The sequence below is a fragment of the Halomonas sp. 3H genome (assembly GCF_024206005.1).
Lineage (GTDB): Bacteria > Pseudomonadota > Gammaproteobacteria > Pseudomonadales > Halomonadaceae > Halomonas > Halomonas campaniensis.
Map to the genome: position 1 here is coordinate 1,743,387 of NZ_CP100360.1, position 222,863 is coordinate 1,966,249.

Consider the following 222,863-nt stretch of genomic DNA (forward strand, 5'->3'; position numbering starts at 1 on the left):
TGTGGGGGCGCCGGCGTAGCACCAGTCCCCATCCACCGGCGGATCACCACTCGTTCGATGAGCATGAGCGGGTCATTCAGGCTATTGCCGATCGTGACCCCGGTGCCGCCTCGGCCATGATGCTGGAGCATCTGCTCAGTGTGGAGCGAAAGCTGCTCACCTCTCACACCCCCGTGGGCTTGGTCCGAACGCGTCAAGATGGGCTGGTCCAATAAGAATCACCACAACCACAACAACGCCGTCGAGAGACTCGACGCTAGGAGGCCCTGGTTTATGACAACGCAACGACTTGATGGCACCGTGCTCGACCGCTGCCGAGCGCTATCTACGTCTAGCTTGAGCGATGCGCTCGATAAGCACGGATTGCCGGGCGCAGTGGAAGGACTTAATCCCCTGATACCTGATGCCTGTATCGCGGGCCAAGCGTTTACCCTTGCCTATCTGCCCGTTGGCGCCGCAGGTGGCACGGTTGGGGATTTCATTGATGACCTGGGCCCTGGCGATGTCGTGGTGATCGACAATCGCGGTCGAACCGATTGCACTGTCTGGGGCAACATCATGACCGAGGTGGCCAAGCGTAACGGCGTCGAGGGCACCGTGGTGGATGGAGTCAACCGTGATCTCCAGGAGAGCATGGCTCTCAACTATCCCATCTGGTCGCGTCAGGGGCACATGAGGACCGGCAAGGACAGAGTGATGCTGCAGGCTGTCAATGTGCCGGTTTGTCTGGGCACTGTCCGAGTAGAACCGGGTGACGTCGTGTGTGCCGATGGGAATGGTGTCGTGGTGATTCCCTTGGCACACATCACCGAGGTACTCACTGTCGCTGAGGGTATCGAGCGCAAGGAGGAGGAGATCCTCCAGGATGTGCGTGGTGGCTCGGCGCTTGGCGAGGCCCGCAACCGACACGGCTATCATGCCCTCCAGACGCCCGACCCGGCGTGACGGATACACACTTTAACCGTTCGATTTGAGGATGACTTGATGACGTCTCATTCCTTTGTCATATCAGCCCCTGAGCAGGCGAGCCTTCCCGTAGAGGGCACGGATCAGCGTTTCCCCGTGCATCGGATTTACTGCGTTGGGCGCAACTATGCGGCCCACGCCGTGGAGATGGGCCATGATCCGGACAAGGAGCCGCCATTCTTCTTCCAGAAAAGTGCCACCACGCTGATCACGGATGATGGGGATTTCCCCTATCCGCCTGCTACCCAAGATGTCCATCATGAAATCGAAATGGTCGTGGCCCTCGCCAAGGGTGGTGTCGACATACCAGTGGAGGAGGCGTTGGACCACGTCTACGGATATGCTGTAGGCCTCGACATGACGCGACGTGACATTCAATCCGTGATGAAAAAAATGGGACGCCCGTGGGATACCGCCAAAAGCTTCGAGGGTGCCGCTCCCTGCGGAGCCCTGGTGCCTGCCACGGAGATTGGCCACCCTAGCTCTGGCGCTATCTGGTTGAAGATTAATGGCGAACTTCGCCAAGAGGGTGATCTGGACCAGATGATCTGGAAAGTTCCCGAGATCATTGCTCAGCTGTCAACGCTGTTCCAGCTGCGTGCTGGCGACCTGATCATGACAGGTACACCCTCGGGAGTCGGGGCCGTCAACAAGGGTGACACCTTGGAAGGGGGAGTCGAGGGTGTGGGGGCGCTTCACACCCGTGTTATCGATTGATAATAGATTGACCTTTCTGTTATCCCTCTTTCACTTCATGGCATGGGGCCCGCGAGGGCCCCAGTTCTTATGCTAATACTATCAATCTTAACCCTGGTTGTGGCGGGCCTGGTCAAGGGGGCTATTGGATCGGGTGTCCCGCTGATAGTCGTGCCTATCTTGACGATTCTTTTCGATGTGCAGACCGCCATTGTAGTCCTACTGTTGCCCAATCTTCTCAATAACATTTGGCAGGCGTGGCATTATAAGCGCCACCTTCTTCCTGCACGTTTTCTTGTCATGTTTGCGCTGTCGGGCGGCATTGGGGTGGTGGTTGGCACTTGGGCCCTTGTGCGCATCAATGAGACAGCTCTCTCGATTGCGGTGGCGATGACCATCCTGTGTTACTTAGCCCTCAGATTTTTACAGCGAGAGGCTTGCCTCACGCGCTCGCTGGCGAACAAGTTGGTCGTGCCGGTTGGGCTGTGTGGAGGTGTTTTGCAGGGAGCGGTGGGCATGTCTGGGCCTGTCTCAGTGGCCTTCTTGAACTTCATGAGATTAGAGAGAAGGGAGTTTATCGGATCTATTTCTACATTTTTTACGGCGATCACAGTGGTTCAGCTCCCTGCGTTGATGTCCTTGGGCATCGTCACTTGGCAATTAGCCCTGGCGAGTGTGGGAGCGTTCATTGTTATTTCAGCTGCCATGCCTCTTGGAGCGAGGCTTGGGCAACGCCTTTCTCGTGAGTGGTTCGATAGAGCGGTAATGTTGTTGCTGTTTATTGTGGCCATGAAAATAATTTTTGAGGAAATTCTGGTTGCTCATGCAGCTTAGCCTGGATATCTCACCAGGCTGGCCAGAAGCATGGAGGTTACGGGCTCGCCGGGTATGGCAGCGTTTAAGGAACCCCTATCAATTCGGTTCCACGCGGTCGAGGTGACTCAGAGTGACTCGATCACCCCATCGGGGATCGTCTTCTGACCACGTTATGTGGTCTTGTTTCCCTGGTAGTCGTGGCGGGATTTATGCAGCTTGATGTCCATTAACCTGCTTCCAAATGAATTGCTTTAGAAGCTCTTTGGCTGCCAGTAGAGGATAACTCCTATAGCTCATTTGATCATCCGGGACCCTGCAGGTATACACCTAGACTAGGTATTCATAGTCTAGGTGTCCACTTGTGTTTGGGCAGCCCGCGTTCATATATTTTAGGTCCGCTCAATGGCACATACCCCTTTGCCGTGTAACGCCCAACCGGCCGGAGAGCGCCATGACGACCCTTGCCGAGACCCAGTGCCAGGAACTCTTCGTGCTTCAGGATTTCGTCGATACGATGAGGCCTCCCTGTCCGCAGACAGGGTCAACGCGGCCCAGGAGAAGCAGATCAACAACTGCCGTGAACAGGGCGCACTTCACTCGATTTCTTAGTCGAGATGGAATCAGTCAATCTTCCACGCGGCGACCAGCTCGCGGGCCTGCCGGCCGACCTGCTCGGGAGACTGGCCGGGGCGGTAGAGGGCGCCACCGAGCCCGGCGCCGTCGATGCCGGCAGCTCGCCAGGCCGCGAAGTTCCCGACGCCGATGCCGCCCACGGCATAGAGCCGGGTGCCCGCCGGCAGCACGGCGCGTAGCGCCTGCATGCCGTCGATGCCGACCTGGACGGCGGGGAATAGCTTGAGGCCGGTGGCGCCGGCGTCCAGGGCATCGAAGGCCTCGGAGGGGGTGACGATGCCCGGCCAGCTCTGAAGGCCTAGGCGGTGGGTGGCCTCGATCACCGCCGGGCGGCAGTTGGGCGAGACCACCAGCCGCCCACCGGCGGCCTGGACGTCATGCACCTGATCGACCGTCAGCACGGTGCCGGCTCCCACCAGGGCGCGCTCGCCCAGTGCCTCTACGAGGCGGCGGATGCTCTCCAGCGGCTCAGGGGAGTTGAGCGGTACTTCGAGGGTCGTGATGCCGGCGGCAACCACTGCCTCGCCCACCGCCACCGCCTCCTCGGGGGTCACGCCGCGCAGGATGCCGATCAGGGGCAGGGGCTCAGGAAGGGGCATGGGGTGTCTCCCGTGTCGTGTCTCATTCGGCGAGGGGTGGGTGGGTCAGGGTTCGATGGGTCTGAGCGCGATAGCCCAGTGCGAGGCCGGCCAGCACGGCGCGCTCGCCGTCCAGGCAGAGGCTGGCGTGGCCGGCGGCCTCCAGCGCCAGGGCATACCGGTCACAGAGTGCCGCATCGCCGATCAGGGTAATGGGCCCCTCTGGCGCCTTGCCCGGGTCGGAGAGGGCCAGGCCGGCCAGCTCCAGGCCGATGGTCAGCCCCGAGAGGCGTGCGGCCAGCCGGGTGGCGCGGGTCCTGCCGGGGGGCAGGTCGGCGTCCAGCAGGTCGGCAGCTCGCAGGCCGAAGAGGCGTGCCGAATAGCGTCCTGGCTCGGCCAGGGTCTCGCGGACGGCCGTGACGAAGGCTTCGCGACCGCCGGAGTCGGCCAGATCGTGCTCGCCCTGTGCCTGATCCACCGAGTGCCTCAGCACCGACTGTCGGGCCAGCAGCGCGTAGAGCTCGCCCGTGAGGAAGGTGGTGAAGTGGGTCACTGTGCCTTGCTCGAGGCGGGCCCACTTGGCGTGGGTGCCGGGCAGGCAGACGAGCCCCGTGGCCTCGGGCTCGCTGGCGACCAGGCCGGCGAGCTGGGTCTCCTCGCCGCGCATCACGTCGAAGTGGCCAGCGGTGGTCTGGCAGAGTCCCGGCAGTAGCCGGACCCGCACCCGCGGGTCCCGGCACGGCGGCGCCACGGCTCCCCGCGCCAGGGCGTCCAGGCGGGTCGGCACCGGCAGGTAGGCGGCCTCTCGCCAGCCCTGCCTGGCCCCGGCCATGCCGCAGACCAACACGTTCCGCTGGCCGCGGTCGGGCAGCCAGTCGCCGATCACCTTCAGAAGGGCGCTCTCGTAGTCGTCGGGGGCCAGCGAGAGCATGCCGCGGTCGCTGCCGCCGCTGGCCAGGACGTCGTCATGGGCGTCCAATGCCCAGGCGCGCAGCCGGCTGGAGCCCCAGTCGACGCCGATCCAGCGCACTCGCTCGCCCAGGTGTTCGCTCACCATTCGGCCACCGAGCCGTCGTCATGGGTCCACAGCGGGTTGCGCCAACGGTGACCGACCTTGGCGCGCTCCTCGACGAAGGCCTCGTCGATCTCCACGCCCAGGCCGGGCCCCTGGGGGATGGCGCAGAAGCCGTCCTCGATGGCCAGCGCCGACGGGTCGACCAGATAGTCCAGCACGTCGTTGTCCTGGTTGTAGTGGATGCCCATGCTCTGCTCTTGGAGGAAGGCGTTGTGGCTGACCGCATCCAGCTGCAGCGAGGCGGCCAGGGTCAGCGGGCCCAGCGGGCAGTGGGGCGCCAGCGCCACATCGAAGGCGGATGCCAGGGCGGCGATCTTCAGCCCCTCGCTGATGCCGCCGCAGTGGGAAAGGTCGGGCTGGACGATGTCGATCATGCCGTCGGCCAGCAGGTCGCGGAACTGGAAGCGGGTGTGCAGTCGTTCGCCGGTCGCCAGCGGATAGCCGAGCCCGCCGGCGATCTCCTTCAGGCAGGGCAGATGCTCGGGCGCCACCGGCTCCTCGACGAACATCGGGTGGAAGGGCTCCAGTTCGCGCAGCAGCGCCTTGGCCATGGGTCGATGCACCCGGCCGTGGAAGTCGATGGCGATGCCCACGTCGGGGCCCACGGCCTCGCGGGCCTCGGCCACCCGGGCCACCGCCTCGTCGACCTTGCGGTGGGAGTCGACGATCTGAAGCTCCGCCGTGCCGTTCATCTTGAAGGCGGTGAAGCCCTGCGCCACCAGCGCCTGGGCGCCGGCCCCCACGTCGGCGGGGCGGTCGCCGCCGGTCCAGGCGTACATGCGCATGCGGTCGCGCACCGCGCCGCCCAGCAGCTGGTGCACCGGCACGCCCAGGTCGCGGCCCTTGAGGTCCCACAGCGCCTGGTCGATGCCGGCGATGGCGCTCATCAGGATCGGGCCGCCGCGATAGAAGCCGCCGCGGTACATCAGATTCCAGAGGTGCTCGATGCGGTGGGGATCCTGTCCGACCAGGAGGTCGGCCAGCTCGTGGACGGCGGCCTCCACGGTGGCGGCACGCCCCTCGACGACCGGCTCGCCCCAGCCGTAGCAGCCCCCATCGGTCTCGATCTTGAGGAACAGCCAGCGCGGCGGCACCTGCCAGGTCCTGAGTCGGGTGATCTTCATAGTAGCTCCAGTGTAGGTCGTGGCTGTTGCCCGGTTCAGTTGCCGCGCACGGCGGCCAGATCGGGCAGCCAGGTGACGATGCCCGGGAAGGCGATCAGGATCACCAGCACCACCAGCAGCGTCGCGTAGTAGGGCAGCATCGCCCGGACCAGCGCCTCCATGGAGACCTTGCCCACGCCGCAGCCCACGTACAGGCAAGTGCCCACCGGCGGCGTCAGCAGGCCGATGCCGAGGATGAACGCCATCAGCACGCCGAAGTAGACCGGGTCGACCCCCACCGAGGTGACGATCGGCGTGAGCATCGGCGCCATGATCACCATGGCCGGGGTCAGGTCCATCACGAAGCCCACCAGGGCCCCGGCCAGGTCCATCAGCCGGCGGGCGATGCCGCCGTGGCTCATCACCTCCCCCACCAGGATGAAGAACGGGATGGCCAGCAGCGGGAAGCTGTTGACGCCGCGGATCGACTGCTCGATGAGGATCGACAGCGGGATATCGGAGAGCACGGCCATGACCACGGCGGCCACGCCCAGGCCGAAGGCGATCGGCAGGCCGAGCGCCAGCGAGGCAAACAGGATGCCCAGGAAGATCCACAGCATGGTCTAGCGACCTCCTTGGTGGTCCGGCGAGGCCGGGTGGCGGATCTGCGCCAGGCTCTGCCAGGCGCGCCACAGCGCCACGGCCAGGATGAAGGCGGCGCAGAGCACCAGCGAGAGGTTGATCAGGTTCCACGGCACGCCCAGCAGGGCCGTGCGGCCGGTGGAGCGGGACATCACCACGTAGCCGCCCCACAGCACCACGCCCATCAGGCCGGCGATGATCAGGTGCTGCAGCAGGTAGAGCGTGTGGGCGGCGCGAGGCCGCAGGCGGCGCACCAGGAAGTCGACGGCGATGTGCTCGTAGCGGGCGAAGGCCGCCGCGGCCCCGATGAAGATCAGCCAGATGAACAGCATGCGCGCCAGCTCGTCGGCCCAGGGCAGCGAGTGGTTGAGCAGCGAACGGCCGACCACGTTGGCCGAGACCGCCACGATCAGCGCCACCAGCAGGGCGGCGATCAGCTGCTCCATCGCCAGGGTCACCCAGCGGAACAGCGCCGGCCCGCGGCGAGTCTCGGTGTCGATCTCCAGCGGCGCCCGGTTGGGGTCGTCGAGGTAGGCACCCGCCTCGTCGATGGCCGCCTGGATATCGCGTGCCTCGTGGGGGCGCGGTGCCGATGAGGAAGGGGAAGGCATGAGGCTACTCCGGGGGGCCGGGACAGGCGTCAGGCCTGGGATCCCGGCCGGTCAGTTCGCTCCCGGCCCGCCGGACGGCGGGCCGGGAAGGTCGACGCGGATCAGTCGTTCATCACCGACTCGACGATCGCCTGGATGTCATTGATCAGCTCCTCGCCGATGCGCGGGGCCCACTCCTCGTAGACCGGCTGCACGGCCTCCTGGAAGGCGGCGATCTGCGCGTCGTCGAGACGGGTGATCTGCATGCCGCGCTCCTCGAGCTGCTCGCGGGACCAGTCGTCATACTCGGTGGCCAGCTGGATCTCGTACTCGGCGGACTGGCGGGCGGCCTCCTGGACCAGTGCCTGGTACTCGGGCGCCAGGCGGTCCCAGGTGCGCTCGGACATCATCATGATGAACGGCGTGTAGACGTGGCGGGTCTCGGAGCCGTAGTCCTGCACCTCGTGGAAGTTGGAAGTGAGGATGGTGCTCCAGGGGTTCTCCTGGCCGTCGACCACGCCCTGCTCCATGGCCGAGAACAGCTCGCCGAAGGCCATCGGCGTGGGGTTGGCGCCCAGCGTCTGCCAGATCGCCAGGTGCACCGGGTTCTCCATGGTGCGCACGGTCAGGCCACGCACGTCCAGGCCGGCCACGTCCTCCGGGGAGGTCACCGGGCGAGCGCTGTTGGAGAGCTGGCGATAGCCGTTCTCGGAGAAGGTCAGCGCCTTGATGCCGGTGCCGTCGAAGGCATCCAGCATGGACTGGGCCACGTCGCTCTGCATCACCGCGACGGCGGCCTCGCGGGTGGGCAGCAGGAAGGGCAGGTCGAAGGCCGCCAGCTCCGGGACATAGGTCACCGCCGGCGAGCTCGAGGGGTAGCTCAGGTCCAGGGTGCCGGTCTGCAGCATCTCCATCATCTGCACGTCGTCACCCAGCTGGCTGTTGGGGAAGATGTTGACGGTGATGCGGCCCTCGGTGCGCTGGCTGAGGATCTCGCCGAAGTACTGGCTGGAGAGGTACTGGGGGGAGGTCTCGGCCAGGCCGATGCCCATGCGGAGGGTATGGCTGCCGTGGTCGCCGACCACCTCGCCGTCGATGGCGGGCGGGTCGGAGAGGTCGGGTGACTGGGCCTGGGCCGCGAGGGCGACGCCCAGGGTCAGGCTGGCCACACCGGCCAGGGTGAGCGTGCTGCGCCGGAATATTGTCATTGTGAGACTCCCGTGTTGAGTCACGAGGCACGAATTGCGTCGCGTGCTTTGATGAAATGCTGCATTAGGTACTATGGCGTTGTGTATGCTTGTATGACAAGTATGCCTGCGTAAGAATCTTCATCATTGCGACCCCTCGTCGGAGGTGACGCGTCACCAAGGAGTCTCGACGTTACATGACCCCCAACCCTTTCAAGCAGCGCCTGCTCCACGGTGAGCCCATGACGGGCATCTGGCTGGGCCTGGCCAGCCCCTACGTGGCGGAGCTGGCGGCCACCATCGGCTTCGACTGGCTGTTGCTGGACGGCGAGCATGCGCCCAACGACCTGGCCAGCCTGCTGGGCCAGCTGCAGGCCATCGCGCCCTATGCCAGTGCGCCGGTGGTGCGCCCACCCGTGGGCGATACCGTACTGATCAAGCAGTACCTGGACATCGGCGTGCAGAACCTGCTGATTCCCATGGTGGAGACGGCGGAGCAGGGCGCCGAGGTGGTGGCCGCCACCCGCTATCCTCCCGAGGGTGTGCGCGGCATGGGCAGCGTCCTGGCCAGGGCCTCGCGGTGGGGCCAGGTCGAGGACTACCTCGACCGGGCTGGCGAGGAGATCTGCCTGATCCTGCAGCTGGAGAGCCCCGGAGCACTGGCCAACCTGGAAGCGATTGCAGCAGTGGAGGGGGTGGACGGGCTGTTCATCGGGCCGGCGGATCTCTCCGCCGCCATGGGCCACCGCGGCAATCCCGGACACCCCGAGGTCCGCGCAGCCATCGACGACGCCATCGGGCGGATCCGCGCTACCGGCAAGGCTGCGGGGATCATCACGCTCGATGAGGATGAGGCTCGCGACTATCTGGAAGCCGGATTCGGCTTCGTTGGAGTGGGGGTCGATGCCCTGGTGCTGGCCGAGGGGCTGCGTGGGCTGGCTGGGCGGTTTCGTTCGTCCTGACTGGCTTGCCCCAGCGCCTTCTCGCGGTCAGGTGTGTCCGGATTCGTCGGGCAATATCCGGCCGGGGTTCATGAGCCCGGCCGGGTTAAGCAGTGCCTTGATGCCTTTCGCCAGTCCCCGTTCCACAGGCGAGAGGCGCGCCAGCCAGGTTGGCATCCTGTTTTGTGCGGCCAGTGCTGTAATCTCGACGCTGGTGCAGGACGTTAAACTGGTCAACGCGAGGCGCCAGGCGCAAGTTATGACTCCTCCTGCCAGGCTTCGCCGCTTTCAGGGGTGTGACATCATCACTGGGGGTTGGCTTTCAGCCATTGCCAGTAGTCCTGGATGCCATCGCGGATATTTGTGAACTGGGGAGTGAATCCGAGTTCTCGCTTGGCCAGCGATATATCCAGCGGTGCCCCCCTTACCACGAAGGGCCCGGGGCCGAGCCGGACGTTGGTGCGGTGGCCGATGATATCCGCCACGTCTTCTACGATCTGCAGATGGTCGACGGCCACACCGCAGGAGATATTGAAGTTGCGCTGGCTGACGCTTTCCTTCTCGAACAGCTTGACGATGCCGCTCGCTGTGTCATGGACATGGGTCCAGTCCAGTCCCTGCTCGGAACCGTTGGGGGCCTGGATGTCGTCGAGCCCTTCCAACGGGCCAAACAGAGCCTGGTACACCAGGTGCATGTGTGAGGGGCGCTTGCCCGGGCCGTAGACGAAAAACAGCCGCGCGTTGCGTACGTCCATCCCGAAGGTGTCGCTGTACTGCAGGCCGTAGAGCTCGCCGGAGATCTTGGTAGCGCCGTAGAGGTCGGTGGCCTTGTAGGGGGTAGCCTCCCCTTGGGGGCCGGGGGCATCGCCGTACACGGCGCCTGAGCTCATGTTGACGACCTTATCAATCCCCAGGATGCGGCATATCTCGAACACGTTCAGGGTGCCGGTGGCGTTGATCGAGATGTGCTTGAAGGGGCGTTGTTGGAAGTGCGGGCCGGCGATGACCGAGACGCCGTGGATCACCCCTTCGAGGTCGTCGCGGTGACGCAAAAATAGCTCGAACATGCTGTGATAGTCGAGGACATCGACGCTTTCGAGTACCAGCTTGTCTCGGACCTCCTCCAGATAGTCGAGTCCGAGGCGGTCGAAATGGCTCGCGGCCATGTCGCAAATGATGACCCGCTTGCCTTTCTTGGCCAGTTGGTAGGCCACCCAGGACCCGACGTGGCCGAGCCCCCCCGTGATCAGAACGGACATGATGTGAACCTCCTCTATTTGAGTACTAGGTTGGGCAGGAACATGACGACCGCCGGGAAGCAGATGATGATCAGCAGTACCGCCAGCAGCGGGATATAGAACGGCAGGGTTTCCCGCACGAGGCTGGCAAAGGGCATGCCGGTGATCTTCTGGATCGTGAATAGCACGGTACCGACCGGGGGTGTGATCAGGCCGATCATTAGGGTAAAGATCATCACCACGCCGAAATGTACCGGGTCGATGCCGTACTGCATCACCACGGGAACTAGCAGCGGGGTGAGCAGGAACAGCGCTGGCACCGAATCGATGAACAGTCCGATCAGCAGGATGAACAGGGCCAGCAACAGCAGCAGACCGAGTGGGTCGGTCACGGTGGCCAGAAGGAAGTCGGCCACCAGGGAGGTAACCTGGTAGCGGGCCAGCACCCAGCTATACAAGGCGCTGCCGGCAATGATGAACAGGAGGGCCGCGGTATCGATGGCGGTGGCGCGCAGAATCGTCAGGAATTCCCGGAAGCTGATCGAGCGATAGACCAGGAACGAGATGATCATGCAGTAGAGCAGGGCGACCACCGAAGCCTCGGTGGGAGTGAACACGCCCGAGAGGATCCCCACAATGATGATCAGGGGCGTGAGCATCGGCAGCAGGCCACGAGAGATGGCGAGGGTGAACTCGCTGAAGCGCGCCCTGGCTCGGGTGGGGAAGCCACGGCGATGGGAGATGATGGCGACCATCACCATCAGGCCCAGTCCCATGATCAGCCCGGGAATGATGGAGGCCAGGAAGATAGCGGCGATCGAGGCATTGGCCAGGGCGCCATAGATGACTGCGGGGATGCTGGGTGGGATGATCGGGCCGATGGTCGCCGAGCTGGCGGTGACCGCGGCGCTGAAACCTGTTGGGTAGCCGTCGTCCTCCATGGCTTTGATCTCGAGCGCGCCGAGTCCTCCGGCGTCGGCGACCGCCGAGCCCGACATGCCCGCGAAGAGCATGCTGGCAACGACGTTGACGTGCCCAAGGCCCCCCTTGAGGTGGCCAACCATAGTGCGAGCGACATCAAAGACGCGATCCGAGATGCCAGCACTGTTCATTAGTCGCCCGATGAGCAGGAAGGCGGGGATGGCCAGAAGGGTGAAGCTGTTGACTCCGTACAGAGTGCGCTGGGCGATCATCTCCATGGGGATGGCATCGAAGCCCCGAGTATAGCCCAGCACCAGTGCCGAGGAGGCAATCATGGCGAAGGCTACGGGCACCCCCAGCATCAGCAGGACGATCAGTCCGACGAACATGATGACGAAAACTTCCATGGTCAATCACTCCTGCCTTCTTCGGTGGTCGGAGGGCCGCCCGCGATTCGCCGGTAGAGATCGCCCAGCAGCAGACCGATCATCAGCAGCGCGGAAATCATCTGGATGAAATAGATGTAGGAGAAGCTCATGCGAAAGGTGCTGGCTAGGATCCCAGCGGTACGCCCCATCATGTTCCAGGCGCCGACTACCAGCATCAGCAGCACCAGTACGCAGATCACATCCGCCACGCTGGCGGCGATGTTGCGAAAGGATGGTCTCAGGATGTCCGTGACGAGCGTGATGCGGATGTGTTCCTGGTAACGCAGCGCAAGGACGGAGCCTAGGAAGATCTCGGCCAGGAACAGGTAGCGCGAGGCTTCGTCGGTCCAGGACACTGCGATGCCCAGTGCGTAGCGCGAGATGACCTGTACGGCCATGATGATGAGCATCAGGGCGAAGGCCGCCATGACGACGCCGGTCAGCAGTTGCCAGAACAGATCGATCGCACGGGTAACGCGTTCCGCGGTTTTCACGGGCGCCTCCGGGAGCATGTGGATAGCAGGGGTGAGCCCGGGGCGGTCCGACGTGCAACTGGCTGGCCGGATCGCCCCTCTCGTTCACTCCTCGACAAGTGACAGGACGTAGTCGCGTACCACGGGGTGATAGCCCTCGGCGATGCGACGAATGGCGGGTTCGGCAGCGCTGCGGAAGGCGGCGACGTCTGGCTCAACGACAGTCATGCCTTGCTCCTGGAGCTGCTCGTAGAGGCTGTCCTGGCCGTTAGCAACCATCTCGTCTCCCCAGCTGGTGGCCTCCTCGATGGCGCCGAGGATGATCTCACGGTCGTCATCGGAGAGCCGCTGGTAGAAGTCCTCGTTCATCAGCCAGTGGAAGAAGGAGTAGACGTGTTCGGTACGGTTGATGTGGCTCTGGACCTCGAAGATCTTGCCCGCATGGATCAGGTCGACCGGGTTTTCCTGCATCTCGATCACTCCGGTCTGCAGTGAGGTATAGACCTCTGGCCAGGCGATGGGGCTGGGCAGGGCACCGATCTCCTCCCAGATCTGAATCCAGGGGGCTATCTCGGGCACGCGCATGCGGACACCCTCGACGTCCCCCGGCGTCTCGACCGCAAAGTTGGAGGTCAGGTTGCGCGGGTTGCGGGCGGAGAGCCCGACCAGCCGCATGTTGCCATTGGATACCAGCTGTTCGTTGATCAACTCCCCGGTCTCCCCCTCGTAGACCCGCCGGGCTTCTTCGCTGGCACCGTAGACGAAGGGCAGGTCGGCGGCGGCGAATTCTTCGGCGTAGAGAGTCATTGGCATCGAGCCGCCCAAAGCGATGGCATATTCGCCGTAGCTGGCCCCTTCGAGGTGGTCGCGTTCGCCACCCACTTCCGTGCCAAGCAGCGTGACGGAATACGCACCGTTGGTCTGTTCCTCGATGCGCTCCTTGAGCCGCTCGCCGACCTTGAACATGGCGTGCGAGGGTTCCACGTGGATAGCGATAGCCAGCTCTTCGGCGGAGGCTGTCGCCGCAGTGCCGAGGGTGACGAGGCCAGCGAGGGCGATGCTACCTGCAGTTATTGTCTTCATGTTGAGTACCCCTTTGCGATTCAAGCTTGGGTGGCGTGTTGTTGCTTCATCCTGAAAACGGGCTTGTAAAGGCCCGCAACGCGACGGCGAGGTCGGGTTCCTGTCTGGCATGCTTTTCCAGGGGTACGCCCTGGGCCGTGGCGGCCCAAGCGGCTCGGAGGCTACGGCAGCCGGCGGCGACACCGTTGGGGTGCCCCATGATGCCGCCGCCGCAGGTGAAGATGAGGTCGGTCGACTGCAGGGCGGCGAAGGTGGCGGGTACCTGGTGAATGGTCTGGGCCGAGGAGAAGACTGGCATGGCACGGTCGTCGCGTTGCGGCTCGTCGAGCAGTGGAGTGAGGCAAGCGCGGGCGGAGTCGATCACCGATTCGTCGGCCTCGGCGAATTTGCTGCCAAGCCCGTTGACGTGCAGATGATCGGCCCCGGCGAGGCGCAGCAGGGCCTGGTAGGCGCGATAGTCGATGCCGATACGCGGATATCGGTAGAACAGTCCCCAACCGTTGCGGTGTCCATGGATCGGCAGCTGGGAGTGGCGCCGCAGTGCCACCAGCGATGCCAGGCCGATCCAGTTGACGCTGGCCATGACGCAGGTGCCGCCGTGGTCGCGGACGAGGTCGTGACGCCAGCGCATCTCGTCCAGGTCGCCGGTGATGTTAAAGGCATACATGGGCTTTCGCCCGGTACGCTGGGCATGCGCCTCGATGACCCGCATGACGGCGGGCACGCGCTTGGTGAGGGGTGAGTAAGGAGGATCGGCGATCAGCTCGTCGTCCTTGATGAAGTCGATGCCGGCGTCGACGAGTTGAGCCACCAGCTCTGCCGTCTGTTCCGGGGTGAGCCCCACGCTGGGTTTGATGATGGTACCGATCAACGGGCCATGTTCGACTCCGGCCAGTTGCCGCGTGCCGGGAATGGAAAACTGCGGCCCGGGGCATGCTTCGATGAACTCGCGGGGCAAAGTGATATCCGTCAGGTGGATGCCAGAGAGTTCGCGCAGCTCAGTGAGGTTGCCCAGCACCGTGGCCAGCAGGTTGGGCAGGCTGTTGCCGACGTTCTCTAGCGGCCAGGAGAGGGTGACGTCGGCTCGGGTGTAGACGTCTCCGGACAGCGCACCCGGCAGCGATGGTGCGTCGGCCGTGTCCAGGCAGACCACCGATTCAACCCGTGCGGCATGGCGTTCACGCAGGGCGTCGGTCTCGCCGGCGAGCTTGAGAAAGGTGCCGGAGGACTGCTCGCCGGCCATGGCCGCGGCGGCCAGATCCGGATCGAGAGGCGTCTCGATGCGATATCGGGCATTGAGCCGGGGCGTGCCCAGCGGGGGCCGGGTGTGTGCCATGGTGCGTGCTCCTGCCGGGATGAACCCGATCGATGTTGTTGTTCGAGGAAAGCTAGCACGGGTTGTTTGGTAGCGCTACCATCCTGTTCAGGACAGGTAGACTGATGGCGACACTGCGATTAGCGGCTGAGGAGCTGGCCATGGCGACAGAGAGGTCGGGCATTCGAGAGAGGCGCCGTCACCGCGGCGATGATCGAGTGACCATCGAGGACGTGGCGAGGCGAGCCGGAGTGGCGCCGATCACGGTGTCGCGGGCCTTGAATACACCGGACAAAGTGTCGGACAAGCTGCGAGAGCGTATCGAGCGCGCAGTGACTGCGCTGGGGTACGTGCCGAACCTGATTGCCGGGGGGCTGGCGTCGGCGGGAACGCGAATGGTTCCGGTGGTGGTGCCGTCGCTGTCGATCCTGACATTCATCGAGGTGATACACGGTATCCAGCAGACTCTGGAGGCGGCGGGCTATCAGGTCCTGCTGGGCTCGACGGACTTCGACCTGGGCCGTGAGGCGGCGCTGATCGATTCGGTGCTGGGCTACTCGCCCTCGGGGGTAATCATGACTGGCCTACGGCATCACGACAGGACCGTGGAACGGCTAAAGGCCTGGCAGCGTCCGGTGGTCGAGATCATGGAACTGGGTGATGCCTGCATCGACATGAACGTGGGGGTGGAGAATGCCGAGGCCGGCGCCTGCATGGCCCGGCATCTGCTGGCACGTGGCTACCGCCGCATCGCCTTCCTTGGCACCGGGATGACCCACGACTACCGTGCTAGGCAGCGTTACGAGGGGCATCGTCGTGTGCTGGCGGCGGCCGGGCTGGAGAGCGACCTGCTGTTCCACCGGGAGGAGCCCTCGTCGTACGAGGCGGGGCGGCGTGTCTTCCTCGAGGCGCTTGAGGCGCGCCCAGATCTCGAGGCGCTCCATTTCGCCAATGACAACCTAGCCGCCGGGGGGATTCTGGAGGCCAACCGGCGTGGCATCCGGGTGCCAGAGGAGGTCGCTATCGGCGGCTATTTGGGGCTCTCGCTGGGGGAGCACATGACCCCGCGTCTGACCACGGTGGCGGTGCCGCGCTTCCAGATGGGCGTCGAGGCGGCCAGGCTGCTACTGGCGCGGCTGGAAGGCCGGAGCCTGCCCTCGACGCGGATCGACATCGGTTTCGAACTGACCGTGCGTGAGAGCACCTGATTCCCCCAGGCTGAGGAGAGCGAACCATGACACGACTGCTGGCAGCCTTCTATGGCGACGATTTCACCGGTTCGACAGAGAACCTGGCGCAACTCTGCCGCCATGGTCTGCGAGGTCGTCTCTTCTTCTCCAGTGCCTGCCGGGAGACGATCCTGGCCATGGCACCGGGGCTCGACGTGGTGGGCTTGGCGGGTACGGCCCGCGGGCTGACACCGGCGGCGATGGACGGGGAGGTCGAGCCGGCCCTCGCGCTGATCGAGGCCCTGGATCCGCGCGTCAGGCAGTTCAAGGTTTGCTCGACCTTTGATTCGTCGCCGACGGTGGGCAGCATCGGTCATGTCATGGAACTGGCTCGACAACGTTGGCCAGGGTGCGCCCTCCCGGTTCTGCCCGCCACCCCGGAATTCGGCCGCTACACAGCCTTTTCCCACCTGTTCACGCGTTACGGGGGCGAAATCTGCCGGCTGGACCAGAATCCCGCAATGGCCCATCACCCCTCGACGCCCATGACAGAGTCCGATCTGCGGCGACACCTGGCAGTACAGACGGTTATCCCCTCGGCGGCGGTGACGCTGCTCGACTATCGCTCGGCGGACGGTGGTTGGCAGGCGTTGGCGGAGGCCGTCGAGGAGGGGCGCTTCGCCGTGCTGGATGCGACCGATCGGGATGAGCTTCGCCACGCCGCTGCGCTGATCCTTCGGCTTGCCGAGACGCGCACCACCCTGGCGGTGGCCGCCCAGGGGCTGGCCGACGCCCTGGGGTGGATCGCTACGCGAGATGGAGGGACTCGCCGGGCGCTGCCGACACGCTATCCGGGCGTTTCGCGGCTGCTGGTGCTCTCCGGCAGCTGTTCGCCGCAGACGCGTGGTCAGCTCGCCCATTTCGAGGGGCAAGGGGGGGAGATCCTTGCGTTGGCGCCGGATGACGCGCTGCGTGACCCAACGAACCTCGGCCGACAGCTTGCCGGCCAGGTGCGAGCGCGGTTCGAGGCAGGCTGCGATGTCGCTGTGGCGACCACCCGCAGGCCATCTGACATCGTCGCTGGTGCGTCTGCCGAGAACCTGGCCCGGGCCGTGGGGCAGGTGTTCGCCGACCTTGCCTACGAACTGCGGAACAGCGGCGACATCAACCGGGTGGTGTTCGCCGGCGGCGATACCTCAAGCCATGCCATGCGCCGGCTCGGTGCCGATGCCTTGGAGCTGGTGGCCTTCGACGAGGCCCAAGGTGGGCACTTGTGCCGGCTGGTGGCCACTGATTCCCTGATCGATGGGCTCGAGGTGGTGCTCAAGGGAGGGCAGATTGGCGGTGAGGAGTTCTTCTCGCGGGTGAGGCATGGTGCCACGGAGGCTTCCTGAGTTGCCGTAACGGCATAAACCGGGACCGCTAAAAGAATGAGCCGCACCACTGAACTGATTAACGTCGGCAGGATTGTCACCCTGCTGTCGGGTCCGCGCGAACTCCGCTGCCGTCCCGGGGCGAGCCACCCCGGAACGGCTCACGTGCTTTCGCCCTGGAGAAGGGTGAAGCCGACGTCGTGTTGGCGCCGGCGGACCGACTTGCCGGCCAGGCGCCGGAGCACTTCCTCGGCGGCCACCCGTCCGATGGTGGCCCGGGGGGAGAGGATGGTGGTCAGCCGCGGCGTGACATGTCGGCCGAGGGGCAGGCCGTTGAAGCCGGCGATGGCGAGCTGGCCGGGCACGTCCAGGCCCAGGCGCTGGGCATGGAGGAGGGCGCCGGCGGCGAGGTCGTCGTTGGCGAAGTGGATGGCGGTGATGCCGGGATGACGTTCCAGGGCAAGATCCAGACCCCGGGCCCCGCCGTCGAGGCCGCCCGGCCGGCCGATGTCCAGACAGGGGGCGGCAAATCCCTGACCCTCGATCACTTCGCGGTGGCCCTCGAAGCGCAGTCCGGCACGGTAGTCGTCGACCATGCCGGCGCCGACGTAGGCGATGGCGCGGTGTCCGCGTTCCAGCAGGTGGCGGGCCATGCAGCGGCCGGCCTCCTGATGGTCGAGGCCGACGTTGAGATCCAGGGCGTCGCCCAGCTCCATCACCTCCATGATCGGCTGGTCCCAGCCCTCGAGCAGGGTGCGACAGGCGGGGCTGTGGCGCAGCCCGGCAGTCACCAGCGCCGAGCATGACCAGCCGAAGAAGGTGCGGATCATCTGGTACTCCCGCTGCAGGTCGTAGTCGGTGTTGCCGAGCAGGATCTGGTAGCCCTGGGCCTCGAAGGTCTCCTGCAGCCCCTGGATCACCTCGATAAACACCGCGTTGGCCAGCGACGGCACGATCACCGCGATGAAGCGCGAGCGGGCCGACGCCAGGCTACCGGCCACCAGGTTGGGCACATAGCCGATCTGCTCCACGGCCTGAAGCACACGGGCACGCGCGGCTTCGCTGACAAGCTCCGGGGTGTTGAGGGCGCGTGAGGCGGTGATCGTGGAGACGCCGGCGGCCTCGGCGACCTCCCTGAGCGTGGGCTGGGTCGAGCCACGACGCCGGCGCGGTTCTATCGGTGTGCGGCTAGACATTGGTCGCATCTCCCCGTTCGGTGCTTGCCGCCCGTTAGGCGATCATCTAGAACAGTTGTGAGGCAAATGATAGCGCTAACATGTTAGCGCTACCAATGCAGAATCGGATGTCTCGGTGTGGCGAGCGTTTCGGTGCACTGGACAGTTCCAGGCAACCAGCGGAGGCGGGCGAGTGAACAATTCGACGGGGAGCAAGCCCCGGGTAGGGGTGATCGGCCTGGGTGCCATGGGGCTGGGCACCGCCACCGCCCTGCGGGAGGCGGGGCTGGAAGTGATCGGTTGCGACATCTCACCTCAGGCGCGCCAAGCGTTCGAGGCCCGGGGTGGGCGTTGTGTCGCGGCCCCTGAAGCGCTGGCCGGCCAGTGTGAGGTGGTGCTGCTGGTGGTGGTGAGTGCCGAGCAGGTCGAGGCGGTGCTGTTCGGCGAGGACGGGCTGGCCGGGCGCATGTCTCCCGGGGGGCTGGTGATGCAGTGCGCCACCGTGGCGCCGAGCTTCGCGCGCCGGCTGGGCGAACGCTTGGCCACCGACGACCTGCTGATGCTCGACGCGCCGATCAGCGGCGGGGCGGCTAAGGCCCGCAGCGGCGCGCTCTCGGTCATGGCCTCCGGCACCGAAGCGGCGTTCGCGAAAGCGGCGCCGGTGCTCGACGCCATGGCCGCCACCGTCTATCGCCTGGGGGATGAACCGGGCATCGGCTCCAGCATGAAACTGGTCAACCAGCTGCTAGCCGGCGTGCATATCGCCACCGCCGCCGAGGCCATGGCGCTGGGGATCCGCATGGGGCTAGATCCCGCTACGGTCTATGAGGTGATCACCCACTCGGCCGGCAACTCCTGGATGTTCGAGAACCGCGTGCCCCACATCCTCGCCGGCGACTACACCCCGCTCTCCGCCGTGGACATCTTCGTCAAGGACCTGAACATCGTGCATGAGACCGGGCGCGAGCTTGCCCTGCCCACGCCGGTGGCGGCCAGCGCGCTGCAGCAGTTCACTGCGGCACGGGGGGCCGGCTTCGGCCGGGAGGATGATGCCGCGGTGATCAAGGTCTACCAGCGGCTCTCCGGCATCGACCTGCCCGAGGCGGCCAACGACGACGGGGAGGCGTGACATGTCCATCGTGCTCGGGGCCATCGCTGACGACTTTACCGGTGCCACCGACCTGGCCAACAACCTGGTGCGCGGCGGCATGCGCTGTGTGCAGATGATCGGCATACCCGATGGCCCGCTGTCTCCTCAGGAGACCGCGGCGCTGGAGAACGTCGATGCCATCGTGGTGGCGCTGAAGTCGCGCTCCTGTCCGGCCGGCGAGGCGGTGGCCGATTCCCTGGCCGCCCTCGATTGGCTGCAGGCCCGCGGTGCCCGGCAGATCTTCTTCAAGTACTGCTCGACCTTCGACTCCACCGACGCCGGCAATATCGGTCCGGTCAGCGATGCCCTGCTGGAGCGCCTGGGAGGATCGCAGACAGTGATGGTGCCGGCCTTTCCGGTCAACGGCCGCACCGTCTACCAGGGGCACCTGTTCGTCGGCGACCGCCTGCTCAACGACAGTGGCATGCAGGACCATCCCCTCAACCCCATGCGCGATGCCGACCTGGTGCGGGTGCTGTCCCGGCAGACGCCGCATCGGGTGGGCCTGGCGGCACGTCCGGTGCTGGAGCGTGGCGCCGAGGCCGCGCGCCGTCATCTTGATGCCCTGGCGGAACAGGGGGTGCGTCACGTGATCTGCGACACCCTCGACGAGCATGACCTCGAGGTGCTGGCCGAGGCGGTGGTGGACTTCCCGCTGGTCACCGGCGGCTCCGGTCTGGGCCAGGCGCTGCCCGGCCATTATCGGCAGCGTGGATGGCTGGCCGATGTCACCGAGCCGGGCCGGCTCGAACCGGCCGTTGGCGGTGCCCTGGTGCTGTCGGGCAGCTGCTCCCGGGCCACGCTCGGACAGGTGGCGCACTTTCTCACGGGTCATCCAGGGTTTGCGCTGGACCCCTTGGCACTTGCAGAAAGTGACGACCACCTGGCGGCGGCGCTGGCCTTCACCCGCGGCCACCTGGCCGACGGCGGGCCGGTGCTGGTGTATGCCTCCGCCGACCCCGAAGGGGTGAGGGCGGCGCAGGCGACGCTGGGCATCGAGCGCGCCGGGCGGCTGGTCGAGGAGGCCCTGGGGCAACTGGCGAGGACGCTGGTCGATGAGGGGGTGGGACGCCTGGTGGTGGCCGGGGGAGAAAGCTCCGGAGCGGTGGTCTCGGCGCTTGGTGTTCGCCAGCTGCGCATCGGCTCGCAGATCGACCCCGGCGTGCCCTGGACACAGGCGCCGCTGCCGGGACGGGCAGCACCGCTGTCGATGGCACTCAAGTCCGGCAACTTCGGTGGCGAGGACTTCTTCACCCGGGCCTTTGAGGTGTTGCCGATGGAGACGACACCATGAGCGCACACGACGAGAACGACCTGCGCGAGCAGATTGCCACCCTGGGCAAGTCGCTGTTCGACCGCGGGCTGACCATGGGATCGAGCGGCAACATAAGCGTCCGCACGGACGACGGCGGCTGGCTGATGACGCCGACCAACGCCTGCCTGGGGCGGCTGGACCCGGCGCGGATCTCGCGTCTCGATCGCGACGGCCGGCTGCTCGACGGCGACGCGCCGACCAAGGAGAGTTTCCTGCACATGGCGATGTATGGCGAGCGGCCGCAATCCGGGGCGATCGTCCACCTGCATTCGACCCACTCCGTCGCCGTCTCCTGCCTGCCCGAGGTGGACCCCTGCGACTGCATTCCGCCGCTGACCGCCTACTACGTGATGCGAGTGGGCCGGCTGCCGCTGGTGCCCTATCACGTGCCCGGTGACACCAGCCTGGGCGAGGCGGTACGAGGCCTGGCGGGCCGGCACAGCGCCGTGCTGCTGGCCAACCACGGCCCGGTGGTGGCCGGCAAGTCGCTCGAGGCGGCGGTCTACGCGACCGAGGAGCTCGAGGAAACCGCACGGCTCTATCTGCTGCTGCGCGGCCAGAACCCGCGCTGCCTGACGCCCGAGCAGGTCGCCGAGCTCGAGACGCGCTTCCCGCGCGACTGACGACACTCGAACAGGACCCGATCATGATACGACTGGCCGCCAACCTCAGCATGCTGTTCAACGAACACGACTTCCTCGACCGCTTCGCGGCCGCGGCCGATGCCGGCTTCCGCGGCGTCGAGTACCTCTTCCCCTATGCCCACTCGCCCGAGGCGGTCGGCGCGGCCCTGCGCGATGCCGGGCTGGAGCAGGTGCTGTTCAACCTGCCCCCCGGCGACTGGGAGGCCGGTGAGCGCGGGCTGGCCAGCCTGCCCGGCCGCGAGGCCGAGTTTCGCGACTCGGTGGTTGAGGCGCTGCGCTATGCCGAGGCGCTCGACTGCCCGCGCATCCACGCCATGGCGGGCTTGCTGCCGGCGGACGCCGATGTCGAGACCCGGGCAGCGTACCAGGCGACCTATCTGGACAACTTGCGCTTCGCCGCCGGCGAGGCGGCCAAGGCGGGGCGCGAGGTGCTGATCGAGCCGATCAACACCCGCGACATCCCGCGCTATTTCCTCTCTCGCCAGGCCCATGCCCTGGCTGTGCTGGAGGCGGTGGGCGCCGACAACCTCAGGCTCCAGTTCGACCTCTATCACTGCCAGATCATGGAGGGAGACCTGATCCGCCATCTGGAGCGGCAGTTCGAGCGGATCGGCCATGTGCAGATCGCCGGGGTGCCGGAACGCCACGAACCGAACGTCGGCGAGGTGCACTACCCGGCGGTCTTCGAGCGGCTCGAAGCCCTGGGCTATCGCGGCTGGGTGGGCTGCGAGTATCGCCCGGCCGGCGGCACCCGCGAGGGGCTGGGGTGGGGCAGGGCATACGGCCTGCGTGATGCCTCTTCGGGAGCCTGACCTCGGGCCGCCCCGACAGCATCGGCACAGCAACGCCGCGGCATAACAAGCACACAAGGACAACAGGAGCCAGACACCATGCATATCGCCATCACCGGCGCCGCCGGTTTCCTCGGGCAGCGCCTGGTCAAGCAGCTGGTCGAGCGGGGAGAGCTCGGTGGCCGGACGATTCGTCGCCTGACGCTGATCGACCAGGTGGAGCCGCCCGCCCCCGATGCCGGCGGCATAAAGATCGTCTCGCGAGCGGTGGACATCACCACGCCGGGTGGTCTCGATGACGTGCTGGCCGAGCGGCCCGACGTGATCCACCACCTGGCGGCGGTGGTCAGCTCGGCGGCCGAGGCGGACCTGGACCTCGGCATGACGGTCAACTTCGATGCCACCCGCGCCCTGCTGGAGGGGTGCCGCCGGCATGGCCTCGCCGAGACACGGCTGGTCATGGCCAGCTCCGTGGCGGCCTACGGGGGCGAACTCCCCGACGTGCTCGATGACATGACCGCCGTCCAGCCGCAGACCTCCTACGGGACCCAGAAGGCAATGTGCGAGCTGCTGATCAACGACTACAGTCGCCGCGGCCTGATTGACGGACGCGTGTTGCGCCTGCCGACCATCGTCATCCGTCCCGGGCGTCCCAATGCCGCGGCGTCGAGCTTCGCCTCGAGCATCCTCCGCGAGCCCTTGAACGGCGAGGAGGCGATCTGCCCGGTGCCGCTCGACCAGGAACTGTTCGTGCTGTCACCGACCCGGGTGATCGAGGCCCTCATCCGCGGCGCCGAGGTGCCCGGCGAGGCCCTTGGGGCCTTCCGGGCCCTGATGCTGCCCGGGATCACCGTCAGCGTGGCGCAGATGCTCGACACCCTTCGAGAGGTCGCCGGCGAAGAGGCGGTGGCCAGGGTTCGTCACGAGCCGGACGAACGGATCCGCCCCCTCGTCGCCAGCTGGCCGGCGCGCTTCGAGACCGCCAGGGCCGACCGCCTGGGGTTCCAGCGCGATGCCAACTTCCGCGAGATCGTCGAGGCCTACCTCGCCGAACGCGCATGAACTTGCCGCCCGGCCTGACCGGTGGGCATGTCGCCGGGCCGTTGCTCCCGAGCGGGATGCACGGCCCATGATCCACGCATCACCACGACCGCCACAACGACCGTTACAACAACAATCGAGGACATTGCCATGACCCAACGCTTCGCACGCCGCGCCCTCACCGCCGCCATCGGCGGCATCATCGCCACCGCGCTGATCCTCCCCGCCCAGGCCGCCACCGAGGTCAACGTCGGCTACGCCATTCCCAGCGAATCCCACTACGGCGAAGGTTATCGCGCCTTCAAGGAGACCCTCGAGCAGCTCTCCGGCGGCGAGTTCACCGCCGCCGAGCACCCCAGCGGCTCGCTGGGCGGCGAGCGCGCCATGATCGAGGGCCTGCAGATCGGCACCGTGGACGTGGTCATCACCTCCACCGGCCCGCTGGGCAACTTCGTGCCCGACACCTATGTGCTCGACCTGCCGTTCCTGTTCACCAGCTACGACCAGGCCCGCTGCGTGCTCGACGGCGAGATCGGCCAGGAGCTGCTCGGGCAGATGGGCGAACACGACCTGGTCGGCCTGGCCTGGGCCGAGAACGGCTTTCGCCACATCACCAACAGCCGCCGCGAGATCACCGAGCCTGGCGACGTCAGCGGCCTGAAGATCCGCACCATGGAGAACCGCATCCACCAGGACGCCTTCGAGACGCTGGGCGCCAGCCCCACCCCGATGGCCATGCCGGAGCTGTTCACCGCCCTGCAGCAGGGCACCGTGGACGGCCAGGAGAACCCGCTGACGGTGATCACGGCGGCCAAGCTCTACGAGGTCCAGGACCAGCTGTCGCTGACCGGGCACGTCTACTCGCCGGCGGTGATCCTCGGCTCGCCGGTGCTGCTCGACGGGCTCAGCGACGAGCAGCGCGGCTGGTTCATGGAAGCCGCTCGCGCCGGCGCCGAGGCGACCCGTGCCGAGGTCTCGCGGCTGGAGGACGAGGGCGTGGAGTTCCTGCGCGGTGAGGGCATGACCGTCAACACCGAGGTCGATGCGACGCCGTTCCAGGACGCCGTGGACGCGGTGCATGAGCGATTCGTCGAGCAGTATGGCGACGCCATGCTGACCCGTATCCGCAACAGCGACTGCTGAGCCGCCTGCCCATGGGCCGGTCATGCGTGACCGGCCCCGACCGACTTGGGGACTCACACTATGGTGTCCTGGTTTCTCCGTTTCGAGTTCTGGTTGACCCGGCTGGCGATGGCGATCGCGATACTGATGCTGATCGTCTCGGTGTCGCTGGGCTTCTACCAGGTACTGACCCGCTTTATCTTCAATGCCCCCTCGACCTGGTCGGAGGTGCTGTCCCGCGCCACCATGATCTGGTGCGTGTTCCTGGGCGCCGCGGCGACCTTCCGCGGTGGCTACATGATGGCGGTGGAGGTGATCTACAAGCTGGTACCGCGGCGCACGATGCTGGGGCTCGAACTGATCATCGGCACCTGCTGCCTGCTGGTGCTCGGCGTGCTCTTCTATCAGGGCATCCTGATGACCGATCGCGTCAGCCGCCAGACCCTCTCGGCGCTGGAGGTGTCGATCTCCTGGGCCTATGCGGCGATTCCCGCGGGCAGCGCTGTGGCCATGGTGGCCGTGGTGGGGCGCCTGCTGGCACAGATCACGGGCCGCGAGGGGCTGGGGCCCCAGCATGACGAGGCCGCCGAACAGGAAGCGTTGACCGATACCGGCCTGTCCCTGTCTCCGGCGAAGCCCGGGGGAGATGCCAACCAGGCCGCCGCCGACGTTAAGCACCACACCCAGGGAGGGCCTCGCCCATGAACCTCGCCATCGGGCTCTCGTTGATCATCCTGTTCGCCGTCGGCGTGCCGATCGCCGTTTCTATCCTGCTGGCCTCGATCATCGGTATCGAGTACTTCTCGAACCTGCCGCTGCTGATGGTGCCGCAGCAGATGTTCGTCGGCCTCGACCATTTCCCGTTGATGGCGATTCCGTTTTTCATCCTGGCCGGCAACCTGATGGCGGGGGGTGGCATCTCCAGCCGCCTGGTCGACCTGGCCAAGTCCATCGTCGGCGGGGTGCAGGGCGGCCTGGCCATGTCCTGCGTGCTGACCTGCATGATGTTCGCTGCGGTGTCGGGCTCCAGCGTGGCCACGACCTTTGCCATCGGCGCCATCCTGATTCCGGCCATGGTACGCCACGGCTACCCGAAACCGCTTGCCGCCTCCATTCAGGCCTCATCGGCGGAACTGGGGGTGCTGATTCCGCCATCGATCCCGTTGATCCTGTTTGGCGTCAGCACCAATACCTCCATCGGCCAGCTGTTCATCGCCGGCATCGGTCCGGGGCTGCTGATCGGGGGCGCTCTGCTGGTGTTTCTCTATGTGTTCTGCAAGTTGCGCGGCTACGGCTTGCAGGATCGCGAGGATCGCAGCGAGTTTCTCGTCGCCTTCCGCCGTGCCTGGGCCGCCATGCTGATGCCGGTGGTGGTGATCGGCGGCATCTACGGGGGCGTCTTCACTCCCACCGAGGCAGCCGCGGTGGCGGTGTTCTATGCCCTGGTGGTGGGGGGACTGGTCTACCGCGAGCTGACCCTGGCCGACCTGGGCCCCATCCTGCGTCAGAGCGTGATCTCTACCGCGTCGGTCATGCTGATCATCGCCGCCGCGGCGCTCTTCAGCTTCCTGATCAGCCGTTCGGGGCTGCCTCGCGAGGTGGCCGGCTGGGTGACCACGGTGTTCGACAGCCCCTGGACCTTCCTGCTGGCGGTCAACGTGCTGCTGCTGGGCGTGGGGATGTTCATCGAGACCGGGGCGGCGATCCTGGTACTGGCGCCGATCCTGACGCCGATCGCGATGCAGTTCGGGGTCCAGCCGGTGCATTTCGGGCTGATCATGGTGGTCAATCTGGCCCTTGGCATGATCACGCCGCCGCTGGGGGTAAACCTGTTCGCCGCCTGTGCGGTGGCGAGGATCTCGATCGACCAGATGCTGCCCCACCTGGTGCGTTTCGTGCTGGTGGTATTGACCTGCCTGATGGCGATCACCTACATGCCCTGGATCTCCATGGGGCTGGTCAACCTGCTCTATTGATCCGCTGTGACAAAGACAACGATAAGGAGTGCAACGATGTCGCTACGACTCGCCATGCCACCCCGGGGCGCCCTGATCGGCGGCGCCTGGGTCGATACCCGCGACACCCTGGAGGTGGAGGCCCCGGCCCGTGGCGAGGCCCTGGCCCGTATCGCCCGCTGCCGCCCCGAGGAGGTCGACGAGGCTGTTGCGGCCGCCGGCCGCGCCTTCTCCGGCCGCCTGGGCGACTGGTCGACGTGGAGCGCGCGTCGGCGCAGCGAGTGGCTGCTGGCGTTCGCCACGGCCATCGAGGCCGACCACGAAGGCCTGGCCGCGCTCGAGTGCGCTGATACCGGCAAGCCGATGACCCAGGCCCGTGGCGACATCGCGGCCTGTGCCCGCTACTTCCGCTTCTATGGCGGGGCAGCAGACAAGCTGCATGGCGAGACGATTCCCTTCGACAACGACTTTGCGGTGATGACCCTGCGTGAGCCGTATGGCGTCTGCGCGCAGATCATCCCGTGGAACTATCCGGCGCAGATCTTCGGCCGCTGCGTGGCGGCGGCGCTGGCGGCCGGCAATACCGTGGTGCTCAAGCCCGCCGAGGATGCCTGCCTGAGTGTGCTGCGACTGGCCGAGCTGGCCGTCGAGCATGGACTGCCGCCCGGTGCCCTGAACGTGGTGCCGGGGCTGGGCAGCGAGGCCGGGGCAGCGCTTGCCGCCCATCCCGGCATCCAGCATCTCTCCTTCACCGGTTCGCCCGAGACCGGTACCCGGGTGGCGCAAGCGGCAGCGGAGCAGCACGTGCCGGTGACCATGGAACTGGGCGGCAAGTCGCCCCAGTTGCTGTTCGCCGATGCCGACATGGAGGCCGCGCTGGAGGCAGTGGTGCGCGGCATCATCCAGAACGCCGGCCAGACCTGCTCCGCCGGCAGCCGCCTGCTGGTGCAACAGGAGTGTGCAGAGTCGGTGCTGGCACGCCTCGCCGAGCGCTTCGCGGCGCTGCGCTGCGATGCCGGCGAGGTGGATGCAGATTGCGGGCCCCTGATCAATGCCCGCCAGCGGGACAAGCTCGAGGCACGGCTGGAGCGCGCCCTGGCCGACGGCATCCGGGTGGTGGCACAGGGCCAGCTGGCCGAGGGGGCACCGGCAGGGGGGCACTTCGTGGTGCCTCAGGTGCTGGCGGATATTCCCGCCGGCCATGAGGTGCTGCGTGAGGAGCTGTTCGGCCCGGTGCTGGCAGTGCAGACCTTCGCCGACGAGGCCGAGGCGCTGGAACTGGCCAATGCCACCGACTTCGGCCTGTGTGCCGGGGTCTGGACCCGCGATGGCGGGCGGCAGCTGCGCCTGGCCAAGGGCATCCGCAGCGGCCAGGTGTTCGTCAACAACTACGGCGCCGCCGGGGGCGTCGAGCTGCCCTTCGGGGGTGTCGGTCGCTCGGGCCATGGCCGCGAGAAGGGCTTCGAGGGCCTGAGGAGCTATACCCGCATCAAGACGGTGGCGATCCGCCACGGGTGAGCTTTATATACCGTTATCTCGATGCCTGCCCATTGGCTGGCATCATTGCGTACCGTCTTCAACCTGATAGTGGAGTCATCCGATGAGTCACCCCCTGCGTGTCGGCATGGTCGGCGTGGGCCTGATGGGCCACGGGATCGCCAGCAACATCCTGAAGGCCGGTCACCGGCTCTGTTTTCTGGACCACCCCGGCAACCAACCGGTGGAGGACCTGCTGGCCGCCGGCGCGGAGGCCAGGGCCTCGGGGCGCGAGGTGGCCAATGACGCCGAGGTGATCATCCTCTGCGTGACCGGCTCGCCCCAGGTCGAGGCGGTGCTGTTTGAACCCGGTGGTGTGCTCGAGGGGCTGCGCGAGGGTAGCGTGGTGGTCGACTGTTCCACGGCACTGCCGAGCTCCACCGAGCGGGTCGCCGCACGCGTGCAGGAGGCGGGAGGCCGCTTCATGGACGCGGCCATGACGCGAACCCCCAAGGAGGCGGCGGAAGGGCGGCTCAACCTGATCGTGGGCGCGCCCGAGGCCTTGTTTACCGAGCTGCATCCGCTGCTCGAGAGCTTCGCCGAGAACATTACCCATGCCGGGACGGTGGGCGCCGGGCATACCCTCAAGCTGGTCCACAACTTCGTCTCCCTGGGGTTCTCGGCGGTGCTGGCCGAGGCGACGGTGGCCTCGCGCCATGCCGGCATCGACGATGCGGCCTTCCTGGAGGTGCTGGGCAAGGGCGGCGGTGGCGGGGTGATCCTCGAGCGTCTGAGGCCCTTCATCGAGGCCGGCGACGCCTCCGGTTTCCGTTTCAGCGTGGCTAATGCCAGCAAGGATATCGGCTACTACCATGCCATGACCGACGAACTCGGCGTGGCCCGCGGCGTAGCGGCCGCGGTTCGCGACCTTTACGGGTCGATCGACGACCAGGCACTGGCGGTGCCGGAGGTCATACGGGTGCTGGGGGGAGGAGAAGAGTGATGCTGAGGGCTGGCTGCAGGGCGGGAGGATGACATGAACGCTTTTCAGTCACTTTCTCACCGGCAGCAGGGGCTGCTGCTGACCGGGGCTGGGGCGCTGATCATGGCGCCCGACGCCCTGCTGATCAAGCTGGCGGCCCTACCCGATGCCGAGATCCTGATGTGGCGCGGCTTCCTGTCGGCGCTCGGCTTCCTGCTGATCGTGCTTGCTCGCCATGGTCGCGGCACCCTGGCGGCCTATCGTCGCTGCGGCGGCATCGGTATCGCCGTGGCGCTGCTCTTCAGCCTGACTACCTGTGGCTTTGTGTTGGGCAACCAGTACACCAGAGCAGGCAACGTGCTCCTGATACTGGCCACCTCGCCCCTGATCGCCGCGGCCCTCTCCTGGTTGATTCTCAGGGAGCGCCTGCCCCGGCGTACGTGGGCCGCGATCTGGATATGCCTTGGCGGCATTGCCCTGATTGTTATTGACGATATCGATGCGGGTTCCTGGGTGGGCAATGCCTTTGCTCTGCTGGCGGCGACGACCCTGGCGCTCAATTTCACCCTGTGCCGCACCCGGCCGGGGGTGGACATGAGTCCGATGCTCACCTTCAACGGACTGATCGTCGGGAGCGGCGCCACCCTGGTGCTGATGATGGGCGGTGGGGTTACGCTGCCGGCGCCGAGTCAGCTGGCGGTGGTGGGGGTGCTCTGCCTGGTCATCGTGCCGTGCGGGGTGACACTGCTGCAGCGTGGTCCTCTCTACCTTCCCGCCGCTGAGGTAGGGCTGCTGCTGCTGCTCGAGGTGGTGGCGGGGACCTTTCTGGCCTGGTGGATCATTGCCGAGCAGCCGACGGCCCTGGCCATGGTGGGAGGCTGTGTGGTGCTGGTGACGCTGGTTGCCAAGGGGCTCTACGAGCGGCGGCTTGAACGCCGTGTGCTACCGGCGGCACAGACCGAGTAGTGGCTGTGTCCAGGCTTCACCCCATCGTCAGTTGCTTGCCCAGTGTGCTCTCTCCGGCTTCGATGCCCAGCGCCTTGGCGGTGCCGTCGAGGATCGCCTGGGCGGCGCGGAAGGCCTCGTGGGGCTGCCGGGCCCGGATGTGCTCCATCAGTACCCGGTGCCGCTCCAGGCTCTCCTCGGGCTCTTCGGTGCTGACGTTGGACATCGAGATCAGCAGGTAGATGGAGGGGCGCAGGATATGCGAGAGCTGTGACCAGACGATGTTGTGGGTCGCCTTGAAGATGGCGGCGTGGAAGGCGACGTCGTGGTCGCTGTGGAGGCGCCGCTCTTCCTCGCTGTCGCCATGCTGGAGATGGCGCTTCATGCCTTCCAGGGCCTCTTCCAGGGCGACCAGATCGCGGGCCGTGGCGCGATGGGCAGCAGTCATCGCCACATAGGGTTCCACGTCCAGGCGAAAGGAGAGGATCTCTCGCTGGATCATGGGGTTAGGCGCCGCGTAGCGGGTCATCCACTCGGTGACGGTGGGATCGAGAATTCGCCAGTCGGCAAACTCCCGAACCTTGGAGCCGTGGCCCGAGATCCGCTCGATGATGCCGGCATCCACCAGCTGTCGCAGGTCGCTGCGTACCGCCGAGCGGTTGAGGCTGAACTGCTCGCAGAGGTCGAGTTCCCTGGGCACGAAGTCCCCCGGTCGATAGTGCCCCGAGAAGATGGCCTCGGCCAGGTACTCGCTGATGCTGGGACGGGGGGCGTGCTTGGCGGTCGCTTTCACGGGAGGCTCTCGAGAGGAATTCGGGCAAGCTGCCATGGACGGGGTGGTGGGTCAACCGGACAGGGCGTTGCGGCGCCGGAGCTCGAGGATCAGGGCGCTGTGATCCAGTTCGCCGTCGCCGTTGGCGACCATGTCCTCGAACAGCTGGTTGACCAGTGTCGCCACGGGCAGCTCCAGGTCGAGCGAGTCCGCCATCGACAGCGCGGTGCGGGTGTCCTTGAGCTGCCACTTGGCCGGACCGCCGGGGGCGAAGTCCTGCTCGATCATCCGCTGTCCATGGGCGCGCAGGATCGTCGAGTCGGCAAAGCCGCCGAGCAGGGCCTCGCGCACTCGGGCCGGGTCGGCACCGCCGCGCTCGGCCAGCAGCATGGCTTCGGAGACGGTGGCGATGGTGCTGGCCACCACCAGCTGGTTGACCAGCTTGGCAAGCTGCCCGCTGCCTGCCGGGCCGATCCGCACCGGTCGCCCGAGGGGCTCGAGGAAGGGCAGGGCCCGCGCGAAGGTTGCCTCGTCCCCTCCGGCCATGATCGCCAGGCTTCCGTCGATAGCGCCTCGTTCGCCGCCCGACACCGGGGCGTCCAGGTAGTGGACGTGGCGCTCGCCGGCGGCACGGGCCTGGTGGCGAGCGGTCTCCACCGGAATGGAACTCATCACGATCAGCAGGCTGTCCGCCGGCATGGCGTCGAGCACGCCGTGCTCGCCCAGGATCACCTCATCACAGACCGGCCCCGAGCTCAGCATCACGATCACGACCTCGGCGCCAGTGGCCGCCGCCGCTGGGCTTTCTGCCGGCGTGGCGCCCAGAGACGCCGCCTTGGCGGCGGTGCGGTTCCACGCGCGGACATCATGCCCTGCGTCGATCAGGCGCCGGGCCATGGGGCCTCCCATGATGCCGGTGCCGATGAAGCCGATGGTCCGAGGTTCTTGCATGGTGCCTCCAGGTATCATGTGCTTCTGCGTCAGAGAGTTGCCTCAGAGCGCCTTGATTCGGGTGTCCGGCATCGACGTCTCGAAGCGAAGCGGGTTGCGCAGTGGGCGGCCGAAGGCGGGCAGGGAGATCTCGAAGCGGTCGCCGTCGCGGGTGCGAATGTCGTCGGCGAAGCTCAGGGTAGCCGTGCCGAAGAAGTGCACGTGGACGTCTCCCGGACGGCGGAAATTGGCGTACTTGAAGTGGTGGTGCTCCAGGTTGGCGAGGCTGTGGGCCATGTTGGCCTCGCCGGTGAGAAAGGGTTTCTCCCAGAGTGTCGCGCCGTCGCGGACGATCCGGCTCCCCCCCTCCAGGTGAGCGGGGAGTTCGCCGACCAGCAGTTCCGGGCCGAAGCTGCAGGCGCGCAGCTTGGAGTGGGCCAGCCAGAGGTAGTTGAAGCGCTCGGTGACGTGGTCGGAGAATTCGTTGCCGATGGCGTGACCGACCCGCCAGGGGGTGCCGTCGTCGGCAACCACGTAGAGCCCGGCCAGCTCCGGCTCCTCGCCGGCATCCTCGGCGAAGGCGGGCACCGGGATGTCGGCCTCCGGTGCCACCACGCTGCTGCCGTCGCCCTTGTAGAACCACTCCGGCTGGGCGCCTTCCTGGTCCCTTTCCGGCTTGCCGCCCTCGAGCCCCAGTCGGAACATGCGCATTGAGTCGGTGAGCTGGCTCTCCTCGACCTGGGTCTGGGCGTGCATGGCATCGCGGGTATCGGCGCTGCCCAGATGGGTGAGGCCGGTACCGGTGACCAGGCAATGGGCCGGGTCAGGGTGGGTGAGCGGTGGCAGCAGGCGCCGCTCGTCGACCAGTGACTGATAGTCGAGGCGGGTATCGGTGAGTGCCGCCTCGACGACGGCTGCCAGCGGCTGGCCGCTGGCAATGGCACGTCGGGCCAGCTGGTAGGTGCTGTCCTCGAGCAGTCTGACCTGCTCGTCATTCTCGACCAGGGCGGCACGTACCTGGCCCTGATGGTCACACTGGATCAGTCGCATGTCGGGTCTCGTTCGATGCGAGGGCCGGCCATGGATGACCGGCCCATGGGCGGGCGGCTCAGCAGTCGCTGTTGCGGATACGGTTCAGCATGGCGTCGCCATACTGCTCGACGAAGCGCTCATGCACCGCATCCACGGCGTCCTGGAACGGCGTCGCATCGACCTCGGTGTTGACGGTCATGCCCTCACCGCGCAGGAACTCCACGCCCTCGTCCTCCAGCCGCGAGACCTCGGCACGGGTCGCCTCGGCGCCGGCGCGAGCGGCTTCCATGAACCAGCCGCGCTGCTCGTCGCTGAGCCCGTCGAGCAGCACCGGCGAGCCGAGGATCACCGCCGGCGAGTAGACGTGCCCGGTCAGCGACAGCTGGTCCTGCACCTCGTAGAGCTTGGCCGCCGTGATCACCGTCAGCGGGTTCTCCTGGCCGTCCACGGTGCCCTGCTGCAGGGCGGTGAACAGCTCCGGCATGGCCATCGGGGTGGGACTGGCGCCCAGGGTCTCGAAGGCGTCCTGGTGGATGCGGTTCTCCATGGTGCGGATCTTCAGGCCGCTGACGTCGCCAGGCTCGGTGATCTCGCGGCGGCTGTTGGTGATGTGGCGAAAGCCGTTCTCGGCCCATGCCAGGCCGACCAGGTCGTGCTCGCCCATCTGCCCGAGCAGCTCCTGGCCGATCTCGCCATCGAGCACGCAGCGGGCCTGGTCGTAGCTGGTGAACAGGAACGGCAGGTCGAGCACATAGGTGTCGGGCACGAAGTTGCCCAGCGGGCCGGTGGAGGTAATGACCACGTCCACGGTACCGATCTGCAGGCCCTCGATCATGGCGCGCTCGCCGCCCAGCGAGCCGCTGGGGTGCTCGGCGGCGGTGAACTCGCCGCCGGAGAGCTGCTCGAGGGTCTCCTTGAAGGCGCGATAACCTTCGCCGTAGTGGGATTCGCTGGGAATGGCGTAGCCGACGTTGACCTCGGTGGCGGCCTGTGCCGGGAGGATCAGCGCGGTGGCGATGATGCCGCCGATGGCGGCGGTGAGGGCGCGGCGTGCGAAGCGTTGGGTCATGGCAATGTCCTCGATTGTTGTTGTAACGGTCGCTGTGGCGTTAGTGGTTGTGACATTCAGCGGTGATGAGGCCTGGGCCTCGGTGGTCTGACTGTCGTCCGGCGGACGGCAGCCAGGTGTCTTGCCGGTGACTCATGCCCGGGTCATGTCCAGGGCAACGTCGACGATCATGTCCTCCTGGCCGCCGACCATCCTGCGCCGACCGAGCTCCACCAGGATATCGACGGTCCTCAAGCCGTAGCGCTCGGCGGCCGCCTCGGCGTGGCGCAGGAAGCTGGAGTAGACGCCGGCATAGCCCAGTGCCAGGGTCTCGCGGTCGACCCGCACCGGGCGGTCCTGCAGCGGGCGCACGATGTCGTCGGCGGCGTCCATCAGGGTGTAGAGGTCACAGCCATGGCGCCAGCCGAGGCGGTCGGCGTTGGCGATGAACACCTCCAGCGGGGCATTGCCTGCCCCGGCACCCATGCCGGCCAGGCTGGCGTCGACCCTGTCGCAGCCTTCCTCCACGGCGACGATGGAGTTGGCCACCCCCAGGCCCAGGTTGTGGTGGGCATGCATGCCGGTTCGGGTCGCCGGGTCGAGAGCGTCCTTGAGCGCTCGGAAGCGGTCTCGCACGCCGTCCATGGTCAGCGCGCCGCCGGAGTCGACCACGTAGATGGTCTGGGCCCCGAACTGCTCCATCAGCCTGGCCTGCTCGGCCAGGCCCTCGGGCGTCTGCATGTGGCTCATCATCAGGAAGCCGACGGTGTCCATGCCGAGCTTGCGGGCGTGCTCGATATGCTGTCGGGAGACGTCGGCCTCGGTGCAGTGGGTGGCGATGCGCGCCCCCCGGGCCCCGGCGCCATAGGCGGCGTCAAGGTCATGCACGGTGCCGATCCCCGGCAACAGCAGGGTGGTGATGAGGGCATGCTCGACCACCTCGGCCGCTGCCTCGATCCAGGCGAGATCGGTATGGGCACCGAAGCCGTAGTTGAAGCTTGATCCCTGGAGACCATCGCCGTGGGCGACCTCGATGGAGTCGACCCGGGCCTCGTCCAGGGCACGGGCGATGCGCCTGACATCATCGAGGCTGTATTGGTGGCGAACCGCATGGCTGCCATCACGCAGGGTGACATCGGAGATATAGAGCGTCTTGTCGATGCGGGTAGGGGATGTCATGGCGGTTCACCTCAGACGGTGGTGCCCAGCAGGCGGGTCTCGGCGAGGCGCTCGGCGCAGGCCTTGGCGGCAGAGGTCATGATGTCCAGGTTGCCGGCGTAGGCGGGCAGGTAGTGAGCCGCCCCCTCGATTTCCAGATAGATGGAGGTCTTGAGTCCGCTGACGCGGCCGATGCCCTCTATCGTCAGCGGTGCTGACTCCGGAATCTCCTCGAACTGGACCCGTTGCTTGAGGCGGTAGCCGGGAACGTACTGCTGCACCGTGCGGGCCATCGCCTCTACGGAGGCCTCAATGGCGCCGCGGTCAGCGGGTCGGGAGAGCACGAAGATGGAGTCGCGCATCAGCAGCGGTGGCTCGGCCGGGTTGAGGATGATGATCGCCTTGCCGCGTTGTGCCCCGCCGCACGCCTCGATAGCCCTGGCGGTTGTTTCGGTGAACTCGTCGATATTGGCTCGGGTGCCGGGGCCGGCCGACCGGCTGGCGATGGAGGCGACGATCTCCGCATAGTGCACGGGGGTCACCCGGGAGACCGCGGCGACCATGGGGATGGTGGCCTGGCCGCCGCAGGTCACCATGTTGAGGTTGGGAGCGTCGAGATGAGCGTCCAGGTTGATCGGCGGGACCACGTAGGGGCCGATGGCCGCCGGGGTCAGATCGATGACCTTGACGCCGTGTGCCTCGAGAAGCGCGCTGTGATGCGGGTGGCTCGCCGCCGAGGTGGCGTCGAAGGCGATCCTGATCTCGTCGAAGCCGGGCATGGCCAGCAGCCCGTCGATGCCTTCGGCGGTGGCGGGCACGCCGAGCGCCCTGGCGCGAGACAGGCCATCGGAGGCTGGATCGATGCCGACCATGGCGCCCATCTCCAGGTGCTCGCCGTGGCGAAGGATCTTGATCATCAGGTCGGTGCCGATATTGCCGGAGCCGATGATGGCGACCTTGACGCGCTGTGTCATGGGGCTGCCTCGTGATCGGGACGGGGGTGTCAGTGAAATGTCGAACATAGGCTGTATTTGTTCAACATAAACTTTCGTATGTATCGACTAATTCCCGCTCCAGGCCTTACTGTCGATCGGGTCAGGAACCCGAGGCCGCCATCCGAGACTCCCCCGGCGGCACGAACAGGAGCAATTCCCATGTCACCCAACAACAAGAATGATCGGCGCCCGCTGCGCTCGGCCGAGTGGTTCGGCACCAACGACAAGAACGGCTTCATGTACCGCAGCTGGATGCGCAATCAGGGCATTCCCGACCACGAATTCCAGGGCAAGCCGATCATCGGTATCTGCAATACCTGGTCGGAGCTGACCCCCTGCAATGCCCACTTCCGCAAACTCGCGGAGCACGTCAAGAAGGGGGTGCTGGAAGCGGGGGGCTTTCCCGTCGAGTTCCCGGTGTTCTCCAACGGCGAGTCCAACCTGAGGCCGACGGCGATGTTCACCCGTAACCTCGCCAGCATGGACGTGGAGGAGGCGATCCGCGGTAATCCTGTTGATGCGGTCGTGCTGCTGGTGGGGTGCGACAAGACCACCCCGGCATTGCTGATGGGGGCGGCATCCTGCGATATTCCCACCATCGTGGTCAGCGGTGGGCCGATGCTCAACGGCAAGCACCAGGGCAAGGACATCGGTTCCGGCACCGTGGTCTGGCAGCTCTCCGAGGACGTCAAGGCCGGCCGGATCTCGCTGCACGATTTCATGGCGGCCGAGGCCGGCATGTCGCGGTCCGCGGGAACCTGCAACACCATGGGAACGGCTTCCACCATGGCCTCCATGGCCGAGGCACTAGGGACTTCCCTGCCGCACAATGCGGCCATTCCGGCGGTCGACTCCCGTCGCTACGTGCTGGCTCATCTTTCGGGCATGCGTATCGTCGAGATGGTGGAAGAGGGACTCGACCTGTCGCGGGTGCTGACTCGCGAGGCGTTCGAGAATGCCATCCGCGTCAATGCGGCCATTGGCGGTTCCACCAATGCGGTGATCCACCTCAAGGCGATCGCCGGGCGCATCGGGGTCGACCTTGCCCTCGAGGACTGGACACAGATTGGCCGCGGGACACCGACTATCGTTGACCTCCAGCCCTCCGGCCGTTTCCTGATGGAGGACTTCTACTATGCGGGCGGATTGCCGGCCGTGCTGCGTCGGCTCGGCGAGGCGGGGCGCCTACCGCACCCCGGCGCATTGACCGTCAACGGACAGTCGCTCTGGGACAATGTCCGGGAGGCGCCGATCTACAACGATGAGGTGGTGCGTCCTCTCGACACGCCGCTCTGTGCCGACGGCAGCATGAGCATCCTGCGTGGCAATCTGGCGCCCAACGGCGCGGTGCTCAAGCCGTCTGCGGCGACTCCTGAGCTGATGAAGCACCGCGGCCAGGCAGTGGTGTTCCAGGACTTTGACGACTACAAGGCCCGTATCGACGATCCCGACCTGGCGGTGACCGCCGACAGTATCCTGGTGCTGCGCAACTGCGGCCCGCGGGGCTACCAGGGGATGGCCGAAGTGGGCAACATGGGATTGCCGTCCAAGCTGCTCGAGCAAGGGGTCACCGACATGGTGCGCATCTCGGATGCGCGCATGAGCGGCACTGCCTACGGCACCGTGGTGCTGCACGTGGCCCCGGAGGCCGCTGCCGGTGGCCCCCTGGCGGCGGTTCGCGACGGTGACTGGATCGAACTGGACTGCGAGACGGGACGGTTGCACCTGGAGGTGAGCGACGATGAGATCGCCGCTCGCCTGGCCGAGCGCGACCCGACCGAGGAATCCCGGCTGATCGCCCGTCAGGGCGGCTACCGACAGCTCTATATCGAGCACGTGCTGCAGGCTGACGAGGGCTGCGACTTCGACTTCCTGGTGGGCAAGCGGGGAGCGCAGGTGCCGCGACACTCCCACTGAGACAAGGCCACGGCATGCCGATGCCGCCACTCCGTACCCAGACCGGGTGGTTTCACCCGGCCTGACGCCTTCCTGCCTCGCTCCTTTCCGGGCGAGGCCAGTCACTGCCTGTCGGGCAATATCCGGCCCGGGTTCATCAGCCCGGCCGGGTCGAACAGTGCCTTGATGCCCTCCACCAGTTCCCGCTCCACCGGCGAGAGACGCGCCAGGTAGGCGGCCTGCTTGGTGCGGCCGATGCCATGCTCGGCGCTGAGGCTGCCGCCGAACTCATCGAGGATCTCGAACAGCCGGGTCTCTAGGTCGTGGAGGTGTGCCTTCTTCTGCGCTTCGGCCATCCCCGCCGGCGGCAGGATGTTGAAGTGCAGGTTGCCGTCGCCGACGTGGCCGTAGGCGATGATCTCGCAGTCGGGGGAGCGTTCATGGATCGCTCGGCTGGCCCGCGTCACGAAGTCAGGGATCGCCGAGATGGGCACCGAGATATCGGTGCGCAGGTGTTCGCCGCGCCGCCGCTGTCCCTCCAGCATGCTCTCGCGGAACAGCCATAGCCTTGCCGCCTGGGCGTCGCTAGAGGCCAGTGCGCCGTCCCTGATCAGGTCGGCCTCCATGCCGTGGGCCAGCAGCCCCTCGAGCATGGCGTCCAGGTCCAGGGCGCCGCTTGCACTGACCTCCATCAACACGTACCAGGGGTGGGGTGCGTCCAGCGGATCGGTCAGCTCGGGGGTGGCCTCCATGGCGAGCTCCAGGCAGCGCCGGGGGATCAGCTCGAAGGCGCTGAGCAGGTCGCAGCACTCGCGCCGCGCCTGGCCGTAGAGGGCGATCACCGCTTCCACCGAGGGCAGCCCGAGCAGTGCCGTGCGGCTCTGAATGGCGCGGGGCGAGAGCTTGAGCACCGCGCCGGTGACGATACCCAGCGTCCCCTCGCTGCCGAGGAACAGCTGGGCGAGGGCATAGCCGCGGTTGTCCTTGTGCAGGGCGGTCAGGCCGTCCCAGACCCGGCCGTCGGGGAGTACCACCTCCAGCCCCAGCACCAGCTGACGCATCATGCCGTGGCGCAGCACGTTGAGGCCGCCGGCGTTGGTGGCGATGTTGCCACCGATCTGGCAGCTGCCCTGGGCGCCCAGCGAGAGCGGGAAGTCGCAGTCATGCTCGGCGGCCGCCTGCTTGACGGTCTCCAGGATGCAGCCGGCGTCCACCGTCATGGTGAAGTTGACCGGGTCGATGTCGCGGATCCGGTCCAGGCGCTCCAGGCTGATCACCAGCTCGCCGCCGCCGGCGGCGGGCAGGGCGCCGGCCACCAGGCCGCTGTGGCCGCCCTGGGGCGTCATGGCCACGCCGTGGGCCTGGCAGAGTCGCACCGTCTCGGCCACCTCTGCGGTAGAGGCGGGGCGTGCCACCGCCAGCGGCAGGCCCAGGCGCTCCCCCGCCCAGTCGCTCAGGTAGCGGGCCATGGCCGCGGGGTCGCGCAGCAGGCCGCGCTCCCCCAGGCGCTGGTGCAGGGCATCGAGCAGGTCTGCGTGCGGGCTCGGGTGGTCCATGTCACGCCTCCTCCTGCCAGGCGGCACCGTCGGGGAAGCGGTGCTGGGCCAGGGCGTCGGGGCTCATGGTGATGCTGTAGCCCGGCGCTTCGGGGACCCGGTATCGACCGCGCTCGATCACCACCGGATCGAGGAAGTGCTCGTGGAGGTGGTCGACATACTCCAGCACGCGCCCCTCGAGGCTGCCGGAGACGGCGATGTAGTCGAACAGCGAGAGGTGCTGGGTGTATTCGCACAGGCCCACGCCGCCGCCGTGGGGGCAGACCGGCACGCCGAACTTGGCGGCCATCAGCATCACCAGGATCACCTCGTTGAGCCCGCCGAGGCGGGCGGCATCGAGCTGGCAGTAGTCCAGCGCCTCGGCCTGGAAGAACTGCTTGAACATCACCTTGTTGTGGCAGTGCTCGCCGCTGGCCACGCCGATGGGGGCCACGCGGTGGCGGATCTCGGCGTGGCCGAGGATGTCATCGGGGCTGGTGGGCTCCTCGATCCACAGCGGGTCGAACTCGGCCAGACGGCGCATCTTCGCCACCGTCTCGTCGACCTCCCACACCTGGTTGGCATCCATCATCAGCACGTTGTCCCAGCCGATCTCCTCGCGCAGCAGCGCGGCGCGGCTAGCATCTTCCTCAAGGTTGCCACCGATCTTCTGCTTGAAGTGGGTCCAGCCCTGGGCCAGGGCCTCGCGGGCGAGGCGCCGCACCTTGTCGTCGTCATAGCCGAGCCAGCCCGCAGAGGTGGTGTAGCCGGGGTAGCCGTCGCGGCGCATCTCGGCCTCGCGGTCGGCCTTACCGGCCTGCTGCCGGCGAAGCAGCGCGATCGCCTCCTGCGGGGTCAGGGCGTCGGTGACGAAGCGGAAGTCGAGGCAGCGCACCAGCTGCTCCGGGGTCATGTCGGCCAGCAACTTCCACACCGGCTTGCCCTCGCGCTTGGCCCACAGGTCCCAGAGGGCGTTGACGATGGCCGCGGTGGCCAGGTGGATGGCGCCCTTGTCGGGGCCGATCCAGCGCAGCTGGCTGTCCCCGGTGAACTCCCGCCAGAAGGCGCCCATGTTCTCGGTGATGGCGGCCAGGGAGCGCCCCTCGACCAGCGGTGCCAGCGAGCGCACCGCGGTGACGACGATCTCGTTGCCGCGACCGATGGTGAAGGTCAGGCCGTGGCCCTCGGGTCCCCCGTCGTCGACGTGGAGGATCACGTAGGTGGCGGAGTAGTCGGGCGCGGCGTTCATGGCGTCCGAGCCGTCCAGCGAGCGGGAGGTCGGGAAGCGGATGTCCTGGACCTCGACTTGGGTGATGGTGGTCATCGATTGCTCCGAATGGGGGTGTACGGTTCAGCAAAAATCCGCGTGAACCCTCGCCCACTCGGGCGGGGAGGTAAGCGGGCAGTGCGATAGCACTGCGGGGTTTGCAGCATTTGGCCAGTCGGAATAAGCTGTTCATATATCCAGTATCTGGCGGATTGCTATGCTGAAGGCCACGAAGATACGTATCTATCCTACGACCGAGCAGGCGGCGTTCCTGAACCGCCAGTTCGGCGCGGTGCGTTTCTGCTACAACACCGGTCTTCGCATCATATCTCATCGCTACCAGCGTCACGGGCAGTCGCTGAGCGCCAAGCACGACATCAAGAAGCTCCTGCCGGTCGCCAAGACATCGCGCAAGTACGGCTGGCTGAAAGAGGCGGACTCCATGGCCCTCCAGCAGACGTGCCTGAACCTCGATCATGCCTTCCAGCGCTTCTTCGATCCCAAGCAGAAGGCCGGCTATCCGCGCTTCAAGAGCAAGCGGGGCAAACAGTCCAGCTATCACTGCGTCGGCGTCAAGGCCGGCGACGACTGGATCAAGGTACCCAAGCTCGGACCGATCAGGGCCAGGATGCATCGCAAGGTCGAGGGTAGACTGAAAAGCATCACCCTGACCCGTACCGCCTCCGGCAAGCACTACGCCTCGTTGCTCTTTGACACCGAGCAGGCCGCTCCCGAGCCGATCCAGTCCGTCGAGGGTAACAAGGTGATTGGCCTCGACATGGGGCTGTCGCATCTGGCCATTGACTCCAACGGCCGCAAGATCGCCAACCCTCGCTTCCTCAAGCGGGCGCAGCAAAACCTCAAGCGCAAGCAACAGGCGTTGTCCCGCACGAAGAAGGGCAGCGCCAATCGCGCCAAGGCACGATTACTTGTCGCCAAGGCGCATGAGCGGGTCGCTAATGCCCGCCACGACTTCCAGCACAAACTTTCTCGACAGATCGTTGACGACAACCAAGCGGTGATCGTCGAGACGCTGAAGGTCGGCAACATGATGAAAAACGCCCGCCTCGCCAAACACATCGGCGATGCGTCCTGGTATGGCTTGATCACCAAGCTGGATGACAAGGCCAGGGAGCAGGGCAAGTATCTGGTCAAGATTGACCCGTGGTTTGCCAGCTCCAAGACCTGCCATGTCTGCCATCACAAGAGGGACGCCATGCCGTTGAACGTCCGGTCGTGGGAGTGCCCGGCCTGCCACACACAGCACGACCGGGACATCAACGCGGCGTTGAACATCAAGCATCAAGGCATCATCCAGTTGAAGGCGGAAGGGCTGTCCGTCTCTGCCCATGGAGGCTTGCGTAAGTCCGGCACATCGCCGGCTGCTGCCTGAGAAGTGGGAAGCCTCGCCCGCTAGGGCGGGGAGCAGTCACCGGTTTGCCAGGTGGCGCATCAGGTCGCGGATACCGTAGGTCCAGGGCGGCAGTCGGTCGCTGCGGCCGACCGGGTTGACCAGGGCGCCCAGTGCCGGGGTGGCGATGGTGACTCGGTCGCCGAGGTGGTGGGTGAAGCCCTGGCCCGGGCCATCGCGATCCTGGATGGGGGAGAACATGGTGCCGAGGAACAGCATGAAGCCGTCCGGGTACTGGTGGTGGTCGCCGATGGTCTGGCGGACCAGGTCGAGCGGGTCGCGGCTGATCTCGCGCATGTCGCTGGCTCCCTCTAGCCGGAAGCCGTCGTCCTCGCCCTCGATGCGCAGCGAGACCTGGCACTGGCGCACGCTGTCGAGGGTGAAGCGCTCATCGAACAGGCGGATGAACGGGCCCAGGGCGCAGGAGGCGTTGTTGTCCTTGGCCTTGCCCAGCAGCAGGGCGCTGCGCCCTTCGATGTCGCGCAGGTTGACGTCGTTGCCGAGGGTGGCGCCCTTGACCCGGCCGCGGCTGTCCACGGCGAGCACGATCTCGGGCTCCGGGTTGTTCCAGCGCGAGGCGGGATGCAGGCCCACGGCGGTACCAAAGCCCACCGAGGAGAGCGGCTGGGCCTTGGTGAACACCTCGGCGTCCGGCCCGATGCCTACCTCCATGTACTGGGACCAGGCGCCCCGCGCCTGCAGGGCCTGCTTGAGGGCCATCGCCTCGTCGGACCCCGGGGTGATGCGCGACAGGTCGGTGCCGATCATCGCCTGGAGCTCGTTGCGCAGCTCGGTGGCGCGGGCCGGGTCGCCGCCGGCCTGCTCCTCGATGACCCGCTCGAGCAGGCTGACCGCGAAGGTCACGCCGCAGGCCTTCACGGCCTGGAGGTCGCAGGGCGCCAGCAGGTAGGGCGCCCGGGCCGGGCTCGCCTGGGAGTTGGCGATCAGGTCTTCGAGGCGGCCCAGCGACGGCCCCTCGGCGTCGCGCACCATCGCCAGCGGATCGTCGTGCTCCAGCAGATCGGCCATGGTCGGCCCATGGGCCGTGATGTCGATCACCTCGCCTTCGCGCACCGTGACCAGCGCCGGGCCGGGGCGGTCGCCATCGCACCAGACGCGGCCGACCAGTCGTGCCTCGGTCAGGTCATGGGGAAGAGAGTCTGCAACGGACAGGGGATTCATCGGCGCCTCCGGGTCGGCGAACTGGCGGTTGGTCCGCCAGCGCCTATCATGTTATTGATGTCGTGCTGTATGACAGGTATGCCATCTGTGACTCACTCTAGCGCACCCTCCGGTTTCGGGTCGATAGCCATCGCCACGGGCCGAGAAAGGGCTGGGAGAGTGGGTCGTTCATCACGCCAGCCTTCAGGAGAGTGGCATGTTCGACGAGTGGAAGGGCAAACGGGTATTGATCACCGGCGCCAGCCGGGGCATCGGCGCGGCGGTCGCCAGGCAGCTGGGGGCGCTGGGGGCGAGGGTGGCGGTGCACTACCACGCCAGCGAAGCGCCGGCCGAGGCGGTGGTGCAGGCGATCCGTGAGGCCGGCGGCGAGGCCTTCACGGTCAAGGGCGATGTCAGTCGCGCCGGCGAGGCAACGCGGATCGTCGATGAGGCCGCCAGCGGGCTCGGCGGGCTGGACGTACTGATCAACAACGCCGGCGACATGCTGGGCCGGGTCTCCCTGGATGAGATGGACGACAGGCAGTACGACCGGGTGATGGATCTCAATGCCCGTTCCGTGGTGATGGCGAGCCGGGCGGCACTGCCCCATTTCCGCCGGCAGGGCAGCGGCAACATCATCCACACCACTTCCATCGCGGCGCGCAACGGTGGGGGCCTCGGCGCCGGCCTCTACGCCTCGGCCAAGGGCTTCGTCAGCACCCTGACCCGCAACATGGCCAAGGAGCTGGCCGGCGAGCATATTCGCGTCAATGCCGTGGCGCCGGGCACCATCGCCACCGACTTCCATGGCCGCCACTCCAACGAGGACCACCTGGCGGCGGCCCGCGCCTCGATTCCCATGGGGCGGCTGGGTACCTCGGAAGAGTGCGTGGGGGCCTACCTGTTCCTGGCCACCGATGCGCTGAGCGGCTATGTCACCGGGCAGGTGATCGAGGTCAACGGCGGGCAACTGATGCCATGAGTACCGCGACCCGCTACGACATCGCCATCACCATGGGCGACCCGGCCGGGATCGGCCCCGAGATCATCTGTCGCGCCCTGGCGGCCATGACGCCTGCCGAGCGCGCTACCACCCTGGTGGTCGGCGACCCGGCCATCTATCGCCGCGCCGCCGAGATGCTCGGAGCCGCGCTGACCTTCGTCCCCCTCGATGCTCCGTCGGCGCCGGCGGACAGCGTGGCGGTGGCGGTGGTCGAGCACCCCGCGGGCGAGGCGATGCCCGACGGGCAGATCAGCGCCGCCGCCGGCGACATGGCCTTTCGCTGCGTAAAGGCGGCGGTGGAGCTGGTGCAGTCGGGACGCGCCGGCGTGATCGTCACCGCTCCGCTCAACAAGGCGGCGCTGCACGCCGCCGGCCATCACTACGACGGCCATACCGGTATGCTGGCGGCGCTGACCGGGGCACCGTCCTCGTTCATGCTGCTGGCTTCCGAGACGCTCTCGACCCTGCATGTCTCGACCCATGTGTCGCTGCGCGAGGCGATCGAACGGGTCTCCCCCGAGCGCATCACCGCCACGGTCAAGGCGGGCCACGCGCACCTGGTCAAGCTGGGCATGGCGGCGCCGCGCATCGCGGTGGCCGGGCTCAACCCCCACTGCGGCGAGGGGGGGATCTTCGGCGACGAGGACGACCGGATCATTGCCCCGACGGTACGGGCGCTGCGTGAGCAGGGGCTGGACGTGCAAGGGCCGATCTCGGCGGACACCGTCTTCTACCGGGCGAGCCGCGGCGAGTTCGACCTGGTGGTTGCCCAGTACCACGACCAGGGCCACATCCCGGTGAAGCTGATCGCCTTCGATACCACGGTCAACGTCAGCCTCGGCCTGCCGATCCAGCGCACCTCGGTGGACCACGGCACGGCCTTCGATATCGCCTGGCAGGGGCGGGCGGATGCCACCAACCTGGGCTCGGCCATCGCCTACGCCCGCCGGCTGGTGGCAGGACAGGCTGCATGAACCGCTGCCGGGTGGCGATCGTCGCCGACGACCTGACCGGGGCACTGGATGCCGCCGCACCCTTCGCCGCGAGGGGGGCCGTGACCCGGGTGGTGATCGCTCTGGAGCAAGTGGAGAAGGCGCTTTCGTCCTGGGCGGGCGACATGCCCGAGGTGATCGCCGTGAATACCGAGTCCCGCCACCTGGCGCCCGAGGCCGCCGCGGCGCGGGTGGCCCGGGCGGCCCGCGCCCTGGCGCCCCTCGCCCCCGAGTGGTGGTTCAAGAAGATCGACTCCACCCTGCGCGGCCAGGTGGTGGCCGAGGCCCTGGCGCTACGCCGGGCGACCGGTCGCCGTGTGCTGCTGGCCCCGGCGGTACCGGCCCAGGGGCGCATCGTGCGTGATGCCGAGGTGTGGGTGGACGGCGAGCCGCTGGCCGCCACGGCCTATGGCCAGGATGCGCGCTCGGCGCCGCCGGTGGGCCCGCTGGACCGACTGTTTGCCGAAAAGGGGGTGCCGCTGGTTCGCTATCGACCGCTGCCGGGGGCCCTCCTGCCGGACACGGACTGCGTCTGCGATGCGGCCGTCCCGGCGGACCTGGCGCGGATCCAGGACGCCATGGGCGCGGCCGCCGCCGACTGGCTGCCGGTGGGAGCGGCGGGGCTGGCCGTGGCCATGGCCCGGCGGCTGTTCGGCGAGGGGAGACCCCGTCAACCGTCCCTTGCAGGGATAACGCGGCGCCTCTATGCGCTGGGGTCGAGAAGCCCCCGCGCCGCCGAACAGCTGGCCCGCTTGCGCCAGGCCTCGCCCGGGCTGGCGGTGGTCGAGGCGCTGGGGCTGGGCACGGTCGAGCCGGCAGCGGAGGAGGGTGGCCTGGTGGTAGTGCCCGGGACCGGTCAGGCCTCGGCCGAGGCGGTCGCGGCGGCCATGGGCGAGCGGGTCGCGGGCCGGGTGGCGGCGTGGCCGGCGGGCGCCGGGCTGCTGTTGCTGACTGGCGGTGACACTGCCATGGCGGCGCTGCAGCGGCTCGGCGTGGCGTCCATCGAGGTAGTGGCCGAGTGGGCCCCGGGTGTGCCTCTGGGGCGCCTGGAGGGCGACCCGGCGCGACCGGTGATCACCAAGGCGGGAGGCTTCGGGGAGCCTGATTTGCTGGCGGCGCTCGAGCGGGATCTGGCGGCCTCGACACGGGCCGCGAGCGAGTGTGACCAAGGTTGACGATCCGGGTATTGCGCGCCCACGCCAGAGCGTCTAACTTGGTCACTGGTGGTATGATACGTATACAGCACGACACTCAGCCTAAGGAGAACAACAAGATGACTCAACCACGCCAACTCAAGCTGGCTCGCTGGGTATCCATGACGCTGCTGGCCTCGAGCATCGGCATCGCCGGGATGGCCCAGGCCCAGGAGACCCTTCGCTTCGCTCACGTCTACGAGACCTCCGAGCCCTTCCATAAGTGGGCCGAGTGGGCCGCGGAGCAGATCGAGGAGCGCACCGAGGGGCGCTACACCATGCAGGTCCACCCCGCCTCGTCGCTGGGCAAGGAGGAGGACATCAACGAGGGCCTGGAGCTCGGCACCGTGGACGTGATCTACACCGGCACCCAGTTCGCCGGCCGCTCCTACGGGCCCATCGGCATCGCCGGTGCCGCGTACATGTTCCGCGACTTCGATCACTGGCAGGCCTACGCCGACAGCGACCTGTTCCAGGAGATCGCCGAGGGCTACCAGAATGCCACCGGCAACGTGCCTGTCGCGCTCAACTACTACGGCGAGCGCCACGTGACCTCCAACAAGGCCATCAACACCCCGGCGGACATGGAGAATCTGCGCATCCGCGTGCCGAACGCTCCCCTCTACATGATGTTCCCGCGGGCGGCCGGCGCCAACCCGACCCCGATCGCCTTCGACGAGGTCTACCTGGCGCTGCAGCAGGGCGTGGTAGATGCCCAGGAGAACCCGCTGCCGACCATCCGTGCCAAGGCCTTCCACGAGGTCCAGGACTATATCAACCTCACCGGGCACATCACCGATTCCCTGATCACCATCGTCGGCGGCCCGCGCTGGAACCGGCTCTCCGAGGAGGACCGCGAAATCTTCCGCGACGTGTTCGAGGAGGCGGCGCGCAACAACACCGCCGAGATCGTCCAGGCCGAGCAGGACCTGGTTGCCTGGTTCGAGGAGCAGGGCAATACCGTGAATCAGGTCGATCGCACCCCCTTCCGTGACGTGGTGATGCCGCATCACCTGGGCGACGCGGCCACCTGGGACGAAGAGACCTACGACCGCCTGCAGGCGATCGGTCAGTAACCCCTTCTCTTCATCCTGACCCCTGCGCCGCCCGGTACGCCGGGCGGCGCAGGCAAGGAGGCCAGCCATGTCCGAAAAACCCGAAGGTCAGGGGCCCGTCATCGATTTCGAGGCGGCCTTCGAGGACGATGACGACTTCCGTTTCGCCGATCACGCCGTCGAGGACTACGTCACCCTGGTGGTGTTCTGGGCGCTGATCTTCGTCGTCTTCCTGCAGTTCTTCACCCGCTATGTCATGGGCGACTCCACCACCTGGACGGAAGAGATCGCTCGCTACCTGCTGATCCTGGTGGGTTTCATCGGCAGCGTGATGGCCGTGCGCAAGGGCAGCCACATCATGGTGGAGTTCTTCTACCACTACATGCCGCCGTGGCTGGTCAGGATCCTCAATATCCTGGTCGATCTGGCCTGCGTGCTGTTCTACAGCATGATGGCCTGGATCACCTATCAGCTGGCCGGCCGCACCGGGGGCATGATGATCTCGGTGGATGTGCCCAAGAGCGTGCTCTACTACGCCGTCTGTGCCGCCTTCGTGATGATGGCCCTGCGTGGCGTCCAGCGCATGGTGAAACACTATTTCTCCGAGCCGGGTCGCCCCTAGCCGGGCAATACCTCCCTCAACAACGACAACGCTGCAAGAGGCCCTGCATGTCCCGACTCTCCGTGATGCGTTGGCAGAAGCCCATCGTCACGCCGCTGCTATCGACGCTGGCCGTACTCGGCTGCGTGATCCTGGCGGTGATGGGCTACCATCTCTCGTTCCTGTTCTTCTCGCTGTTCACCATGCTGGTGCTGGGCGTGCCCATCGCGGTCAGCCTGGCCGGCTCCTGCCTGCTGTTCGTGCTGATCACCGGACAGGTGCCCAACGTGGTCATTGCCCACCGCATGATCAACGGCATCGACAGCTTTCCCCTGCTGGCGATCCCCTTCTTCATCTTCGCTGGCAGCCTGATGAACAACGCCGGCATCACCGAGCGCATCTTCAACTTCGCCAAGGCCCTGATGGGCTGGATGCGCGGTGGCCTGGGGCACGTCAACGTGGGGGCGAGCATCGTCTTCTCGGGGATGTCCGGCGCCGCGGTGGCCGACGCTGGCGGCCTCGGCATGATCGAGGTGAAGGCGATGAAGGATGCCGGCTATGACGAGGAGTTCGCCGTGGGCATCACCGCGGCCTCCTCGACCATCGGGCCGATCATTCCTCCCAGCCTGCCGATGGTCATCTACGGCGTGATGGCCTCGGCCTCGGTGGGGCAGCTGTTCGCCGCGGGCCTGATTCCGGGGCTGCTGATGGGCGCGATGCTGATGGCGATGATCTTCCTGATCTCGCGGCGCCGTGGCTACCAGCGCGATGCCGTGTTCTCGTTCGGCGTGCTGGGGCATACCTTCGCCCGGGCCTTCCTGTCGCTGATGACGCCGGTGATCATCGTCGGTGGCATCATCACCGGGGCCTTCACGCCCACCGAGGCCGCCGTGGCCGCGGTCTTCTACGCGCTGATCCTCGGCGTGGTGGTCTATCGCACCCTGACCTGGCGCAAGCTGCTGCGGGTCAGCATGGAGACGATCGAGACCACCGCGGTGATCCTGTTCATCGTCTCGGCGGCATCGATCTTTGCCTGGATCCTGACCAGCAACCAGGTCACCCAGAGCGTCATCGCCCTGCTCGGTCCCTTCGCCGACAGCAAGGTGGCGGTGCTGATGATGACCAACATCGTGCTGATCATCGTCGGCTGCTTCATGGAGACCATTGCCGCCATCACCATCCTGGTGCCGGTGCTGCTGCCGCTGGCCGTTGCGGTGGGGGTCGATCCGGTGCACTTCGGGGTGATCATGGTGCTGAACCTGATGATCGGCCTGCTGACGCCGCCGGTGGGCATGGTGCTCTACGTGCTCTCCCGCGTGGCCAACGTCAGCTTCGAGCGCTGCATGCGCGGCACCATCCCCTTCCTGATCCCGCTGGTGATCTGCCTGCTGCTGGTGACCTTCATCCCGTCGCTGTCCATGTGGCTGCCCACCCTGGTCTACCGCTGATCCCAAGAGAGGAGCCATTCGACGATGAACGATACCCGGCATGACCCGCGACAGCAGGAGGTCCGCGTCGCGGTCGACGACCTGGAGCGCTTCATGGGTGAGGCGCTGACGCGGGCCGGTGCGGACGCGGCCTCCTCGGCCGCGGTCACCCGCGCCCTGGTCACGGCCTCGCGCATGGGCACCGACAGCCACGGCCTGCGGCTGCTGCCGCACTATATCCGGGCCCTCGAGGGAGGGCGGATCAAGGGGGCGCCCGAGATGCATTTCACCCGGCGCCTGCCGGCCACTGGCGTCCTTGACGCCGGGGATGGCTTCGGCCACCTGGCCGGCTACACCGCCATGGCCCATGCGGTGGAGATGGCAGAAGCGGTCGGCCTGGGCGCGGTGGCGGTGGGGCACTCCTCCCACTTCGGCGCCGCCGGCTGCTATGCGCTGGCCGCCGCCGAACGCGGCATGATCGGCCTGTCCTTCTGCAACTCCGACCCCTTCGTGCTGCTCCACCAGGGGCATTCGCCCTTCCATGGCACCAACCCGATCGCCTTCGCCGCGCCGGTAGAGGGGCAGTCTCCCTACCTGCTGGACATGGCCACCAGCTCGGTGCCCTGGAACCGCGTGCAGCAGTATGGGGCCATCGGGCGCGAGCTGCCGGACCAGGTCGCCGCCGACGCCCGGGGCCGGGTGACCCGGGTGCCGGCCGAAGTGGCGGCCCTGCTGCCCCTGGGCGGCAGCGACTTCGGCTTCAAGGGGGCGGGGCTCGGCGGCATGGTGGAGGTGCTGAGCTCGACCCTCTCCGGCATGCTCAACGGCTTCCGGCTGCTGCCCATGGGCGGGCCGGACATGGCGACGCCGCGCGGGGTCGGGCACTTCTTCCTGGCCCTGAACCCGGCGGCCTTCGTCGACCGGGCGACCTTCGCGGCCTGCCTGGCCGAGTACCTGGCCGACCTGCGAGCCCAGCCGGCGGTCGACGGGGCCGAGGTGCTGGCCCCCGGGGATCGCGAGTGGCGCTGCCTGGCGCGACGCGACGCCGAGGGCATCCCCCTCGACAGTGCCAACCAGGGCGCCTACGCGACCCTGGCCGAGACCCTGGACGTGCGGCCGCTGCGGCATCTGGCCTGAGCGGGGCAGGGCCGGAATGCGGTAAGATGGACACTCTGAACACCGGGTCACCAGGAGAATCAGCCCATGTCTCGATATCGGATCGAGCGCAAGACGCTTTCCGAGCAGGTCGCCGAGCAGCTCGAGGCGGACATCCTCGACGGGCGGCTTGGCGAGAACGACCAGCTGCCCTCCGAGCGCGAGCTGATGGAGCAGTTCGGCGTCGGGCGCCCGGCAGTGCGCGAGGCGCTGTTCCACCTGCAGCAGCTCGGGCTGATCGCCATCAACAGCGGGACACGCGCCCGGGTGATTCGGCCCACCGCCGAGGCGGTGATGGCGCGGCTCTCCGGGGTGACTCGCCAGCTGCTCTCCAAGCCCGACGGCCAGCAGTACTTCCAGGAGGCCCGGGCGCTGTTCGAGATCTCGCTGGCCCGCTATGCGGCTCGCCATGCCGGCGACGAGGACCTGGCGCGCCTGCGCGAGGCGCTCCAGGAGAACCGTGACGCAGTGGGCGATGAGGCGCGCTTCAAGCGCTCCGACAACGACTTCCACGGCGTGCTGGCGAGCATCGCCCGCAACCCCATCTTCGACGCCATCCACGTGGCGCTCTCCGAGTGGCTCGATGACCGCCGCGCCCAGGTGCTGCAGCAAAAGGACGAGGACAAGGCGGCGCTGGCGGCGCATATCGAGATCGTCGAGGCCATCGAGTCCCGCGACCCGGACGCCGCCGAGGCGGCCATGCGCCGCCACCTGGATCGCCACTACGGCACCTACATGCAGCTCAAGAAGCGCCTTTCCGACGCAGGTTGATTCGCCGCCGTGCCGCACCCAAAGGCCCGCCCCCCTCAGGAGGCGGGCCTTTGCGTACTGTGCATAGGGGGCATCCGGCTACAGCGAGACGCCGCGCTTCCAGGGGATGAAGTCGTACTGGGCGAGCTCCACGGCGCGGGGGGCGTAGCGCCCCGAGGCGGTGTCGATGCACAGCCGCAGCAGGCGGTCGGCCAGCTCGTCCATGCTCGCTTCGCCGCGGATGATGGGGCCGGCATCGAAGTCGATCACATCATTCATTCGCGCGGCGAGCTCGCTGTTGCTCGAGATCTTGATCACCGGGGTGATGGGGTTGCCGGTGGGCGTGCCCAGTCCGGTGGTGAAGAGGATCAGGTTGGCGCCGGAGCCGGCCAGGGCGGTGGTGGACTCCACGTCGTTGCCCGGCGAGCAGAGCAGGTTGAGGCCGGCCCGCGTGTGGGGCTCGGTATAGTCGAGTACATCCACCACCGGGCTGTCGCCGCCCTTCTTGGCGGCGCCGGCCGACTTCATGGCGTCGGTGATCAGGCCGTCGCGGATGTTGCCCGGGGAGGGGTTCATGGAGAAGTCCGCGCCCACCCGGGCGGCGTGGCGCTGGTAGGCGTCCATCAGCGCTCGGAAGCGCTCGGCCACGGCGTCGTCGCGGCAGCGGGCGATCAGTTCGTGCTCCACCCCGCACAGCTCGGGAAACTCGCTGAGGATGCCGCTGCCCCCGAGCGCCACCAGCCGATCCACCACGGCGCCCACCAGCGGGTTGGCGGAGAGGCCGGAGAAACCGTCGGAGCCGCCGCACTCCACGCCCAGGGTCAGCGCCGAGAGCGGCGCCGGGGCGCGCTCGACCCGGTTGGCCTCGGCCAGGCCATCGAAGATGGTGGTCAGCGCCTCGCGGATCAGCGCCGATTCGCTCGTGCTTGCCTGCTGCTCCAGGTAGTGGACCGGGCGCAGGCCGTCGGGGTCGCGCTCTGCCACCGCCTCCTTGAGCATGTCGATCTGCGCCTTCTGGCAGCCCAGGCTCAGCACCGTGGCGCCGGCCACGTTGGGGTGGCAGATATAGCCGGCCAGCAGCCGGCACAGCGCCAGGGCGTCGTCGTCGGTGCCGCCGCAGCCCAGGGTGTGGGTCAGGAAGCGCACCCCGTCGACGTTGGGAAAGAGCCGTTCGCCGGCAGGCGCGGGCGGGGCTGTGCCGGTGGCACCGTGGAGCAGCTCGCGGGCCATCTGCTTGTAGTCGCGGTAGGGGTCCTCGCCCAGGGCATCGGCCACGCACTGGCGCAGCACCTCGATATTGCGGTTCTCGCAGAACACCAGCGGCACCACCAGCCAGACGTTGGCGGTGCCGACGCCGCCGTCGGGGCGGTGGTAGCCATCGAAGGTCACCCCCTCGAACGCCGTCACCTCGGGGGCGCGCCATTCGCCGCGCCGCGCCTGAGGCTCGGTGGTGGCGGTGCTGTGCTCGGTATTGTCGGTGGTGATGGCCGCGCCCGCGGGGATGGGGCGCGTGGCGCGTCCCACGGTGACGCCGTACATGATCACGGTGTCGCCGGGAGCGAGGTCGTGCAGGGCGAACTTGTGCTTGTGGCGGATCGGCTCGGCCAGGCGCAGCCGGCCCCCGTCGTCGTCGATCTCGCTGCCGGCGGGCAGGTCCTTGAGGGCGACGCGCACGTTGTCGTCGGCGTGCACGCGCAGGCTGGCCAGCTGGCCGTGTTCACTGGCGATGGTCTGGGGCATGGACGGCCTCCGCTTCGGCGTGTTCCGGGAATTCGAGTTCGATCATCGCCTTGACCACGCCGCTGCCCGGGACGCACCAGCCGGGCAGGTGATCGGGCAGGGCGTCGAGTTCGGCGCGGTGGGTGATCATGGCGCTGGCCTCAAGGCGGCCCGCCGCCATCAGCCGGCACACCGTGTCGAAGTCCTCGCGGGTGGCGTTGCGGCTGGCGAGCAGGGTCATCTCGCGACCGTGGAAGTCGGGATCGTGGAAGGCGATGTCCGCCTTGACGATGCTGACCAGCACGTAGCGGCCGGCATGGGCGACCAGGTCGAAGCCGCGGCACATGGCGGTGGGGTTGCCGGTGGCGTCGAACACCACGTCGGCCAGTTCGCCGTCGCCGAGGACTGCCAGGGCGGCGGGAACGTCCTGATCGGCAGGGTTCAGCGTCTCCAGGATGCCCAGCCGCTCGTGGCAGAAGGCCAGCCGCTCGGCGTTGGTGTCGACCATGACCACCCGGGCCCCGCGTTCCCGGGCCAGCTGGGCCACGCCCATGCCGATGGGCCCGGCGCCGACGACCACGGCGAGCTCCCCCTCGGCCAGTTCGCTGCGGCGTACCGCATGGGCGCCGATGGCCAGGCATTCGACCAGGGCGAGCTGGTCGAGCGACAGGGAGGCGTCGCTCACCAGGTGATCGGCGGGGACCGCCAGGGTGTCGCACATGCCGCCGTCTCGGTGCACCCCGATCACCTGCATCCGGCGGCAGCAGTTGGTGCGGCCCCGGCGACAGGCCCGGCATTCTCCGCAGTGCAGGTAGGGGATGACATAGGCCTGCTGGCCCACCCGCGCCGGGTCGACCCCGTCACCCACCGCCACGATCTCGCCGGCCAGCTCGTGGCCGAGCACCCGGGGGTAGGTGAAGTAGGGCTGGTTGCCACCATAGGCGTGGATATCGGTACCGCACACCCCGACCCGGCGGATGCGCAGCAGCGCCTCGCCGGGCCCGCACGACGGGGCGGCGCGCTGCTCGAGGGTCAGGTGGCCAGGGGTCTGGCAGACGACGGTGCGCATGGCGATCTCCGATCAGCGGCCGGGTTCGGCGACAACAGCCTGATGCTGCTCGCCGAGCCCGGCGATGCCCAGGCGCATGCGCTGGCCGGGCCGGAGGTAGGTCGGCGGCTGCTGGCCCATGCCCACGCCGGGCGGGGTGCCGGTGGAGATGACATCGCCCGGCTGCAGGCTCATGAAGCGGCTCAGGTAGCTGATCAGGAAGGGGATGCGGTAGACCATGGTACGGGTGTTGCCGTCCTGGTAGCGGTGACCATCCACCTCCAGCCACAGGTCCAGTTCATGGGGATCGGCGATCTCGTCCGGTGTGACCAGCCAGGGGCCCAGCGGGCCGAAGGTGTCGCAGCCCTTGCCCTTGTCCCAGGTGCCGCTGCGCTCCAGCTGAAACTCGCGTTCGGAGACGTCGTTGACCACGCAGTAGCCGGCCACATGGTCCATGGCGTCGGCCTCGCTCACGTAGCGGGCCTCCTTGCCGATCACCACGCCGAGCTCCACTTCCCAGTCGGTCTTCGTGGAGTCCCGCGGGATGATGACGTCGTCGTCGGGCCCACAGATGGCGCTGGTCCACTTGTTGAAGACCACCGGCTCCGGCGGGACCTCGGCCCCGGTCTCGGCGGCGTGGTCGGAGTAGTTGAGGCCGATGCAGATGAACTTGCCAACCCGCCCGACGCAGGGGCCAAGGCGGGTATCTGCCGGGACCTTGGGCAGGCGGGAGGCGTCGAGCTCGGCGAGCCGGGCCAGCAGGTCGCGGCTGAGGTGGCGGCCGTCGAGGTCAGGCAGGTGGGCCGAGAGGTCGCGGATCACCCCGTCGGCGTCGAGCAGACCGGGTTTCTCGTGGCCCGGGGGGCCGAAGCGAAGCAGTTTCATGGGCTCTCCTTGTTGTTGGTGATTCGCTGTTGGTGATTCGCTGTTGGTGATTCGCTGTTGGTGATTCGCTGTGCGTGACGCGTGGTTCGGTGTCCGGGGCGGTCGATTCAGATCAGCCAGCCGCCGTCGATCACCTGGGCGGTGCCGGTGGTGTAGGCGGACTCGTCCGCGGCCAGGTAGGTGGCCAGGGCGGCGATCTCTTCGGACGTGCCCAGACGACCCAGCGGCTGGCGGGCGAGGAACTCGGCCTGCACCTCGGCCTCCGGGCGGCCCTGCTGGCGGGCCTGCGCCTGGATGCGCTGGCGCAGCGAGGGGGAGTCCACGGTGCCGGGGCATATGGCGTTGCAGCGGATGCCCCGGTCGATGAAGTCGGCGGCGATCGACTTGGTCAGCCCGATCACCGCGGCCTTGGTGGTGCCGTAGGCGCAGCGGTTGGGCACGCCCTTGAGGCTCGAGGCCACCGAGGCCATGTTGATGATGCTGCCACCGCCGTGGTCGATCATGGCCGGGAGCAGGGCGCGGGTCAGCCGCGCCATGGCGGTAACGTTCAGCGCCAGCGACAGCGCCCAGTCGTCGTCGCTGCCGGTCAGCAGCGAGCCGCTGGCCACGAAGCCGGCACAGTTGAAGAGTACGTCCAGGGGCGGCAGTTCGGTCGCCAGGGCCGTCACGGCCGCGGCATCGAGCACGTCCAGGCGGCGGGTCTCGATGCCTTCCCGTCCCTCCAGTGCCTTGAGCTTTTCGCTGTCGATGTCGGTGGCGATGACCCGGGCGCCCTCCGCCGCGAAACGCAGCGCGGTGGCGTGGCCGATGCCCTGGCCGGCGGCGGTGATCAGGGCCGTCTTGTCCTTCAATCGCATGTCTCGGGCGTCCTCGGCGGGTGTCGGATGGCGCGGGCCGTCCATGGGTTGGCTGGTATGACAGGATGCTAGGATGATGGTCGGTCAGAGTATGGCCCAGTTCCTGGAGGCTTGCCAACCCGTAGGCGACCCGCCGGCGCCCACCGGTCCAACAAGAAGGCGGCCCGCAGGCCGCCCATGATCACACGCGTGGACTCGTCGTCTCGGTTATTCCCGCTTGCCGTCGACGAGGCGGCTGACGCCCAGCGGGTTGCCCTCCTGGAGGGCCTCGGGCAACAGGCCGGCCGGCAGGTTCTGGTAGCACACCGGGCGCAGGAAGCGGTGGATGGCCGCGCTGCCCACCGAGGTGGTGCGGGTGTCCGAGGTAGCGGGGAAGGGGCCGCCGTGAACCATGGCGTGGCACACCTCGACGCCGGTGGGCCAGCCGTTGGCCAGGATGCGTCCGGCCTTGCGCTCCAGCACCGGGAGCAGGGTTCGGGCGGCCTCGAGGTCGCCGTCGTCCATCTGCAGGGTGGCGGTGAGCTGTCCTTCCAGATGCTCGGCCACGGCCTTGACCTGGTCGAGGTCGTCACACTCGACCACCAGCGACGCCGCGCCGAAGACCTCGGCCTGCAGTGCGTCGCTGGCAAGGAAATCACCCGCCGAGGCGGCAAACAGCGCCGGCTGACAGGCACAGGGTCCGTCGCCCACCGGACCGCGGGCGATCTCGCGGGCTTCGCTCACCAGGGCGCCCACGCCATCCTGGTAGGCGGCATGGATCCCTGGGGTGAGCATGGTCTGGGCCGCACTGCCCGTGATGGCTTCCCCGGCGGCCTCGATGAAGGCATCCAGGGCCTGGCCCTTGATGCCGATCACCAGGCCCGGGTTGGTGCAGAACTGGCCGGCGCCCATGTTCAGCGAGCCAACGAAGCCCTCGGCGATTGCCGGGCCGCGCGCCGCCAGTGCCTCCGGGAACAGGAACACCGGGTTGATGGAGCTCATCTCGGCGTAGACCGGGATCGGCTGCGGCCGCGCCTGGGCGGTGGCCAGCAGCGCCAGGCCGCCGGCGCGCGAGCCGGTGAAGCCCACCGCCTGGATGCGCGGGTCGGCGACCAGCGCCTGGCCGATCTCCTTGCCGGCACCGAACAGCAGCGAGAAGACCCCCTCGGGCAGCTGGCAGCGGGTCACGGCCGCCTGCACGGCACGGCCCACCAGCTCGGAGGTGCCGGGATGGGCGGAGTGGGCCTTGACCACCACCGGGCAGCCGGCGGCCAGCGACGAGGCGGTGTCGCCGCCGGCCACGCTGAAGGCCAGCGGGAAATTGGAGGCGCCGAACACCGCCACGGGGCCCAGGGCCACGTGGCGCTGGCGCAGGTCGACCCGCGGCAGCGGCTGGCGATCGGGAAGCGCGGGGTCGATGCGCACGTCGAGCCACTCGCCGGCACGCACCACGCCGGCAAACAGGCGCAGCTGGCCGCAGGTGCGGCCGCGCTCGCCCTCGAGCCGCGCCCGGGGCAGGCCGGTCTCGGCCATGGCGCGGGTGATCAGCTCATCGCCGATGGCCTCGATCTCGTCGGCAATGGCTTCGAGAAAGGCGGCCCGCACGTCGAGCGAGGTCTCGCGGTAGCTGGCGAAGGCCTCCTCGGCAAGCTGGCAGGCCCGGGCGACCGCGTGGCGATCCAGTCCCGGGTAGTCGGGGGCCAGGGCCTCGCCGCTGGCCGGGTCGATGGCGCGGATGACGGCCTGATCGCCGGTGACGGCCTCGCGGCCGATCAGGGAAGTGCCTTGCAGTGTCATGGGGACTCCTTAACGCGGGAATACGGCTTGTGGTACCGGGGCAGGCGTGCTACCTATCATGTCATCATACAGCCCTACACTAGGGCAATTCTCGCCGTCATGCCATTGCCCGGCCCCGCGGCCCTGATCAGTCGGAGTTCTCATGTCACCCACTCGCCCCCGAGTCCGCCCCGACCAGCTTCGCTCGCGCTGGTGGTTCGACAATCCCGACCATCCCGGCACCACCGCCCTGTGCATCGAGCGTTACATGAACCAGGGCATCACCCTGGAGGAGCTCACCGGGGGCCGGCCGATCATCGGCATCTGCCAGTCGGGCTCCGACCTGACGCCCTGCAATCGGCACCATGTGGAGCTCGCCAGGCGGGTCAAGGAGGGGATCCGGGCCGCCGGCGGCGTGCCCTTCGAGTTCCCCATGCACCCCATCCACGAGAATGTGCGCCGGCCTACGGCGGCGCTGGATCGCAACCTGGCCTACCTGGGCCTGGTGGAGGTGCTGCATGGCTACCCGCTGGATGGCGTGGTGCTGACCACCGGCTGCGACAAGACCACCCCGGCGGCGCTGATGGCCGCCGCGACGGTAAACATCCCGGCCATCGTGCTCTCCGGCGGCCCCATGCTCAACGGCTGGCACGGCGCCGAGCGCGTCGGCTCGGGCACCATCGTCTGGGAGATGCGCCGCCGGCTGGCCGCCGGCGACATCGACTACGCCGAGTTCCTGTCGCGCATCACCGAGTCCGCCCCGTCGGTGGGCCACTGCAACACCATGGGCACCGCCTCGACGATGAACTCCCTGGCCGAGGCGCTGGGCATGAGCCTGCCCGGTTCGGCGATGATCCCGGGTCCCTACAAGGAGCGCGCCATGGTCGCCTACCAGACCGGCGAGCGGATCACCGAGATGGTCTGGGAGGACCTGCGGCCCGGCGACATCCTCACCCGGGAAGCCTTCGAGAATGCCATCGTCACCTGCTCGGCGCTGGGGGGCTCCTCCAACGCGCCGATCCACATCAATGCCATCGCCCGCCATGCCGGGGTCGAGCTGGACAACGACGACTGGCAGCGGCTGGGCCATGGGATTCCGCTGCTGGCCAACGTCATGCCCGCCGGGGCCTACCTCGGCGAGGAGTTCCACCGTGCCGGGGGTGTGCCGGCGGTGATGCATGAGCTACTTGAGGCCGGCCGGCTCCACGGCGAGGCGCTCACGGTCAACGGCCAGCCGATGGCCGTCAACCTGGCGGGGCGCGAGACCCGGGACCCCGAGGTGATCCGCCGCTACGCCAATCCGCTGGTGGAACATGCCGGATTCCTCAACCTCAAGGGCAACCTCTTCGACTCGGCCCTGATGAAGACCAGCGTCATCTCGCCGGACTTCCGCGAGCGCTTCCTCAGTAACCCGGACGACCCCGAGGCCTTCGAGGGCCGGGTGGCGGTGTTCGATGGCTCGGAGGATTACCATGCGCGCATCGATGACCCGAGCCTGGGCATCGACGAGCACACCATCCTGGTGATGCGCGGCGCCGGCCCGGTGGGCCATCCCGGCGGCGCCGAGGTGGTGAACATGCAGCCCCCGGAGGCGCTGATCCGCCGCGGCATCGAATCGCTGCCCTGCCTGGGGGACGGTCGCCAGTCGGGCACCTCGGGGTCGCCGTCGATCCTCAACGCCTCGCCGGAGGCGGCTACCGGCGGTGGCCTGGCCTTGCTGGAGAGCAGCGACCGGCTGCGCATCGACCTGCGCCAGGGAGAGGTGCGGCTGCTGATCGACGAGGCCGAGCTCGCGGCGCGGCGGCAGCGGCTGGAGGCACAGGGGGGGTATCGCTACCCCGAGCACCAGACACCCTGGCAGGAGATCCAGCGCTCGATGGTGGAGCCGCTGGACCGCGGCATGACCCTGGCGCCGGCCACCAAGTACCGCGACGTGGCGCGCCGCAGCCCGCCTCGCGACAATCACTGAACGGAGCGGTGCCGATCGAGCACCGCACCGGGAGCCTTACCCATGCCGCATCCAGTCGTTGTGCCCGCGGGGCCCCGGACGGGCAGCCTGCGCATCGTCCACCTCGGGCTCGGGGCCTTTCACCGCGCCCATCAGGCGGTCTATCTGGAGCGTTACCGCCAACGCAGCGGCGATACCTCCTGGGGCATCTGCAGCGCCAATCTGCGCTCGAGCATCGCCCTGGTGGATGGCCTGCGTGAGGCGGGCCACCGCTATCACGTGGCCCAGTTCACCGACAGCGAGACCGTCACCCTGCGCGAGATCGGGGTGATCGAGGAGGCCCTGTTCACCGGAAAGGACAAGCTCACCGGTCGCGACGGCCAGGGGCGGTGGGGTCGCGACCTCGAGGCCCTGCTGGCGCGGCTGGCCGCCCCCGAGACACGAATCGTCACCCTCACCGTCACCGAGAAGGGCTACTTCCTCAACCCGGCAAGCGGCATGCTGCTCTTCGATGACCCCATGATCGCCGCCGACATCGCCGCCCCCGAGGCGCCGCGCACCGCGCCGGGGATCCTGGTGGCGGCGCTGGCGCGACGACGCGCCCGGGGGATTGCGCCCTTCACGGTGCTCTCCTGTGACAACATGCCGGACAACGGCCGGTGCGCCCGCCATGCCGTGGTCCAGCTCGCCGAGCGCCAGGACGCCACCCTGGCGGACTGGATCGAGCGCGAGGGGGCCTTCCCCAGCAGCATGGTCGACGGCATCGTGCCGGCCATGACCGAGGCCGATTTCACCAGGCTATCGGCGCTGGGGATCGAGGACCCCAACGCCGTAGTGGCCGAGGCCTATCTCCAGTGGGTGGTGGAGGATGACTTCCCTCTGGGACGGCCGGACTGGACGGCCGACGGCGTGGAGATGGTCGCCGACGTCGCTCCCTTCGAGGCCATGAAGCTGCGTCTGCTCAACGCCAGCCACTCGCTGCTGGCCTACCTGGGGGCTCCCGAGGGCATCGAGACCGTCTACGAGGCGGTGAGCCGGGACGATCTGAGGGCCCTGCTGCGTCGCTACATGCTGGAGGAGGCGGCGCCGACCCTGGTCATGCCCGAGGGCACCGACCTGGCGACCTACGCCGAATCGCTGCTGGCGCGCTTCGCCAACGACAGCCTGCGCCACCGCCTGCACCAGATCGCCATGGACGGCAGCCAGAAGCTGCCTCAGCGCTGGCTGATCGGTACCTCGGCACGCCGTGAGAAAGGCTGGGAATCGCCTTGTATTGCCCTGGGCCTGGCGGGCTGGATCCGCTATACCGCCGGGCGGGACACCCGCGGCAACACCTACGTGGTGGACGATCCCCTGGCGGCGCGGTTTGCCGACCTGCACGCCCGTCACGGGCAGGCGCCCGAGGCGCTGGTCGGTGCCTTCCTGGCCATGGACGATGTCGTCCCGTCGGCGCTGGCGGCGGATGCCGACTTCGCCGAGGCTGTGCTCGCCGCCTACCGCCGACTGACCGAGCAGGGGCTCGACGCAGCGCTCGCCCACCTGACGTAGGGGCCAGGCGCCTCTACGCCAGTCCGGCGAGCGTCACCGTCGGTCAGCGAGCCAGCCAGCCGCCGTCCACCGCCAGCGCATGACCGTTGACGTAGGCGGCGGCGTCGGAGCAGAGGAAGATCGCCGCGCCGGCCAGGTCCTCGGGGGTCCCCCAGCGCCCGGCGGGGATCCGCGCCAGGATCTCGGCGCTGCGGTCGGGGTCCTCGCGCAGCGCCTGGGTGTTGTCGGTGGCCATGTACCCGGGGGCGATGGCGTTGACGGTGATGCCGTGGGCCGCCCACTCGTTGGCCAGCAGCCGGGTCAGGCCGAGCAGGCCGCTCTTGCTGGCGGTGTAAGAGGGCACGCGGATCCCGCCCTGGAAGGAGAGCACCGAGGCGACGTTGACGATGCGGCCAGGGGCCCGGCGTGCCACCAGGTGGCGGGCCACCGCCTGGGCCAGGAAGAAGGCCGCCTTCAGGTTCACGTCGACCACCGCGTCCCAGTCCGCCTCGCTGAACTCCAGGGCGGGGGCGCGGCGGATGGTGCCGGCGTTGTTGATCAGGATATCGATCCGCCCGGCCTGGCTCAGCGCCTGGTCGACGATGTCCGACGGGGCGTCGCGGCCCAGTTCCGCCGCGATGCCGGTATAGCGACGCCCCAGGGCCTCGATTTGCTCCCGGGTTTCGTCGGCCTCGCGGCGGGTGACGCCGACGATGTCGGCGCCGGCCTCGGCCAGCGCAATAGCCAGGCCCTGCCCGAGCCCCTTGTTGCAGCCGGTGACCATGGCCACACGGCCGGCCAGCGAGAAGCGGTTCATGACGCCCTCCAGGCGGCCTCGTTGACCAGGCTGATCGGACGGTCGCCGTTGAGTGCCAGGATGAGGTTGTCCACGGCGCGCTGGGCCATGGCGGTGCGCGTTTCGTGGGTGGCCGAGCCGATATGGGGCAGGGCCACCACGTTAGTCATGTGGGGCAGCGGCGATTCCGTCGACAGCGGCTCCTGTTCGAAGACATCCAGACCGGCGGCGCGGATGCGCCCCATCTCGAGCGCCTCGATGAGCGCCGCCTCGTGCACCACCTTGCCGCGGGCAATGTTGACGAAGATGGCCGAGGGCTTCATGAGGGCAAATTCGTGCTCGCCGATCAGGTGCTCGGTCTCGGGGGTGAGGGGGACGGTGACGCAGACGAAGTCCGATTCGGCGAGCAGCGCGTCCAGCTCGCGGTGCTCGGCGCCCAGCTCCGCTTCCAGCGCCGGCTTGGGCGAGGCGTTGGAATAGAGCACGCGCATGCCGAAGCCCAGTGCGCCGCGACGCGCGATGGCGGCACCGATGCGGCCGAAGCCGATCATGCCGAGGGTCTTGCCGTGGACGTCGCTGCCGAAGTGCGCAGGTTCCACGCCGGCCTGCCAGTCGCCGCGCTTGACCCACTCGGCCAGCTCCACGGCGCGCCGGGCGGCGGCCATCATTAGCAGGAAGCCGGTGTCAGCGGTGGTCTCGGTGAGCACGTCCGGGGTATTGCAGAGCAGGATGCCGCGTCGGGTCAGCTCGTCGACCGGGTAGTTGTCGTAGCCCACCGAGATGGTGGCGATGGCTTCCAGCTCGGGCGCCGCGTCCAGCAGCGCGGGGGTGACCGTCAGGCTGGCGCCGATCAGGCCGTGGGCGCCCGGTAGCGCGGCGCGGAAATCGGGATCATCGGCGGATGCGAGGTCGTTGAAGGTCTGGACCTCGAAATGCTCGGCGAGCTGGGCCAGCTGGGCCTCGTTCAGTCGGCCATAGGCCAGGACACGCTTCTTCATGGGTAGGCTCCTTGGTTGTTGTGTTCGGGTCATTCGGTTTCCAGGGCGGCGAGGCGCTCTCGGCTCGGCAGCCCCTCCATGTCGCCCACCACCTGCACGGCCAGCGAGCCGATCAGGTTGCCGCGGCGAACGGCCTCCCGGGGGGAGCGGCCGTCAAGCAGGGCGCTGATCACGCCCACGGCGAAGGCGTCTCCGGCGCCCACGGTATCCACCACCTCGGCGACCGGCACGCCCGGCAGGGTGAAGCTCTGTTCCTGGCCGCCCAGGCGGCCGCGGTAGTAGCTCCCCTCATGGCCCAGCTTGATGATCACGGCCTGGGCGCCGCGCTCGAGATAGAAGTCGGCGATCGCTTCGGGGCTGTCGCGCCCGGTGAGCAGGCGCCCCTCGGCGAGGCCCGGCAGCACCCAGTCGGCCTCGGCGGCCAGCCCGTTGAGGGTGGCGCGCATGTCGGCCTCGCTCGACCACAGGCTGGGCCGAAGGTTGGGATCGAAGGAGACGCTAGCCCCCTTGGCGCGGGCCCGTTCCACCAGGTGACGGGACAGCTCACGGGCGCTAGTGGATAGCGCGGGAGGAATGCCGGTGGCATGGAGGTGGCGCAGGGCGGAGAAGTCGACGCCGTCGGCATCCCCCGGGGCCAGGCAGCTGGCGGCACTGCCGCGGCGGAAGTAGGTGACACGGGGGTCGGCACCGCCCTCCGCACGCTCCTTGAAGAGCAGGCCCGTGGGGTGGTCGGGGTCCACCCGCAGGTGGCGACAGTCCAGCCCCTCGGCCTCCAGCGTGCGGCGGATGAAGGTGCCGAAGCCGTCGCTGCCCACCCGGCTCAGCCAGCCGACATGGAACCCCAGCCGGGCCAGGCCGATCGCGACGTTGGTGTCGGCGCCGGCGATACGGCGCTGGAAGTGCTCCACATCGGCCAGCTCCCCGGGGCGTTCGGCGACGAACATTGCCATGGCTTCGCCGAAGGCGAGGATCTCGGGGACGGGCGTCTGGGGGTGGGTCATGCGGTGCCTCGTGTGAGCGGAAAGGTTGTCGTGTTGTCGGCGGACAGGAAGGGCGCCCTTGCCGCCGTCCTGCCTCAGGCCGGACGGCGGGTGGAGCCTCTGGCAATCAGGGTCGGCGCGTGGCGCCGTGCTGTGGCCTCTTGGGCGTCATCATCGTATCCAAGGCGCTGAATTCCGCCAATCTCGACGAGCTACTCGGAGGGACGCAAGGGGGCTGCGACGCCATGCTTGGTTATCGTGGCCAGGCTCATGCTTCAATAGGCAACCGTGTCATGGATCACGAGCGAGAGCCAGCCGATGGAGTGGAGAGAACCGAGCCGTGCGGTCGCGCCGTCGAGTGCCGGCGACATGGCCGTGGCGTGTATGGCGGTGGCGCCGCTGCTGCTGCCCATGGGGTACTGGCTGGCACCGGTGGCCGTGTTGCTCGCCGCCGGCCTGGCCTGGCGCGATCGCCCTTCCCGCATGGCCTGGGCCGGTCCGCCGGCAGTCACCATGGCCGTATTGCTGGCCTTTGCCGGGGCGGAGTTGGTGGCGGGGCTCTGGCACCATGTTACCTGGCAGGACGGGGTGACCGAGGCGATGCCGCTGGTGCTGGCGGCGGGGTTGGCCGCCACCCTGGGGCCAGCGGTGCGGTGTTTGCGGCCACGGCTGTCATGGTGGTGGGGTGGTCTGGCCCTGGGCGGGGCAGGCAACGGGCTCTGGGCGCTATGGCAGGCGGTCATCCACGGGACGAGCCGTGCCAATGGCCATCATGAGGTGAATGCGATCCTGTTCGGCAACATGGCGCTGTTGACCGGGCTGTTCTGCCTGGCAGGGCTGGGTTGGGCATTGCAGCAGGCCAATCGTCGATTCTGGCTGCTGGTGATGCTGCTTGGCGCGGCGGGGGGGCTCCTGGCCTCGGCGCTATCGGGTACTCGCGGCGGTTGGCTGGCCCTGCCGCTGGCGACGCTGGTCTTCTATCGCGCCTACCTGCGTCGCTGGCCCCGGCAACGGCGATGGCTGGTGGTCGGCGGGGTGGCACTGCTGCTGGCCGGCTTCTACCTGACGCCGCAGAGCGGGGTGCAGTATCGGATCGGTGTGGCGATGGACGAGGCGGTGGACTACCTGGCAGGGGAGCCTCACGGCTCCGTCGGTGCGCGGCTGGAGATGTACCGCGGAGCGCTTGTGCTGATTGCCGACAGACCCTGGATGGGCCATGGCCACGATGGGTATGCCAGTGCCATGAGCGAACTGGTGGAGCAGGGGCGGGTGGCATCGGGCATGGATCGTTACTGGCACGCTCACAATGACCTGCTGGATGCCTGGGTGCGCCGTGGCCTTCCGGCGATGCTCAGCCTGCTGGCGCTCTACCTGTTGCCGATCTGGTATTTCGCGCCCCGCCTCGTTGCCCGGGATCCCGCGATGGGCAGCCTTGCCGTTGCCGGCCTGCTGCTGCCGGTGACCTTCATCGACTTCGGGCTGAGCTATGCCTTCCTCGCCTATCCGATCGGGATTGTCGTCTATGGCGGCTGGCTGGGTGTGCTGGTGGGCTTGTGGGACGGACAGAACAGGGTCACAACGGCGCCATGAGAGTGGCGTGCTGCCGAACCACCTCCAGCATTGCCTTAGCCGCTGCGGACGGTGGCCTCTGGTTCCCGAGCGATGTAACGCCTTATCGCATTCCCTAGCTCAATAGCGGTGTCTGCTCCAGTCGGGCATGTTTCGCATGCTTGCGAATCTCGTTCAGCATCGCCTTGGCGGCGGCCGAGAGTGGGGTGCGCGTAGGGGTGATGATGCCTAGCTGGCGAGGCACTCTGGGTGATATCAGGGGACGCCAGCCCAAGCCTTCCTTGGAGATCTGCAGGAAGCTCAGCGAGGGCAGGGCGGAGACCCCCAGGCCAGCCGCGACCATGCGCCCGACCGTGCCGATCTGGCTAACCTCGCAGAACAGGTTCATTTCTCGGTCCAGGTCTCCGAGAACCCGCTCGATGGCCTGACGTGTGCTCGACATCCTGTCGAGATCGATGATCGGGTAGGCCAGGAGTTCGTTCCAGCTCACTTCCTGCTGGTTCAGCAGCGGATGCCCGGCAGGGCAGACTGCCACAAAGTGATCCTCGATCAATGGCTCGAAATGCATGGCCTCGCGGTTGCGTGGTTGAACGGAGAGCCCGATGTCGGCGCGTCCCTCGCTGACCAGTTCGTCGATCTGGCTGGCCAGCAGGTCATGCACGCTGATTTCCAGGTTCGGGTACTGCCGTTTGAAGTCGGCCAGCACCGTGGGCAGGAACCCCGCCGCCAGGGTCGGCAGGGCCGCGATCGATACCCGGCCGGCCTGCTTGCTGAAGAGCCGGGCGACATCGTCCAGAGCAGAGTCCCAGTCGCTGACCAGGCGCCGTGCCACCGGAAGGAAGCGCTTGCCTTCCGGGGTCAACTGAATCCCCTTGCGGGAACGATTGAACAGCGTTCCCCCCACCGCGTCCTCCAGCTTCTTGATCGAGAGGCTCAAGGCCGGTTGGGACAGGTGCAGGTTCTCCGAGGCCTCGATGAAGCTCCCGGTGGCGGCGATCTCGATGAAGGCCTTGAGCTGCCTGATGGAAATTGACATAAGAAAAACAAAACCAAGCTTCGATTATTTAAATTTGAAAAATACAGTGCCTGGCGCTCATAGTAAATCTCATACAAGAACAACAGGATCACGCCATGTCACTCGGGCTCAGCCATGACAGCCCCCTTGCCATCGTCGGCTGCGGTACCATCGGCGCGAGCTGGGCAGCCTATTTCCTATCTCGCGGTCTTCCGGTCGTTGTCTATCACCATGGCGACCAGCCGGAAGGGGAAGTGCTGGAACGGATTGCTGCTCACTTCCCCAGTCTTGGCAGCCCTGTTCGCGAGCCACGTATCTGTCACGATCTCGAGGAAGCGGTGGCGGATTCTCCCCTGATTCTCGAGTGTGCTCCCGAAAACGTCACGCTCAAGCGCCAGTTGATCGCGGAGATTCAGGCCTACGCTGGCTCCGGGGCCATCATTGCCAGCAACACCTCGTCCCTGACCCACTCCGACCTCACTCTTGGCGTCGCCAGTCCGGATCGCGTGGTGATTGCGCATCCCTACAATCCCCCCCATCTCGTACCGCTGGTTGAGATCTTTGGCGTCGACGATTCGATATGCAATGCCGTCAAGACCTTCTACGCCAGCCAGGGCAAGTCTCCGGTCGTGCTCAATAAGGAGATGGTGGGCCACCTGGCCAACCGGCTGAGTTCAGCCCTGTGGCGCGAGGCGCTCTATCTGTTGCAGGAGGGGGTGGCCAGCGTCGAGGACATCGATCGGGCCATCACCGACGGGCCGGGACTGCGGTGGGCGATCAATGGCCCCTTCCTGACTTATCACCTCGGTGGCGGCAGCGGGGGCATCCGGCAATACCTGGCCAATCTCGGCGAGAGCCAGGTCTATCGCTGGAACTCCCTGGGCACCCCCAAGGTGGATGACGCCCTGATGGCGCGCATCATCGAGGGTGTCGAGTCCGCCTACGGCGACGACAGCATCGACGAGCACTTTCGGCGACGCGATCGCCAGTTGACGTCGCTACTCAAGATTCGACCCCCCGTCGACTAGACAAGGACAGCACCGTCATGCGGTGAGAAGGACCTGCTGCCCCCGAGGCAGTGCGACTCCCCCTTGCCTGCGGAAGGCCAGGGTTACCACAAGCACAATCAGGAGAGACCCCATGAAGCCGACAGCCACTCGTACTTCGCGACTGCTCAAAGGGTCGGGCCTTGCCGGCCTGACCGCCCTTGCCCTTACCGTAGGTGCCACGGCTCAGGCACAGCCCTCCAACCTCAGCCTGCTCAGTGGATCGCCCGGTGGTACCTGGTATCCAATCACGGCGGGCATTGCGGAAATCTTCGGGAGCGAGGGGACACGTACCAATGCCGAGGTCGGGGCCGGCCTGGCCAACGTCTCGCGCGTGAGTGCCGGCCAGGCCGAACTTGGCGTGACCACCTCCACGGTGCCGCCGGTGGCTCAGGCCGGTCAGGCGCCCTTCAACGAGCCGATCACCAACGTGCGGGCCCTGGCGGCCCTGTTCCCGAGCTACCAGCACGTCGGGGTCACCCGAGACTCCGGTATCGAGTCGGTGGAGGAACTGGTCGGGGTCAGCGTCAACTGCATGGCGCTGGGCAACTCTACCCAGGCCGCCTTTGTGGACCGTCTCGAGGCCGCCGGCATCAGCGAAGAGGATCTCGACTGCGCCCGCGGCAGCCACAACTTTGCCTCCGATGCCATCAAGGATGGCAACCTCGAGGGCTTCACCCTGCTCTCAGGCTACCCCAATGGCACCTTCACCGAACTCTTCCACACCGTCGACATGAAGCTGCTGCCGCTCTCCGAGGAGGAGTTTGAACGGATCAGTGAAATCAACCCGGGTTATGCCTATTCCTCCATCCCGGCCGGGAGCTATCCGGGCCAGGAGGTCGATATTCCCACGGTGACCTCGGATCTGATCCTGTTCTCCCATGAGGACATGCCGGAGGAGGATGCCTACTGGATCGTCAAGACCATGCTCGACAACCTTGAGCGCATCCAGGGAGTGCATGCGGCCATGGCGCCGTTGAGCGGCGAGTACATGGCCAATATCGCCGGCATCGAGCTGCACCCGGGTGCCGTGCGCGCCTATGAGGAAGCCGGCGTCGAGATCAACAACACCTTCTGATCACGTCTCGCCAACCGCCAGGGCAAGCCCATGAGGTCGAGCCAATGACACTCTCCCAAGACACGTTCCGAACAGGGTTGAAGCACATGGTCACGGCACTTGCCGTCGCCATGTCTTTCTACCACATCATGACGGCCTTCTTCGGGACGCCGATCTCCGAAGTGCATTTGCCCGTACACCTCGGGTTTGCCCTGGTGATCATCTTCTGGACCTATCGCAAACCTGCCACAGGGTCCCTCGGGACCCTGCTCATCCTGCGAGACCTGGGGCTGACTGCCATGGCGGTCAGTGGTTGTGCCTATCTCGCCCTGAATTCTGCCGAGCTGCAGCAGCGGATGCTCTATTTCGATCCACTCACCACGCCGCAGCTGCTGTTCGGCGCCATGCTGGTTTTTACCGTGCTTGAAGCGGCACGCCGGGTGGTCGGCTGGCCCCTGGTGATCCTGGGCGCGACGGCCATCGCCTACGCGCTGTGGGGCAACTACCTGCCGTCCGTGCTGTGGCATCGCGGCTACAGCTTCGAATCGATCATCGAGTCCACCTACCTGACCCAGGATGGTCTCTGGACGACGCCGTTGAGAGTCACGGCTACCTATGTATTCCTGTTCGTGCTTTTCGGTGCCTTCCTGGTTTCATCAGGAGCCGGCACCTTCTTCACCGACCTGGCGCGCAGCCTGACCGGTCGCTTTACCGGCGGTGCGGCCAAGACCGCGGTGGTCTCAAGCGCCCTGATGGGGTCTTTGTCGGGCAGTTCAGCGGGCAATGTCGTGGTCACCGGCTCCTTTACCATCCCGACCATGAAGCGGGCCGGCTTTCCGCCACGCTTTGCCGCAGGGGTGGAGGCTGTCTCCTCGTCGGGCGGGCAGTTCATGCCGCCGGTGATGGGCTCCGCCGCCTTCATCATGGCCGAATTCATCGGCATGCCCTACATCGAGATCGCCCAGGCGGCCATCATTCCGGCGCTGCTTTATTTCATCTCGGTCATCGCCATGGTGCACTTCGAGGCACGGCGCCTCGAGCTCTCTCCCGAGGTCGCGGATGTCCGCGCTTTCGAGGTGCTCAAGCAGCGCGGCTACCTGCTGCTGCCAGTGATCGTGATGCTGGGCGTTCTCTCCAGTGGATATACGCCCACGCTGGCGGCGCTCTATGCGCTCGGCTCCCTGGTACTTGCTCAGGTGGTGTTCGAGCGGGAGTCTCGCACGCTGCTGGTCGAGAATTGCCTCAAGGCCATGAATGATGCGCCGCGCATCATTGGCCAGATCACTATCGCCAGCGCCGTGGGGGGCATCATCGTCGGGGTCGTGACCCAGACCGGGCTCGGGCTGCGGATGAGTTCCATCGTATTGAGCATTTCACAGGGCAGCCTGCCCTTGCTGCTGGTCCTGACCATGCTGTGTGGGGTGATTCTGGGGATGGGTATGCCCACCCCGGCGGCCTACATCATCCTCGCCGTATTGCTGGCCCCGGGGCTCGTCGAGTTCGGCGTCCCCATTCTGGCGGCGCACCTGTTCGTCATGTATTGCGCCGGAGTGTCGGCGATCACGCCACCGGTGGCGCTGGCCTCCTATGCCGCCGCTGCCATTGCCGACTCCGATCCCTGGCGCACCAGCCTGACCGCCCTCAAGCTCGGACTGGCCAGCTTCATCGTGCCCTACATGTTCGTTTTCGCCCCGTCTATTCTGGGGCTCGGTTCTGGCCTGCAGATGACGATTAACTCGCTGGCGGCAGGCGTCGGCGTCATTGCACTGGCCGCCTCGCTGATCGGCTGGCTCTGGATTCGCATGAATCTCTACCTGAGGGCGCTGCTGTTCGCGGCTGCCCTGATGCTGATCATGCCCGGGATGCTGGTTGACCTGGCGGGCGGTGTGCTGATTGTCGTGATCGCGACCTACTGCTTCGTCGCGAGCCGCCAGCAGGGCAGGAGAGAGCCTATTCGCCCCCCCGTGAAACAAGATCTGTAACCACGCTGGAGACACGACATGCAGTCAAGGATCGAGTTGCCCTCGGCACACGACATGGACCCGCAGCAGCACGCTATCTACCAATCGGTGCTCAAGACCCGGGGCAATGCCGATGGCCCCTTCCTGGCCTGGCTACACAGCCCCGGGCTTGCGGGGCCCGCTCAGCAGCTGGGCGCTTTCTGCCGCTATGACACGCAGCTCTCCCTGGTCGAGAGTGAGCTCCTGATACTTTGCGTGGCCGCGCACTTTCACTGTGACGGCGAGCAGCAGATCCATGAGCCTATTGCGATTGAGGCGGGCCTGCCGGAGGCAACGGTGGCAACCCTTCGCGAGGGCGGCTGGGCGAGCCTCGAGACCCCGAGGCTCAACCTGCTTCAGACCCTTGCACGCCAGTTGTTGGACCAACGCCGAATCGACGATGACACCTTCGACGCCGCACGGCAGGCGCTTGGCACCCAGGCCCTGGTCGAGGTGGTGGGCATCATCGGCTACTACTCGCTGGTGGCCATGACGCTCAACGCCTTCGAGATGCGTGTGGATGTGTCTGGATCGGAATGATCGTCTGCTGACAGTTGGTGCAGGCCTTGTAGACGGCATTCCTTCAGGATTCGCCTGGCTGCTCGACGTGATGAGCGGGCCCTCCTGGTGCTGAGCCGGGTCTTCAATACACTCCTGCTCATCCTGAACGCGCCGCGGCCCTTGCCGCGGCGCTTCTTTATAGTAGAAAGGACCCTGAACGAAAGTCGTCCGGTAACCAGAGCCGGGGGGGCGTTTCGCGGTTTAGTCACCATGCTACACTCGCCACACAACCAGAACTCGAATGACTACTACGCAGAGGACTTACGTTATGCTGCCCGCCAATCACGTGCGCCGGCTGCTCGTCTCCCTTGTGTTTCTCTCCCTCTGGCCCGCCGGAATCACCCTGGCCAGCCCCGACGTGGTGGTGTTCCAGCAGGGCGAACAGGAGACGCGGGTCGAGGTCGAGGCGCTGCGCGAGCGTGCCGACGTGCACTTCACCTTCTTCGATCCCTACCTGGCGGAAGAGGTCGACATCACCGGCCTGGTGTTCCGCGATCTGCTTGTGGAGCAGTTCGGCGAGGTGCCCGAGCGTCTGGCGTTCACCGCCTGGGATGACTATGAGGTGACGCTGGGAGGATGGGACGACCCCAACTGGATCCTGGTGACCCATCATGACGGGGAGCCCCTGGGCCTGCGCGAACGTGGCCCCGTGCGCCTGGTGGAACGCGACTATGGCGATCGCGATCCCGCCAACCTGCGCAACTTCAACGACTGGGTCTGGATGATTCGCGGGATCGAGGTCCCCCGTTGAGATGGCACCGCATCAGGCGACGCTACATCGGCTGGCTGTCGCTGAGCCTGATGAGTTTCACGGCCCTGATGCTGCTGATCACCTACGAGACGCGCTGGGTTCACCCCGAGATCCACGCCTACTTCAGCCAGTCGGGCAACCTGACGGGCCAGCAGCTGGCGACCCGTTCCAGGCGCTACCTTGAGGAGAGCCTGGGCATCCTGCTGGAGGAGGGCGACAGCGATGCTGTCGCACAGCGGGCCCGGTTCCAGATCGAACTGGGCTACAGCCTGTTCGACATCGGCGTCTACCGCAACGAGTATGCCTGCACCGTGCCCAGCCTTCAGCGCCTGGACGGGCTACATGACAGCCTGAGCAGCGGCATCGTGCCGTCGCCGGCACTGCTCAGCCAGGACCTGCTGGCCCCCATCCGCTGCCTGACCGAGATCGAGATGGATCAGCTCGATCGCCGTGCCCGGGTGACCAATCAGTTCGTGGAGGAGACCCGTCGCCACCAGACCCAGGTGCTGGTGGGCAGCCTGGCCATCTACCTGCTGGGGCTGGGGTTCTGGGGGATGCATGAGCGTAAGCGCCGGCAGGCGGACCGGGCCACCCGCGAGAGCCTGCGCTGGATGACCCAGGCCCTGCGAGACCCCCTCACCGGGATCGGAAACCGTACGGCGCTCCATGACGACATCAATGACCAGGCCGGGCGAGCCCTGGGCCTGATCCTGATCGATATCGACTACTTCAAGCCCTACAACGACGCCCTGGGCCATCCGGATGGTGATCGCCTGCTGCGTGAGCTGGTCTCGCTGATCGACGAGGCGCTGGGCGGGAAGGCGCGGCTTTATCGCATGGGCGGTGACGAGTTTGCCGTACTGCTCCCCTGCGACAGCGCCGACACTCTCGAGCAGGCCTGTGCGCTGGTGGTGGAGGAGGTCCGCCGGGCAGCGCTGCCCCATCCTGACCACCCGGCGGGTCCCCATGTGACACTGAGCGTTGGTGGGGTGCAGTTCATTGCCGAGCGAGAGGCCTTCACCGAGGCCTATGCCGCGGCGGATCAGGCGCTCTATTGGGTCAAGGCCCAGGGACGCGATGGCTGGCAGACGGGAAGGGTGGTGCCCATGGATCGGGTGGACAGCCTCTGACCGCATGGCCCGCCTTCACAGACAGGCGACATTGAAACCATCGAAGCGGCCGCCTCCGGCGTAAGTCCTGAAGGCACTCACGCCTCTGCGGTGATTTTCCAGGCGAGAGATAAAGCGGCTGTGGAACGGCTATGTTGCACTGCACAAAAATGACTGCTACTATGCAGGTCATAGAACGGGATCTCCCGTTACATGGCACCAAGAACCCTGGAGGTTCTCATCATGACCCAGACATTCTCTTTCGATTCCAAGCAATTCGACACCGCTCAGCTCGAGTCCATGTTCTTCGCCCCGGCTCGCGCCTTTGCCGCGCTGTCCGTCGATTTCGCCGAGAAGCTGGTCACTGCCCAGCTCGACGCCACCAAGGCCTATGCCGACGTCAACCTGGCGCAGCTGCGTCGCCTGGTAGAGGTCAAGGACGTCGAGGGCTTCAAGAGCTACCTGGATGGTCAGCAGGAGGTCGCCAAGGAGCTGACCGAGCGCCTGAAGGGTGATGCCGACAAGGTTGTGGCCCTGCAGCAGGACTTCGTCGAGCAGAGTCAGAAACTGACCGAGGGCAGCGTCAAGCAGGCCCAGGAGAGCGTTCAGAAGGCTACCGAGACCGCCACCAAGTCTGTCAAGGAAGCCGCGCCCAAGGCAGCAACCAAGTAAGACTTCCACCCGGCCCTCGGGCCGGGTTCTGGAAGAACCCCAGCAGGCCGCCGATCTTTGATCGGCGGCCTGCTGCTTTATGGGTCACCGCGGACGGAGTGGAGGTGGCCCTTGCCTGCGGCAGTGATGCCTAACGTTCTTGCCGAAGTGGAAGGATCAGACCTCGGCACCGGGGAGTCGAGCGACCGGGCGGCTCCAGATGGTCAGGAAGCGTTCGGTGGCTCGGGCCCGCTGCGATTGAGGCTTGCGGGTGCTGCGGGGCAGGGGCTGGTCCCAGATGGTGGGGATGCGCTCGTTGGTCATGGTGCTCTCTCCTGGATGGCACTATATGGAAAAATTTTCCATTTATTCTGGTGCCACTATGTCTTAGACCAAGGTCGCAGTCAAGATCTAATGGAATATTTTTCCACATACGCTCCCTCGACCGTTGCTGCTATATGAGTCATCTTTAAACGAATGAGACATCATAAGCCGGCCGACTTACAGGGAGAACGCGATGGTCGAGGCGCTGAGGGTTTCCGAAGTCTACCGGGCCTGCCCGGAGGAAGCGCTGAGGTTCGAGGTCACAAGCGAGCTGGAGTCGCTGGACCTGCTCAGCGGTCACGCCCGAGCGAAGGAGGCGCTGGCCTTCGGGACCTCGATCCGCAGCGATGGCTTCAACCTCTTCGTGCTGGGCCAGCCCGGGCATGGTAAGCACAGCCTGGTGGGGCGTTACCTGATCGATCGCTCACGCAACGAGTCGCCGCCACCCGACTGGTGCTACCTCTACAATTTCGAGGACCCCTCGGTGCCGCTCTACCTGCAGCTGCCGCCGGGCATGGGCCGCCAGCTGCGACGCGACATCGAGGGGCTGGTCGAGGAACTGCGCGGGGCGATCCCGGCGGTGTTCGAGAGCGACGAGTACCAGAACCGCCTCCAGGAGATGAAGCAGGCGATGGGGGAGCGCCAGCGCGATGCCATCGAGGCGGTGAGACGCGAGGCGCGCGAGCAGGGCATCCTGCTGCTGTCGACCCCCAACGGCTTCACCTTCGCGCCGGCCGACGATGACAAGATGATGTCGCCGGACGACTACGAGAAGCTTCCAAGTGAGGAGCGCGACCGCATCGAGCACACGGTGGAGATCCTGCAGCGCAAGCTGACCAAGGCGATTCGCCGCATGCCGCGCCTGGCCAAGGAACTGCGCGAGCAGATCAACCAGCTCAACGAGGAGGTGATGCAGTCGGCGATCGGCGCCCCCCTGGGCGAGCTGGAAGAGCGCTATGCGGAGCAGGAGGGGGTAATCGCCCATGTGGCGGCGATCCGCGAGGCGATCCTGCAGCACGTGGACGCCTTCCTCTCCGACGAGCCCGAGATTCCCCCGGAGGCGGTGTTCAGCCGCTTCCACCTCAACCTGCTGGTAGACAACGCCGACACCGAAGGGGCGCCGGTGATCTACCAGGATCTGCCGGGCCACCAGCACCTGGTGGGACGCATCGAGCACCACGTCCACAACGGCACCCTGCTGACCGATTTCTCGCTGATTCGCGCCGGGGCCCTGCACCGCGCCAACGGTGGCTACCTGGTGCTGGACGTTCGGGGCGTGCTGACCCAGCCCGGTGCCTGGGAGACCCTGAAGCGCATCCTGCGTGCCGGCGAGATCCGCACCGAGTCGCTTGAGCAGGCCTACGGGCTGATCAGCACGGTGAGCCTGGAGCCCCAGCCGATTCCGCTGGACGTCAAGATCGTGCTGCTCGGCGAGCGGCTGCTCTACTACCTGCTCTGCGAGCACGACCCGGAGTTCCTGGAACTGTTCAAGGTGATGGTCGACCTCGAGGACGAGCTGCCGCGCAACGAGGAGAGTCTGGCACTCTACGCCCGGATGATCGCCACCCTGGCCCGGGAAGCGGCGCTTCGCCCGCTGGACCGCAGCGGGGTCGCGGCGACCATCGAGCGGGCCAGCCGCCTGGCCGACGACCAGCATCGCCTCACCGCCCGCCATCGGGACCTCAGCGATCTGCTGCTGGAGGCCGATCACTGGGCCGGCCAGGAGGACACTGCGGTTATCACCCGGGCGCACGTGGAGAAGGCGGTCCAGCAGCAGCTGTGGCGCGCCGGGCGTATCCGTGAGCGCAGCCATGAGCACATCACCCGGGGCACGGTGATGATCGCGACCGAGGGCAGTGTGGTGGGGCAGGTCAACGGGCTCTCCGTGCTCGCGCTGGGCGACTATGCGTTCGGCCAGCCCACCCGCATCACGGCCACGGCCCGTCCCGGCAGCGGTCAGGTGGTGGATATCGAGCGCGAGGCGCGCCTGGGCGGTCGTATCCACTCCAAGGCGGTCATGATCCTGTCGCGTTACCTGGCCGGGCGCTACTCCCGCGAACAGCCGATGTCGATCTCGGCGAGCCTGGCCTTCGAGCAGTCCTATGGCGGCATCGAGGGCGACAGCGCCTCGGTGGCCGAGGTATGCGCGCTGGTGTCGGCCATCGCGCGGGTGGGGCTCGACCAGCGCTTCGCGGTGACCGGTTCCATCAACCAGCACGGTGAGGTGCAGGCGGTGGGCGGGGTCAACGAGAAGGTTGAGGGTTTCTTCGATGTCTGCCGCGTGCGCGGCGAACTCGCCGGGCAGGCGGTGATCCTGCCTGCCGCCAACGTGGAGCACCTGATGCTCAAGGGCGAGGTGCGCGAGGCGATGGCGGCGGGCCACTTCCACCTCTATGGCATCCGCCACGTGGACGAGGCGCTGGCCCTCTTGACCGGCCAGGTACCCGGCGAGTCCGACGAGGCCGGGAACTTCCCCGCCGAGAGCCTCAACGGGCGGGTGCAGGCGCGGCTCGAGGCCTTCCGTGACGCCGTGAAGGCCGCTCGTGGCAGAGAGGACTATGAGGCGGGCGATGGCGATCGGGCCAATTCCGCGGAGGAGGGGCATGATGACCCCTGAGGAACCGGCAGCTGAAGGGCAGGCCAGTGGCACTTCTGCGGACCAGGACGAGACCCGGGTGCTGGCGCTGCTGGATGCCTCCCGCCAGAGCCTGGCGGCACTCTCCGCCGCCGTGGCACTGGCCGACGACGTGCGTGCCGAACTGGTGGCCCTGTTCGTGGAGGACCTCGACCTGATCCACTCCGCGGCCTTCCCGTTTTCCTGCGAGGTGGGGGCCAGCACCGGCCTGGCACGCCCCTTGAGCCGGTCAGATCTGGAAGCCAGCCTGGCCCGCCAGTTGCAGCGCGTTACCCAGGCGGTGGAAGCCGCAGTGGCCGGGCGGGAACTACGCCATCGACTGCAGGTGAGCCGCGGTCGGGTGGTCAGCGAGGCGCTCGCCCAGGCCGGGCCGGGGGATGTGCTGGTGCTGGGCAAGGCGGGACTCTCGGCTCGCTGGGGTGCACGGCTGGGATCCACCAGTCACAGTCTGATCCTCGAGGCACCCTGCACGGTGATCATCTGGGATGAGCGCCACCCTCCGTCGCCCGGCCCACTGCGCTATTTCCGTGGCCAGGCGCCGCGCCTGCCCTGGGGAGAGAGCCTGGAGGAGATCGCTCATGATGCTCCGCTGTTCCGCGGACGCGAGGAACTGGCCCCGATGGGAGCCGAACAGCTCGAGCGCTTCCTGGCACGGTCACGCAGTGGGGCGCTGCTGGTCAGCCGTGAGACGCTCTCTCGGCTGATCGACCAGGAGCCTGACGTGCTGGCAAGGATCCCTATCCCGGTTATCGTGGTGCCGTAGGCGTCTTCCCCCTGTGGCACAATGGCCGGCCGGCACTGCATTGGAAGGACTCGCCCGATGGCGTATGTACTGGTAATGGGCGGCCTGGCCCTGTCCGTCAGCTTCACCCTGGGTTGGATCCTGGTGCGCAGCGGACGCTGGGCCTGGCAGCGGGTGGCTGGCGGCTCGGGAACTCGCAAGCCCAGGCCCCGGGCGCGCAAGGCGCCTGCGCGGCAGGCTTCCCCCCGCTCGCGTCCTACCGCTGCAGCCCGCAAACCCAAGGCGGCGACGCCGCCCAGTGAACCCTGGCGGTTGACCCGGGGCCTGGCGGCCCTTGTCGGGACCCGGCCGCTGACCCTGCTGGCCTTGCTGCTTTACGGCTTCACGCGCCTGGCCGAATTCGGGATGACCCAGCGGCCCCAGGTGGCACCGGCCGCCTATCATACCCTGGTGACCGGCCTGGGCTGGGTCTCTGCCGCGCTGCTGGCCCTGGCCGTGCTGCATCTACTGGCGGTGTGGCGCTGTCGACGTCACTGAGTTCTTCCCGCGCTGCCCCACCCCCCGCCGTAGACCTTCCTGTTCGTCCTGACTCAAGGGACACCACGACCAAGCCCACCTTCGGTGGGCTTGGTCGTTTCTCATCTCGCTAATGGAGATTTCTCATCTCTTGGCCTGCCTCCATCCCATTATCGAGCAGCGTTCGAAAATGGCGGAGGTGCCCTTCAGCACGTCACCAAAATGCGAATGTGACTGTTCTGTAAGTATGTAAGCTCAATGTGTCAGTCAGCAGAACATGATCACAGTTCTCTGTGACAGCGTCATGAATTCTCGCGAGAGCCAACGGCAATGATTGTCTCGCAAGGATGTACTCGACGCAGGGACATGTTGCTGCTGGCTGTCGCCGTTTTATGACGGGAAAAAAACCATAGAAAATCGGGGCCTCGGAAAAATGCCAATACATTCCGGGGCGGTAGCGTGTCAAAGGGTCAACGGGGGAGACGCCACATGGACTCTCAGGCGCAAGTAAAAAATCATCAAGCCATGGCGAGTGACGGCGCCGAAAACCCGATAAGTGCGGTGCGAACCATTCTGCTCGTACTGTTGCTGGTGACACTCTCCCTGATGGGGGGATGTGCATTTGCGCCCGGGGGGCATATCAATGAAAAGAACCTCGATGAATCACTGGATTCCCGCGTGGATGTTATGGAAATCACGCCGGAACTGGTGAGCCGCTATCGGGTGATGGGTCCGGCCTCTCAACCCTTGCCCGGCACGTTGCGCCAGGACATGCAGAGTTATGAGTACCGAGTGGGACCTGGCGACGTGCTAAGCGTGATCGTCTATGACCATCCGGAGTTGACGATTCCCGCCGGAGGAGAGCGAGGCGCTGCCGAGACGGGTAACCGTGTGCGCCCCGACGGCACCATGTTCTACCCCTATGTGGGGCGAGTCCGAGTCGCCGGCATGACGCTCGAGGAGGTCCGTAGCCTGCTGACCCGACGTCTCTCGGATGTCATTACCGACCCTCAGGTTGAGGTAGGCATGGCCGCCTTCCGGTCACAGAAGATCTATGTCAGCGGGGCGGTGGAGAGTCCGGGCACCCTGCCGATCACCATCGTGCCGATGACCGTACTAGATGCGATCAGCGAAGCGGGCGGCGCCCGCGCCAATGCCGACTGGCACAACGTCTTGCTGACACGCGATGGTCGTGAGGAAAGGCTGTCGCTCTACGCCATGTTGCGTCAGGGCGACATGACCCAGAATCGCCTGCTGCGTGATGGTGATCTGCTGCATGTGCCCACTTCCGAGAACCAGAATGTGGTGGTGCTGGGGCAGGTCATCAAGCCCGGTGCCATTGCCCTGGGTAACGAGCGCCTGACCCTGACCGATGCCCTGGCGCGGGCAGGTGGGGTGAACGAGAGCCGTGCTCAGCCCTCCGGCATCTTCGTGGTTCGCGGCAACGCCCCGGAAAGCGACACCCTTGCCACGGTATATCAGCTGGATATCAGCGATGCGACTCGCCTGATGCTGGGTACGCGCTTTCCTCTCCAGCCGCAGGATGTCGTCTATGTGACGTCGGCACCGCTGGCCCGCTGGAACAACGTGATCTCGCTGTTGATCCCGTCGGTCACGCTGCCGGGTGACGTTGCAAGGTCGGTCGATAATGTCGGGGATCTATAACAAGAGATCATGGCCATGACAGTCTTTCCGAGTCACCATGGGTTGTCGAGTGAACCGCCTCGTGACACCCCGGATATCAGCCTCGTCAAGCTGGTCTCCACTCTGCTGGAACATAAGTGGAAAATCCTCTTCATCGGGGCTCTGTTTCTGCTGGGGGGCTATTTCTACGCCAGCTCCCAGCCGAGGATCTATCAGGCGGATACCCTGATACAGATCGAGGGACAAAAGAGCACGCTGGGGCTTCTCGAAACCCTGGCAGTGGGAGAGCAGGCGGGAAACCCTACGACTGCCGAGCTTGAGATCCTGCAGTCCCGGATGGTGATGGGAGAGACCGTGGATCGCCTCGACCTCGCCATCCAGATCGAGCCGCGGCGTATGCCGATGGTCGGGGATTTCCTGGTCAATCACGGCTTTACCCGAGAGCAGGTGGATCGGCTGACGCCGGGCGTGCTGGGGAGCTGGCTGGGGAGGATAGGCGGCTGGGAGCAAGACGAGGGCGGCCCTTTCGTGTGGGCGGGTGAATCCCTGCGGGTGTCACGCTTCGACGTGCCGCCTCATGCCGAGGGCAGAACCCATGTGCTGAGGGTGGCCGATGAAGGCCAATATAGCCTGACCCGAGACGGTGCGACCGTGCTGGCCGGCCGGGTGGGGGAGACGGTTCAGGACGAGGCGTCCGGTTACCGTCTCTTCGTCAGTCAGCTGGAAGCCCATGCCGGGGCCGAGTTCGAGATGCGTCGCGTCGCGCACCTGGATGCCATCGCCCAGTTGCAACGTCGCCTGACGATCGAACCACGTGGCAAGGATTCCGGGGTCTATCAGGTGATGCTGAGCGGTCAGGACCGCGAGCAGATTGTCCGGGTGCTCGACACCATCACCGGCGTGTTCCTGTCCCAGAACGTGCAGCGTCAGTCCGAGGAGGCCGAGAAACAACTGGCGTTCCTCGAGGAGCAGATTCCGCAGGTGAACGTGGAGCTGACAGGCGCCGAGAATGCCTTGAATGACTATCGCGCCCAGCGCGATTCGGTCGACCTGACCTTCGAGACGCAGAACCTGCTGGGTAGCCTGGTCGCCGTGGATAACCAGCTCTCGGAACTGGCCCTTGCCGAAGCGGAATTGGCCGAGCGCTTCCGTCCGACGCACCCGAACTATCAGGCCCTGCTGCGCAAGCGCTCGCAGCTGCAGGCCGAGAAGCTTCAGCTCGAGGCCAATGTCAACGACCTGCCGGAGACTCAGCAAGAGGTGCTCCGCCTGACCCGTGACACCCAGGTGAACCAGCAGATCTACGTGCAACTGCTCAACAAGCGGCAGGAGATGCGATTGGTCAAGGCGGGTACGGTCGGTAACGTGCGAATACTCGATACTGCCGTGCTGCAGCGTGGCAGCATCGCACCCCGAGTCGGCTTGCTCACGGCTGGCAGCGCATTGCTGGGGATGCTCCTCGCTATCGTCGGGGTGATGCTCAGGCTGGCCTTCAGCCGTGCCGTCGAGACGCCCGAGCAGCTGGAGGCAATCGGCTTGCCGGTCTATGCGATCGTGCCGGTCTCTTCGGGTCAGAACAAGCTGTCTCACTATCTGAGGCGTCGACGCAAGGATGGGGTCCATGTGTTCCGAGGACTGCTGGCTATCACCGATCCCGAGGAGCCAACGGTGGAGGCTCTGCGTGGCCTGCGCACCAGCCTCTACTTCGCCATGCTGGAATCCAGTGACAACCGCTTGATGATCACCGGGTCGAGCCCCGAGGCCGGCAAGAGTTTCATCGCGGCCAACCTGGCCGTGGTTTGTGCCCAGGCCGGCCAACGGGTGCTGCTGGTCGACGCCGACATGCGCAAGGGACACCTGCACCACGCCTTTCATCAGGCCGGCAAGGGTGGGCTGTCGGAACTCATCAGCAACCGCATCGGCGTCGATGAGGCCGTCCGCGCCAGCGGTATCGAACACCTGGACTTCATCTCCCGGGGCATTGTGCCCCCCAATCCCTCTGAGCTGCTCATGCAGAAGCCCTTTCATGACCTGCTTGACTGGGCCGCTCAGCACTACGACCTGGTAATACTGGATACACCGCCCGTGATGGCGGTAACCGATGCGGCGATCGTCGGCAAGCATGCCGGCTCCTGCCTGATGGTCGCTCGCTATGGCGTCAATTCTCCCAAGGAGCTCGAAATCACCAAGCGCCGTCTGGAACACGCGGGAGTGAGAGTGAAGGGGGCAGTGCTCAACGCGGTGGCCTATTCCACCAACCGGCAGTACGGCTACTACAACGTCTACGCCTACCGGTAGCCTCTGTTGCCTCATCAGGTAATGGCGTTCATTCCAGTCAGGGAGGAAAGGCCACATGCTCGCGTATCTCTGGGCGCTTGGCATCATCCTGTCCCAGTTCTACCTGTTACCCAGCGGCCTGCCTCAGCCGGCGCACCTCCTGTTTGCTCTCAACTTCCTGCTGTTGGGCTACTTCTATTCGTTGACGCTGACCTTCAGGAGTCATGAGGAGAGGCTCACCGCGCTCTTTCTGCTGGCCTTCTGTGCCTATGCGGTCATCGCCAACCTGACCTGGGTGCTGGTGGAGCAGAATCCCGCCTTCATCAAGGCATCCATCTACTGGGTCTATGGCTGCCTGATGTACCTGTTCCTGCTGCCGTCACTGAGGGATGAACGAGTCAGAAAGGCAGTTGTTACCGCCTGTTCTCTCAGCATCGTGGCACTGTTCCTCTTCTGGGCCACGGGACTGGGGCGCTACGAGGTCGGGACTCGTTATCAGGGGTTCTTCAACGACCCCAACCAGATGGCGTTCTATGTCATCTGCGTGTTCTCGGCCTTCTTCTATCTGCTGCGAGGCAAGGGCAGCGGACAGCTGCTGTTCGTGATCGGCGTGCTCAGCGTGGTGCTGGTGTTCGTCACCCAGTCCCGCTCGGCATTGCTGGGCATCGGATTCTCCCTGCTGGCGGCCTATCTGCGCTTCATCGACACCATTGCAGTGGGGTCCGGCACCAGGGACCGGATACTCGCCACCCTCATCGGGATCATGGCGGTCCCGCTATTCCTCTACCTGTTGTTCAGCCTGGAGACCGCCGATATCGCCATCTCACGGTTCTCCGGTACCGATGTCGGCAGCCAGGCCGAGATCAGGGGCTACGCAAGGCTCCTGGAATTTCCCGGTTATCTCTTCCTCGGCGCCGGCCAGGGGCTGGATCTGCGCTTCGGAACCCGGCACGAGATTCACTCGACCTGGGTGGCGGTGCTCTTCTACTACGGGATAGCGGGGTTTGCGATCTTCATGGCGTTCATCGCCAGGATATTCCTGCGCCTGGACCTGGCCGGGAAGATCGCCTTCCTGGGGCCCGTGTTCTATGGCCTCTCGACCTACGGCGCCAGGACGCCCATCTTCTGGGTCTTCCTGGCGGCAGCCGCTGTAGCCGTCCGAGAAATCCGAACGGCGCCCTCACTGACCCCTGCCAAGGAGCTCTCACTATGAAAATCGATGGTCATCGACACTGCCGTGTCCTCCGACCTTGTGTCGGGAGGGACGTGATGGAGACGTTGCTGGCCGAGAGCCACCGGGTGGATGCCCCGCGAGTCCTTCACGTGGAGGGGCTCCCGGACCCTCGGGGGCGTTGCGCCTCATGATCGCCAGACGGTGGCTTGGCGCAGCGTTGGGCGTTGTCCTGGCGGCCTTCATGGTAACGGCCGCCCCGAGCGGGCCGTTCGTCTTGACGGCTCGCGTGGAGACGACGCCGGTGGAGAGCCGCGGTGACGCCGCCGATGACAGTGCCATCTGGTTCAACAGAGCGTCGCCGGGTGAGAGTCGTGTGCTGGCCACGGACAAGCTGCGCGGCCTCGAGGTGTACGACCTGCATGGTCGGAATGTGCAGTCTCTACCCCTGGGACGGCTCAATAACGTTGATCTCCGCCAGGATGTGCCGATGCGCGGAGGCTATATGGACCTGGCCGTGGCCACGCATCGCGATGAACTGGGGCTGGCAGTATTCGAGATCCAGGACAGTGGCCAGGTGAGGTTTCTGGGCCTGGCCAGGACGGGGCTCGAGGAGATCTACGGGGTCTGCCTCTATCGGTACGGCGAGCAGCTGCATGTCTTCAGCAATGGCAAGGATGGGCGCTACATGCAGCATCGGCTGGCGGTTTCCGACTCGGGCCCTGAAGTCACGTTGCTGCGCGAGTTCCGCCTGGATAGCCAGCCCGAGGGCTGTGTGGTGGATGACCCCTCCGGCCGGCTCTTCATGGGTGAGGAGTCGGTCGGCGTCTGGGTGATGGCGGCATCGCCGGATGCGGCACTGGATAGGGATCTGGTGATTCGTGCCGAGGCGCCACTGGCAGCCGACATCGAGGGGCTCGCCCTGCATGGAAGCGAGTTCCTGCTGGTCTCGAGCCAGGGCAACCACCGGTTCGCGGTGTTGGAGGCCGCGCCCCCCTATCGCCTACGCGGCATCTTCCGGATCGACCATGATCCCGTTGCCGGAATCGGTCACGTGCGTGATACCGACGGTGTCGCGGTCAGCGCTCATGACTTCGGTCCCGGATTCCGGCAGGGGCTGGTGGTGGTTCAGGACGGTGACAATGCTCCCCGGAACCAGAACTTCAAGTACCTGGCCTGGGCGCAGATCGCCGAGGTCCTTGGCCTCGACGACGCGATCGGACAAGCAAGGAGAAGGTGACATGACCTGGCTAGACGCCTTGATGACGATGCCTCGACATCGCAAGCGCCACATGCTGCAGCTCATCGATGCGCTGACCGTGGCGACCAGCCTCAATCTGGCGGTCATGCTGCACCGCGACACCGCCCTCGCGCTTGGGGACGGTCGTCTGTGGGGCCTGACAGTCCTGGTGGTTCTCACCACCTTGCTGTGCTTTCACTGGCTGGGAGTCTACCGGCTGGTGCTGCGCTACATGAATCACACTGCTGTCCTCGGCCTGGGGGCAGGGGCGCTGACGTCGTCGCTGGTGCTGCTGCTGCTCGACAAGGCGCTGGGGAGCATGCTCTCCGCCTCGGTGGCGGTGATCCATGGGCTGGTGCTGCTGGTGGCGGTGGGTGCTGTGCGCTATGTACTGCGGGAGCTCTATCTGGTCAGTCAGCGTCGTCAGCGGCGCCCGGTGCTGATCTACGGCGCGGGTGCTGCCGGTTGTGAGCTGGTGTCAGCCCTGCGTCATGGGGGGGAGTACGAACCAGTGGCTTTCATCGACGACTGGCGTGGGCTCGAGGGCACCCTGGTCGACGGGCTGCGGGTTCATCGGCCCTCGGACCTGGAGGCCCTGGTGGACGAACATCATGCAGCGATGGTCCTGCTGGCGATCCCTAGCGTAACGCGTAGCCGACGGCGCGAGATCCTTCAGCGGCTCTCCAGTCTCTCCATCCCGGTGCAGACGATTCCCGGCAGTGCGGATGTCATTGCCGGGCATGCCAGCGTCAGCGAGATTCGGGATGTCGCGGTGGAGGATCTGCTCGGGCGGGAGCCGGTCCCCCAGTTTCCGGACCTCATGGATGCCAATATCCGCGGCAAGTCGGTGATGGTGACCGGTGCCGGTGGGTCCATCGGCAGCGAGCTGTGTCGTCAGATCATCGATCAGCAGCCCGCCCGTCTGTTGCTGGTCGACAACTGCGAGTTCGCGCTCTTCACCATCGAGCAGGAGCTCCAGGCTCACCCCGGCGTCGGCAAGTCAGGCGTCGAGATCAAGCCCCTGCTGGCCTCAATCCAGCGACGCGATGCCCTTGAATCCATCTTCGATGGCTTCGAGGTCCATACCGTCTACCACGCCGCTGCCTACAAGCATGTGCCAATGGTGGAGTACAACCTGATCGAGGGGATTCGCAACAATGTGTTCGGCACCCTGAATCTGGCCCGGGCAGCCATGAAGGCCGGGGTCGAGACCTTCGTGATGGTGTCCACCGACAAGGCGGTACGCCCGACGAACGCCATGGGGGCCTCCAAGCGCCTGACCGAGCTGATCTGTCAGGCCTTTGCCCATGCGGGGTCCGGCACCCGCTTCTGCATGGTGCGTTTCGGCAACGTGCTGGGCTCCAGCGGCTCGGTGATTCCGACCTTTCGTGAGCAGATCGAACGCGGAGGGCCAGTGAAGGTGACCCATCCCGAGATTACCCGCTTCTTCATGACGATTCCCGAGGCGGCGCAACTGGTGATCCAGGCAGGCGCCATGGGTCGAGGTGGCGAGGTCTTCGTACTCGACATGGGGGAGCCTGTCCGCATCCAGGATCTGGCGGTCAACATGATCCGGCTCTCCGGGCTGGAGGTGAAGGACAGCGAGCACCCGGATGGGGACATCGAGATCATCCATACCGGGCTGAGGCCGGGCGAGAAGCTTTTCGAGGAGTTGCTGATCGGTGAGGCGGTGTCCGGGACCCGGCACGACAGGATCATGACCTCGCGTGAACCCTTCTGGGAGTGGCCACGGCTCGAAGCCTTCCTCCACGAACTCGAGCGGGCGCTGGGAGCATTCGATCACCTGGAAACACGACGCCTGCTGCAATCGGCGCCCCTGGCCTACTGTCCCGGCGAGGGCATGGCCGACCTGGTGTGGCAGGCCCGAAACAACCACTTGCCGGCGAGGACCGGGACAGCCTCGGTCGGAGTGGAGGCGGTGAATCTGTCGAGTCCAGTCGGACTCCCTTCATCCAAGCCCGTGTGAACGAAGTGGAATGGTGAAGCCATGTTGAAGGATCTACGAGAATTCTATGGGCTGTTGAGCCGAGCCCAGCGTCGACGGCTGCTCCAACTACAGGGTCTCATCATCATCATGTCGCTAGCCGAGATCGCGAGCGTTATCTCGATAGGGCCCTTCATGGCCGTGGTGGGGGACATGCAGCGACTCGAGGGTGAGGGGAGAATGGCCTGGGTGTACCAGGCCAGTGGCCTGCAGAGCCCCGAGGCGTTCCTGACCCTGCTGGGCAGCCTGGTGCTGCTTGTTCTATTGCTGGCGGCGATGTTTTCCATGTACACCACCTGGCGGCTGGCGCTCTACAGCGCCAGTGTCGGCGCGGAGCTGTCGAGTCGCCTCTACCGTTACTATCTGCACCAGCCCTGGCTGTTTCACTCCGGACAGAGTTCCAGTCGCTTGATCAGCAAGGCGTCCCAGGAGGTGCAGCGAACCACGAACAAGATCATCGGCCCGAGCCTGCAGCTCAATGCCAAGCTGGTGATGGTCTGTATCATGACCGTGGCGATCTTCCTCTATCAGCCCGGGGTGGCCTTGGCCGGCTTCCTGATCTTCGCCGTTGCCTACCTGCTGCTCTACAAGACGGTCCGTCGTTTCCTGGTGGCCAATGGCCGGCGGGTCTCTCGCGCCCAGGCTAAGCGCATCAAGCTGATGACCGAAGGCTTCGGAGGGATCAAGGACCTGCTGCTGCTGCATCGTCAGGGCACCTTCGTCTCACGCTTCGAAAGGGCCAGTAGCCGGGTTGCCCGTGGGCAGGGAGTCACCCAAGGGCTCAGCGAGGCCCCCCGGTATGCCATCGAGCTGGTGGCCTTTGCCTCGATCATCCTGCTGGTGCTCTACCTGCTTAACCTCTACGAGGGGAATCTGGGGGCTATCCTGCCCGCGCTGTCGATCTATGCCCTCGCCGGATTCAAGATGCTACCGGCCTTCCAGAAGATCTACTCATCCGTATCCGAGATCCGAGGCAATCTGGCGTCCTACTACAGCATTCGCGATGACCTGATAGCGAGTCGCGAGGTACCCAACGAGGCGGGGAGCGGATCGGAGAGCGAGATGGCGCCCCTGGTTCCTGAGCAAGCCATCGACCTGCAGGACGTGACATTTGCGTATCCGGGAAAGAAAGACAGGGCATTGAACGGCTTGACATTGACCATTCCAGTCAACCGGATGGTGGGGTTGGTAGGAGCGTCCGGAAGCGGCAAGAGCACTGCCGTGGATTTGCTGCTTGGCCTGATCCAGCCGGACCAGGGCAGCGTGCTGATTGATGGAGTGCCCCTCACCGCCGGAAATCTTCGCCGCTGGCAGGCGTGCCTAGGTCTAGTGCCGCAGCAGATATTCCTGGCGGATACCTGCATCCTCGAGAATGTGGCCTTCGGCGTTGCGCCGGAACAGATCGACGTAGCCAAGGCTCTGGAGGCCCTGAGGATGGCGCAGCTCGATGAACTCATCGAGAAGCTGCCCGAGGGCGTAAATACCTGGGTCGGTGAGCGTGGCGTGCAACTCTCCGGTGGACAGCGTCAGCGGATCGGAATAGCCCGTGCCCTGTATCAGGAGGCGAGGGTGCTGGTGCTGGATGAGGCCACCAGTGCACTCGACGGCATCACCGAACGCCGTGTGATGGAGGACATCCAGGCCCTGGCGGGCAACATGACTATCGTACTGATTGCTCACCGACTGACCACTGTCAAGGAGTGCGACATGATCTATATCCTCGACGCCGGACAGGTGGTAGACAGCGGAACCTACGATGAACTGGCCGCACATAATGCGACCTTCAAGATGATGGCTAACTTGTAATTCCCTGCTCAGGCATCACAGCTTGCGCGGCCTCACAATCCAGGTTTCTGTTCCCATGACCGAAATCAAAGTGCAGCGGGCACCCTCAAGCCCCTTCTTTTCCGTGGTAATTCCTGTCCACAACAAGGTCGACTATCTCGAGCGATCACTGGCTTGCATCTATGAACAGACGTTCGGTGATTGCGAGATCATTGCCGTCGATGACTGCTCCAGTGATGGTTCATTGGAAATATTGAAGCAGCATGAAAGGGCGGGGAAACTGCGGCTCTACCAGCGACAAGAACCCGGGCCGGGAGGGTACGCGGCAAGGAATCTGGGGGTCAGTCATTCAGTTGGTAAGTGGGTCATGTTCTTTGATGCTGATGATGTTGTTGATGTGAATCATCTCGCCGTTTTCCATGAGGCCATCACTGATAATGATGATCTTGATTTTTATTGTGGTAACTATGTAATGAAAGTGGGTGACAAGGTGGTGGGTAAGAACAAAGGTATTCGGTCAGGCCGATACAATAAACTTGACGGGTTGACGTTCTTTGCCAATAACGACTTTATTCATATGAATTCGGCCTGCATCCGGAGGGAGCTTTTCGACAGGCTAGGTGGGTTTCCCGAAGGGAGGTACAAGCGAGGAGGAGATGTGTATTTCTGGGTGAGGCTATTGATAAACATAGATCATTTTTATTATAGCGAAACGGTCACTTCCGAATGGCATCTGGATAACAGCCATGTGACCAAAAATCCTGACAACTTGACGCTGCATCCACTGGCTGACTTCATCGAAGTGGAGAGTCCTAAACTGGACAGAGAGTGTGACATACAGCTGAGGAGAATCATAAATAGAAAGATTATTGCATGGGCAACAGAGAAAAAACTTCAAGGGAAGCAGTGTTACCGGGATTTTCCACATGTCAGCCTGAAAGGTCTGGGGTATCAAAACATCATAAGGATGTTGGTGCTGTCCATGCCGATCAGTGTCTATCAGGTAGTTGTTGATATGAAGCGCTCATGGAGAGCATGATGGCGAGCTGCAGGGTGGTTTCCACAAGAAATTGAAAAGCGGCGGCCAATGCCGATACGGCCGCCCTCTGACGACATAGTTAAAGCTTTGAGATAAAGCCTGCCTCTCCAGGTGGTTTATATGAACGTCACTAGAATACTGAAGCGTGTCACTCTTGATGTTGCCTGGATGCCCGTCGCATTGTTGACTCTTCTTGTTCCTCGAAATCGGAGGCTATGGGCATTCGGAAGTTCAAGCGGAAAGAAGTACGCTGATCACTCTCGCATGCTCTTCGAATGCCTTCATGATAACAGGGTTGATACGGACATTCGTGTCGTTTGGAGTACTAGGTCCGATGAAATATTTCATGAGTTGATGAGTCGTGGTTACCCTGTTTTAAAATCGAACAGCATTCGTGGTTTTATGACAACATTGCGTGCTGGCGTATGTGTCTATACCCATTACGCTAACGATCACAATCGAATTGCGGCATTCGGTGCCTACAAGATTCAGTTATGGCATGGCATACCGTTGAAGCGTTTCAAGTCAGTATCCGGCCTGCTCGATAAGGGGCGTATAGGTAGGCGCTATCGTGACATTCACAATCGGATGCTTGATTTTCAGAAGATCATGTTCCCTTGGGCCAATCCGACGTGGGATTTGCTGGTATTTCAAAGCGAAGTCGACCGTGACCGAACCGGCATGGCGTTCGATGGAACTTACCGCCGCGGCATCGTTGCGGGATCGGTCAGGATTGAAAACTTGAGGAAGCAATTCGCTTCGCCTGATCGCAAGTCGGATGAGAATGCCGCCAGAAAAATTCTCTACGCGCCAACGCACAGGGCACTTGGGCGGGAGTCACTATTCGAAAAGGTACCCGTTCCGGCTGGAAATGCGCTACACGCTTCGCTTCGCAGGATGGGTGCAACTATGGAAGTAAGGCTGCATCCGTTCCAAGAACGGGAGCCTGTTCCAGAGGCATTGAATTGTGGGCCAGTTCGTCTTGTCGATAATCGGACATGTGATGATATCTACAATGATCTTCACACTTTCGATATCCTGATAACCGACTACTCGAGTATTTTTATCGATGTCCTCCCGCTAGGGATGCCGGTTATATTTCTTGCCCCGGACTATCTGGAATATTCGAAAGATGACCAGGGGTTCTTCAGCGATAAGTATTCCGTTCCGGGGCCTGTTGCCACCACATGGGAAGAGGCTCTGCATTATTGCAATGACATCCTGGAAGGAGCCCATGATCATTGGGTGGAATGCCGACGAGATGCCGCTCAATTTTACTTTGATGGCAGTGATGAATCAGAGTCGGCCATGAAAAAAATCGTTGATGTGGCAAAGCGCGACTTGAGCATAAGTTAGGTGTTGACAGGTCTTTACTAGGTTTTGAGTTTTCCTGGTAATGCCACCGTCCGTTTGTCCTGATGGTATCGCTGTTGGTAGCCCACTGCGTGCTCGAAATGTCAGCACCCCATGTTGGGAATGTCGAGAAGTGCCTTGGTTCGGAGGATTCGAGCTATGTCAATGAAATCAGGAAGAGCTGCCGTAGTAGTCAAGAAGCTACTAGCCAACCTTGGGTATAATATAACAACGATAAGTTCAACCAAGCCCACTGCCCTGCTTTCCTTTGAGGGAAATCCAAGAGCTTTGAGGTACTTGAAAAAGAGTGGGGAGTTCCTGATTACAGGTAAGGTAGAGGACGGCCGCTCACTTTTTGTTTTTCCACTTGATGACAAGAACAGGCATCCCTTCGTTAGAGCTGTCCAGGCGGCGCTAGATGTGTCGCTAATCGGTGGAGATGAAAGAGAGGCGATCAGGAGAAGACTTATGGGCTTCTACTCCCTGTATCGCCCAGCTTCCGCTGCCGAGGTGCTCGGCGCTGCCGCTGAGGAAATACCCATGCTCGGTGATCAGCCACCTTGGGTCGTGATAAAGCCTTGGGAGGATATGTCAGTACAAGAACGCATAGAGAAGATTATTAGAACAGAGCGCGAAGATAACAGCCAGGTATCAACTGCTCCGATGAGTGTTGAGCATGGATGCAATTTCTGCGGACCAGTTTCGGGGGAAAAGCTGAGTGTCGAAGCCGAGAGGCTATACAAGATAATGAAGTCAATCATCAAGAATGGCTTCATGAGGCATGACTTTAAAGATGGCGATATTCGCGCAGACATCCTTGTGCAGACCTCCGGCAACTGGAAGTGGCTCGTCAAGTCAGGGCAGCATCGGGTTGCAGTCTTGAGCGCCTTGGGGTATCGAGAGTTCCCCATCAGGGTTGAGAGCATCGTATGCCGAGATGAAGTGGACTTCTGGCCTCAGGTGCTGGCCGGCAACTACTCCAGGGAGATGGCATTGCGTGTGTTTGATAATATCTTTAGTGGTGTCGGAGTACATGAACGATATTGGGCTAGAATTCTTGCTGAGGCCGCTTGACCTTGATCTTCATGTGATTGCTGGCAAACAAAGGGATGGGTGGAATATGAAAATCAAGAGAGCTATCAGGCGCCGCATTTCGATTGCTATGGGTCGCCCCCAGACACAGCGTAGATTTATTGATTCTGCGCTTGGGGTAAGCGGGTTTCTTGAAGTACTGAAGGCAGAGGGGATCGATTATGCGGTACTGCGCTGGTTCGAGGAATTGCCGCATGTAGCGCCTGGTGAAGATATCGACATTCTTGTGGCAGATCAAGATGTAGAAAGGTTGACGTTCTATACAAAATTTATCGGCAAGAAAAACGATACCCCTTGTGATATCTATAGTGTCAGTGGTCTGCCAGGCACCAGTTCAAGGAATATGCCTTATTACCCCGTGCCTGTCGCCAGAAAGATATTGAAAAATGCCATTTGGGTGAATGGGCTCGTCAGGGCTCCTTCCTGTGATGACCATTTCCTGTCGATGTGCTATCACGCTGTCTATCATAAGGGTTATGCGTCAGCGATTCCTTCCGAAAATGCCGATCGGAACCGGAAGGTTGTTCTTTCCTGCGATCATGATTATATGGGAACGATCAAGAGATTGTACGAAGCTTCAAGTTTAAGGTTGAGTGATTTTAGCATTACGCTTGAGGCGCTGGACAGGCTGTTGGATGAAGCTGGTTGGAAGCCGGCTTATGATACACTACAAAAAATGTCGGTGAAAAATCAGTGGATTCATGATGCCCTCTTGTCAAATGTGGTAGACACCCAAGAATCCTTGAGAGGTTTGACGATCTTCTTGGTCAGAGAAATGGGCATGCCTTATTTGGAGACCATCAAGGAAATCCTCTTTGAGGAAGGCTTTGATCATGTGCTGGAAGGGTGCATTCCAGGCGAAGACGTTGGTTTGGTGGCAGCCGGTATTCGAGGGGGAAACTGGGGGAAGGGACCTTGGCCAAAAAGTGGCGGGTTGCCTGCCTATTATTTTGTCGTTTACGATGTCAAGCTAATTCCCCCCACTGAAGCAGCAGAAAAGGAACATCCAGGCCTTGTTAATGAAAGGATCTCCCTGGCCAAGATCAAGATAAGGGACTACTACAACCGAGAGGTGAGCTCTCAGGAGCGATGCAACATCATACACTCGGCTGACAATGCCGTGCAGGCCCTTGATTACCTCAATATCATAGGTTCTGCTAAAGTTTCTTACGTTCAGGAAGTTGCTGAAAGAAAGCATGCTGCTTTTTCCACGCACTTTAAAGTTATCAAGGATCTCAGTAATCATGCACGACGGGCCAAGGTTGAGCTGATTGAATATAAAGGGCAAAAGGCCATATGCAAGACCTTCAAGGAAGGAAGGGAAGAGTTCCTGAATAGAGAGGTAGTTGCACGTGAGGTAGGAGCAGGTCTGGATGAAGTGTCGGAGATGCTGGAGGTTGGGGATAATTATATCGTCATCGATTTTTATGATGGTTCTATTGATGAAATATCCTGTGTCAGGCCCCTCTTTCACAGTAATGCCTACTTGCCGGTGTGGGCGATTGAAAAAATGAAGAACATCATACTCTACTATCGTGAGCGTGGTTACGAGTGTGTGGATTTTACTCCCAGAAACATACTTTTCGATTCAAGGATGGGCTTGAAAGTTATTGATTTCGAGTTTCTTCAGAAGGGGGATGCTCCTTCGGACAGCCTGGTGGGAAACTTCGCATGGTACTCTGCACCTGATAGCTTTCAAGGCGATCTTCCCAAGTGGAAAAACAACAGCTCTCTGTATCGACGGCGCTGGTTCCGGTACACTGGGCTTCCCTTGTTCTTCTGTGTCCACGATTTCCCAAAATCAGTGCTGCACCTTGTGAGAGGGGTTACGTTTATCTGCTTCTCTGTCAATAATGCCCGGAGAAAGGCTGTTTCACTTCCCCAGAAACGACATTACATGAATAACTGATCATTAGCATACGGAGACGGCAGGCTTATGGATCGTTGCGTCTTCGGCTGATAATTTATCACATCCTAATCCTCACTTCTTGTGTCGTTTTTACATCGGCATGTTGGTTTGGCTGTTTAAGGAGCATACAAGATGACAAAAGTCGTGATCACTTACGGCACCTTTGACATGTTCCATATCGGGCATCTCAACCTCCTTCGCCGTATTTCCATGCTGGGGGACCGTCTGATCGTGGCGGTGTCCACGGATGAATTCAACGCAGGGAAAGGAAAGCGAACCCTTATACCATTCGAACAACGTGCAGAAATTGTTCGTAATATTCGCCATGTGGATGAAGTCATACCAGAAGTCTCCTGGGAACAGAAGGTTGACGATGTGAAACGCTACAAGGTCTCTGTGTTCGCGATGGGGGATGACTGGGCAGGGAAGTTTGATTTTCTTTCTCCCCATTGCGAGGTTGTTTATCTACCTAGGACGGAGGGCATCTCAACGACCGAATTGAAACGCTCGCTCAGTCGTTTCTGCAGTGTTTCCCGGGAAGATATTATTCGCGCTTTCGACGTCATCGAACAGTTACGCAAGGATTTTGGTTAGACCACTCATCACGCTTCTTCTTTTGTTTCACTAAACCTTGATCAGGTTTCTGAGCTTAAAGTATTTCAAGACAGAGACGGCAAGATATCAACGGGTGGGTGAAGCCCATGACATTGCTTCTTCAGTGCCTGATCTCATGCCAGTGGGATGTGTGACGTTCTTCTGCTTTACCTGACAGGGTGCTTGCCGTATTTAATAACTCGGTGATGCATTCTAGTGGCTCGATAATTTCTTTCCGGTTTTGATGTGAGTGGAATGTTCATGAAAGTAGTCATTTGTGACTTTGATGGCACTCTGTTGAAAAAGCACTCGTTCCCGATGTGGGTTTTCTACATTGTGAGGTGTAGTTTAAGGAAGGGGAACCTTCCTGTTTTCTTTCGATTCTCGACTGCTCTGGCCCTCAGGTGGGCAGGAGTCATTTCTTCCTCTCAGTTCAAGACTCTCCTTATGCGCAAGAGATACCCGGTAGAGTACGATACCCTATTCGTTGAAAGCCTGAAGGTTCATGTCAATCCGCTGGTGGTTGAAAGACTCAGCAAGATCGATGGGTGTTATGTGCTTTCATCGGCCTCACCACTTTCCTATTTGGAGCATGTCGCCGAGGCGTTTGATATTAAATTTGATAAGGTCCTGGGTAGTTATGTTTCCGAGGGGGTTCTTTTTGAGAATTATGCAGAGAATAAGGTGTTGGCGCTTCATGAAATGATTGATGTTGCCGATGATATTGTCTTGTTTACCGATCATCATATGGACCTGCCGCTCATGAAGCTTTCAGATGAGGTCTTCCTGGTAAATCCAAGTAAAAAAACACGTCGGAAAGCTGATTTTGAAGGCGTGAGATACATGGTGATAGAAGGTTGAGGTGAGTACTGCATATAGGTTTATTTAATGATGAATCCTGTCTCGACATTATAACCCTCGATATTTACTTGCGTCCTCTTAGATATATCCATCCTCAGGCCTGACGATAGATCGTCAAGGGAAAGATAACCGTGCTTCATTTGTGTGTATCCAATTGTCGGTGACCATCATGCCAGAACCTGCACGGTTGCTTGCTGCTGCCCGCCAGTTTCCCATCAGGGCGCTGGCCAAGGTGGGGATTGGTGTCTATAGAAGCCATGACCTTCGAGGGGTGCCAATCTCTGTTCTGGAGTTGCTGGAGCGCTATCGCAAGCGCCCCTGTGTCGTGGAGTGCCCGCTTGCTCTCTGTCGATGGTTCGGCCCCACCGGCCTGGCCTATGGAGCCGGGTCACTGCACCCCTATGTCCAGAGCCTCCTGCAGCACCTGCGTGGTCAATGCGACAGCTATCAGGAGACATGCCTGGCGCATTACTGGCGCTCATGGACACCGGCAACCCTCGCACAATCCCTTGGTATCCGTCCCGAGTCGGCTCACCCATTGCTCAACGCCAGTCCTCCACTGAGTGATTTCATGCCATGGGGAAGCAAGTTGCAGCTCGAGGCCCTGCGGTGTGCGGCAGAGTCACATGCACGGGGTCCACTGGTGCAGGGCAAGAGCCTCGCATCCCGCGAGATCGCGGTGAGGCAGGTAGGGCCAAAGCCCGACTGGTTCGGCGAACTCAGGATCCAGCATCTTGTTTCTCTCCATGAGCAGATTGCCTCGGAGGGATATCGTCAGCGTGCTTCGGCGTGCCTCCCATATATCCGCCAGCATCTTGTCGTCGATTGCATGGTGCGCGACGACGATGTCCGGTTTCTCGTGGCCAATGGCCAGCATCGCGCCTCCGTGCTGTCTGCGATGGGGCAGGAGTTCGTGCCGGTGTTGCTGAATGTCTCCCACAAGAGGGGCCCTTCGGTCATACGCCGAAGCGAGTCCTCGGATTGGCTGCTGGTTCGAGCGGGGATCATCGCGGAGACGGATGCGCTCGATATCTTCGACAGGGTTTTCGACGCTCGGCAGCCAGATGGGTTTCCGGTGCTGATGCGTGCCGGAGATGCCTGACCCTGGCCCAGCGATCTTCATGGCTCACACCCCAACCGGCGCTACGCATGCTGGGGCCACTCTATCTCTTCCGGCGGTGTGTCTATCCCCTTTGCCACTTTGTGCGTGCCCGCTCCCCTCGAGTGCCTATGGTCCACCGTGCCCATGCGCAACATGACTTCGTTACCCTGACGTAATGGGAGTAGTTGTATGTCGATTCTCGTGACAGGTGGGGCCGGTTACATCGGCTCACACATGGTGCTCGCTCTGCTCGAGCATCACCATGAGGTGGTGGTACTGGACAACCTGAGCAATGGGTCGACCGTATCACTCGATCGGATCGCCGCGTTGACCGGCAGGGAGGTGCCCTTTATCGAGGGTGATGTGCGCGACCGTAGTCTACTGGATTGGCTGCTGCGCCATCATCAGATCTCCGATGTGCTGCACTTTGCCGGTCTTAAGGCGGTTGGTGAGAGCATCGAGCAGCCGATGCGCTACTTCGACAATAACGTGGCGGGGGCAGTGACTCTCTGCCTTGCCATGGAGGCCGCTGGTCTCCGGCGCCTTATCTTCAGTTCCTCGGCGACCGTCTATGGTGACATCGACACCGTCCCCTACCACGAGGCGTTGCCCACCGGCGCGCCGACCAATCCCTATGGACGTTCCAAGCTGATGGTGGAAGAGATGCTCAGGGATCTGGCCTCGGGTGACACTCGATGGTCGATCGCATTGCTGCGTTACTTCAACCCTGTCGGGGCTCACCCCAGTGGATGTATCGGTGAGGACCCGCTGGGTATTCCTAACAATCTTGTCCCCTTCATTACCCAGGTCGCCGTCGGGCGCCGTGATGCCCTGTCGGTGTTCGGCAATGACTACCCGACCCCTGACGGCACCGGGATAAGGGATTACATCCATGTGATGGATCTGGTCGAGGGGCACCTGGCGGCGATGCAGGCCATCGCCAATCGCCACGGTGTATCGGTATGGAACCTCGGCACCGGCCGAGGATACTCGGTTCTGGACATGATCCAGGCCTTCGAAAAAGCTGTCGGTCGTCCGATTCCCTACCGGGTCGCCCCGCGGCGGGCCGGAGATCTGGCGCAGTGCTGGGCCGATGCCGCAAAGGCCCGTCGCGAGCTGGGCTGGAGCGCCAGGCGAGACCTGGCGGCAATGACAGCGGATGCCTGGCGATGGCAGGTAAACAACCCGGGGGGGTATGCCTCCTGATCCGCCCTTGCTGAACGTCAACGACCGCTACCTCCTGTGCCCGTCTGGCATTGCCAGCCCATCGTCTCGAGAGTCAAACGCCATGAATTACCTTGCGCGCCTGTTGCAGCAACTGGGCTGGTTACCTCTATGCCTGCTCGGCTTGCTCAGTTCCCGTGACGACAGGCTCTGGGTGTTTGGTGCCTGGCTTGGCCGACAGTACGCGGACAACACACGGTATCTCTATCGTCACGTGCGCGATCATGATCCGGACATTCGTGCCGTCTGGTTGAGTCACAGCCCTGAGGTGGTGAAACAGGTCCGCGACGAGGGGGGCGAGGCCGCCCTGGCCTATTCGCTGGCGGGTATCAGGATCTCGTTGCGAGCGCGACTCTTTCTGGTCACTCATACCTCGGAGGACGTCAACGCCCATGCCTCTGTGGGGGGAGCCCTGGTCAACCTGACCCATGGCACTCCCCTGAAGCGAGTCGGCAGGGATGCCAGGTCCAGCCGTCTTGGCGTGCTGACGCCGCTGTTTGACCGCTATCTGCGTCATCTGCTGCCGGGCAAGCGGGGACCGGAGCGGGTTCTGGTGGCGTCGGGTGTCGGGCGCCAGCGCATGACATCGGCCTACGGCCTTCCGACCGAGCGTGTGCCGGTGCTTGGCTACCCCCGTTGGGCCGCCTTCCATACCGACACCGCTTCGCTCCTGCGTCGTGAGGGGATCGAGCCACGTCATTACAAGGGGATCGTGCTCTATGCCCCTACGCTCAGGCAACAGGGCAGGGGCGGGCTGGATGTGGCACAGGGCGATCGGCTCGAGGCGCTTCTGCCCTGGCTTGAACAGGAGCAGTTGATCCTGCTTGTGCGAGGGCATGTTGACTTGACGATGACGGGGGTCGAGGGGCTGGCCGGGCGCACCTCGCGGGTCGTGCAGGCCTCATCAGACCGCTTCCCTGACGTCAATGAACTGATGCCCGAGGTCGATGTGCTGATTACCGACTACTCAAGCCTGATGTTCGACTACGCCTGCTTCAAGCGCCCGATCATCCTGATGGCGCCGGACCTGGACGACTACCTCCACCGCGATGTCGGCATCTATGGTGACTATTTCGAGGACGCTCCTGGACCGGTGATCAGTGACTGGTCGCAGGTGCCTGCCGCCTGGTTGGAAATTGCTGAAGGGCAGCACGATCAGCGACTGGCTCGTTTCACCGCTCGCCATGCCGCCATGAATGACGGAAGGGAGTGCGAGAGGGTCACCACTTACCTGCGCGAACATTATCAAGATCACCACAAGTGAGCCTTTTCGGGGTGGCTCCCTCTATCCATAGTTAAAGGGCTTGAGCATGAAGGTTGTTCTTATTGGAACGAATTCCTCTTCGATTTTCGGCTTCAGAAAGCTTCTCCTGCAATCCCTGGTGGAAGTGGGTCACGACGTTAGAATACTCACGGCGGACTTGAGTCCTGAGCTCAAGAGGCGTGCAAAAGAAGAGCTCAATGTCGAGGCTGAGGAATACCGGCTTGCCAGACGGGGGATGAACCCGCTGCTGGATGTGAAGAACGCCTGGAAGTTGTACCGACGTTTAAAAGATCTCGATCCCGACTTTGTTTTCTGTTACTTCTCCAAGCCTGTCATCTGGGGGGCGTTAGCCGCCAGGTTTGCAGGTGTGAAGCGTCGATACGGCATGCTGGAAGGCTTGGGGTATTACTTTACAGTCCACCCCAGAAGCGATGGCTGGAAAAAAACCCTGATCCGAGGCACTCAAGTTTCCCTCTTTCACCTTTCCCTGCCCCTGCTTAAAGGCCTTGTTGTGTTGAATCCGGACGACAAGAAGGACCTGGTCGAAAAATATCGGATTCGTGTTGACAATATAATGGTGCTGGGAGGTATTGGGCTTGACCTTCACGAGTACCCCTATTCCCTTCCGAAAAAGGATAGGATCCGTTTTATTTTTGTCGGGCGACTGTTGGAAGAAAAGGGGATTAACGAATATCTCCAGGCTGCTGAGATCATCAAGAGGCACCACCCCGCGACGGAGTTTGTCATTCTTGGAAAGCCGGATCCCGGCAATCCCGGTTCGGTGGATCTAGCGTATCTGGATCGCCTGGTGGAAACCGGCGTAATCATCTATCCCGGCGTCGTATCCAACGTTGCTGACTGGCTTGAAGAGAGCAGTGTGTTTGTCTTGCCCTCCTACAGGGAGGGCGTGCCACGCAGTACCCAGGAGGCGATGGCCGTTGGGCGGCCCATCATCACGACGGATGTCCCGGGCTGCCGCGAGACCATTCGCGATGGCGAGAATGGCTTCAAGGTTCCGCCTCATGATGCCACTGCCGTTGCAGAGGCGATGGAGCGTTTCATTGCTCAACCTGACTTGATTTTCAGCATGGGCTGTCGCTCTAGAGAACTAGCTGAGGAACAGTTCGATGCTGATGAAATTAATCGAAGACTGATTGACTTCCTGAAACTTTAATCTATGCGGGGCCACTCCAGCCGACTTGGGTGAATCATCTGTTTGATCTGGAAGGTTCCGACTCTTGGTTTTGAGTCGGTAATGCCACCTGCCTGCAAGAAAAACCTTAGCGATAGTGCAATTCTGGAGTAGGCGAGATGCCTTTGAGACCGATGGTAACCCCGTGTACACCAGCTACCGGCCCTATGCTCCGATACCTTCCACGGCTTCAGTCGATACCCCTTAAGCCGGGCAGAGTGTGCAAATAACTAATAACAAGTAACAAGTAGCAAGTAACAAGTGACAAGTAGCAGGGGAAAGAATACCTCTCATTTTCCATAGGGTGTGACATGCAAAATGAAGCCGAACCCACCGTGCTGTTGACTCAGGGCTGGTGCCGAAGCAGTTATTCGGCGCTGCGAGGTCTGGCGCAGAACGGTGTCAGGGTAGTGGTCGCCGACACCTCTCGGATCGGCATGTGCCAGGCCTCGCGTCTGGCACATGCAAGGGGGCGCTATGCCTCGCCCTATGGTGACCCCGACGGGTTTGTCGCAGATGTGGCCGGCCTCTGTCAGCGTCACGGCATCGGCCTGATCCTCCCGGGGCACGAGGAGGGCGAACTGCTGGTGCAGGCGCGTGAGGCCGGGCGGCTGCCGCCGGGCGTAGCGCTGCCCATGGTGGATGCGGCCACCCTGGCGCTGGTCAACGACAAGGACCGCATGAGCCGCCTGGCGCGGGAGTGGGGGATGGCGGTGGCTACCATCGTCGACTATTCGAACCCGGCGGAGGCCGGCCGGGTGAGCGACCCGGCCCGCGAGTACGTGGCGCGGGCGAGGCGCGGCAACAGTTCCAAGGGGGTGCGCTTTTCCAAAGGCGGCGAGGCCCTCGCGCAGACCCTGGCCGAGATGATGGTAGCGTTCGACCTCGACCCTGCCCGACCGCCCATCGTTCAGGAGCGGGTGGACGGTGATGGCTGGGGTGTCTCTTGCCTCTACTGGCATGGCAAGCGCATTGCTTCCTTCACTCATCGCCGGCTGCAGGAGAAGGTTGCCACCGGGGGGACCAGCACCCTGAGGGTGAGTGCCGCCCATCCAGCCATGGAGGCAGATGCCCATCGCCTGCTGGAGGGGCTTGAATGGCACGGGCTGGCGATGCTCGAGTTCAAGCACGACCTGGCGACGGGACGCCATGCCTTCATCGAGGTCAATCCTCGACTATGGGGCTCCATCGACCTCTCGCTCAGCGCGGGGGTGAACTTCCCCTGGCTGCTCTACCTGGCCCAGACCCGCGGACCGGCCGTCGCCCGGGCCCACTTCCGTCCCGCCCGCCAGGGCGTAGTGGCGCGCTGGCTGCTGGGCGACGTGATCCGCCGCCTGGACCTGGCCCGGCGCGGCCGTCTCGGGTCGGCCCTGCGGCTGGCCGATGGCGCGCGTGCCGACAGCTTCGACGACGCCAAGTGGGATGATCCCCTGGTGCTGTTCGGCGAGGGGCTCTACTACCTGGCCAAGGGGCTTCGGACCCACAGCATGAACCCGCTGGAAGCGGGAATGGTGCGCTGACATGGCTCTCCTCGATTACCACCTGCATGACCTCCTGTCCCCCTGGCACGGCCTCGGGCCGAGCCCTCCCCAGCGCCTGGTGAAGCGGTTCTTTGACATCGTGCTGGCCCTGGCCCTGCTGGTGCCGCTGCTGCCGGTGATCGTGCTTACGGCCCTGGCCGCTCGTCTGGATACCGGCGCCTCCGGTTTCTTCCTGCAGGAGCGCATCGGGCGGGGAGGTCGACCGTTCCGGGTCGTCAAGATCCGCACCATGCGCCCGGTGCCCGGCACGACGGTGACCACACTGGGAGACCCTCGTATCACCCGGCTCGGCGGCTGGCTGCGCCGCTCCAAGCTCGATGAGCTGCCCCAGCTGTTCAATGTCCTGGCCGGCCAGATGAGCTTCGTGGGCCCGCGCCCCGATGTGCCGGGTTTCGCCGATGCCCTGGGTGAGGAGGGGCGGGTGATCCTCTCCGTCAGGCCGGGGATTACCGGCCCCGCCACCCTGAAGTACCGCGACGAGGAGACCTTGCTGGCCGGGGTGGAGGACCCCGAGCGCTTCAACCGCGAGGTGGTCTTCCCCGACAAGGTCAGGCTCAACCGAGACTACGTGCTGCACTGGTCCTTCACCCGGGACCTGGTCTATCTGTGGCGTACCGCGTTTCCCCGCCCCGGTCCCGGGGCGGAGGAGCGCTGAGTCGCCGTGATCGTTGCAGGCGCCCTGGGCGCCGGGAGGAATCGATGGAAGGCTGGCCACGTCATGAACCCGATGAAATCGATGCGGTGAACCGCGTGCTGCGCTCGGGGCGTGTCAACTACTGGAACGGCGAGGAGGGGCGCGCCTTCGAGCAGGAGTTTGCCGACTTCCACGGCATGCCCCATGCCATTGCCGTGGCCAATGGCACCCTGGCGCTGGAGCTGGCGCTGCGGGCCCTTCAGGTGGGCGAGGGCGACGAGGTAGTGGTGACGCCGCGCAGTTTCATGGCGTCCGTCTCCTGTGTGGTGGCCTGCGGAGGGCGCCCGGTGTTCGCCGACGTCGACCCGGACTCCGGCAACCTCACCGCCGAGAGCGTCGCGGAGGTGCTGACACCGCGCACCCGGGCGGTGGTCGCCGTGCACCTGGCGGGCTGGCCCTGCGACCTCGACGCGCTGCGAGCGCTGTGCGATCGCCATGGGCTCTTCCTCATCGAGGACTGTGCCCAGGCCCATGGCGCCCGATGGAACGGCAAACGGGTCGGCAGCGTCGGTGATGCGGCGGCCTTCTCGTTCTGTACCGACAAGATCATCTCCACCGGAGGCGAGGGCGGCATGCTGTTGCTGAAGGAGGCGGCGGCCTGGTCGCGCGCCTGGAGTTACAAGGACCACGGCAAGTCCTGGCAGGCGGTGCATGCCGAGCATCCGCCGGGCTTTCGCTGGCTGCACGGCAGCTTCGGCAGCAACTGGCGCCTGACCGAGATGCAGGCGGCCATCGGGCGTTGCCAGCTGCGCAAGCTGGACGCCTGGTTGGCTCGGCGGCGCGAGAATGCCGGGCTGCTCGCCGATCGGCTCGCGGGGCTTGCGGGGCTCCGAGTGCCGGTGCCGCCACCTCAGGCCGTGCCGGCCTGCTACAAGTTCTACGCGTTCGTTCGGCCGGAGGTGCTTCGGAAGGGCTGGAGCCGCGATACGATCGTCGACCGGATCACTGCGCGTGGGGGGGAGTGCCTGCACGGTGGCTGCAGCGAGATCTATCGGGAACAGGCCTTCGATGGCACGGACTTCCGTCCCCCCGAGCGGTTGCCGGTGGCCAGGCGCCTGGGCGAGACCAGCCTGATGTTCCTGGTCGATCACACGCGAACGCTGGAACAGGTCGATGCCTTGGCCGAGAAGGTGCGGGAGGTCATGGAAGACGCGGTGCCGGGGAGCAACGAATATCTTGCGATGTCCCCATCGACCGGATCCGAGATGGCATCGGCCATGACCCCACGCTGAGGGTGCCAACAGCCGGAATCCATGACGACGCCGCGGACCCCGCGGCGTCTCGCGTTTCGGGAGCAGGCGAACCCCGCTTCCCGCTGCCTGTCCTATCCTGCGGGATGACCAAAGGAGTTCGATGTGCTCGCAAGTATCCAGCGATTCTTCCAGCAGGCCCTGGCCGAGCCCGAGGCCCAGCGTGACGACACCCCCACCTTGGAGCTCGCGGCTGCCGCGCTGCTTTGCGAGGTGATGCGTGCCGACTACCGGGTCGACCCCGCCCAGCTCGCGGCCCTGCGCGAGTTGCTCATGACGCACCTCCATCTGGAGGCCGAGGCCGTGGAGTCGCTGATGACCATGGCCCGCGAGGAGGTGGAGAGCTCCGTGGACCACTACCAGTTCGTCAGCCTGATCAAGCAGCACTATGACTATGGCAGGCGCGTCGAGCTGGTGAGGATGATGTGGGTGCTGGCACTGGCCGACGGAGAGCACCATCACCTTGAGGAGCATCGCATTCGCCAGCTGGCCGACCTGTTGCACGTGAGCCATGCCGACTTCATCCGAGCCAAGCTGAGCGTCCAGGAGCAGCGGGACTGACGCGATATAGTTGAGGAAAATGATACGCGTGGGACAGTAAAGTGTGATTTTCTAGACGTGCCTGGCGGGTCCATGCTGAGGGAAACGGGCCGAGTGTTGATCCCGTATCGAGACTGTCAGAGGAGGCGAGGAGATGCTGGAAACGCGGCCGCTGTACCCGGACGAGCCGGCCACCGAGGTCGGGCTGGAGCAGGAGGCGCCGACCTCCGTCGCTCTCAACCGTCACTACTGGATGCCATTCAGTGCCAACCGTGACTTCCACGCCAACCCGCGCGTGATCACTGGCGCCGACGGGCGCTACTTCATCGATGATCACGGGCGACGGCTGTTCGACTCCCTCTCGGGACTCTGGACCTGCGGTGCCGGCCACAATCGGGTCGAGATCCAGCAAGCCGTGTCGCGTCAGCTGGGACAGCTCGACTACGCGCCGGGCTTCCAGGTGTCTCATCCGCTGGCCTTCCAGCTGGCGGAGAAGGTGGCCAGCCTGACGCCGGCGGGGCTCGACCATGTGTTCTTCACCGATTCCGGCTCTGAGTCGGCCGATACCGCCGTGAAGATGGCCAAGGCCTACTGGCGGCTGAAGGGGCGCCCCGAGAAGACCCGCATGATCGGCCGTGCCAAGGGGTATCACGGCGTCAACATCGGCGGCACCAGCCTGGGGGGGATCGGCGGCAACCGCAAGCACTACGGCCAGCTGATGGACGTCACCCACCTGCCCCACACCCTGCAGCCGCACCTGGCCTTCACCCGGGGGCAGGCCGAGACCGGCGCCGAACTGGCCGATGCGCTGCTCGAGCAGATCGCCCTGCATGACGCCTCCAACATCGCCGCGGTGATCGTCGAGCCGATGTCGGGCTCCGCCGGGGTGATCGTGCCGCCCAAGGGCTATCTGGAGCGCCTGCGGGCCATCTGCGACGCCCATGACATCCTGCTGATCTTCGATGAGGTGATCACCGCCTTCGGGCGCAGCGGGGCGCGCACCGGGGCCGAAGCCTTCGGGGTGACACCGGACCTGATGACCGTGGCCAAGCAGCTGACCAACGGGGCGGTGCCCATGGGGGCGGTGATCGCCTCCGGTGAGATCTTCGACACCTTCATGCATGCCGGCGGCCCGCAGCATGCCATCGAGTTCCCCCACGGCTATACTTACAGCGCCCACCCGGTGGCCTGCGCCGCCGCCCTGGCGGCCCTGGACCTGTTCGAGCAGGAAGACTTCCCGGGGCAGGTGCGGGCCATTGCCCCTGCCTTCGAGGCCCGGCTCCATGCGCTGAAGGGGCGCTCCCACGTAGTGGATATCCGCAACTATGGCCTGGCCGGCGCGATCCAGCTGGCGCCCCGCGACGGGGATCCCACCGTGCGCCCCCGCGATGCCCACCTGGCCCTGTGGGAAGCCGGTTTCTACGTGCGCTATGGCGGCGACACCCTGCAGTTCGGCCCGCCCTTCGGCACCACCGAGGCGGAACTGGAGCGCCTGTTCGATGCCGTGGCCGGCACCCTGGACAGATTGACGTGAGTCCATCGGCAGCCCATCGAAGGCTGCTAGACTGAGACCATTGCAGGCCCCGCTCCCGCGGGGCCTGCGCGTTTTCACCTGCAGGGAGCTGCTGAGATGTCGCGCGAGATCATCGTTCTGGGGGCCGGCATGGTCGGCGTTTCGGTGGCCTGGCACCTGGCCAGGCGGGGGCAGCATGTGACCCTGGTCGACCGGCGTGAGCCCGGTCGCGAGACCTCGTTCGGCAATGCCGGCATCATCCAGCGCGAGGCGGTTCGGCCCTACGCCTTTCCCCGCGACCTGGCCACGCTGATGCGGGTACTGCCCAATCGCCAGGTGGACATCCGCTACCGGCCCGGCGGCATGGTCAGCGCCGCGGGTCCGCTGCTCAGGTACTGGCAGAACTCCTCGCCGAGCCGCTATGCGCGCATCGTGCCGGAATATGCCTCGCTGATCGCGCTCTCCCTCGACGCCCACGCACCGATGATCGAGGCGGCCGGCGCCGAGTCGCTGATCCGCAAGGAGGGCTGGCTGGAGGTCTATCGCACCGCCGATGGCCTGGCCGAGCGCTGCCGCGAGGCCGAGGCGAACGCCGAGCGCTTCGGCGTCGAGTACCGCGTGCTGGATCCTGCCGCCCTGGCCGCCATGGAGCCGGACCTCGCCGAGGAGCCGGCCGGCGCCATCCATTGGACCCAGCCGTGGACGGCCGACGATCCCGGTGGTCTGGTGCAAGCCTATGCCCAGGCCTTCCAGGCCGAAGGCGGGCATGTCATGCAGGCGGAGGTCCAGGGGGTGGCACGGGTGGGGGCCGGCTGGCGGGTGACCACCACGGAGGGCGCCCTGGAGGGGGAGCAGGTGGTGATGGCCATGGGGCCCTGGTCGGAGAACTGGCTGGGCAAGCTGGGCATCGCGGTGCCGCTGTTCGTCAAGCGCGGCTACCACATGCACTATGCGGCCGTCGGCGAGGCCCGGTTGAACCACTGGGTGATGGACGCCGAGGTCGGCTACCTGCTGGCCCCGATGCGGGCCGGAATCCGCCTCACCACCGGCGCCGAGCTGGAGCGCCTCGAGGCGCCTGCCCACCATCGCCAGCTGGCGGCCGCCGAGGCGGTGGCACGCCGCCTGTTCCCGTTGGGCGAGCGCCGTGATCCCGAGCCCTGGAAGGGCGCGCGCCCCTGCACGTCGGACATGAAGCCGGTCATCGGGCCGGCCCCCGGCCAGCCGGGGCTGTGGCTGGCCTTCGGCCACGGCCACCAGGGCTTCACCCTGGGGCCGGCCACCGGGCGGCTGCTCAGTCAGATGATGGCCGGCGAGACGCCGGAGGTGGACATGAAGCCGTTCCGCGCGGACCGCTTCTGAGCGTTTGGCGCGCCGTCAGCGGCGGGCCTGGCGACGCTTGAGCTGGTGGAGGGCCAGTTTGGCCAGCAGCGTGATGACGAACATCAGCCACCCGGCGGTCGCCAGGATGTTGAACAGCAGGACCTTCTGCTCGCCGCTGAGCGGAGTGAACAGGATCTCGACGACCACGCCGATCAGGAAGGCCAGCGTCAGCGGCAGGGCCAGGATGTGCATCCACATCTCGGTACGTCGCTTGCGCACATGGTAGCGGCGCAGCAGGACCCGGATCGGGCGATGCACGAAGCTCACCAGCACCAGGGTGCCGAGCAGCAGCAGGGCGGTCATGGTGGGCTCGACGCTGCCGATCCGGGCGGAGACGCTGATCGACCAGAACACCACCAGCCACATCAGCCCCGCCAGGCTGGCTACCAGATCGGCATAGCGGCGCACCTTCGGCATGGTCTCTCCCTCGGTTGGTCTGCCGGCATGATACGGGAATTCAGCGCCGGGTGAAGAGCTTGCGCACCCAGTACCAGCGATTGATCAGCAGGGCGGCGAAGATCAGCCCGCATCCCGCCAGCTGCAGCACGGTCATGGTCTCACCATACCAGGCGGCGGCCAGCAGGGCCGTCCAGACCGCCTCGAGCATCAGGATCACGGCGGCGTGGCTGGGCGTGGTGAGCCCCTGGGCGTGCACCTGCAGGAAGAAGCGCAGGGTGCTGGCCAGCAGGACGCTGGCGGCCAGCCAGCCGAGGGTGATCCCGTCGACGCGCGATGGCCAGGGCTCCACGGCCAACGACGCCAGGCCCAGGACGAGGCCCACCGTGACCAGCTGCAGCACCGTCAGGGGCAGGGCCGGCAGCCGACGCACCACGCGCGAGTTGGTGTTAATCAGCAGCGAGAAGAGCACCGCCGAGCCGGCGATCAGCCACTGGCCCGGCTCGATGCGAAAGCCGGCGTTGAGCGAGAGCAGGCCGAAGCCGATCAGGGCCACGGGAAGCGCGATCCAGGTGGTGCGCGGCGGCCGGTCACCGAACAGCAGCCTCGCCATCACCGGCACCAGCAGGATGCCGAGGCTGTTGATGAAGGCGCTCTCGCCGAGGTGGTGTGAGTGGTAGAGGCCCAGGATCCACAGCGTCAGCGCCCCGCTGAACAGCACGCCGACGCCAGCCCCGGCCAGGAGGTTGCGCCACGAGATGCGCCTCAGGGCAGGCCCGGCGAAGGCGGCGAGGACCAGGCCGGCAAGCAGGAAACGGCTGCCGATGAACAGCAGCGGCGGCAGGCCGTTGAGCGCTTCCTTGGAGAAGATCCAGCCCGAGGCCGCCAGCAGCGTCACCAGCAGCAGGAGCAGGTCGGCGCGCAGCGGGGCGCGAACGATGGGGTCGGGCATGGGGCACCGGGCGACGGGACATGGGGACGGCAATGTTAGCAGGCAAAGGGCCTGTCGTCTCCGGCGACCGGCAGCCTTGGCCGGGGGCTTCCGGTATACTGGGCAGACGCCCGAGAACGTTCCAGCCGAGACAGGACCCGCCGTGACCTCACTGACCCTGACCCGCCCCGATGACTGGCACCTCCACCTGCGCGACGATGAGGCCCTGGCCGCCGTGGTCGGCGCCTCGGCCCGCCAGATGGGGCGAGCCATCATCATGCCCAACCTGCGGCCCCCGGTAACCACCACCGAGCAGGCGCTGGCCTACCGCCAGCGTATCCTGGCGGCGCTGCCCGAGGGCAGCCCTTTCGAGCCGCTGATGACCCTCTACCTCACCGACAACACCCCCGCCGAGGAGATCGAGCGCGCCCATGCCAGCGGCCTGGTTCACGCCGTGAAGCTCTATCCGGCCGGGGCCACCACCAACTCCGATTCCGGGGTGACCGACCTTTCGCATTGCGACGGCGCGGTCGCCGCCATGGCGCGTCTGGGCATCCCGCTGCTGGTGCATGGCGAGGTGACCAGTGCCGACATCGACATCTTCGACCGCGAGGCGGTGTTCATCGAGCGGGTCATGAAGCCGCTGCTGGAACGTCACCCTGACCTCAAGGTGGTGTTCGAGCACATCACCACTGCAGATGCCGCCGAGTTCGTGGCGGCGGCGCCCGCCAACGTGGCGGCGACCATCACCGTTCACCACCTGCTGTTCAACCGCAACCACATGCTGGTGGGCGGTATCCGTCCCCACTACTACTGCCTGCCGATCCTCAAGCGCGAGCGGCACCGCCAGGCGCTGCTGGCCGCGGCCACCTCCGGCAGCCCGAAGTTCTTCCTCGGCACCGACAGCGCGCCCCACGCCCAGGGCGACAAGGAGAGCGCCTGCGGCTGCGCCGGGGCCTACACCGCGCCGGCCGCCATCGAGCTCTATGCCACGGCGTTCGAACAGGCGGGCGCCCTGGATCGCCTGGAAGGCTTCGCCAGTCACTTCGGGGCCGACTTCTATGGTCTGCCGCGCAACGCCGACAGCGTCACCCTGGTTCGCGAACCCTGGCAGCTGCCCGAGTCGCTGCCCTATGCCGGTGGCCAGCGCATCGTGCCACTGATGGCCGGCGAGACCCTGGAGTGGAAGCTGGCCGAGGGCTAGGTTCCCCTGGCCCTGGTGGGTCAATCACTCGCCGTTGACCTGGCGCTCCAGGAAGGCGATGCCCGCCTCGATGGCGCTGCCGCGGGTCAGGAAGCTGAGGAAGTGCCCGCGGCCATGCTGCAGGTAGAGTTCGTTCTCGACGCCCCGGGCCTCGAGCTCGGCGCGAAAGTCAGTGGCATGGTCGAGCGGGACCAGGCGGTCCCAGGTGCCGTGGAACAGGAAGAAGGGCGGGGCGCCGGGGCGGACCTGCCGGGCCGGGGAGGCGAGCGCATACTGCTCGGGCACCTCGGCGCGGGTGCCGCCGAGGAACTCCACCACCAGGCGACCATCGGGGAACTTGAACAGATCGCTGGGGAGGCCGCCTGCCAGCACGGCGGCGAGACGCGAATGGTCGCCGCCATGGGGCGCGGCCAGCTCGCCATCGCTGCCGGACAGGGCCAGCAGGCTGACCAGGTGGGCGCCCGAGGAGAAGCCCACGCCGACGATGCGGTCGGTGTCGACCCGCCATGCCTCGGCGTTGTCATGCAGCCAGGCCATGGCCTGCTGAAGGTCGTGCAGCTGGGCGGGGAAGCGGTATTCAGGGGCGAAGCGGTGCTCGATGTTGAGGGTCACGAAGCCGCGGCTGGCCAGCTGTTCGGCGATGCCGCCCATGTCCTCCGGACCGCGATTCTGCCATCCTCCGCCATGGACGATCAGGGCGGCCGGCCGCAGCCCGTTGCCCGGAGTTTCCGGCAGGTTGACCTCGGCTTCGAGCGTCTCGGGCCAGTCGTTTGGGGTGTAGGCCTGGCGTGGCAGCGATCGGAAGGGCAACTCTGGGGACTGCTGCTCCGTGCCGACCGACCCGCTGACGGCAGGCGCCGCCAGGTGGGTGGCGCCGCAACCGCTTGCCAGCAGGGCAATGGCCATCATCAGGGCCAGCACCGCGCCCTTCACCCGCGGTGCTCCGCCGGCCCGGGCGATTCGCTCAGGCGCGTTCGGTGAGCGTGTCGGCCGATGCATCGGCGTTCAATCTCGCCAGCCTGGCCACCATCGCCTCGACCATGTGCGCAGAATGGGTAGCGGCCTGGGTCAGGAACTGCTCGAAGGAGAGGTGGTTGTCGCCGCCGCCGGCGATGTCGGAAAGGGCGCGTATGACCACGAAGGGGCAGCCGTAGAGGTGGCAGGTCTGGGCGATGGCGGCGGCCTCCATCTCGGCGGCGAGCATGGTCGGGAAGCGCGTGCGGGTCTTCGACACCAGGTCGGGGCAGGCCATGAAGACGTCACCGGTGGCGATCAGCCCCTCCACCACGCGAACCTCGCCGAGGGACTCGACGCACTCGCGGGCGATCGTCACCAGGCGCGGGTCGGGCCGATAGGCCGCTGGCATGTCGGGCACCTGGCCGTGCTCGTAGCCGAAGACCACCGCGTCCACGTCGTGGTGGCGTACCTCGCTGGAGACCACGATATCGCCGATCTCCAGCCCTTCGCCGAACCCGCCGGCCGACCCGGTATTGATCACCGCCTCGGGACGGTACATGTCGAGCAGCAGGGTCGTGCCTACGGCAGCGTTCACCTTGCCGATGCCTGACTGCAGGATCACCACCTCGACGCCATGCAGCAGGCCGCTGTGGAAGGTGGAGCCCACGTGGGTGCGGGTCCTGCGCTCGTCCAGCAGGGAAGCCAGGTGCTCGACCTCCTGGGACATGGCGCCGATGATGCCGATGCGCTTCATGCGAAGATTTCCGTCCATTCGTTGCGTTTGGCAAGAAAGCCGCGGGCAACCGCCTTGGCGCCTTCCAGGCTATGGCTGGCCGCCCAGCCGCACTGCATCTCGTTGCAGGCGGGCACCTCATCGGCCACCAGTACGTCCTCGAGGGTCTTTTCGACCAGCTCCAGGACGCCTTCGTAGTCGTCGTGGTTGATCATCGCCCAGTAGAAACCGGTCTGGCAGCCCATCGGGCTGATATCGACCACCTTGTCAGAGTGGTTCCGCGAGAGCTCCGCCATCAGGTGCTCCAGGGAGTGCAGCGCCGGCATCTCCATGTGCTCCCGGTTCGGCTGGCAGATGCGCATGTCGTACTTGTGGATGGTGTCGCCGTTCTCGCCGGTCTTGATATCGGCCAGGCGGATATAGGGTGCCTTCACCTTGGTGTGGTCCAGGTTGAAGCTCTCGACATTCATCGTCCTGTCGCTCATGCATGACCTCGCGAATCGGTGAAGGTGGGGAAGGGCGCGCATTCTAGCGAAAACACCCGGAGACAGCCATTCCGCTGCCCCGCGCAGGACTCGCCTGACCACCCCTGACGCACTCTCGGACCCCCGGAGGGTCACCCGGTTCCCGTTACCGCTCCCCCGCATCGTGCAGGTCAGCGGCCTGCAGCGTGTTTTCGAGCAGGGTCGCCACGGTCATCGGGCCGACGCCACCGGGGACCGGAGTGATCCAGCCGGCCCGCTCGGCGGCGGTCGCGAAGTCCACGTCACCGATCAGGCGACCATCATCCTGACGGTTGATCCCCACGTCGATGACGATGGCCCCCTCCTTGACCCACTCGCCCTTGACCAGTCCGGGCTTGCCGACCGCCACGACCAGCAGCTCGGCGCGGCGGACGTGCTCCTCGAGGTTGCGGGTAAAACGATGGCAGACGGTGGTGGTGCAGCCGGCCAGCATCAGCTCGAGCGCCATGGGGCGGCCGACGATGTTCGAGGCGCCGACCACGGTAGCGTCCAGGCCGCGCACCGCCAGGCCACTCTGCTCCAGCAGGGTCATCACGCCCTTCGGCGTGCAGGGGCGCAGCAGCGGCAGGCGCTGCGCCAGGCGGCCGAGGTTGTAGGGATGAAAGCCGTCGACGTCCTTGTCCGGGCGGATCCGCTCGAGGATCGGGCGTGCATCGAGGTGGGCCGGGAGCGGCAACTGCACCAGAATGCCGTCGACGCGCGGATCGGCGTTGAGCTGATCGACCAGGGACTCCAGCTCGGCCTGGGTGGCATCGGCAGGCAGCGTGTGACGAAAGGACTCGATGCCGGCCTCGACGCAGGCGTTATGCTTGTTGCGCACATAGACGGCAGAAGCGGGATCCTCGCCCACCAGCACCACGGCAAGTCCCGGTGCCCGGCCCCCGTTGTCGCGGCGCGCCTGCACCTGGCGGGCAACCTGCTGGCGGACTTGGGCGGCTATGGACTTGCCATCGATCAGTTGGGCGGTCATCGAGCTTCCTCTGACGGTAGGGTGGGTGGCGCGGGCACGGGACGCGTCCGCGTGGCGACACTGCGGTGGGCAATTTTCGCATGCCGGGGCGCCGAAACAAAGCGCTCGGAGGGCGCCGTGGCGGCCTTCACGCTTGACCCCGGAGGAAAGTCACGTAGAATACGCAGCGCTCGACGAGGCCCCTGCGGTGGCGTCAGGGCCGTCTGATGATCGGCGGAGTGTAGCGCAGCCTGGTAGCGCGCCTGCTTTGGGAGCAGGATGTCGGGGGTTCGAATCCCTCCACTCCGACCACAACCTGTTGATTGAAGTGCGAAAAATTCGATCTAAGGGTTGCGGTCAGGCGACCTGGGACGTAGAATGCGCCCATAGCTCAACCGGATAGAGCAACGGCCTTCTAAGCCGTAGGTTGCAGGTTCGAGTCCTGCTGGGCGCGCCATCTCATCCAGAGGGGCGCCGGTCGGTAGAGCGAATGTCGAAATGGTGGATGTAGCTCAGTGGTAGAGCCCCGGATTGTGGCTCCGGTGGTCGTGGGTTCGATCCCCATCATCCACCCCATTTCGATATCAGTCAGTTGTTCAAGGCAGTGGTGGATGTAGCTCAGTGGTAGAGCCCCGGATTGTGGCTCCGGTGGTCGTGGGTTCGATCCCCATCATCCACCCCACTCCCTTGTGCCTCGACTCTCTTTTCCCCTGTTTCTTTCCCCTTCGTCTCGTGCAGGCTGCCTTCTCGGCGAGTCGCCATTTCCCGTGCCCGCCGTCCGCGATGCGACCCCGGACGGCGTTGCTCCGTCGGCATTCTTCCGGGGCAGGGCTTGTAATGTGGCGCGTCGCCCCCATCTGATGGGCATGGCGCTTGCCAGTGCCGGGCGGGATTCATAAAATCACCCCCTTGATCTTTTCCACGCATTCAACAGAACGCCCCAGTCGGTAGAGGACAATTCATGCAAGTTTCCGTCGATACGACCTCCCAGATCGAACGCCGCATCACCGTCCAGGTGCCGGCCGCCGAAGTCGACGAGGCCGTCGCCGCCCGTCTCAAGGATGCCGCCAAGAACGTTCGCATGGACGGCTTCCGCAAGGGCAGGGTGCCGATGTCGGTGATCCGTCAGCGCTATGGCCATGACGTGCGCAACGAGGTCGTGGGCGAAGTGATGCGCGAGCGCTATGTGCGCGCCATCTCCGAGAACGAGCTGAACCCGGCCGGCTTCCCCCAGATCGAGGCGACCGTCAACGAGTCCGGCAAGGACCTCGAGTTCGTGGCGACCCTCGAGATCTATCCCGAGATCGAGCTCGCTTCCATCGAGGGCACCGAGGTCGAGCGCCCGGTGGTCGAGGTCTCCGAGTCCGACGTCGACGAGATGATCGAGACCCTGCGCAAGCAGAACGCCGACTGGGAAGAGGTCGAGCGTGCCGCCGAGGATGGCGACCAGCTGACCATCGACTTCCAGGGTTTCCTGGGCGACGAGCCCTTCGAGGGCGGCAGTGCCGAAGGCCACAACCTGGTGATCGGCTCCGGCAGCTTCATCCCCGGCTTCGAGGAGCAGCTGGTGGGTGCCAAGGCCGGTGAGGAGAAGGAGATCAAGGTCACCTTCCCCGAGGACTACCAGGCCGAGCACCTGGCGGGCCAGGAAGCGACCTTCAAGGTCACCGTGCACAAGGTCAGCGGTCAGGCCCTGCCCGAGGTGGATGCCGAGTTCGTGAAGAAGTTCGGCGTCGAGGATGGCGACCTGGAGAAGTTCCGCGCCGAGGTCACCCGTAACATGACCCGCGAGGCGAGCCAGGCCGTCGACAACCGCGTCAAGCAGCAGGTGCTGACGGCGCTGCAGAAAGCCAACGAGATCCCCGTCCCCCAGGCGCTGATCCAGCAGGAGACCGACGGCCTGAAGCGCCAGGCGGCCCAGCAGTTCGGCCTGGGCGAGGACTTCGATGTCTCCCAGCTGCCCAACGAGCTGTTCGCCGAGCAGGCCAAGAGCCGTGTCCAGGTCGGCCTGCTGCTGGCCGAGGTGATCAAGTCGAACGAGCTCGATGCCACCGACGACGAGATCCGGGCCAAGGTCGAGGAGTTGGCCGAGCAGTATCAGGAGCCCTCCCAGGTGGTCGAGTACTACATGGGCAACGAGCAGATGAAGACCCAGGTCAAGTCCGCGATCCTCGAGGAGAAGGCCGTCGACAAGCTGCTCGAGCAGGCCAGCGTCAAGGACGTGAACATGACCTACCAGGAGGTCCTGGCGGCTGCGCAGCAGCAGGCCGAGGCCGACGAGGAAGAGAACGCTGAGGAAGAGAGCAAGGCCTGATTGGCCTCTCCCTTCGCCGAGGGTGCGCCGTGAGCCGTGCCCTCGGCGCCCCACGCTTCCATTCATCGGATGCAAGGACATCACACAGATGAGCAACGAGTTCGATATTCAGAACGCCGGCGGCCTGGTGCCGATGGTGGTCGAGCAGAGCGCCCGCGGCGAGCGTGCCTACGACATCTATTCCCGCCTGCTCAAGGAGCGTGTGATCTTCCTGGTGGGGCCGGTGGAAGACTACATGGCCAATCTGGTGGTGGCGCAGCTGCTGTTCCTGGAGTCCGAGAACCCCGACAAGGATGTGCACCTGTACATCAACTCGCCGGGTGGATCGGTCACTGCCGGCATGTCGATCTACGACACCATGCAGTTCATCAAGCCCGACGTCTCCACCGTGTGCATCGGCCAGGCGGCGAGCATGGGCGCCCTGCTGCTGGCCGGTGGGGCGAAGGGCAAGCGCTTCTGCCTGCCCAATTCGCGGATGATGATCCACCAGCCGCTGGGGGGTTACCAGGGCCAGGCTTCGGATATCGAGATCCACACCCGAGAGATCCTCGGCATTCGTGACAAGCTCAATCAGATCCTGGCCCATCACACCGGTCAGGACATCGAGACCATCGCCCGGGATACCGACCGCGACAACTTCATGAACGGCAGCCAGGCCGCCGAGTATGGCCTGATCGATGCCGTGCTGGATAAGCGGCCGACATCCTGATAGCGTGATTCTTATCACGCCCTGACACCGTTCCCGGCGGCCCCGTGCCGCCGTTGTGAGCTCGGCGGTGGGTCATCCGGTCTGATCGGGTGGAGCTATCGCCAACTTGAGAAGAGGTATGCGAATGGCCGACGGCAAAGGCAAGGACGAAGGCGGCAAGCTGCTCTACTGCTCGTTCTGCGGCAAGAACCAGAACGAGGTGCGCAAGCTGATTGCCGGCCCGTCCGTCTATATCTGCGATGAGTGTGTCGACCTCTGCAACGACATCATTCGCGAGGAGGTGCTCGATGCCGATGCCGAGAGCGACGAGGAGCGCCTGCCCGCTCCTCGCGAGATTCGTCACACCCTCGACGACTATGTGATCGGCCAGGACCGCGCCAAGATGGTGCTGTCGGTGGCGGTCTACAACCACTACAAGCGCCTGCGGTCCGAGGTGAAGAACGACGATGTCGAGCTCGGCAAGTCGAACATCCTCTTGATCGGGCCGACCGGCAGCGGCAAGACCCTGCTGGCCGAGACCCTGGCGCGCCTGTTGAATGTTCCGTTCACCATCGCCGACGCGACCACCCTCACCGAGGCGGGCTACGTGGGCGAGGATGTCGAGAACATCATCCAGAAGCTGCTGCAGAAGTGCGACTACGACGTGGAGAAGGCCCAGCGCGGCATCGTCTACATCGACGAGATCGACAAGATCTCGCGCAAGTCGGACAACCCCTCGATCACCCGCGACGTGTCGGGCGAGGGCGTACAGCAGGCGTTGCTGAAGCTGATCGAGGGCACCACCGCCTCGGTGCCGCCCCAGGGCGGCCGCAAGCACCCGCAGCAGGAGTTCCTGCAGGTCGACACCGGCAACATCCTGTTCATCGTCGGCGGGGCTTTCGCCGGCCTGGACAAGGTGATCCGTGACCGCGCCGAGAAGGGTGGCATCGGCTTCAGTGCCGAGGTGAAGAGCAAGGACGAGTCGCGCGGCGTGGGTGAGCTGCTGGCCGACGTGGAGCCCGAGGACCTGGTGAAATTCGGTCTGATCCCCGAGTTCGTTGGGCGTCTGCCGGTCATTGCCACCCTGACCGAGCTCACCGAGGATGCGCTGATCCAGATCCTCACAGAGCCCAAGAACTCCCTGATCAAGCAATACGCCAAGCTGTTCGAGATGGAAGGCGTCGAGCTGGAGTTCCGTGAGGATGCCCTGCGAGCCGTCGCCGGCAAGGCCATGGCCCGCAAGACCGGCGCCCGCGGGCTGCGCTCGATCCTGGAATCGGTGCTGCTCGATACCATGTACGAGATTCCCTCCCTGGAGGGGGTGAGCAAGGTGGTGATCGACGCCTCGGTGATCGCCGGCGAAAGCGAGCCGCTGCTGATCTATTCCCAGCAGCAGGAAGCGGCCCGGGTCGACGGCACCGACGGCTGAGCCAGAGCCCGGGGCAGAGGCCCCGACGCGGGAGCGACTCCCTTGACCATGTGCCGTCCCGGATGGAAGGGCGCATGGCGGTGGAACCGCTCCCGCTTTTTTTTGGGCCTGGCCCGCCTTCGCGCTTCAGGCGCCTTGCAAAGACGCTTTGCTGCCCCCATTTCAACGATATTCATCCGTTTTTGTTGAGGAACGTCTGCGATGCAGCAGAACGCCGAACAGACCCTGAGTCTGCCCCTTTTGCCGCTGCGGGATGTGGTCGTCTACCCGCAGATGGTCATTCCGCTGTTTGTCGGCCGGGAGAAGTCGATCCAGGCCCTCGAGGCGGCCATGAGCGCCGACAAGCGGGTGCTGCTGGTCGCCCAGCGCGAGGCCAGCAAGGATGATCCGGACAGCGAGGACCTGTTTGCCATCGGCACCGTGGCCGAGATCATGCAGCTGCTGAAGCTTCCCGACGGGACCGTCAAGGTGCTGATCGAGGGGGTTTCCCGCGCCGACGTTGGCCAGATCCACCAGGGCGCGGAGTACAGCCGCGCCGATGCCGTGCTGCGCGAGAGCGAGCCGCTCAGCGAGCGCGAGCAGGAGGCCCTGGTACGCGTGCTGCTCAACCAGTTCGAGCAGTACGTCAAGATGTCCAAGAAGGTCCCCAACGAGGTGCTCAACTCGCTGTCGGGCATCGAGGACCCCAGCCGGCTGGTGGACACTATCTGTGCCCACCTGTCGCTGAAGATCGACGACAAGCAGCAGCTGCTGGAGATGGACCGGGTGCGCGATCGTATCGAGCATCTGATGGCGCTGATCGAGTCGGAGATCGACCTGCTCCAGGTGGAGAAGCGCATCCGCTCGCGGGTAAAGGACCAGATGGAGAAGTCCCAGCGCGAGTACTATCTCAACGAGCAGATGAAGGCCATCCAGAAGGAGATGGGCGAGCTCGAGAACGTGCCCAACGAGGCCGAGAAGTACGAGCAGGCCATCGAGGAATCCGGGATGCCCAAAGAGGCTCGCGACAAGGCCACCCAGGAGCTCGGCAAGCTGAAGATGATGTCGCCGAACTCCGCCGAGGCCACGGTGGTGCGCTCCTACCTGGACTGGCTGGTGTCGGTGCCGTGGAAGAAGCGGACCCGGGTCCGGCATGACCTGGTGCATGCCCAGCAGGTCCTCGACGAGGACCACTATGGCCTCGACGAGGTCAAGGCGCGCATCCTCGAGTACCTGGCCGTGCACAAGCGGGTCAAGAAGCTCAAGGGTCCGGTGCTCTGCCTGGTGGGGCCTCCCGGTGTCGGCAAGACCTCGCTGGGACAGTCCATCGCCCGGGCGACCAACCGCAAGTACGTGCGCCTGGCACTGGGCGGCGTGCGCGACGAATCGGAGATCCGTGGCCACCGTCGCACCTATATCGGCTCGCTGCCGGGCAAGATGATCCAGCGCATGGCCAAGGCCGGCGTCAAGAACCCGCTGTTCCTGCTCGACGAGGTCGACAAGATTGGCATGGACCACCGTGGCGATCCGGCCTCGGCGCTGCTCGAGGTGCTGGACCCGGAGCAGAACGATACCTTCAGCGACCACTACCTGGAGCTGGACTACGATCTCTCCGAGACCCTGTTCATCTGCACCGCCAACTCGATGAACATTCCCGGCCCGCTGCTCGACCGGATGGAAGTGATCAGGCTCCCCGGCTATACCGAGGACGAGAAGCTGGCCATTGCCCGGCGCTACCTGGTGCCCAAGCAGCTCAAGGCCAACGGCTTCAAGGAGGAGGAGCTCGAGTTCTCCGACGAGGCGCTGCTTGAGCTGATCCGCTACTACAGCCGCGAGGCGGGGGTGCGGGAGCTGGAGCGCCAGATCGCCAAGGTATGCCGCAAGGTGCTGCGCGAGCGCCTCGAGAAGGAGAGCAAGGAGGGCGCCCAGGCGGCCCAGTTGCTGGCCGCGGCCGATATCGAGCCCTATGCCGGCGTGCGTCGCTACAGCTATGGGCTGGCTGACCAACAGGACCAGGTGGGTCGTGTCACCGGTCTCGCCTGGACGTCGGTGGGGGGCGAGCTGCTCAACATCGAGTCGGTGGTGACCCCGGGCAAGGGGCGCATCAACAAGACCGGTTCGCTGGGCGATGTCATGAAGGAGTCGGTGAGTGCGGCCCATACCGTGGTGCGCGCCCGGGCCCTGTCGCTTGGCATCGATCCTGAGCGCTTCGAGAAGGAGGACCTGCACATCCACGTCCCCGAGGGCGCGACGCCCAAGGACGGCCCCAGCGCGGGTATCGCCATGGTGACCGCGATGGTCTCGGCCTATACTGGTCGCCCGGTGCGCTGCGACGTGGCCATGACCGGCGAGGTCAACCTGCGCGGGGAGGTGATGCCGATCGGCGGGCTGAAGGAGAAATTGCTGGCCGCCCGGCGCGGTGGTATAAAGACCGTGCTGGTGCCCGAGGAAAATCGCCGTGACCTCAAGGAGGTACCGGACAACATCAAGGATGCCCTCGACATCAGGCCGGTACGCTGGATCGATGAGGTGCTGGATGTGGCGCTTGCGAAGAGAGCGGAAGAGCCCAGCGAGGAATCCCGCCCGGACGATACCACCTCCTCACCGTCGATGATCAGCACGCACTAACGATAATTTCTCCACCATGTCGGTGCCAGAAGCCCGGCATGGTGGGGTCTGGCGCCGCAGTTTGCTTGACAGTCCTTTCATCGCATTGCTATAAATTGCGCCATGCTGTGATCGCGTCTGCCGGTTGAAAAGCTGCGCCGATTAGAGCCAAATTCCGAAATAGTCAAGGGGTGAAGTGTGAACAAATCCGAGCTGATCGAAGCCATCGCTGCGTCTGCCGACATTCCCAAGGCAGCCGCTGCCCGTGCCCTGGACGCCATGGTCGACACCGTCACCGATAGCCTGAAGAAAGGCGAGAGCGTGTCGCTGGTGGGCTTCGGTACCTTCGCCGTCAAGGAGCGCGCTGCGCGCACCGGCCGCAACCCGCAGACCGGCCAGCCGATCGAGATCAGCGCTGCCAAGGTGCCGAGCTTCAAGGCCGGCAAGGCGCTCAAGGACTCCGTCAATTGAAGTGACGCGACCCGTTCGCCGATCCGACGCTTGATCTTCTCACAGGCGCATCGCCCCCGGCGGTGCGCCTGTCTTCGTTTGTCGAGCGCCATGGAGGCGGCCACTGCCATCCGCCGGTGGTCGCCAGCAGGCGCGTGACGCGTATAATGTGGCGCGTTCCCGATACCACAATCGCCACTTTCATCTGCCGAGGCCTGCATGCTGCAAAGTATTCGAGACCGCTCCCGGAGCTGGGGCGCCAAGATCATCATCGGGGCCGTGGTCGTCACCATGGCGCTGTTCGGCGTCGAGTCCCTGGTGGGACTGTTCGGCGGCGGTGGTGATGACATTGCCAAGGTGAATGGCGAGCCCATCACCCGCCAGCAGCTGGAGCTCGAGGTCCAGCGCGCGATCCGCAGCGGCCAGGTGCCGCCCGAGCAGGAACGCGCCCTGCGTGCCCAGATGCTCGACCAGCTGATCACCGACCGGCTGCTCACCCAGTATGCCGAGGAGGGCGGCCTGCACCTCTCCGAGGAGCAGCTCGACCAGATCATCGTCTCCCTGCCGGAGTTCCAGGATCAGGATGGCCGCTTCGACAGCGAGCTGTTTCGCAACCGCCTGGCCAGTGCCGGCTACACGCCGGTGGCCTTCCGTGAGGAACTGCGCGTCGACATGAAGCGCCAGCAGCTGCAGCAGGGCCTGGCCTTCAGCGACTTCACCCTGCCCAGCGAGCAGGAGGCCCTGGCCGCCCTGCAGCGCCAGACCCGAAGCTTCCGCCACCATACGCTCGGCGCGGATGACCTCGAGGCGGAGGTCCAGGCATCCGAAGAGGCGCTGCAGCGCTATTACGAGGCCAACGCCGACAGCTACCGTCGCCCCGAGCAGGTCCGCCTCGAATACGTGATCATCGATCGCCAGGCCATGGCCGAGGAGGTCGAGATCGACGAGTCGGCCCTGCGCGACGCCTGGCAGGAGCGGACCCGCGACGCCGATCGTCGTATCTCTCACATCATGCTGACCTTCAACGGCGATCGCAGCCGTGACGAGGCCGTGGCCGAGCTGGAGGCCGTGCGTGCCCGTCTCGATGACGGCGAATCCTTCGCCGAGCTGGCGGCGGAGGTGTCGGATGATGCCGTGTCGGCGGAGCAGGGCGGTGACCTGGGCGTGATCAGCCCGGGCTTCTTCGGCGATGCCTTCGACGATGCCGCCTTCTCCCTGGACGAGGGGCAGGTCTCCGATGTCGTCGAGACGGAGAATGGCCTTCACCTGCTACAGGTCACTGGCCTGGAGCGAGAGCCCTTCGAGGACATGCGTGACGAGCTGCGCCGTGAACTGGCCGTGTCTCGTGTGAGCAGTGAGTTCAACGAGCGCGTCCAGCGACTGATCGACGAGAGTTTCGCCGCCGACGACCTGCAGAGCGTGGCCGATGACATTGGTCTGGAGCTGCAGACCAGTGACTGGGTCTCCCGTGATGGAGCCGACGGGGTACTCTCGGAGCCGGGCGTCATGTCGCAAGCCTTCAGTGCCGACGTGATGGAGGAGGGCTTCAACAGCGAGGTGATCGAGCTCGACAACGATCGACGCATGGTGCTGCGTGTCGCCGACCATCGTGACGCCACGACCCTGCCTCTCGAGGAGGTGCGGGAGCGCGTCGAGGCCAGCGTCGAGGCCTCCCTGCGCCGGGATGCCCTGGTGGCGCTGGCGGCCGAGCGCGTCGAGGCGCTGCGTGCCGGCGAGTCGCTCGACATCGAGTGGCAGCAGGCCGAGGGCGTGGCTCGCCAGCAATCCCGGGGGCTGTCCAACGCCCTGGTGGAGGCGGCGTTCCGCCTGCCGGCACCCGAGGGGGATGCCCCGGTCTATGGCCACGCGGTCGACGGTGACGAAGTGGTGCTGATCGCCCTGGAGCGCGTCGAGGAGGGCGAGATCGACGCCCAGGTGGAGCAGTTCGTCGCCAGCATGGCCGAGCGGCTGCGTGCCCAGGCCGCCATCCAGGGGCTGCTGGACGACCTGCGCGACAAGGCTGATATCCAGCAGTAACACCTGCATCCAGCCGCAAGCCACGAGGAGCAAGCGACAAGGAACCCCCTTGGCTTGCTCCTTTTTCGTTGCTGGGCTTTTTTCTTGAGCCCTCGAGCCGTGTGTTATAATGTAACACTTTCTTGCTGCCTGAGGAGTGCCCCATGCCTGCCCCCCTGGCCAATGTCCCCGTCCATCTGATCACCGGCTTCCTGGGCAGTGGGAAGAGCACCCTGATCCATCGCCTGATCGAACAGAAGCCCGAGGGTGAGCGTTGGGCGGTGGTGATCAACGAGTTCGGCCAGGTGGGGATCGACCAGGCGATGTTTGCCGAGCGCGAGGACCTGGTGGTCAAGGGGCTGCCGGGAGGCTGTCTCTGCTGTCAGCTGGCCTTCGTGATGCAGGCGACCCTGGTCAACCTGTTGCATCGCCATCGACCGGACCGGCTGATCATCGAACCCTCTGGGCTGGGCCATCCCGCTGGGCTGCTCGAGGTGCTGCGCGGTGAGGCCTTTGCCGGGGTGCTGTCGCTGCAGGAGGTTGTTGCGGTGCTCGACCCGAGGCGGCTGGACGACCCGCGCGTGCGCGAGCACGAGACCTTCCGCGATCAGCTGACCCTGGCCGATGGCGTGGCGCTGACCATGACCGACCTGGCCACGCCCTCGCAGCGGGCGACGGCGCGGGCGTGGCTCGGTGAGCTATGGCCTGCCAAGCGCTGGGTGGCGGAGGCGCCCCATGGGGCGCTGCCGCTGGCGCGGCTGATGGCATCTGGCGAGAGGCTTCCCCCGGGCGGGGTCGCGGGTGACAGCACTGCCCACCGGCAGCTGCGCCAGGCGGCGGCCGGCAGCGTGGTGCTGGACGACTTCGCCGTGGTGGCGCCACAGCCGGGCCGGCCCGTCCGGGAGCAGGGGGAGGCGCTCGGCCATGCCACCCTGGGGTGGCGCTGGCACCCGAACGATACCTTCGATCTGGATCGGCTGACCCTGGTGCTGGGCGAGCTGCCCGCCGGGCTGCGGGTCAAGGGCGCGTTGCATACTGACGCCGGCTGGAAGCTCTATAACCGCGCCGCAGGCGCTGTCAGCCTGACCGACAGCGCCTGGCGCCGCGACTCGCGGCTGGAGCTGATCGGCGAGGCAGGGCGGCTCCCGGATGCCAACGCCCTGGAGGCGTCGCTGGAGGCCTGCCGGACGACCCCATCCTCAACCGCCTAGCGGAAAATCCTGCAGTCGAGGCTCGCCATGGTCGTCGATGACGATCTCCCAGCCTCGCCCCGGCTGCCAGTCGCCCAGTACATAGCGCCTGGCGGGGACGTCTCCGACGGTCAGTTCATGCACCGCGGGGCGATGGGTGTGGCCGTGAATGAGGGTCGTCACGCCGTGCTCGGCCATCACCTTCACCACTTCGTCCGGGGTCACGTCCATGATGTCCTCGGCCTTGTTGGAGTTGGCCTCCCCGGACTGTTCGCGCAGCTGCCTGGCCAGGGCGATGCGCTGATCGATCGGCATCGACAGCACCTGCTCCTGCCAGAGCGGGTGGCGGGCCTGGGCGCGGAAGGCCTGGTAGGCCTCGTCGCGGGTGCAGAGGCTGTCGCCATGCATCAGCAGGACGGGCCTGCCGTCGATTTCGACGAGGCTGGGGTCGGGCAGCAGGGTGGCGCCGGCCTGCTCGGCGAAGCGCTCCCCCAGCAGGAAGTCGCGGTTGCCGTGCATCAGGTAGAGGGCGGTGCCATCGTCTGCCAGGCGCTTCAGCGCCAGGGCGATACGCTCGGCCAGGTCGGCGTTGCCGGTGGGGTCGTGGCCCGACAGGTCGAGCAGGTCATCGCCGATCCACGCCTCGAAGAAGTCGCCGAGGATGTAGAGGGCGTCGCTGCCGCAGGCACGCTCTTCGAGCCAGCGCAGGAACCCTTCGGTGATCTCGGGGGCGCCGGGGTGCAGGTGCAGGTCGGAAATCAGCAGGGTCGTCATGGTCGGCTCTTGTGCTCTGGCAGGCATCGACGGAAGGAAAGGCAACACGCCCGCGCAGGCGGGCGTGGGGCGGGTAGCCGCGGGACTCAGGCCTCCTTGACGTAGGCCTTCTGGATCACCACGTCCTCGGCCGGCACGTCGGCATGCATGCCGCGCCGGGTGGTAGCCACGGCCTTGATCTTCTCGACCACCTCCATGCCCTCGGCCACGCGGCCGAACACGCAGTAGCCCCAGCCCTGGATGGACTTGCCGCTGTGGTTCAGGAAGTCGTTGTCCGACACGTTGATGAAGAACTGTGCCGTGGCGGAATGCGGGTCCTGGGTGCGGGCCATGGCCAGGGTGCCAGTGGCGTTGGTCAGGCCGTTGTCGGCCTCGTTCTCGATCGGGTCGCGAGTGGGCTTCTGGTTGAACTCCAGATCGAAGCCGCCGCCCTGCACCATGAAGCCGTCGATCACGCGGTGAAAGAGGGTGTTGTCGTAGAAGCCGTCGCGCACGTACTGCTCGAAGTTGGCGGCGGTCTTCGGGGCCTTCTCGTGGTCGAGCTCGACGGTGATGTCACCGAAGTTGGTCTGCAGAACGATCATCGATAAGTTCCTGTGCGGTAAAGGGGCCTTGCCTTGGCGTTGCCCATGGACGTGGCGCTATAATACCGGTTTTGCCTCGAGGCGCGAAGTGAGCGCCCGCACCTTCAATCCAGAGGTCGATTCTTCCACTATGTCCACCGACACCACCAGCGCGCCGAATTTCATTCGCAACCAGATTCGCGACGAGCGCGAGGCCGGTCGCACCGGCAAGATCGTGACCCGCTTCCCGCCGGAGCCCAACGGCTTCCTGCACATCGGGCATGCCAAGTCGATCTGTCTGAACTTCGGGCTGGCCGAGCAGTTCGGTGGCGACTGTCACCTGCGCTTCGACGACACCAACCCGGCCAAGGAAGAGCAGGCCTACATCGATGCCATCAAGGAGGACGTCAGCTGGCTGGGGTTCGAGTGGGCCGGGCCGGTGCGTTTCGCCTCCGACTACTTCGACCAGCTCTACGCCTGGGCCCAGCACCTGGTCCGCGAGGACAAGGCCTACGTGGATGACCTCTCGCCCGACGAGATCCGCGAATATCGTGGCACCCTGACCGAGCCGGGCCGTCCGAGCCCCTATCGCGAGCGCAGCGTGGAGGAGAATCTCGACCTGCTGGAGCGCATGCGCACCGGCGAGTTCGCCGAGGGGGAGAAGGTGCTGCGGGCCAAGATCGACATGGCCTCGCCCAACATCAACCTGCGCGACCCGATCCTCTACCGGATCCGCCACGCCCACCATCACCAGACCGGCGACAAGTGGAAGATCTACCCCTCCTACGACTTCACCCACGGGCAGTCCGATGCCATCGAGGGGATCACCCACTCCATCTGCACCCTGGAGTTCGAGGACCATCGGCCGCTCTACGAGTGGTTCCTGGACAACCTGCCGGTGCCGGCCAGGCCGCGCCAGATCGAGTTCGCGCGGCTGAACATGAACTACACCCTGACCTCCAAGCGCAAGCTCAAGCTGCTGGTGGACCAGGGCATCGTCGATGGCTGGGACGACCCGCGCCTGCCGACCATCTCCGGCATGCGGCGCCGGGGCTATACCCCGGCGTCGATCCGCAAGTTCTGCGAGATGATCGGGGTGACCCGCGCCGACGGCGGCCTGGTGGATATCGCCATGCTCTACCACGCCATTCGCGCGGACCTCGAGGACAACGCGCCGCGGGCCATGGCCGTGCTCAAGCCCCTCAAGGTGGTCCTGACCAACGTGCCGGAAGGCCATGAGGAGACCTATGAGGTCCCCGGCCACCCGGCGCGGGACGACCTGGGCGTGCGCCAGGTGCCGTTCAGCCGGGAGATCGTCATCGACCGCGACGACTTCATGGAGGAGCCGCCCAAGAAGTTCTTCCGTCTGGCCCCCGGCAAGGAGGTGCGCCTGCGCAACAGCTACGTGATCCGCTGCAACGAGGTCATCAAGGACGACGCCGGCGAGATCACCGAACTGCACTGCTCGGTGGACTTCGACACCCTGGGCAGGAACCCGGAGGGGCGCAAGGTCAAGGGCGTGATCCACTGGGTCAGCGCCGCCCACGGCGTGCCCATGGAGGTGCGGCTCTATGACAACCTCTTCCTCGAGGAGCAGCCGGACAGGGACAAGGACGCCGACTTCCTGGAGCATCTGAACCCTGAGTCGCTGGTGGTCTGCCAGGCGATCGGCGAGCCGAGCCTGGCCCAGGCCGCTCCGGAGAGCCGCTTCCAGTTCGAGCGGGTGGGCTACTTCTGCGCCGACCGTCACGCCAGCCGCGAGGGGCACCTGGTGTTCAACCGCACCGTGGGCCTCAAGGACAGCTGGGCCAAGGCCCTGAAAAAAGACGCGCAGAACAAGGGGTGATCGTGAGCAACGCGCTGCAGATCTACAACACGCTGACCCGCCGCAAGGAAGCCTTCACGCCCATCGAGCCGGGCCGGGTGCGCATGTACGTGTGCGGCATGACGGTCTACGACTACTGCCACCTGGGCCACGCCCGGGTGATGGTGGCCTTCGACGTCATCACCCGCTACCTGCGCTACCGGGGCTTCGATGTCACCTATGTGCGCAACGTCACCGACATCGACGACAAGATCCTGCGCCGCGCCGACGAGAACGGCGAGACCATCTCGTCGCTGACCGAGCGCATGATCGAGGCGATGCACGAGGACGAGGCGCGGCTTGGTGTTCTCCCCCCGGATAGCGAGCCGCGGGCGACCCGCCATATCGGCGATATCATCGCGATGATCGAGACCCTGATCACCAAGGGCTACGCCTACGCGGCAGACAACGGCGACGTCTACTACCGGGTGCGCCGCTTCGAGGGCTACGGCAAGCTCAATAACCGCGATCTCGACGAGATGCGCTCGGGAGCGCGGGTCGAGGTGGACGAGCACAAGGAGGATCCGCTCGACTTCGTGCTCTGGAAGGCGGCCAAGCCCGGCGAGGCGAGCTGGCCGTCGCCCTGGGGCGAGGGGCGCCCCGGCTGGCATATCGAGTGCTCGGCGATGTCCAAGTGCTGCCTGGGCGACACCTTCGACATCCACGGTGGCGGGCCGGACCTGACCTTCCCCCATCACGAGAACGAGATCGCCCAGTCCGAGGCGGCCAACGGCAAGCCCTTCGTCAACACCTGGATGCACGCCGGGGCGGTGCGGGTGAACCACGAGAAGATGTCCAAGTCGCTGGGCAACTTCTTCACCATCCGCGAGGTGCTCGAGCACCACGACCCGGAGGTGGTGCGCTACCTGCTGGTGGCCAGCCACTACCGCAGCGCGATCAACTATGCGCCGGAGTCCCTGGCCGACGCCCGCAAGTCCCTGGAGCGCTTCTACAATTCTTTGGAAGGGCTGGCCCTCGAAGGACAGACACTCGTGGGTAGCGAGTCGTCAGCAGGGGAGAGGGATCGCCAGTTCGACGCGCGCTTTACCTCCGCCATGGACGACGACTTCAATACCCCCGAGGCGCTCTCGGTGCTCTTCGACCTGGCCCGCGAACTCAACCGGGCGAAGAAGGAGTCTCCCGAGCAGGCGCCGGCCCTGGCGGTGGAGCTCAGGCGCCTGGGCGGCATCCTGGGGCTGCTGCAACAGGACCCGGCGACCTTCCTCAAGGGGGGCGCCAGCGACCTACCGCTCTCCGAGGAGGAGATCCAGGAAAGGATCGATGCCCGCGCTGCGGCCAAGAAGGCGAGGGACTTCGCCGCCGCCGATGCCATCCGCGATGAGCTCGCCGCCCTTGGGGTCATCCTCAAGGACTCCCGGGAGGGCACCACCTGGGTCGTCGAGAAGCCCGAAGGCTGAGCGGCAAGCGAGAAGCGTGGCGCTCAGCGATGTTGGACGCCCTGCCCTGCGAGGGAGCAGGGCGTCCGGCGCTTCGGTGCTTCTTGGTTGTGTGCCATGCTGCTCAATAATTTCCGTGCCCTTGCTAATCTGTGCGCTATACTGCGCAAATAATGTGTTGAATGGCCATTATTGAGTAGTATTGTTCACAGGTGGAATCATGAGGCTGACGCTACAAATTCACTTCGGCCGGGTCTGGCACGATGCCGCCGAGATTTCCTTGCAAGACCCGGAGCGAGGCGTACATGGCCCGTCTCGCCTGCGTTATGCAACCGACTATGCCGTCGAGTGGATGTTCCACGACGAGCGGCATGCAGCCAGCCTGGTGCTGCCTGTGGAGCTGATGCTGACTCACGAGTCCCCGCGCTGGTTCGGTTTTCTGGAGGACATCATGCCGGCGGGAGCCAGCCGCCGCTTCTGGGTGGACTTTCTCGGTATCCATCACCTTTCGATCGGGCGCCAGGACGCGGAGCTTCTGGCCCGCGGGACTATCGCGCCGGTCGGTAACCTGCGCATCAAGGAGGCGGTGCCCGACAACAGCCTCAGGGATAGCCTGGGAGAGCGACGCTTTCCGGTGAAAAGCGTGGTGGAGCGAGATATCGACTTTCTGGAGTATGCCCAGCAGATGGGAGCAGCCAGCGGGGGGGCGACCGGGGCCGGTGGCGAGGCCCCCAAGCTGCTGCTCAGGCTCGCCGAAGATGAGCAGGTCTGGATCGATACCTGGCAGGAAGAGGTTCACCGCCCGGATCAGCCGATGCTGGTCAAGTTTCCCCGCGGCCGGCGTACCGACGATGACTGCGATATTCTTCGTGCCGAATATCACTACTACCAGGAACTGGCGTTGCTGGGAATCGATACCGTCGAGACAGGGGCCATGAGACTGATGGAGGGAGAGCGTTATCCCTCGCTTTGGCTGCCGCGGTTCGATATGCACCATCACGACGGCGTCTGGATTCGCTACGGCCTGGAGTCCGTCTATTCACTGATGGGGGCGGCGCCTGGCTCCTTCCTTCGCCACGGTGAGACGCTTCGCCAGTTAGTGGGCCTGCTGCAGGCGCAGTATCGTGTCCGTGAGCTCGGCGAACCCTTCGAAGCGTCGGCTTTCGTCATCGAATGGGTGCGGCGCGATCTGCTCAACATCGCGTTTGGCAACTCCGACAACCACGGTCGCAATACGGCGCTGCTGAAGCGCCCCGAGGGAATATGGCTCTCACCGGTCTACGATTTCGCCCCGATGCGAGCCGATCCTGAGGGAGTGACACGAACCACCCAGTGGGGCCCGCCGCTCGAGGCCGGGGGCGAATACGACTGGTACGCCATTGCGGAATCCCTGTCGGACCTCGTGGACCCCGATCAGTTGATGGAGGCGCTGCGGCGGCTGGCCGTCGACCTCAATGGGCTGGATGAACGCCTGGCCGGGCGAGGCGTTCCCACTCGCATTCTGGATATGCCGTCCGTAGGCTTGCGCACGCTGGGTACCCGACTCAAGCGCTGGGGGCTGCTATGAAATCTCGCAATGTCGATGACCGAGAAGGGGCGCTGGTGGTGGTGCTGAGGCGTTTCTATGCGGGTGAGCTTACCGATGGCCAGCTTCTGAGGACCCTGCGTCGTGATGTGCTGGGGCTCTCCCAGACCCGCTACGCGGCGCTGGTCGGCATCAGTCGGCGTACCTTGTCGGATCTGGAGGGTGACAAGGGCAACGTCACCCTGGAGATGAAGAACCGCGTCTTCCGGCCCCTGGGGCTGGAGGTCAGTCTGCTGCCGCGCAAGCGTTCCCTGCTGGCGCAGGCCCTGGACTCCACTGAGTAAACGAAAGCTGGATTGGGCTCATCCTACCTTTCTCGCTGGCCGCACCGCCTTCTTCCGCGATGACTCGGCGGTGCTGGCCGAGGCCGCCGGCGCTGTCCGCCGAGACGTCAGCGATTCGGAGCGGGCGGCAGGGGGATCTGTCGCGGCCAGTCGTCGGCGACCACGAACAGCCGCCGCCACCCCATGGCCTCCTGCCACACCGCCAGCTGAAGGGGGGGCGCGGTAGCCTGGAAATGCTGGGCCAGCTGGGACTCTAGCTCGCTCAGTGGCAGCAGGTGCTCCCGGCGAGGCAGGGCGAGCCAGTGGGGTTTGCGCAGCCAGGCCCCCCGAGTGCCTGGCGGCAGGCCGTCGCGGTAGTCCCGCCATGCCCCCCAGAACAGCCAGGTGCCTCGCAGGTGTGCCGGGTTCGCTTCCCGGGGCGGCGGCAGCGGCCGATGCCAGGGCGTGAAGAGCACCCCCGGCATGGCCAGCTGCCGCCGGATCGCCAGGGGACGATCAATTTCCATGGCCCGCGGGGCCAGCAGCGCTCGGATGACCTCGCGGGCCTCGGGGGTCTCGGTCAGGCGGAGCTGGCGATGGTGGAGGTGCTCGCGCTTGCCGGCCAGGCTGTCCGCACCGCCGGGGCCGATCCAGCGCGCCTGGGAGGTGTCGTCGCCGGGCCCTTCGGCCAGACCGAGGTAGAACTTGATCGCCACCTCCAGGTGGATGGGCTCGGGCGAGCCGACCCGCCGGTAGAGCAGGTCGAGCTCGCCGAGGGTCTGCTTGCCGCGGAGGATGCGCAGGTTGTGGGCCAGCAGCTCGGTGCCGGGGGCGGCCGCCAGCAGGAACTGCCAGAGCCGCTCGTGATAGAGCCCCATGCGGCCCGTCAGGGTCTCGCCCACGCAGGCTTCCAGCGCCTCGGGGCTGGCTTCCAGGTCGTCCAGCCAGGCGGCTAGGTGGGCGTCGTCGGCAAGCCCCAGCGTCTCTCGGCCGGGCCGCCCCGGCCAGGGCATGGTGAGCAGGTCGGGCACCAGCAGCAGCCACGCCAGGTCGCGGACCAGCGGATGGTGGCAGCGGTCGAGCAGGGGCGGCAGGGCGGGTGGCATGGGGCGGGCGTCCTGTGCGTTGGCGGCGGGGTCTGCAACGACTCCTTCGAATCCTTATACTCAGGGTACATTCCTGATCCTTTGGGTGGTATTCCGCCATGCGTATCCCCTTTGCTCGCCTGACCGTGGTCGCTGCCGTCTCCGTGCTGGGCCTCTCCTCCGTCCAGGCCGATGACCCGGTGGTGGTCTCCTCCAAGATCGACACCGAGGGTTCGGTGCTTGGCCAGCTGATCCTCCAGCGCCTCGAGGCCGGCGGCATCGAGGTGCAGGACCGTCTGCAACTGGGCGGCACCAGCATCGTGCGCGAGGCCCTGCTGACCGGCGAGATCGACCTCTATCCGGAGTACACCGGCAACGGCGCCTTCTTCTTCGACATGACCGACAGCGACGTCTGGCACGATGCCGAGGCGGCCTTCGAGACGGTCCGTGAGAGGGACGCCGAGAACGACCTGGCATGGCTGACGCCGGCCTCGGCCAACAACACCTGGGCGATGAGCGTACGCGGCGACCTGGCCCGAGAGCACGGCCTGGCGACTCTCGAGGACCTGGCGAGCTATCTGGACGCTGGCGGCGAGTTCAAGTTCGCGGCCAGCGCCGAGTTCGTGGAGTCCGAGCAGGCGCTGCCGGCCTTCCAGGAGGCCTATGGGTTTACGCTCGGCGATGACCAGCTGCTGGTGCTCTCCGGCGGCAACACCGCCTCTACCATGCGCGCCGCGGCCCAGCAGACCAGCGGCGTCAACGCCGCCATGACCTACGGTACCGACGGCGGCCTCAACGCGCTGGACCTGGTCGTCCTGGAGGACACCCTGGGGGTGCAGCCGGTCTACCAGCCGGCACCGGTGGTGCGCGCCGAGGTGCTCGAGGCCTATCCCGAGATCGAGTCGCTGCTGACGCCGCTGTTCCAGGCGCTGGATCTGGAGACCCTTCAGCGACTCAATGGCGACGTGGCCGTCAACGGGCTTGACCCTCGCCAGGTCGCGGCGGACTTCCTCGACGGCCTGGACGACTGAGGCCGCCGTGCGCAGGGAAGCGCCACTCCCCAACCGCGTGCTGACCGCGCTGATGCTGGCCGCCGCCATGGCCTGGCTGGCGCTGCCGTCGGTGAGCGTCGCCCCCAACCGCATCGTGCCCGGCACCCCGCTCCATGCCCACGAGATCGTTGGCTGGGCCGGGGCCCTGGCGGGCTGTCTGCCGTGGCTGGCCATGGTGGTCCTGGCCTGGCGACCCACGCCCAGCCGGTACCGCGTTGCGCTGGGACTTGCCGTGCTGCTGCTGGCGGCCCTGCCGGCCTGGCTGGCGGTTGCGGCTGGCCTGAGGATCGATCCGGCCACGCCGCAGGCGCGTCTCGGAATCGGCGCCGCGGTGTGGCTGCTGCTGTTCCTGCTCGGCCTGGTGCTGATCGAGCTGCGCGGGCGTCTGGCCTTGCCGCGGCTTGCCGTCTGGCTGCTGCTGGCGCCGGTGGCGCTGGCCTGGTGGCTGGCGTCGTCACATGGCCTCGAGTCGCTGGCGCTGGTGCAGGAGTATCGGGGGCGCAGCGACCAGTTCACCTCGGCGGTGATCCAGCACCTGCGTCTGGTGGCCGGCGCCGTCGGGGCCAGCCTGGTGCTGGGCGCGGGCCTGGCCATGGCCATGCGCCGGCATGCCGGCCTCGAACGGCTCGGTTTCGCGGTGCTCAACTTCCTCCAGACCATTCCCAGCCTGGCGCTGTTCGGCCTGCTGCTGGCCCCGCTCGCCTGGCTGGCCGCCAACGTGGCCTGGCTCAATGCCCTGGGCGTGAGGGGGATCGGCTGGGCACCGGCCTTCCTGGCCCTGCTCGGCTACAGCCTGCTGCCCATGGTCCGCAACACCTTCGTGGCGCTGGAGGGCGTGTCGCCGCAGGTGCTGGAGTCGGCCCGGGGCATGGGCATGAGCCGCACCCAGGTATTCCTGCAGGTGCGCCTGCCGCTGGCGCTGCCGGTGGTGATCGAAGGCGTGCGCATCACCACGGTCCAGGCGATCGGCCTGACCGCGGTGGCCGCACTGATCGGCGCCGGCGGACTCGGGACCTTCATCTTCCAGGGGCTCGGCCAGGCCGCCATGGATCTGGTGCTGCTGGGCGCCTTGCCGATCCTGGCCATGGCGCTGGTCGCCGATGGTCTGCTCGGCGCCCTGGCTCGGCGGCTGGATCCCCGGCAGTCGCCATCAGTGGAGCAGGGAGCCACGTCATGATCGAACTCATCGAGGTCACCAAGCGATTCGGCAGCGAGACCGCTGTTGATCGACTCTCGCTGCGGGTGGAGAAAGGCGAGCTCTGCGCCCTGGTGGGGACCTCCGGCTGCGGCAAGTCCACCACCCTGCGCATGATCAACCGCCTGATCGAGCACAGCGAGGGCGAGATACATCTGGAGGGGCGCCAGGTCCGGGAATTCGACGAACAGACGCTGCGGCGCCGCATCGGCTATGTGATCCAGAGCACCGGTCTGTTTCCCCACTGGACGGTGGCGCGCAACATCGGCCTGGTGCCGCGGCTGCTAAAGTGGCCAGCGCCCCGCATCCGAGAGCGGGTTGAGGAGCTGATGGCGTTGCTGGGGCTGCCGGTGGAGAGCTTCGCCGACAAGTACCCACACCAGCTCTCCGGCGGCCAGGCCCAGCGGGTCGGGGTCGCCCGGGCGCTGGCCGCCGACCCGGATATCCTGCTGATGGATGAGCCCTTCGGCGCGCTGGACCCGATCACCCGCGAGTCGCTCCAGGCCGAGCTGCGTGACCTGCAGTCACGGCTGCACAAGACCATCGTGTTCGTCACCCACGACATGGACGAGGCCCTCGGCCTGGCCGACCGGCTGGTGGTGATGAAGGCCGGGCGCATCGTCCAGCAGGGCTCACCCCTGGAGCTCCTGCGCGACCCGGCCGACGACTTTGTGGCCTCGATGCTGGGCGGGGACGACCGCGGCCTCAAGGAGGCCGCCCTGACCCGCGTCAGCGAGCGCATGCTGCCGCTGTCGCCCCGGCTGATCGCCCGTGCCCGAGTGCCTCGGGAGGCGACCCTGCACCAGGCGCTGGCGGTGATGTTTCGCGAGCACGCCGACCGCCTGACGGTAGTGGATGAGGACGACATGCCGGTAGGCGAGCTCTCGCTGCGTCGCCTGGTGGGAGCCCGCCGGGATGAGTGAGTCGACCTTCCCGCGCCGCCGCGCCTCGGCATGGACTCTGTGGCGAGCACCGCTTATCTGGTGTGGCCTGCTGCTGGCGCTGACCTTCGGCATGGCGGCACTGGAGCCGCTGTTCCGGGCGGTCGAGCCGGGCAGCCGCCAGGTGATCTATCCCCATGCCGACTTCCTGACCCTGCTGGGGCGTCACCTGCTGGTGGTGGGCGTGGCCGCGCTGCTGGCGGTGGTTATCGGCGTGGGGGCCGCGGTGCTGGTCACCCGGCCGGCGGGCCGCGACTTCCTGCCGCTGGTGGCCCAGGCCGCATCCATGGGGCAGACCTTCCCGCCGGTGGCCGTGCTGGCGTTGGCGGTGCCGGTGCTGGGATTCGGCACCTGGCCGATCATCGTGGCGCTGTTGCTCTATGGGCTGCTGCCCATCGTGCGCAACACCCTGGCCGGCCTGCAGGGCATCGACCCGTCGGTGCTGGAGGCGGCGCGCGGCATGGGCATGGGCGGTGTCCCGCAGCTGCTGCAGGTCGAGCTCCCCCTGGCAGCGCCGGTGATCCTGGCGGGCATTCGCACCTCGGTGACGATCAATATCGCCACCGCCGCCCTGGGGGCCACGGTGGGGGCCAGCAACCTCGGCGCGCCGATCATCTCGGGGATCGTCAACGGCAATACCGCCTATGTCCTCCAGGGCGCCGTGCTGATCGGCCTGCTGGCGCTCACCGTCGACAGCGTCTTCGAGCGCTGCCAGCGGCTGGTTCGCCGAGGTCAGGATTGAAGATCGTCCCTCCACCTGATCGGTACTGGTGTTAAGGGCAGGCGACCACCTTATTGGACCAGGGCGTTCAGCCGGTCGGGGAAGTCGGTGAAGATGCCGTCGACGCCCCAGTCGAGCAGCATTCGCATATCTTCTGTCTCGTTGATGGTATAGACGTGCACCAGCAGGTCGTTGGCCTGGGCCTGCTCGACGAAGGCGGCATCGATCACCTGCCGTTCATCGTCATAGGTCAGGTTGGTGCCGATTCCCAAGGCATACTCGCGGATCGCCTGGAAGTCTGCATCGTCGATCTCGCTCGGCCCCGGCGTCACTCCGGTCCACTCCACCAGGCGCTCGTCGCCGTTGTCTTCCGGGTAGTACCAGACCAGTTGGATCAGCGGCACGTCGTCATTCAGCGCCTGTATCTCGAGCAGGCTCGGCTGGCTGAACGATTGGATCACGGCCGCGCCGGCCTGGATCAGGCCGTGGGCCTCCAGTTCATCGACCAGCGCTTCCTCGATGCCGGGATAGAGTTCCGGTGACTTGGTCTCGAGGTAGTAGCGAGTGTCGGTCCCGAAGTGCTCGATGATCTCGCCGAGGGTCAAGATCTGCACCTCGGAAAAGGCGTCGTCGGCATGCTCTTGGGAGGAGGCGTTGAACCAGCTACCGGCATCCAGCGCCTTGAGCTCCTCTAGGGTAAAGTCCTTGAGCTCACCCTCGCCGTCAGTAGTGCGGTCAATCGTCTCGTCGTGAAATGCCACCAACTCGCCGTCGGCGGTCATCTGAATATCCAGCTCCAGATAGTCCGCCTCCATCTCGTGCGCGAGCTTCAGCGCCGGCAGCGTCTGCTCTGGCGCATGGCCGCTGGCACCGCGGTGGGCGATCACCTGAAGGTTCTGCAGATCATCAAACTGCTGCTGAAGAGCATCTGCCTGGGCAGAGAGCGGCAGTAGCAGGGCACCACCGCCAAGAAATGCGAGGGGAATGCTCACGCGCCGGAAGCAGCACAGGTCGAAGTGCATACCATCTCCTTTATTGAATGTTCAATCAATAACGATACGGGCGTGAGGGTTTGGGTGCAAGATCGGGGTAATGCCTGGTCAGCTGGGTAGTGCAAGCGAAGGCTGGATGGGTGCGCGGTGTGAGGGGGGAGGTCGGAGAGGTGAATTATCGATGGCCGGCCCACCTGCGAGCTCGCCTGATTATTGGTCAACGCGCAGGGTGGTCGATGGCCGACAGATAGGAGGGCACGCTTCAGGAGGTCAATCCGCAGAGAGCAGGGACTCGATCGCGCCACGCATCGCTCGCGACTCCGGTTGAACCCGAGACCCGAAATGCGCGACCACCTGCCCCGACGCGTCCACCAGATACTTCGTGAAGTTCCAGCGCGGCGCCTCGCTCTGCCGTGCCAGCTCGGCAAACAGCGGATGGGCGTCGGCGCCGGTTACCTGGATGGGAGCGAACATATCGAAGGTAACGCCGAAGTTGATGAAGCACACCTCTGCCGCCCCCTCCTCGTCGATCTCCTGATTGAAGTCGTTGGAAGAAAACCCCGCGACTCTCAACCCCTGTCCGGCGTAGCGCTGGTGCAGGGCCTCGAGCCCTTCGAACTGGCCAGTGAAGCCACAGCGGCTGGCGGTATTGACCAGCAGCAGCGGGGAGCCGCCAAGGGTCTCCTTCAGATTGACGACCTCGCTTGAATGCAGGCGACGCAGGTCGTGATTGAGCAGCGTATCCCCATCGGCCTGGATCGGGCCGGCGATGAGGGCGGCGGCGATTGCGACAACGGGCAGGGTGAGCTTCCACATGGTGATCGAATTCCCGAAATGGCGGACCCCAGGGTCGGAACAGGATTGACCACGGCCCCCGCCAGAGGTTCTCGACAGAGAAATCGACCAGGTATTTCGCTTCTGATGGCAAGAAGGGTGCACGGATCTGCATTTTACGTTAACGTCACCTTGGGTTGCGTTGACCCGCCAGGGGCAATCCTTCTGGCAAAGGGCGATACAAGCGACAACACTGCCCTCAAAAGGGGTAGAGGATCCTGAGATGACAACGACACAAGATATCCATGCGCCGGATTTCCTGGCCGGCGACGAGTTCTCGATACCCACCTTCCGCCTGCTTCGGCAGGACGGCACCCTGTTCGAGGGGGCCGAGGCGCCGACGCTCGAGCGCGACCAGGCGCTGAAGATCTACCGCACGATGATCGCCACCCGGGTGCTCGACGAGCGGATGATGGCCGCCCAGCGACAGGGTCGGCTCTCCTTCTACATGCAGTGCACGGGGGAGGAGGCCGCGGTGATCGGGGCGGCGGCCGCGCTCGACGATGCCGACATGATCATGTCCCAGTACCGTGAGCAGGGCGCGCTGGTCTACCGCGGGTTCAGCTACGACGAGTTCATGAACCAGCTGTTCGGCAACGAGCTCGACTACGGCAAGGGGCGGCAGATGCCGATCCACTATGGGTCGCGCAAGCTCCACTACATGACCATCTCCTCCCCGCTGGCCACCCAGATTCCCCAGGCGGCCGGCTACGCCTATGGTCAGAAGATGGCCGGCGATGGCCACTGCACCCTGTGCTTCTTCGGCGAGGGCGCCGCCTCCGAGGGCGACTTCCACGCCGCGCTCAACATGGCGGCGGTGCACGAGGTGCCGGTGATCTTCTTCTGCCGCAACAACGGCTATGCGATCTCCACCCCCTCCATCGAGCAGTTCGCCGCCGACGGGGTGGCGCCGCGGGCCTTCGGTTATCGCATGCACGTGATCCGGGTGGATGGCAACGACATTCTGGCGGTGCTCTCGGCGACCCGCGAGGCGCGCCGTATCGCCGTGGAGGAGAACCAGCCGGTGCTGATCGAGGCGATGACCTATCGCCTTGCCGCCCACTCCTCCTCGGACGACCCCTCCGGCTATCGCTCGAAGAAGGAGGAGGAGGCCTGGCGTGAGAAGGATCCCATCCTGCGCATGCAGCACTGGCTGGTGGCACAGGGCTGGTGGAACGACGACGAGGAGAAGTCGCTCCAGGAGTCGCTGCGCCGCGAGGTGCTCGAGACCATGAAGCGTGCCGAGAAGCGTCCCCCACCCCCGTTGGACAGCCTGGTGACGGATGTCTACGCCGATGTGACCCCGGCCCTGCAGCGTCAGCTCGACCGGCTGAAGACCCATATCCGCAAGTACCCGGAGGCCTACCCCAGGGGGGCGCGTTCGCTGGACCCGGACGTGAGCGCCCATGACGATGCCGCCAACGAGGGAGGGGCCTGACATGCCGACCATGAACATGCTGCAGGCGATCAACAACGCCCTGGACATCGCCATGGCGGAGGACGAGAAGGTCATCTGCTTCGGCGAGGACGTGGGCTTCTTCGGCGGCGTCTTCCGGGCCACCAGCCACCTGCAGGAGAAGTACGGCCGGGCGCGCTGCTTCAACACGCCGCTGGTCGAGCAGGGCATCATCGGCTTCGCCAACGGCCTGGCGGCCCAGGGCTCGGTGCCGGTGGCGGAGATCCAGTTCGCCGACTACATCTTTCCGGCCTTCGACCAGATCGTCAACGAGACGGCCAAGTACCGCTACCGTTCCGGCGACCTGTTCAACGTCGGCGGCCTGACCATCCGGGCCCCGTACGGCGGGGGGATCTCCGGGGGGCACTATCACTCCCAGTCGCCCGAGGCCTACTTCGCGCACACCCCAGGCCTCAAGATCGTGGTGCCGCGCAACCCCTACCAGGCCAAGGGCCTGCTGCTCTCGGCGATCCGTGACCCCGACCCGGTGCTGTTCTTCGAGCCCAAGCGCCTCTATCGCGCCTCCACCGGCGAGGTGCCCGAGGAGGACTACCAGCTGCCCATCGGCGAGGCGGAGGTGATCCGCGAGGGGACCGACATCACCGTGCTCGGCTGGGGCGCGCAGATGGAGGTGATCGAGCGGGCCGTGGAGCTGGCCGAGAAGGAGGGCATCTCCTGCGAGGTGATCGACCTGCGCTCGATCCTGCCCTGGGACGAGGACACCGTGGCCGAGTCGGTGCTCAAGACCGGCCGTCTGGTGATCACCCACGAGGCGCCGCTGACTGGCGGCTTCGCCGGCGAGATCGCCGCCACCATCCAGGAACGCTGCTTCCTCTACCTGGAATCGCCCATCGCTCGGGTGACCGGCCTGGATACGCCTTTCCCGCTGACGCTGGAGAAGGAGTACCTGCCGGACCACCTCAAGATCTTCGAAGCGATCAAGGCCAGCGTGGCCTTCTGATGCCAGCTAGCGCGTCGGAAGCGAGCCAGGACAGACAGGAGTGAGCAAGATGAGCGATTTCATGCTGCCCGATATCGGCGAAGGTATCGTGGAGTGCGAGGTGGTGGAGTGGCGCGTGGCCGAGGGCGACGTGATCGAGGAGGACCAGCCGGTGGTCGAGGTGATGACCGACAAGGCGCTGGTCGAGATCACCGCGCCCGAGGCGGGCCGGGTGACCCGGCTCTACGTGGAGAAGGGCGAGATCGCCAAGGTTCATGCCCCGCTGTTTGCCTACGAGGCCGAGGGGGAGGAGACCGCGAGCCCGGCCGCCGAGCCGCCCGCATCCTCGGCGCGAACGTCGGCGACGCCCGAGCCGTCCGCCGGGCCCAGAGGCGGAGACACCCCCGGAGGCGGGTCGGACAAGGACTTTATTCTCCCGGATATCGGCGAGGGTATCGTCGAGTGCGAGGTGGTGGAGTGGCGCGTCGCCGAGGGCGAGATGATCGAGGAGGACCAGCCGGTGGTCGATGTCATGACCGATAAGGCGCTGGTCGAGATCACCGCCCCCGAGGCTGGGATGGTGAGCCGGCTGCACGTGGCCCAGGGCGAGATTGCCCGGGTGCATGCGCCGCTCTATGCCTATCGGCCGGAAGGCGAGGCCGAGGCCGCCGAGGAGGCGCCCCGCCCGCGGCAGGAGGCCAGTGCGTCACCCGCCGAGGCCCGGCGAGCGGCGCCCACGGCGGCCCCGCGACCGGTCAGTGATGGCGGGGAGCCGGGGCGCGGCCCCTATGGCCGCATTCCCGCGGCACCGGCGGTCCGCCGGCTGCTGCGCGAGCACGGCCTGGCGCTGGACGAGGTGGCCGGTTCCGGCAAGCAGGGGCGGGTGCTCAAGGAGGACGTGCTGCGTCACCTGGAACACGGGGATGAGGCGGCCTCGTCGGCTGCGTGGACCGAAACCGCGTCGCAGTCGCCCACGCCCCAGCCGGCCGAGCAGGAGGTCCGCGTGGAGCCGCTGCGTGGCGTGAGGGCGGTCATGGCGAAGCGCATGGTCGAGTCGGCCACCACCATTCCGCACTTCCAGTACGGCGAGGAGATCGACGTCACCGAGCTGCTGGCGCTGCGCGAGCGCCTGAAACCGCTGGCGGCGGCGGAGGAGACCCGGCTCACCCTGATGCCCTTCTTCATGAAGGCCATGGCGCTGGCGGTGCGCGAGGCGCCGATCCTCAACGCGCGGCTCAACGACGCGGCCAGCGAGATCCACTACCTTCCTTCGGTCAACGTGGGCATGGCGGTGGACAGTCGAGCCGGACTGCTGGTGCCGAACGTCAAGGGCGTGGAGCGGCTGAGCCTGCTCGGCGTGGCGGCCGAGGTCCAGCGTCTCACCGAGTCCGCCCGTGCCGGCAAGGTGAGCCAGGAAGACCTCAGGGGCGGGACCATCAGCATCTCCAATATCGGTGCCATGGGCGGCACCTATGCCGCACCGATCATCAATGCCCCGGAGGTGGCGATCGTGGCCATCGGCAAGACCCAATGGCTGCCGCGTTTCGATGCCGAGGACCGGGTGGTCAAGCGAGCGATCATGACCGTCACCTGGGCCGGCGACCACCGGATCATCGACGGGGGCACCATCGCCCGCTTCTGCAACGCCTGGAAGGGCTATCTGGAAGCGCCGGAGACCATGCTGCTCCATCTGGCGTAACACCATGACCCAGGCGCCCCTGCAGCAGTTCTACATTCCGGAGGAGCAGTCGGTTTATCTGCTCAGCCACGACGATGCCCGCAAGCTCAAGGCGTGGGTGTCGCTGTGCCAGGCCCAGCTGGAGCAGCTGGGCTACCGGGAGATCGAGCTGATCGGCAAGGGCGCCTACGGCTTCGTGTTCGCCGGGCTGACCGCTCTGGGCGACCAGTACGTCTTCAAGTTCACCCGGGTCAACCTGCCCCAGCACCTCCAGGATCGCCTCGAGGAGGAGGCCTTCATGCTGGAGCAGGTCGAGCATCCCCGGGTGCCCCGGCTGATCGCCTACCAGCGGGTGCGCAACCAGTCGATCCTCGTCATGCAGCGGGCCCCGGGCCTCAACCTGGAGGAGGTGTCGCTGCGCGAGGGTCGCCTGTCGCCGCGCCTGGTGGTGCACATCGCCGACCAACTGGCCGATATCCTGCGCGCGCTGCGCCGGGAGTCCGGCCCGGCGGGGCGGCCCATCGTGCATGGCGACATCAAGCCCTCCAACCTGGTCTTCGATGGCAAGACCGAGAACATCGCGCTGATCGACTGGGGCTCCTCGGTGTTCGCCCAGCTCGATGCCAACCAGCAGTTCGTGGCGGCCAATGTCATGGAGCTGATGTCAGACAACCTGCAGCAGACAAACGCCCGCCTGGGCGATGTCTACTTCATCGGCGAGGAGCAGCTCAACGGCGCGCTCTCCTCTCCGCGCTTCGACGAGCAGGGCGCCGCCGGCACCCTCTATGCGCTGGCCTCGGCGCAGTCCTGCCGCTTCGGCCATCGGGCGATTCCCGCGACCTCCCTGGGCCTGCCGGTGGAGTTCGCGCGCATGCTCGACGGCATGCTGGACCCTGACCCGCGGCTGCGCCTGAAGGCCGGCGACTACTTCATCCGCGAGATGCCTCGGCTGGCTCGGCTGGTGATGATCGACCTGCCCGAGCCACCGGCCCATGCGCTGGTGCCGGTGTGGGTGCGACCGGCCGAGCGGGAGATCGATACCGTGGTCTACAGCTCCCGCAAGGCCTTCCTGCGCGAGGAGGGTGCCGCCGAGACCCTCAACGACGTCAACGACGTGCAGCTCGACCGTTACTACAAGAACTTCATGCAGGGCATGGGCGAGACCGAGAAGGCCTTCCTGGCCTCGGTCAGCCGCCTCGGCCGCTACCCGGTGGTGGGCGGCCTGGCGGTGCGCTGGGAGGCCGACGGGGTCTACATCGATACCTCGCTGAACCTGCACGACGCTTCGCGGCGGCCGGCCTTCATCGCTGCGGTCAACAACATGGTGCACCTGGCCCGGGCCATCTACCGGCAGGGCATCTTCAAGAGCTGCCTGTTCAACGCCCGCGACACCCTGCATCTCGAGCGTGACAGCCAGGAGCAGCCGTTCGTGATCGAGCCGGGCATGCGCCTGGCCTACGAGGTCAGTGCGGTGCCGGAGCTGGAGGATCGCAGCCGGCTGCACAGCTACTTCGAGGATGGGCCCGACCCGGAGGAGTTCCTGGTGCTGCCGGAGGCGATCATCACCTCGCTGGAGGCGCTCAACGAGATCCACCATACCGGCATGATCATCTTCGAGGCGCTGCCCGAGCATCTAAAGATCCACTCCTACTATCGGCTGCTCGATCCCTTGCGGGAGGCGGAGTTCCGGCGCCGGCTTGAGGATATCCTCGATGCGGTCGGGCTGATCGAGGGGCTCGGGGTCTCCGGGTTCATGAAGATGCCCTACAAGGACACTCGCTTCTTTCCCCACGTGGAGCGTCAGCCGGAGCGCTTCTATCCCCGCAACCCGCGGCACGCTGTCGAACAGGAAGGATGATTGCTCGAGCCCGTCCAGCCTCTCCGGGTGACGACCTTGTCAGATGAGCCGAAAATCCGCACTATACGACTCAATGAGTGAGCCGAATATCGCGGGAATCGCCTCGCCGCCTCGTCTCTCTGGAGCCTGGACATGCCTCATCACGCCGTGACCTGGATCTGGCAACACCCCGACTGGCCTGATTTCAGCTGGCAGGTGGCCGATGTACAGCCTCGACTACAACGTTGCTGGCGCAATCTTGGCATCCTGCTGGGGCGGTCAGGGGCCCTTACGCCCGCGGGTGATCTGGAGACAGAGACCAGAGCGGCACTGGATACGCTATTGCAGAATATTGTCACCTCCTCCGCGATCGAGGGAGAGCGTCTCAATGTGGCATGCGTTCGCTCATCGCTTGCTCGGCGACTGGGGGTCGACGTGGCGAACGGCCAGCCCTCGCCTCGCGCCGAAGGTCTGGCGGAGTTGATGCTGGATGCGATCCTCAATCCCGACTCGGGGCTGGATGCCGAGAGGCTGTTTCAGTGGCATCGCTGGCTATTTTCTGATGCCGAGACCTCACTGACGACACTGCGTCCCGGCCAGTGGCGAGGGATGGAGCCGATGCAGGTGGTGTCGGGTCGGATCGATCGTCCCAGGGTGCATTTCGAGGCGCCGCCTCGAGCTGGCCTGGAGAGCGAGATCGAACAGTTTCTCGCGTGGTTCGAATCCAGCCGTCATGACGCCGCCCTGGACCCCCTCGTTCGGGCAGGCCTGGCTCATTTCTGGTTTGTGACCCTGCACCCCTTTGAAGATGGCAATGGACGTATCGCTCGGGCCATTGCGGATCTTGCCTTGGCGCAGGCCGATCAGCAGAGCATTCGCCTCTATGCCATGTCGGCGGCCATCCTTGAGCGACGGGCCGATTACTATCGCTGCCTGGAGGAAAGCCAGCGGGGTACGACAGACCTCACTACCTGGCTGGCCTGGTTTCTGGATACCCTGGAGGCCACGCTGTTGAGCGTTCTGGCTCAAGTCGAGCGGACCCTGTGCAAGGCCCGCTTCTGGCAGCGCTTCGGAATGGCAGAACTGCTCCCGGAGCAGATCAAGGTGTTGAACCGACTGCTGGATGGAGGCGAGAAGGGGTTCGAGCACGGGATCAGTTCATCGCAGTACCAGAAGGTGGCCAAGGTCAGCAAGGCGACGGCGACACGTCACCTTGCCGGGCTTGTCGAGAAGGGCTGTCTGGAGAGGTTGCCTGGAGGAGGGCGGAGCACACGCTATCAGGTACCGGAGCGCTTCTATCGGCGGGACCTGTTCGCGGCGCTTGCCGTGGCGGACGCGAGTGCCAGGGGGCGGGCCGATTAGCAAAAATGCGAAGCCTCGCCCGCTAGGGCGGGGAGCAGTCACCGGTTCATGGCCTGGGGCAGGTAGAGCGCGATCTCGGGGAAGAGGTGCATCAGGGCAATGGCCACCAGCATCAGCAGGAAGAAGGGCAGGGTGGCCCGGGTGATGGTCAGGATGTCCTTGCCGGTGAGGCCCTGGATCACGAACAGATTGAAGCCCACCGGCGGGGTGATCTGCGACATCTCCACCACGATCACCAGGTAGATCCCGAACCAGATCAGGTCGAAGCCCGCGGCGCTGATCACCGGCATGATGATGGCGGTGACCAGGAGGATCAGCGAGATCCCATCGAGGAAGCAGCCCATCACTAGCAGCAGCAGGGTCAGCGCCACCAGCAGCATCGTTGGCGAGAGCCCCATCTCACCGATGGCACGGGCGAGCTGCATGGGCACCTGGGTGAATCCCATCGCCGAGGTCAGGAACGACGCCCCGGCGATGATGAAGGCGATCATGCAGGCCGTGCGGATGGCCGCGAACAGCGATTCCTGGAAGACGGCCTTGCCGAAGTGCCCGTTCCAGCGGGCAATCAGCATCGACAGCACGACACCCACTGCGGCCGCCTCGGTGGGCGAGGCCAGCCCGCCGTAGATGCTGAAGATGATCCCGCCGATCAGCGCCAGGATGGGCAGCAGCGACCAGGTCTGGCGCAGCTTCTGCGCCAGCGGCAGTGACGACTCGTCCTGGCCGGTCAGTCCCTTGCGGTTGCCCTTGAGAAGTGCCCAGGCGATCAGGTAGGCCATGAACAGCGAGAGGATCAGCAGCCCGGGCCCGACGCCGGCCATGAACAGGCGGGAGATCGACTGCTCGGTGACCACGCCGTAGACGATCAGCACGATCGAGGGCGGGATCAGCAGGCCCAGGGTGGAGGCGCTGGCCAGGGTGCCGATGGCCATCTGCGGATCGTAGCCGCGCCGCTCCAGTTCCGGCAGCGTCATCTTGCCGACCGTCGCACAGGTCGCCGCCGACGAGCCGCAGACCGCCGCAAACATGCCGCTGCCGATGATGTTGGTGTGCAGCAGGCGTCCTGGCAGGCGGTTCAGCCAGGGCGACAGGCCGCGGAACATGTTGTCGGCCAGCCCCGAGCGGAACAGGATCTCGCCCATCCAGATAAACATCGGCAGCGCAGTCAGGTCCCAGCCGTAGCTCGCTCCCCAGAAGTCCGAGGCGAGGATGGGGCCGGGCGAGAAGGTACTGAAGAAGGCCAGGGCGACCCAGGCGGTGCCGATCAGGGCGAAGGCGATCCAGACGCCGCTGCCGAGCAGGATCGCCAGGGTAAGGATGCTGGCCAGGCTGAGGATCAGCAAGGTGGTGTCTCCCTCTCGGCAGGTGTCATGGCAGGTCGCTGTCGTCGCCGTCGGTGAGTTCGCGGAAGCGATCCGGCTCCCTGGCCGCGATGCGCAGCGTCAGCACCAGGGCCTCGGCCAGCGCCAGGCAGAGCAGCCCCACGCCGGTCGCCAGGACGGTCTGTGGGATCCACAGCGGGATCGACAGGAAGCCGGAGGAGACGTCCCGGAACTCCAGGCTCTCGCGGGCAAGCTCGATGAGCCCATGTCCCAGCAGCAGGCTCAGGGCGAGTGCCACGATCAGGCAGGCCACCTCGAACCAGACCCGGATACGCGAGGGCAGCCGCGAGATCAGCAGGGTGACGCGGATGTGGGCATGGTGCACGAAGGTATAGGCCAGCCCCAGGAAGGTGGCGCCGACCAGCAGGTAGGCGGCGATCTCCGACACGCCGGTGATACTCAGGCCGAGGCGTGGTATGCCGACCAGGTGCAGCAGGGCATCGACGACCCGGAAGGTCACCTGGAGCGCCACCAGGGCGCAGATCGTGACCATGCAGGTCGCCGCTCCCCAGGCACCCATGCGGTAGAGCAGCGCAAACTTGAAGGTCATGGCGGTGATTCCCGATGGCTGGCCGGCGCGGCGGCGTGGCACCGCGCCGGCCGGCGGTCAATCCTCGAGACCGGCGCGGTAGGTCTCGAGGAGCTCCAGGGCCTGCTCGCTGGCACGAGCCTGCCAGTCCTCGAACAGCTGGTCACCGGCGGCCTGCAGGGCGGCGGCGACCTCGTCGTTGGGGGTGGAGACGGTGACTCCGTTGTCCTGCAGGGCCTGCAGGCTGGTCTCGTTGTTGTCGCGGCTCATCTGCCAGCCGCGTGCCTCGGCGCGCTCGGCCGCCTCCAGCAGGGCCTCCTGGGTGGCCTCGTCGAGCCTGTCGAAGGAGCGCTGGTTGATGAAGACGATATTCTTGGGCAGCCACAGGTTGGCATCGGTGTAGTGGGAGATGTAGTCCCAGGCGGTCATGGCATTGCCGGTAGCGCTGGAGGTGATCATGGCATCCACCCGTCCGGTGCTGAAGGCGGTGGGGATGTCTGACTCCTCGGTCTCGGTGGGGTTGCCGCCGAGGTTCTGCACGAAGCGCTGGGTGTTGATGTTGGGGGCACGCACCCGAAGGCCTTCGAACTGCTCGGGGTCCTCCAGGGCGTCACGGGTATAGATGCCCTGGGCCGGCCATGCCACGGCATAGAGCGGCACCAGCCCCTCCTCGGCGAACAGGTCGGTGATCATCGGACGCGTGGCTTCCCACAGGGCCATGGCCTCCTCGTAGCTGCCCGCCACCCCCGGCAGGGTGTCGATCTCGAAGATCGGATCCTCGTTGGAGAGGATCGACAGGAAGACCTCTCCCGCATCGATGGTGCCACGCCGGACGGATGGCTTGATCTCGCCGTGGGCGACCAGCGAGCCCCCGCTGTGCACATTGATGCGCAGGGCGCCGTCGGTGGCCTCCGCCACATCCTCGGCAAACTGCTTGACGTTCTGGGTGTGGAAGCTGGCATCGCCGTAGGGGGTTGCCATGTTCCATTCTGCCGCCAGGGCGGTGCCGGAGACGGCGAGGCAGGAGAGGGTAACCAGCAGCGGCTTGAAAGGGCGTGGGGTCATCATGAGGACCTCCTGTGGAATGCGCGTTGAGTCATGCAGGTCATTCCGAAGCCTAGCAGCTCAGCTGCACGCGGTTGGCGGGCCGTTTGGACAATCCCTAAACGGTAGCCCGGCAGTCGAGGTGAAACGGGCCCTGCCGTCCCCCGGGCCAGCCGGGACACCTCGGGCCGCGAGGCTGTGATAGGATTATCCCATGATCAAGGGCGGTTAACCGATGGTGGCGTCTATCATTCGACTTGACCGCCCCTTTCGCCGACGCCACTGAGAGTGCCCCATGAACATCAGGACGCTGGAAACCTTTGTGTGGATTGCTCGGCTGGGCAGCTTCCGGGCGGCTGCCCGGCGGCTCTATGCCTCCCAGCCCTCGGTGTCGGCGAGGATTTCCAGTCTCGAGGATGAGCTGCGCACCGAGCTGTTCGACAGGACAGGACGCAAGGCGGTGCTGACGGCCAAGGGGCGACAGCTGCTGGTCTACGCGGAGAAGATCCTGCAGCTTCACTCCGAACTGCTGGAGACGGTCGCAAGCCCCGATGCCATCCACGGCACGATCCGCCTGGGGGTCTCCGAGACCATCGCCTATACCTGGCTCCCGCGGCTGATCGAGAAGATCAGTGAGGCCTATCCGGCGGTCAATCTGGAGCTTGATGTCGATATCTCCCTCAATCTTGCCGACAAGCTGGTGAGTCGAGAGATCGATATCGCCTTTCTGATCGGCGAGGTCAGCCAGCCCGACATCATCAACCGACGCTTCTGCCGCTACCCACTGGTCTGGGTCGCCAGCCCCGGCATCGAGCTGCCCGCGGAGCCCATTGGCCTCGCGGACCTGGCCAGGATTCCCATCATCACCTATCCGCGGCGCAGCGAGCCCTATGCCAATATCCGCTCGCTGATCAATCCCATGAATCACCCCACCCAGATCCATTCGAGCTCCTCGCTTTCCACCATCATTCGCATGACCGTCGATGGCCTCGGCGTCAGTGCACTGCCTCGGGAGATCCTGCACCGGGAGCTGGCCTCAGGAGCCCTTCGCGAGTTTCGCGTCGAGGCCTCGCTGCCCGACCTGGTCTTCAACGTGGCCTACAGTTCGGCACCCGGGGCCACGGTGCTTCGCGCGGTGGCGGAACTGTCGCTGAGCACGGTGAGCGACGCGTCTCGGGAGAGTGAAGAGATCGTTTGATCAGCTTATTCGATCAAAGGTGATCCTGAATATCGATTTGATGCAATCAAATGTTCTGCCTTACCTTGAAGAGACCGCATGGAGAGGCAGAACAATGTCCCACAACACTTTCCCCCATGCCGATCACGATCCGAGAGCCGTGCGCCTCGCTGCTCGTGATGGCACCCTGGTCGGGCCCACCGCGGGCCTCGCCAAGGGCTTCGTCCAGGTCAACCTGGTGATCCTTCCCGAAGCCCAGGCCAACGGCTTCCTGCGTTTCTGCCAGTCCAACCCCAAACCCTGTCCGCTGCTGGCGGTCAGTGAGCCAGGCGAGCGAGGCTGTGCCGCCCTGGCCGATGATCTCGATATCGCCCGCGATGTGCCCGCCTACTGCCTCTATCGCGACGGGCGGCTCGACCGGACGGTCCATGATGTCTCCGACGTCTGGCGTGATGACCTGGTGACCTTCGCGCTGGGGTGCTCCTTCACCTTCGAGCACGCCCTGATCCAGGACGGCCTGCCGGTGCGCCATATCGACGAGGGGCGCAACGTGCCGATGTACCGGACCTCCGTGCCGCTGGTGCCCGCCGGTGGCTTCGGCGGGCACCTGGTCGTCTCGATGCGCCCCTATCGGGCCAGCGATGCCATCCGCGCCATCCAGATCACTACCCGTTTCCCCCAGACCCACGGTGCCCCGGTGCACCTTGGCGATCCTGCCCTGATCGGCATCACCGATCTCCACTCGCCGGATTACGGTGATGCGGTGTCGATGGGCGATGACGAGCTACCGGTGTTCTGGGCCTGCGGCGTGACCCCGCAGCAGGTCCTGATGGACGCCGGCATCGAGTTTGCCATCACCCACAGTCCGGGCCACATGCTGATCACCGATATCCCCGACAGCCGCGTGGCCCTGTTGTAGCCCCTTCTGGAAAAACAGAGGAACTCCCGATGATTACAAGAAAACGTCTCGTCGCTTCGGTCGCTGCCGGCATGCTGGTCAGCGCGTCCCAGGTCCCCGCACAGGAGCTCGATGAGACCAGTTTTGCCTACGTCGGCAGCTGGAGCAGCCTGTCGCTCTACCAGAACTTCGAGCGGCCGTTCTGGGAGCGTCACCTGCCGGAGGCCTCCGGCGGCCGGATCTCGACCGATGTCACGACCTTCGACCAGATGGGCCTCGGAGGCGGGGAGGTGTATCGCCTGATGGGACGTGATGTCATCGAGGTGACCTCCACGGTGGCAGACTACGCCGTCCAGGATGCACCGGAGCTGGAAGGCCTGGACATGCCCATGATCGCACCGGACGTCGAGACGGCGCGGAAGGTGTCCGACGCCTACCGGCCGGTGTTGGCCGATGCCTTCGCCAAGCGCTATCAGGATGCCCAGCTGCTGGCGGTGGTGCCTTATCCGTCGCAGATGGTCTTCTGCAATGCCGAGATCGATGGGCTCGCCGATCTGGCCGGCAAGAAGGTCCGGGCGAGCGGGCGCGCCACCGCCGAGTTCCTCGAGGCGCTGGGAGCCGAGGGCATCACGCTCAACTTCAGCGAGGTGCCGGGCGCCCTGCAGCGCGGCGTCATCGATTGCGCCGTGACCGGCTCGCTGTCCGGTTACAGTTCCGGCTGGTACGAGGTGTCCACCCACCTCTACCCGCTCCCCGTGGGTGGCTGGGATCATGTGGTGACCGCCATGAATGGCAAGAAGTGGGCCTCGCTCTCGCCGGACACCCAGGAGTGGTTGATGACCGAGATCCGGGAGAATTACGAGGAGCCGGTCTGGGAATCCGCGGTGGAGGAGACCCGCGAGGGGATTGCCTGCCTGACGGGGGAGGGCGAGTGCACCCGCGGCGACCCCGGCGACATGGTGCTGGTGGAAGCCACTGACCAGGACTTCGTTGAGGCGAGCCGCCACCTGGAGGAGACCATCCTGCCCAACTGGGCGAATCGTGTGGACCAGGAGTGGGTGGACCGCTGGAATGAGACCATCGGTAGCGTCACCGGGCTGACCGCCGCCAAGTAAGCTTCCGACCAACCCCTGGCGACCGGGCTGCATGGCAGCCCGGCCTCGCCCTGGAGAGTGACATGTTGCAAACGGTAAATACCGCTCTCGATCGGGTGCTGAACGGTGTGCAGGTGGGCTCGTTATGGATGGCGCGAGCCGGCGGGGTGCTGATCCTCATGACGGTGGTGCTGGTGACCGTCGAGGTGTTCTCGCGCCAGCTGATGGGACGCTCCGCCGTCCACGCCACCGAGCTGACCGGCTACGTCATGGCGATAAGCACCAGCTGGGCGTTTGCCTACACCCTGCTGCGCAAGGCGCATATCCGTATCGACGCGTTGTATCTCAACTTTCCCATGCGCATTCGAGGCGGCCTGGACCTGCTGGCGCTGTTGGCGATGGCGCTGTTCTGCGTGCTCGTGGTGGGGGCCGCCTTCGAGGTCGCCAAGGATTCGTTCACGGGGGGCGCCCGAGCCAATACGCCGCTGGGGACCCCGGTTTGGATCCCTCAGTTCCTGTGGGTGATGGGACTCGCCTGGTTCAGCCTGGCCGTCGGCCTGATGACACTTCGTGTGTTGCTGGGGCTGCTGGCGGGGGATGTCGAGGGCGTGCAGCGGCTCGCCGGCAGTCCGACACTCGACGAGCAGATCAGCGATGAAAACCACGAGGCTACCTCATGATCCTGATAACATTGCTGGTCCTGCTTGTCCTGCTGGTGTTGAGCATCCCGGTGGCCGCCACCCTGATCATGCTCGGCCTGTTCCTCGACGAGTTCTTTTCTCCCTTCCCGCTGTCCCGGGCCATGGGCGATGTCATCTGGTCGGCGTCGGACAGCTTCCTGCTGATCGCGATTCCGCTGTTCATACTCCTGGGGGAGATCCTGGTGCGTACCGGGATCGCCAAGGGTACCTATCGTGCTCTGGAAAGCTGGCTCTCCTGGCTGCCGGGTGGCCTGCTGCATGCCAACATCGGCACGGCGACGCTGTTCTCTGCGACCTCGGGGTCCAGCGTGGCGACCGCGGCGACCATTGGCACCGTGGCCCTTCCCCAGGGCAAGGAGATGAAGTACGACCCCAGGCTGTTCACCGGGTCGATCGCCGCCGGCGGTACCCTGGGTATCATGATTCCCCCTTCCATCAACCTGATCGTCTACGGCTTCCTGACCGAGACGTCGATCCCCAAGCTGTTCGCCGCCGGCCTGGTGCCAGGGCTCCTGCTGGCCCTGTTGTTCATGGCCGGGACCGCGTTGATCTGCATGTGGCGTCCGAGCCTCGGGGGGCCCAGCAGCTCTCATGCCTGGTCGGAACGTATTTCGGGCCTTAGGCATCTCCTGCCGGTACTGATCCTGTTCGGTGTCGTGGTCGGGTCGATCTACGCCGGGTGGGCGACCCCGACCGAAGCGGCCTCGCTCGGGGTGATCGGTGCGCTGCTCATCGCCCTGTTCATGGGCAAGCTCTCGCTGCGCATCATCGTCGAGGCACTGGACGGCACCATGCGGACCACGGGCATGATCATGCTGATCATCATCGCCTCGTACTTTCTCAATTTCGTACTGGCCTCTACCGGAGTCACCCGTGAGCTGACCGGTTTCCTTGAGGCCGCGGGCCTCGGGCCCTATGCCACGCTGATGCTGGTGATCGCGCTCTATATCGTGCTCGGGTTCTTCATCGAGACGCTGTCGCTGATGGTGATCACGATTCCGATCGTCGCGCCCATCATCATCGGGATGGGGTTCGACCCGGTGTGGTTTGGCATCCTGCTGATCCTGCTCATCGAGATGGCGCTGATCACGCCGCCGGTCGGGCTCAACCTCTACGTGGTCCAGGGGGTGCGCCAGGGGGGCTCGTTCAATGATGTGATGGTGGGCGCCATGCCCTATGTCGGCTTCATGTTCCTCATGGCCATCCTGTTGATCCTCTTCCCGTCGCTGGCCATGTTCCTGCCGAACATGCTGGGCTGAGGGAAACGCGATCCATCCGTTCCGGGGGTGTCACGGCGAGGCATGACGCGCCGAGTCACCCCGGGCCACCACGTCACACTCAATGACAGGAACCAGCGTATGACGATATTTGAACTGGCGGACAGCGGCGATTCCGTGGACGTCGAGGTGCAGGAACTGATCATTGCCGGCTGGGCCGGGCGCGAGCAGGCGGGGATCGACGAGCATATCGAGGAGCTCAAGGCGATCGGCGTCACCCCGCCCTCGACCACGCCGCTCTTCTATCGCGTCGCCGCCGACCAGCTGACCTCTGAAGACACCATCCAGGTGCTGGGCGAGGCCAGCAGCGGGGAGGTGGAAGTCGTCCTGATCGGCACCCCGGAGGGGACCCTGGTGGGCATCGGCTCCGACCATACCGACCGCGAGGCGGAGGCCTGGTCGGTGGCGCATTCCAAGCAGGTCTGTGCCAAGCCGGTGGGCCGACAGGTCTGGCGGCTCGAGGACGTCATCGACCACTGGGATGAGCTGACGATGGCCTCCTGGGCCACGATCGAGGGGGAAGAGGTGCTCTATCAGCAGGGCGGTGTGACCGGTCTGCTGCCCCCGGATGAATTGCTACGGCGCTTCGGACTCGAGGAGACGGGACTGGCCCCCGGCCAGGTCATGCTGTGCGGCACCCTGCCGGTGATCGGCGGTGTGCGGTCCGCCGAAGCCTTCCGCATGAGGCTCGAGGATCCGGTGCGTCGCCGTGCGCTTGATCACCGGTATCGAGTGGACGTGCTGCCGGTGGTGGCGTGACGCGCCGATGCTGAGCGTGCTGCTGGCCAAGCTGCTCGCCACGGCAGTGGTGGTGGTCGGGGTCTCCCTGGCGGTCGGCAAGCTGGGTCCAAGGCTCGGCGGCATCATCGCCGGCACGCCCATCGTCCTTGGACCCGGCTACTTCTTCATGCTGCAGGAGCATTCCACGGCGTTCATCCAGGCCGCCGCCCTGTCGACCCTGCATGCCCTGGTGGCCACGCTGCTGTTCAGCATCTCCTTCGTGGTGACCGCCGGACGCCTGAACGCCTTGGCCAGTCTGGGCATCGCTACCCTGTGCTGGGTTCCCGCGGCGCTGATCTTCTCGAGGGTGCCAGGGGGAGTCGGGGTGGCGGTGCTGATGTACCTCGCCATGCTGCTGCTGGCCGAGGGAGTCAGGCGGGCCCTGCGCCTGACACAGCCGGTCGTCGTGGCTCGCTCCGGTTGGTTTGACCTGCTGCTGCGCGGACTGCTGGCCGGGGTGCTGGTGAGCGTGGCGACCACCCTGGCGGTGAGATCCGGGCCGCTGCTCTCCGGCATGCTGGTGGGGTTTCCGGTGGGCCTGTTCACCATCGGCTGGACCCTGCATGAGCGTTACGGGGCCGACGTGGCGCGGGCCACGGTGAGCATGGCCCAGAAGGGCATGCTGAGCCTGGTGGCCTTCGGGGTGGTGACTGCGACCCTGGTGGGACATGTGCCGCCGATGATGGTGTTCCTTGGCTCGCTGCTGGCCTCCATGGCCGTCAGCGCCATGCTCTTTCTGGTCAGCCAATGGCAGTTCCGGCGCGACTGTGCGCGCAGGCGGGACGCCATCGGGCCCTGATGGGCCACATCATCGAGAAAACAATGACAAGGAGCCTTGCCCATGGCCAAAGAAGACGTGAATCCATCTGACCCCGCCGCCATCACTGACTCACGCTCCGGCGGGGAGGACGAGCGTCGGATCCTGCGCCGAGACCCCGACCCGCATCTGTTTCGGCCTGTCCAGTTCCGCTCGGTCAGGGCGCGCAACCGGATCATGCTGTCCCCCATGTGCCAGTACTCGGGACGCGAGGGGCTGTCCAATGACTGGCACTTCATGCACCTGGGCGCCCGAGCGGCCGGAGGGGCCGGCTGGGTCTTCACCGAGGCCGTACATGTCGAGCCCAGGGGGAGGATCACCCCGTACTGCCTCGGCCTCTGGAATGACGAGCAGCGCGATCGGCTGGGGCGGATTGCCGCCTTTGTCGAGTCGCAGGGCGCCGTCCCGGGGATCCAGCTGGGCCATGCCGGACGCAAGGCCTCGGTAGGGCGCCCCTGGGAGGGGTCTCACCCCCTGTCGCCCGCCGAGGGTGGGTGGACGGACCTGGTCTCGTCCTCTTCGCTCCCCTATGCCCGGGGTTGGGCGACGCCTGAGGCCATGTCGGTCGACCAGATCCAGGCGTCCCACGCCAGCCTGAAGGCCAGCGTACGCCGTGCCCGGGAGGCGGGCTTCAAGGCCCTGGAACTGCACGGTGCCCATGGCTATCTGATCCATCAGTTCCTGTCGCCGCTGAGCAATCGGCGCGAGGATGGCTATGGCGGCAGCTTCGACCATCGCATCCGCTTCCTGCTCGAATCGATCGACGCGACCCGAGAGGAGTGGCCGGAGGAGTTGCCCCTGTTCCTGCGCCTGTCGTGTACTGACTGGGTCGAGGGAGGCTGGGACCTGGAGCAGACCGTGCGACTCGCTGCCCTGCTGCGAGAGCGGGGGCAGGTCGACCTGATCGACTGCTCATCGGGGGGCAACGATCCGCGCCAGGCCATCCCCATCCATCCCGGCTACCAGATCCCCCTGTCCCAGGCGGTTCGAGATCGGGCCGGGATCGCCACCGGTGCCGTGGGCCTGATCCATAGCCCCGATCTCGCCGAGTCGGTGGTGGCCAACGGACAGGCCGACCTGGTGATCCTCGGTCGTGCCCTGCTGGCTGATCCGGTCTGGCCGCTGAGGGCCGCCGCCGCGCTCAAGGCGCGCAACGTGGAATGGCCGAAGCAGTACGAACGGTCCAACATCTTCTAGGGCCCCGGCATCCATCCGCCTGGCCCCAACCTGCTCGCAAGGAGATCATCCATGACAGCTATCCTGCTCAACGCCGACATGGGAGAGAGCTTTGGCCCCTGGGTGATGGGGATGGATCACGAGGTGATGCCCCACGTCGACCTGGCCAACGTTGCCTGCGGCTTCCACGCCTCGGATCCCGACGTGATCCGCATGACGGTACGCCTGGCCCGCAAGCACGGGGTCAGGGTCGGGGCCCATCCGGCCTATCCCGACATGGTGGGCTTCGGTCGCCGCTCGCTGGCCTGCTCCTCGGAGGAGATCGAGAACCTGGTGCTTTACCAGCTGGGGGCGCTGGCGGGGCTGTGCCGGGCGGAGGGGCTCGCGGTCAGCTATGTGAAGCCCCACGGCGCGCTCTACAACGACATGGCCCGCGACCCGGAGATCCTCTCGGCGGTGATGCGGGCGATCCTGGCCTACGATCCCGCGCTGCCGCTGATGACCATGGCGACCCGGGATACCTCGGCGGTGCGCGAGCTGGCGGCCGAGCACGGTGTCACCCTGTGGTTCGAGGCCTTCGCCGACCGCGCCTATGACGGCGAGGGGCGGCTGGTGTCGCGCCGCGAGGTGGGGGCGGTCCACCATGATCCCGAGGTCATCGTCGACCAGGCGACGCGTATCGCCCGGGGGCTTCCCCTGACCGCCAGCGACGGCAGCGAGTTGGTGCTGTCCGCCGATACCCTCTGCGTGCATGGCGACAACCCCGAGTCCATCGCCGCCGTGAAGGCGATCCGCCAGGCCCTGAGCGACCTCGAGTCGGCCTCATGAACGGTAGCGCTGCCATGAGCCTGCCGCGGATCGAGTCTGCCGGACTCGACGCCTGGCTGGTAAGGCTGTTCGACCGCATCGACGAGGCCAACCTTCCCTGGCTCACCGCCCTGACCCGGCGCTGCGAGGCGGCGTTCGGCGAGGCGCTGGTGGACCTGGTGCCGTCCTACACCACGCTGCTGGTGGTCTTCGATCCGCTGCGCCTGGCCCCGGAAGCGGCGCGTCACCGGCTGGCGCAGCTGCTCCAGGAGCTGGCGCCGGACGAGAACGCGGCGGCGGGGGAGATCCACGAGCTGCCGACCTGGTACGACGCCAGCGTCGGACCGGACCTGGTTCGGGTGGCGGAGCATACCGGGCTCTCCGTCGAGGCGGTGATCGACTGCCACGCCGGCACCGACTATCGCGTCTTCGCCCTGGGCTTTGCCCCCGGCTTCGCCTTCATGGGGCTGCTCGACGCGCGCCTGGAGATGCCGCGGCTCGAGACGCCTCGCCAGCGGGTGCCGGTGAACAGCGTCGCCATCGCCGGGCGCCAGACGGCGGCCTATCCGGCAGTCACCCCAGGGGGCTGGAACCTGCTCGGTCGGACCTCGGCACGGCTCTTCGATCGTGATCGCGACGGCTTCAGCCTGCTGCACGTCGGGGACCGCGTGCGCTTCGTCCCGGTAGACCGGAGGACCTTCGAGTCGCAGGGGGGCGATGCTACCCCCATGGAGGCGGGGCGATGACTGTGGTTGGCAATAAATATACCGTTATCGCATTTCGCGTAACGCGTGCCGGCCCCCTCGCACTGCTGCAGGATGCCGGTCGCTTCGGCGTACGCCGCCTGGGCGTGACCCAGGGCGGGCCGGCGGATGTGCACGGCTGGGCCTGGGCCAACCGCCTGGCGGGGAATGCCTGGGGCACGGCGGCCCTGGAGATCACCTTCGGTGGCCTACACCTGGTCGCCGAGCGCGACCTGACCGTGGCGGTAGCCGGGGCCGACCTGGGCGCAACCCTCGAGGGCGAGCCGCTGGCGCTGTGGCGCCCGGTCAGGATCCGCGAGGGTCAGACCCTCGTCTTCGCCACGCCGGTGAACGGACTGAGGGCCTATCTGGCGGTCGCCGGCGGCTTTCGCGCCGAGCCGGTGCTGGGCAGCGTCAGCTGCGTGGTGCGCGAGGGACTCGGCGGGTTCGACACCCGGGGAAGCAAGCTGGCCGAGGGCGACCGGCTTGCCGTCGGGGAGGGGAGTGGAGAGTCGGTGGCCGAACGCGGCATGCCGGAAACGGCGAGGATCGACTATCGGCAACCGGCCCGGCTGTCGCTGTTGCCCGGTGCCCAGGTGGGGGAGTTCACCGGGACCAGCCTCTACCGGGCCTTCAATGCGGCCTGGCGGGTGGACGACCGTGCCGACCGCATGGGTGTGCGCCTGACCGGTCCGAGGCTGCAGTGTCGCCTCGCCTCGATGATCTCCGAGGGCATCGGCCTGGGGGCGGTGCAGGTGCCGCCGGACGGGCAGCCCATCGCGCTGCTCAATGATCGCCAGACCATCGGGGGCTATCCGCGGCTCGGGGCACTGACGCCGCTTGCCGCCTCGCGGCTCGCCCAGTGCCTGCCCGGCCAGGAGGTCCACCTGGTGGCTGCCTCCCGGGAGCACGCCCTGGACGAGCATCGCCACTTCCTGGCGAGCGTCGGTAAGGGCTGACCCCGGACCGCCTGTTGCGCAGGGTAGGCCGGGGATCAGGCCCCCAGGCCGCTCTCGCGCAGCAGCTGGTCGATGGTGCGTTCGACGCGAGGCGGGTGGGTCCCTTCCAGCAGCAGCTGGGCCTCCAGCCCGGTCAGCCCCTCGGCCAGGCAGCGCTCGATCAGCTCCGCCTTGCCCAGGCCGGTCTGCCGGCACAGCCCATCGAGGCGTTCCTCGAGGTCGCGGGGTAGTCTCAGTAGATGGGGCATGTCGTCGTCTCCATGGGGGCCGTCGGCGAGCGACCTGTATCCAGAAGGTAAGTCGTCGGTCGCCGCCTGTCACCCATGGTGTCGCCGGGTCATGACAGCGGCATGACGATGGCTTGACCCTTCCGGGGCAGGCAGTAGACTGCCTGAGCCTTCTGCCCCGGGACGACCCGGCCGGCATTTCGACCCGCGGGACGACCCGCCCGGCATTTCGACCCGCGGGACGACCCGCCCGGCGTGGATGTTCGCATGACCCTTGCCTGGACCTACCTCGTGATCGCCGGCCTCCTGGAGGTCGCCTGGGCGCTTGGCCTCAAGGCCTCCCAGGGCTTTACTCGCCCGCTGCCCAGCGTGCTTACCGTACTGGCCATGGTGGCCAGCTTCTATCTCCTGGCCCAGGCGATGCGGGTGCTGCCGGTGGGCACGGCCTATGCGATCTGGGTGGGCATCGGGGCCATGGGGACCGTGGTCCTGGGGATGCTGATCTACGGCGACAGCGCCTCGCCGCTGCGCCTGGTCAGCCTGGTACTGATCCTGGCCGGCCTGGTGGGACTCAAGCTGGCCGGCTGATCAGGCCAGCCCTCGGCGCTTCATCACCTCGGTGATGATCGGCACCGGGGTCATCAGGTGCTCGCGCATCATCTCGGCGGCCTCATCGCTCTTCCTGGCCAGGATCACCTCGACCAGGGCCGCATGCTCCTGGCGCTTGCGCGCCAGGGCCTCCTCCGAGAAGACCGTCTCCTGCAGCCAGAGGTGGCGATAGCGCTCCACCTGGTCGAACAGGCTCTCGCGCACCTGGATCAGGTGGGGGGAGCGGCATCCGCTGGCGATCGCCGTGTGGAAGGCCTTGTGGCGAGTGTCCCACACCTCCAGCAGCTCGTCGGGCGAGTTGACCTCCATCACCTTGGCGAGGGTATGGACGCGGGCCAGGATCTCGGCCTCCCAGCTGTCGTCGCCGCGCTCGATGGCCAGCTTGAGCACCAGCCCCTCGATCTGGGCGCGGGCGTCGTAGAGGTCGGCGAGTTCGGCCAGCGACATCGGGGCCACCCGGTAGCCACGCTGGCTGATGGCCACCACCAGGCGCTCGGCCACCAGCTGGGAGAGCGCCTCGCGAAGCGGGCCGACGCCCAGGTTGTAGCGCTCCTTGAGGCGGCTCATCAGCAGCTTCTCGCCGGGCTGGAAGGCACCACGGATGATGTCGCTCTTGAGCCAGTGGTAGGCACTGATGCCGAGGTTCTGCTTGGGGATGGTGTCCATGAGGTGATCATTCCCTGTGATTGACTGCCATGATAGCCGAACATCGCCACTCGTGATAATCGGGCTGTCCAGGGCTGGAATGTTGGCAATCGGTCTGAGTGGTGGATATTCTGGCGGGATTTCCCTTCCCGACTCAATCCCGGTTCCGGACCAGCGAGGTGTGCCGTGTACGACTTCATCATCATCGGCGGGGGCATCCTGGGCATGTCCACCGCTATGCAGCTGGCCGAGCGCTATCCCGACCGCCGGATGCTGCTGCTGGAGAAGGAGGAGGGACCGGCTCGCCACCAGACCGGACACAACAGCGGGGTGATCCACGCCGGCGTCTACTACACCCCGGGCAGCCTGAAGGCGCGCTTCTGCCTGGAGGGCAACCGGGCGACCAAGGCCTTCTGCGAGCGGCATGCCATTCCCTACGACGAGTGTGGCAAGCTGCTGGTGGCGACCAGCGAGCTCGAAAGGGAGCGCATGCGCGCGCTCTGGGAGCGCACCGCAGCCAACGGGCTGGAGCGCGAGTGGCTCGAGGCCGATGCGCTGCGCGAACGCGAGCCTAACATCCGGGGGCTCGGCGCGATCTTCGTGCCCTCCACCGGCATCGTCGACTATGCCCGGGTGACCGAGGCCATGGCGACGGAGTTCGAGCGTCGCGGCGGCCAGGTGGCCTACGGCCACCGGGTCACCGGCCTCGAGGAGCGCCACGGTGAGGTGGTGGTGTCCACCTCGGCGGGGGAGTTCAGCTGCCGCTACCTGATCTCCTGCTCAGGCCTGATGGCCGACCGGGTGGTGAGGATGCTCGGCCGCGACCCGGGCTTCACCATCTGCCCCTTCCGCGGGGAGTACTATCGCCTGCCGGCGCAGCACAACCATATCGTCAACCACCTGATCTACCCGATTCCCGACCCCGCCATGCCGTTTCTTGGCGTCCACCTCACGCGGATGATCGATGGCAGCGTGACGGTCGGGCCCAATGCGGTGCTGGCCTTCAAGCGCGAGGGCTATCGCAAGATTGATCTGTCGCTGCCCGACATGGCGCGGATGTTTACCAACCCCGGCATCCTCAAGGTGCTAGGGGCCAACCTGCGGCCGGGACTCCGGGAATTACGCAATTCGCTGTTCAAGTCGGGCTATCTCGAGGAGGTCCGTAAGTACTGCCCGAGCCTGACCCTCGAGGACCTGGGGGAGTACCCGGCCGGGGTGCGGGCCCAGGCGGTGTCGCGGGATGGGCGCCTCATCGACGACTTCCTGTTCGTCAACACCCGTCGCACCGTGAACGTCTGCAACGCGCCGTCCCCGGCTGCCACCTCGGCCCTGCCGATCGGTGCCCACATCGTCGCCCGGGTTCAGGAGCAGGTCGAGGCGTGAGGGCGCCTCACCGGGCGTCGATGACCCCGTGGCTCCACTCGACCAGCGCTTCGGCGAGGCGGTCGGCGGCACGGCCGAAGGCCTCGACCACCGCCTCGACCGCCACTCCCTCGCTGGGTTCGCGCACCTCGAAGCGACGACTGGCCAGCAGCCGCCGCTGCGCCTCGTCCTCCAGCCGGACATCCAGGCGGATCACCACCTCGGGGCTGCCCGCCACGTACTCGCTGTGGAAGGCCCGCAGGTCACTGGCCAGGGCCACGTCCGTCTCGAGACGCCCGCTCTCGTCGAGCACGGCGGTCAGGTAGCCCGCCTCCAGAAAGGCCTCGATCACCCGGTCACGCAGCAGCGTCGGCGCCTGGTCGCTCCAGCGTGCGCCCTCGTAGACGCTGATCCTCTGGGAGGTGGGCATCACCAGGATGCGCGAGCCCGAGAGGAGGGCGTTGGCCTCGGGGGTCTCGACCCGCAGCGTCGCGTCGATCGAGGCGCGACTCGAGGGCTCGGCCGACGTGACTGGCAGGACATGGATCTGCAAGGGGGCGCGCTCCGGTAGGACCGAGCATGCCGGGAGGGCGAGGAACAGGGCGGCGATCAGGGCCGTGCGGGTCATGGCGAAAACTCCTCGATCGGTTCACGGCCCAGCAGGAAGTCGGAGGGGCTCTCCTCGAGCCGTCGCGTGATGCGACTGAGATTGCCCAGGGTGCTGCGAAGCTCGCGCATGGCAGGGCCGAGGTCGCCGAAGCCCTGCATGCCGCGATCCAGCGCTCCCTGATTCTGCTCGAGGAGCCGCTCGAGGCGTCGGGTGGCTCCTTCCAGGGTGGTCATCGCCTGGCCGGCGCTGTCCACGGCCTCGCGCCCCTGCTGGTCGACCAGGCTGCCGGCGCTCTCTCCCAGGCGGGTGAGGGCCTGCAGCAGGTCGCTGGCCTCCCGGCTCAGCCGCTCGACGATGCCGACGATCTCGCCGAGTTCCCCGCTGCGATCCGCCAGTTCGCCGCTGAGCTGGTCCAGGTTGGCCAGGATACTGTCGATGCGCCGGGTGTTCTCCTCGGAGAGCAGGCGGTTGGCGTTGACCAGCAGCTGGTTGAGGCCTCCCACCAGGGTCTCGCCGTCGGCCAGCAGCGAGCTGAACGGTGAGGGCTCGGCCATGATCAGCGGCGGGTTCTGCCGGTCGCCTCGCAGGCGGGGGCTCTCGGGGCTGCCGCCCTGGAGCTGGATGCTCATGCTGCCGGTGATGTTGGCCAGTGCCAGGCTGGCGCGGGTGTCCTCGCGGATGGGGATGCTGTCGTCGATGCGGATCCTCGCCCTGACCAGGCGCGGGTCATCGGGGTCGAGGTGCAGGTCGGCGACGTCGCCGACCCGTATGCCGCTGAAGAGCACGGCATTCCCGGTGTCCAGGCCGCTCACCGGGCGGTCGAAGCCGACCTCGTAGAAGGTGTACTGGCGGTCGGCGTCGGCGCGGCCGAGCCATAGCGCGAAGAGCAGGGCGGCGGCGACGGCGATCACGGTGAACAGGCCGATCACCAGGTGGTGGGCTCGGGTTTCCATCAGTCAGCCTCCGAAGGATGAGCGGCGTGATGCGCCGCCCGGCCGCGCGGGCCGTGGAAATAGTCGCGGATCCAGGCGTCGTCGCTGGCCTCGACGACCGATAGGCGGTCGGCCACCAGCACGCGCCGCTGGGACAGCACGGCCACCCGGTCGCAGGCCGTGTAGAGCGTATCGAGGTCGTGGGTGACCAGGAAGACGGTGAGACCCATGGCGTCGCGCAGCGTCATGATCAGCCGGTCGAAGTCGGCGGCGCCGATCGGGTCCAGTCCGGCGGTGGGCTCATCCAGAAACAGCACCTCGGGATCCAGCGCCAGGGCCCGGGCCAGGGCGGCCCGCTTGATCATGCCCCCGGAGAGCTCCGAGGGCATCTTCAGCGCGGCATCGGGGGGTAGGCCCGCCAGGGCCAGCTTCAGGCGCCCGAGGGCCTCGGCGTCGCCCCGTGGGAGCCTGGCATGCTCGATCAGCGGCAGGGCAACGTTCTCCTGCAGGTTCAGCGAGGAGAAGAGCGCCCCGCGCTGGAAGAGCACGCCGAAGCGCTGCTCCAGCCGCGAGCGCTGGCGGCTCGGCAGCTGCTGCAGGTCCTCGCCGAACACCTCCACGCTGCCGCCGTCGGGGCGCTTGAGCCCCACGATGCTGCGCAGCAGCACCGACTTGCCGGTGCCCGAGCCCCCCACCACGCCGAGGATCTCGCCACGCCGGATATCCAGGTCCAGGTCTTCGTGGACCACGTGGCTGCCGAAGCGGTTGACCAGCCCGCGCACCCGGATCACGGCTTCCTCGGCGCGGATCACCAGCCCATCTCCATGAAGAACAGCGCGGCCACGGCGTCGAGGAGGATCACCATGAAGATCGACTGCACCACGCTGGAGGTGGTGTGCTCGCCCACCGAGCGGGCGCTGCCGCTGACCTTGAAGCCCTCCAGGCAGCCGATCACCGCGATCAGGAAGGCGAACAGCGGTGCCTTGCCTATGCCCACCAGGAAGTGGTTGAGGGGGATGTCGCGCTGCAGGATGGCGATGAACTGCACCATCGGGATATCGAGCATCAGCTGGCAGACCATGGCGCCGCCCAGGATGCCGCTGAGCATGCCGACGAAGGTGAGGATCGGCAGGGTCACCATCATCGCCAGCAGGCGCGGCAGCACCAGCAGCTCGATCGGGTCGAGTCCCAGGGCGCGGATGGCGTCGACCTCCTCATTGGCCTTCATGGAACCGATCTGGGCGGTGAAGGCGCTGGCGGTGCGGCCCGCGAGCAGGATGGCGGCCAGCAGCACGCCGAACTCGCGAAGGAAGGCGAAGGCCACCAGGTTGACGGTGTAGATGGTCGCGCCGAAGTCGCGCAGCACGGTGGCACCCAGGAAGGCCACCACCGCGCCCACCAGGAAGGTGAGCAGGGCGACGATGGGCACGGCGTTGAGGCCGGTCTGGTGGATATGGGAAATCAGCGAGGTGATCCGCCAGCGCCAGGGGCGCAGCAGCGAGACCATGAGGGCGGCCAGGGTCAGGCCCATGAAGCCCAGCAGCTGTCTTTGCTGCTGCCACAGGGCATGAATCTGTTCGCCCAGGTCCACCAGCATGTCGGCCAGGGGCGAGGCGCGGCGGCGCTCGGGCGTCAGCGGCGCCTCCAGGGCGCCGGCTACGGTCTCGAGCAGGGCCTGGCGCTCGGCGGGCAGGTGCGGCGCCCAGTCGCGGATCCGCTTGACCCGCTCGGCGCCGAGCAGTTCGACCAGCAGGCTGGCGCCGGCGGTGTCCAGGCCGGTCAGCTCGCCGAGTTCCACCGACCCGGTGTCGATGTCGCGGGGACCACCCGCGACCTGGGCCTTCAGCGCGGCATGATGGGCCAGGGTCCAGTGGCCGGAGATATGCAGGTGGCCCGAACGGACGTCGAGTCGGCCGGGCGAGGCGTCGGTCGAGGCCATGGCGTGACGTTTCCTTGCCGATGAGTTCCCTGAGTTGACGGCTCCATCATAGCCGCTCGGCGCCGGCATGTATGCCCGCCGCTCACGACTCCGGCGGGTGGGAGAGCGCCTGCCAGGCGGCATAGGTGCTGAGGAACACCCGGCCGGTGATGTCATCGAGGAAATCGCTGCGCTTGAGGTGATCCATCACCGGCCCCTTGACCTCGGCCAGGTGCAGGGTCACGTCGGCGTCCCTGAGGCGGGCGTTGGTGGCATCCAGGCTCTCCAGCGCCGAGGCGTCGATCAGGTTGACCGCCGAGCAGATCAGCACCACGTGCTCGAGCCCGGGGTGACGGACCACCAGGGCATGGAGGGTATCCTCCAGGTAGCGGGCATTGGCGAAGTAGAGGCTCTCGTCGATGCGCAGGAAGGCCACGTGGCCCAGGGTCTCGACCTCGTGGCGCTCGACGCTGCGAAAGTGCTCGGTGCCGGGGATACGCCCGACGATGGCGCTGTGGGGGCGGCTGGTGCGGTAGAGGAAGAGTCCGATGGAGAGCACCACGCCGCTGATGATGCCGGCCTCGACCCCTTCCACCAGGGTCAGCAGGATGGTGATCGCCATGGCCGAGAAGTCGCTGCGCGAATAGCGCCATGTCTGGCGGATCATCGGCAGGTCTACCAGGGTCAGGATCGCCACGATGATCGTCGCGGCCAGGGTGGCGATGGGCAGGTGATGGAGCAGGGGGGTGAACAGCAGGGTGACCAGGCCGATGCCCAGGGCCGCGAAGAGTCCTGCCATGGGCGTCTGGGCGCCGGCCTCGTCGTTGATCACGGTGCGCGACAGCCCGCCGGTGACCGGCATGCCGGCGGAGAACGCCGCGGCCAGGTTGGCCCCGCCCAGGCCGATCAGCTCCTGATTGGGCGAGATGCGCTGGCGGCGCCGAGCGGCCAGCATCTGGGCCATGGAGATCGACTCCACGAAGCCCACCACGCTGATCAGCAGGGCCGGCACCAGCAGCGCTCGCCACAGCTCGAGTTCGAACAGCGGCAGCGTCAGCGGCGGGATCCCGGCGGGGATGGCGCCAATCACCGCCACGCCCCGCTCGGCCAGCGAGAAGTGCCAGGTGAGCGCGGTGGTGGCCACCACGGCCAGCACCGGGCCGGCGCGGGTCAGCAGGGTGGCGGTGGCAGCCGCCAGCCCCAGGCGCTGGAGCAGGGACTGGCCGTGGCGGCGCATGGCAATCAGGAACAGCAGGGTGCCGACCCCGATGGCCAGGGTAGGCCAGTGGGTCTGCGCCAGGTTGCCCGCCATGCTGACGAGCAGCGCGGTGACCGTATAGCCGCTGGCCGGGATCCCCAGCAGGTGAGCGGCCTGGCTGGCGGCGATCAGCACCGCCGAGGCCGACAGGAAGCCGGCGATCACCGGGTGGCTGAGGAAGTTGGCGAAGAACCCCAGGCGCAGCAGACCCATGGCCACCAGCATGGCGCCGGAGAGCAGCGACAGCACCAGGGCCGCCGCCAGGTAGTCGGGACTGCCGGGGGCGGAAACGCCGGACAGGGCGGCGCCGGTCATCAGGGCGATGATCGCCACCGGACCTACCGCCAGGGTGCGGCTGGTGCCGAGCAGGGCGTAGAGCACCGCCGGCAGGATGCTGGCATAGAGCCCCACCACCGCCGGCAGCCCGGCGAGGATGGCGTAGGCCAGGGACTGGGGAATCACCATCACGGTGACGATCACGCCGGCCAGCAGGTCGGCGCCGAGCAGCCGTCGGTGGTAGTGGGGCAGCCAGGTCAGGACTGGCAGGTAGCGCTTGAGCATCCGTTCAGGCACCGTCGGGGGATATAACGCTAGAGACTAAACGATATTAGTGGTGACGTTCAGAGTTGGTTAGCATCAGGTGAAATATCCTCGTTGACCTTATCCGTCCACAACAACCGCAAGGACACCCCATGAAGCGCGAAACCATTGCCCTGCACCACGGCTATGCCCCCGATGACCAGCACTCGGTGGCGGTGCCGATCCACCAGACCACCTCGTTCTCCTTCGACAGCGCCCAGCACGCGGCGGATCTCTTCGACCTCAAGGTCGAGGGCAACATCTACTCGCGGATCATGAACCCCACCTGTGCGGTGCTCGAGCAGCGCGTGGCGGCCCTGGAGGGCGGGCTCGCCGGCCTCGCCGTGGCCTCGGGCATGGCCGCCATCACCTATGCCATCCAGACCATCGCCGAGGCGGGCGACAACATCGTCTCGATCAGCGAGCTCTACGGCGGCACCTACAACCTCTTCGCCCACACCCTGCCGCGCCAGGGGATCGAGGTGCGCTTCGCCGACAAGGACGACCTGTCAGGCATCGAGGGGCTGATCGACGCGCGCACCAAGGCGGTCTTCTGCGAGACGGTGGGCAACCCCTCGGGCAGCGTGGTGGACCTGAAGGCCCTCGCCGAGGTCGCCCATCGCCACGGCGTGCCGGTGATCGTCGACAATACCGTGCCGACGCCCTTCCTGTGGCGCCCCATCGAGCACGGGGCCGACATCGTCATCCACTCCGCCACCAAGTACATGGGCGGCCATGGCACCACCGTAGGCGGGGTGATCGTCGACTCCGGCAAGTTCCCCTGGGCGGACTACCCCGAGCGCTTCCCGCTGCTCAACGAGCCCGACGTCTCCTATCACGGCGTCTGCTATACCCGTGACCTGGGCGAGGCGGCCTTTATCGGTCGCGCCCGGGTCGTGCCGCTGCGCAACATGGGGGCGGCGCTCTCCGCCCAGGCGGCCTGGAACCTGCTCCAGGGGCTCGAGACGCTGTCACTGCGCATCGAGCGCATCTGCGACAACGCCCAGCGGGTGGCCGAGTACCTGGAGGGGCATCCCTCGGTGACCTGGGTGAAGTACGCCGGCCTGAAGAGCCACAAGGACCATGGGCTGGCCAGGGAGTACATGGGGGGACGCGCCTCGGGGATCCTCAGCTTCGGCATCCAGGGAGGCCGCGAGGCCGGGGCGCGCTTCTATGACGCCCTGGGCATGATCCTGCGCCTGGTCAACATCGGCGATGCCAAGACCTGCTCGTCGATTCCGGCCTCCACCACCCACCGCCAGCTCAACGACGAGGAGCTCGTCGCCGCCGGCGTCACGCCGGACATGGTGCGCCTCTCCATCGGTATCGAGCACATCGACGATATCCTTGCCGACCTGGACCAGGCGCTGGCCGCCAGCCAGCGCTGAGCACCTCTTCCCTGCCGGTCGCCGCCTTGGTGAGGCGGCGACCGGCGGGGCTCACCGGTACTGGGCCATGAAACGTCGGTCCAGCCACCCCTTCCAGAGCAGGGCGCTGCGCCCGGCCCACCAGTGCCTGCCCCGGATGGCCAGGCCCAGTCCCTCGCCGAGGTCCAGGATCGCCAGGGCGCGGGGCTGTGGCTCGAAGTGTCGCAGATCGCGGCCCGCCAGGCGGGCGATCAGGTTATCCAGCAGCACCGGGGCCTGGCGCACGCCGTAGACCCCCAGGCGCGGCAGCCGATGGTCGCGCATGGCGGCGCAGTCGCCGGCGGCGAAGATGTCGGGGTGGCCCAGGCTCTGCAGGGTCGCCGACACCGCCAGTCCCCGGTCGGGGAAGAGCGGCAGGCCGAGGTGCTCCAACACGGCGGGCGGTGCCAGGCCGCCGGCATGGATGACATGGTCGGCCTCGACCAGCGAAAGGCTGTCCTCGCCGCTGCGCGTCTCGTCGGTGCGCAGCATCACCCCCCGGCCCAGAGTGCCGGTGACCTCGGCCCCGGTGATCACGCGGATGCCGCGTCGCGCCATCAGGCGGGCGAGGAAGCGTCGCGCCCCCGCCGGTGCGTCCGGAATCAGGCTCGTCCCCCGGGTCACCAGGGTGATGGCGCAGGCAACGCGATGGCGCCTGGCCAGGGCATGGAGGTTACTGGCGACCTCGATACCGCTGGCGCCGCCCCCCACGACCACCAGGGAGGGGCACTGCCCCGCTCGGAAGTCGCGGGTCAGGCGGTGATGGAGCGCCACCAGGCAGGGCAGCGGCTTGACCGTCCAGACCGCTGGTCCCGGCTGGCGCGCGACCGGGGAAGGAGTGCGCGACCCCACGTTGAGCGAGAGCAGGGTGAAGGGCAGGTGCCGACCGTCCTCGAGCAGCGCCTGCTTGCCGGCCAGGTCCAGGCTGGCCAGTCGACCCCGGATCGGCGTCACGCCGTGGCGCCGGGCCAGGCGGGCCGGGTCGAGTCGATCGGCCGACGCCGGCAGGCGCCCGCTCAGCACGCCGCCGGCCATGGCCGAATACCAGAAGCCGCCCGGGTCAACCAGGCACACCTCGGCATCACCGAAGCGCTGGCGGTGGCGAATCAGGTGCAGGTGGGCGTGACCGGCCCCCACCAGCAGCAGGCGGGGGCGTGGGGTGTCGGGGGCATCGGGAGTGAGGGGCATCGCGTGATGTTAGCGGAATGTGCCGGTTGGCGCGACGCGGCGCTATTCGGTGGCGGTTACCGACGCCCGGCGCGGGCGCGAGCGCCATGCCGACCAGGAGTAGAGGGCCAGGCCCGCCCAGATCAGCAGGAAGGTGGCGAGCTGGACCATCGACAGCGGTTCGCGGAAGACCATCAGGGCGATCAGGAACTGGATACTGGGGTTGATGTACATCAGGAACCCCAGGGTCGCGAGGCGCAGGCGTCGCGCCGCCCCGGCGAAGGCCAGCAGCGGCAGGGCGGTGATCACCCCGCTGGCGACCAGCAGCAGCGTGACCTCGGCACCGCCCAGGAAATGCGAGAGTCCGGCCTGGCTCAGCCAGGCGAGGGTGAGCAGGGCCAGCGGCAGCAGCAGCAGGGTCTCGACGAACAGCCCCGACAGGCCGTCCAGCGGCACCTGCTTGCGCAGCAGGCCATAGGTGCCGAAGGAGAATGCCAGGCCGAGGCTGATCCACGGCAGTTCGCCGAGCAGCACCAGCTGGATGAGGATGGCCAGGGCCGCCAGCGCCACGGCCACCGCCTGCAGGCGATGCATGGACTCCCGCAGCACCAGCATGCCCAGCGCCACGTTGACCAGCGGCGTCATGAAGTAGCCGAGGCTCGCCTGGAGCACATGGCGGGTCTCCACGGCATAGATGTAGAGCCCCCAGTTGATCGCGATCAGCACGGCGCAGCCCAGCACGCGGCCGAGTCGTCGCGGCTCGCCCAGGGCGTCGCGGATGGGGCCCCAGCGGCCCAGGAGGGTGACCAGCCCGACCAGGAACAGGCAGGACCAGAGCACCCGGTGGATCAGGATCTCGAAGGCCGGCACCCCGTCGAACAGGGCGAAGAACAGCGGGAAGCAGCCCCAGGCGATATAGGCGCCCAGGCCGAAGGCGACGCCCTTGGTGGCCTCGCGGTCGGGCAGGGAGACGGGAGTGGCGGACATGGGAGCCTCGCAGCGAAAAGGAGTCAACTTAGCAGGCTATTGGCTTGCCCGCCATGGCCCCGGCGCATCGGCTGACGGCGGCGCGGCAGTGGGGTAGGCTGGCGGGGATGACAGCCACCGGACCGGAGTCCCCATGAGCGAACTCAGAACCACCCTGGTGCAGTGCGACCTGCGCTGGGAAGATCCCGAGGCCAACTGCCGGATGCTGGAGGAGACCCTGGGCGACCTCGGGGCCACCGAGACCGACCTGATCGTGCTGCCCGAGATGTTCTCCACCGGCTTCACCATGAACTCCCGGGAGATGGCCGAACCCATGGAGGAGAGTGCCACCGTGGCCTGGCTCCAGGCGCAGGCCCGCCGGCGCGGCTGCGTGGTGACCGGCAGCGTGGCCGTGGTGGAAGGTGGGGACTACTTCAACCGGCTGATCTGGGCGCGCCCCGACGGCAGCCTGGCACACTACGACAAGCGCCACCTGTTCCGCATGGCCGGCGAGCACGAGCGCTATGGCATGGGCCACGAGCGGGTGATCGTCGAGCTGAAGGGCTTTCGTATCCTGCTCAGCGTCTGCTACGACCTGCGCTTCCCGGTGTGGCTGCGCCAGCAGCCGGCGCCGGATGAGCACTTCGAGTACGACGCCCTGCTCTGCGTGGCCAACTGGCCGGCGCCCCGTCGCCACCCCTGGCGCATCCTGCTCCAGGCCCGGGCCATCGAGAACCTCTGCCCGGTGATCGGCGTGAATCGGGTCGGCGAGGATGCCAAGGGGCTTCCCTATGCCGGCGACTCCATGCTGGTCGACGCCAAGGGCGAGGCGCTGATCGACGAGCCGCGCGATACGCCCTTCGTCAAGACCGGGTCGCTCTCGCTGGATGAGCTGCGTGAGTTCCGTGAGAAGTTTCCCGCCTGGCGGGACGCCGACCACTTCACCCTTTCCGATGGGGTCGGCTACTGATGCGCCTGGACCGCTTCCTCTGCGAGACCACCGACCTGACCCGCAGCCTGGCCAAGAAGGCGATGCATCGCGGCGAGGTCAGCGTCGACGGCGAGGTGATCAAGAACCCCGCCACCCAGGTCGGCGAGACGAGCCGGGTGACCTGGAACGGCGAGCCGCTCGCCCTGGTCGGGCACCGCTACGTGATGCTCCACAAGCCCGAAGGCGTTGAGTGCACCGCGCGGCGGACTCTCTATCCCCGGGCCATCGACCTGCTCGACCTGCCGCATCTCGAGCGGTTGCAGACCGTCGGGCGCCTGGACGTGGATACCACCGGCCTGGTGCTGCTCACCGACGACGGCCAGTGGTCCCACCGGGTCACCTCGCCGAAGCGCCGCTGCGGCAAGGTGTATCGGGTGACCCTGGCCGAGCCGCTGGAGGGGGAGGCCCTGTCGCAGGCCATCGACGCCTTCGCCGAGGGGCTGCTGCTCGACGGCGAGGATAAGCCCACGCGGCCCGCCGAACTCGTCATGCGCGAACCCGGCGTCGCCGAGCTCACCCTGTTCGAGGGCAAGTACCACCAGGTGAAGCGGATGTTCGCGGCCATCGGCAACCACGTCACGGCGCTGCACCGGGAATCGATCGGGCCGCTGGCGCTGGGGGACCTCCCCGTGGGGGCGTGGCGTGAACTGACCGAGGAGGAGATCGCTGCCTTCTGAGTGACGTCACTCCAGTGACCAGGTCTCGCTACGGTCGCGTCCGCGGTGCTTGGCCCGGTAGAGCGCCCTGTCGGCGAGCCGGGTCAATGCCAGAGGGTCATCGCCGTGCTCCGGGAAGGCCGCGACGCCGCAGGAGAGAGTGATGGCCTCGAGCTCACGGTCGCGATGGCGGAATCGATAGCCGCGCACTCCCTGGAGCAGCCGGCCGATCCGCGCCTCGGCCGTGGCTGCCGTTGCTCCCGGCATGACCACCACGAACTCCTCGCCCCCCAGCCGGCACACCACGTCCCCATCCCGGAAGGATTGCCTGAGCAATCCGCCCACGGCGGCCAGGACGGCATCGCCGGCCTCGTGCCCGTGCAGGTCGTTGAAACGCTTGAAGTGGTCGATGTCGATCATGACGAGGGCCAGCGGCGTACGGGTACGCCTGCCGCGGGCAGCCTCGTGCTTCAGCAGTTCGTCGAAGTGGCGACGGTTCTTCAGGCCCGTCAGGGCGTCCTCGTAGGAGAGCCCCTCGAGCTTCTGCACCAGCCGGCCGAGCTCGAGGGTGCGATCGGCCACCTGCTGCTCCAGGGAGTGGTTCAGCCGGTCGAGTTCCTGCCGGGTGCGTCGGTAGTGCCACAGCGACACGCCGACGATCGCCAGGGAGAAGCCCAGAGTGCCCAGGCTCAGGGGCACCGTGCGCCACGCGACGAGGCCATGGGCGACCAGCATGTCGGCCAGCAGCAGGGGGGCGAAGAGGATGAAGCTTGCCACCACCAGGCGCTGTTCATGGCTCAGCCGGGTGAACTGCCACAGGGCCAGCAGCAGCATCAGTGGCAGGGTGATCGCCAGCAGCGCATCGAAGGCCGGGAAGGTCAGGGAGAGGCTGATCGCGCCGGCCTGGACCAGGCCGATGGCCCCGACGAGATAGGCCAGATGCAGCTGCCACAGGCGCCGGATCCAGCGGCGGGGCGTCTCGTCGAGCCAGCTGGCCAGCAGGATGCCCATGGCCACCGGCAGCGTGAAGTAGCTGGCCGCACGCAGGGTATCCCATAGCAGCGCCCGGTCGAGCAGCAGCTGGCGGATCGGGGCCTCTGCCAGCAGCATGGTGCCCGAGGCGAAGGCGAATAGGGCGAGGCCCCCGAAGGCGCGGCGATCCGGCCCCAGCAGGGCGAAGATGCCGGCCAGCACGGCCAGCAGCAGCACGAAGGCCCCTACCGTGAGGTCCTTGAGCGAGTCCTGGATTATCTGCTTGAGCAGCGCGATCCGGTCCATGATGCGGATTTCGCCCCACAGGCCGATGTCGGTGTAGTAGGAGTAGACCCGGACGTGGAGGGCCTTGCCGGCGAAATCTTCGGGCAGTTCAATCAAGTGCCAGGGCCAGCCGGCGAAGTCGCCCTGACCCTGTGCATCGAACTCGCCGTACTGGTAGAGGAGCTCGCCGTCCAGGTAGATCTGTCCGATCAGGTCGATGCTGGTGAGATAGAGGACCGGGTCGCGCCACTCGCCGTCGGGCAGGGTGGTGCGGAACCAGACGTGCCGTCGCCCCTCGCGGTCCGGCGGGTTCGAGGGGTAGGCGATGTCCTGCCAGCCCTCGTCCTCGGCCAGCCAGGCGGGGCGGCCGTCGGGGGCCAGGGGGGAGTCCCCCCAGCGGTACTCCCAGCCCTGATCCACCGCCAGGGGCGGCGCGGCGGACTGGGCGGCCGGTACGACCAGCAGCAACAGCAGCAGGGACCACAGCAGGGCGGGGAGGCAGCGCATCGTCGGGGCACCGGGCGGGGAACCCGGCGAGTATACGGCAGGCCGGGGCCATGAAATGTCACGCTTTGTCGACGTTGAGCAAGGGGCCGTCAGCCGTGACCCGCCGTCGGTAACAGGCCAGCTGCGGCGACCAGGGCGCGCGTGTAGTCGCTGCGCGGCTGCTCCAGCACCGCCAGGCACTCCCCCTGTTCTACTACCTCGCCGTCCCTCAGCACCATCACCCGATGAGCCATCGCCCGCACCACCGCCAGGTCATGGCTGATGAAGAGGTAACTGAGCCCGCGACGGGCCTGGAGGTCGCGCAGCAGGGCGACCAGCTGCTTCTGCACCGTACGATCCAGCGCCGAGGTCGGCTCGTCCAGCACCAGCAGCTCGGGCTCGAGGATGATGGCCCGCGCGACGGCGATGCGCTGGCGCTGCCCGCCGGAAAACTCGTGGGGATAGCGCGAGGCGCAGTCCTCGGGCAGGCCGACCTCCCTGAGCGTCGCCTGGACCCGCCTTACGACCTCCTCCTCAGCGAGTTCGGGGTAGTGGAAGCGCAGCCCCTCGCTGATGATCTCGGAGACCGGCAGGCGAGGGGATAGCGAGCCGTAGGGATCCTGGAAGACCACCTGGAAGCGCCGTCGCTGTCGACGCAGCGCCTTGCCGGAGAGCCGGTCGAGCCGCTCCTCGCCGAAGGTGATCTCGCCGTGGCTCTCGGTGAGCCGCAGCAGGGCCAGGGCCAGGGTGGTCTTGCCGGAGCCGGACTCTCCGACGATACCCAGGGTCTCGCCCGGCGCAATCGCGAGATCCAGGGGCCTTAGCGCCTCGAAGGCGGGCGGGCGCCGTGCGAACAGGCGCTTGGGCCGCTGGAAGCGCACGCCCAGCCGGTGGGCCTGCAGCAGCGGTGCGCCGCGTCCGGCCGGGGCGGGGCGCCCCTCGGGCTCGGCATCGAGCAGCAGGCGGGTGTAGGGACTCCGTGGCGAGGTGAAGACCTCGGCGACCGGCCCTGTCTCCTGTTCGCGCCCTTGGAAGAGCACGCAGACCCGGTCCGCATGGCGCCGGACCAGGTTGAGGTCGTGGGTGATGAACAGCATGCCCATGCCGTGGCGATCGCGCAGTTCGGCCAGCAGGGCCAGGATCTCCCGCTGGACGGTGACGTCCAGCGCCGTGGTCGGCTCGTCGGCGATCAGCAGCTCCGGATCGTTGGCGATGGCCATGGCGATCATCACCCGCTGCCGCTGGCCGCCAGAGAGCTGGTGCGGCCAGGCGTCCAGCAGCTCGTCGGGCCGCGGGAGCTTGACCTGGACCAGCAGCTCCCGGGTGCGCTCCCGGGCCGCCCGGCCGGTGAGCCCTTGGTGCAGGCGCAGGGTCTCGCCGATCTGGCGGGCCACGGTGTGCAGCGGGTTCAGCGAGGTCATCGGTTCCTGGAAGACGAAGCCCACCCGGCCGCCCCGCAGCCCCTGCCAGTCGCGCCCCCGCAGCCGGGCCAGGTCGGTGTCGCCGAGCCAGCGGCCCCCCTCCACCCGGGCGTTGTCGGGCAGCAGGCCCATGGCGCCCAGAGCGGAGACGGACTTCCCCGAGCCGGATTCGCCCACCAGGGCCAGGGTCTCGCCGCGGCGGATCCGCAGGGAGAGCCGGTCGACGACCGTCACCTCGTCGAAGGCGACGGTCAGGTCATCGAGACGCAGCAGGTCGGCGGCGGATGTCTCAGGCATTGCGGGTATTCCTCGGCGGCGGAGTGGGCGAGGCGGCATGCTGGATATGGCGTGGGTCGAAGGCGTCGCGCAGCCCCTCGCCGATGAACACCAGCAGCGAAAGCATCAGCGACAGGCTGACGAAGGCGGTGATGCCGAGCCAGGGCGCATGCAGGTTGTTCTTCCCCTGGGCGACGAGTTCGCCCAGCGACGGCGAGCCGGGCGGCAGGCCGAAGCCCAGGAAGTCCAGGGCGGTCAGGGTGGTGATCGCCCCGGTGAACAGGAAGGGGATGAAGGTCAGGGTCGCCACCATGGCATTGGGCAGTACGTGGCGCCACATGATCAGCGGCGGCGTCAGCCCCATGGCCTTGGCGGCACGCACATACTCCAGGTTGCGGGCGCGCAGGAACTCGGCGCGCACCACGTCGACCAGCCCCAGCCATGAGAACAGCAGCATGATGCCGAGCAGCCACCAGAAGCCGGGCTGAACGAAGCTCGCCAGGATGATCAGCAGGAACAGCACCGGCAGCCCGGACCAGATCTCGGTGAGCCGCTGGCCGATCAGGTCGGTCTTGCCCCCGAAGTAGCCCTGGATGCCGCCGATCAGCACCCCCATCACCAGCGACCCGGCGGTGAGCACCAGGGCGAAGAAGACCGACAGCCGGAAGCCGTAGATCACCCGGGCCAGCACGTCGCGCCCCTGGTCGTCGGTGCCCAGCCAGTGGCGAGCGTCGGGAGGCGCCGGGGAAGGGCGCATCATCTGCATGTCCAGGGTCTGGTAGGAGAAGGGGATCACCGGCCAGAACGCCCAGCCGTTCTCCTCGATCTGCGCCTGGACGAAGGGATCATGGTAGTCGGCACGGGTGGGCAGGAAGCCGCCGAACTCGGTCTCGGGGTAGTCCACCAGCAGGGGCAGGTACCACTGCCCGTCGTACTTCATCACCAGCGGCTTGTCGTTGGCGATCAGCTCGGCGGCCAGGCTCACCGCGAACAGCGCGGCGAAGATCCACAGCGAGACCCAGGCGCGGCGATTGGCGCGGAAGACACCGAAGCGGCGGCGGGTGATGGGCGAGAAGCGCCCGGCCAGTGTCGTGGAGAGGGGTGCGGCCATCGGCTCAGGACTCCCGTGTCTCGAAGTCGATGCGGGGATCGACCCACACGTAGGTCAGGTCGGAGATCAGCTTGAGGATCAGCCCGATCAGCGTATAGAGGTAGAGGGTGCCGAAGATCACCGGGTAGTCCCGCTGCATTACGGCCTCGAAGCCCAGCAGTCCGAGTCCCTCCAGCGAGAAGATCACCTCGATCAGCAGCGACCCGGTGAAGAAGATCGTGACCAGTGCACCGGGCAGGCCGGCGATGATGATCAGCATGGCGTTGCGGAAGACGTGGCCGTAGAGGGTGCGACGGTCACTGGCTCCCTTGGCCCGAGCCGTCAGCACGTACTGCTTGTGGATCTCGTCGAGGAAGCTGTTCTTGGTCAGCATGGTCAGGGTGGCGAAGCTGCCGATGGTCATGGCCACTACCGGCAGGGTGATATGCCAGAAGTAGTCCTTGACCTTGCCCCAGGCGGAGAGCTCGTCGAAGTCCGGCGAGGTGAGGCCGCGCAGCGGGAAGAGGTCCCAGTAGCTGCCGCCGGCGAAGAGCACGATCAGCAGGATCGCGAAGAGGAAGCCGGGGATGGCGTAGCCGACGATCACCAGCCCCGAGGTCCAGACGTCGAAGCGGGACCCGTGTCGCAGCGCCTTGCGGATCCCCAGCGGGATCGAGATCAGGTAGACCAGCAGCGTGGTCCAGAGCCCCAGCGACACCGACACGGGCAGGCGCTCGATCATCAGCTCGACCACCGGGCGGTCGCGGAAGAAGCTGTTGCCGAAGTCGAAGGTGGCGTAGTCGGCGATCATGCCCATGAAGCGCACATGGGCGGGCTGGTCGAAGCCGAACTGGGCCTCCAGCTGCTCGATGAAGCGGGGGTCGACCCCGCGGGAGCCCCGCGACTCGTCCCTTACCACCACGTCGCCACCGCCCGCGTCCAGCCGGGTGCTGGCCATGCTGTCGATGCCCTCGAAGCGGGCCAGCATCTGGTCGATGGGGCCGCCGGGCGCGGCCTGCACGATGACGAAGTTGAGCAGCATGATGCCCAGCAGGGTAGGGATCATCAGCAGCAGGCGGCGCAGGATGTAGCGGCTCACGTGTCGTCGTCCTTGTGGCAGGAGGGGCGGTCGGCGTCGGGGCGTCAGCGGCGACGCAGGCGCTGGTTGATCTCGGCTTCGCGTTCGGCATCCACCCACCAGGCCTCCAGGTCCATGCCGTACTCCGGGAAGGGCTCGGGCCAGGCGAACTTGTCCCAGATCGCGATGCGGGTCTCGCCGGAGTGGTAGTGGGGGATGAGGATATGCTCGTGAAGCAGCACCCGGTCCAGGGCACGGGCGATGGTGTTGAGCTCCTCGCGGCTCTCGGCGCGGATCAGCCGCTCGACCAGGTCGTCCACCACCGGGTTGGCCAGCCCCATGAGGTTGCGACTCTGGGGGCTCTCGGCGAAGTCGCTGGTCCAGAACTCGCGCTGCTCGTTGCCGGGATTGTTGGACTGCGGAAACTGGCCCACCGTCATGTCGAAGTCGAAGCTGCGCAGACGGTTGAGGTACTGGTTGATGTCGACGATGCGGATGCTGCCCTGGACCCCGAGCCGCGACATGTTGCGCAGCATCGGCTGGGTCACGCGCTCCATGCCGGTATCGAACAGCAGCACCTCTACGGTGAGCGGCTGGCCGGACGCCTCGTCGAGCAGGCGCCCGTCGCGCACCACGTAACCCGCGTCATGCAGCAGGTCCATGGCGAGCCGCAGCCGTTCGCGCAGCTCAAGGGGGTGGTCGATGGGCACCGGCTCCTCGAACACCCGCTCGGGCAGGGCCTCGCGGTGGGGCTCGAGCAGGGCCAGCTCGGCCTCGTCGGGCAGCCCCTCGGCGGCCAGGTCGGAGTTCTGGAAGAAGCTCTCCGTGCGACGGTAGGCGTCGTAGAAGATGTTGGCATTGAGCCACGGGAAGTCGAAGGTCAGCGCCAGGGCCTCGCGGACGCGCGGGTCTTCGAACTTGTCGCGTCGCAGGTTGTAGACGAAGGCCTGCATGCGGGCCGGCTGGCCGTCGGGCACGCTGAGTCGGCGAACCAGTCCGTCACGGTAGGCGGGGAAGTCGTAGCCGATCGCCCAGGTGGCCGCCCGAGCGTCGATGCGGTAATCCAGCACACCGGCCTTGAAGGCCTCCCAGGCGATATCCCGGTCGCGGTAGTAGTCGTAGATCAGCCGGTCGATGTTGTGGCGCCCGCGCTTCACCGGCAGGTCCCGGCCCCAGTAGTCGGGGTCGCGCCGGTAGACGATGCGCCGCCCCGGGTCGACCTCGGCGATGCGGTAGGGACCGGACCCCGGGTGGGCCGCCAGGGTGGGGGAGGTGAAGTCCCGCCCCTCCCAGTAGTGCTTGGGCAGCACCGGCAACTGGCCGACGATCAGCGGCAGCTCCCGGGAGTGGTTGGCGCTGAACTCGAAGCGTACGGTGTGATCGTCCAGTGCGGTGACGCTGGCCACGTCGGCATAGTAGGCGCCATAGAAGGGATTGCCCTGCTCCAGCAGCAGATCGAAGCTGAAGACCACGTCGTGGGCGGTGACCGGTTCGCCGTCATGGAAGCGCGCCTCGGGGCGCAGGTCAAACTCGATCCAGTGGCGCTCCGGGTCCAGGCGGATTCCCGAGGCGAGCAGGCCGTAGACCGAGAAGGGCTCGCCGGGGTTACCCTCCAGGAGGGTATCGTAGATCTGCGAGACCCCCGCCGCGGGCGTGCCGCGGATGATGAAGGGGTTGGTGGAGTCGAAGCTGCCCCCCACGGCCGCCTGGGTCAGGGTGCCGCCCCGGGGGGCGTCCGGATTGACATGGGGGAAGTGGGGAAACCCCGCCGGCAGCTCCGGGTCATCGTAGAGGGCGAGCCCGTGGACGGTGGGTACCGCCTCGGCCTCATCCGCGAAGAGGGAGGCCACGGGGGCAAGCCCGCCCAGGGTGACCAGGGCACCGAGCAGCAGGCAGCGCAGGGCAGTCGACATCGAGGACATCCTTGATCGGCTCCGTTCCCGGCAGGGAACCTCCGGCAATAAGGTGTCAGGACGCCGTCGGATTGTAAACCTCTGCCGGGAGGGAGGGTTCCTCCCGGCCCGGCTCAGCGGGAGGCCAGGCTGCGCTGGGGCAGCTCGAGCACCTGGCCGGCATGAATGACGTCGCCGTTCAGGTCGTTGTGCCGGCGGATCTCCTCGACGCTGACGCCCTGCCGCGAGGCAATGGCGGAGAGGCTGTCGCCGCTGCGTACCACATAGCCCTCGGCCGAGCCGGTGGCGGGGGGCGTCGCGGGAGACTCCAGGCGAGCCATCAGTGTATCGGCGCGCTCGGTGGGCACCAGCAGCACACGCGACTGGTTGGGGTGCGCCGTGCCGCCGATCAGGCCGGGATTCAGCTCGGCCAGCTCGCTGCGCGAGACGCCGGCCAGGCGGGCCGCCTCGCCCAGCTCAAGGGGGCGCTCCAGCGGGATCTTGGCGAAGGCCGGAGCGTCCTCGATCTCGGGGAGGGCGACCTGGTATTCGTCAGGGTTATCGATGATCGCGGCGATCGCCTTGAGCTTGGGCACGTAGTGCATGGTCTCGCTGGGCAGCTGCAGGCTCCAGTAGTCGCCGCTCTTGCCGCGGGACTGGGCGGCCCGGCGAGCGCGGTTCACGGTGCCCGCGCCGGCGTTGTAGGCAGCCAGGGAAAGCTCCAGGTCGCCCTCGTACCACTGGTCGGCCTGCAGCTCGAGATAGTCCAGGGCGGCGCGGGTGGAGGCGACCACGTCGAGGCGCCCGTCGTAGGCGCCGTTGCGCCGCAGCCCCAGGGCGTCCCCGGTGCCGGGCATGAACTGCCAGAGGCCGGCGGCACCACGGTGGCTGCGCGCCATGGGGTCGAAGGAGCTCTCCACGAAGGGGATCAGGGCGATCTCGCCCGGCAGGTCGCGCGACTCGATCTGCTCGGTGATCCAGGCCAGCCAGGGGCGGGCCCGCTCGGTGATCTCGACGATGTTGTGGGGACTGGCACGGTAGTGGTCGATCCAGTGCTGGACCCGCTCGTCGTGGGGCTCGTCCTGCCACTGGAAGCTGGCTCGCAGCCGGCTCCAGGCGTCCCTCGGCTCCAGGGCGAGCGCGTCCCAGAAGTGCTGGCCGAAGGAGGGCCTTGAGCTCGTCTGCTCGCTGGCGGTTCCACCCGCCTCGGCACCGCCGGGGGGCAGGGTGGCCGCCTGGCTGTAGGTGCCGGCAGCCATCAGGGATCCCAGCAGGGCGGCCGCGCTGGCCAGCCCGAGAAGACTGCGACGGGTCGTGTGGTAGGTCATCCGGTAGTTATCCTCCTGGTCGCGGGCGAACCCGGCATGAGCCGCCGGGGCGCCGTGGCGTCCATCGGGTTCAGCTCAGAAATGGTCTTTCCAGGCGCGCAGCGTGGCGAAGGTGGCCTGGTCGCTGTCGGTATCGCCGTGGCTTGATGCGGCCTGGCGAACACCGGCATCGGCGCAGCGCAGGAAAGGGTTGATGCGTTTCTCCCGGCCGAGGGTGCTGGGCAGCGTGGGGCGGTCGAGCTCCCTCGCGCGCTGGCACTCCTCCATGGCCTGGGTCACGTCCGGATTGTGGGGGTCCGCGGCCATCGCGAATCGCAGGTTGGCCAGGGTGTACTCGTGGGCGGCGAACACCAGGGTGTCGTCAGGCAACGCTGCCAGCCGCGTCAGCGAGGCATGCATTTGCTCGGGCGTGCCCTCGAAGAGCCGCCCGCAGCCGGCGCTGAACAGGCTGTCGCCGCAGAACAGCAGCGGCGGGATCCCGGCGGTGAAGTAGGCGATGTGGTCCAGCGTATGGCCGGGGACCTCGTGCACTTCGAACAGCCGCCCCATGACACGCAGCTCGTCACCGTCACCCACGGCCTCGTCGATGCCGTCGATCCTGGGGTTCGCCGGACCGATCACTCGAGGGGCGTAGCGCTGGATGAGGTCCGGCAGACCGCCGGTGTGATCCTGGTGATGGTGGGTGATCAGCACCGTGGAGAGGGACAGCCCCTCGCGTTCCAGGAACTCGATGACCGGTGCGGCATCACCCGGGTCGACGACGCAGACCTCGGTGCTCGTATCCTGGCGGAGCAGCCAGATATAGTTATCGCCAAACGCGGGAATCGGTGTCACGCTCAACATGGGCATGGCGTCCTGAATGGGCATGAACGGGTCACAAAATCCGCCCACCTTGGAGGATCTAGCGCACCATGTCAACTTCCCCAACCGCCCACGCCCTGGCCGGGCTGGTTCGTGACGGGCGCCATTTCTGGGCGAGTCCGGGCGGCCAGGCGGTTCGCCAGGCCGAGCGCGCCTGCCTGGGTCCGGTCTGCGAGCGGCTCTTCGGTGCTCACAGCCTGGAGCTCGGCATGGCCACCAGCCTCGCCGACATGTGCCCGGTACGCCATGCGATGCGCTGGGCGCCGACCCGGGAACTCGCCGAGCACCCGTCGACCCTGGTCTGTCCGCCGGACGCGCTGCCGCTGCCCGATGACTGCCTGAACCTGGTGGTGGTGCACCACCTCCTCGAGGTGGTGCCCGACCCTCACCATATGCTCCAGGAGGCGGCGCGGGTCACCGCCGACGGGGGATTCCTGATCATCTTCGGCTGGATGCCACTCTCCTCAGCGGCCCTGGCGCGTGCCTGGCCGCCATGCCGCCGCCGGCTGCCCTGGCGCGGCCACTGGCGCACGCCGGCCCGTCTGCGCGACTGGCTCGCATTTGTCGACTTCGAGATCGAGCGGGTAGACTACTGCGGTTTCCATCTGCCCGGCAGCCTGCCGCGCAATGCCATGCTGGAGACCCTGGGGCGCCGCCACAACCTGCCGCTGGGCGACAGCTACATGATTCAGGCTCGGCGCAGGCCCCAGCTGGTGCAGCCCCAGGGAACCCGCCTGAGCTTTGCCCGGCCCTTCGGCGGCTCGGCCCTCGGGGCTACCCGCCTGGGCCAGCGCTTCGAGTCGGAACAGGAAAGGATGACCGAGGGTGACTGATTCGAATGCCGCCGCCTCGCTGCCCGAGGTGACCATCTATACCGACGGCGCCTGCCGTGGCAACCCGGGCCAGGGTGGCTGGGGAGCCCTGCTGCTGAGCGGTCGCCACGAGAAGGCGCTCAACGGCTTCGAGGCCGTGACCACCAACAACCGCATGGAGCTGATGGCCGCGATCATGGCGCTGCGCGAGCTCAAGCGTCCGTGCCGGGTCCAGCTGTGGACCGATTCCGAATACCTGCGGCGCGGCATCACCGAATGGATCCACGGCTGGATCAAGCGCGGCTGGAAGACCGCCGGCCGCCAGCCGGTCAAGAATGCCGAGCTGTGGCGTGAGCTCCACGAGGAGACGCACCGCCATCAGATCGAGTGGCACTGGGTCAAGGGCCACAGCGGCCACCCGGGCAACGAGCGGGCCGATGAGCTGGCCAACCAGGCCATCGACGCCCACCGCGCCCGCGCCTGACCCTCGCCGCACCACGGCTGCTGTGCCAGATACCCGCCCGAGACACGAGAGATCCGCATGCGCCAGATCATCCTGGATACCGAGACCACCGGCATCGACCCGCGCGAAGGCCACCGCCTGATCGAGATCGGCGCGGTGGAGATGGTCAACCGCCGGCTGACCGGCAACACCTACCACCAGTACATCAACCCCGAGCGCGAGATCGAGGCCGAGGCGATCGGCGTCCACGGCATCACCAACGAGCGGGTCGCCGACGAGCCGCGGTTTGCCGAGATCGCCGATGCGTTCTGGGCCTTCATCCAGGGCGCCGAGCTGGTGATCCACAACGCCCCGTTCGACGTGGGCTTCATGGACCACGAGTTCGATCGACTCAACCGCCAGCGGGGTGAGCCCCGGCTGGGCCCGGTGGCCGAGCACTGCCGGATCCTGGATACCCTGCAGCTGGCCCGCGACAAGCATCCCGGCCAGCGCAACAACCTCGATGCCCTGTGCAAGCGCTACGAGATCGACAATGGCCACCGGGTGCTGCACGGCGCCCTGCTCGATGCCGAGATCCTCGCCGATGTCTATCTGGCGATGACCGGCGGGCAGACCGCGCTGTCGCTCGACGCCATGGCGGGCGGCGAGGGCGATTCGGTGGGCGCCTCCGGCCTGGCGATCCGCCGCATCGCCATGTCGCCCGGCCAGCTGCGGGTGGTCCGTCCCGACGAGGCCGAGCTGGCGGCTCATCGCCAGAAACTGGCCAGCATTCGCGAGGCGGCGGGGGAGTGCCACTGGGACCGCTTCGACGGGGGAGCGCCCCACTGATGCTGCGCCGCGAGCTTCCCCTCGAGAACACCTCCGGCCACGTGATCCGAATCGCCCAGGGGCGCATCGCCCCGGCCACCGACGGCGGCCCGCTTCAGCCGGTCATGGCGTGGACGCCGGCGATGCAGCCGCTCTGCTACTGGTACGACAGGCCGGTGGCGCTTTCGCTGGAGGAGCGGGCCGGGGAGGGATGGCTGGACGGTCGCGGCTGGCTGTCCCGGCTGCCGGAATCCTGGTTTGCCCTGGTCGCGACGGCCTTGCAGGTGGGCGCCTGGCTGCGCGACCACCGCTTCTGCGGACGGTGCGGGGCCCCGGCCGACCGTCTCGACGCCGAGTTCGCCATGCACTGCCACGCCTGCGGGCACCGCAACTATCCGCGCATCTCTCCATGCATCATCACTCTGGTGACCCACGGCGACGCGCTACTGCTGGCCCGCAGCCCGCGGTTTCCGCCCGGCCGCTACTCGACCCTGGCCGGCTTCATCGAGCCGGGCGAGTCGGCCGAGGAGGCGGTGAGACGGGAGATCTTCGAGGAGGTAGGGCTGCAGGTCGGACGGATCCGCTACTTCCGCAGCCAGCCCTGGCCCTTCCCCCATTCGTTGATGCTCGGCTTCTTCGCCGAGGCTGCCAGCCGCCGCATCCGCATCGACGGCGTCGAGATCGCCGATGCGGCCTGGTTCTCCCCCCGGAAGCTACCCCAGTTGCCGCCGCTCTATTCGATCTCCCGAGCGCTGATCGAGACTCACCTGGCCGAAGTGGCGGGGCGCTGACGAACCACGGGCCGCCCAGAGGCGGCCCGTAGTCGTCCCTGGCGTGAGGAGACGATTCACCCGTTGGGGAAGAGGCTGGTGAGGCGGGTGGCCAGCATCACATTGCCGGTAGCCTTGAGCTTGCCGGTCATGAAGGCGGTCATGCCGTTGACCTCGCCGGTCATGATGCCCTTGAGGGTGTCGGTGGACATGCTCAGGCTGACGGAGGGGTCGTCATGCTCGCCCTCCTGGATCTCCAGGGCGCCATCCTTCACCGCCAGGTAGTGACTGCCGGCATCGCTGAAGTGGAACTGGAAGACTTCGTCCATGCCGCTGGCGGCCTGGGGGTCGAAGCGTGACTGCAGCTTGTCGAGGGTCGAGATGCTCATGGGGGCTCCTGCTGGGTGGTCCGGGTTCGATGGCAGCCCCGAGCATATTTCAAACGAACGTTTCAATCAAGGCCCGCCCCCGGCATCGCAAGCCCCGGGCGCGCGCCAGGATGAGGAGGAGAGAATGAGCGAGTGGCTGTCGGACTTCGGCATGTTCCTGGCCCAGCTGGTCAGCCTGGTGGTGATCGTCGGCCTGGCGGTGGCCGTGGGTGTCAGGGCCCGGGGCGAGGGTGGCGAGAAGACGCGGTTGCGCCTGGAGGAGCTCAACGAGGCCCGCGACTATCGCCGTCGCCGCCTCACTCTGGCTGCCAGCGAGCCGGGTGAGCGCAAGCGCCTGCTCAAGTCGTTCCGTCGCGAGGACAAGGCCCGGGGAAAGGCCGGTCACAAGGCGCAGGCCCCGCGCCCTACGGTCTGGGTACTCGACTTCCATGGCGACATCCGCGCCAGCGGGACCCCGCGCCTGGCCGAGGAGGTCTCGGCGCTGATCGACGCGGCCAGCGAGGGGGATGAGGTAGTCGTTCGCCTGGAGTCCGCGGGCGGGCTGGTCCATGCCTACGGCCTGGCCGCGGCGGAGCTCGACCGGCTGCGCGAGGCCCGGCTCACCACCACGGTGTGCATCGACAAGGTGGCCGCCAGCGGCGGCTACCTGATGGCATGCGGCGCCGATACCCTGCGGGCGGCCCCGCTGGCGGTGATCGGCTCCATCGGCGTGGTGGCCCAGCTCCCCAACGTCCATCGCCTGCTCAAGCGCCACGACATCGACGTGGAGCTGCTCACGGCAGGCCGCTACAAGCGCACCCTGACGGTGTTCGGCGAGAACACCGAGGAGGGACGGGAGAAGTTCATCGAGGAGCTGGAGAGCGTCCATGAGCTGTTCAAGCGCCATGTGGCCGAGCGGCGTCCGGCGCTGGACATCGAGGCGGTGGCCACCGGCGAGACCTGGTATGGCCGCGAGGCGCTGGCGAAGGGGCTGGTGGATACGCTGGGCACCAGCGAGGCCTATCTGGTGGAGCGGATGAAGGAGGCCCGGGTGGTCAGCGTCAGGCTCGAGCCGAAGCGCCGCCTGGGGGAGCGCCTGGGGCTGGCGGTCTCCACCGGGGTGGAGCGGGCCATGGAGAGGGGACTGGAGCTACTGGAGAACAGCCGCTGGCATCGCCGCTAGGAGGGCGGAGCCCCCTCAGTCGACCCGGTCCAGCCCCAGCCTGCCCAGGGCGTCGATGATCGTGCGGGCGCTCTCTCCCTGAAGGGAGTAGTAGATCGTCTGGGAGGCGCGCCGGGTACTCACCAGGTTCTCGCGGCGCAGGATGGCCAGGTGCTGGGAGAGGGCCGACTGGCTGAGGGCCAGCCGCTGGTTCAGTTCGGTCACCGACAGTTCCTGGCCCTCCAGCAGGCAGAGGATCCTCAACCGGTTGTCGTTGGCCAGGGCCTTGAGCAGGGCAGTGGCCTGGTCGATGACCGGGTCCCCACCCTCGAGAAGTCGCGATGCCACGCTGCTGGAACTGCCCATGTCGATCCCCTGCGCTCGCCATTGCCCTGTCGGCATGCCGCGATGAGCCGGCATGACGTCCCGCCTTCGTCGCTGGACGACGAATGGCCCTTTGCTGTTTTAACTATCGCTCAAGCATAGACCAGTGGCGAGGTGGCCTGCCCGCCCCATTTTCGTTGAAGCAGGGTTTTTGCCCTGCTCGGCGACCCGCGGCCCCGGCACTGTTGTCGACAATAAGCCCCCAAGGGTCTCCCCCTTTTGTCGAAAGTTAGCCTTTGGTCGGAAGGCAATCGCCCCGTTCTGCATTACAGTGTCAACAATCAACGACCGCCATCGTATTGCAGACAGGAAGACCATGAGCACCTACGCTAACGAATTCCGCCGCTCCATCGACCAGCCGGAGGCCTTCTGGGCCGAGCAGGCGCGTCGCATCCCCTGGTTCACGCCGCCCTCCACGATCCTCGAGTACGACGAGGCCAACCATGCCCGCTGGTTCGTCGATGGCGAGATGAATATCAGCCATGCGGCCCTGGACCACCACGTGGAGCAGGGGCGTGGCGACCAGCCGGCGATCCTCTGGGACTCCCCGGTGACCGACAGCAAGCGCACCCTGACCTATCGCGAGATGCGCGACCAGGTGGCGAGCTTCGCCGGTGCGCTCAAGGGCCTGGGGGTCGAGAAGGGCGATCGTGTGGTGATCTACATGCCGATGGTGCCCGAGGCGCTGGTGGCCATGTACGCCTGTGCCCGGCTCGGGGCCGTGCACTCGGTGGTGTTCGGCGGCTTCGCCCCTCACGAACTGGCGGTGCGTATCGAGGATGCCGCCCCCAAGGTGGTGGTGGCGGCCTCCTGCGGCGTCGAGGTCAACAAGGTGCTGCCCTACAAGCCGATCATCGACGCGGCCATCGAGCAGAGCGCCCACAAGCCGGACGCCTGCGTGGTGTTCCAGCGCGAGCAGCATCTGGCCGAGCTGGGCCCGCGGGACCACGACTGGGCGACCCTGCTGGAAGCGGCGACGCCGGCCGACTGCGTGCCGGTCAAGGGCAGCGACCCCCTCTACGTGCTCTACACCTCCGGCACCACCGGCAAGCCCAAGGGGGTGGTGCGTGACACCGGCGGCTATGCCGTGGCGCTGGCCTACTCCATGGATGCCATCTACGACGTCGATCCGGGCGAGGTCTTCTTCTCGGCCTCCGACGTGGGCTGGGTGGTAGGCCACTCCTATATCGTCTATGCGCCGCTGCTGCGCGGATGCACCAGCGTGGTCTACGAGGGCAAGCCGGTGAAGACCCCGGATGCCGGCGCCTTCTGGCGGCTGATCAGCGAGTACCGGGTCAAGAGCTTCTTCACCGCGCCCACCGCCTTCCGGGCCATCAAGAAGGAGGATCCGGACGGCAAGCTGCTGGCCGAGTACGACATCTCCTGCCTCAAGGCGCTGTTTCTGGCCGGTGAGCGCCTCGACCCGCCCACCTTCCACTGGCTGGATGACCTCCTCGACGTCCCGGTGATCGACCACTGGTGGCAGACCGAGACCGGCTGGCCCATCGCCGCCAACCTTCACGGGCTGGAGCCCATGCCCACCAAGGCCGGCAGCGCCACCGTGCCGGTGCCGGGCTTCGACGTGCAGATCCTCGACCGCGAGGGCGAGCAGGTCGGCCCCATGGAGCAGGGCAGCGTGGTGATCAAGCAGCCCATGCCCCCGGGCTGCCTGGTCGGCGTGTGGGGCGACCCGCAGCGTTTCCATGCGGCCTACATGGCGGCCTTCCCGGGCTACTACCTGACCGGCGACGGCGGCTACTTCGACGAGGATGGCTACCTGTTCATCATGGGGCGCACCGATGACGTCATCAACGTGGCCGGCCACCGACTCTCCACCGGGGAGATGGAGGAGGTTGTCGGGGCCCACCCGGCAGTGGCCGAATGCGCGGTGATCGGCATCCATGACGCCCTGAAGGGCCAGCTGCCGGTCGGCCTGGTGATTCCCAAGGATGGCTTCGAGGGCCGCGAGGCGGACCTCGAGCAGGAGCTGGTCGCCCTGGTGCGCGAGAAGATCGGCCCCATCGCCTGCCTGAAGCAGGTGCTGGTGGTGGACCGTCTGCCCAAGACCCGTTCGGGCAAAATCCTGCGCAAGCTGCTGCGTAACATCGCCGACGGCAAGGAGTATGGCGTGCCCTCGACCATCGACGATCCGGCCAGCCTGCAGGACGTCCACGACGCCATGAGGGCCCGGGAGGTCGGCGCCGCCCACGAGGCTCGCCAAGTCTGATCCTTTCGCCATCAAGATCCTCAGCGCCGCCCACCCGGGCGGCGCTTGCGTTGGTCGGCATGGCCAGCACGCGCCCGGGCCCGTATAATGCGCGGCTGCTCGCTGCCAACGGCAGCCCGTTCCACGAGGGTTCCCTCACCCCTCCACCAAAAAGGATACCCGCATGTTCGTGCTTTCCGATCTCCAGTACCGTCGCTGCCTGACCCTGCTGGTCGGCTTCCATATCCTGGTGATCGCCGCCAGCAACTACCTGGTGCAGCTGCCCTTCACCCTGTTCGGCTTCCATACCACCTGGGGTGCCTTCAGCTTTCCGTTCATCTTCCTGGCCACCGATCTCACGGTACGCCTGTTCGGCAAGGAGCCGGCACGCGCCATCGTGATGCGGGTGATGCTGCCGGCCCTGCTGATCTCCTATGTGGTCTCCGTGGTCTTCCCCCGGGGAAGCTTCGCCGGGCTCGAGGCGCTGGGGGAGTGGAACCTCTTCGTGGCGCGCATCGCGGTGGCCAGCTTCATGGCCTACCTGATCGGGCAGCTGCTCGACGTGAGTGTCTTCGACCGGCTGCGTGGCCTGCGGGCCTGGTGGGTGGCGCCGGCGATCTCCACGGTGCTCGGCAACCTGGCCGATACCTTCGCCTTCTTCTCCATCGCCTTCTACAACAGTCCCGACCCCTTCATGGCGGCCAACTGGCTGGAGATCGCCTGGGTCGACTACGTGATCAAGCTGGCCATCAGCCTGCTGTTCTTCCTGCCGCTCTATGGCGTGCTGCTGGCCTGGCTGAGCCGCCGCCTGGTGGCCGCCACCGGCAGCCCCGACCTGGCACCGGAGGCCGCCCGGGCCCGTTCCTGAACCCAAACCTGCGCGAGGAGAGAGCCATGCCCATCGAACTGAACCATCTGGATAGCGACGCACCGGAGGCGTCCGGTGAGGGAACCCCGCTGGTGGTCATCCACGGGCTGTTCGGCAGTGCCGACAACTGGCGTTCCCACGTCAAGCAGTGGCAGGCGCATCGTCGGGTGATCGCCGTCGACCTGCGCAACCACGGCCGTTCGCCTCATGCCCAGGGCATGGGGTACGACGCCATGGCCGAGGACGTGCTGGCCCTGATGGATCGCCTGGGCATCGAGCGGGCCCACGTCCTGGGCCACTCCATGGGGGGCAAGGTGGCGATCACCCTGGCACGCCTGGCACCCGAGCGGGTGACCTCGCTGGTCGTCGCCGACATCGCGCCGCGTGCCTATGGCCACGACCACGACGTCGTCTTCGCCGGGCTGCGCCGCCTGGAGGCCGGACACCCCGCCAACCGCCGCGAGGCCGACGAGCTGCTGGGCGAGCACGTCAAGGAGCGGGCGGTGCGGCTGTTCCTGGCTACCAACCTGGAGCGGGCCGAGGAGGGCGGGCTGCGTCTGCGCCTGGGGCTCGACGAGATCCAGCAGGACTACGAGACGATCATGGGGCCGCCGATGGGAGAAGGGGCCTTCGAGGGCCCAACCCTGGTGCTGCGCGGCGCTCGCTCTCCCTACGTGACCGACGACATGCTGCCGGCCCTGCGCGAGGTACTGCCCGCCGCCGAGGTGGTGACCCTGGACGCCGGGCACTGGCTGCATGCGGAGCAGCCCGAGGCCTTTCGCGAGGCCGTGGAGCGCTTCGTCGCCGACCACTAGCGGGGCAGGGTCACCAGCGTGAGGCTCGACGCCTCAGGGCCATCGAGATGGCGCCTGAGGATCCGGTAGGTATCGACATCGAAGCGTCCCTGCCCGGCGGCGAGCGCCGTCAGCGCCGAGAGTGACGCGGCGCTGCCGAGATGGCACCAGTGATCCACCAGGTGCCAGGCCTGTCGGTCGCTCTCTCCCTTCTCGCCGATGGCCAGGCGGCCTTCCCAGGGCCAGTGGTGAATCTGCAGCCGTGACAGCGCGGCCCGCCCGCGGGCGGCATGGACTTCCGGCGTCTCGTCGCCTCGGCAGGCCCCGCGACAGCGCCCCAGCTGGCTGGCAAAGCAGGCGCCACGCCCCGACTCGAGGCCCAGCATGCGCAGGCAAAGCGCCTGGTCGGTGGCGATCTGCCGCAAGGCCTGGCGGGCCTCCCGTGAACTGCGAAAGAGGCCCATCAGCCCCTGTGCCTGGGGGCCGGTCAGCGTCTCGGTGCTCACCAGCTCGGGCCGCAGCGCTCCCGCCGGCCATGACCACCCGGCCAGGCGCCCGACCCGTCGCAGCCGCCGGTTCATGATCGGCAGCCGCTCCTTGATCAGCCGAGCCTCGAGCAGCTGGGCGCCCAGGTCGCCGGCCGTCTCTTGCCAGTCGAGATGGCGCACCTGCTGGGCCAGGCGCATCTCGCGTTCCTGTCGGTGATCCGCCTGAAAGTGGCTCATTACCCTGGCTCGCAGGTTGACGCTCTTGCCGATATAGAGAGGCAGGTTGTTCTCGCCATACAGCAGATAGACGCCGGGCCCGGCCGGCAGCTCCTGGAGCAGGCCCGGGTCGAGGTGTGCCGGCAGGCTCGGCTGCCGGCGCTGGCGGCGCACTTCCTCCTCGAGCCGCGGTGCCGGGTGGCGCCGCTGCCAGCACTGCCAGAGCGACAGCAGCGCCTCGGCATCCGCCATGGCGCGGTGACGGCCGTCGGCGTCGAGGCCATGGCGCTCGAGGAGGGCGGCCAGGTTGTGGTGGCGATGCTCCGGCGCCAGGCGCCGGGACAGGCGCAGGGTGCAGATCACCTCGGCGCTGAACGCTTCGCCGGCGCGCCTGAAGGCGTTGCGCAGGAAGCCGTAGTCGAAGCGAGCATTGTGGGCGACCAGGATGGCGTCTCCCAGCCATGCCCTCAGCTCGGCGGCGATCTCGTCGAAGGTGGGGGCGCCCCGGAGCATCTCCTGGCGAATGCCGGTCAGTGCGGTGATGTGCGCAGGGATGGGTACCTCAGGGTCGATCAGACGGTGCCAGCGTGCGGTAACCTCGCCACACTCGACCCGCAGGGCGGCGATTTCGGTGATCCGGTCGCGGGTCGTCCGGGTGCCCGTCGTTTCCAGGTCGAGGAATATCAGGGGCGCTTCCATCAGGGCGCTCCGGGATCGACCCCCAGCCGGTCGACCGGGGTCTCCTCGCCGACCAGGCCACGCTCATAGAGGAAGCGTTCGAAGCCGGCATACCGCTGGCTGTCCATGGCGGCGGGGCGAGTGCTGAAGCGCCGGAGAATCTCGGGCCAGGCGGCGCGGTTGGCCGGGGTGTCGATGCTCGGCTCCGAGGCGATCAGCCGCCGCCAGGCCTCGTCGGGGAATTCGATCATCCAGGCGGTGGTCTCCTCGAGCGCGGCGATCAGCTTGCGTATCGCCTCCTTCTGGCCACCGAGGCGATCACGGTTGGCGACGAGGATCAGGCCGTCATGGAGCGGAATGCCATGCTCCTCCACCCGCAACAGCTGTGCGGACGCCCCCTCGTCAGCCAGCTGGCGGGGGAGCTGCAGGCGCGAACTGACGATCAGCCCGTCCACCTCGTCATCGACCATGGCGGCGGCGAGGCCGAAGTTGACGTCCGTCAGCGTCAGCTCGGCGGGCACGAGGCCGTGGGGCTTGAGCAGCGCCGGCAGCAGGATGTCACGACCATCCTCGTCGGCGTAGCCGACCCGCTTCCCGGCCAGCCGCGCGAGGGACGCCTCCCCCTGCCCGTCCCGCAGGATCACTGCCGCCAGCGGCAGCCCCACCAGGGTGGCGACCCGGATCAGCGGCAGGCCACGGTCCACCTGCAGGTGCAGCAGCGGCTGGCGGGTCACTGCCAGGTCGACGCGTCCCGCGGCGAGCAGCCGGGTCGGCACGCTGGGGTCGGCCGGGGTCGAGAGCACGATCTCCAGGCCGTTGCGGGGGAGCACGCCATTGTCCCGGGCGAGGATCAGGGGGGCGTGGCGCGGGCTCGGGTACCAGTCGAGCATGATCTCGAGGCGCTTTAGGGGAGGTGGCGCCAGTGGCTCGGGGGCCGCGACGGCCACCGTCGGCACCGGCTCGATATCGGCCTGCTCGGTCTCGGGGGCGACGGGCGACGCCGAATCGTCATCGCCGCTCGAGGCCGCTTCCTCTTCGGGCATCGCGACCGCCTCGATGGCTTGCTCCGGGGCCGGGGCCTCTCCGCTGATGACATCCAGGCGAGGCACCATGACCTCGGTCTGCAGGGGCGGAAAGGTCGGCGGCGGGGCCGGCAGGGCCCCCTCGTCTGCCTCGCCGGGCAGGGCGGCCAGAAGGCCGAGTAGCACCAGGCAGGCGAGCCGCCAAGGCCGGTCGGTCCGGCGTAGGGCGAGTGTGGTCATGCGGGGAGCTCCAGCGGCAACAGCGGCAAGGGCGCTTGGCGCGGCGCCAAGTTTAGCCGCTGCGGCATATCCTTGGCCAGCCTCTCCCTGCGGCCGTCGCCGTGCGCCGGGCGGCATGCGATAATGCGGTTTCCTGCCGCCGTGAGGATCCCATGGACGCGATCAATACTCTCTTTCTGCTCAGCGGCTTCCTGATTGCCCTGAGCGTGCTGGCCAGCCGGCTCTCGGCGCTGGTGGGCGTGCCGCTGCTGCTGATCTTCCTAGGTCTCGGCATGCTGGCGGGGGAAGAGGGACTCCTGGGCATCCAGTTCGATGACTACTCCCTGGCCTTCATCATCGGCCACCTGGCGCTCGCCATGATCCTGCTGGACGGCGGCCTGCGCACCCGCCTCAAGACCTTCCGCGTCGGCTTCCGTCCGGCGCTATCCCTGGCCACCCTGGGGGTTTTCATCACCAGCGGCCTGGTCGGGCTGTTCGCCATGTGGATCTTCGACTTGTCCCTGCTACAGGGGCTGCTGGTCGGCGCCATCGTCGGCTCCACCGACGCGGCAGCGGTGTTCTCTATGCTCAGTGGACGCGGCGTGAACCTCAATGAGCGCGTCGGGGCGACCCTTGAGATCGAGTCGGGCACCAACGATCCCATGGCCATCTTCCTGACCCTGGTGCTGGTCGAGATGCTGGTGGGGGAGGTCGGAGGCATCCTCGACACCGGCCTGTTCCTGATCACCCAGTTCGGGCTTGGCCTGGTCATCGGCGTGGGCGTCGGCTGGTTGAGCGGCCGTCTGCTGCGCTGGGTGGACCTGGCGCCGGGGCTCTACTCGCTGCTGGCCCTGGCGCTGGGTTTCTGCGTCTTCGGTCTCACCAGCCTGCTGGGGGGCAGCGGCTTCCTGGCCATCTACCTGACCGGGCTGATGATCGGCAACCAGCCCGGACGCCATCTCAACTTCATCCTGCCGGTGCACGATGGCCTGGCCTGGCTGAGCCAGATCGGCCTCTTCCTGGTGCTGGGCCTGCTGGTCACGCCCAGCGAGATGATCGAGTACGCGCTGCCGGCCTCGCTGGTCGCCCTGGCACTGATCTTCGTCGCCCGCCCGCTGGCGGTGCTGATCGCCATCAAGCCGTTCTTCAAGTTTCGCTGGCGGGAAACCGGGTTCATCGCCTGGGTGGGCCTGCGGGGTGCCGTCCCCATCGTGCTGGCCATCTTCCCGGTGATTGGCGGCGTCGAGAACGCCTCGCTCTATTTCAACGTGGCCTTCGCGGTGGTGCTGATGTCGCTGCTGATCCAGGGCGGATCCCTCTCCTGGGTGGCACGCTGGATGAGGGTCGAGGTGCCGACTAGCGTCACGCCCAACCGCCGCGGGCCGCTGGGGATCCTGCCCGAGAACGACTACGAGATGTTCGTCTACGTGGTGGAGAACGCCGATCTGGAGGACGTGCCGATCCGCCTGCTGCGCTTCCCCTCCGGCGCCCTGATCTCGGCGCTGTTCCGCGAGCACGCCATGCTGCACCCCAAGGGCAGCACCCGGCTGCAGCGCGGCGACGTGATCTGCGTGATCGGACGCACCGACGACCTGCCGGCCCTCAACCGACTGTTCAACGGGGATGCGAAGCTGAAGCAGGAGCGGGCCTTCTTCGGGACCTTCACCTTCGACGGCGAGGCGCGCATGCAGGATATCGCCGATGCCTATGGCCTGACCCTGAGTCCCGGCGAGAAGGACATGAGCCTCGCCGAGTTCGTCTCCCTGCGAGTGGGGGGACACCCGGTCGTGGGTGACGACGTGGACTGGCACGGCATCCACTGGGTGGTGAGCGAGATGGAGGGCAACACGGTGACCCGGGTGGGCCTGCGGCTCTATTGAGGGAGAGGGCGGTGCTGGCCCTCAGCGGGCAGACTGGCGTGTGGTCAACTCGACCTCCACCGACTGCTCGGGGCTGGCCAGCCAGACCATGCCGTCCTGCAGGGTGGCGTTCAGGGACATATTGCGCTCCGCCAGGCCGGCCAGGGCCCGCACCGAGTCGGCCGCGACATCGATCACCGACAGGTTGTCCAGGCCGGCGAGCTTGCCGGCCAGCGGCTCCCACCAGAGGTCGGCGCCATGGCCGCTGTAGGTGTAGAGGACGACCTGCCGAGCCCGGCCGCAGGCGCGACGCAGGCTCTTCTCGTCCGGCTGGCCCAGCTGGATCCACAGCTTGATGGCACCGGTCAGGTCCTTGAGCCAGAGATCGGGCTCGTCCTCGGTGCTGACGCCACGGCCGAAGGCGAGGGCCTCGTGGGCATGCCGGGCGAAGGCCAGCAGCCGGACCATCATTCGCTCGTCGGTTTCCGAGGGATGGCGCGCCACGGTCAGGGCATGGTCGGCGTAGTAGTGCCGGTCCATGTCGGCGACCTGAAGCTGCACCTTGTGAATGGTTGCCTTGAGGGCCATCAGCACGTCACCGAGGTTGAGGTCGGGCAGGGGAGCCCGGCAGGAAAGGGACCAGAAACGAAAAAGGCACCCGCAGGTGCCTAATTCTGAATAGAAAGTGGCGGAGGGACAGTCCGCCGCTACCTCAACAAAATCAGCACGATAGAAGGGATTTTCTCTCCTACCCAACTACCTACCCAACGTAATCTAATGCGCTTGGGTTGTGCGGCATGATACGCCATAAGCTCGGAATTGGCAGTAAGCCGGGGCTCGGTTTTCACCGGCTGGTGATCCTCGCCGGTTGCCTCGCAGCCGGCCGCGCGCGGGGTCACTCGGCAGCGCCAGCACCAGGGCCAGAGGTATGCGCTCGGGGTGGGTGGCGCTGGCGCAAGGCGTGGGCCTCTTGCGGGCCAGTGGTTCGGAAAAACTGGGTTACCGTTATCGCGGAGGGGGCGCGGTGGTCTGCACCAGGCGGCCCGGTGGTTTCGCTCCTCCCCCTGCCATGCTCGGCCGGCCGCCAGCCTCTACCGTGGGGCTGCGGATTTTGCGGATTTGCGGAAAACCGCGCGGGGTGGGGCTCGGGGGCTGCGGATGCGTTGCGGATGGTTGCGGATTTCCGCAGGGCGGCGCGCGGGCTGCGGTGATTTCTCGGCAGTTAGCGATGACGCAGCAGGCTGGCCACGGTCGGCGCTCGGCGGTTGCTGGTGATCCTGAGCGCCAGCACCAGAGCCAGGTGGTCGCCCAGCCGGCGCCGCTGCCTTTCCTGATCGCGCGGTCTCGGGCTGGCGTCAGCAGCGGCAGACCTCGGCGGTCCAGGGTGAAACGTCCGGAAAAAGTTTCCTTATTTCGCGCGCGTGAAAAAGCGATTGGGGGCGCGGTGTCCGGTCCTTGGCGCTCTAGGGATTCTATGCCCCCCGGCCCTGGGCAGTGGCGCCAGTAGGCGGCGGCCGTTGTGGCTCCCTTGCATCTTCCCCGGTTCGATTCCCAAGCTTCGCCACCTTCCGCACCTTGAAACCTCGCAGCCATGCGGGTTCGGGGCGGGTGGTGGTGGTGATCCATGCTGCCGGAAATTCACCGGCCGGCCGGGAGTCAGCGTCCCCGTGGCCGGTGGATCATGCCAGGGAAGAACCTAGCCGATACATCAACCGGGAGACGCGCGGGCGGCTGCTCAGGTTGTCATATCATCGGGCGAGTTCCGGTCTCGAATCGCTCGCCGGGTCAGACGCGGCGCGGGTTCCTTCCCTCGTGCCAACCGGAAACGGAAATGACAACCGGGCGAAAATCTCGCACATAGCGCGCGGCCGGGGCTCGGCGTCCCCGCAGGTAGGGGGTAGGGGTCGGAGTACCTTTTTCGTCAGCGGTTTCCTACATCATCGGGGCCAGGCTTGAGCCATCATCAGGGTGGCGCCTGCAATCGCGGCCACGGTCGCCAACGGGACGCGCCCAGCGGATCGCAGCACGGCCACGGATGGCCAGTCCCACGCGCCAGCGCCAGCCGGGCGGCCCTGCCCTCAATGGATCGGCGTCACCGGCCCGCTGGTGATGCCCTCGGCAATCCCTTCACGCTCGGCGTGGTCGATGATCTCGCCTTCGGTTGTGCCCAGCGCTTCGGCCAGGTCAGCCAGGTTGTACAGCGCATTGCCGTCAGCGTCCCGGCCGGTGGGCCTCAGACCAGGGAAGCACTCGGCCATGCCTCGCCGCAGCTCGGCTTGTACCGGCCGCGTCAGGTACGGCGGGTGTCGGTCATCGAATGCGGCCGCTATCATCGCGTCAGGGCTCACGGCGGCCTGCCGGAAGGCGCGACGGGCCTTGCGGTCGATATTGGCCAGCAGCACCAGCACATGCCGCGCCAGCGGCCGTTGCAGGCGTGCGGGTGGCATAGCCAGCTTCCAGGCGGCCCACGCCTGGGCGGGGCTCAGGTGGGCGATACCTTCGCCGCTCTCGGCGGCGGCGGCCAGGGCCTCGGGGGTGATGGTGGTCATGGTGGTGGTCTCCTATCGGGTCAGCGCCGCACCAGCGCCAGCAGGGTGCGGTTTGCGGCCGTGCGGCCTCGGTTGTCCTTGGCCTGGGGCTTGGGCTCGGCTTCGGCGGCGGCCTGCCAGGTCTCGACATAGCGGCGCGCGGCGCGCTCGGTCGCGCGGGGCGGTAGGGTGTGCAGGCGCCGCAGGATGAATATCCGGTCCTCGGGCAGCAGGGGGCAGCGCTCGCCTATCCATGTGATCCAGTCCGGCCGGTCGGCCAGGCACTCGGGCTTGGCCTGCCTGGGGGTGTGGGCATCCAGCAGGTCGGCTACCTGTTGCCGGGCCTCCTTGATGCCCTGGGCGGCCTCGAAAGCGTCATCAATCGCGGCGGCCAGGTTGGCGCGGGTGGGCCTGTCCATCGGCGCCAGCACATAGCGCAGCCGGTTGGCCAGGGGCAGGCCAAGGTCACGGCCGGCGCCTTCCACCAGGGCGGTGATGATCGCCTCGGCTTCATGGGCTGGCGCTGGAAAGGTGGGCTGCGGATTTTGCGGATTTGCGGAAAACCGCGCGGGGTGGGGCTCGGGGGCTGCGGATGCGTTGCGGATGGTTGCGGATTTCCGCAGCGGGGGCGGATCGCCTGCCGGCTCCTCCCTTGCCTCGCTGCCAAGCGCCATCAGGTCGATGGCCGGCCGGCCCTGGGCGGCCGGCTGCTCACCGGCCGGGGGCTCGCCGCCTTCCCACAGGCGGCGGCCAATCTCCATCAGGTCGATCATGGTTCACGCCTCCACAGCCAGGCGCCAGCTCGCCGGGATGCCGCGCGGGCTGCTGCCGTCAATTTGCAGGTGGCCGGTATCCACGAGAAAGGCCAGCAGCGGCCGGGCCTTCTTGGCGCTGCGGTACTCGCTGGGCAGGCGCTTGAAGTCCTTGGCATCCAGCCGGCCGCCATGGGCCTTGATCCAGTCCAGCAAGTCGCGGGCTTGCAGCTCCTCGGCATCCTGCCGGGCCTCGGCCGTGCGGATCGCCATCGACTCCAAGTAGTAGGCCACCAGCCGGCCGGCGCGCTCGATATGGGCCACGGTCGGCGCGGCCTCGCCTTCCACCAGCGCCAGCACGGTGGCAATGCGCGCGGCGTTCTCGGCGGCCTTGCTGGCGAACGGCCGCACGTCACGAAAGCGGCCCTCCTCGCCGCTCTGCACCTCAATGGCGTCATGCAGCCGCGCCCACGTCGCGTAAGCGTCCCCCTCGATCCTCGCCAGCCTGGGGGTGATGCTGCCGTTCTCGTCCAACTCCAGGGGCGTGCGGATCAGGTCGGACAGGGCAGACCAGTAACGGGCTATCGCCGGGTCATGGTGCGGCCCTTGGCTGGGGTCGCGCCCTTTCAGCAGCCGTTGGCCTACCAGGCTGGGTTCCTGAACGATCAGGAAGCGTGCCAGGAAGCCTTGACCTTGCAGCAGCGGGTCGCCCAGCACCTTGGCGGCCACCACAGGTTGCAGCATCAGGTGGGCAGACAGGCGGCGGCCGGCCAGAACGCCAGAATCACCGGCCGCGCCTCGGGTGCGGGTGATCGGGTCGCCATCCCACAACTTGGAGACCATGGCCACGGTCCGGCCGCGTCCTTCCTCGGACATGCCATGCCCCCCGAAAAACCCCACGCCTTCATCCGAGAACAGGCCGGCGCTCGGGTGGTTGTGTTGCAGGTGGCGATAGATGCCCTCGGCGGTGGGCTCCGAGAACGTCATGCTCGGCGTGGGCGGTGGCTGGGGTTCCTCGGCGTCGATGCTGGCCAGGGTGTCTTGCAGGTAGGCGGCCTCGCCTTCGCTCATGGGCTGCCGGCCCTTGGGCTTGGCGCTGCTCACCAGGGAATCACGGCGCATTTCCCACGCCTCGCGGGCGGCCTTGAAGGCTGCCAGCTCCTCGGGGTGGTGCTGGCGCTTCTCGGCCTCAAGCTCGCGGATCGGCGCCAGCGCCAGCCGGTCAAGGCTCGATTTTCGCTCGCCGCTGCCGGCTATCGACAGGAAGAACAACGATACCGGCCCCCTGCCGTGCGGGCCTCGGGCCACGTCCACCAGTCCTTGCACGGCCAGGGCGGCCGCAGCCAGCACGGATTGGCCGGCCATGCCGGGCGGGGTCTGAACGTGATAGGCCAGCCGCTCGGCGGCTTCGCCCAATATCGGCCCCAACGCTTCCAGCGGGTAGTCGGGGGCGGTCTCGCGCTCGGCCAGGGGTAGGGGCGCGGTGTCGATGCTGCCGGCGCGCTCGGGCGGTTGCTCGCCTTGCTCTCTCACTGCGGCCAAGGTCATGGGGCCACCTCCTGCTGGCACCGGGCCAGGTCGTTGAAGTCGGTACAGGCACAGCCGGCGCAAGGGAAACGCGGCCAGGTCAGGTCCGCGCGGATCGCCTGGGCGGCGGCCCGGCCGGCCGTGATGCCTGGGTTTCCTTCGGTGCGGTGGTCGTTATCGGCGGCCACGGTGATGGCCACCTCAGCCGGCAGGCGCTGGCGCAAGGCGCGGCCCACGGTCGCCAGGTTGTTGGCGGTCATCGCGGCCACTACGGGACAGCCGGTGGCCTCATGCAGTGTTGCGGCAGTTGCCCAGCCTTCGCACAGGTAGACGCGCCCAGCGCCAGCCAGGCGGCCCACCAGGGACGCGGCGCCCTTGAGACGCGCGCGGGGCAGGAAGCGCTTTCCGCCATCGGGGTGGATGCGTTGCAGGTTGACCAGCACGCCATCGCAGAACAGCGGCACCAACAGCACGTCGCCATGCTGGCGTAGGCCATGGGGCGCGGTGCCCTTGGCTTGCAGATAGGGGTGATGGTGGCCGGCCGGCTGGGCGGCGGCCCACAGGTGGCGCGCTCGCTGGGCGGCCTCGGCGTGGTCTCGCTGGCGCTGGGCGTCTCGCTCTCGCCGCGCGCGCTCGGCGGCCTGCCGGGCCTGCTCTGCGGCGGCGGGGTCATGCTCGCCGGCAAGGGTGACGGTCTGCTGCTCCCCGGTATGCCAGTACCCATAGACGGCCACCTCTGCCGTGGGGCAGACATACCAGCCAGACAGGTTCCCTCGGCGCTTGTCGGGTGCATCGAAGCGGTGAACATCTCCATCGGCACAGATCGCCAGGCCAGTGACGCCTCGGGCGGCCAGGGCCTCGGCCAGCGCGGTGGTGATGCTATGATGGTGGGGCGCGTGGTGCGCGCGTGCTTGTCCCGGTGCCCGGCCCTTGTGGCCGGGCGCTCTCGTCTCAGCTCTCACGGAACGGGCCTCCTCCATCGGCATGGGCGGCATCCAGGGCGTCGAAGATGCCGCGCATGGCGGCGCCTACCTGCCCGGTGGCATCGGCCAGCGGTTGGTGGTGGGCCTGGGGCTCGCCGGCATCAGCCAGGGCGGTGGCGATGGTTTCCAGCCGGTTGCCCAGCGCCAGCAGGTCGCTCGCGCTTTGCACCAGCACGGCGGCTTGCTCAAAGGTCATGGTGGCCACCTCCCCGCGTCTCGTGGATGAACTCGGCGCGCTCCTCCATGGCCACGGATACCATCGCCAGCAGCATCACCAGACCATCCCGCTCGCTTTGCAGTAGGTCATCCCGCGCCAGCAGGCTGGCCAGCGCGCAGGTGGATAAGCTCGCTCGGCGCAACAGCGCTTCATCGCCCACGGTCAGCGCGTAGGAAACGGCCAGGGTGTCTTGGCTGGGGCCTTCCCCTTCCTCGCTGCTGGCGCTCGGCAGTGGGGCGCGGCGGGTGGCCACGGCGCCCACGGTTGGCCGGTGGCCGTTCTCCTCCTCGCACAACAACAACGCGCGGGGCTCGGGTAGGTCGCTGGTGCGGTCGCATTCCTCGGCCAGCTCACGGAGTAGGGCGGCCAGCTCGAAGCCTGGGGCCTCCTCGATGCGCTGGCGCTGCTCAGGATCGGACAGGCGTGCGGTATCAAAGGTGATGGTGGTTTTCATGCCGCGCCCTCCCCGGTGGTGCTGGTGCGGGCGGCCCCGGCTGCTGCCTTGTCCAGCTCATTGGCCACGCAGGCCAGGGCGAACGCCAGGCGTTCGGCTTCCGTGCCCTGCCGGCAGCGGGTGGTGATGATGGCGGGCGCCTCGGGGTCGAACGTGGCATCAATCGCGCCATCCGCCTGGGGCTCAATCCAGCAGGCGTCAGGCCGGCCGGTGGCCTTGAGTGCGGATCGCCAGTCCTGGGCGGCTACCTGCTGGCGCTCGCCGCTGCGGGCCAGGTGAACGGTGAAGGTGGGGGCGGATTGCTCCAGGCGTAAGCGGTCGAACGCCTGGGCCAAGCGCTGGGAAATGGACGGGCTCATGATGCGTCCCTCCCTGCCTCGGCTTCCCATGCTTGTAGATCAGCCAGGCGGAAGCGGGTGCAGTTGTCGCCCAGCTTCACCGGCTGCGGGAACTTGCCTTCACGCGCCCAGCGCCAGATGGTCGGCACGCTCACATTCTCGCGGCGCGCAGTCTGGGTCACCGTAAGGAATACGGGGGCGTCATGGGATTGAACTGTCATTGCACTTCACCTTGTGTTGCGGGGTTGCAAGGTGAAGGCTCGCGGATCAGGCGGGCGGGGTATTGGTCAGTTTTCGTCGGTTTCTGACCAACGCTTGGTTACCCAAGCTTCTAGGCTGCCTTCCTTATCCCATGGTCTGGGCTTACCGGGTCCGAATGCCTCACGCAATGCGCGGGCATCTTCGGAGTAGTAGGCGCGCTTCACCACAGAAGCGGACATGCCGTAGGGCTTTCCGGCTCGCTCGAATAGGGTCTCATCGATGGGATTGGCCTGGGGGTCGCTGGCGTGCAATGACCAGGCATCGAACGCGGCGCTCTCTCGCGCCAGCTTGCGGCGGTCAAGTTTGCACTTCGGGGTCAGGGTCAGGCCGGCGTTTTCTCCGATGAACTGGCCTTCCTTGTCCGACCAGGCGCTTACAGCCAAGGCCAGTGTTTGCAGATGCTCATCTTCCAGCGGCCATTGGTCGATCAACCAGCCGTCCAGGGCGCGCAATGCCGCCATCAGCTCGGCCAGCTCCTCGCTATCTTCGGGATGGTCGCGGAGCATGGTTCCCTCGGCATAAAGATCAGCCGGCCGGCCCTCGCGGACATAGCGCGCGGCATGGATGGATGACTCCAAGGACGGGCTTCGGGTGGCCACATGCCGCAGCGCCACGCGCGCGGCATCCTCTCGGTCGCTCGGCTGCGGCTCGGCGTAATCGGAGGTCAGCTTGTCGCTACTCATGTAATCGGCCAGCCGGTCAAGCACGCTTTCCAAGTCGGCTTGGATCGCCTTCAACTCGTCATCCATGGGCGCACCTCCTCGGGCTGGCGCTGGGCTCGGGCGGCACGGTGGGCCACCAGGGCCAGGTGGTTTGATCGGTAGCCGGCCGGCCGCTGCTGGCGCCTGGGGCTCGGCAGCGCAGGGCAGGGCAGGGCAGGCGGCCACCTTTTCCGCAATCGTCCGCAAAACGTCCGCAGGCGGCGCGGCCGGCAGTGGTGCGGTTTTCCGCAAGTCCGCAGCATCCGCAGCCGGCCGGCGCCAGCGTGGTGCGGTTCAGGCTCGGGCGGCCCCGGCTGCTGCCTTGTCCAGCTCATTGGCCACGCAGGCCAGGGCGAACGCCAGGCGCTCGGCTTCGGTGCCCTGCCGGCAGCGGGTGGTGATGGTGATCGGCGCTTCGGGGTCGAACGTGGCATCAATCGCGCCATCGGCCTGGGTCTCGATCCAGCAGGCATCAGGCCGGCCGGTGGCCTTGAGCGCGGATCGCCAGTCCTGGGCGGCTACCTGCTGGCACTCGCCAGTACGGGCCAGGTGAACGGTGAAGGTTGATTCGCCCTTCTCTGAAAGGAGGTAGGCATCGGGTGCAAGGCCATCAGATACAGCAGCCATAGCGCGGCGCGCCGCCTCATGCTGGGTTAAGCGCTGATCGGTGGTAACGGTGGTCTCGGGCTTCATGTCGGCTTTCCTCATTGCTCGGCGGCGGCTTCGCTGTTGCCGCCTCGGATCGGGGCCACGTTGCCGGTGGCCGGTGGGGTGGCCAGGAAGCGCGCCCATTGATTCATCAGCGTGGCGCGCTTGGCCAGCAGGTCGCCGCGACGATAGGCGGCCTCGGCGTGATTCTTGATCGTGTGGGCCAGGGCCATCTCGGCCACATGGTGCGGGGTGCTGGTGCGCTCGGCGGCCCAATCACGAAAGGTCGAACGGAAGCCGTGGACGGTCGCCTTGTCGTATACCTTCATCCGCTTGAGTACGGCGGCCAGGGTGGCGTCGGACAGCACGCCTCCTCGCGGGGCAGGGAATACCAGGGGGCTATCCTCGCGGCGGGGCAGGGTGGCCAGCAGGGCCAGGGCCTCGGGCGCCAGCGGTACGCGATGCTCGCGGCCTGCCTTCATCCTGTCAGCCGGTATCGTCCAGACCTTGCCGGCCATGTCGATCTCGTCCCATGTCGCCGCGCGGGCCTCGCCGGATCGGGCGGCCGTCAGGATGGTGAACATCAGGCACCGGGCGGCTATACCGTCGCGCTTGGCCAGGGCCTCCATGAAGCCGTGCATTTCATCCATCGGCATGGCGCGGTGATGCTCCACCTTCGCCACCTTGGAAGGCTGGGGCAGGATCGCGTCTAGGTTGCCTTTCCAGCGGGCGGGATTCTCGCCGCTGCGGTGGCCATGCACGGATGCCCACGACAGAACAGCCTCGATGCGCTGGCGAACGCGGGTAGCGGTCTCGGTCTTGCTCTGCCAGATCGGTTCAAGAACTTGCTTGACGTGCGCCAGCTCAATATCGGCCACGCTCATGGCGCCAAGCACCGGATAGGCGTAGGTCTCAAGCGTGCTTGCCCATTGCTTGGCGTGCTTCGGGTTGCGGGCCTCGGCTTGCTTCTTGGCTATCACCGCCTCGGCTGCCTTCTCGAAGGTCATTTCCTTGAGTCGCGCGGCCAGGGCGGTGGATCGCAGGCGCTGGCGCTCGGCTACCGGGTCGATGCCCTGGGCGATGCGCTCGCGGGTTTCTCGGGCCTTGTCTCGGGCCATGGCCAGGGTGGTGTCGGGGTAGCCTCCAAGGCCAATGTCCCGTCGCTTGCCGGCCACGGTGGCGCGCAGTATCCAAGTACGGGCGCCGCTCTGGGTCACTTGCAGGTGAAGGCCGGCCACGCCTCCCACGGCGAATAGGCCAGGCGTGGTCAGGCGCTTGACCTCAATGGGCGTCAGCTCTCGGGCTTTTCTCGGCATTGCGGCATACCCCACAAAGTACCCAACAAAGGATTCACGCTTGTAAGATATGCCCTAATACGCCTTAATACAAGGTGATACGGTAAGTGACTGATTTAGAAGGGTTCAATTTCCTACAGACGAAAAAAAGCCGCTGAAAACAGCGGCTTTTTTAAGCGTCTGGCGGAGGGACAGGGATTCGAACCCTGGAAAGGCTTTCACCTTTGCCGGTTTTCAAGACCGGTGCATTCAACCGCTCTGCCATCCCTCCGGCTCACGGGTCGGCATATTACCAGTTTTCCCGGGTGGGTCAAGAGCACCAGCGGATCAAGGCGTTAGCCAAGCGGGGCGTCCTACGGCACACTGGAGGCAAAGGAGGGAGCCCAGCATGTCAGATTTCCGAGACGAGGCCGCCCTGCGCCCGGTGCCGGCGGTGTCGGCCGCGCTGATTCGCGACGGCTGTATCCTGATGGTCCGGCGCCGCCACCCGCCCAATGCGGGACGACTGGCCCTGCCCGGTGGCAAGGTCGAGGCCGGCGAGAGCCTCCGGGACGCCGCCGCGCGGGAACTGCACGAGGAGACCGGCGTCGAGGCCAGTGCCGAGGGCGTGCTAACGGCCATCGACCTCTTCGACCATGATGCCCTGGGCGGCCTGGTGGCCCACTACGTGATCGTGGTCATCGGCATGCGCTGGCGAGGAGGCGTCGAGGCCGCCGCCGACGATGCCACGGAGCTGCGCTGGATGGACCTCGCCACGCTGGACGCGGTGGGCTCGGACGTCTGTGAGACCGCGGCGGAGGTGGCCAGAGGCCTGCTTCAGTCGGCATCGGGTGAGGAAACAGCGTTGAGAGCTTGTGCCTCAACGTCTTGCGCCGGGAACCTCTAGTCGGCATTCTAGGTCAACTGCCAAGATCACTAGACCACAGGGAGCACTGGATCCATGGCTTATCAAGACACTCAGCTGAGCCGCCAGCAGACACAGGCGGTCGGCACCAACAAGGTCCTGCGCAACACCTATGGCCTGCTGGCCATGACGCTGCTGTTCTCCGCCGTGACCGCCGGTGCGGCCATGGCGATGGGCCTCGAGCGCATGAACATCCTGGTGTTCTTCATCGGCGCCTACGGCCTGATGTTCCTGGTGCACAAGACCGCCAACTCCGCGCTGGGGCTGCTGTCCACCTTCGCCTTCACCGGCTTCATGGGCTTTACCCTGGGTCCGATCCTCAACGCCTACCTGGCACTGCCCAATGGCGCGGCCCTGGTGATGAACGCCCTGGCCATGACCGGCCTGACCTTCATCGGGCTCTCCGCCGTGGCCTTGGTGTCCAAGAAGGACTTCAGCTTCCTGGGTAACTTCCTGATGGCCGGTGCCATCGTGCTGATCCTGGCCATGGTGGCGGGCCTGGTCTTCCAGATCCCGACCCTGATGCTGATGGTCTCCGCCGGCTTCGTGCTGTTCGCCTCCGCGGCGATCCTCTACCAGACCAGCGAGATCGTTCATCGGGCCGGCGAGACCAACTACATCCTTGCCACCATCACCCTCTACGTATCGATCTACAACCTGTTCGTGAGCCTGCTGTCGCTGCTCGGCATCATGAGCAACGACTGATCCCTCAGGCTCAGGCACGGTTCGGCTGGCCCCGCCTCGGCGGGGCCAGCCTGTTTGCGGAGACCCTCTCGTCATGCGCTATGCCATCCTGCTGCTCGGTGCCCCCTACAGCCGCCAGGCCTCGCACTCCGCCCTGCGCTTCGCCCGTGCCCTGGTGGCCAGGGGACATGGCCTGGAGGGCGTCTTCTTCTACCATGACGGCGTGCACAACGCGGCGCGCCTCGCCGCCCCCCCGCAGGATGAACCCCATCTCGTCGATGGCTGGAAGGCCCTGAACCGCGAACAGGGCGTGCCGCTGCAGGTGTGCATCGCCGCGGCGCTTCGCCGGGGCCTGCTGGACGAGCGGGAAGCGGCCCGCCACGGCAAGCAGGGGCACAGCGTCGAGCCCCCCTTCGAGCTGACCGGGCTCGGCCAGCTGGTCGACCTGGGGCTGCGCTGCGATCGCCTGGTCACCTTCGGCCCCTGAGGCCGAACCGTTGAAGGAGCAAGGCCGATGAGTGAGGAGTCCACCCGGGAGAACGTGGCCGACCTGCTGGTGATCCTGCGCCACGGGCCCCATGGCTCGAGCTGGCTGCGCGAGGGGCTGGATGCCGCCCTGGTGGCGGCGGCCTTCGGCCGGCAGGTCTCGCTGCTGTTCATGGGCGAGGCCGTCACGGCCCTGGTCAAGGGCCAGCAGGCGGGCGCCCTGGGCCAGAAGGGCACCGCCGCAACCCTCGAGATGCTGGCGATGTATGATATCGATACCCTGCTGGTGGAAGCCGAGGCCCTGGCGCGCTTCGGTCTCGTCGAGCAGGACCTGATGCTGCCGGTGAACCTGCTCGATGCCGAATCGCTTCCCCGCCTGCCGGCCAAGCACCGGCTGGTGCTGACCTTCTGACCGTCCCCACCGCGGGCCGGTCCGCGGCCCGAGGAGCCGATCATGCTGCTGCATATCCTGAATCGTTCCCCCGCCACCAGCCTGGTCTATCGCCAGGCGCTGACGGCCATCGGCCCCGAGGATCGCCTCCTGCTGATCGAGGATGGCGTCCAGGGGGCCATGCCGCAGCTGGTGCGCCATTTCGAGGGGCTGGAAGGGCGACTCTTCGCCCTGCGTGAGGACCTGGCGTCACGTGGCCTGGAGGGGCATTGCGACCCGGCCGTCCAGGTGGTCGACGTCGACGGCTTCGTCCTGCTGACGGAAGAGGCGGACCGCACGGTGAGCTGGTACTGATGGCAACGACGGAGATCGCACGCCACCTGACGGTGGACGGCCGTGACATCGCCCTCGACCCCGAGGGCTACCTGATCGAGCTGGCCGACTGGTCGCCGGCGGTGGCCGAGCGCCTGGCGGCCGAGGAGGGGCTGACGCTCGGCGACGAGCATTGGGAGGTGATCGAGGTGCTGCGTGACTTCTACGCGCGCTTCGAGCAGGCCCCGGCGATGCGCCCCCTGGTCAAGGCCGTGGGCCTGGCTCTGGGGCCTGAGAAGGGGCGCTCCATCCACCTGATGCGGCTGTTCCCCGGCAGTCCGGCCAAGGTGGCGGCCAGGCTGGCTGGCCTGCCCAAGCCGGCCAACTGCCTCTAGGCGGCCATGAACTTCCTGGCCCACGCCTGGCTGGCCCAGGGCGGCAGCGACGACTTCCTCTACGGCAACCTGATCGCCGACGGGGTGAAGGGAGCCGACCTCACGGCCTGGGCGGCAGAGGTGGCCGCCGGGATCCGTCATCATCGCCGCGTGGATGCCTTCGTGGACGGCCATCCGGTGGTGCGCTCGGTGCGGGAGAGGGCGCCGTCACCTCAGCGCCGCTATGCGGGCATCGCCCTTGACCTGGTCTGGGATCACTTCGTGGCCCGCGACCTGGGGCTCGCCCGCCAGGAGTCCCGGCTGGTGGCGCGCTGCTACCGGCTGCTGGCCGATCGCCCCGCGCCGGCTCGCCTGGCTCCCATGATGCCGGTGCTGGTGGAGCAGGACTGGCTCCATCGCTACGCCGACTTCGCCTTCACCTGCCGGGCCATCCGCGGGATCGGCCAGCGCTTGTCGGGGCCCAACCGGCTGGCCGAGCTGGTCCCCTGGCTGGTCGGCGACTATCCCCGGCTGGAGGCCGACTTCCAGCGCCTCTGGCCCGAGGTCAGGGCGGCGCTGGAAATCCCCGAGGCGTGATCCTCACTCCACCCGCAGCCACAGGCAGTCGATGATCTCTCCCGGCTCGACGTGGCTCTCGGCCGGAATCACGGCCAGGGCATCCGCGCTGATGCAGGAGGAGAGCACCCCGGAGTTCTGGTCGCGGAAGGCCCTCGCCAGGACCCCCTCTTCGGTGAACTCCAGCGCCACGCGCATGTAGTGCCGGCGTGGCCCGGTGGTGGTGGCGAAGGCGGCCCGGGCCTTCAGCCTGGGCAGGCTGGCCAGGGACGGGCAGCCCTGCAGCGCCCCCATCAGCGGCCTCAGGAACAGCCAGGCGCCGACGAAGCTCGACACCGGGTTGCCCGGCAAACCGACGAAGCGCGCCTCGCGGCCCGCCTCACCGGGCAGCCGCCCCAGCGCCAGGGGCTTGCCCGGACGGATGGCCAGGCGCCACAGGTCGAGGTGTCCCAGCCGCTCCAGTGCCGCCTTGACATGGTCCTCCTCGCCGACGCTGACGCCACCGGTGGAGATCACCACGTCGGCCTCGCGGGCCGCGGCGGCCAGAGTCTCCCGGGTCCCGGCAGCGTCATCGGGCACCGAGGCGACCCCGACCAGCTCGGCACCGAAGCGTTCCAGCAGGCGCCTGAGCATGGGCCGGTTGGAGTTGTAGATCTGCCCCGGGGCCAGGGGCTGGCCGGGGTCGACGATCTCGTCGCCGGTGCTGAGCAGGGCGACCCGCGGGCGGCGGCGGACTCGAACCTCGGTGATGCCCTGGCCCGCCAGGTGGCCCAGCGCCGCCGCTTCCAGCCGTTCGCCCGCCGTCAGCAGCGTGTCCCCGGCCGCGACGTCGCGGCCGCGGCGGCGCACGTTGTCACCCTCCGGGATGCCATCGGGAATCTGGACCCGGTCGCCTTCCACCTCGACCCGCTCCTGCATCACCACGCAGTCGGCCCCCGGCGGGAGCTCGCCGCCGGTGAAGATGCGCGCACAGCTGCCCGGTGCCAGGGCAACGACCTGGGCCCCGGCGGCGATGCGCTGGCTCACCGGCAGCCAGTGACCGGCGTCCGTGTGGCACAGGGCATAGCCGTCCATGGCGCTGTTGTCGAAGGGTGGCACGTCGAGTCGCGCCATGACCGCCTCGGCCAGTACCCGCCCGGCGGCCCGCTCGCAGGGCAGGGTCTCGGCAGGCAGCGGGGTCACGTCGGTGAGCAGTGCGGCCAGGGCCGCCTCGACGCTCTGCAGGTCAGCCATGCTGGCCTCGTTTGGGAATCAGCAGGTTGGCCAGAGCTTGGAGAGAGTTGCAGGGCTTGTGCCCGCACTGGGGTATCTCAGCCATGCTGGCCTCGTTCGGGAATGACCAGGTTGGCGAAGTTGCACGGCTTGTGGCGACTGTCGAGCTGCTCTGCCAGGATGCCGTCCCAGGCGGTGCGACAGGCCCCGGTGGAGCCAGGCAGGCAGAACACCACCGTGGCATTGGCCAGCCCACCCAGGCAGCGGCTCTGCACCGTGGAGCTGCCTATCTCCTGCCAGCTGAGGTGGCGGAACAGTTCGCCGAACCCCTCGATCTGCTTGTCCAGCAGCACGCCCACCGCCTCCGGGGTCGAGTCGCGACCGGTGAAGCCGGTCCCACCGGTGGTCAGGATCACCTGCACCTCGGGGTCGGCGATCCACCCCGCCACCACGGCGCGGATCCGGTAGATGTCATCCGGCACGATCTGCTTGTCGGCCAGGCGGTGGCCGGCGGCGGTCAGCCGCTCCACCAGGCTCTGGCCGCTGCGGTCGGTTGCCTCGGTACGGGTGTCGGAGATGGTCAGCACGGCCACCGAGAGGGGAATCATCGCCTCGCTCATGTCACGAGCTCTCCCCGGCCTGACGCTTCTCGGCCTGGCGGGCCTCGTAGGCGGCCAGCTGTTCCGGCGTGGCCTCCTGCTGGTACTTCTCCTTCCACTCGCGGTAGGGCATGCCGTAGACGAACTCGCGGGCCGTCTCGTAGTCCAGTTCCGCACCGCGCTCCTCGGCAGCGGTCACCAGCCACTTGGAGAGGCAGTTGCGGCAGAAGTCGGCCAGGATCATCAGGTCGATGTTCTGCACCTCCTTGTGCTCGTTGAGGTGCCCGAGCAGGCGGCGGAAGGCCGCGGCCTCGAGCTCGGTGCGGGTCGCGTCATCGAGGTGTTCCATGGGGTCTCTCCCTGGCGTGATGGATGTCATGTTGTCGCCAGCATAACAAAAAGACACCGCCCGAAGGCGGTGTCGAGGGGTAGGGCTGTCAACGGGTCTCATCCGGGCCGGGAGGCGGCCTCGTCACCGCCGCCGGGCGCGGGGCGACCGGCGGTAAGCTGCTCCTCGGGGGTCGCCTGGTCCTTGACCTCCTCGTACCAGAGGTTGTGGTGATCCCTGGCCCAGGTCTCGTCGACATAGCCAGTGGTCATCCCCTCCAGGGAGCCCTCCGAGCCGATGGTGCCGATGTAGATGTGGCCCAGCGCCACGGCCGTCAGGCCCAGGGCCCCCACGGCGTGGATGATGTTGGCCCACTGCATGGTGTCGCGGCTCTGGCCGTAGTTGGGGAAGTCCAGCACGAAGCCGCTGGCGACCACCGCCAGCCCGGCCGTGGCCAGCAGCCAGAACCACAGTTTCTCGCCACCGTTAGCGAAGCCGGCGTCGGGGTGCCCCTTGCCAACCAGGCCACCGCCCTGCCTGAACCAGTCCAGGTCATGGCGCTTCGGCCAGTTGTGCTTCAGCACCCGGGCCAGCAGCACCACCAGCAGGATGCCGAACAGCGGGCCCAGGTAGTTGTGGGCGACCTTCGAGGCGGAGATCATCGCGCCCCACACGGCATCGCCGAACAGCGGCCGGAAGACGAACTTGCCGTAGAGCAGGTTCAGGCCGGAGAGCGCCAGCACGATGAACAGCGTGGCCACGGTCCAGTGGATCGAACGCACCACCAGCGGCCAGCGCAACAGCTTGCGGCCAGTGCGCGGTTCGCTGAGGTCCTTGCGGCCGACGATCACGTAGAACAGCGCGATCACCACGATCATCCCGCCGACCGCGATCAGGCCGAAGGGGGAGACCCAGCGGTTGCGCAGCTGACGCCAGCCCTCCCCGCTGGCGTTGATCAGGTTGTAGGTGGAGTCGGCCCGGCTGTCGCGGAAGTTGGGGCCGACCTCGCCGCTGCGCACCTGTCGCCAGGTGTCCGGCGAGACGCCACCCACCGCGGTGGCGGCCTCGCGATCCGGGTCGGCCTGGGCCAGCACCGGCTGGGCACAGGCCAGGCCCAGCAGCAGCGCCAGGACCAAGGCCAGCATCCGCCACAGCGGCCAGGCAGTTGGCATATCCATGGAGCCTCCTTACCCCTGGCGGGTGGCGTCGTAGGCGAGGTTGTCGGCATCGGCGCGGGGATTCCCCGACCAGCCGCCGTCCGCATGGCCGCGCTGCACCACGCGCTGGCGGAAGATGTCCGCCACCGTCTGCGCGTCGCCGGCCAGCAGGGCCTTGGTGGAGCACATCTCCGCGCACAGCGGCAGCTTGCCGTCGGCGATGCGGTTGGCCCCGTACTTCTCGTACTCCTCCTCCTTGCTCTCCGCCGGCCCGCCGGCACAGAAGGTGCACTTGTCCATCTTGCCGCGCTCGCCGAAGGCGTTCTGCTTGGGGAACTGCGGCGCCCCGAAGGGACAGGCGTAGAGGCAGTAGCCGCAGCCGATGCACAGGTCCTTGTCGTGCAGCACGATGCCGTCGTCGGTCTTGTAGAAGCAGTCGGTGGGGCAGACCGCCATGCACGGTGCGTCGTCGCAGTGCATGCAGGCCACCGAGATCGACACCTCGCCGGGCTGTCCGTCCTCGAGGGTCACCACGCGGCGGCGCTGGATACCCCACTCGACGTCGTTGGCGTTCTTGCAGGCGGTGACGCAGCCGTTGCACTCGATGCAGCGTTCCGCGTCGCACATGAATTTCATCTGAGCCATGGGAATCTCCTGGTAGGCGAGCGCAATCAGCTGGCTTTCTCGATACGACACAGGGTGCACTTGGTCTCCTGCATCTGTGTCACGGTGTCATAGCCGTAGGTCGTGGCGGTGTTGGCCGCCTCGCCGAGCACGTAGGGCGCTGTGCCTTCCGGATAGCGGTCATGCAGGCTTTCGCCCTGGAACATGCCGCCGAAGTGGAAGGGCATGAACACCACCTCGCGGGCTACCCGGGGCGTCACCAGGGCCTGGACACGGACGCGGCCGCCTTCGGCCCCCTCGACCCACACCATGTCGCCGTCGGCCACCGCCAGCTCGTTGGCCAGCGCCGGGTTGATCTCGACGAACATCTGCTGCTGCAGCTCGGCCAGCCACGACATGGAGCGGGTCTCCTCGCCGCCCCCCTCGTACTCCACCAGGCGCCCGGAGGTGAGGATGATCGGGTAGCGATCCGAGTTGTCGTTGTCCTGGATGCTCTTGTAGAGCGTCGGCAGGCGGTAGTGGGAGGCGACGTCATCCCAGGTGGGGTAGTCCGCGACCAGGTCGCGGCGGCTGGTATAGAGCGGCTCACGGTGCTTGGGGATCGGGTCCGGGAAGGTCCAGACGTTGCAGCGCGCCTTGGCATTGCCGAAGGGGGCGCACTCGTGGGCGATGGCGACCCGCTGGATGCCGCCGGAGAGGTCGGTCTTCCAGTTCTTGCCCTCCGCCTCGGCCTGCTCCTCCGAGGTGAGGTCGTCCCACCAGCCCAGGTCCTTGAGCATGGCATCGGTGAACTCGGGGTAGCCGTCGTTGAGCTCGGACCCCTCGCTGAAGGAGCCATCGGAGAGGATGTTCTCGCCGTTGTGCTCGATGCCGAAGCGGGCCCGGAAGGTGAGGCCGCCCTCGGAGACCTTCTTGCTGGTGTCGTAGAGGATCGGCGTGCCGGGGTGGCCCATCTCGGCGGTGCCCCAGCAGGGCCAGGGCAGGCCGTAGAAGTCGCCATCGGCGGGACCGCCCTCGGCCTGCAGGGTGCGGAAGCTGAAGGTGTGCCAGTTCTGCTGGTGGTCCTTGAGCCGCTCGGGGCTCTGGCCGGTGTAGCCGACGGTCCACATGCCGCGGTTGAACTCGCGGGTGATGTCCTCGATGAGCGGCTCGGTGCCGTTCACCTCGATGTGCTTGAACAGCTCATCGGCGAAGCCCAACTTGCGCGACAGCAGGTACATGATCTCGTGGTCGGGCTTGGCCTCGAACAGCGGCTCGATCACCTTGTCACGCCACTGGATGGAGCGGTTGGTGGCGGTGACGCTGCCGGTGGTCTCGAACTGGGTCGCGGCGGGCAGCAGGTAGACCCCGTCCTGGCGGCCGTGCATGACGCCGGCCACGGTGGGGTAGGGGTCGACGATGACCATCATCTCGAGCTGCTGCATCGCCTTCTGCATCTCGGGACCGCGGCTCTGGGAGTTGACCGCATGGCCCCAGTAGAACATCGCCTTGAGCCGGGTACGCTGGGAGATCGCGTCCTCCTCCTCGAGCACGCCATCGACCCAGCGCGACACCGTGATGCCGTTGCTGTACATCGGCTGGCCGTCGGCATATTCGGTCTGGTCGAAGCGGCTCTTCAGCCAGTCGAGGTCGAGGTCCCAGACCCTCGCCCAGTGGGCCCAGGCCCCCTCGGCGAGGCCGTAGTAGCCGGGCAGGGAGTGGGACATCAGCCCCAGGTCCGTCGCCCCCTGGACGTTGTCGTGGCCACGGAAGATGTTGGCGCCCCCGCCGGACTTGCCCACGTTGCCCAGCGCCAGCTCGAGGATGCAGTAGGCGCGGGTGTTGTTGTTGCCGGTGGTGTGCTGGGTACCGCCCATGCACCAGACGATGCAGCCCGGGCGGTTTTCGGCCAGGCGGCGCGCGGTGTCGAACATCTGCGCCTCGGGCACGCCCGTGATGCGCTCCACCTCACTGGGCGGGAAGCTGGCCACCTCGGCGCGGACTTCGTCCATGGCATAGACGCGCTGGTTGATGTACTCCCGGTCTTCCCAGCCGTTCTCGAAGATGTGCCAGAGCAGACCCCAGATGAAGGCCACGTCGGAGCCGGGGCGGATGCGCACGAAGCTGTCGGCCTTGGCGGCGGTGCGGGTGAAGCGCGGGTCGACGACGATGATCTGGGCGTGACTGCGCTCCTTGGCCAGCAGGATATGCTGCATGGCCACCGGGTGCGCCTCGCTGGGGTTGGAGCCGATGAACATGATCGACTTGCTGTTCTGCATGTCGTTGAGCGAGTTGGTCATCGCCCCATAGCCCCAGGTGTTGGCCACCCCGGCCACGGTGGTGGAGTGGCAGATACGCGCCTGGTGATCGGTATTGTTGGTGCCGGCCAGCGCGGCGAACTTGCGCATCAGGTAGGCCTGTTCGTTATTGAACTTGGCCGACCCCAGCCAATAGATGCTGTCGGGACCGTGCTGCTCGGTGAGCTGGAGTACCTTGTCGCCGATCTCCTCGATGGCGTCCTCCCAGCTCATGCGCTGCCATTCGCCCCCCACCAGCTTCATGGGGTACTTGAGGCGCCGGCTGGAGTGGCCGTGCTGACGCAGGGAGGCCCCCTTGGCGCAGTGGGCCCCGCGGTTGATGGGGTGGTCGAAGGCCGGCTCCTGCCGGGTCCAGATGCCCTCCTGCACCTCGGCATAGACGCCGCAGCCCACCGAGCAGTGGGAGCAGATCGTCCGCTTGGTCTCCACCGGCGAATCGAGTACGGGGGTCTTCTCCGTGGCCTCGCTGCGACGCATCATCGGCGCGCCCATGAAGCCGGCCGCGGCGAGGCCGCCGGTGGTGGCGCCGCTGCGCTTGAGGAACTGGCGGCGAGAGATACCCAGCCCTGGGGCCTTGGGGGCATCACTTTTACGAGTCAGACGCATGGTGTGATCTCCTGGCTGTCGAGCCGTCAGTCCCGCAGGGTGGCGTAGAAGGTGCGGATATGGTCGGTTTCCCGGTAGCCCTCGGCCTGGTCGGCCGGGGACTCGGCGCGAGGCGTCTCGGCCTGCACCAGGGTGACATGACCGACGGCGGCAGCCGCCCCGGCGGCAGCGGTGCCGACGCCCAGGGTCTTGAGGAAGCGACGGCGTTGGGGGTTGTTGGTCTTGTTCATGGAGGTCTCCTCGTTCATGCCGTGGCCTTGAGTTGGCGCGATGTCGGGTGGGTCTTTGTCGTTGTCATGGTCACTCTCGCGATCCGGCGTCAGTCGGGGGTCAGGGCTCCACGAGCCTGACCGGTTCCTGCGCTGCCTCGCGGGCGAGCAGCGCCTCTTCCCTGTCGATGAAGGCGCGGCCGAGTCGGCCGAGCCCGGAATAGAAAGCACTCTCCACCCCAGCCAGGTCCGTCAGGCAGGCCGGCGCCCAGGGGGCCAGGTGGGTCATGAAGAAGCGGGCCTCGGCGGGCGAACCGGCCTCGATGAGCAGGGCCATCGTCTCGCAGAGCGCCGCCAGGTGGTCCTCCGGGTCACGGGTCTGCTCGTCGCGCTCGATGCCCAGCGCCTTGAGATCGCGGCGCAGCGCGACCAGGGCCTGGTCCATCAGTTCCCCATCGCGGTACCAGGAGGCGTAGGGAATCACGTCGCCCTGGATGACGCCGACAAGGTGCCGGAAGTGCTCCCGCGCGAGCGTCTCAGGCCGGGAACCGCGCGACGCCTCGACGAGCTCGCGCCAGGATGCCGCCAGCGGACTGGCCTCGTCCTCGACCTCGAGATCGCCCAGCCAGGTCAGCAGCTCGGCATCGGGCGCCTCGCGCAGCAGGCGCGCCAGCAGGCGGTAGACATCGGCTCTCAAGGCCTGGACCTCGTCCGGCTCGGTCACCGCCTCGTGCATGACAGTCTCGCTCATCGGTTTCACACCTTCAGTTGCGATTCGGGGTCCCGTGCCAGCTCCTGCCATACGTCCCGAACGCGGCAGTCCTCGCACATCTCGAGCCGCGAGATCGCGTCGCCGGCGAAGTAGGGATGGTCGGCCAGCTTCGCCTTGATGCTGGCGATGGTGCTGGCGGTGGCGAACGGCTTGCCGCAGCGAATGCAGTCGAAGGCCGCCTCCGCATGGCAGACGTGCCGCCGGTGGCGGGCAGGGTCGGCCAGGAAACCCGGGACCAGGGCGATGGCCTCCTCGGGGCAGGCATCCGCACAGAGGCCACACTGCACGCAGTCGGCCTCGCGGAAGCTGAGCTCCGGACTCTCCGCGCCGGCCGCCAGGGCGGGCGTCGGGCAGCTCGCCACGCAGGCCATGCAGAGGGTGCAGCGCTGGGTGTCGACGGCAAGACCCCCATAGGCGGCCTCGCGGGGCATGATATGCCGCTCTCCGTCCTGCTCTCCCAGGGCGGCGAGACGGTCGAGGACCTGGTTGAGACGGTCCCGCTTGCCCGCAGCATCGAGCACGAAGTCGTCGGCGGGGAGCGGCGGGCAGGCGGGCAGGGCATCCCGGGCCCGGGTGTCGCCGACAGCGACCACCGAGAGGCGCTCGGCCGGATGCCCCAGCGCCTCGAGGAGGGCGTGCGCCTGGGCCAGCTGGTCGTCGAGGAAGGCGACCAGGCGCGCCGGCATGTCGGGGTGATGCTGCAGGCGCACCTCGGCGGCACCGCCGGCCAGGGCCGTCAGCCACTGGTCGTGCCCGGCGGCGCCGAGCTCCTCGAGGGGCACGTCGAGGACATGACCGGCCGGGGATTCACCGGGCGGCAGGTGGTCGCTCGCCACGAAGCGCACCACCGGCTGCCCACCGCCTGCCTGGCGGTAGGCCGAGAGCCAGGCCAGCAGGGTCTCCTGCTGGCGATGGGACTCGGGCATGCGGAACTCGATGGCGCCGGTGGGGCAGGCGCTGCTGCAGCTGCCGACCCCGTGGCAGCGGTAGGGATCGATCTCGATATGCGACCCGACGCGCCCCTTCAGGCTCTGGATGGCATCGGCGGGGCAGACCTCCAGGCAGCGCGTGCAGCCGGTGTTGCCGCTGGCCGAATGGGCACAGAGTTCATGGTGGATCTGGAAGTAGCGGGGCTTGTCGAACTCGCCGACCAGGGCGGCGAAGGCGTCGAGCCGGGCAGGGACCTCCGGAGCGGTCCAGCGGGTAGCGACATACCCGGGCGGCGGCAGCTCCAGCGCCAGGACCGGGATCTCGCCAAGGTCGAGGACCTGGTCGAAGTGGTCGCGGTCGGCCAGGGCACGAGCCAGGTCAAGAGGGGCCTCGCCATGCTCGAGGGTGACCCGGAAGCGACCGAGGTATCCCGAGACGCGCAGGCTCGCCGCCTGCTGACGGGTCAGCCGGTGGTGCGCCAGTCCGGCGGTACCGGCCAGCAGGCTCTCGTCATCGACGCCCTCCGCGGCGTCGGCGGGGGAGGGCTCCGTGAACAGCAGCGTCAGGGAGCGAAGCCCCCGCTCCCGCAGGGCGAGGGCAGCCAGACGCACGTCACGTTCGTTGCCGAGGATCAGGGCGTGGCCCTGGCTGAGGTACCCGACGCTCGCCGGGGTGAGGTTGAGTGGCCAGGAGGCACGGCGGTAGGCTGCCTCCCTCGCCTGACGGTTGCCGCCATCGTCCACGGCAATCGTATCGATTCGCTGATTCATGCCACCTCACGGTCAGGATGTCATCGTTATTATTTTGTGATGCTAATATTCAAGTCTGGTCGGTTTGGGTGATCCTGCCACCTCACCCTTGGTCTAATGCCTCCCCGCGGGAGGCCGAGCCGCGACCGGCCAGGCTCTCTTCCTCTTGCCGGCCATCGGCGTCGTTGTGGGCCGAGCTGGCCGATGCCGTGTCCGGCCCCTGCGAGTCGTCTGATGCCTCACCGGCCGGCGCGCCCGTCACCTCGGCGGTGTCCGCCTCGGACTCCGCCTCGTCGACCCGTCGGGTCCACTGCCTGAGTCGCTGGGCGAGCTCGCTGGCGAGGGGCTTGAGCCGCTGGCGATAGTCATCGTCGTAGTCATCGAGACCGTCACGAATCCCGTAATGGTCGCCCGAGAACATGCGGCGCAGGGCCCGTCGACGCAGGCCATCGCTGACGCCCGACTGCAGGAATGCCGTGAAGTCGCTGCCGGCAGGGAGGTCCTCGGGGTCGGGAAGGGTGGCATCCAGGCTGCCCGGCTCGGGCTCCGTCGCGGCCGGCTGCTCGGCCTCCTCCCGCGCGGCGACCGGCGACTCGGCCGGGGCCTCTTCCTCGAGCTCTTCGCCGAGCTTGCGGCGTGACCAGCGGTCCAGTCGGCTCATGCGGTCTGCTCCCGGGCGCGGCCGGCGCCCTTGCGCTTCTTCTTGCGGCCCTCATCCGGGGCTTCCCCGTGGCGGGCGAGATAGGCTTCCATCCAGGCCTGGACCGCCAGCGGCATCGCCACCTCGAGCACCTGCTGTTCGCCATCGAGCCAGGCGGCAGCGACGTCCTGGCTGGCCGTTATCGCCGACGGGCAGGGGGTGGCGCCGCTCTCTCCGGCGCGCACGAACAGCCGTGGCGTGCCCGCCTCGAGATTGAAGCGATAGGCGGCACGTTCGGTCAGAAAGAGCTGGAGCCTGAGCACCCAGGGGCCGGCATCGCCGGGCGACAGGTCGGTGATGGTCCACCGGGTCGAGGTGAACCCCTTGACCTGGCGGGATTCGCTGGCGAGGTCGAGGCTCAGGGTGGTCTGACTGCTGGAACGGGGCATGGCGTCGTGCTCGGCGGGGGTGTCATGGTCTGTGACTCTTCAGTAAAGACACCGGGAGCGGGGAATGCCATCATTCCCCTTCAACGCTTTGTCGAGGAGCCGTCGATGCATGAGATCAGCCTAAGCCGGGCTCGCCTGCCCGCCACCCTGGAGATCGAGGTCTTCGACGAGTTCGGCGAGGCGAGGCGCCAGGCCATCGCCGCCGAACGCGCCCTGACCCTCTACCTCAACAAGCGCGAGATCGTCACCCTGATGACCCTGGGCGCGGATCCCGAGGCGCTGGTGGTGGGCTACCTGCGCAACCAGGGACTGATCGCCGCCCGGGAGGACCTGCTGGCGGTGCACGTGGACTGGGAGGTGGAAGCGGCGGCCGTGGTGACGCGGCACGAGCCGGAGGACCTGGAGGAGCGGCTGGGGCACCGCACGGTGACCACCGGCTGTGGGCAGGGCACGGTGTTCGGGCGGCTGCTCGAGGCCATTCCCCGCCACCCCCTGCCCGAGACGCCGCTGCGCCAGTCGGTGCTCTACGGGCTGCTGGAAAACCTCGGGGAGCACAACGAGACCTACCGCAGCGCCGGCGCCGTGCATGGCTGCGCGCTCTGCCGACAAGAGCAGGTGCTCGACTTCGTCGAGGACGTCGGGCGCCACAACGCCGTCGATACCCTGGCGGGGCGCCAGTGGCTGGCGGAGGCGGATTCGGGGGGCGCCGACATCTTCTACACCACCGGCCGGCTGACCTCGGAGATGGTGCTCAAGGTCGCCCAGATGGGGATCGGGGTGCTGGTCTCCCGCTCCGGGGTGACCCAGAAGGGGGTGGAACTGGCCGAGCGCTTCGGGGTCATGCTGGTGGCCCGGGCCAAGGGGCGTCACTTCCAGGCGATCCACGCCGGTTCGCGCCTCGAGCTCGATGCCATTCCCCCGCGGCGCCCCGGGGACCGACTGCGCGCCGGCGGCCGGGGATGACCCCCGGAGGGGGCGTCAGGCAGCGCTCTCGCCCCGGGTGCAGACCGACAGCACCACGGCATCCTCGTCACTGACCGACACCAGGGCGTGGCCCATGTCGCTGTCGAAGTAGATGCTGTCGCCCTGGACGAGGTGCAGCGGCTCGTAGAACTCGGTATAGAGCAGGATCTCGCCGTCGAGCACCATCAGGAACTCCTCGCCGTCATGGCGCACCCACTCGCTGAACTCCTCGAAGGCCCGCGCCCGCACGATGGTCTTGAAGGGGATCATGCGCTTCTGGGCCAGCTCGCAGCTGAGCAGCTCGTGCTCGTAGGTGGGCGTGGGGTGCTGCTGGCCATGGCCACGACGGGTCAGGTCGCGGCGCCCCATGGTGCGGGTCTGCTGGCGGGGCGGCGAGAGCAGCTGCGGCAGGTCGATGCCGAGCCCGCCGATCAGCTTCTGCACCGCGGTGAAGGTAGGCGAGATCTGGTCGTTCTCGATCTTGGAGAGCGTCGAGCGGGCCAGGCCGGTGCGCTGGCTGACGTCCTCGAGGGTCCACTGGTTGGCCAGACGGATCTCCTTGAGCCGCTCGCCGAGGCGCAGGGGCTCGACGAAGGGCTTGCGTCCCGAGGCGATGCGCAGGGCGGCATCCTGGTCGGTGGTGGCAGTCATCGCGAGATTCACTATAGGAAACAGAGTTTCCCCTAGACTACCACAGCCTCGCCCGGGTGAGGCCCCGGGGGCCCGCGTTCACGCCGGGCCAGTCCGCTATCGTGCCGAGGGCGAGGTTTCCCGTGGCCGGGAAACCCCTCAGTCGGCGAAAGGCAGGCCCAGCAGCGCCTTCATATGGGCCTCCACGCTGCGCCCCAGGGAGTCGAGATGGTAGCCGCCCTCGAGCACCGAGACCAGGCGGTTGTCGGCGTAAAGGGCGGCGATCTCCATGGCCATGTGGGTGACCCAGTGGAAATCCTCATCCTCTAGGCAGAGCTCGGCCATCTCGTCCTCGCGATGGGCGTCGAAGCCCGAGGAGAGCAGCACGATCTCGGGCTTGAAGCGGTGCAGGGCCGGCAGCCAGTCATCCTCGATGGCGCGCCGGAAGGCGGCGCTGCCGGTGCCGGCTTCCAGCGGCGTGTTGACCACGTTCTGCCATTCGCTGCGCAGGTAGCGCCAGGGGTAGAAGGGGTACTGGAAGCTGGTGCAGACCAGCACCTCGGGGTCATCCTTGAAGATGTCGATGGTGCCGTTGCACTGGTGCACGTCGAAGTCGAGGATGGCGATGCGTCGGGCACCGTACTTCTCGCGGGCGTGGGCGGCGCCCACCGCCACGTTGTTGTAGAAGCAGAAGCCCATGGCATCGGTGGCCTCGGCATGATGGCCCGGGGGACGCACCGCACAGAAGACGTTGTCGGCCTGGTGGCGGAAGACCTGGTCGACGCCGCGGATCACCGCGCCGGCGGCCACCCGAGCCGCCTTGAGGCTGTCCGGGTTCATCATGGTGTCGCTGTCGAGGGTGACGATGCCCTGCTCGGGCACGCACTTGTCCAGCGCCCGCAGGTGCCGTACCGGATGCACCCGGGCCAGCTCCTCCTCGGTGGCCTCGCGGGCCTCGGACTGCATGGTCTGCTGCAGGATGCCGGACAGCGACAGCCTGGCCCGGATCGACTCCAGCCGCAGGGGGTTCTCGGGGTGTTCGGGGCCCATGTGATGAAGCTGGCAGTGGGGATGAGTGATGTAACCGGTGATCATCGGTGCCTCCAGGCTGACTGGGATCACTTTACTTTGGCTCGGCCCTTGCCAGACAGTCACAATAGGTCGTACACAGTAGTCAGCCATCCATCGGGACAACCCTCGGGAGAGCGTCTTGAGCACCCGTTTCCTGCGTCACTTCTTCGAGCCTCGCACCATCGCCGTGATCGGCGCCTCGGAAAAGCCCCACTCCCTGGGCGGCCTGGTGATCCGCAACCTCCAGGAGGCCGGGTTTCCCGGCACCATCTGGGCGGTCAATCCCAAGGGTTACGAGAGCGTCTTCGGGCAGCCCGCCTTCGCGCGCATCGCCCAGCTGCCGGAGACCCCGGACCTCGCGGTGATCTGCTCGCCGGTGGACACCGTCCCCGGGCGCATCGCCCGGCTGGGGCGCTTCGGGGTGCGTGCCGCCCTGGTCCTGTCCGGCGGCTCCCACCTCGACGAGGCCCGCGACGGCAAGGCCTCGATCCGCGAACGCATGCTCAACGCGGCGCGGGAGTCCGGCATCCGCGTGCTGGGCCCGGAGTGCATGGGCCTGATCGTGCCGGGCCGCAAGCTGAACGCCTCCTATGCCAGCCAGCCGATCAAGGCCGGGCGGGTTGCCTACCTGGGCCAGTCGGGCATGCTCGGCACCGCCATGATCGACTGGGCGGCGGGACGGGGCGTGGGCTTTTCGCACCTGATCACGGTGGGCGACAGCGTCGACGTGATGCTTCCCGACCTGCTGGACTACATCAACCAGTATTCACCGACCCAGGCGATCCTGCTCCACCTGGAGAAGATCCTCGACGCCCAGCACTTCATGACGGCGCTGCGGGATGCCTCGCGCAACCGCCTGGTGCTGGCGATCAAGAGCGGACGCACCCCCGAATCCGACCTGACCGGGCTGCCGCCGACTCCCGGCGTCGCCAACCGTGACCAGGTCTTCGAGGCCGCCTTCTCGCGGGCCGGCGTGGTCCGGGTCCAGGACTCCGACGAGCTGTTCGACGCCCTGATGACCCTGTCGCGCATGAAGCCGCTGCGCGGCGACCGTCTGGCCATCGTCTCCAACGGCCTGGGCCCGGCGATGCTCGCTATCGACAAGCTGATCAGCGCAGGAGGCAAGCTGGCCAACTTCACCGAGGAGACCCGAGCGGCGCTGGAGCGCGGTGACTTCGACATGAGCAAGCCGGGCGAGAACCCGGTGGACCTGGGGGGCAACGCCACCCCCGAGAAGTTCGTGGATGCCATCGAGATCGTCGCCAACGACCCCAGCGTGGATGCCGTGCTGGTGGTGCATGCGCCCACGCGGCTGGCCCCCTCCAAGACCACCGCTCAGGCGGTCGTGGCCAACCGCAAGCGTTTCCGGCGCAACCTGCTGACCAGCTTCATGGGACTGGAGGAGGCGCTCTCGGCGCGCCACGAGTGCAACCTGGCCGGGATCCCGACCTATGTGTCACCGGAGAAGGCGGTCAAGGCCTTCATGCACATGGTGGACTACCAGCGGGTGCAGGCGCTGCTCCAGGAGACGCCGCCGAGCCTGCCTTTTACCACCACGGCCGACATCCGCCGGCGCTGCCGGACGCTGATCCGAGACGCCAAGGCACAGGGGCGCGAGACGCTGTCGCACTCCGAGACGGCCCAGGTGCTCGAGGCCTACGGCATCTCGGTGGCGCCGAGCCGCTACGTGGCCACCCCCGAGGAGGGGGCCCTGGCCGCTGAGGAGGTCGAGGGCGCCATGGCCCTCAAGGTGATCCACGAGGGCAACTGCCGGCCGTTTCGCTATCGCAAGCACCCCCACCGGCTCTCCGCCGGCCTGCTGCAGGACCTGCGGACCCCGGAGCAGGTCGCCGAGGGGGTGCGACAGCTGGGCGAGAAGGTGGCCGAGAAGTTCCCCGCCTTCGAGGTGCGGGAGTACTGCCTGCAGCCGATGCAGCGGGGCAAGCATTCGCTGCAGGTGTGCGCCGGGGTCACCCGGGATCCGGTCTTCGGCCCGGTCATCGTGTTCGGCATCGGCGGCTACAAGGTCAACATCCTGGCCGACCGCCAGGTGGCCCTGCCGCCGCTGAACATGACCCTGGCCGAGGACATGGTCGACCGCACCCATGTGGCTCGCCTGATCCACGAGCACTCCAGCGACCCCGACCGCGATATCCAGCGGCTCTGCCAGCTGCTGGTCAAGCTGTCGCAGATGGCCAGCGACCTGCTGGAGCTGCGCGGGGTGGAGATCAACCCGCTGCTGCTCAACCGCGACGACATGGTGGCGGTGGACTTCGCCATGGACCTCGGCGCCCCGGCCCGCTTCGCGATCATGCCTTATCCGGAAGAGCTGCGTGAGTGGGTGACGCTCAAGAACGGCTGGGAGGTGGAGGTGCGTCCGATCCGCGCCGAGGATGCGCCGCTGATCACTATCTTCCACCGCCAGCTCTCGGAGGAGAGCATCCGCTTCCGCTACTTCCACAACAAGTCTGACCTGACCCAGCGTGACCTGTCGATGCTGTCGCACATCAACTACGACCGCCAGATGGCCTTCATCGCCGAGCACCTGCGCGACGACGGCAGCAAGGAGATGCTCGGCGTGGTCAGGGTGTGGAACGACCCGGACAATATCCGCACCGAGTTCTCGGTGATCATCCGCGATGATCTCCAGGGGCTCGGCATCGGCAGCCTGCTGATGAACAAGATGATCGACTACTGCCGTAGCGTCGGCACGCTGGAGATGATCGGCAAGATCATGGTCGACAACCACCCCATGCGCGCACTGATGAAGCACCTCGGCTTCAAGCAGCGCTACAACATGGAGGAGCAGGTGGTGGATGCGGTGCTGCGGCTCAACGAGCCGGAGAGCGAATGGCAGCGGCACCGCCTGGAGAGCCAGCCCGATTGAGCGCGCTCCGTGCGCCGTCCCTCCCCAACGACATCCCCCCGCCATTGGCGGGGGGATGTCGTTGGGGGCACGGGGTGGAGCCCCGGGACGCTCAGGGCGCCATGCGGAAGTGCTGCCAGCTGCCGTCGCGGCGCTCGTAGCGGAGACGGTCGTGCAGGCGGCTGGGCTGCCCCTGCCAGAACTCGATCATCTCGGGGATGACGCGGTAGCCGCCCCAGTGGACCGGCCGAGGGATCTCCTGGCTCTCGTAGGCCTGCTCGAAGCGGTGCTGGCGCTCCTCGATCCAGGTACGATCGGGGATCACCACGCTCTGGGTGGCGATCCAGGCGCCGAGCTGGCTGGCCCGCGGGCGGCTGGCGAAATAGGCGTCGGACTCCGCGGGGCTGACCTGCTCGACCCGCCCCTCGACCCGCACCTGGCGAGAGAGGGACGGCCACCAGAACACCAGGGCGGCATGGGGCACGTTGGTCAGCTCGCTGCCCTTGTGGCTGTGGTAGTTGGTGTAGAAGACCAGGCCCTGGTCAT

209 protein-coding genes and 5 tRNA genes (2 of these 214 cut by a window edge) are annotated in these 222,863 nt (G+C 66.5%); 122 read left to right on the forward strand and 92 right to left on the reverse strand.

Features of this window, described 5'->3' with window-relative positions:
• The 4 genes from NFC98_RS08085 to NFC98_RS08100 all read left to right on the forward strand — a co-directional run.
• On the forward strand, positions 1–215 hold the final stretch of the coding sequence (locus NFC98_RS08085) for a FadR/GntR family transcriptional regulator (RefSeq protein ID WP_254277571.1). The gene continues 499 nt to the left of window position 1, outside the view; only the last 215 of its 714 coding nucleotides appear in the window; the start codon falls outside the window, past its left edge; it ends in the stop codon at positions 213–215.
• 58 nt (positions 216–273) lie between these two features.
• Positions 274–945: an RraA family protein gene (locus tag NFC98_RS08090; RefSeq protein WP_254277572.1), complete on the forward strand. Its 672-nt coding sequence runs from the start codon at positions 274–276 to the stop codon at positions 943–945.
• A gap of 39 nt (positions 946–984) precedes the next feature.
• Positions 985–1,683, forward strand: coding sequence for a fumarylacetoacetate hydrolase family protein (locus NFC98_RS08095; RefSeq protein ID WP_254277573.1), 699 nt, complete (start codon positions 985–987; stop codon positions 1,681–1,683).
• A gap of 69 nt (positions 1,684–1,752) precedes the next feature.
• Positions 1,753–2,496 (forward strand): sulfite exporter TauE/SafE family protein, encoded by a 744-nt coding sequence (locus tag NFC98_RS08100; protein ID WP_254277574.1) that lies wholly within the window; start codon positions 1,753–1,755, stop codon positions 2,494–2,496.
• A gap of 602 nt (positions 2,497–3,098) precedes the next feature.
• Here the strand turns inward: NFC98_RS08100 and NFC98_RS08105 are convergent.
• The 6 genes from NFC98_RS08105 to NFC98_RS08130 form a co-directional block, all read right to left on the reverse strand.
• Positions 3,099–3,710 carry a 2-dehydro-3-deoxy-6-phosphogalactonate aldolase gene (locus NFC98_RS08105; RefSeq protein ID WP_254277575.1) on the reverse strand — a complete coding sequence of 204 codons (612 nt, stop codon included), beginning with the start codon at positions 3,708–3,710 and terminating at the stop codon, positions 3,099–3,101.
• Between the two features lie 22 nt (positions 3,711–3,732).
• Positions 3,733–4,746, reverse strand: a complete 1,014-nt coding sequence (locus NFC98_RS08110; protein ID WP_254277576.1) for a 2-dehydro-3-deoxygalactonokinase — start codon at positions 4,744–4,746, stop codon at positions 3,733–3,735.
• A complete protein-coding gene (dgoD, locus tag NFC98_RS08115) occupies positions 4,740–5,888 on the reverse strand; it encodes a galactonate dehydratase (RefSeq protein ID WP_254277577.1) in 1,149 nt (382 codons plus the stop codon). Before dgoD ends, NFC98_RS08110 begins: the two co-directional genes overlap by 7 nt.
• A 35-nt stretch (positions 5,889–5,923) precedes the next feature.
• On the reverse strand, positions 5,924–6,487 hold the full coding sequence (locus tag NFC98_RS08120; protein ID WP_254277578.1) for a TRAP transporter large permease subunit: 564 nt from the start codon (positions 6,485–6,487) through the stop codon (positions 5,924–5,926).
• A gap of 3 nt (positions 6,488–6,490) precedes the next feature.
• A complete protein-coding gene (locus NFC98_RS08125) occupies positions 6,491–7,120 on the reverse strand; it encodes a TRAP transporter small permease (RefSeq protein ID WP_254275019.1) in 630 nt (209 codons plus the stop codon).
• Positions 7,121–7,221: 101 nt separating this feature from the next.
• Positions 7,222–8,307, reverse strand: a complete 1,086-nt coding sequence (locus NFC98_RS08130) for a TRAP transporter substrate-binding protein (RefSeq protein ID WP_254277579.1) — start codon at positions 8,305–8,307, stop codon at positions 7,222–7,224.
• A gap of 176 nt (positions 8,308–8,483) precedes the next feature.
• Between NFC98_RS08130 and hpaI the strand changes: the two genes are divergently transcribed.
• The gene (gene hpaI / locus NFC98_RS08135; protein WP_254277580.1) at positions 8,484–9,248 is read left to right on the forward strand and encodes a 4-hydroxy-2-oxoheptanedioate aldolase; all 765 of its coding nucleotides are present in this window, start codon (positions 8,484–8,486) and stop codon (positions 9,246–9,248) included.
• A 284-nt stretch (positions 9,249–9,532) separates the two neighbouring features.
• Here hpaI and NFC98_RS08140 read toward each other — a convergent pair whose 3' ends face one another.
• The 5 genes from NFC98_RS08140 to NFC98_RS08160 all read right to left on the reverse strand — a co-directional run bounded on the left by NFC98_RS08140 (position 9,533) and on the right by NFC98_RS08160 (position 14,706).
• Positions 9,533–10,486, reverse strand: a complete 954-nt coding sequence (locus tag NFC98_RS08140; protein WP_254277581.1) for an NAD(P)-dependent oxidoreductase — start codon at positions 10,484–10,486, stop codon at positions 9,533–9,535.
• Between the two features lie 14 nt (positions 10,487–10,500).
• Positions 10,501–11,793, reverse strand: coding sequence for a TRAP transporter large permease (locus NFC98_RS08145; protein WP_254277582.1), 1,293 nt, complete (start codon positions 11,791–11,793; stop codon positions 10,501–10,503).
• Between the two features lie 2 nt (positions 11,794–11,795).
• Entirely contained in the window at positions 11,796–12,308 is a 513-nt protein-coding gene (locus NFC98_RS08150) for a TRAP transporter small permease (RefSeq protein WP_254277583.1), read from the reverse strand.
• 84 nt (positions 12,309–12,392) lie between these two features.
• Entirely contained in the window at positions 12,393–13,370 is a 978-nt protein-coding gene (locus NFC98_RS08155) for a TRAP transporter substrate-binding protein (RefSeq protein WP_254277584.1), read from the reverse strand.
• A gap of 46 nt (positions 13,371–13,416) precedes the next feature.
• Positions 13,417–14,706: a ribulose-bisphosphate carboxylase large subunit family protein gene (locus NFC98_RS08160; protein ID WP_254277585.1), complete on the reverse strand. Its 1,290-nt coding sequence runs from the start codon at positions 14,704–14,706 to the stop codon at positions 13,417–13,419.
• Positions 14,707–14,846: 140 nt separating this feature from the next.
• Between NFC98_RS08160 and NFC98_RS08165 the strand changes: the two genes are divergently transcribed.
• Both NFC98_RS08165 and NFC98_RS08170 read left to right on the forward strand, forming a co-directional pair.
• Positions 14,847–15,893, forward strand: a complete 1,047-nt coding sequence (locus NFC98_RS08165) for a LacI family DNA-binding transcriptional regulator (RefSeq protein ID WP_254277586.1) — start codon at positions 14,847–14,849, stop codon at positions 15,891–15,893.
• A gap of 26 nt (positions 15,894–15,919) precedes the next feature.
• On the forward strand, positions 15,920–17,248 hold the full coding sequence (locus NFC98_RS08170; protein ID WP_254277587.1) for a four-carbon acid sugar kinase family protein: 1,329 nt from the start codon (positions 15,920–15,922) through the stop codon (positions 17,246–17,248).
• A 140-nt stretch (positions 17,249–17,388) separates the two neighbouring features.
• On the opposite strand, the gene NFC98_RS08175 is transcribed toward NFC98_RS08170, so the two are convergent.
• Entirely contained in the window at positions 17,389–18,423 is a 1,035-nt protein-coding gene (locus NFC98_RS08175; RefSeq protein ID WP_254277588.1) for a LacI family DNA-binding transcriptional regulator, read from the reverse strand.
• Positions 18,424–18,595: 172 nt separating this feature from the next.
• On the opposite strand from NFC98_RS08175, the gene ltnD reads away from it, so the two are divergent.
• The 11 genes from ltnD to NFC98_RS08230 all read left to right on the forward strand — a co-directional run bounded on the left by ltnD (position 18,596) and on the right by NFC98_RS08230 (position 29,844).
• A complete protein-coding gene (ltnD, locus tag NFC98_RS08180) occupies positions 18,596–19,531 on the forward strand; it encodes an L-threonate dehydrogenase (protein ID WP_302055101.1) in 936 nt (311 codons plus the stop codon).
• Between the two features lies 1 nt (position 19,532).
• The gene (gene otnK, locus NFC98_RS08185) at positions 19,533–20,846 is read left to right on the forward strand and encodes a 3-oxo-tetronate kinase (protein ID WP_254277589.1); all 1,314 of its coding nucleotides are present in this window, start codon (positions 19,533–19,535) and stop codon (positions 20,844–20,846) included.
• A complete protein-coding gene (gene otnC / locus NFC98_RS08190) occupies positions 20,843–21,490 on the forward strand; it encodes a 3-oxo-tetronate 4-phosphate decarboxylase (RefSeq protein ID WP_254277590.1) in 648 nt (215 codons plus the stop codon). Before otnK ends, otnC begins: the two co-directional genes overlap by 4 nt.
• A 23-nt stretch (positions 21,491–21,513) precedes the next feature.
• Entirely contained in the window at positions 21,514–22,323 is an 810-nt protein-coding gene (gene otnI, locus NFC98_RS08195) for a 2-oxo-tetronate isomerase (RefSeq protein ID WP_254277591.1), read from the forward strand.
• A 78-nt stretch (positions 22,324–22,401) separates the two neighbouring features.
• Positions 22,402–23,364, forward strand: coding sequence for a D-erythronate dehydrogenase (denD, locus tag NFC98_RS08200; protein WP_254277592.1), 963 nt, complete (start codon positions 22,402–22,404; stop codon positions 23,362–23,364).
• 129 nt (positions 23,365–23,493) lie between these two features.
• Positions 23,494–24,486 carry a TRAP transporter substrate-binding protein gene (locus NFC98_RS08205; protein WP_254277593.1) on the forward strand — a complete coding sequence of 331 codons (993 nt, stop codon included), beginning with the start codon at positions 23,494–23,496 and terminating at the stop codon, positions 24,484–24,486.
• Positions 24,487–24,546: 60 nt separating this feature from the next.
• Entirely contained in the window at positions 24,547–25,170 is a 624-nt protein-coding gene (locus NFC98_RS08210; protein WP_254277594.1) for a TRAP transporter small permease, read from the forward strand.
• A complete protein-coding gene (locus NFC98_RS08215; RefSeq protein ID WP_254277595.1) occupies positions 25,167–26,441 on the forward strand; it encodes a TRAP transporter large permease in 1,275 nt (424 codons plus the stop codon). Before NFC98_RS08210 ends, NFC98_RS08215 begins: the two co-directional genes overlap by 4 nt.
• A 36-nt stretch (positions 26,442–26,477) precedes the next feature.
• Positions 26,478–27,938, forward strand: a complete 1,461-nt coding sequence (locus NFC98_RS08220; protein WP_254277596.1) for an aldehyde dehydrogenase family protein — start codon at positions 26,478–26,480, stop codon at positions 27,936–27,938.
• 82 nt (positions 27,939–28,020) lie between these two features.
• A complete protein-coding gene (locus NFC98_RS08225) occupies positions 28,021–28,899 on the forward strand; it encodes an NAD(P)-dependent oxidoreductase (RefSeq protein ID WP_254277597.1) in 879 nt (292 codons plus the stop codon).
• A gap of 33 nt (positions 28,900–28,932) precedes the next feature.
• Positions 28,933–29,844 carry a DMT family transporter gene (locus tag NFC98_RS08230; RefSeq protein WP_254277598.1) on the forward strand — a complete coding sequence of 304 codons (912 nt, stop codon included), beginning with the start codon at positions 28,933–28,935 and terminating at the stop codon, positions 29,842–29,844.
• A 16-nt stretch (positions 29,845–29,860) separates the two neighbouring features.
• Here the strand turns inward: NFC98_RS08230 and NFC98_RS08235 are convergent, their stop codons facing one another.
• The 6 genes from NFC98_RS08235 to NFC98_RS08260 form a co-directional block, all read right to left on the reverse strand.
• On the reverse strand, positions 29,861–30,616 hold the full coding sequence (locus NFC98_RS08235; protein ID WP_254277599.1) for a FadR/GntR family transcriptional regulator: 756 nt from the start codon (positions 30,614–30,616) through the stop codon (positions 29,861–29,863).
• A 51-nt stretch (positions 30,617–30,667) separates the two neighbouring features.
• Entirely contained in the window at positions 30,668–31,546 is an 879-nt protein-coding gene (locus NFC98_RS08240; RefSeq protein WP_254277600.1) for an NAD(P)-dependent oxidoreductase, read from the reverse strand.
• A gap of 42 nt (positions 31,547–31,588) precedes the next feature.
• Positions 31,589–32,575, reverse strand: a complete 987-nt coding sequence (araD1, locus tag NFC98_RS08245; protein ID WP_254277601.1) for an AraD1 family protein — start codon at positions 32,573–32,575, stop codon at positions 31,589–31,591.
• 58 nt (positions 32,576–32,633) lie between these two features.
• Complete coding sequence (locus NFC98_RS08250) at positions 32,634–33,626, reverse strand: TRAP transporter substrate-binding protein (RefSeq protein WP_254277602.1); 993 nt, start codon at positions 33,624–33,626, stop codon at positions 32,634–32,636.
• A 132-nt stretch (positions 33,627–33,758) separates the two neighbouring features.
• Positions 33,759–34,784: a 4-hydroxy-2-oxovalerate aldolase gene (dmpG, locus tag NFC98_RS08255; RefSeq protein WP_254277603.1), complete on the reverse strand. Its 1,026-nt coding sequence runs from the start codon at positions 34,782–34,784 to the stop codon at positions 33,759–33,761.
• An 11-nt stretch (positions 34,785–34,795) separates the two neighbouring features.
• A complete protein-coding gene (locus NFC98_RS08260; protein WP_254277604.1) occupies positions 34,796–35,737 on the reverse strand; it encodes an acetaldehyde dehydrogenase (acetylating) in 942 nt (313 codons plus the stop codon).
• Positions 35,738–35,917: 180 nt separating this feature from the next.
• On the opposite strand from NFC98_RS08260, the gene NFC98_RS08265 reads away from it, so the two are divergent.
• Positions 35,918–37,675 (forward strand): IlvD/Edd family dehydratase, encoded by a 1,758-nt coding sequence (locus NFC98_RS08265; RefSeq protein ID WP_254277605.1) that lies wholly within the window; start codon positions 35,918–35,920, stop codon positions 37,673–37,675.
• Positions 37,676–37,776: 101 nt separating this feature from the next.
• On the opposite strand, the gene NFC98_RS08270 is transcribed toward NFC98_RS08265, so the two are convergent.
• Positions 37,777–39,210, reverse strand: a complete 1,434-nt coding sequence (locus tag NFC98_RS08270) for an FAD-binding oxidoreductase (RefSeq protein WP_254277606.1) — start codon at positions 39,208–39,210, stop codon at positions 37,777–37,779.
• Between the two features lies 1 nt (position 39,211).
• Positions 39,212–40,513: an L-fuconate dehydratase gene (locus NFC98_RS08275; protein WP_254277607.1), complete on the reverse strand. Its 1,302-nt coding sequence runs from the start codon at positions 40,511–40,513 to the stop codon at positions 39,212–39,214.
• Between the two features lie 160 nt (positions 40,514–40,673).
• Between NFC98_RS08275 and NFC98_RS08280 the strand changes: the two genes are divergently transcribed.
• A complete protein-coding gene (locus tag NFC98_RS08280; RefSeq protein ID WP_254277608.1) occupies positions 40,674–41,849 on the forward strand; it encodes a transposase in 1,176 nt (391 codons plus the stop codon).
• Between the two features lie 36 nt (positions 41,850–41,885).
• Here the strand turns inward: NFC98_RS08280 and NFC98_RS08285 are convergent, their stop codons facing one another.
• A complete protein-coding gene (locus NFC98_RS08285) occupies positions 41,886–43,049 on the reverse strand; it encodes a fumarylacetoacetate hydrolase family protein (RefSeq protein WP_254277609.1) in 1,164 nt (387 codons plus the stop codon).
• A 196-nt stretch (positions 43,050–43,245) separates the two neighbouring features.
• On the opposite strand from NFC98_RS08285, the gene NFC98_RS08290 reads away from it, so the two are divergent.
• The 8 genes from NFC98_RS08290 to nanR all read left to right on the forward strand — a co-directional run bounded on the left by NFC98_RS08290 (position 43,246) and on the right by nanR (position 51,225).
• Positions 43,246–44,010, forward strand: coding sequence for an SDR family NAD(P)-dependent oxidoreductase (locus NFC98_RS08290; RefSeq protein WP_254277610.1), 765 nt, complete (start codon positions 43,246–43,248; stop codon positions 44,008–44,010).
• Positions 44,007–45,005, forward strand: coding sequence for a 4-hydroxythreonine-4-phosphate dehydrogenase PdxA (pdxA, locus tag NFC98_RS08295; RefSeq protein ID WP_254277611.1), 999 nt, complete (start codon positions 44,007–44,009; stop codon positions 45,003–45,005). Before NFC98_RS08290 ends, pdxA begins: the two co-directional genes overlap by 4 nt.
• A complete protein-coding gene (locus NFC98_RS08300) occupies positions 45,002–46,198 on the forward strand; it encodes a four-carbon acid sugar kinase family protein (protein WP_254277612.1) in 1,197 nt (398 codons plus the stop codon). Before pdxA ends, NFC98_RS08300 begins: the two co-directional genes overlap by 4 nt.
• A 98-nt stretch (positions 46,199–46,296) precedes the next feature.
• Positions 46,297–47,292, forward strand: coding sequence for a sialic acid TRAP transporter substrate-binding protein SiaP (locus NFC98_RS08305; protein WP_254277613.1), 996 nt, complete (start codon positions 46,297–46,299; stop codon positions 47,290–47,292).
• A gap of 67 nt (positions 47,293–47,359) precedes the next feature.
• Positions 47,360–47,893, forward strand: a complete 534-nt coding sequence (locus NFC98_RS08310; protein ID WP_254277614.1) for a TRAP transporter small permease — start codon at positions 47,360–47,362, stop codon at positions 47,891–47,893.
• Positions 47,894–47,940: 47 nt separating this feature from the next.
• Positions 47,941–49,320 (forward strand): TRAP transporter large permease, encoded by a 1,380-nt coding sequence (locus NFC98_RS08315; RefSeq protein WP_254277615.1) that lies wholly within the window; start codon positions 47,941–47,943, stop codon positions 49,318–49,320.
• A gap of 24 nt (positions 49,321–49,344) precedes the next feature.
• On the forward strand, positions 49,345–50,436 hold the full coding sequence (locus NFC98_RS08320) for an Ldh family oxidoreductase (protein ID WP_254277616.1): 1,092 nt from the start codon (positions 49,345–49,347) through the stop codon (positions 50,434–50,436).
• Positions 50,437–50,502: 66 nt separating this feature from the next.
• On the forward strand, positions 50,503–51,225 hold the full coding sequence (nanR, locus tag NFC98_RS08325) for a transcriptional regulator NanR (protein WP_254277617.1): 723 nt from the start codon (positions 50,503–50,505) through the stop codon (positions 51,223–51,225).
• A gap of 78 nt (positions 51,226–51,303) precedes the next feature.
• Here nanR and NFC98_RS08330 read toward each other — a convergent pair whose 3' ends face one another.
• The 5 genes from NFC98_RS08330 to NFC98_RS08350 form a co-directional block, all read right to left on the reverse strand.
• Positions 51,304–52,944 carry a UxaA family hydrolase gene (locus NFC98_RS08330; RefSeq protein ID WP_254277618.1) on the reverse strand — a complete coding sequence of 547 codons (1,641 nt, stop codon included), beginning with the start codon at positions 52,942–52,944 and terminating at the stop codon, positions 51,304–51,306.
• Complete coding sequence (locus NFC98_RS08335; RefSeq protein WP_254277619.1) at positions 52,922–53,992, reverse strand: zinc-binding alcohol dehydrogenase family protein; 1,071 nt, start codon at positions 53,990–53,992, stop codon at positions 52,922–52,924. Before NFC98_RS08335 ends, NFC98_RS08330 begins: the two co-directional genes overlap by 23 nt.
• 12 nt (positions 53,993–54,004) lie before the next feature.
• Positions 54,005–54,856: a fumarylacetoacetate hydrolase family protein gene (locus NFC98_RS08340; protein ID WP_254277620.1), complete on the reverse strand. Its 852-nt coding sequence runs from the start codon at positions 54,854–54,856 to the stop codon at positions 54,005–54,007.
• 107 nt (positions 54,857–54,963) lie between these two features.
• Complete coding sequence (locus NFC98_RS08345; protein WP_254277621.1) at positions 54,964–55,713, reverse strand: SDR family oxidoreductase; 750 nt, start codon at positions 55,711–55,713, stop codon at positions 54,964–54,966.
• 207 nt (positions 55,714–55,920) lie between these two features.
• Positions 55,921–57,489 (reverse strand): aldehyde dehydrogenase (NADP(+)), encoded by a 1,569-nt coding sequence (locus NFC98_RS08350; protein ID WP_254277622.1) that lies wholly within the window; start codon positions 57,487–57,489, stop codon positions 55,921–55,923.
• A gap of 142 nt (positions 57,490–57,631) precedes the next feature.
• On the opposite strand from NFC98_RS08350, the gene NFC98_RS08355 reads away from it, so the two are divergent.
• Both NFC98_RS08355 and NFC98_RS08360 read left to right on the forward strand, forming a co-directional pair.
• The gene (locus NFC98_RS08355) at positions 57,632–59,437 is read left to right on the forward strand and encodes an IlvD/Edd family dehydratase (protein ID WP_254277623.1); all 1,806 of its coding nucleotides are present in this window, start codon (positions 57,632–57,634) and stop codon (positions 59,435–59,437) included.
• Positions 59,438–59,479: 42 nt separating this feature from the next.
• A complete protein-coding gene (locus NFC98_RS08360) occupies positions 59,480–60,964 on the forward strand; it encodes a mannitol dehydrogenase family protein (protein WP_254277624.1) in 1,485 nt (494 codons plus the stop codon).
• A 43-nt stretch (positions 60,965–61,007) separates the two neighbouring features.
• Here the strand turns inward: NFC98_RS08360 and kduD are convergent, their stop codons facing one another.
• Genes kduD through NFC98_RS08375 form a run of 3 tightly spaced genes read right to left on the reverse strand, consistent with a single transcriptional unit; the run spans position 61,008 to position 63,738 of the window.
• Positions 61,008–61,760, reverse strand: coding sequence for a 2-dehydro-3-deoxy-D-gluconate 5-dehydrogenase KduD (kduD, locus tag NFC98_RS08365; RefSeq protein WP_254277625.1), 753 nt, complete (start codon positions 61,758–61,760; stop codon positions 61,008–61,010).
• Positions 61,757–62,737 (reverse strand): D-glycerate dehydrogenase, encoded by a 981-nt coding sequence (locus tag NFC98_RS08370; RefSeq protein WP_254277626.1) that lies wholly within the window; start codon positions 62,735–62,737, stop codon positions 61,757–61,759. The genes kduD and NFC98_RS08370 overlap by 4 nt, the downstream gene beginning before the upstream one ends.
• Positions 62,738–62,766: 29 nt before the next feature.
• Positions 62,767–63,738 (reverse strand): sugar kinase, encoded by a 972-nt coding sequence (locus NFC98_RS08375; RefSeq protein WP_254277627.1) that lies wholly within the window; start codon positions 63,736–63,738, stop codon positions 62,767–62,769.
• Positions 63,739–64,035: 297 nt separating this feature from the next.
• Here NFC98_RS08375 and NFC98_RS08380 point away from each other — a divergent pair, with 297 nt between their 5' ends.
• The gene (locus NFC98_RS08380) at positions 64,036–65,307 is read left to right on the forward strand and encodes an O-antigen ligase (protein WP_254277628.1); all 1,272 of its coding nucleotides are present in this window, start codon (positions 64,036–64,038) and stop codon (positions 65,305–65,307) included.
• A gap of 94 nt (positions 65,308–65,401) precedes the next feature.
• Here NFC98_RS08380 and NFC98_RS08385 read toward each other — a convergent pair whose 3' ends face one another.
• Complete coding sequence (locus NFC98_RS08385; RefSeq protein WP_254277629.1) at positions 65,402–66,322, reverse strand: LysR family transcriptional regulator; 921 nt, start codon at positions 66,320–66,322, stop codon at positions 65,402–65,404.
• A gap of 95 nt (positions 66,323–66,417) precedes the next feature.
• Between NFC98_RS08385 and NFC98_RS08390 the strand changes: the two genes are divergently transcribed.
• From NFC98_RS08390 to NFC98_RS08420, 7 genes are all read left to right on the forward strand, one after another.
• Positions 66,418–67,329, forward strand: a complete 912-nt coding sequence (locus NFC98_RS08390) for a 3-hydroxyacyl-CoA dehydrogenase NAD-binding domain-containing protein (RefSeq protein ID WP_254277630.1) — start codon at positions 66,418–66,420, stop codon at positions 67,327–67,329.
• Between the two features lie 112 nt (positions 67,330–67,441).
• Positions 67,442–68,425, forward strand: coding sequence for a TAXI family TRAP transporter solute-binding subunit (locus NFC98_RS08395; protein WP_254277631.1), 984 nt, complete (start codon positions 67,442–67,444; stop codon positions 68,423–68,425).
• 44 nt (positions 68,426–68,469) lie between these two features.
• Positions 68,470–70,386: a TRAP transporter permease gene (locus NFC98_RS08400; protein WP_254277632.1), complete on the forward strand. Its 1,917-nt coding sequence runs from the start codon at positions 68,470–68,472 to the stop codon at positions 70,384–70,386.
• A gap of 18 nt (positions 70,387–70,404) precedes the next feature.
• On the forward strand, positions 70,405–70,944 hold the full coding sequence (locus NFC98_RS08405; RefSeq protein WP_254277633.1) for a carboxymuconolactone decarboxylase family protein: 540 nt from the start codon (positions 70,405–70,407) through the stop codon (positions 70,942–70,944).
• A gap of 289 nt (positions 70,945–71,233) precedes the next feature.
• Positions 71,234–71,716: a hypothetical protein gene (locus NFC98_RS08410; protein WP_254277634.1), complete on the forward strand. Its 483-nt coding sequence runs from the start codon at positions 71,234–71,236 to the stop codon at positions 71,714–71,716.
• Entirely contained in the window at positions 71,713–72,846 is a 1,134-nt protein-coding gene (locus tag NFC98_RS08415; protein WP_254277635.1) for a diguanylate cyclase, read from the forward strand. Before NFC98_RS08410 ends, NFC98_RS08415 begins: the two co-directional genes overlap by 4 nt.
• A 222-nt stretch (positions 72,847–73,068) precedes the next feature.
• Positions 73,069–73,497 carry a phasin family protein gene (locus NFC98_RS08420; protein WP_254277636.1) on the forward strand — a complete coding sequence of 143 codons (429 nt, stop codon included), beginning with the start codon at positions 73,069–73,071 and terminating at the stop codon, positions 73,495–73,497.
• 156 nt (positions 73,498–73,653) lie between these two features.
• Here NFC98_RS08420 and NFC98_RS08425 read toward each other — a convergent pair whose 3' ends face one another.
• Positions 73,654–73,800: a hypothetical protein gene (locus NFC98_RS08425; protein WP_254277637.1), complete on the reverse strand. Its 147-nt coding sequence runs from the start codon at positions 73,798–73,800 to the stop codon at positions 73,654–73,656.
• Between the two features lie 193 nt (positions 73,801–73,993).
• On the opposite strand from NFC98_RS08425, the gene NFC98_RS08430 reads away from it, so the two are divergent.
• The 25 genes from NFC98_RS08430 (at position 73,994) to NFC98_RS08550 (ending at position 106,342) form a co-directional block, all read left to right on the forward strand.
• Positions 73,994–76,417: a Lon protease family protein gene (locus NFC98_RS08430; protein WP_254277638.1), complete on the forward strand. Its 2,424-nt coding sequence runs from the start codon at positions 73,994–73,996 to the stop codon at positions 76,415–76,417.
• Positions 76,404–77,198, forward strand: a complete 795-nt coding sequence (locus NFC98_RS08435) for a universal stress protein (protein ID WP_254277639.1) — start codon at positions 76,404–76,406, stop codon at positions 77,196–77,198. Before NFC98_RS08430 ends, NFC98_RS08435 begins: the two co-directional genes overlap by 14 nt.
• Before the next feature lie 57 nt (positions 77,199–77,255).
• Positions 77,256–77,714 (forward strand): hypothetical protein, encoded by a 459-nt coding sequence (locus NFC98_RS08440; RefSeq protein WP_254277640.1) that lies wholly within the window; start codon positions 77,256–77,258, stop codon positions 77,712–77,714.
• Between the two features lie 468 nt (positions 77,715–78,182).
• Positions 78,183–79,358, forward strand: coding sequence for a polysaccharide export protein (locus NFC98_RS08445; protein WP_254277641.1), 1,176 nt, complete (start codon positions 78,183–78,185; stop codon positions 79,356–79,358).
• A gap of 15 nt (positions 79,359–79,373) precedes the next feature.
• Entirely contained in the window at positions 79,374–81,635 is a 2,262-nt protein-coding gene (locus tag NFC98_RS08450) for a polysaccharide biosynthesis tyrosine autokinase (RefSeq protein WP_254277642.1), read from the forward strand.
• Positions 81,636–81,690: 55 nt separating this feature from the next.
• Positions 81,691–82,827: a hypothetical protein gene (locus NFC98_RS08455; protein ID WP_254277643.1), complete on the forward strand. Its 1,137-nt coding sequence runs from the start codon at positions 81,691–81,693 to the stop codon at positions 82,825–82,827.
• A 148-nt stretch (positions 82,828–82,975) separates the two neighbouring features.
• Positions 82,976–84,025 carry a phytase gene (locus tag NFC98_RS08460; protein WP_254277644.1) on the forward strand — a complete coding sequence of 350 codons (1,050 nt, stop codon included), beginning with the start codon at positions 82,976–82,978 and terminating at the stop codon, positions 84,023–84,025.
• A 1-nt stretch (position 84,026) separates the two neighbouring features.
• Positions 84,027–86,012, forward strand: a complete 1,986-nt coding sequence (locus NFC98_RS08465; RefSeq protein WP_254277645.1) for a nucleoside-diphosphate sugar epimerase/dehydratase — start codon at positions 84,027–84,029, stop codon at positions 86,010–86,012.
• Between the two features lie 21 nt (positions 86,013–86,033).
• Positions 86,034–87,836 carry an ABC transporter ATP-binding protein gene (locus NFC98_RS08470; protein ID WP_254277646.1) on the forward strand — a complete coding sequence of 601 codons (1,803 nt, stop codon included), beginning with the start codon at positions 86,034–86,036 and terminating at the stop codon, positions 87,834–87,836.
• A gap of 55 nt (positions 87,837–87,891) precedes the next feature.
• Positions 87,892–88,854, forward strand: a complete 963-nt coding sequence (locus NFC98_RS08475; RefSeq protein WP_254277647.1) for a glycosyltransferase family A protein — start codon at positions 87,892–87,894, stop codon at positions 88,852–88,854.
• A 120-nt stretch (positions 88,855–88,974) separates the two neighbouring features.
• Positions 88,975–90,210 (forward strand): CDP-glycerol glycerophosphotransferase family protein, encoded by a 1,236-nt coding sequence (locus tag NFC98_RS08480; RefSeq protein ID WP_254277648.1) that lies wholly within the window; start codon positions 88,975–88,977, stop codon positions 90,208–90,210.
• A 156-nt stretch (positions 90,211–90,366) separates the two neighbouring features.
• Positions 90,367–91,281: a hypothetical protein gene (locus NFC98_RS08485; protein ID WP_254277649.1), complete on the forward strand. Its 915-nt coding sequence runs from the start codon at positions 90,367–90,369 to the stop codon at positions 91,279–91,281.
• Positions 91,241–93,208, forward strand: coding sequence for a hypothetical protein (locus NFC98_RS08490; RefSeq protein WP_254277650.1), 1,968 nt, complete (start codon positions 91,241–91,243; stop codon positions 93,206–93,208). The genes NFC98_RS08485 and NFC98_RS08490 overlap by 41 nt, the downstream gene beginning before the upstream one ends.
• Positions 93,209–93,340: 132 nt before the next feature.
• Positions 93,341–93,802: a glycerol-3-phosphate cytidylyltransferase gene (tagD, locus tag NFC98_RS08495; protein WP_254277651.1), complete on the forward strand. Its 462-nt coding sequence runs from the start codon at positions 93,341–93,343 to the stop codon at positions 93,800–93,802.
• Between the two features lie 261 nt (positions 93,803–94,063).
• Positions 94,064–94,663: an HAD family hydrolase gene (locus NFC98_RS08500; RefSeq protein WP_254277652.1), complete on the forward strand. Its 600-nt coding sequence runs from the start codon at positions 94,064–94,066 to the stop codon at positions 94,661–94,663.
• Positions 94,664–94,832: 169 nt separating this feature from the next.
• Complete coding sequence (locus NFC98_RS08505; protein WP_254277653.1) at positions 94,833–95,765, forward strand: hypothetical protein; 933 nt, start codon at positions 94,833–94,835, stop codon at positions 95,763–95,765.
• A gap of 189 nt (positions 95,766–95,954) precedes the next feature.
• Positions 95,955–96,971 carry a UDP-glucose 4-epimerase GalE gene (gene galE / locus NFC98_RS08510; RefSeq protein ID WP_254277654.1) on the forward strand — a complete coding sequence of 339 codons (1,017 nt, stop codon included), beginning with the start codon at positions 95,955–95,957 and terminating at the stop codon, positions 96,969–96,971.
• 82 nt (positions 96,972–97,053) lie between these two features.
• Entirely contained in the window at positions 97,054–98,253 is a 1,200-nt protein-coding gene (locus NFC98_RS08515) for a CDP-glycerol glycerophosphotransferase family protein (protein ID WP_254277655.1), read from the forward strand.
• A gap of 46 nt (positions 98,254–98,299) precedes the next feature.
• Positions 98,300–99,427 carry a glycosyltransferase family 4 protein gene (locus NFC98_RS08520; protein WP_254277656.1) on the forward strand — a complete coding sequence of 376 codons (1,128 nt, stop codon included), beginning with the start codon at positions 98,300–98,302 and terminating at the stop codon, positions 99,425–99,427.
• 536 nt (positions 99,428–99,963) lie between these two features.
• Positions 99,964–100,965 carry an ATP-grasp domain-containing protein gene (locus tag NFC98_RS08525; RefSeq protein ID WP_254277657.1) on the forward strand — a complete coding sequence of 334 codons (1,002 nt, stop codon included), beginning with the start codon at positions 99,964–99,966 and terminating at the stop codon, positions 100,963–100,965.
• Between the two features lies 1 nt (position 100,966).
• Entirely contained in the window at positions 100,967–101,641 is a 675-nt protein-coding gene (locus tag NFC98_RS08530; protein WP_254277658.1) for a sugar transferase, read from the forward strand.
• 44 nt (positions 101,642–101,685) lie between these two features.
• Entirely contained in the window at positions 101,686–102,912 is a 1,227-nt protein-coding gene (locus tag NFC98_RS08535) for a DegT/DnrJ/EryC1/StrS aminotransferase family protein (RefSeq protein WP_254277659.1), read from the forward strand.
• A 123-nt stretch (positions 102,913–103,035) separates the two neighbouring features.
• Positions 103,036–103,491, forward strand: a complete 456-nt coding sequence (locus NFC98_RS08540; RefSeq protein WP_254277660.1) for a TerB family tellurite resistance protein — start codon at positions 103,036–103,038, stop codon at positions 103,489–103,491.
• Between the two features lie 232 nt (positions 103,492–103,723).
• Positions 103,724–105,004, forward strand: coding sequence for an aminotransferase class III-fold pyridoxal phosphate-dependent enzyme (locus NFC98_RS08545; RefSeq protein ID WP_254277810.1), 1,281 nt, complete (start codon positions 103,724–103,726; stop codon positions 105,002–105,004).
• A 96-nt stretch (positions 105,005–105,100) separates the two neighbouring features.
• Positions 105,101–106,342: an FAD-binding oxidoreductase gene (locus NFC98_RS08550; protein WP_254277661.1), complete on the forward strand. Its 1,242-nt coding sequence runs from the start codon at positions 105,101–105,103 to the stop codon at positions 106,340–106,342.
• A gap of 15 nt (positions 106,343–106,357) precedes the next feature.
• Here NFC98_RS08550 and NFC98_RS08555 read toward each other — a convergent pair whose 3' ends face one another.
• Together NFC98_RS08555 and NFC98_RS08560 are read right to left on the reverse strand one after the other, a co-directional pair.
• On the reverse strand, positions 106,358–106,780 hold the full coding sequence (locus NFC98_RS08555; protein WP_254277662.1) for a hypothetical protein: 423 nt from the start codon (positions 106,778–106,780) through the stop codon (positions 106,358–106,360).
• Between the two features lie 40 nt (positions 106,781–106,820).
• The gene (locus NFC98_RS08560; protein WP_254277663.1) at positions 106,821–107,711 is read right to left on the reverse strand and encodes a DMT family transporter; all 891 of its coding nucleotides are present in this window, start codon (positions 107,709–107,711) and stop codon (positions 106,821–106,823) included.
• A gap of 142 nt (positions 107,712–107,853) precedes the next feature.
• Here NFC98_RS08560 and pyrC point away from each other — a divergent pair, with 142 nt between their 5' ends.
• Positions 107,854–108,894, forward strand: a complete 1,041-nt coding sequence (gene pyrC, locus NFC98_RS08565; protein ID WP_254277664.1) for a dihydroorotase — start codon at positions 107,854–107,856, stop codon at positions 108,892–108,894.
• A 24-nt stretch (positions 108,895–108,918) separates the two neighbouring features.
• On the opposite strand, the gene NFC98_RS08570 is transcribed toward pyrC, so the two are convergent.
• The 4 genes from NFC98_RS08570 to folD form a co-directional block, all read right to left on the reverse strand.
• Positions 108,919–109,803: an alpha/beta hydrolase gene (locus NFC98_RS08570; protein WP_254277811.1), complete on the reverse strand. Its 885-nt coding sequence runs from the start codon at positions 109,801–109,803 to the stop codon at positions 108,919–108,921.
• Positions 109,804–109,858: 55 nt separating this feature from the next.
• Positions 109,859–110,605, reverse strand: coding sequence for a 5'-methylthioadenosine/S-adenosylhomocysteine nucleosidase (gene mtnN / locus NFC98_RS08575; protein WP_254277665.1), 747 nt, complete (start codon positions 110,603–110,605; stop codon positions 109,859–109,861).
• The gene (locus tag NFC98_RS08580) at positions 110,602–111,069 is read right to left on the reverse strand and encodes an S-ribosylhomocysteine lyase (protein WP_254277666.1); all 468 of its coding nucleotides are present in this window, start codon (positions 111,067–111,069) and stop codon (positions 110,602–110,604) included. The genes mtnN and NFC98_RS08580 overlap by 4 nt, the downstream gene beginning before the upstream one ends.
• 145 nt (positions 111,070–111,214) lie before the next feature.
• A complete protein-coding gene (folD, locus tag NFC98_RS08585) occupies positions 111,215–112,078 on the reverse strand; it encodes a bifunctional methylenetetrahydrofolate dehydrogenase/methenyltetrahydrofolate cyclohydrolase FolD (protein WP_254277667.1) in 864 nt (287 codons plus the stop codon).
• A 214-nt stretch (positions 112,079–112,292) separates the two neighbouring features.
• Between folD and NFC98_RS08590 the strand changes: the two genes are divergently transcribed.
• From NFC98_RS08590 to NFC98_RS08640, 11 genes are all read left to right on the forward strand, one after another.
• Positions 112,293–112,369 (forward strand) — tRNA-Pro (locus tag NFC98_RS08590).
• 68 nt (positions 112,370–112,437) lie between these two features.
• Positions 112,438–112,514: transfer RNA gene (locus NFC98_RS08595), tRNA-Arg, on the forward strand.
• A gap of 44 nt (positions 112,515–112,558) precedes the next feature.
• Positions 112,559–112,633: transfer RNA gene (locus tag NFC98_RS08600), tRNA-His, on the forward strand.
• Between the two features lie 31 nt (positions 112,634–112,664).
• A tRNA-His gene (locus NFC98_RS08605) sits at positions 112,665–112,739 on the forward strand.
• Between the two features lie 279 nt (positions 112,740–113,018).
• Positions 113,019–114,371: a trigger factor gene (tig, locus tag NFC98_RS08610; RefSeq protein WP_254277668.1), complete on the forward strand. Its 1,353-nt coding sequence runs from the start codon at positions 113,019–113,021 to the stop codon at positions 114,369–114,371.
• A gap of 88 nt (positions 114,372–114,459) precedes the next feature.
• Positions 114,460–115,080: an ATP-dependent Clp endopeptidase proteolytic subunit ClpP gene (gene clpP / locus NFC98_RS08615; protein ID WP_254277669.1), complete on the forward strand. Its 621-nt coding sequence runs from the start codon at positions 114,460–114,462 to the stop codon at positions 115,078–115,080.
• Between the two features lie 124 nt (positions 115,081–115,204).
• On the forward strand, positions 115,205–116,488 hold the full coding sequence (gene clpX, locus NFC98_RS08620) for an ATP-dependent Clp protease ATP-binding subunit ClpX (RefSeq protein WP_254277670.1): 1,284 nt from the start codon (positions 115,205–115,207) through the stop codon (positions 116,486–116,488).
• Between the two features lie 201 nt (positions 116,489–116,689).
• Positions 116,690–119,095 carry an endopeptidase La gene (gene lon / locus NFC98_RS08625; RefSeq protein WP_254277671.1) on the forward strand — a complete coding sequence of 802 codons (2,406 nt, stop codon included), beginning with the start codon at positions 116,690–116,692 and terminating at the stop codon, positions 119,093–119,095.
• Positions 119,096–119,272: 177 nt separating this feature from the next.
• The gene (locus tag NFC98_RS08630) at positions 119,273–119,545 is read left to right on the forward strand and encodes an HU family DNA-binding protein (RefSeq protein ID WP_183331060.1); all 273 of its coding nucleotides are present in this window, start codon (positions 119,273–119,275) and stop codon (positions 119,543–119,545) included.
• 198 nt (positions 119,546–119,743) lie between these two features.
• Positions 119,744–121,561 carry a SurA N-terminal domain-containing protein gene (locus NFC98_RS08635; RefSeq protein WP_254277672.1) on the forward strand — a complete coding sequence of 606 codons (1,818 nt, stop codon included), beginning with the start codon at positions 119,744–119,746 and terminating at the stop codon, positions 121,559–121,561.
• A 143-nt stretch (positions 121,562–121,704) separates the two neighbouring features.
• The gene (locus tag NFC98_RS08640; RefSeq protein ID WP_254277673.1) at positions 121,705–122,751 is read left to right on the forward strand and encodes a GTP-binding protein; all 1,047 of its coding nucleotides are present in this window, start codon (positions 121,705–121,707) and stop codon (positions 122,749–122,751) included.
• Here NFC98_RS08640 and NFC98_RS08645 read toward each other — a convergent pair.
• Positions 122,740–123,504 carry a UDP-2,3-diacylglucosamine diphosphatase gene (locus NFC98_RS08645; protein ID WP_254277674.1) on the reverse strand — a complete coding sequence of 255 codons (765 nt, stop codon included), beginning with the start codon at positions 123,502–123,504 and terminating at the stop codon, positions 122,740–122,742. The genes NFC98_RS08640 and NFC98_RS08645 overlap by 12 nt on opposite strands.
• 86 nt (positions 123,505–123,590) lie before the next feature.
• On the reverse strand, positions 123,591–124,088 hold the full coding sequence (locus tag NFC98_RS08650) for a peptidylprolyl isomerase (RefSeq protein WP_254277675.1): 498 nt from the start codon (positions 124,086–124,088) through the stop codon (positions 123,591–123,593).
• 130 nt (positions 124,089–124,218) lie between these two features.
• Here NFC98_RS08650 and NFC98_RS08655 point away from each other — a divergent pair, with 130 nt between their 5' ends.
• The 4 genes from NFC98_RS08655 to NFC98_RS08670 all read left to right on the forward strand — a co-directional run bounded on the left by NFC98_RS08655 (position 124,219) and on the right by NFC98_RS08670 (position 129,197).
• A complete protein-coding gene (locus NFC98_RS08655) occupies positions 124,219–125,913 on the forward strand; it encodes a glutamine--tRNA ligase/YqeY domain fusion protein (RefSeq protein ID WP_254277676.1) in 1,695 nt (564 codons plus the stop codon).
• A gap of 14 nt (positions 125,914–125,927) precedes the next feature.
• Positions 125,928–127,349 (forward strand): cysteine--tRNA ligase, encoded by a 1,422-nt coding sequence (gene cysS / locus NFC98_RS08660; protein ID WP_254277812.1) that lies wholly within the window; start codon positions 125,928–125,930, stop codon positions 127,347–127,349.
• A gap of 199 nt (positions 127,350–127,548) precedes the next feature.
• The gene (locus NFC98_RS08665) at positions 127,549–128,895 is read left to right on the forward strand and encodes a type II toxin-antitoxin system HipA family toxin (protein WP_254277677.1); all 1,347 of its coding nucleotides are present in this window, start codon (positions 127,549–127,551) and stop codon (positions 128,893–128,895) included.
• Positions 128,892–129,197 carry a helix-turn-helix domain-containing protein gene (locus NFC98_RS08670; RefSeq protein ID WP_254277678.1) on the forward strand — a complete coding sequence of 102 codons (306 nt, stop codon included), beginning with the start codon at positions 128,892–128,894 and terminating at the stop codon, positions 129,195–129,197. Before NFC98_RS08665 ends, NFC98_RS08670 begins: the two co-directional genes overlap by 4 nt.
• 107 nt (positions 129,198–129,304) lie before the next feature.
• On the opposite strand, the gene NFC98_RS08675 is transcribed toward NFC98_RS08670, so the two are convergent.
• Positions 129,305–130,282: a DUF1853 family protein gene (locus NFC98_RS08675; protein ID WP_254277679.1), complete on the reverse strand. Its 978-nt coding sequence runs from the start codon at positions 130,280–130,282 to the stop codon at positions 129,305–129,307.
• Positions 130,283–130,380: 98 nt separating this feature from the next.
• On the opposite strand from NFC98_RS08675, the gene NFC98_RS08680 reads away from it, so the two are divergent.
• The 4 genes from NFC98_RS08680 to NFC98_RS08695 are packed head-to-tail and all read left to right on the forward strand — an operon-like array spanning position 130,381 to position 134,191.
• The gene (locus tag NFC98_RS08680) at positions 130,381–131,292 is read left to right on the forward strand and encodes an ABC transporter substrate-binding protein (protein ID WP_254277680.1); all 912 of its coding nucleotides are present in this window, start codon (positions 130,381–130,383) and stop codon (positions 131,290–131,292) included.
• Between the two features lie 52 nt (positions 131,293–131,344).
• Positions 131,345–132,490, forward strand: a complete 1,146-nt coding sequence (locus tag NFC98_RS08685) for an ABC transporter permease (RefSeq protein WP_254277813.1) — start codon at positions 131,345–131,347, stop codon at positions 132,488–132,490.
• Positions 132,487–133,431: an ABC transporter ATP-binding protein gene (locus NFC98_RS08690; protein ID WP_254277681.1), complete on the forward strand. Its 945-nt coding sequence runs from the start codon at positions 132,487–132,489 to the stop codon at positions 133,429–133,431. The genes NFC98_RS08685 and NFC98_RS08690 overlap by 4 nt, the downstream gene beginning before the upstream one ends.
• Positions 133,424–134,191 (forward strand): ABC transporter permease, encoded by a 768-nt coding sequence (locus NFC98_RS08695; RefSeq protein ID WP_254277682.1) that lies wholly within the window; start codon positions 133,424–133,426, stop codon positions 134,189–134,191. The genes NFC98_RS08690 and NFC98_RS08695 overlap by 8 nt, the downstream gene beginning before the upstream one ends.
• Before the next feature lie 50 nt (positions 134,192–134,241).
• Here NFC98_RS08695 and NFC98_RS08700 read toward each other — a convergent pair whose 3' ends face one another.
• Together NFC98_RS08700 and NFC98_RS08705 are read right to left on the reverse strand one after the other, a co-directional pair.
• Positions 134,242–135,192, reverse strand: coding sequence for a glycerophosphodiester phosphodiesterase (locus NFC98_RS08700; protein ID WP_254277683.1), 951 nt, complete (start codon positions 135,190–135,192; stop codon positions 134,242–134,244).
• A 240-nt stretch (positions 135,193–135,432) separates the two neighbouring features.
• Complete coding sequence (locus NFC98_RS08705; protein ID WP_254277684.1) at positions 135,433–135,978, reverse strand: glutathione peroxidase; 546 nt, start codon at positions 135,976–135,978, stop codon at positions 135,433–135,435.
• Positions 135,979–136,219: 241 nt separating this feature from the next.
• On the opposite strand from NFC98_RS08705, the gene NFC98_RS08710 reads away from it, so the two are divergent.
• From NFC98_RS08710 to NFC98_RS08730, 5 genes are all read left to right on the forward strand, one after another.
• Positions 136,220–137,434, forward strand: a complete 1,215-nt coding sequence (locus NFC98_RS08710) for a thiamine pyrophosphate-dependent dehydrogenase E1 component subunit alpha (RefSeq protein ID WP_254277685.1) — start codon at positions 136,220–136,222, stop codon at positions 137,432–137,434.
• Position 137,435: 1 nt separating this feature from the next.
• Entirely contained in the window at positions 137,436–138,413 is a 978-nt protein-coding gene (locus tag NFC98_RS08715) for an alpha-ketoacid dehydrogenase subunit beta (RefSeq protein ID WP_254277686.1), read from the forward strand.
• A gap of 49 nt (positions 138,414–138,462) precedes the next feature.
• Positions 138,463–140,091: a dihydrolipoyllysine-residue acetyltransferase gene (locus NFC98_RS08720; protein WP_254277687.1), complete on the forward strand. Its 1,629-nt coding sequence runs from the start codon at positions 138,463–138,465 to the stop codon at positions 140,089–140,091.
• Positions 140,092–140,095: 4 nt separating this feature from the next.
• Entirely contained in the window at positions 140,096–141,928 is a 1,833-nt protein-coding gene (locus tag NFC98_RS08725) for a protein kinase (RefSeq protein ID WP_254277688.1), read from the forward strand.
• A gap of 132 nt (positions 141,929–142,060) precedes the next feature.
• Positions 142,061–143,269 carry a Fic family protein gene (locus NFC98_RS08730; RefSeq protein ID WP_254277689.1) on the forward strand — a complete coding sequence of 403 codons (1,209 nt, stop codon included), beginning with the start codon at positions 142,061–142,063 and terminating at the stop codon, positions 143,267–143,269.
• Positions 143,270–143,307: 38 nt separating this feature from the next.
• Here the strand turns inward: NFC98_RS08730 and NFC98_RS08735 are convergent, their stop codons facing one another.
• From NFC98_RS08735 to NFC98_RS08745, 3 genes are read right to left on the reverse strand one after another with little or no spacing between them, the layout of a single operon-like run.
• A complete protein-coding gene (locus NFC98_RS08735) occupies positions 143,308–144,612 on the reverse strand; it encodes a TRAP transporter large permease (protein ID WP_254277690.1) in 1,305 nt (434 codons plus the stop codon).
• A 25-nt stretch (positions 144,613–144,637) separates the two neighbouring features.
• On the reverse strand, positions 144,638–145,201 hold the full coding sequence (locus tag NFC98_RS08740; protein WP_254277691.1) for a TRAP transporter small permease: 564 nt from the start codon (positions 145,199–145,201) through the stop codon (positions 144,638–144,640).
• A gap of 57 nt (positions 145,202–145,258) precedes the next feature.
• The gene (locus NFC98_RS08745) at positions 145,259–146,245 is read right to left on the reverse strand and encodes a TRAP transporter substrate-binding protein (protein WP_254277814.1); all 987 of its coding nucleotides are present in this window, start codon (positions 146,243–146,245) and stop codon (positions 145,259–145,261) included.
• 274 nt (positions 146,246–146,519) lie between these two features.
• Here NFC98_RS08745 and NFC98_RS08750 point away from each other — a divergent pair, with 274 nt between their 5' ends.
• The 11 genes from NFC98_RS08750 to NFC98_RS08800 all read left to right on the forward strand — a co-directional run bounded on the left by NFC98_RS08750 (position 146,520) and on the right by NFC98_RS08800 (position 156,653).
• On the forward strand, positions 146,520–147,422 hold the full coding sequence (locus NFC98_RS08750) for a LysR family transcriptional regulator (RefSeq protein WP_254277692.1): 903 nt from the start codon (positions 146,520–146,522) through the stop codon (positions 147,420–147,422).
• 94 nt (positions 147,423–147,516) lie between these two features.
• Positions 147,517–148,320 carry a putative hydro-lyase gene (locus tag NFC98_RS08755; protein ID WP_254277693.1) on the forward strand — a complete coding sequence of 268 codons (804 nt, stop codon included), beginning with the start codon at positions 147,517–147,519 and terminating at the stop codon, positions 148,318–148,320.
• 29 nt (positions 148,321–148,349) lie between these two features.
• A complete protein-coding gene (locus NFC98_RS08760) occupies positions 148,350–149,414 on the forward strand; it encodes a TRAP transporter substrate-binding protein (protein WP_254277694.1) in 1,065 nt (354 codons plus the stop codon).
• 62 nt (positions 149,415–149,476) lie between these two features.
• On the forward strand, positions 149,477–150,073 hold the full coding sequence (locus NFC98_RS08765; protein WP_254277695.1) for a TRAP transporter small permease subunit: 597 nt from the start codon (positions 149,477–149,479) through the stop codon (positions 150,071–150,073).
• Positions 150,070–151,353 (forward strand): TRAP transporter large permease, encoded by a 1,284-nt coding sequence (locus tag NFC98_RS08770; protein WP_254277696.1) that lies wholly within the window; start codon positions 150,070–150,072, stop codon positions 151,351–151,353. The genes NFC98_RS08765 and NFC98_RS08770 overlap by 4 nt, the downstream gene beginning before the upstream one ends.
• A 99-nt stretch (positions 151,354–151,452) precedes the next feature.
• Positions 151,453–152,130, forward strand: coding sequence for a DUF2848 domain-containing protein (locus NFC98_RS08775; protein ID WP_254277697.1), 678 nt, complete (start codon positions 151,453–151,455; stop codon positions 152,128–152,130).
• 7 nt (positions 152,131–152,137) lie between these two features.
• A complete protein-coding gene (locus tag NFC98_RS08780) occupies positions 152,138–152,950 on the forward strand; it encodes a hypothetical protein (protein WP_254277698.1) in 813 nt (270 codons plus the stop codon).
• Between the two features lie 42 nt (positions 152,951–152,992).
• On the forward strand, positions 152,993–154,165 hold the full coding sequence (locus NFC98_RS08785) for an NADH:flavin oxidoreductase/NADH oxidase (protein ID WP_254277699.1): 1,173 nt from the start codon (positions 152,993–152,995) through the stop codon (positions 154,163–154,165).
• Between the two features lie 51 nt (positions 154,166–154,216).
• Entirely contained in the window at positions 154,217–154,972 is a 756-nt protein-coding gene (locus NFC98_RS08790) for a 5-oxoprolinase subunit PxpA (protein ID WP_254277700.1), read from the forward strand.
• The gene (pxpB, locus tag NFC98_RS08795) at positions 154,969–155,697 is read left to right on the forward strand and encodes a 5-oxoprolinase subunit PxpB (RefSeq protein ID WP_254277701.1); all 729 of its coding nucleotides are present in this window, start codon (positions 154,969–154,971) and stop codon (positions 155,695–155,697) included. The genes NFC98_RS08790 and pxpB overlap by 4 nt, the downstream gene beginning before the upstream one ends.
• Entirely contained in the window at positions 155,694–156,653 is a 960-nt protein-coding gene (locus NFC98_RS08800; RefSeq protein ID WP_254277702.1) for a biotin-dependent carboxyltransferase family protein, read from the forward strand. Before pxpB ends, NFC98_RS08800 begins: the two co-directional genes overlap by 4 nt.
• Positions 156,654–156,688: 35 nt before the next feature.
• Here the strand turns inward: NFC98_RS08800 and NFC98_RS08805 are convergent, their stop codons facing one another.
• Positions 156,689–156,901, reverse strand: coding sequence for a ribbon-helix-helix protein, CopG family (locus tag NFC98_RS08805; protein WP_254277703.1), 213 nt, complete (start codon positions 156,899–156,901; stop codon positions 156,689–156,691).
• A gap of 246 nt (positions 156,902–157,147) precedes the next feature.
• Here NFC98_RS08805 and sugE point away from each other — a divergent pair, with 246 nt between their 5' ends.
• Entirely contained in the window at positions 157,148–157,468 is a 321-nt protein-coding gene (sugE, locus tag NFC98_RS08810) for a quaternary ammonium compound efflux SMR transporter SugE (RefSeq protein WP_254277704.1), read from the forward strand.
• Here sugE and csiR read toward each other — a convergent pair whose 3' ends face one another.
• Positions 157,469–158,155, reverse strand: coding sequence for a DNA-binding transcriptional regulator CsiR (gene csiR, locus NFC98_RS08815; RefSeq protein WP_254277705.1), 687 nt, complete (start codon positions 158,153–158,155; stop codon positions 157,469–157,471).
• A gap of 165 nt (positions 158,156–158,320) precedes the next feature.
• Between csiR and lhgO the strand changes: the two genes are divergently transcribed.
• Positions 158,321–159,517, forward strand: a complete 1,197-nt coding sequence (gene lhgO / locus NFC98_RS08820; RefSeq protein WP_254277706.1) for an L-2-hydroxyglutarate oxidase — start codon at positions 158,321–158,323, stop codon at positions 159,515–159,517.
• A gap of 7 nt (positions 159,518–159,524) precedes the next feature.
• Here the strand turns inward: lhgO and NFC98_RS08825 are convergent, their stop codons facing one another.
• The 5 genes from NFC98_RS08825 to NFC98_RS08845 all read right to left on the reverse strand — a co-directional run bounded on the left by NFC98_RS08825 (position 159,525) and on the right by NFC98_RS08845 (position 164,775).
• Entirely contained in the window at positions 159,525–160,124 is a 600-nt protein-coding gene (locus NFC98_RS08825; protein WP_254277707.1) for an ABC-type transport auxiliary lipoprotein family protein, read from the reverse strand.
• Entirely contained in the window at positions 160,121–161,059 is a 939-nt protein-coding gene (locus tag NFC98_RS08830; protein WP_254277708.1) for an MlaD family protein, read from the reverse strand. Before NFC98_RS08830 ends, NFC98_RS08825 begins: the two co-directional genes overlap by 4 nt.
• Positions 161,059–161,847 carry an ABC transporter ATP-binding protein gene (locus tag NFC98_RS08835; RefSeq protein ID WP_254277815.1) on the reverse strand — a complete coding sequence of 263 codons (789 nt, stop codon included), beginning with the start codon at positions 161,845–161,847 and terminating at the stop codon, positions 161,059–161,061. The genes NFC98_RS08830 and NFC98_RS08835 overlap by 1 nt, the downstream gene beginning before the upstream one ends.
• Positions 161,847–162,977: an ABC transporter permease gene (locus NFC98_RS08840; protein ID WP_254277709.1), complete on the reverse strand. Its 1,131-nt coding sequence runs from the start codon at positions 162,975–162,977 to the stop codon at positions 161,847–161,849. The genes NFC98_RS08835 and NFC98_RS08840 overlap by 1 nt, the downstream gene beginning before the upstream one ends.
• An 82-nt stretch (positions 162,978–163,059) precedes the next feature.
• On the reverse strand, positions 163,060–164,775 hold the full coding sequence (locus NFC98_RS08845; RefSeq protein ID WP_254277710.1) for a SulP family inorganic anion transporter: 1,716 nt from the start codon (positions 164,773–164,775) through the stop codon (positions 163,060–163,062).
• Between the two features lie 131 nt (positions 164,776–164,906).
• Between NFC98_RS08845 and NFC98_RS08850 the strand changes: the two genes are divergently transcribed.
• A complete protein-coding gene (locus NFC98_RS08850) occupies positions 164,907–166,181 on the forward strand; it encodes an O-acetylhomoserine aminocarboxypropyltransferase/cysteine synthase family protein (protein ID WP_254277711.1) in 1,275 nt (424 codons plus the stop codon).
• A gap of 51 nt (positions 166,182–166,232) precedes the next feature.
• Here the strand turns inward: NFC98_RS08850 and NFC98_RS08855 are convergent, their stop codons facing one another.
• On the reverse strand, positions 166,233–167,387 hold the full coding sequence (locus tag NFC98_RS08855) for an NAD(P)/FAD-dependent oxidoreductase (protein WP_254277712.1): 1,155 nt from the start codon (positions 167,385–167,387) through the stop codon (positions 166,233–166,235).
• Between the two features lie 42 nt (positions 167,388–167,429).
• On the reverse strand, positions 167,430–168,353 hold the full coding sequence (gene rarD / locus NFC98_RS08860; protein ID WP_254277713.1) for an EamA family transporter RarD: 924 nt from the start codon (positions 168,351–168,353) through the stop codon (positions 167,430–167,432).
• Between the two features lie 133 nt (positions 168,354–168,486).
• On the opposite strand from rarD, the gene NFC98_RS08865 reads away from it, so the two are divergent.
• Both NFC98_RS08865 and NFC98_RS08870 read left to right on the forward strand, forming a co-directional pair.
• Positions 168,487–169,302 (forward strand): amidohydrolase, encoded by an 816-nt coding sequence (locus NFC98_RS08865; RefSeq protein WP_254277714.1) that lies wholly within the window; start codon positions 168,487–168,489, stop codon positions 169,300–169,302.
• Positions 169,302–170,000 carry a pseudouridine synthase gene (locus tag NFC98_RS08870; RefSeq protein WP_254277715.1) on the forward strand — a complete coding sequence of 233 codons (699 nt, stop codon included), beginning with the start codon at positions 169,302–169,304 and terminating at the stop codon, positions 169,998–170,000. Before NFC98_RS08865 ends, NFC98_RS08870 begins: the two co-directional genes overlap by 1 nt.
• 6 nt (positions 170,001–170,006) lie before the next feature.
• Here the strand turns inward: NFC98_RS08870 and NFC98_RS08875 are convergent, their stop codons facing one another.
• The 7 genes from NFC98_RS08875 to gloB all read right to left on the reverse strand — a co-directional run bounded on the left by NFC98_RS08875 (position 170,007) and on the right by gloB (position 179,650).
• The gene (locus tag NFC98_RS08875; RefSeq protein ID WP_254277716.1) at positions 170,007–171,743 is read right to left on the reverse strand and encodes a GGDEF domain-containing protein; all 1,737 of its coding nucleotides are present in this window, start codon (positions 171,741–171,743) and stop codon (positions 170,007–170,009) included.
• Positions 171,744–171,832: 89 nt separating this feature from the next.
• Complete coding sequence (locus NFC98_RS08880; RefSeq protein WP_254277717.1) at positions 171,833–173,440, reverse strand: ABC transporter ATP-binding protein; 1,608 nt, start codon at positions 173,438–173,440, stop codon at positions 171,833–171,835.
• The gene (locus tag NFC98_RS08885; RefSeq protein ID WP_254277718.1) at positions 173,433–174,530 is read right to left on the reverse strand and encodes an ABC transporter permease; all 1,098 of its coding nucleotides are present in this window, start codon (positions 174,528–174,530) and stop codon (positions 173,433–173,435) included. Before NFC98_RS08885 ends, NFC98_RS08880 begins: the two co-directional genes overlap by 8 nt.
• A 4-nt stretch (positions 174,531–174,534) precedes the next feature.
• Positions 174,535–175,608: a microcin C ABC transporter permease YejB gene (locus NFC98_RS08890; protein ID WP_183333863.1), complete on the reverse strand. Its 1,074-nt coding sequence runs from the start codon at positions 175,606–175,608 to the stop codon at positions 174,535–174,537.
• A gap of 44 nt (positions 175,609–175,652) precedes the next feature.
• Positions 175,653–177,500: an extracellular solute-binding protein gene (locus tag NFC98_RS08895; protein ID WP_254277719.1), complete on the reverse strand. Its 1,848-nt coding sequence runs from the start codon at positions 177,498–177,500 to the stop codon at positions 175,653–175,655.
• Between the two features lie 113 nt (positions 177,501–177,613).
• Positions 177,614–178,807 carry a transglycosylase SLT domain-containing protein gene (locus tag NFC98_RS08900; protein ID WP_254277720.1) on the reverse strand — a complete coding sequence of 398 codons (1,194 nt, stop codon included), beginning with the start codon at positions 178,805–178,807 and terminating at the stop codon, positions 177,614–177,616.
• Between the two features lie 75 nt (positions 178,808–178,882).
• Positions 178,883–179,650 (reverse strand): hydroxyacylglutathione hydrolase, encoded by a 768-nt coding sequence (gene gloB, locus NFC98_RS08905; RefSeq protein ID WP_254277721.1) that lies wholly within the window; start codon positions 179,648–179,650, stop codon positions 178,883–178,885.
• A gap of 68 nt (positions 179,651–179,718) precedes the next feature.
• On the opposite strand from gloB, the gene NFC98_RS08910 reads away from it, so the two are divergent.
• From NFC98_RS08910 to nudC, 4 genes are read left to right on the forward strand one after another with little or no spacing between them, the layout of a single operon-like run.
• The gene (locus NFC98_RS08910) at positions 179,719–180,501 is read left to right on the forward strand and encodes a methyltransferase domain-containing protein (protein WP_254277722.1); all 783 of its coding nucleotides are present in this window, start codon (positions 179,719–179,721) and stop codon (positions 180,499–180,501) included.
• Complete coding sequence (rnhA, locus tag NFC98_RS08915) at positions 180,494–180,964, forward strand: ribonuclease HI (RefSeq protein ID WP_254277723.1); 471 nt, start codon at positions 180,494–180,496, stop codon at positions 180,962–180,964. The genes NFC98_RS08910 and rnhA overlap by 8 nt, the downstream gene beginning before the upstream one ends.
• A gap of 57 nt (positions 180,965–181,021) precedes the next feature.
• On the forward strand, positions 181,022–181,771 hold the full coding sequence (dnaQ, locus tag NFC98_RS08920; protein ID WP_254277724.1) for a DNA polymerase III subunit epsilon: 750 nt from the start codon (positions 181,022–181,024) through the stop codon (positions 181,769–181,771).
• Positions 181,771–182,541 (forward strand): NAD(+) diphosphatase, encoded by a 771-nt coding sequence (gene nudC / locus NFC98_RS08925; RefSeq protein WP_254277725.1) that lies wholly within the window; start codon positions 181,771–181,773, stop codon positions 182,539–182,541. Before dnaQ ends, nudC begins: the two co-directional genes overlap by 1 nt.
• 56 nt (positions 182,542–182,597) lie before the next feature.
• On the opposite strand, the gene NFC98_RS08930 is transcribed toward nudC, so the two are convergent.
• On the reverse strand, positions 182,598–182,909 hold the full coding sequence (locus NFC98_RS08930; protein WP_254277726.1) for an SCP2 sterol-binding domain-containing protein: 312 nt from the start codon (positions 182,907–182,909) through the stop codon (positions 182,598–182,600).
• A 124-nt stretch (positions 182,910–183,033) separates the two neighbouring features.
• On the opposite strand from NFC98_RS08930, the gene sohB reads away from it, so the two are divergent.
• Positions 183,034–184,071 (forward strand): protease SohB, encoded by a 1,038-nt coding sequence (gene sohB, locus NFC98_RS08935; protein ID WP_254277727.1) that lies wholly within the window; start codon positions 183,034–183,036, stop codon positions 184,069–184,071.
• Between the two features lie 15 nt (positions 184,072–184,086).
• On the opposite strand, the gene NFC98_RS08940 is transcribed toward sohB, so the two are convergent.
• Positions 184,087–184,416 carry a helix-turn-helix transcriptional regulator gene (locus NFC98_RS08940; protein WP_254277728.1) on the reverse strand — a complete coding sequence of 110 codons (330 nt, stop codon included), beginning with the start codon at positions 184,414–184,416 and terminating at the stop codon, positions 184,087–184,089.
• 334 nt (positions 184,417–184,750) lie between these two features.
• Here NFC98_RS08940 and NFC98_RS08945 point away from each other — a divergent pair, with 334 nt between their 5' ends.
• The 3 genes from NFC98_RS08945 to NFC98_RS08955 all read left to right on the forward strand — a co-directional run bounded on the left by NFC98_RS08945 (position 184,751) and on the right by NFC98_RS08955 (position 188,323).
• On the forward strand, positions 184,751–186,661 hold the full coding sequence (locus NFC98_RS08945; RefSeq protein WP_254277729.1) for a propionyl-CoA synthetase: 1,911 nt from the start codon (positions 184,751–184,753) through the stop codon (positions 186,659–186,661).
• A 163-nt stretch (positions 186,662–186,824) separates the two neighbouring features.
• Positions 186,825–187,508 (forward strand): 7-cyano-7-deazaguanine/7-aminomethyl-7-deazaguanine transporter, encoded by a 684-nt coding sequence (locus NFC98_RS08950; protein WP_254277730.1) that lies wholly within the window; start codon positions 186,825–186,827, stop codon positions 187,506–187,508.
• A gap of 26 nt (positions 187,509–187,534) precedes the next feature.
• A complete protein-coding gene (locus tag NFC98_RS08955; protein WP_254277731.1) occupies positions 187,535–188,323 on the forward strand; it encodes an alpha/beta fold hydrolase in 789 nt (262 codons plus the stop codon).
• Here NFC98_RS08955 and NFC98_RS08960 read toward each other — a convergent pair.
• Positions 188,320–189,705: an exonuclease domain-containing protein gene (locus tag NFC98_RS08960; RefSeq protein ID WP_367948963.1), complete on the reverse strand. Its 1,386-nt coding sequence runs from the start codon at positions 189,703–189,705 to the stop codon at positions 188,320–188,322. The two genes, NFC98_RS08955 and NFC98_RS08960, sit on opposite strands and share 4 nt — an antisense overlap.
• The gene (locus tag NFC98_RS08965) at positions 189,705–190,946 is read right to left on the reverse strand and encodes an ABC transporter substrate-binding protein (protein WP_254277732.1); all 1,242 of its coding nucleotides are present in this window, start codon (positions 190,944–190,946) and stop codon (positions 189,705–189,707) included. Before NFC98_RS08965 ends, NFC98_RS08960 begins: the two co-directional genes overlap by 1 nt.
• A gap of 152 nt (positions 190,947–191,098) precedes the next feature.
• Between NFC98_RS08965 and NFC98_RS08970 the strand changes: the two genes are divergently transcribed.
• Positions 191,099–192,805 (forward strand): potassium/proton antiporter, encoded by a 1,707-nt coding sequence (locus NFC98_RS08970; RefSeq protein ID WP_254277733.1) that lies wholly within the window; start codon positions 191,099–191,101, stop codon positions 192,803–192,805.
• Positions 192,806–192,826: 21 nt separating this feature from the next.
• Here NFC98_RS08970 and NFC98_RS08975 read toward each other — a convergent pair whose 3' ends face one another.
• The 13 genes from NFC98_RS08975 to NFC98_RS09035 all read right to left on the reverse strand — a co-directional run bounded on the left by NFC98_RS08975 (position 192,827) and on the right by NFC98_RS09035 (position 202,759).
• On the reverse strand, positions 192,827–193,372 hold the full coding sequence (locus NFC98_RS08975; RefSeq protein ID WP_254277734.1) for a YaeQ family protein: 546 nt from the start codon (positions 193,370–193,372) through the stop codon (positions 192,827–192,829).
• A gap of 1,490 nt (positions 193,373–194,862) precedes the next feature.
• Positions 194,863–195,333 carry a hypothetical protein gene (locus NFC98_RS08980; RefSeq protein ID WP_254277735.1) on the reverse strand — a complete coding sequence of 157 codons (471 nt, stop codon included), beginning with the start codon at positions 195,331–195,333 and terminating at the stop codon, positions 194,863–194,865.
• Between the two features lie 20 nt (positions 195,334–195,353).
• Positions 195,354–196,085, reverse strand: coding sequence for a hypothetical protein (locus NFC98_RS08985; protein ID WP_254277736.1), 732 nt, complete (start codon positions 196,083–196,085; stop codon positions 195,354–195,356).
• A 3-nt stretch (positions 196,086–196,088) separates the two neighbouring features.
• Positions 196,089–197,612, reverse strand: a complete 1,524-nt coding sequence (locus NFC98_RS08990; RefSeq protein ID WP_254277737.1) for a YfjI family protein — start codon at positions 197,610–197,612, stop codon at positions 196,089–196,091.
• Entirely contained in the window at positions 197,609–198,553 is a 945-nt protein-coding gene (locus NFC98_RS08995; protein ID WP_254277738.1) for a toprim domain-containing protein, read from the reverse strand. Before NFC98_RS08995 ends, NFC98_RS08990 begins: the two co-directional genes overlap by 4 nt.
• On the reverse strand, positions 198,543–198,770 hold the full coding sequence (locus tag NFC98_RS09000) for a hypothetical protein (RefSeq protein ID WP_254277739.1): 228 nt from the start codon (positions 198,768–198,770) through the stop codon (positions 198,543–198,545). The genes NFC98_RS08995 and NFC98_RS09000 overlap by 11 nt, the downstream gene beginning before the upstream one ends.
• Positions 198,760–199,245 carry a hypothetical protein gene (locus NFC98_RS09005; RefSeq protein WP_254277740.1) on the reverse strand — a complete coding sequence of 162 codons (486 nt, stop codon included), beginning with the start codon at positions 199,243–199,245 and terminating at the stop codon, positions 198,760–198,762. Before NFC98_RS09005 ends, NFC98_RS09000 begins: the two co-directional genes overlap by 11 nt.
• Positions 199,242–199,604 carry a hypothetical protein gene (locus tag NFC98_RS09010; RefSeq protein ID WP_254277741.1) on the reverse strand — a complete coding sequence of 121 codons (363 nt, stop codon included), beginning with the start codon at positions 199,602–199,604 and terminating at the stop codon, positions 199,242–199,244. Before NFC98_RS09010 ends, NFC98_RS09005 begins: the two co-directional genes overlap by 4 nt.
• Positions 199,601–199,804, reverse strand: coding sequence for an AlpA family transcriptional regulator (locus tag NFC98_RS09015; protein WP_254277742.1), 204 nt, complete (start codon positions 199,802–199,804; stop codon positions 199,601–199,603). The genes NFC98_RS09010 and NFC98_RS09015 overlap by 4 nt, the downstream gene beginning before the upstream one ends.
• A gap of 66 nt (positions 199,805–199,870) precedes the next feature.
• Positions 199,871–200,593 (reverse strand): hypothetical protein, encoded by a 723-nt coding sequence (locus NFC98_RS09020; RefSeq protein WP_254277743.1) that lies wholly within the window; start codon positions 200,591–200,593, stop codon positions 199,871–199,873.
• A gap of 246 nt (positions 200,594–200,839) precedes the next feature.
• Positions 200,840–201,238 (reverse strand): hypothetical protein, encoded by a 399-nt coding sequence (locus NFC98_RS09025; protein WP_254277744.1) that lies wholly within the window; start codon positions 201,236–201,238, stop codon positions 200,840–200,842.
• An 11-nt stretch (positions 201,239–201,249) separates the two neighbouring features.
• Entirely contained in the window at positions 201,250–202,509 is a 1,260-nt protein-coding gene (locus NFC98_RS09030; protein ID WP_254277745.1) for a site-specific integrase, read from the reverse strand.
• A 160-nt stretch (positions 202,510–202,669) separates the two neighbouring features.
• Positions 202,670–202,759, reverse strand: a tRNA-Ser gene (locus NFC98_RS09035).
• A 117-nt stretch (positions 202,760–202,876) separates the two neighbouring features.
• Here NFC98_RS09035 and NFC98_RS09040 point away from each other — a divergent pair.
• From NFC98_RS09040 to NFC98_RS09070, 7 genes are all read left to right on the forward strand, one after another.
• On the forward strand, positions 202,877–203,374 hold the full coding sequence (locus NFC98_RS09040; protein WP_254277746.1) for an NUDIX hydrolase: 498 nt from the start codon (positions 202,877–202,879) through the stop codon (positions 203,372–203,374).
• A 54-nt stretch (positions 203,375–203,428) separates the two neighbouring features.
• The gene (locus NFC98_RS09045; protein WP_183330542.1) at positions 203,429–204,097 is read left to right on the forward strand and encodes a Bax inhibitor-1/YccA family protein; all 669 of its coding nucleotides are present in this window, start codon (positions 203,429–203,431) and stop codon (positions 204,095–204,097) included.
• 73 nt (positions 204,098–204,170) lie between these two features.
• Positions 204,171–204,563, forward strand: coding sequence for a sulfurtransferase complex subunit TusD (gene tusD / locus NFC98_RS09050; RefSeq protein ID WP_183330543.1), 393 nt, complete (start codon positions 204,171–204,173; stop codon positions 204,561–204,563).
• Between the two features lie 27 nt (positions 204,564–204,590).
• Positions 204,591–204,974: a sulfurtransferase complex subunit TusC gene (gene tusC / locus NFC98_RS09055; protein WP_254277747.1), complete on the forward strand. Its 384-nt coding sequence runs from the start codon at positions 204,591–204,593 to the stop codon at positions 204,972–204,974.
• A 42-nt stretch (positions 204,975–205,016) separates the two neighbouring features.
• Positions 205,017–205,307, forward strand: coding sequence for a sulfurtransferase complex subunit TusB (gene tusB / locus NFC98_RS09060; protein WP_183330545.1), 291 nt, complete (start codon positions 205,017–205,019; stop codon positions 205,305–205,307).
• Positions 205,307–205,660, forward strand: coding sequence for a TusE/DsrC/DsvC family sulfur relay protein (locus NFC98_RS09065; protein WP_254277748.1), 354 nt, complete (start codon positions 205,307–205,309; stop codon positions 205,658–205,660). The genes tusB and NFC98_RS09065 overlap by 1 nt, the downstream gene beginning before the upstream one ends.
• A gap of 6 nt (positions 205,661–205,666) precedes the next feature.
• Positions 205,667–206,236 carry an ACP phosphodiesterase gene (locus tag NFC98_RS09070; protein WP_254277749.1) on the forward strand — a complete coding sequence of 190 codons (570 nt, stop codon included), beginning with the start codon at positions 205,667–205,669 and terminating at the stop codon, positions 206,234–206,236.
• A 3-nt stretch (positions 206,237–206,239) separates the two neighbouring features.
• Here NFC98_RS09070 and glp read toward each other — a convergent pair whose 3' ends face one another.
• The 11 genes from glp to NFC98_RS09125 form a co-directional block, all read right to left on the reverse strand.
• Entirely contained in the window at positions 206,240–207,448 is a 1,209-nt protein-coding gene (gene glp / locus NFC98_RS09075) for a gephyrin-like molybdotransferase Glp (RefSeq protein ID WP_254277750.1), read from the reverse strand.
• A 77-nt stretch (positions 207,449–207,525) separates the two neighbouring features.
• A complete protein-coding gene (gene moaB, locus NFC98_RS09080; RefSeq protein ID WP_183330549.1) occupies positions 207,526–208,047 on the reverse strand; it encodes a molybdenum cofactor biosynthesis protein B in 522 nt (173 codons plus the stop codon).
• Between the two features lies 1 nt (position 208,048).
• The gene (locus NFC98_RS09085) at positions 208,049–208,375 is read right to left on the reverse strand and encodes a DUF1244 domain-containing protein (RefSeq protein ID WP_254274687.1); all 327 of its coding nucleotides are present in this window, start codon (positions 208,373–208,375) and stop codon (positions 208,049–208,051) included.
• A 98-nt stretch (positions 208,376–208,473) separates the two neighbouring features.
• The gene (locus NFC98_RS09090; protein ID WP_254274688.1) at positions 208,474–209,532 is read right to left on the reverse strand and encodes a formate dehydrogenase subunit gamma; all 1,059 of its coding nucleotides are present in this window, start codon (positions 209,530–209,532) and stop codon (positions 208,474–208,476) included.
• A 9-nt stretch (positions 209,533–209,541) separates the two neighbouring features.
• Positions 209,542–210,156, reverse strand: coding sequence for a formate dehydrogenase FDH3 subunit beta (gene fdh3B, locus NFC98_RS09095; protein WP_254274689.1), 615 nt, complete (start codon positions 210,154–210,156; stop codon positions 209,542–209,544).
• 26 nt (positions 210,157–210,182) lie between these two features.
• Positions 210,183–213,038 carry a molybdopterin-dependent oxidoreductase gene (locus NFC98_RS09100; RefSeq protein WP_254274690.1) on the reverse strand — a complete coding sequence of 952 codons (2,856 nt, stop codon included), beginning with the start codon at positions 213,036–213,038 and terminating at the stop codon, positions 210,183–210,185.
• 26 nt (positions 213,039–213,064) lie between these two features.
• Positions 213,065–213,268: a twin-arginine translocation signal domain-containing protein gene (locus NFC98_RS09105; RefSeq protein ID WP_254274691.1), complete on the reverse strand. Its 204-nt coding sequence runs from the start codon at positions 213,266–213,268 to the stop codon at positions 213,065–213,067.
• A 100-nt stretch (positions 213,269–213,368) separates the two neighbouring features.
• Positions 213,369–213,998 carry a molecular chaperone gene (locus tag NFC98_RS09110; RefSeq protein WP_254274692.1) on the reverse strand — a complete coding sequence of 210 codons (630 nt, stop codon included), beginning with the start codon at positions 213,996–213,998 and terminating at the stop codon, positions 213,369–213,371.
• Positions 213,999–214,003: 5 nt separating this feature from the next.
• On the reverse strand, positions 214,004–215,719 hold the full coding sequence (locus NFC98_RS09115; protein ID WP_254274693.1) for a 4Fe-4S binding protein: 1,716 nt from the start codon (positions 215,717–215,719) through the stop codon (positions 214,004–214,006).
• 82 nt (positions 215,720–215,801) lie between these two features.
• Complete coding sequence (locus tag NFC98_RS09120) at positions 215,802–216,359, reverse strand: DUF3306 domain-containing protein (RefSeq protein WP_254274694.1); 558 nt, start codon at positions 216,357–216,359, stop codon at positions 215,802–215,804.
• The gene (locus NFC98_RS09125) at positions 216,356–216,787 is read right to left on the reverse strand and encodes a DUF3305 domain-containing protein (RefSeq protein WP_254274695.1); all 432 of its coding nucleotides are present in this window, start codon (positions 216,785–216,787) and stop codon (positions 216,356–216,358) included. Before NFC98_RS09125 ends, NFC98_RS09120 begins: the two co-directional genes overlap by 4 nt.
• Positions 216,788–216,892: 105 nt before the next feature.
• On the opposite strand from NFC98_RS09125, the gene NFC98_RS09130 reads away from it, so the two are divergent.
• On the forward strand, positions 216,893–217,750 hold the full coding sequence (locus NFC98_RS09130) for a formate dehydrogenase accessory sulfurtransferase FdhD (RefSeq protein WP_254274696.1): 858 nt from the start codon (positions 216,893–216,895) through the stop codon (positions 217,748–217,750).
• A 15-nt stretch (positions 217,751–217,765) separates the two neighbouring features.
• On the opposite strand, the gene NFC98_RS09135 is transcribed toward NFC98_RS09130, so the two are convergent.
• Positions 217,766–218,401, reverse strand: coding sequence for a helix-turn-helix domain-containing protein (locus NFC98_RS09135; RefSeq protein ID WP_183330559.1), 636 nt, complete (start codon positions 218,399–218,401; stop codon positions 217,766–217,768).
• Positions 218,402–218,539: 138 nt separating this feature from the next.
• Positions 218,540–219,475, reverse strand: a complete 936-nt coding sequence (locus NFC98_RS09140) for a histone deacetylase family protein (protein ID WP_254274697.1) — start codon at positions 219,473–219,475, stop codon at positions 218,540–218,542.
• A gap of 115 nt (positions 219,476–219,590) precedes the next feature.
• Between NFC98_RS09140 and NFC98_RS09145 the strand changes: the two genes are divergently transcribed.
• Positions 219,591–222,338 (forward strand): bifunctional acetate--CoA ligase family protein/GNAT family N-acetyltransferase, encoded by a 2,748-nt coding sequence (locus tag NFC98_RS09145; RefSeq protein ID WP_254274698.1) that lies wholly within the window; start codon positions 219,591–219,593, stop codon positions 222,336–222,338.
• A gap of 91 nt (positions 222,339–222,429) precedes the next feature.
• Here the strand turns inward: NFC98_RS09145 and pdxH are convergent, their stop codons facing one another.
• Positions 222,430–222,863: the 3' portion of a pyridoxamine 5'-phosphate oxidase gene (gene pdxH, locus NFC98_RS09150; protein WP_254274699.1), read on the reverse strand. The gene runs 208 nt beyond the window's last position; the window shows 434 of its 642 coding nt (coding positions 209–642); its start codon lies off the right edge, out of view; it ends in the stop codon at positions 222,430–222,432.

Excerpts from the sequence above, each read along its gene's own strand:
- NFC98_RS08090 (WP_254277572.1), top strand. The coding sequence starts at position 274 with ATGACAACGCAACGACTTGATGGCACCGTGCTCGACCGCTGCCGAGCG.
- NFC98_RS08095 (WP_254277573.1), top strand. The coding sequence starts at position 985 with ATGACGTCTCATTCCTTTGTCATATCAGCCCCTGAGCAGGCGAGCCTT.
- NFC98_RS08100 (WP_254277574.1), top strand. The coding sequence starts at position 1,753 with ATGCTAATACTATCAATCTTAACCCTGGTTGTGGCGGGCCTGGTCAAG.
- NFC98_RS08105 (WP_254277575.1), bottom strand. The coding sequence starts at position 3,710 with ATGCCCCTTCCTGAGCCCCTGCCCCTGATCGGCATCCTGCGCGGCGTG.
- NFC98_RS08110 (WP_254277576.1), bottom strand. The coding sequence starts at position 4,746 with ATGGTGAGCGAACACCTGGGCGAGCGAGTGCGCTGGATCGGCGTCGAC.
- dgoD (WP_254277577.1), bottom strand. The coding sequence starts at position 5,888 with ATGAAGATCACCCGACTCAGGACCTGGCAGGTGCCGCCGCGCTGGCTG.
- NFC98_RS08120 (WP_254277578.1), bottom strand. The coding sequence starts at position 6,487 with ATGCTGTGGATCTTCCTGGGCATCCTGTTTGCCTCGCTGGCGCTCGGC.
- NFC98_RS08125 (WP_254275019.1), bottom strand. The coding sequence starts at position 7,120 with ATGCCTTCCCCTTCCTCATCGGCACCGCGCCCCCACGAGGCACGCGAT.
- NFC98_RS08130 (WP_254277579.1), bottom strand. The coding sequence starts at position 8,307 with ATGACAATATTCCGGCGCAGCACGCTCACCCTGGCCGGTGTGGCCAGC.
- hpaI (WP_254277580.1), top strand. The coding sequence starts at position 8,484 with ATGACCCCCAACCCTTTCAAGCAGCGCCTGCTCCACGGTGAGCCCATG.
- NFC98_RS08140 (WP_254277581.1), bottom strand. The coding sequence starts at position 10,486 with ATGTCCGTTCTGATCACGGGGGGGCTCGGCCACGTCGGGTCCTGGGTG.
- NFC98_RS08145 (WP_254277582.1), bottom strand. The coding sequence starts at position 11,793 with ATGGAAGTTTTCGTCATCATGTTCGTCGGACTGATCGTCCTGCTGATG.
- NFC98_RS08155 (WP_254277584.1), bottom strand. The coding sequence starts at position 13,370 with ATGAAGACAATAACTGCAGGTAGCATCGCCCTCGCTGGCCTCGTCACC.
- NFC98_RS08160 (WP_254277585.1), bottom strand. The coding sequence starts at position 14,706 with ATGGCACACACCCGGCCCCCGCTGGGCACGCCCCGGCTCAATGCCCGA.
- NFC98_RS08165 (WP_254277586.1), top strand. The coding sequence starts at position 14,847 with ATGGCGACAGAGAGGTCGGGCATTCGAGAGAGGCGCCGTCACCGCGGC.
- NFC98_RS08170 (WP_254277587.1), top strand. The coding sequence starts at position 15,920 with ATGACACGACTGCTGGCAGCCTTCTATGGCGACGATTTCACCGGTTCG.
- NFC98_RS08175 (WP_254277588.1), bottom strand. The coding sequence starts at position 18,423 with ATGTCTAGCCGCACACCGATAGAACCGCGCCGGCGTCGTGGCTCGACC.
- otnK (WP_254277589.1), top strand. The coding sequence starts at position 19,533 with ATGTCCATCGTGCTCGGGGCCATCGCTGACGACTTTACCGGTGCCACC.
- otnC (WP_254277590.1), top strand. The coding sequence starts at position 20,843 with ATGAGCGCACACGACGAGAACGACCTGCGCGAGCAGATTGCCACCCTG.
- otnI (WP_254277591.1), top strand. The coding sequence starts at position 21,514 with ATGATACGACTGGCCGCCAACCTCAGCATGCTGTTCAACGAACACGAC.
- denD (WP_254277592.1), top strand. The coding sequence starts at position 22,402 with ATGCATATCGCCATCACCGGCGCCGCCGGTTTCCTCGGGCAGCGCCTG.
- NFC98_RS08205 (WP_254277593.1), top strand. The coding sequence starts at position 23,494 with ATGACCCAACGCTTCGCACGCCGCGCCCTCACCGCCGCCATCGGCGGC.
- NFC98_RS08210 (WP_254277594.1), top strand. The coding sequence starts at position 24,547 with ATGGTGTCCTGGTTTCTCCGTTTCGAGTTCTGGTTGACCCGGCTGGCG.
- NFC98_RS08215 (WP_254277595.1), top strand. The coding sequence starts at position 25,167 with ATGAACCTCGCCATCGGGCTCTCGTTGATCATCCTGTTCGCCGTCGGC.
- NFC98_RS08220 (WP_254277596.1), top strand. The coding sequence starts at position 26,478 with ATGTCGCTACGACTCGCCATGCCACCCCGGGGCGCCCTGATCGGCGGC.
- NFC98_RS08225 (WP_254277597.1), top strand. The coding sequence starts at position 28,021 with ATGAGTCACCCCCTGCGTGTCGGCATGGTCGGCGTGGGCCTGATGGGC.
- NFC98_RS08230 (WP_254277598.1), top strand. The coding sequence starts at position 28,933 with ATGAACGCTTTTCAGTCACTTTCTCACCGGCAGCAGGGGCTGCTGCTG.
- NFC98_RS08240 (WP_254277600.1), bottom strand. The coding sequence starts at position 31,546 with ATGCAAGAACCTCGGACCATCGGCTTCATCGGCACCGGCATCATGGGA.
- araD1 (WP_254277601.1), bottom strand. The coding sequence starts at position 32,575 with ATGCGACTGATCCAGTGTGACCATCAGGGCCAGGTACGTGCCGCCCTG.
- NFC98_RS08250 (WP_254277602.1), bottom strand. The coding sequence starts at position 33,626 with ATGACCCAACGCTTCGCACGCCGCGCCCTCACCGCCGCCATCGGCGGC.
- dmpG (WP_254277603.1), bottom strand. The coding sequence starts at position 34,784 with ATGACATCCCCTACCCGCATCGACAAGACGCTCTATATCTCCGATGTC.
- NFC98_RS08260 (WP_254277604.1), bottom strand. The coding sequence starts at position 35,737 with ATGACACAGCGCGTCAAGGTCGCCATCATCGGCTCCGGCAATATCGGC.
- NFC98_RS08265 (WP_254277605.1), top strand. The coding sequence starts at position 35,918 with ATGTCACCCAACAACAAGAATGATCGGCGCCCGCTGCGCTCGGCCGAG.
- NFC98_RS08270 (WP_254277606.1), bottom strand. The coding sequence starts at position 39,210 with ATGGACCACCCGAGCCCGCACGCAGACCTGCTCGATGCCCTGCACCAG.
- NFC98_RS08275 (WP_254277607.1), bottom strand. The coding sequence starts at position 40,513 with ATGACCACCATCACCCAAGTCGAGGTCCAGGACATCCGCTTCCCGACC.
- NFC98_RS08280 (WP_254277608.1), top strand. The coding sequence starts at position 40,674 with ATGCTGAAGGCCACGAAGATACGTATCTATCCTACGACCGAGCAGGCG.
- NFC98_RS08285 (WP_254277609.1), bottom strand. The coding sequence starts at position 43,049 with ATGAATCCCCTGTCCGTTGCAGACTCTCTTCCCCATGACCTGACCGAG.
- NFC98_RS08290 (WP_254277610.1), top strand. The coding sequence starts at position 43,246 with ATGTTCGACGAGTGGAAGGGCAAACGGGTATTGATCACCGGCGCCAGC.
- pdxA (WP_254277611.1), top strand. The coding sequence starts at position 44,007 with ATGAGTACCGCGACCCGCTACGACATCGCCATCACCATGGGCGACCCG.
- NFC98_RS08300 (WP_254277612.1), top strand. The coding sequence starts at position 45,002 with ATGAACCGCTGCCGGGTGGCGATCGTCGCCGACGACCTGACCGGGGCA.
- NFC98_RS08305 (WP_254277613.1), top strand. The coding sequence starts at position 46,297 with ATGACTCAACCACGCCAACTCAAGCTGGCTCGCTGGGTATCCATGACG.
- NFC98_RS08310 (WP_254277614.1), top strand. The coding sequence starts at position 47,360 with ATGTCCGAAAAACCCGAAGGTCAGGGGCCCGTCATCGATTTCGAGGCG.
- NFC98_RS08315 (WP_254277615.1), top strand. The coding sequence starts at position 47,941 with ATGTCCCGACTCTCCGTGATGCGTTGGCAGAAGCCCATCGTCACGCCG.
- NFC98_RS08320 (WP_254277616.1), top strand. The coding sequence starts at position 49,345 with ATGAACGATACCCGGCATGACCCGCGACAGCAGGAGGTCCGCGTCGCG.
- nanR (WP_254277617.1), top strand. The coding sequence starts at position 50,503 with ATGTCTCGATATCGGATCGAGCGCAAGACGCTTTCCGAGCAGGTCGCC.
- NFC98_RS08330 (WP_254277618.1), bottom strand. The coding sequence starts at position 52,944 with ATGCCCCAGACCATCGCCAGTGAACACGGCCAGCTGGCCAGCCTGCGC.
- NFC98_RS08335 (WP_254277619.1), bottom strand. The coding sequence starts at position 53,992 with ATGCGCACCGTCGTCTGCCAGACCCCTGGCCACCTGACCCTCGAGCAG.
- NFC98_RS08340 (WP_254277620.1), bottom strand. The coding sequence starts at position 54,856 with ATGAAACTGCTTCGCTTCGGCCCCCCGGGCCACGAGAAACCCGGTCTG.
- NFC98_RS08345 (WP_254277621.1), bottom strand. The coding sequence starts at position 55,713 with ATGCGATTGAAGGACAAGACGGCCCTGATCACCGCCGCCGGCCAGGGC.
- NFC98_RS08350 (WP_254277622.1), bottom strand. The coding sequence starts at position 57,489 with ATGACACTGCAAGGCACTTCCCTGATCGGCCGCGAGGCCGTCACCGGC.
- NFC98_RS08355 (WP_254277623.1), top strand. The coding sequence starts at position 57,632 with ATGTCACCCACTCGCCCCCGAGTCCGCCCCGACCAGCTTCGCTCGCGC.
- NFC98_RS08360 (WP_254277624.1), top strand. The coding sequence starts at position 59,480 with ATGCCGCATCCAGTCGTTGTGCCCGCGGGGCCCCGGACGGGCAGCCTG.
- kduD (WP_254277625.1), bottom strand. The coding sequence starts at position 61,760 with ATGAACCGCTTCTCGCTGGCCGGCCGTGTGGCCATGGTCACCGGCTGC.
- NFC98_RS08370 (WP_254277626.1), bottom strand. The coding sequence starts at position 62,737 with ATGAAGAAGCGTGTCCTGGCCTATGGCCGACTGAACGAGGCCCAGCTG.
- NFC98_RS08375 (WP_254277627.1), bottom strand. The coding sequence starts at position 63,738 with ATGACCCACCCCCAGACGCCCGTCCCCGAGATCCTCGCCTTCGGCGAA.
- NFC98_RS08380 (WP_254277628.1), top strand. The coding sequence starts at position 64,036 with ATGGAGTGGAGAGAACCGAGCCGTGCGGTCGCGCCGTCGAGTGCCGGC.
- NFC98_RS08385 (WP_254277629.1), bottom strand. The coding sequence starts at position 66,322 with ATGTCAATTTCCATCAGGCAGCTCAAGGCCTTCATCGAGATCGCCGCC.
- NFC98_RS08390 (WP_254277630.1), top strand. The coding sequence starts at position 66,418 with ATGTCACTCGGGCTCAGCCATGACAGCCCCCTTGCCATCGTCGGCTGC.
- NFC98_RS08395 (WP_254277631.1), top strand. The coding sequence starts at position 67,442 with ATGAAGCCGACAGCCACTCGTACTTCGCGACTGCTCAAAGGGTCGGGC.
- NFC98_RS08400 (WP_254277632.1), top strand. The coding sequence starts at position 68,470 with ATGACACTCTCCCAAGACACGTTCCGAACAGGGTTGAAGCACATGGTC.
- NFC98_RS08405 (WP_254277633.1), top strand. The coding sequence starts at position 70,405 with ATGCAGTCAAGGATCGAGTTGCCCTCGGCACACGACATGGACCCGCAG.
- NFC98_RS08410 (WP_254277634.1), top strand. The coding sequence starts at position 71,234 with ATGCTGCCCGCCAATCACGTGCGCCGGCTGCTCGTCTCCCTTGTGTTT.
- NFC98_RS08420 (WP_254277636.1), top strand. The coding sequence starts at position 73,069 with ATGACCCAGACATTCTCTTTCGATTCCAAGCAATTCGACACCGCTCAG.
- NFC98_RS08425 (WP_254277637.1), bottom strand. The coding sequence starts at position 73,800 with ATGACCAACGAGCGCATCCCCACCATCTGGGACCAGCCCCTGCCCCGC.
- NFC98_RS08430 (WP_254277638.1), top strand. The coding sequence starts at position 73,994 with ATGGTCGAGGCGCTGAGGGTTTCCGAAGTCTACCGGGCCTGCCCGGAG.
- NFC98_RS08435 (WP_254277639.1), top strand. The coding sequence starts at position 76,404 with ATGATGACCCCTGAGGAACCGGCAGCTGAAGGGCAGGCCAGTGGCACT.
- NFC98_RS08440 (WP_254277640.1), top strand. The coding sequence starts at position 77,256 with ATGGCGTATGTACTGGTAATGGGCGGCCTGGCCCTGTCCGTCAGCTTC.
- NFC98_RS08445 (WP_254277641.1), top strand. The coding sequence starts at position 78,183 with ATGGACTCTCAGGCGCAAGTAAAAAATCATCAAGCCATGGCGAGTGAC.
- NFC98_RS08450 (WP_254277642.1), top strand. The coding sequence starts at position 79,374 with ATGACAGTCTTTCCGAGTCACCATGGGTTGTCGAGTGAACCGCCTCGT.
- NFC98_RS08455 (WP_254277643.1), top strand. The coding sequence starts at position 81,691 with ATGCTCGCGTATCTCTGGGCGCTTGGCATCATCCTGTCCCAGTTCTAC.
- NFC98_RS08460 (WP_254277644.1), top strand. The coding sequence starts at position 82,976 with ATGATCGCCAGACGGTGGCTTGGCGCAGCGTTGGGCGTTGTCCTGGCG.
- NFC98_RS08465 (WP_254277645.1), top strand. The coding sequence starts at position 84,027 with ATGACCTGGCTAGACGCCTTGATGACGATGCCTCGACATCGCAAGCGC.
- NFC98_RS08470 (WP_254277646.1), top strand. The coding sequence starts at position 86,034 with ATGTTGAAGGATCTACGAGAATTCTATGGGCTGTTGAGCCGAGCCCAG.
- NFC98_RS08475 (WP_254277647.1), top strand. The coding sequence starts at position 87,892 with ATGACCGAAATCAAAGTGCAGCGGGCACCCTCAAGCCCCTTCTTTTCC.
- NFC98_RS08480 (WP_254277648.1), top strand. The coding sequence starts at position 88,975 with ATGAACGTCACTAGAATACTGAAGCGTGTCACTCTTGATGTTGCCTGG.
- NFC98_RS08485 (WP_254277649.1), top strand. The coding sequence starts at position 90,367 with ATGTCAATGAAATCAGGAAGAGCTGCCGTAGTAGTCAAGAAGCTACTA.
- NFC98_RS08490 (WP_254277650.1), top strand. The coding sequence starts at position 91,241 with ATGAACGATATTGGGCTAGAATTCTTGCTGAGGCCGCTTGACCTTGAT.
- tagD (WP_254277651.1), top strand. The coding sequence starts at position 93,341 with ATGACAAAAGTCGTGATCACTTACGGCACCTTTGACATGTTCCATATC.
- NFC98_RS08500 (WP_254277652.1), top strand. The coding sequence starts at position 94,064 with ATGAAAGTAGTCATTTGTGACTTTGATGGCACTCTGTTGAAAAAGCAC.
- NFC98_RS08505 (WP_254277653.1), top strand. The coding sequence starts at position 94,833 with ATGCCAGAACCTGCACGGTTGCTTGCTGCTGCCCGCCAGTTTCCCATC.
- galE (WP_254277654.1), top strand. The coding sequence starts at position 95,955 with ATGTCGATTCTCGTGACAGGTGGGGCCGGTTACATCGGCTCACACATG.
- NFC98_RS08515 (WP_254277655.1), top strand. The coding sequence starts at position 97,054 with ATGAATTACCTTGCGCGCCTGTTGCAGCAACTGGGCTGGTTACCTCTA.
- NFC98_RS08520 (WP_254277656.1), top strand. The coding sequence starts at position 98,300 with ATGAAGGTTGTTCTTATTGGAACGAATTCCTCTTCGATTTTCGGCTTC.
- NFC98_RS08530 (WP_254277658.1), top strand. The coding sequence starts at position 100,967 with ATGGCTCTCCTCGATTACCACCTGCATGACCTCCTGTCCCCCTGGCAC.
- NFC98_RS08535 (WP_254277659.1), top strand. The coding sequence starts at position 101,686 with ATGGAAGGCTGGCCACGTCATGAACCCGATGAAATCGATGCGGTGAAC.
- NFC98_RS08545 (WP_254277810.1), top strand. The coding sequence starts at position 103,724 with ATGCCATTCAGTGCCAACCGTGACTTCCACGCCAACCCGCGCGTGATC.
- NFC98_RS08550 (WP_254277661.1), top strand. The coding sequence starts at position 105,101 with ATGTCGCGCGAGATCATCGTTCTGGGGGCCGGCATGGTCGGCGTTTCG.
- NFC98_RS08555 (WP_254277662.1), bottom strand. The coding sequence starts at position 106,780 with ATGCCGAAGGTGCGCCGCTATGCCGATCTGGTAGCCAGCCTGGCGGGG.
- NFC98_RS08560 (WP_254277663.1), bottom strand. The coding sequence starts at position 107,711 with ATGCCCGACCCCATCGTTCGCGCCCCGCTGCGCGCCGACCTGCTCCTG.
- NFC98_RS08570 (WP_254277811.1), bottom strand. The coding sequence starts at position 109,803 with ATGATGGCCATTGCCCTGCTGGCAAGCGGTTGCGGCGCCACCCACCTG.
- mtnN (WP_254277665.1), bottom strand. The coding sequence starts at position 110,605 with ATGAAGCGCATCGGCATCATCGGCGCCATGTCCCAGGAGGTCGAGCAC.
- NFC98_RS08580 (WP_254277666.1), bottom strand. The coding sequence starts at position 111,069 with ATGAGCGACAGGACGATGAATGTCGAGAGCTTCAACCTGGACCACACC.
- folD (WP_254277667.1), bottom strand. The coding sequence starts at position 112,078 with ATGACCGCCCAACTGATCGATGGCAAGTCCATAGCCGCCCAAGTCCGC.
- tig (WP_254277668.1), top strand. The coding sequence starts at position 113,019 with ATGCAAGTTTCCGTCGATACGACCTCCCAGATCGAACGCCGCATCACC.
- clpP (WP_254277669.1), top strand. The coding sequence starts at position 114,460 with ATGAGCAACGAGTTCGATATTCAGAACGCCGGCGGCCTGGTGCCGATG.
- clpX (WP_254277670.1), top strand. The coding sequence starts at position 115,205 with ATGGCCGACGGCAAAGGCAAGGACGAAGGCGGCAAGCTGCTCTACTGC.
- lon (WP_254277671.1), top strand. The coding sequence starts at position 116,690 with ATGCAGCAGAACGCCGAACAGACCCTGAGTCTGCCCCTTTTGCCGCTG.
- NFC98_RS08635 (WP_254277672.1), top strand. The coding sequence starts at position 119,744 with ATGCTGCAAAGTATTCGAGACCGCTCCCGGAGCTGGGGCGCCAAGATC.
- NFC98_RS08640 (WP_254277673.1), top strand. The coding sequence starts at position 121,705 with ATGCCTGCCCCCCTGGCCAATGTCCCCGTCCATCTGATCACCGGCTTC.
- NFC98_RS08645 (WP_254277674.1), bottom strand. The coding sequence starts at position 123,504 with ATGACGACCCTGCTGATTTCCGACCTGCACCTGCACCCCGGCGCCCCC.
- NFC98_RS08650 (WP_254277675.1), bottom strand. The coding sequence starts at position 124,088 with ATGATCGTTCTGCAGACCAACTTCGGTGACATCACCGTCGAGCTCGAC.
- NFC98_RS08655 (WP_254277676.1), top strand. The coding sequence starts at position 124,219 with ATGTCCACCGACACCACCAGCGCGCCGAATTTCATTCGCAACCAGATT.
- NFC98_RS08665 (WP_254277677.1), top strand. The coding sequence starts at position 127,549 with ATGAGGCTGACGCTACAAATTCACTTCGGCCGGGTCTGGCACGATGCC.
- NFC98_RS08670 (WP_254277678.1), top strand. The coding sequence starts at position 128,892 with ATGAAATCTCGCAATGTCGATGACCGAGAAGGGGCGCTGGTGGTGGTG.
- NFC98_RS08675 (WP_254277679.1), bottom strand. The coding sequence starts at position 130,282 with ATGCCACCCGCCCTGCCGCCCCTGCTCGACCGCTGCCACCATCCGCTG.
- NFC98_RS08680 (WP_254277680.1), top strand. The coding sequence starts at position 130,381 with ATGCGTATCCCCTTTGCTCGCCTGACCGTGGTCGCTGCCGTCTCCGTG.
- NFC98_RS08685 (WP_254277813.1), top strand. The coding sequence starts at position 131,345 with ATGCTGGCCGCCGCCATGGCCTGGCTGGCGCTGCCGTCGGTGAGCGTC.
- NFC98_RS08690 (WP_254277681.1), top strand. The coding sequence starts at position 132,487 with ATGATCGAACTCATCGAGGTCACCAAGCGATTCGGCAGCGAGACCGCT.
- NFC98_RS08695 (WP_254277682.1), top strand. The coding sequence starts at position 133,424 with ATGAGTGAGTCGACCTTCCCGCGCCGCCGCGCCTCGGCATGGACTCTG.
- NFC98_RS08700 (WP_254277683.1), bottom strand. The coding sequence starts at position 135,192 with ATGCACTTCGACCTGTGCTGCTTCCGGCGCGTGAGCATTCCCCTCGCA.
- NFC98_RS08705 (WP_254277684.1), bottom strand. The coding sequence starts at position 135,978 with ATGTGGAAGCTCACCCTGCCCGTTGTCGCAATCGCCGCCGCCCTCATC.
- NFC98_RS08710 (WP_254277685.1), top strand. The coding sequence starts at position 136,220 with ATGACAACGACACAAGATATCCATGCGCCGGATTTCCTGGCCGGCGAC.
- NFC98_RS08715 (WP_254277686.1), top strand. The coding sequence starts at position 137,436 with ATGCCGACCATGAACATGCTGCAGGCGATCAACAACGCCCTGGACATC.
- NFC98_RS08720 (WP_254277687.1), top strand. The coding sequence starts at position 138,463 with ATGAGCGATTTCATGCTGCCCGATATCGGCGAAGGTATCGTGGAGTGC.
- NFC98_RS08725 (WP_254277688.1), top strand. The coding sequence starts at position 140,096 with ATGACCCAGGCGCCCCTGCAGCAGTTCTACATTCCGGAGGAGCAGTCG.
- NFC98_RS08730 (WP_254277689.1), top strand. The coding sequence starts at position 142,061 with ATGCCTCATCACGCCGTGACCTGGATCTGGCAACACCCCGACTGGCCT.
- NFC98_RS08740 (WP_254277691.1), bottom strand. The coding sequence starts at position 145,201 with ATGACCTTCAAGTTTGCGCTGCTCTACCGCATGGGTGCCTGGGGAGCG.
- NFC98_RS08745 (WP_254277814.1), bottom strand. The coding sequence starts at position 146,245 with ATGACCCCACGCCCTTTCAAGCCGCTGCTGGTTACCCTCTCCTGCCTC.
- NFC98_RS08750 (WP_254277692.1), top strand. The coding sequence starts at position 146,520 with ATGAACATCAGGACGCTGGAAACCTTTGTGTGGATTGCTCGGCTGGGC.
- NFC98_RS08755 (WP_254277693.1), top strand. The coding sequence starts at position 147,517 with ATGTCCCACAACACTTTCCCCCATGCCGATCACGATCCGAGAGCCGTG.
- NFC98_RS08760 (WP_254277694.1), top strand. The coding sequence starts at position 148,350 with ATGATTACAAGAAAACGTCTCGTCGCTTCGGTCGCTGCCGGCATGCTG.
- NFC98_RS08765 (WP_254277695.1), top strand. The coding sequence starts at position 149,477 with ATGTTGCAAACGGTAAATACCGCTCTCGATCGGGTGCTGAACGGTGTG.
- NFC98_RS08770 (WP_254277696.1), top strand. The coding sequence starts at position 150,070 with ATGATCCTGATAACATTGCTGGTCCTGCTTGTCCTGCTGGTGTTGAGC.
- NFC98_RS08775 (WP_254277697.1), top strand. The coding sequence starts at position 151,453 with ATGACGATATTTGAACTGGCGGACAGCGGCGATTCCGTGGACGTCGAG.
- NFC98_RS08780 (WP_254277698.1), top strand. The coding sequence starts at position 152,138 with ATGCTGAGCGTGCTGCTGGCCAAGCTGCTCGCCACGGCAGTGGTGGTG.
- NFC98_RS08785 (WP_254277699.1), top strand. The coding sequence starts at position 152,993 with ATGGCCAAAGAAGACGTGAATCCATCTGACCCCGCCGCCATCACTGAC.
- NFC98_RS08790 (WP_254277700.1), top strand. The coding sequence starts at position 154,217 with ATGACAGCTATCCTGCTCAACGCCGACATGGGAGAGAGCTTTGGCCCC.
- pxpB (WP_254277701.1), top strand. The coding sequence starts at position 154,969 with ATGAACGGTAGCGCTGCCATGAGCCTGCCGCGGATCGAGTCTGCCGGA.
- NFC98_RS08800 (WP_254277702.1), top strand. The coding sequence starts at position 155,694 with ATGACTGTGGTTGGCAATAAATATACCGTTATCGCATTTCGCGTAACG.
- NFC98_RS08805 (WP_254277703.1), bottom strand. The coding sequence starts at position 156,901 with ATGCCCCATCTACTGAGACTACCCCGCGACCTCGAGGAACGCCTCGAT.
- sugE (WP_254277704.1), top strand. The coding sequence starts at position 157,148 with ATGACCCTTGCCTGGACCTACCTCGTGATCGCCGGCCTCCTGGAGGTC.
- csiR (WP_254277705.1), bottom strand. The coding sequence starts at position 158,155 with ATGGACACCATCCCCAAGCAGAACCTCGGCATCAGTGCCTACCACTGG.
- NFC98_RS08825 (WP_254277707.1), bottom strand. The coding sequence starts at position 160,124 with ATGACCCGCACGGCCCTGATCGCCGCCCTGTTCCTCGCCCTCCCGGCA.
- NFC98_RS08830 (WP_254277708.1), bottom strand. The coding sequence starts at position 161,059 with ATGGAAACCCGAGCCCACCACCTGGTGATCGGCCTGTTCACCGTGATC.
- NFC98_RS08840 (WP_254277709.1), bottom strand. The coding sequence starts at position 162,977 with ATGGCCTCGACCGACGCCTCGCCCGGCCGACTCGACGTCCGTTCGGGC.
- NFC98_RS08845 (WP_254277710.1), bottom strand. The coding sequence starts at position 164,775 with ATGCTCAAGCGCTACCTGCCAGTCCTGACCTGGCTGCCCCACTACCAC.
- NFC98_RS08850 (WP_254277711.1), top strand. The coding sequence starts at position 164,907 with ATGAAGCGCGAAACCATTGCCCTGCACCACGGCTATGCCCCCGATGAC.
- NFC98_RS08855 (WP_254277712.1), bottom strand. The coding sequence starts at position 167,387 with ATGCCCCTCACTCCCGATGCCCCCGACACCCCACGCCCCCGCCTGCTG.
- rarD (WP_254277713.1), bottom strand. The coding sequence starts at position 168,353 with ATGTCCGCCACTCCCGTCTCCCTGCCCGACCGCGAGGCCACCAAGGGC.
- NFC98_RS08865 (WP_254277714.1), top strand. The coding sequence starts at position 168,487 with ATGAGCGAACTCAGAACCACCCTGGTGCAGTGCGACCTGCGCTGGGAA.
- NFC98_RS08870 (WP_254277715.1), top strand. The coding sequence starts at position 169,302 with ATGCGCCTGGACCGCTTCCTCTGCGAGACCACCGACCTGACCCGCAGC.
- NFC98_RS08875 (WP_254277716.1), bottom strand. The coding sequence starts at position 171,743 with ATGCGCTGCCTCCCCGCCCTGCTGTGGTCCCTGCTGCTGTTGCTGCTG.
- NFC98_RS08880 (WP_254277717.1), bottom strand. The coding sequence starts at position 173,440 with ATGCCTGAGACATCCGCCGCCGACCTGCTGCGTCTCGATGACCTGACC.
- NFC98_RS08885 (WP_254277718.1), bottom strand. The coding sequence starts at position 174,530 with ATGGCCGCACCCCTCTCCACGACACTGGCCGGGCGCTTCTCGCCCATC.
- NFC98_RS08895 (WP_254277719.1), bottom strand. The coding sequence starts at position 177,500 with ATGTCGACTGCCCTGCGCTGCCTGCTGCTCGGTGCCCTGGTCACCCTG.
- NFC98_RS08900 (WP_254277720.1), bottom strand. The coding sequence starts at position 178,807 with ATGACCTACCACACGACCCGTCGCAGTCTTCTCGGGCTGGCCAGCGCG.
- gloB (WP_254277721.1), bottom strand. The coding sequence starts at position 179,650 with ATGTTGAGCGTGACACCGATTCCCGCGTTTGGCGATAACTATATCTGG.
- NFC98_RS08910 (WP_254277722.1), top strand. The coding sequence starts at position 179,719 with ATGTCAACTTCCCCAACCGCCCACGCCCTGGCCGGGCTGGTTCGTGAC.
- dnaQ (WP_254277724.1), top strand. The coding sequence starts at position 181,022 with ATGCGCCAGATCATCCTGGATACCGAGACCACCGGCATCGACCCGCGC.
- nudC (WP_254277725.1), top strand. The coding sequence starts at position 181,771 with ATGCTGCGCCGCGAGCTTCCCCTCGAGAACACCTCCGGCCACGTGATC.
- NFC98_RS08930 (WP_254277726.1), bottom strand. The coding sequence starts at position 182,909 with ATGAGCATCTCGACCCTCGACAAGCTGCAGTCACGCTTCGACCCCCAG.
- sohB (WP_254277727.1), top strand. The coding sequence starts at position 183,034 with ATGAGCGAGTGGCTGTCGGACTTCGGCATGTTCCTGGCCCAGCTGGTC.
- NFC98_RS08940 (WP_254277728.1), bottom strand. The coding sequence starts at position 184,416 with ATGGGCAGTTCCAGCAGCGTGGCATCGCGACTTCTCGAGGGTGGGGAC.
- NFC98_RS08945 (WP_254277729.1), top strand. The coding sequence starts at position 184,751 with ATGAGCACCTACGCTAACGAATTCCGCCGCTCCATCGACCAGCCGGAG.
- NFC98_RS08950 (WP_254277730.1), top strand. The coding sequence starts at position 186,825 with ATGTTCGTGCTTTCCGATCTCCAGTACCGTCGCTGCCTGACCCTGCTG.
- NFC98_RS08955 (WP_254277731.1), top strand. The coding sequence starts at position 187,535 with ATGCCCATCGAACTGAACCATCTGGATAGCGACGCACCGGAGGCGTCC.
- NFC98_RS08960 (WP_367948963.1), bottom strand. The coding sequence starts at position 189,705 with ATGGAAGCGCCCCTGATATTCCTCGACCTGGAAACGACGGGCACCCGG.
- NFC98_RS08965 (WP_254277732.1), bottom strand. The coding sequence starts at position 190,946 with ATGACCACACTCGCCCTACGCCGGACCGACCGGCCTTGGCGGCTCGCC.
- NFC98_RS08970 (WP_254277733.1), top strand. The coding sequence starts at position 191,099 with ATGGACGCGATCAATACTCTCTTTCTGCTCAGCGGCTTCCTGATTGCC.
- NFC98_RS08975 (WP_254277734.1), bottom strand. The coding sequence starts at position 193,372 with ATGGCCCTCAAGGCAACCATTCACAAGGTGCAGCTTCAGGTCGCCGAC.
- NFC98_RS08980 (WP_254277735.1), bottom strand. The coding sequence starts at position 195,333 with ATGACCACCATCACCCCCGAGGCCCTGGCCGCCGCCGCCGAGAGCGGC.
- NFC98_RS08985 (WP_254277736.1), bottom strand. The coding sequence starts at position 196,085 with ATGATCGACCTGATGGAGATTGGCCGCCGCCTGTGGGAAGGCGGCGAG.
- NFC98_RS08990 (WP_254277737.1), bottom strand. The coding sequence starts at position 197,612 with ATGACCTTGGCCGCAGTGAGAGAGCAAGGCGAGCAACCGCCCGAGCGC.
- NFC98_RS09000 (WP_254277739.1), bottom strand. The coding sequence starts at position 198,770 with ATGACCTTTGAGCAAGCCGCCGTGCTGGTGCAAAGCGCGAGCGACCTG.
- NFC98_RS09005 (WP_254277740.1), bottom strand. The coding sequence starts at position 199,245 with ATGAAAACCACCATCACCTTTGATACCGCACGCCTGTCCGATCCTGAG.
- NFC98_RS09010 (WP_254277741.1), bottom strand. The coding sequence starts at position 199,604 with ATGAGCCCGTCCATTTCCCAGCGCTTGGCCCAGGCGTTCGACCGCTTA.
- NFC98_RS09015 (WP_254277742.1), bottom strand. The coding sequence starts at position 199,804 with ATGACAGTTCAATCCCATGACGCCCCCGTATTCCTTACGGTGACCCAG.
- NFC98_RS09020 (WP_254277743.1), bottom strand. The coding sequence starts at position 200,593 with ATGGATGACGAGTTGAAGGCGATCCAAGCCGACTTGGAAAGCGTGCTT.
- NFC98_RS09025 (WP_254277744.1), bottom strand. The coding sequence starts at position 201,238 with ATGAAGCCCGAGACCACCGTTACCACCGATCAGCGCTTAACCCAGCAT.
- NFC98_RS09030 (WP_254277745.1), bottom strand. The coding sequence starts at position 202,509 with ATGCCGAGAAAAGCCCGAGAGCTGACGCCCATTGAGGTCAAGCGCCTG.
- NFC98_RS09040 (WP_254277746.1), top strand. The coding sequence starts at position 202,877 with ATGTCAGATTTCCGAGACGAGGCCGCCCTGCGCCCGGTGCCGGCGGTG.
- NFC98_RS09045 (WP_183330542.1), top strand. The coding sequence starts at position 203,429 with ATGGCTTATCAAGACACTCAGCTGAGCCGCCAGCAGACACAGGCGGTC.
- tusD (WP_183330543.1), top strand. The coding sequence starts at position 204,171 with ATGCGCTATGCCATCCTGCTGCTCGGTGCCCCCTACAGCCGCCAGGCC.
- tusC (WP_254277747.1), top strand. The coding sequence starts at position 204,591 with ATGAGTGAGGAGTCCACCCGGGAGAACGTGGCCGACCTGCTGGTGATC.
- tusB (WP_183330545.1), top strand. The coding sequence starts at position 205,017 with ATGCTGCTGCATATCCTGAATCGTTCCCCCGCCACCAGCCTGGTCTAT.
- NFC98_RS09065 (WP_254277748.1), top strand. The coding sequence starts at position 205,307 with ATGGCAACGACGGAGATCGCACGCCACCTGACGGTGGACGGCCGTGAC.
- NFC98_RS09070 (WP_254277749.1), top strand. The coding sequence starts at position 205,667 with ATGAACTTCCTGGCCCACGCCTGGCTGGCCCAGGGCGGCAGCGACGAC.
- glp (WP_254277750.1), bottom strand. The coding sequence starts at position 207,448 with ATGGCTGACCTGCAGAGCGTCGAGGCGGCCCTGGCCGCACTGCTCACC.
- moaB (WP_183330549.1), bottom strand. The coding sequence starts at position 208,047 with ATGAGCGAGGCGATGATTCCCCTCTCGGTGGCCGTGCTGACCATCTCC.
- NFC98_RS09085 (WP_254274687.1), bottom strand. The coding sequence starts at position 208,375 with ATGGAACACCTCGATGACGCGACCCGCACCGAGCTCGAGGCCGCGGCC.
- NFC98_RS09090 (WP_254274688.1), bottom strand. The coding sequence starts at position 209,532 with ATGGATATGCCAACTGCCTGGCCGCTGTGGCGGATGCTGGCCTTGGTC.
- fdh3B (WP_254274689.1), bottom strand. The coding sequence starts at position 210,156 with ATGGCTCAGATGAAATTCATGTGCGACGCGGAACGCTGCATCGAGTGC.
- NFC98_RS09100 (WP_254274690.1), bottom strand. The coding sequence starts at position 213,038 with ATGCGTCTGACTCGTAAAAGTGATGCCCCCAAGGCCCCAGGGCTGGGT.
- NFC98_RS09105 (WP_254274691.1), bottom strand. The coding sequence starts at position 213,268 with ATGAACAAGACCAACAACCCCCAACGCCGTCGCTTCCTCAAGACCCTG.
- NFC98_RS09110 (WP_254274692.1), bottom strand. The coding sequence starts at position 213,998 with ATGAGCGAGACTGTCATGCACGAGGCGGTGACCGAGCCGGACGAGGTC.
- NFC98_RS09115 (WP_254274693.1), bottom strand. The coding sequence starts at position 215,719 with ATGAATCAGCGAATCGATACGATTGCCGTGGACGATGGCGGCAACCGT.
- NFC98_RS09120 (WP_254274694.1), bottom strand. The coding sequence starts at position 216,359 with ATGAGCCGACTGGACCGCTGGTCACGCCGCAAGCTCGGCGAAGAGCTC.
- NFC98_RS09125 (WP_254274695.1), bottom strand. The coding sequence starts at position 216,787 with ATGCCCCGTTCCAGCAGTCAGACCACCCTGAGCCTCGACCTCGCCAGC.
- NFC98_RS09130 (WP_254274696.1), top strand. The coding sequence starts at position 216,893 with ATGCATGAGATCAGCCTAAGCCGGGCTCGCCTGCCCGCCACCCTGGAG.
- NFC98_RS09135 (WP_183330559.1), bottom strand. The coding sequence starts at position 218,401 with ATGACTGCCACCACCGACCAGGATGCCGCCCTGCGCATCGCCTCGGGA.
- NFC98_RS09140 (WP_254274697.1), bottom strand. The coding sequence starts at position 219,475 with ATGATCACCGGTTACATCACTCATCCCCACTGCCAGCTTCATCACATG.